Genomic DNA, 199,425 nt, shown 5'->3' with positions numbered 1-199,425 from the left:
ATATCGTTCTACAACCATGATCGTCTCCAGAAACGACTAAACGGCTTGAGCCCTGTCGAATACAGGGCTCAAGCCGCCTAGGCTGGTTTTCATTATTTACCCTGTCTACTTGACGGGGAGCAGTTCAAAGCGATGGGGTCTTTGTCATATGGAAAAATGTATGTACTTGTTCGATGAGACGCGGAAATGGGAATAAGTCCGTAGAGACATTTTACAGAAAGAAGGCACGTATCATGAAGCTGACACGAGGACGACTGTTAGAATTCGGATTCGTCTTGTTCATGGGGATTATTCTCATCACGTCCATCATTCAAGGAGCGTGGTTTAACGCGAGTGTCGCCGGGGCGGGGATCGTCTCGGGACTGATTCCGTTCATGTTGGAGAAGGCGTTTAAAACCGAGTTCGATGCCAAGATGAAAATCGCCTATATTATTTTCCTGTTCGCCTCGCAATATTTGGGTTCGATCGTCGGATTATACAGCAATGGATGGTGGGACACGTTTTTGCACGTGTTGAGCGGGATATTTTTGGCGTTTCTTGGTTTTGACTTCTTTAGTCGTCTCGATGAAGACACACGGCTCGAGATGCCGAAGCGCTTTCTCTTCGTTTACATCGTCGTCTTCTCGATGGCGGGCGCGGCGTTATGGGAGATGTATGAGTTCACGTCAGACATTGTGTTGCAGACGACGATGCAAGGGAACGGGAACGATGACACGATGGTTGATATAATTGCCGGATCGCTCGGAGGGATCATCGCTGCCTTATTGGTGACAGAAATCCATCGGAAAGAGCAGATTAAAAAGAAGAATGGAACCACCTAAAAATAATAGCGCTTACAAAACGTTCGAGACGTCTCGAGCGTTTTATTTGTAATAATTATTATCTTTTAATATTATTAACTTAGTAATAATGATTATTAAGAGGAGGCAACAATATGGATCAACATCGTCATCTAACTACTAACCAAGGCGTCCCAATCGGGGACAACGCCAACTCCATCACAGCCGGCCGCCGCGGCCCAACGCTTCTCGAAGATTATCAGCTAATTGAGAAACTCGCCCACTTTGACCGTGAGCGCGTGCCGGAGCGGGTCGTTCATGCCCGTGGTGCCGGAGCACATGGTGTCTTCAAAGTTAAAAATAGCATGAAACGATATACGAAAGCCAAGTTCTTGCAAGAAGTTGGCCAAGAAACACCAATTTTTGCCCGCTTCTCGACGGTCATCCACGGTCTCGGTTCACCGGAGACGCTTCGTGACCCGCGTGGATTCTCAGTCAAGTTCTACACCGAAGAAGGGAACTATGACTTCGTCGGAAACAACTTGCCGGTCTTCTTCATCCGTGATGCGATCAAGTTCCCAGACGTGATCCACTCGCTCAAACCGGACCCACGGACGAACCTTCAAGACCCGGACCGTTTCTTCGACTTCATGTCGCTCACACCGGAATCGACGAGCATGCTCGTGCACTTGTTCAGTGATGAAGGCATCCCGGCGTCGTACCGTCATATGCGCGGTTCATCGGTCCATTCGTTCAAATGGGTAAACGAATTTGGGAACACGGTGTACATAAAGCTCCGTTGGGTTCCGAAGCAAGGCATTAAAAACTTGTCGATGGACGAAGCAGCCAAAGTACAAGCGGAAGACTTCAACCATGCGACGCGCGACTTGTTCAACGCGATCGAAGAAGGCGACTTCCCGGAATGGGACCTTTACGTCCAAATCCTCGACCCGGCCGACATGGACAACTTCGACTTCGACCCGCTCGATGCGACGAAAGACTGGTTCGAAGACGTCATCCCGTATCAACTCGTCGGCACGATGACGCTCAACAAGAACGTCGACAACTTCTTCGCCGAGACGGAATCGGTCGGGTTCAACCCGGGCGTGCTCGTCCCTGGGATTCAACCGTCTGAAGACAAGATGCTGCAAGGTCGTCTGTTCTCATACTCAGACACGCAACGCTACCGCATCGGGGCGAACTATCTCCAACTCCCGATCAACTGCCCGTTCGCACAAGTGTCGAACAACCAACGTGACGGCGCAATGCCGTTCAAACAACAGACGAGTCCGGTCAACTACGAGCCGAACCGTTACGAGGACACACCGAAACCGGATGCGGCTTATATCGAAACCGAGCAACCGATTTCAGGAGTAACGGGTCGTCAGAAAATCGAGAAGACGAACGACTTCGGGCAAGCGGGTGAAGTGTACCGCCGCTACTCGCAAGACGAGAAAGATGGTCTCGTGCGTAACTTGGTCGCCCACATTAAAGAAGTCCGTCATGAGAAGACAGTCCTTCTCTTGATCTGCAACTTCTACCGGGCTGACCGTGACCTCGGGGAACGCCTCTCGAAAGAATTGAACGTCGATATCACGCCGTTCTTGAGTCAAGTGACGGAATAAATCATCAGCAACAGAGATACCTAACCGTATCTCTGTTTTTTTGTTTACCGTGGATACTCTACGAAGTGCAAACGTGAGTGAAAGCCTCCAAAATTGTCGGGAGTCTTCCCGTATGCCAAGATAAGAAAAAAGGGGGAAGCTGCATGAATCAAATCATCGAAACATTACTGAACCACCGCTCCGTCCGCTCGTTCACGGACGAGACGCTGACCGACGAACAGATCCGTCTCATCGTCGAGAGTGCCCAGCGCGCTTCGACGTCGAGCTTCATCCAGGCGTATTCGATTATCGGCGTGACCGACCCGGAGAAGAAGGCACGCCTCGCCGAGATCGCCGGCAATCAGCAGTACGTCGTCGACAACGGTCATTTCTTCGTCTTTTGTGCTGACCTATACCGGCACGAACTGATCGGAGAACTGCAAGAAGCCGCCGTCAATCCGACGCTCGAGACCGATGAGAAACTGCTCGTCGCCGTCATCGACGCCACGCTCGCGTCACAGAACGCCGTCGTCGCTGCCGAATCGATGGGGTTAGGCATTTGTTACATAGGCGGGATCCGCAACGATATGTCGGCGGTCAAAGAGTTGCTCGGTTTGCCGGAGCGGGTGTTGCCGCTGTTCGGGCTCGCAGTCGGTGTCCCGGCGCACGTCGAGGATCAAAAACCGCGGCTTCCGCTCGAGCATATCTATCACGAGAACACGTACGACGCTGATCCGATTCAACTGAAGCAAGAGCTCACAGCTTACGACCAGACGATTCACGACTACTATGCGGCACGTGGATCGAACCAACGCAGCGATACATGGACGGGCCAGATGGGACGGATGTTGTCGAAGCCGACCCGGCTCGATGTGAAAGACTTCTTGAAGACGCAAGGCTATTTGAAGCAATGAAAAAACCGCCGGCTTGAACTACCCCATTAAAAGTTGGATTTTCATGTCCAACTTTTTTGGTTCAGTTCAACTGGCGGTTTTTAGTTGGTTTTGGTATCGAGCCACGCTTTATCGATCGCACCGAACTGTTTGGCTGTGATGACACCATTTTCATCGAGCACATACGTCGTCGGCATCGCTTGGATCCGGTAGGCGTTCCCGACGGCACCGTCCTCATCGTAGACGACTTGGAACGCGTCTTCATAAGGCGCGACGAACGACCGCGCCTCGTCGACGTCACGTTCACTCGTCGTCGTGTTGACGGCAACGATCGTCACGTCATCTTGCTCGCGGGCAAACTTGGCCATATCGGGCATTTCGGCCCGGCACGGCGGGCACCAAGACGCCCAAAAGTTGACGACAACACGCTCTCCGCGTAAGTCTTCTAAGTTAAGCGTCGTACCGTCCGTTCGTTTCAATTCAAAGTTAGGCGGAACTTGACCGATGTTCAGCCCGGCTGCTTGAGACGAGTCGGCAACGAGCGTTGGTGTCTCGTCCGGTAAGCTCGCGTTGATGATCGCGAGCGCGACGAGGACACCGAGACCGGATTGGACGATGCGGCGTGACGGTTTGGCGACGTACCCGGCGAGTCCGACTAAAGCTGCGAACGGGATGAGCCACAGTAGATTCACCGTTGAGGTCGCATACGTGCTCACGAGCCAGATAGCAAACGCACCGACCGTCGTCCATAGCAAGGCACCGACCGATGGCGAGCGCATCCAGCGCCACGTCACAACGATTAAGCCTGCGATGAGCAGGGCAGTGTACAGATGGAGCGGTTGAGCGGTCGCGATAAACGGGAGCGTTCCGTACTTCGGCACGACGATCGTCACACCGAACCATAAAAGTAGGGCTGAAAATAGCCAATAGCCCCGAAGCCCGGGAGCAAGCCGGAAGACGAAAAATCCGATTGTTGTAGTGGCGATCAGGATCGACCAGATACCGCCCGTCGCATACAGTGATAGCGCCAAACTACCGGTCGAGGCGAGGCCGATGATGATGGCGCTCAGTTTCCAGGCGAGAAACCCGGCGAACCACGTCCCGAGGACGGCGTCGCGGTCTTTTTCCGTTAATCCGATTTTTTTGAAGCCGATGTAGAGACCGAGCAGACTGACCATGAAGACGAGCAGGTCGAGTCGGACGTTCAGTGGACCGATTGCAATCACGATATCCCTCCTAGAGAAAAAGCGCCCAAACGAGTGGGCGCTTTCTTTGTTTTTAGTATAGCATTAGCCGATTTGTTCTGCGTTGAGGACGGTCTTCATCGCAGCATAGCCACCAAGGATGTTTTGAATATCCTTGTAGCCGAGCGATTGAAGGACGCTCGCGGCCATACGTGAACGGACGCCTGACGCACAGTGGACGGCGATCGTCTTGTCTGTCGGTAGACCGTCGTGGTCACGCATGAGTTTACCGAGCAAGATGCGCTCTGCTTTCTCATAGTGACTCGCGTTCCATTCTGTCGCGTTGCGGACGTCAAGGACGAACACGTCGTTCTTCTCAGCTGATTCGATCGCTTGTTCAGCCGTCACGTCCGTGTACGTTTCTGTCAATAGTTCTTGACCGAGCTCTTCGACAGGGACGATGAAGCGGAGACGGTCAAGACCGATTGATTGAAGGTCTGTCTGCACTTCTTCGACGTCTTCCGCGCTCGCGATGAGCGTGATGTCTTTGTCGAAGTTAACGAGCCAGCCGGCCCATGAGACGAATTTCGTGTTGTAAGGGATGTTGATCGTCCCAGGGACGTGACCTTGCGCGAAGTCTTCGCCTCTACGTGTGTCGACGACTTGCGTCGCTTCGACGAGTGTGTCGAGACGGTCCGTGCCGACGACTTCTGGACGAGCGATCTCGTTCGTCACTTGGATGCCTTCTTTGTTCACTTTTTTCATCATCGCGAAGTAGTTCGGCGGTTCTGGTTGGTCTGTCGTCAACTCTTTGATGAATGCGTCTTTGTCCGTCATTTGGAGCGCCCAGTTCGTCGCTTTCTCATAACCGACCGTTGACGTTGGGATCGCGCCAAGAGCTTTCCCGCAAGCGCTGCCGGCACCATGGCCAGGCCAGACTTGAACGAAGTCAGGGAGAGCCTTGAACTTGTTAAGCGAGTGGAACATTTGCTCGGCACCGATGGCCGTCGTTCCTTTCACGCCGGCCGCTTCTTCGAGCAGGTCAGGGCGTCCGATATCGCCGACGAAGACGAAGTCGCCTGTGAAAATACCCATCGGTTGCGTTTGGTTGCGGTCATAGAGCAAGAACGAGATGTGTTCCGGTGTGTGGCCTGGTGTGTGCATGACTTCGAGCGTGACGTTACCGACTTTGAACGTGTCGCCGTCTTTGACGAGTTTCGAGTCGATGTTTTTCGCGAACGCATATTTCCATGACGCGTCACCTTCATCTGACAAGTAGGCTGTCGAGCCAGTGCGTTTCGCAAGTTCGAGCGAACCTGAGACGAAGTCGGCGTGGATGTGTGTCTCAGCCGTCGCGACGATCGTCATGCCTTCTTTTTCAGCTTCTTGCAAGTACGGTGTGATGTTGCGAGCCGGGTCGATGACGACCGCTTCGCCGGTCATTTGGCAACCGACCATGTAAGATGCCTGTGCTAATTTTTGATCATAGAAATAACGTAATAACATATGATATACCCCCTAGAATAGTTGACTGTAAACGTTAGTTGTTGTGCTGCTTTATATTTAGAAGTGATTAAACCGTTTCGCCTGTCCAGCTCATCATGCCGCCGTCGACGTTGATGACGTCAAAGCCGAGTGAGTCGAGGTAAGCTGACGCGTTCATGCTGCGTCCGCCTGCCGCACAGATGACATGAATCGGTTTCGTGCGGTCGAGCTCATCGACTTTCGCACTGAAGTCAGACAACGGTACGTTTTTCGCTTGTTTGATGTGTCCGCCTGCAAATTCATCCGTTTCACGAACGTCGATCAAGTTGAGCGTTTCATCCGTGCTTAGCAATGTTTCTAATTCAGTCGTCGTAATCGTCTTCATGTGGTATTAATCCCCTTTTCTAATCAAGTTATGTTTAAAGTGAGTAACTTTCGTTGTTTTTAATATACCCCCTAAGGTATACTCAATGCAAGGAAAAGAATTGGAGGTCAAAAATTGCGTAAATTAACGATCATCTTATCGATTTTAGTGATTGTGACTGTCGGAATCGTAGTTTTCACTTCGAAAGAGGATGGAATCACCCAAATCGACGTCGAAACACTACAAAACAGATTGGAAAACGAAGAAATAACCTTGTTGGACGTCCGTGAACTAGATGAATACGAGGGGGGGCATATCGAAGGAGCGGTGAACGCACCACTTTCTTCATTAAATGAAACCGAATTACCTTATGCGAAAGATGAACCGATCTATATCATTTGCCGCAGTGGCAATCGAAGCGCCCAGGCGGCCGAGTTGTTGCAGGATCGAGGTTATACGGAAATTTATGACGTTTCAGGCGGTATGATCGCTTGGGAACAGAAATAAAACTTACTTATCTAATAGGGTAGGAAACTGGAGGAGCTAGTATGGAGTTAGAGTTTATCATCACAATCTTTTTGATCGGCTTTATCGGATCATTCATCTCAGGGATGGTCGGGATCGGCGGGTCAATCATCAAATATCCGATGTTGTTGTACATTCCGCCGCTTCTTGGCTTCGCGGCGTTCAGCGCCCACGAAGTATCTGGGATCAGCGCGATTCAAGTGTTCTTCGCGACGATTGGTGGGATTTACGCATATCGTAAAGGCGGCTATTTGAATAAACAACTCATCCTGTATATGGGTGTCGCCGTCTTGATTGGAAGTTTCATCGGGGGCTACGGCTCGACGCTGTTGTCGGAGAACTTGATCAACGTCGTCTATGCGGTCCTCGCGACGATTGCGACGATCATGATGTTCTTGCCGAAAGCGAACGTCGAAGATTTGCCGCTCGACCAAGTCACGTTCAATAAACTGATCGCGGCCAGTTCGGCGTTTATCGTCGGGATCGCAGCCGGGATCGTCGGAGCGGCCGGAGCGTTCATCTTGATGCCAATCATGCTCGTCGTGCTCCGTATCCCGACGAAGATGGCGATCGCGAGTTCGCTTGCGATCACGTTCATCTCATCGATCGGGTCGACAGCCGGTAAGATCATCACCGACCAAATCGTCTGGGAGCCGGCCTTCGTCATGATTATCGCGAGTTTGATTGCGGCACCGATCGGGGCGAACATCGGGAAAAACATGAAGACAAAGTCGCTCCAGATGATTTTGGCGTTGCTCATTTTAGCGAGTACGGTCAAGATCTGGATGGACATCATCGGCTAAATGAATCGTGTTTCAAAGGCTATCGAGTTCACTCGATAGCCTTTTTTAGATGAAGATTGCAATAAAATTGTTAAGTTTATGTAGCATTGTAAACGTCAAAAAGTTGAATTAAGTTCAAAAGAACGTTAAAATACTCTTTATACGTCTGTACGTTTGTTAGTCGACGCACTAACTTACCATATGAAAATGACCTAAGGAGTGTTTGAATGAATCACACGAATCAATCGAACGGGAAATTAGAGCGGTTCCGTCACGCGGCAAGCGACTCGTTCCGGACGCATCGCCTGTTTTGGATATTTACGATCCTGTTATGGACGAAGTCACTGATTGCGTATCAGTTCTTCTTTAACATGCCACCTGAGAACGCGGTCCAAGCGTTCATTCTGTTCATCAACCCGTTAAGTTTCACGTTGTTCTTGTTTGCCTTTAGTTTCTTCTTCGGAGGCAATAAACGGAAGTGGGCGCTATACGGTCTTTACACGGTGTCCTCGCTCATCTTGTTTGCGGATACGACCTACTACCGTGAGTTCACGGACTTCTTGACTGTGCCGTTATTGTTCCAATCGTCGAACCTAGAGACGTTATCGTCGTCATTCCTGTCGTTGCTTGAATGGAAAGACTTGCTTCTGTTAGGAGATCTCGTCGTGCTTCCGTTCTTGCTCTGGAAACTAAAAGAGACAGGCAAAGCGTCACAACGCCGCGTGTTGCTCACGTTCGGTGCAGCTGCCGCCGTGTTCGGCTTTAACCTTGTCCTCGCAGAGACGGAGCGCCCAGAACTGTTGACGCGTTCGTTCGACCGTGAACTGCTTGTTAAAAACTTAGGGACGTTCAACTTCCACGTCTATGACGCGATGCTTCAAACGAAGACATCGGCGCAAAAAGCGCTCGCGGACGGTTCTGAACTCGATGAAGTCGAGAACTACACGCGTCAGAACTATGCGGCGCCGGACCCGGACATGTTCGGGAAGTATAAAGGCAAGAACGTCATCGCCATCTCGCTCGAATCGACACAGAGCTTTACGCACAATATGAAAGCTTCGAACGGCGAGTACATCACGCCGAACTTGAACAAGTTGATTGACGAGTCACACTTCTGGCCGAACTATTACCATACGACCGGTCAAGGGAAGACGTCGGACTCTGAGTTCGCGCTCGACAACTCGCTGTACGGATTGTCGCGTGGCGGCGTCTACTTCACGAACGCCGACAACGAATATGATGCGCTTCCTGGTGTCATCAAAGAAGACAACTACTATTCGGCGGTGTTCCACGCCAACAACAAATCGTTCTGGAACCGCGACCAGATGTATCAAAACATCGGCGTCGATGAGTTCTTTGATGAGAAGAGCTACGATTTAGGCGACCCGGCCAACATGACGGAATGGGGTCTCCTCGACGATGAGTTCTTCTTACAGTCGGTACCGATGCTCGAAGAACTGCCGGAACCTTACTTCGCGAAGTTCATCACGCTGACGAACCATTTCCCGTTCACGATGCCGAGTGCGGACCATGAACTCGTTCCGAAATTCGAGACGAACTCGACGACGCTCAATAACTTCCCGCAAGCGCTCGCATATCAAGACTATGCCCTCGGGTTGTTCATTGATGAGTTGAAAAAGAACGGGACATGGGACGATACGATCTTCGTCGTTTACGGTGATCATAACGGTATCTCGACGAACCATAACGCTGCCATGGCCGATTTGCTCGGAAAAGACGAGTTGACGCCATATGACGTGGCAAAACTTCAGTCAGTCCCGTTCGCGATTCACTTGCCTGGTCAAGACAAAGGTGAAGTCCACGAGACGGTCGGGAGCCACGTCGATATGAACCCGACGATTCAGCATTTGCTCGGGTTCGATACGTCTGATCAAATCGGGTTCGGTAACGACTTGTTCGCGCCAGAACGCAACGATCGCGCCATCTTCCGTGACGGTACGATCGTGACAAGCGACTATTTGTTCACCCAGTCAACGTGTTATGACGCCGAGACAGGAGAAGTCGTCGATGACGCGAAAGTATGTACGCCACTTGAAGACGAGGCGAACAAAGTACTTGAGATGAACGATAAGATCATCTATTCGGACTTGCTCCGCTTTAAAGAAAATAACTAAACACGCGAGAGAAAAGATTTTAAAAATCTTTTCTCTCTTTTTTGTTGTCTGAAAAATAAATCGGCGGCAAAATCGAATCGACTATGGTGAAAATCTGGGTATGTGAGGTAAGCGGTTACATGGTTGGTGTAAAGGGGGATACGAAGTCGGAGCAGCGAGGGGACGTGACGAGAGAGAACGAAGTGTGTCGTTATATCCTTATAAAAATGAACGAATCCGCATGCGGACATCTAGGAAAAAGTTGAGGCTCATCGGTTGTCATCGTGCTCATTCTCGGGTAACATCTGAGTTGTTGTGAAGTTATGAACGAACTGTGAATACGGCTTCTATAATTTGATTAAGTTGATTTCTGTGAGAGTCAGAAATCAATTTAAAAATTTTTATAGAGAGGTGTGTTCATTTGGAAAAATTGAATACGGTAAAACAAGAATGGCTCGGGAATCCCCGTGCTGAAGTGATGGCAGGGATCGTTGTGGCCCTTGCACTCATTCCGGAGGCAATCGCCTTCTCACTGATCGCTGGATTAAATCCGATGGTAGGACTATATGCGTCCTTTATCATCGCGATGGTCATTTCGATTACAGGAGGACGCCCCGCGATGATTTCGGCCGCGACGGGCGCGATGGTACTCCTTGTCGTCGATCTCGTAAAAGATTATGGACTTCAGTACTTGCTCGCTGCAGGGATACTAGCTGGTATTATCCAGATCGTGCTTGGTTTTCTTGGTATAGCTCGTTTAATGAAGTTCATCCCGCGTGCGGTTATGGTCGGCTTCGTTAACGCCCTTGCCATTTTGATCTTCCAAGCCCAGCTTCCGCAATTTGGAGGCGAGACGTGGATCATGTGGGCCATCGTTGCAGCATCGCTTGCGATCATCCTTGTTTTCCCGCGCATCACGTCAGCAATCCCGGCGCCGCTTGTCGCCATCGTGGCGATGACGTTGCTCGTGTTCTTTATGGGACTTGAGACGAAAACGATCGGAGATATGGGGACGATCACGGCAACGCTGCCGATGTTCCTCTTGCCGGACCTCCCGCTCACACTCGAGACACTTATGATCATCTTGCCTTATTCGTTCTCGCTCGCCTTTGTCGGTTTGATTGAGTCGCTATTGACGGCTCAAATCGTCGATGACATGACGGGTACAGATTCGAATAAGAACCGTGAATCAAAAGGTCAAGGGATCGCCAACATCATCGCTGGTTTCTTCGGTGCGATGCCAGGATGTGCGATGATCGGACAATCGGTCATCAACGTCTCGTCTGGAGCACGGGGTCGCTTGTCGACGTTCTCGGCAGGACTTGCGCTCCTCATCATGATCATGACGATGAGTAACATTTTAATGCTGATTCCAGTCGGGGCACTCGTCGGTGTCATGTTCTTCGTCGCCTATGCGACGTTCGACTGGGGCTCACTCAAAACGCTCAAGACAGGTCAAAAGACCGATTCGCTCGTCATGGTCACGACGGTACTCGCGACCGTGCTCACGCACGACTTGTCGATCGGTGTCATCACCGGAATCGTGACGGCCGCCGTCATCTTCGCCGCGAAAATTTCGCGTGTCGAGCTGAAGCGCCACCAAGACGGACAACGTGCACACTATGAAGTGAACGGACAGCTGTTCTTCGCGTCTACGTCTGACTTTGTCAACCAGTTCGATGTCGAAGCAGATGTCGAAGCAGACGTGAAACAAGTCAGCATCGACTTCGCCAACACCCATCTTTGGGACGATTCGGCCATCGGGGCCATCGATAAGGTCGTCTTCAAATATCGGACGGTTGGAATCGAACCAAAACTGTTAAACTTAAACAAAGATTCAGAGAAGCTGTTGAACACGCTGGCGCTCCATCTTCGTCAACAAGATGCGAACGTCGGCCACTAAAAGGGGGAACTTACAATGAGTAAAATCTTTCTAGCGATTGATGGTTCAGATCATTCGATGCGTGCCACCCAAAAAGCGGTCGAACTCGCCAAAGTGACATCATCTTCAATCGATGTCGTCCATGTCGTGTCACCGAAAGAATCAAAAGAAAGCGCCCTTCAATCGACGGGTAAAATCGATCTTGAAGTGAGACGGAAACAACGTCTTCAAGTGTTTTTCGATGCGATCACCGAAGCGGGCGTTTCGTACGAGTATATCGAACTCCGCGGCGAACCTGACGTTGAACTCGTCAACTACGCCAACCATGAACCGTATGAATTCGTGGTCGTCGGCTCGCGCGGCCTCAATACGTTCCAAGAGTTCGTATTGGGCAGTGTCAGCCACAAGCTTGCTAAACGTTCGTTGTCACCTGTGATCATCGTTCGTTAACAGACAGCGCCACGAGACTTTCGTGGCGCTTTTGCTGTATAGAAAAAGGAGGAGCTTATGGCATTGAATTATACGGGAGAACGGGTCATCCCAGATCAAATGGACCCGCTGAACGGTATGTTACTTGAACATATTGCCCGTTATCATTTTTCATTGTTGTACATGGACGGTCGCGTGCTCGACTTTGCGAGCGGTGTCGGATATGGCAGTCAGTTGATTGCGAAAAATTTGAAGGGGCAAGTCGATGAGGTCGTCGCCCTCGATTTATCAGAAGAGACGACACGTTATGCACGAGGCCGATATTATCATCCGAACGTGACCTATGTCGTCGGGGATGTGCTCGATCGAACCTTACCCGAACAACTCGGCACGTTCGACTGTATCGTCAGTTTTGAGACAATCGAGCATGTGGACGATTTTGAAAGATTCATGGCGAACGTTTGGGAGTTGCTTAAACCGGGTGGTACGCTCGTCTTGTCGACGCCGTTCGGTCAAGGAGTCGGTAAACCGACGAACGAGCCGTTTCACGTCCATCAATTTACAGAACAAGAGTTTACAGCGTTGTTCGATCGGTTCGCCTCGACCGAGTTCTATTACCAACGGGGCGTGCTCGTCGAACCGAAACGACCTGAGCGTCATTATCCGATCGGGATTGCTGTCGCTACAAAATAATAATTGAAAAGGCGATGGAAATAAAATCGTCTTACATAACAGAGGAAAAGGAGCAAGATGATGCGAAGACTTCGAAAACCATCCTACTACGGATGGTATATGGTCATGATCGCGGGCCTCGGTGTATTTTTCTCGGGTCCCGGTCAGACGTACTTTATCTCAGTTTTTATCGACCAATACATAACCGATTTTGGCTGGTCGCGCTCTGAAGTATCGAGCGTTTATTCGGCCGCGACGCTCGCCTCGGCCGCCTGTTTATTTTTCGTCGGTCGATTGATCGACCGCTTTGGGCAACGGGCGATGATGGTCATCGCCTCGATATTGCTGGCGGTCGCTTGTCTGTTCAACAGTTACGTCACGAACTTGACGATGCTCTTCTTCGGCATCTGGATGCTCCGCCTGTTCGGGCAAGGGTCGATGACGCTCATCCCGAACACGCTCGTCCCGCAGTGGTTCATCACGAAGCGTGGCCAGGCGCTCAGCTATATGGCAATCGGAGGGTTCTTGAGCTCGGCCGTCTTTCCGCCACTCAACGTCTGGCTCGTCGGTTTGATCGGTTGGCAAACGACGTGGCAAGTGTGGGGACTGCTCGTGCTCGTCTTGTTCACACCGCTCGCTTATCGTTTCGTCCGCAACCGCCCAGAAGACATCGGACTTTTGCCGGACGGAGGGACGAATCCTCATCCGAGCAATAAATCGACGACGACACCGATTCATATCGACGTCGATTTCACGTTCCAAGAAGCGCTCAAGACACGTGCTTTTTGGCTGATCTTGTCGTGCATCGGCATCCCGGCGCTCGTCAACACAGCGATCACGTTCCACTTGATCTCAATTTTTGAAGAGCAGAGCCTACCACCGGTGACGGCCGCGATCGTTTTGAGCTTGATGGCGATCCTCGGCTTCCCGGTGACGTTCATCGCGGGACGGATCATCGATGTCGTGAAAATCAATTATGTATTGATCGGTATTTTTGTGACCGAGATCATCTTTATGGTCATCCTGCAATATACGTCGACGTTCTCAATCGCGATGCTGTTCGGGGTGATCTGGGGCATCAGTAACGGCTTTGAGCGCATCGCTTTAAACTATGTTTGGCCGTACTACTTCGGTCGGGCCGCGCTCGGCAGCATCAGCGGCCTGGCGACGTCGGTCATGGTACTTGGCTCGGCGGTGGGACCGTTGCCGTTCGGGATCGCCTACGACTTGTTCGGCAACTACGAGTCGATCATTTGGTATTCGCTCGTCTTCCCGGTCATCGGCATCCTCGCCGCCTCATTCGCGGTCAAACCGACGCTCGTGCGAGGGCCACCTCTTTTCCATTAGCAAAAACGTACCACAAAAAAACCCGATGAACGAGTCATCGAGTGATGAAATAGTATAGCAGTCCGAGCGCCACGAATGAGACCGGGAATAGGACGATATACGTCCAAGACACGAGCGACCAGCTTTTCTTTTGGCTATAGTCTGATTTGTCTTTTCCGAGACCGACCATGATCGTGAAGACGAGGGCGATCAAGCAGACGACTAGCGATAATCCGATTGTGAGATACATCATACCACTTCCTTTAACGTTTCTATACCTAGAATACCGTATCATCAAACAAAAAAACCTCTGAAATGTTGGGATTGTGTGTCCGACAGTCAGAGGTTTTGTCACGTTCATAGAGAGGGGCAGGTTATTCCGCGAACGTCTTGCTGCGGAACATGAACGCCGTAATGATATAGAAGGCGATGATGTGGATCAACACGTAAAACGCTGAGAACCAAATCGTCACGTCCATCGTCTCCATGAAGCCTGGGCTTTGGTAATAGATAGACAAGTCCGTGTGCAAAAAGACGATCCATTTAGCAATGGCCGGCTTCCATGCGATGAGGAGGCCGCCGATCATCGTCGAGACGAAGTTCGCGAGTACGGTAAAACCGATGACGACACCGACCGATTTGAAGACGACCGAGAACATGAGCGTCAAGAAGATGACGAACACGCCGCTCGACACGCTGAGTAGGACGTTACGGAACTGTTCGAACGTCAAGTTCCCGTCAAGCGTCAAAGCGAAGCCATACGTCACAGCAAGGATGAACACGAACTGGGCGAGCATGATCAGGATTGCGGCAACGAGTTTCGACAGCAAGATCCGGTCACGGGAGTACGGGCTCATGAGCAAGTGTTTCAACGTGTCGAACTTCAGTTCATTCCCGATCATCTCAGCGGTGAACACGATCGTGAAGATGCCGAGGAATGTCATCGCGGCCATCGTGGCATAGTTGACGAACGTTGTCGCATCTCCCGACTCGTTTCCACTCGTGACGATGACGTACGTTAAAATGATAATCCCGGTATACATGCCGAGGGCGATCAGCGGCTTGATCGTGCGCCGCCATTTCATAAACTCATTGGCTAGTAATGAACGCATTGTTCGTTCCTCCTTCTTTCTTCGTCACTTTGAGGAATTGATCCTCGAGCGTCTCGTACTTCATCCCGATTTGGAAGACGTTGATGTCTTGATTGATGAGTCGTTTCAATAGAACCGGGATATCCGTCTCAGGGCGGGGGACGAGGAACGTCTCAGCCGATTGCTGAACGATTTTCACATCGTCAAACAGCATGGCGGCCGCGTCGAGCGCCTCGTTCATTTGCTCGCGTGATACTTTACATAGAATGACGCCTTCTTCACGCGTCGTCCCGTCTTGGACCGATTTGATTTGACCGTGGTCGATGATTGCGAACCGGTCCGTGATCAGTTCCATCTCACTAAGTAAGTGGCTCGAGATCAAGATGGCGATGCCGCGGTGCTCGGCGAGGTGCCGTAAGTAGTTGCGCAGGTCGGCGATGCCGGCCGGGTCGAGCCCGTTCGTCGGCTCATCGAGAATGAGCACTTTCGGATTGTGGAGGAGCGCACGGGCGATCCCGAGCCGCTGCTTCATTCCGAGCGAGTACTGTTTGACTTTCATGTCGAGCTTCGATTCGAGCCCGACGAGTGCCCCAAGGGCGTTCAAGTCGACTTTTTTCAAATTGGGGATCAAATTCTTGGCGTGGATCAAGTTTTCTCGACCAGTCAAGTAAGGGTAGAACGCCGGGTTTTCGACGATGGCACCGATGCGACTGAGCGCCTCTTGGCGGTCGGTTGATACGTCGAACCCGTCGACGGTAACGGAGCCGTGCGTTGCCGGCATTAGACCGGTGATGATACGGATCGTCGTCGTCTTTCCGGCACCGTTCGGACCGAGGAAGCCGAAGATTTCGCCGGGCGTGACTTCGAAGCTGACGTTGGTCAGAACGTTCGTCTGGCCCAGTTTTTTGTGGACATTTTGGACGGATAACATGTTGTCACCTTGCTTTCGTTGAGATTTATTTCCAAGCTTGCTAACATTGTATACGACAAGACTGAAAGAAGGTTTCACCTTTTTTTGAAACAATTGAATCAAACGACAACTTTCACAATTAGTCGATAAGTAAAACTTATTGAATTAGTATGGACGAATTGTGAATTTGAAAGGGTCTTTCGACCTGGAAAGGTGTAGTATGAAGAAGAGAGTAAGAGGCAAGATTTGGCTCTTTTCACGGCCTGAATCAGATGGATGAACTGATTCGTGCGGCCTTAAAAAATGAAAGCGTTCACACATCGGGCGCATAGGAACGGACAGGGGGATTTATTCAATGGGAGAGTCGTCGAACGGTCGCGAGCAATCGCAAACATTTTATGGTCCAAACTTAGGCTACATCGTTGAATTGTACGAGCAATATTTGGAAGACAGAGAATCGGTCGATGCGGAGACGCGTCGTTACTTTGATGAGAACGGTTCACCCGAACAAGCGGTACCGGTCGCACCGGTCGCTTCATTTGATTTGGAGAAAATCGTGGCGGCGACTCGGCTCGTCAACGATATCCGGGCGCTCGGTCATAAAGCGGCTGATATTTATCCGCTCAAGGACCATCCGCGTGAGCACGGGTTGTTTGTGTTCGACCGTTACGGGTTGAACGAGTCAGACCTCGAGCAGATCCCGGCACACTTGCTGTCAGAAGACGTACCGAAGCCCGGCGCGAACGCACTTGAACTCGTCCGTCATTTACTCGACGTCTATACAGGGACGGTAGCCATCGAGTTGCGCCACTTGGATGATATGGAAGAGAAGCGCTGGATTCGCCGCCGCATCGAGCAAGGCGCATTGAAAGCCGCGTACTCGAAAGAAGAGAAGCTTGAGTTGTTCGAGCGTTTAGCCGAGACGGAACTGTTCGAATCGTTCCTTCATAAGACGTACGTCGGACAAAAACGTTTCTCGATCGAAGGACTCGACAGCATGGTCCCGCTCCTTGACGCGATGGTCGGACGGCTCATCTCGAGCGGTTCGGAACACATCAACATCGGGATGGCACACCGTGGACGTTTGAACGTCCTCGCCCATGTGCTCGGTAAACCGTACGAAATGATCTTTGCCGAGTTCCAGCACGCACCGAATAAAGAACTCATTCCGTCAGAAGGTTCGATCGGCATCAACTTCGGCTGGTCGGGCGACGTGAAATACCATCTTGGACTCGATCGCCGCGTGTTAGATGAGAAGAAAGAAGTCCGCTTGAACCTCGCCAACAACCCGAGCCACCTTGAATTCGTCGGCTCGATTGTCGAAGGTTACACGCGTGCCGCGCAAGACGACCGCTCTGCAAAAGGGATGCCGGTCCAACACGATGACAAGGCTGCTTCGATCTTGATCCACGGGGACGCCGCGTTCCCAGGCCAAGGCATCGTCGCCGAGACGCTCAACATGACGAACTTGACGGGCTACCGGACAGGCGGCACAGTTCACGTCATCGCCAACAATACGATCGGCTTCACGACCGACCCGAGCGACTCGCGCTCGACACGTTATGCGAGCGATATCGCCAAAGGCTACGAGATCCCGGTCTTCCACGTCAACGCCGACGACCCGGAAGCGTGTGTCGCCGTCGCGAAATTGTGCAGCGAATACCGTGCCAAGTTCCATAAAGACATCCTTGTCGACTTGGTCGGCTACCGCCGCTATGGACACAACGAGATGGATGAGCCGATGAACACGAACCCGGTTCTATACAAAGCGATCAAAGAACATCAATCGGTCCGTCACGTCTATGCCGATCTTCTCGAAGCAGAAGGCGTCATGACGAAAGAAGACAAAGCGACGATCGAACAATCGATTGAAGATCGCTTGAAGTCAGCGCGCGACCTCGTCCCGGCTGAGGAAGAAGATGCGGACATCGTCTTGCCGGAAGCAGTCTATAAAGGATTCCCTTACGTCGATACGGCAGTCGAACGCGACTTGTTGCAACAGTTGAACGATGAGCTGCTCGTCTGGCCTGAAGGGTTCGGCTTGTTCCATAAGCTTCAAAAAGTACTCGACCGTCGTCGTGACGCGTTCGGGGACAACGGGAAGATCGACTGGGGCCATGCCGAGACGCTCGCCTACGCCTCGATCATCTCGGACGGGACACCGATCCGTTTGAGCGGTCAAGATTCAGAGCGCGGGACGTTCGCGCAACGTAACATCATGTTGAACGACGTCGAGACCGGCAAGAAATTCTCGCCACTCCACGAGTTGTCGACGGCGAAAGCCTCGTTCACGGTGCACAACAGCCCGCTCTCGGAAGGCTCGGTGCTCGGCTTTGAATACGGCTATAACGTGTTCGCACAAGATACGCTCGTGTTGTGGGAAGCGCAGTACGGTGACTTTGCCAACTCGGCCCAAGTCATGTTCGACCAGTTCATCTCGGCCGGTCGTGCGAAATGGGGTCAAAAATCGGGTCTCGTCATGCTGTTGCCGCACGGTTACGAAGGACAAGGTCCGGAGCACTCGAGCGCGCGGATGGAACGTTATTTGACGCTCGCCGGTGAAAAGAACTGGACGGTCGCTAATTTGTCGACGGCTGCCCAATACTTCCACATCTTGCGTCGTCAGGCGAAGATGCTTGGTACTGAGCAAATCCGACCGATGATCATCATGACACCGAAGAGCCTGCTTCGTCATCCACTTGCAGCCTCAACGGTCGAAGAGTTGTCAGATGGCAGCTTCTGTCCGATCGTCGAACAAACAGGTCTTGGCGAACAGCCGGACAAAGTCGAACGGCTCGTCTTCTGTTCAGGGAAGATGGCGATCGATCTGCAAGAAGCGACGATGAAATCAGAGGAGTCACTCGACTTCCTCCACATCATCCGCGTCGAAGAAATCTATCCGTTCCCGGTCCGTGAGATTCGCGACGTCATCAGTCGCTACCCGAACGCCAAAGAGATCGTCTGGGTACAAGAAGAACCGAAAAACATGGGAGCTTGGACATACATCGAGCCGCGTCTTGAAGCGGTGACATCGAACCGTCTGAACGTCCGTTACATCGGGCGCCGTCGCCGGTCAAGCCCGGCTGAAGGAAATCCGACAGCACACAAACAAGAACAAGCACGCATCATCCGTGAAGCCTTATCCCGTGACGCCGTCTCAAGTGCGGCTGGAGCGAGCACATACCAAAAAGATCGTAAATAAGTTAAGGGGGAACTCATTGTGATCGAAATTAAAGTACCGGAATTAGCAGAGTCCATTACGGAAGGAACGGTCGCGTCTTGGCTCAAGCAGCCAGGCGACCATGTTGAAAAAGGGGAGGCCATCGTCGAGCTCGAGACAGACAAAGTCAACATCGAAGTGCCGTCCGATGAGTCGGGAACGTTAGAAGAACAACTCGCCGGGGAAGGCGACACGGTCCAAGTCGGTCAAGTCATCGCCCGCTTAAGTTCAGGTTCAGCCGGCGGCACGGCCGTCGCGACGAAGACGAAGACGGAAGCAGCGACAGAAGCTGCTCCGGCTCCAGCCGAGACGAAAACAGAAAAAGTCGGCGAAGCGAAAAAAGTCGAGCGTCGTGAAGAGCACGTAGCAAGCCCAGGTAAAGGCCCGATCGCTACACCGGCGGCACGCAAGCTCGCTCGTGAGCGCGGGATCGACCTCTCGGCCGTTCAGACGAACGACCCGATCGGCCGCATCAACGTCCATGACGTGTCGAACCACAACGCAACACCGACTCCAAAGCCAGAAGCACCGAAAGCACCGGCTGCGGCACCACAACCGGTCGCGAGCGGCAAAGACGAAGAGCGCATCAAGATGACGCGTCGTCGTCAAACGATCGCGAGCCGTCTCGTCGAAGTCCAACAGACGGCGGCGATGCTCACGACGTTCAACGAGATCGACATGACGGCGGTCATGGCGCTCCGGAAACGTCGCCAAGAGAAGTTCATTAAAGATAACGACGTCAAACTCGGCTTCATGTCGTTCTTCACGAAAGCGGCCGTCGCGGCTCTAAAACGGATGCCGTATTTGAACGCTGAGATTCAAGGCAACGAGATCGTCTTGAAGAAATATTACGACATCGGCATCGCCGTATCGGCACCGGACGGACTCGTCGTCCCGGTCGTCCGGGAAGCGGACCGTAAAAACTTTGGCGAGATCGAGAAGGATATCATCCATCTTGCCGACAAGGCGCGCAACAATAAGCTCGGGCTTAGCGACCTGACTGGCGGCACGTTCACGATCACGAACGGCGGCGTGTTCGGTTCACTCTTATCGACACCGATCTTGAACGGACCGCAAGTCGCTATCCTCGGAATGCACACGATCCAACTTCGTCCGATCGCAATCGACGCCGAGACGATTGAGAACCGTCCGATGATGTACGTGGCGCTCTCATACGACCACCGCATCGTCGACGGTCGTGAGGCCGTGACGTTCCTCAAACACATTAAAGATATGATTGAAGATCCAGAACAGTTGTTGTTCGAAGCGTAAAAAAAAGGTCCATGTCGCAAGTGACATGGACCTTTCTTATGCAAGCAGCGTCTCATCGAGCGTGATCTGGTTCTTGCCGCTCGCTTTCGAGCGGTAGAGCGCCTGGTCGGCCCGTTCGATGGTGAGATGCGGCGGCGTGTTTGAATGCCAGAGCGCAGCGCCGATACTCACACCGACAGTAGCCGTCCCGCCGTCAAACGATACGGGTGCGGACAACGCGGCGATGGCATCTTCCCCGATCTGCTGGACGTCGCGGTCACTTCGGTTGTTTCGTTCGAACAGAAGGAAGAACTCATCTCCGCTCAATCGGACCGGGTATAGCCCTTCGAGAGGCAGTTGCTTCAGCCGGTCGGCGATCTCGACTAGCACTTCGTCGCCTGACGCGTGCCCGTACGTATCGTTGACTGCTTTAAAGCCGTCAAGGTCGATATAGAAGCAGATATAGTCGTTCGTTGTCAGTTGTGCGTCATTCAAGTACTGACGGAGCGCCGTCCGGTTGGCAAGACCGGTCAATACATCGTGGTTAGCGAGTGATTCGAAGCGGACCCGTTCGGTCTCTGAATTGGTCAGCGACGTGACGAGTGACTCAAGGGCGAACGCGAGCGACTCGATCTCATGGATGCCGGATTGATGCGGGAACGTCTTCGCTTTTCCTTGCTTCATGAGCGTCGCCGTCTCAGTGATTTTTTGCAGTGGCCGCGTCACGAACAAGGCGAGCAGCCAACCGAGCAGGGCGGTCACGATCGAGGCGACGAGACCGATCCATAAGATGTTGTTTTGCAGCGACGTGACGGGGGCGAACGCCACGTCGACCGGTTGCCGGACGACGACACTCCAGCCGAGACCGGCGTAGTCGCCGTACCCTTCTCCGATAGCGACACCGGTCAAGTATGACGTTCCATCTGCCCACGTCTCGACGTGCCAACCGTCTTCGAGCGTCGTCGGGAGCGTTGTTCCGACGAGATGATCGGGACCGAGCAGCACGGTGTTGTCACGTCCACTGACGACGAACATGTCGGTATAGTCCGACTGATGGTGCAACGTGCGGTTAAAGTGCTGGAGCACTTCTTCTCCCCATTCCCAGCTCAGGTGGGTCGCCAAGACGCCTTTAAATTCACCGTCGCGCACGATTGGGACGCTGATGTCGACGAATTGGAGAGGTTCTCCACTCGGATTCGGGAGTTTTTCAGCGAGGAGAACGGCCTCGTGGACGTCCCCGATGAACGGTTGTTGTTGCGCTTCCGAGAAGACCGGACGTTCGGCGATCGACATCCCTTCTAAAATCCCGTCCGTCGAGGCGGTGACAGTCCCCGATGCATCGGTCACCCCCATCCACGAGAAAGCAGGGATGTTCGTTTGGACCTCATCGAGAAGGGCCCGGCTTTCGCGCGGTTCGTTCAAGGCGTCGAGTCCTTGGAGCAATTGGACTTCCTGATAGCGCGACCACATATAAAAGTCGAGCTTATCGACGAGCTGGTGCGATGTCGTCGACAGACGTTCCCCGATCTCTTGTTCAAGCGACGCGGCCGATCGCTCGCTGATCGTATACGTTAAGGCGAGTGTTAGAATAAAGACGAGACTGGCAATGCTGAGTGCCAAGATTAACCCGAGGCGCATCGAGAACGATTTCATAAATAGTTCCTCCTACAATAAACATTCACTTTATTCATCGTCAAAATATGGACGACTTGAAGCAAAGTCGGTAATAAACAAGTCGATTTCGTGGAATCGGATAGCGCTTTCGCTATAATGAAAGACGAATCGATAAAAATAGAGGTGAGACGAATGAAACAAAATCAAGCATTGGTCGTCGGGACGCTCATCGCGGTCGCACTCATCGCGGTCGTGGTCGTTCTCTTGAACCGACCGGCCGAGCAGGCAGAGACGGCGGCGCCGGCTACGAGCGAGCACGTGCCGACAGACGGGCAACCGACGCTCGGGGAAGCGGACGCACCGGTCTCGGTCGTCGAGTTCGGGGACTACAAATGTCCGTCTTGTAAACAATGGGGCGAGACGATCTATCCGCAGCTAAAGGCGGACTATATCGATACGGGTGACGCGAGCTTCAGCTATATCAACGTCTTGTTCCACGGACAAGAGTCGATTTTGGCGTCACTCGCTTCAGAATCGGTCTATAAGCAAGACCCGGATGCGTTCTGGGACTTCCATAAGGCACTCTATGACGCGCAACCGGCGAGCCAGCAGCACGACGAGGCGTGGGTCACGGTCGAGCGATTGAAGCAGATCGCAGGCGAGACGACGTCGGTCGACATGGCGAAGTTTGAAGACGACTTGAGTGAAAACTCGAGCGTGCTTGAACAGGTGAGTCTAGATGACGGATTCGTCAAAGAATACGGGGTCCAGTTCACGCCGTCGATCATGATCAACGGCGTCATGCTAGAAGACCCGTTCGACTATGAGGCGATCGAACGATTGATTGAACAAGGGGCACCATGAAGCAGTCGTTCTTGAGCCGCTACGGCTTGTATCTCGCTTGGCTCGTCGCGCTTACGGCGACGCTCGGCAGTTTATACTTCAGTGAGATTCGCGAGTTCGTCCCGTGCGAACTGTGCTGGATCCAACGTATCTTCATGTATCCACTCGTCTTCGTGCTCGGTATGGCTGTATTCACGAACGATCGTCAAGTGAAGAAATATGTATTGCCGCTAGCAATCGGCGGCGGTATGATTTCACTTTACCATTATCTCGTGCAAAAAGTACCCGGTTTTGCCGACATCAAACCGTGTGTCGAAGGCGTGCCGTGTAACGTGCAGTACATCAACTGGTTCGGCTTCGTGACGATCCCGTTCCTCGCGCTCACGGCGTTCACACTCATCACGCTATTATTGCTCAACATAAAAACGGACAAGTAAGGGGATGGAACGTTTGAAAAAATGGATGCTGATCGGGCTTATGAGTTTACTCACTGTGCTCGCCGCTTGCGGCAATGAGATCGAAGACCCGCTCAACTGGGAGATTGAATCGTTCGACTATATGAACCAGGACGAGGAGATGGTCAGTCTCGACGACTTGAAAGGGAAAGTGTGGATGGCCGACTTCGTGTTCACGAACTGTGAGACGGTTTGCCCACCGATGACGTACAACATGACGAAGCTGAATGAAGCGCTCATCGAAGAAGGCGTCGAGGACGTCCAGTTCGTGTCGTTCAGCGTCGACCCGACCGTCGACACACCGGATAAGATTAAACAGTTCATGTCCGGGTATGACTTGGCGCAAGCCGACTGGCAGTTCTTGACCGGCTATTCGCAAGACGAGATCGAGGCGTTCGCGCAACAGAACTTCAAGGCGCTCGTCCGCAAGCCCGACGAAGGCACGCAAGTCGATCACGCGACTTGGTTCTATCTCGTCGATCAAGACGGAAAAATCGTCAAGGCGTACCAAGGGTTCCAAGACGTACCGATCGAGGATATCGTCAACGATATTAAAATTTTACAGAAATCTTGAGGGCGACGCGATGTCGTCCTTTTTTGCGTATTCAAAAACAGGGGAATCCGGCATGTTGCCGTATAATAAGCAATAGAGGAGAGGATATTTTTGAAAAAAACACTACTCGTTTCATTGATGGGTTTGGCTGCTGTGACGGGTACAGCACTCACACAATATAAGCCACTCGGACGCAAGCCAAAAGCGCTCCAGTCGCCGAATCTTGTCAACGGCAAGTTCCGCAATCAGCTTGAGACACCGATGCGGTTTTCAAGCGATGATATGATCTCGATGTCGAAAGAATTTTTGCATCCGGACTCGCTCCGGAAGCCGAGCGTGCGGTTGCCGGTCGTCCCGATCGACTTCACCGAGACACTTGGCTCGAGCTTCACCCGCATCTATTGGCTCGGCCATTCAGCGATGCTCGTTCAAATGGACGGCAAGACGATGCTCGTCGATCCGATGTTCGGCCGGAGTCCGTCACCGCTCCCGTTCGCGAAGAATGAACGGTTCAGCGAGGACTTGCCGTTCGAGCTCGACGATTTGCCGTCAATCGACGTCGTCTTGCTGACGCATGACCATTACGACCATTTGGACTATGCGACGATTCAAGCGATCAAAGACAAAGTCGCCATGTTCATCGTCCCGCTCGGCGTCGGCAGCCATTTGAAACGTTGGGGCGTCGGGGCCGAACGCATCGTCGAACGCGATTGGGGCGATACGTATCAGTTCGGGACGTGGACGTTCGTCTGTGCGCCGGCCCGTCACTTCTCGGGTCGATCGCTCACCGACCGCAATGCGACGCTTTGGGCGTCATGGGTCGTCATCGGTGAGACGGACCGCTTGTTCTTTAGCGGCGACGGCGGTTACGGTCCTCACTTTAAAGATATTGGGGACGAGTACGGACCGTTCGATTTCGCGGCACTCGAATGCGGGCAATACGATGAGCGTTGGCCGGATGTGCACATGCAGCCACGAGAGACGGCTCAGGCGTTCCGCGACGTGCGGGCCGATAAGATGTTGCCGATCCATTGGGGCGCGTTCACGCTATCGTTCCACGCCTGGTACGACCCGGCCGAACAGATGACGCAGTTGTTGCCGCAAGAACACGTACTTACTCCGATGATCGGGGAACGGATCACGCTCGACGGACGCAACGACACAAACACGTGGTGGCGTGACATCGAGGACATGAACAAGCGCTGACCGAATTCGGTCAGCGCTTGTTTTGTTAGGACGAGATCCGTTCGGTCTCGTCCGTTTCGATATAAAGCTTGTGTTTCCGCGTATAGACGAGGAAGGAAGCGGTCATCGCGATTGAACTTACCCCGAACAAGACGACCATGAGCTGCAGACCGATCAAGTCGAGGAAGAAGCCGGTGACGAGCAGAACGACTTGAAAGACGATGCGGTCGAGCATGTTCCGGAACGAGAAGAAGCGTCCGTGATAGTCTTTCGGCATCCGCGTCTGGAAAATCGTCACCGCGGTCGGGAAGAAACAACCGACCGAGAAGCCGAACAAGACGAACGCTGCGATCGAGACGACTGGGATGTCGGCGAAGTACAGCATGAGCTGAGCGATCCCGATCAAAAACGAGAACGTGAACAAGATTGAGAATACGGAGAACTTCTCACCGATCCGTTTGATGACGAACGCGCCGACCATGAAGGCGATCCCTTCCGCCGTATAAATCCAGCCTTTGATCGCGGTCGAATCTTGCAGCTCGCTAATGTTGATGACGAGCAGGTTGAACCCGCCGATGAAGAGGAGCGGGATGAGCGTCATGACGAGCGTCATGAAGATGACCGGGATCGACTTGATGATCGGGAAGACGTCCTTGAATCCGCCTGACGACTTTGTATCGACTTTTCGGGCGGACGGTGTCGTCGTCTCGTCGATGTTCAAGAACCACGTCGCGACAGCGAGCAACAAGTAGGCGACGAGCGAGAGCGCATAGACGTCCCGCAGTGAGATGAGCGTGAGCAGAATCCCGGCGATGGCCGTTCCGATGACCCGGGACAGCGTGGAGACGTTCATATGGACCCCGTTCAAGGCGAGCAGCTCGCGTTCCTTGACGATGAGCGGGATCGCTGCTTGGAGCGCTGGGAAGTAAAACGCGGCCGACCCTTGCAAGAAGACGAGGAAGACGACCATCCACAGGACGCTTCCCGTCTCGATGGCGACGAACATGAAGAGGACGCTGAGCGCCCGGACGATGCTCGAGATGAGCATGATTTTCTTTTTCGAGCCCTGATCGGTGAGACGACCGGCGAGCGGTCCGATGGCGACGCCAGCGAGCAGCCCCCCGGCGAGGATGAGCGCCTTGACGAAGTCGGACGGGACTTTCTCCTGCATGAACTCCAAGTTGCCGATGATGCCGAGCCAAAGCCCGAGACCGGCGACGAACTCCCCGGTCAAGATGATCCAGACGTTCCGATTTTTCCACATATGTTAAGTCCTCGATTCTTATCAGTTAATAATAATTATGCTCGAGAATGATTCATTAAGCCACAAAAAAGAAGCCGAGATTCGACTTCTTCTCCCATTCATTGATTCATGCGAACTGATTATATAAACACTATGATTTCGTAATACAATGTGTGTAAAGGAGGGTGATTGTATGGGAACGATATCTGTGCGACTCAATAAGGAAGACGAACTTCTCATTAGAGAGTATGCGAAAACAAAAAATCTTACCCTCTCTATGCTTGTTCGGGAAGCTGTCCTAGAACGAATAGAAGATGAATTAGACATAGTGCTTTATCATGAATCAATGAGTGCACATCAAGAACATTCTGAAGCAGTTTCATTCGAGGCCATGCTAAAGGATTTGCAAACTTAGATTAAACCTAAAAAAGCATTCGTCCGTATTCAGACGAATGCTTCTCTGTCGTTCTTTTGAAGTCAAATATCGCAGTTATCGTCCGTGCACGTCGCGCCACCCGAGAGCACTTGAAGCGTCGGTGCCGATTCGGCCCACGTCTTCTCAAGTACTTGCGTGAACGCCTCGGTCGGCTGGGCGCCGGAGACGCCGTACTTCCCGTCAAAGACGAAGAACGGGACACCGGTGATGCCGAGATCGCTCGCGCGTCTTTCTTCAGCACGAACCTCTTCCGTGTATACGTCTGAAGCGAGCACGTCTTTCACGGCGTCAGCATCGAGCCCGACGCTTGTCGCGATCTCGACGAGGACGTCGTGGTCGCCGATATGTTTCGCCTCGATGAAGTACGCTTTGAGGAGCGCTTCCGACAGTTCCTTCTCTTTACCGACCGTCTTCGCATAGTGCGTCAACCGGTGCGAGTCGAGCGTGCCGGTGACGACCATGTTGTCAAAGTCATAGTCGAGTCCGACCGATTGAGCTTGAGCGGCGACTTGGGCCGTCGTTGTTTTCGCCTGCTCGAGCGGCATGCTGTATTTCTTCGCGAGCACTTCATAAATCGAACGTGAATCGGTCGTCGGGGCGTTCGGGTCGAGTTCGAAGCTCTTAAACTCCACTTCGACCTTGTCCGCGTGTGGGAACTGTTCGAGTGCTTCTTCTAGACGGCGCTTACCGATATAACAGAACGGACAGACGTAATCTGACCAAACTTCAATTTTCATAGTGAATCCCTCCTACAGTCAGTGTAGGATGTCTTGAAATTGAAGTAAATGAATGTGCTCACAAAAAAAGCCCTCACGAGGAGGACTTAAAAGACGTACCAGAACACGCAGACGAAGTGGGCAAAGCTGCCGAACAAGATGAACAAGTGGAACACCTCGTGGAAGCCCCAACCGCGCCAGTTGACGAACTTCGGCTTGAAGCCGTAGATGAGACCGCCGACCGTGTACATGAAGCCTCCGAGCAAGAGCCAAAAGATGCCGCCGTTGCCGATCACGCTATGGAGCGGTCCGATGAAGAAGACCGACAGCCAGCCCATACCGATGTAGAGAGCAGTCGACAAGAAGCGTGGGGCGTGGAACCAGACAAGTTTGAAGATGATGCCGAACAAGGCGAGGACGTGGACGATACCGAACAGCACCCAGCGCATCGGGCTTTCGAGCGCGAGCAGTGTGAGCGGGGCGTATGTCCCGGCGATCAAGGCGTAAATCATCGCATGATCGATTCGTCGGAAGAACGCGATGACTTTCGGCGAAGCGATGATGCTGTGGTACAAGCCAGACGACAGGTAAAGAAAGACGAGACTGATTCCGAACAAAATCGCCGCCATGATGGCGAGCGGTGAGCCGAGCAGTGACGCTTTCACCGTCATCGCGATCAAGGCGATGAAGGCGAGTACCGCTCCGGCGAGATGGGTCAGCGCGTTAATAGGTTCCCGAAAAATCGAATTCATGCAAAAACACTCCTTATGACGTCATGTAGTATCCATAACTACATGATAAGCGGTATGGGCAAGAAGAACAAGGTTTTTGTTTCGACAAACGACGATTGTCCGTATACTGAAAGTGAGGTGATTCGATGAAACCGAACGAGATTGTACGGACGGAAGGCACGCTCCCGAAAGCGGTATTGCCGACGATCGACTTATACATGGACCAAGTCATCCAACTATTCGAGCAACATTACGGCAAGATGAAACGTAATGAAGACGAGACGATCTTGACGAAGACGATGATCAACAACTACGCCAAAGGCAAGTTGTTCCATCCCGTCAAAAACAAGAAGTACACGAACGAGCATTTGATGCTACTAAGCCTGATTTACGAGATGAAAGGGCTGTTGTCGATCAACGACATCAAAGAGACGCTCCGGCCGCTGAATGAATCGGACGAAGCGTTCTCGCTCGAAGACTTTTATGACGCCTATCAAGCTCAGAAAGAACAAAACTTGCAGGCGTTCGAGACGCAAGCCGAGACGCTGCTCGCGAACGTGAAAGCGACTGAAGCGAGTGAAATCCAACAGTCGCTCGCCATTGCCTCGGCCGTGCATATGAGCCACTTGTACCAACGGCTCGCCGAACGTTTGATTGACGAAAGTAAATAAAAATGTCCCCTAGACTCCGTTTGTAGTCTAGGGGACATTTTGTCATTTTAGATGTTCGCGTTCGAAGCGCTCACCTTTGTTGTACATTTTAACGACGAGAAGTGGTGCTAAATAACTGATGGTCACAAGAATGAAAAGCGTCCATAAGAGATTATAATCTAACATTAGACGCTCATACGTGAACGACAAAAACAAAATGACGGTGATATGAACTAACGGGTGGAGGTTCCTGAGCAAGGCGTTGAGCACACTACTGATGAATACAGTCAAAATCACGAGCATGAACAAGAAAAACGCAATCAACAACCACATGTAGTCCATACGTCACCACCAAGTTAATTATTGATGTACTTCTCGAACACGTCACCGAAATCTTTCCGGTTCCATTCGTGATAGTGGCCTTGGAGCCAGTCGAACGATTGTTGCGACAAGTCTTTGAACGTCGTCGCGACGTTCATGTCCCCTTGACGGAGGCCGCTCAGAACTGACACGGAATGCGTGAGCGACGCGTTGGCGAACTCGAGCATTTTCCGGCCTTCACGCTGTTTATCGGCGATGGCGAGGAGTGATTTGTACAAGTCTTTGACGTGCTCGATTTGCTTTTTGTTTACGTCGATCGAGTATGGCTTATCGCCGATTGTGAACTTGATCTCAACGTCTAAGTCGACCGTGCCGGCCGTCTCGAACATGACGTGTTGGAGCGGATGTTGCGCGTACGGATAACGATACAAGACGCGCTTCGAACTGATGGCGCTCGCGCCGTCGAGATGGATCATCGCGAGGTTCGTGAAGCAGTACTCATCCGATTTCGACTTGATCAAGAAGTAAATCTTCTCGTTGTCCTCATGTAAGACGTAATCGTCGGCATCGGCCTTGTCGAAGTCTTTCGGGTCGATGACTTCACCGATATCGCTAAAGCCTGTCAAATCAGAAGCTAGTTTTTTGAACATGTACAGTCTCTCCTCAGTAGTGGATTTTGTGCATCTCGACCGGGTCGGACCCGGTCCGCTCGTTCCGGTTGAGTCCGTCGATCGCTGCCATGTCTTCTTTCGTCAACGTGAAGTCGAATACCTGTATGTTTTCACGAATCCGACTCGGTGTGACCGATTTCGGGATGACGGCGACACCGTTTTGAAGATGCCAGCGCAAGATGACTTGGGCCGGGGACTTGCCGTACTTGCTCGCGATGTCGACGATCGTCGCATCCTCGAGCGCCTCACGACCTTTCATGAGCGGACTCCACGCTTGGATCTGGATGTCGTAGCGCTTGCAGTACGCGATCAATTCTTTTTGGGACAAGTATGGGTGGATCTCAACTTGATTCACCGCCGGTACGATCGCACACGATTGGATGATCTGTTCGAGGTGTTGAATCTCGAAGTTCGAGACGCCGATGGCCCGTACTTTGCCTTCCTCATACAATTGCTCGAGCGCTTTGTACGTCTCGACGAACTTACCGAAGCGCGGCATCGGCCAATGGATCAAGAACAAGTCGACATAATCGAGACCGAGTCGGTCGAGGCTGTCTTGAAACGCCTGGAGCGCCTCGTCGTAGCCGTGAAACTCGTTCCACAGCTTCGTCGTCACGAAGATGTCTTCGCGCGGGACGCTCGACTCACGGATCGCCTGCCCGACGCTCTCTTCGTTCTGATAGATGGCGGCCGTGTCGATCAACCGGTAGCCGGCGTCGAGTGCCGCCTTGACCGTGTCGACCGTGACCGTCCCGTCTTCAACTTTGTACACGCCGAGCCCGAGCATCGGCAGTTTCACATCATTATTGAGTGTTGTCCATTCCATAATTTGATTCCCTCCCTCTCACATCTAACGTTACCGAAAATCACGACAAAGTGAAAGCGAAACCTACAGCCGAATGCTTTCTCCGTGCGCCTTAATCACGATTTGATCGCGTTCGAGTTTGGCCGCGGCGACGAGGCGGTCATACGGCTCCTCGACCGGCTCGTATGATAAGACGAACGTGTCCCAGTGCATCGGGAAGAACCGTTTCGCTCCGCTCTGTTTGAACATCGTCCACGCTTGCTCCGGGGTGCAGTGCGCTTCCTGGAACGAGTCCGGTTGATACGCACCGATCGGGAAGAAGGCGAGGTCGATCGGTTCTTTGTTCGCGAGCCCGTTGAACGCTTCGGTGTACGCCGTGTCGCCGGCGAACAGCATACGGACGCCTTTATATTTCAAGACGTAGCCGTTATAGCCCATATGTTTGTCCCACGGGAAGCGGTTGCCCCAATGCGCGACCGGGATCGCTTGGACGTTGAGTCCGTTCGCGAGTGTCAACTTGTCGTGCGGATGCATCTCGAGAGTCTGTAGGCTCGGATAGTGACGCAACAGTTTGCTCGTCCCCGGTGCCGAGATGACGACCGTGTCACGGGTGATGAGCCGCTTCAAACTTTTATGGTCGAAGTGGTCCATATGGGCGTGGCTGAGCAAGATGACGTCGACGTGACCGATCTCTTCGATCGAGAGGGCAGGGGCGGTATGCCGTTTCATGCCGAACGTGACGGGACCGACGTGGACACCGATCCGTTTTGAGAATACCGGGTCGGTCAAAATTTTGAGGCCGTACCAATGGATGAGCACGGTCGAGTGGCCGATCCACGTGGCGCTCACGCTCGTCTCGTCGAAAATGGACAAGTCCGGTTTGATCGGCGCCTCTTTAAAGTCAGGACGCGGTAACCGCTGTTTCAGTCGTGTATAAAAGAACGTGCCGACGCTTGCCAAGACAGCGCTCGGGACGAGTAAGTTGCGTAATTTCATGTGAGTCACCTCGTTATATAGGATAGTTTCATCTTAACGCTGACGACTAAGACATGCATCCGCCCATAGGCGTAGAAACGATGGGAGATTGTGGGTTTGCCGGTTGCGAATCCGCTTACATTTTGGTAAGGTGGCAGTAGATTAGGAAAGGAAGGTACCGCGTGCTATGAAAAAGTCACACTCACTCAACTGATGAAACGAATCATCACTGTTCGTCTGAACAGTCACGGGTGAAGTGTGTCCAATCTCAAGCTGCGGGGTGACCCTTTTTTTCCGCTTGACCGGAGATCTTCACACCATCGCTTTCTAGCGAATGGTGTTTTTTGTTTCATCGCGTATCGGACAAACAAGCGAGGTGAGACAACTATGTTATCTGTACATCAAGTCCGGTTCGACTACGACCAGCAACCGCTATTTGACAGCGTCTCGTTCGACGTGTCAACAGGCGAACGGGCCGTCTTGTTCGGCCAAAACGGGTCAGGGAAGACGACGTTGTTCAAATTGCTCGTCGGTAAACTGAGCCCTCAGGCCGGTCGAATCGAAGTAGCCGGAAAAGTCGGTGTCGTCGAACAGACCGTGTCCGTTGGGGATGGGACGACGCTCGCGTACGTCATGAAAGGTGACAGCGAACGGTTCCGTTTGTACGAAGAAGTCACATCAGGCGACACGGAGCGCGTGCTCGCGGTGTATGACGAGGCGATGGCGTGTGACGCTTTCGGACTCGAGGCCGAGGCGAACCAAGCGTTGAAACGAATCGGCATGGATGGAATGGGATTAAGACGGCTTTCTGACTTGAGCGGCGGCGAACAGACGCGGGCACAATTGGCCCGGCTCATGATGCGTCACGTCGACGTCGTCTTGCTCGACGAGCCGACGAATCATCTCGACGTCGACTCGATCGACTGGCTGACGCGCTGGGTGCGTGAGTTTCCGGGCACGGTGCTCGCCATCTCCCACGACCGCCAGTTCATCGATGACGTCGCAACGGTCATCCTTGAACTGAGTGACGGCGAGGTCGTCCGCTATCCGGGCAACTATAGCGCCTATAAGCAGCAAAAAGCCGAGGAACGGGTGCGTGACGAGCGGGCCCACGCGCGCTATGTGGCGCGCAAGTCGGAACTGCTCGATATGATCGCCCAGTACAAAGGCTGGCACTTGAAGGCGAAAGCGACGGCGAGCGTCCGCAGTCCTGGTGCCCAGAAAGGAGCGGCGAATCTTGCCGTCAAGATGAAAGCAAGGCAACGAAAACTCGACCAGCTCGAACAAGGGCGTCCCGACAAACCGAAAGACGCGGCTCGCGTTTCGGTCCGCTTCCAAGCGGAACCGCTTGAGGCGAAGACGTGGATCACGGTCGAGAACGTCGTGTTCGGGTATGACGAGCCGTTGTTCGAGCATCTTTCGTTCACGTTCAATCGGGGCGACCGTCTGTCGATCGTCGGACCGAACGGGAGCGGCAAGACGACGCTGTTGAAGCTGCTTTTAGGGCAGCTTGAGCCAAACGAGGGTGCTGTGCATCGCCATCCGAAACTGAAAATCGGCTACTTCTCACAGACGCTCGAACGGTTGCCCGAGGATGGGACGCTGCTCGACGCACTATTATCCGCGAGCGACATTCCGGAGACGGAAGCGCGGACGCTCCTGGCCCATTTCTTGTTCCGTCGTGACGACGTCTATAAACCGATGCGTGAGGCGAGCATGGGCGAGAAGTGTCGGATCGCATTCCTCATCCTTTATTTCTCAGACGCAGACATGCTCGCGCTTGATGAACCGACGAACTATTTAGACGTCGCGACACGCGAACAAATCGAGGCGGCCTTATCGATCTACCGGGGCGGTCTCATCCTCATCTCGCACGACCGGACGTTTCATCAGCTGACGGACCGGATGATCGAGCTCGGCGAGACGGTGCGAATTTTAGAAGCCGGACAAGACACGCCCCCCATCGACGTCGAAGCGACGATTCAGACGCTCGAGGCGCTGACGAATGACGAACAAAAATTTGTTGACGAGGCAGGAAACGTGAAGCCGTTTGACGAATCGGAACAGATGAGACGAAACGAGTAGGAGTGGAGAATAATGAAGAAAGAAGTTCGGTCATCACGGGCCGCGTCAAGGAAACGAAAACGGTTGTTACGGTTAGCGACGGCGGTCTTGTTGATCGCTTCATTGATCGGTGTCATCGCGTTCGCGGCGTACATCGATTCGCAAAAGCAGACGGCACTGCCTGAGTCGGACAACATCTCGACGGAAGAAGTCGATAGCGGGACAGAGGCGGAACCTGAAGAGGAAGCGACTGAAGAAGAGCCGAGTGAGGACGTCGTCTACATCGCGACGCCGTACACGAAAGTGTATGCTGATGATCGTGTGACCGTTCTATATGAGGCGGATCTTGGAGACCGGTTCGAACGGCTCGAAGCCGTCAGTGGATTCGTCAAACTTCAGTTGAACGACCGGACGACCGGATGGGTGACGGAAGAGCGCGTGACCGAGGAAGCGACTAGCGTCTCGGACGATGAAGTGGAACAGGCGTGGCAAACGGTCGTGCCGACGGCTTCAGCGTCTGCCTTGGACTGGCTCGGACAGGACGTGGCGACGGTCCGGTCGACACTCGGGGCACCGGCGTCCGTCCAGCGCGACCAAGTGAACGAGTACCACTTCTACAATGGCTTCTTTTTAATGGTGCGTGACCAACGAGTGAAAGCGATCGATTGGGACCGTCAGACGGCCGTGACGCCTGAACTTGAGGCGGCGAGCGCCCAAAGCGCGGGCAGTTGGTATGACGGGGAGACGCTTCAATTGAAGCTGTTCCCGTATAACGGGGTCATGCGGGTCCGAATTGAACAAAAGTAAATGCTGGCGTCGAGAGGGTGCATCCTGTCGGCGCTTCTTTTTTTGAATTCATTCAAACGAACGTTTGAATGATGGGGAGAAAAGGGATATAATGAAGGGAGAGAGGAGCGATGACGCATGGAACAACATGATCATGGCCACGAAGGCCACCACCACACAACGAATCAACGAGCATTATTCCTAGCATTTCTGTTAATCGTCACGTTCATGGTCGTCGAAGTCATCGGCGGTCTGTGGACGAACAGCCTCGCGCTCTTATCGGACGCGGGGCACATGCTCGGCGACGCGGCAGCGCTCGGGCTCAGTTTCTTGGCGGTCCGGTTCGGCGCCCGGAAGGCGACACCGAACCAGACGTTCGGGTACCGCCGCTTTGAGATTTTGGCGGCGTTCGTCAACGGATTGACGCTCCTTGTCATCTCAGGTTATATCATCATCGAGGCGTACAAGCGCTTGTTCGCGCCACCAGAGATTTTAAGCGGCGGCATGCTCGCCATCGCCGTCATCGGGTTGCTCGTCAACGTGCTCGCGGCGTGGATCTTGATGCGTGGCGAGCGGGACAACTTGAACGTCCGGAGCGCGCTCCTGCACGTGTTCGGAGACTTGCTCGGATCGGTCGGGGCCATCACGGCGGCGCTACTCATTCTAATGTTCGGGTGGACGCTCGCTGATCCGATCGCCAGTATGTTCGTCGCACTCCTCATCTTGGTGAGCGGGTACCGCGTGACTCGGGACGCCGTCCATATTTTGACGGAAGGGGCGCCTGACAAAGTTGACGTCGTGGCGATGCAGCGTGACCTTGCGACCGTCGAAGGCGTCAAAGAAGTGCATGACCTCCACGTCTGGTCGATCACGTCTGAGGAATACGCCGTCACGTGCCACGTGTTGATCGATGAAGCGACAGACGATCAACGCGTGCTGCACGACGTGACGGAACGGATGAAGCAGTTCGGGTCGTTCGGCCGTTCGACTGTTCAAATCGAACGAGAGACGGCACACTGCGAGGAACGAACGATCTGGTAAACGCACGAGCGGTCCCTGACAAGAGTCGGGGACCGCTTTTGTTATGGTTTCAGCACGACTTTGACGCAGTCGTCGAGGTGGTCGTTAAACATCTTGTAGGCGTCAGCGGCTTGTTCGAGCGGCAGGCGGTGGGTGATGATGTCGGTCGGGTCGAACTTCTTGTCGACGATCATCTGGAACAGCTCAGGCATGTAGTGGATGACCGGAGCTTGACCAGTCTTAAGCGTGACGTTGCGCGTGAAGAAGTCACCCATCGGAAACTGGTTATAGTTCATCGGGTAGACACCGGTCAATTGGACCGTACCGAACTTGCGGACAGCTTCTTTGGCGACTTTGATGGCGCTGAGCGTTCCGCCTTGGATCATCAGCTTTTGCTCGACTTTCTCGATCGGGGTTTTCTTCCCGTCGATGCCGACACAGTCGACGACGATATCGGCGCCGCCACCCGTGATTTCCCGGATGTATTTGCCGGTCTCGACCGGGTCTTTCAACAAAACGGTTTCGACGTTGTTTGAGAGTTTGGCTCGGTTCAATCGATAGATTTCCGGGTCGACAGCGATGACGCGTTTTGCGCCGCGCACCCAGGCGAGTTTTTGTGTCATCAAGCCGACAGGGCCCGACCCGAGAACGACGACCGTGTCACCGGCCTTCATCCCAGCGTTGTCCAAGCTCCACCATGCGGTCGGGATGACGTCGGAGAGGAACAACAGTGCCTCATCCTCGAGCTCGCACGACTCTGGGATGACGAGCGGCATGAAGTTACCATACGGTACTTTCAAATATTCGGCCTGACCACCCGGGTGGTTCCCGAACTGTTCAGTGTAACCGAACAGTCCGCCCGCATCTGTGTGCGGGGCGTGGTTCGAGTTGTCACACTGGCTCTCCATTTCATTCTCACAATAGAAGCAATGGCCGCAAGAGACGTTGAACGGTAAGACGACGCGATCGCCTTTTTTCACTTTCGTCACGTCTGGTCCGATGTCTTCGACGATACCCATCGGTTCGTGTCCGATGATAAACCCGTGCCGGGCCGGCATGTTGCCTTGGTAAATGTGAAGGTCAGACCCACAGATGGCCGTCGACGTGATCTTGACAATGATTTCTTCTCGGTTCTCGATTTCCGGGTCCGACACATCTTTCACTTCGATGTTTTTCGTCCCTTGATAAGTAACAGCACGCATACGTTGGTTACCTCCTTTTTTGAAAGACAGGTGAACGACGACATGGTTACTGTACCCGTATGGTGCGAGCATGAATCTACCCGCGAACGGGAATAGAAAAAAGGACTCACAAAGGAGTCCCAGTGCCCGCGATGTCGATGACGACGATCTCGGGTGGATTGAAGATACGCGGTACGCTGACTGTGTAGTTGAAGCCGCGGCCGATGATATGGGTGAACGAATCGTGTTCATACAGGCCGCCCGCATATTTTGGGAAGAAGCCTTGGTCAGGCGCGTAAAGCCCGTTCAACAGATAAGGGATACGGACCTGGCCGCCATGGGCGTGGCCCGACAAGACGAGGTCGAACGGAAGCTCGGCGTACGTCTCGACTTGTTCCGCCCGGTGGGACAAGAGCAGGCTGAACGTGTCGTCCGTTTCGACGTCGTCAAGTGCGGTCAAGACGTCTTGCTCCCAGTTCCCGTATATGTTTTCGGCGTACGTGCGAAGCGGGTCCTCGACGCCGCCGATGATGAGCTCGACTCCGTTGACGGTCACGGTCTCAGCTTCATTCTCGAGCACGATCACACCAAACGAACGAAACACGTCTTTGACGTCGTGCCGGACGAAATCACTTGATTCATCAATTTCATGGTTGCCGGTGACGAAATACATCGGGGCGATTCCTTGTAGCCCTTCGATCAGTTCGAAAGCGGCGTCTGGCGAGCGGTATCGATCGAGCAAATCACCGGGAAGCGCGATCAAATCAGGTTGCTGCTCACGAACTTTTTCAATCAGATTTTTTTGGTCCTCACCATACGAATAGCCGTGCAAATCCGAGAGGAGGATGACGCGTAACGATTGACCAGTTTCGAGCTTATCGGTCGTCAGCTCGTACTCTCTAATCGTCAGCCCGTTGTAAAGGGCGGCGAACAGAAAGACGACCACGATGCCGAACGTGATGTACTTTCGTTTTCCTTTTAGCATTGTGTCGCCTCCTCGGTCGGATGTTTGTCTTTTCATTCTACTCTGTTAATAGGTGTGGGCGCAAAAAAAAGCCCACTCATATTTGAGCGGGCAGGGGATTAGGCGACGTTTGTCGTCAATTTGACGTCGACGTTGCCGCGTGTCGCTTTCGAATACGGGCACACTTGGTGCGCTGCTTCGACGAGACGCTCAGCAGTTGCTTGGTCGACACCTTTGATTTCGACTTCGAGCTCGACCGAGATGAAGAAACCTTCGTCGTTCTGGTTGAGTGTGACGTGGCCAGTGACGCTCGTGCCATCTGTCTTGACGCGCTCTTTACCGATGACGAGGTTCAACGCGCTGCCGAAGCAAGCTGCGTATCCGGCTGCGAACAATTGCTCAGGGTTCGTCGACTCTTCTGCTTGTTTCGATCCTGGCATTGCGACGCTCAAGTCGATGACGCCGTCCGTAGATGTGACGCGACCTTCGCGGCCACCAAGAGCTGTTGCTGAAGCTGTGAATAATGGTTTCATAATTTAATTCCTCCGTTTCGTTTTTAACAATTAAGTTGTGCACAATTTAATTATAGGGCAGTCAAACAGATATTCAAGTGATATGCTTGACCTAAGACTTTAGCCGGAGGAATTTATATGAAAAGTTCGTTAACATTAGAGCATCAGATTTGCTTTCAGCTCTACACCGCCTCAAAAGAATTGACACGTTTGTATCGGCCGATCTTAGAGCCGCTCAAACTCACATACAGCCAGTATTTGGTCATGCTCGTTTTATGGGAAGAAGATCACATCGATTTGAAACAGCTCGGGGAACGGTTGACGCTTGATTCGGGCACGCTGTCACCGCTCATCAAACGATTGACCCAACTCGGATACGTGGAGAAAATCCGGGCGACCGATGATGAGCGCCGGGTGTTGGTGTCGCTCACTGCATCGGGTAGCGCACTTCGTGAGCAGGCCGAGGACGTGCCGGTCAAAGTGAGTGGTATGCTAAATATAGACGAAGCGACTTATTTCGCTTATATGGAGATGCTCATCGATATCAAATCGCGTCTGCGTGAATTCGGTGAGCGACAGGGCTAGGTTCTCACGAAAGGAGACGATATGTTTCGTAAACTGTTTATTCTATTGATTGGGATTGGTCTATATACGGCTTGGAACTATGAGGTGCCGAACGTATCGGCGCCGACGAGCGTCCAGGTGAAGTCGACGGAAGTGGTGGAAGAGCGCGTCGCGACCGACGCTCCAAAGTTCGCGAGCCAATATGCCGGCCACGACTGGTATTTGCTCGAGAAAAATGGCGACCGGACGCTTGAGCTCGTCGACGAGGATGGTGCCAAAAAAGGGCAATACCAATTCGAGTCGGGCAGCACGTTCGAAGGGCTCGTCCTTGATCAGACGACACGACAACAAGTCGAGAACATCGGCTTCGACGAAGTGAAGTCTTACGATAAAGGGTTGAAACGTTACTTGATCCCGGACGATCCTTCGTTCTCGGTCTATGCGATGAACGGCAATTACGTCACGATGTTCTTTGACCAACATGACGAAGACAAGCTGAAAGGCATTCTTTCCGTTGAACGGAGCGTCGAGGAGTCGAGCGACGGTTATTATGGAGACGTCTCGGCCGAGAGCATCGTGTCCAACGAGACGCTCATGCGCATGCTCATGAACTGGGACCGTCAAAAGTTTGGTTTATCCGCACTCGCTGACTATGAGCCGCTGCTTCCGGTCGTCCGGGCGCATAGTGAGAACATGGCGGTGAACAACTTCTTCAGCCACACCGACCCCGAAGGACGCGACCCGTTCGAACGGATGAATGAGGCCGGACTTGCCTACTCGCTCGCCGGGGAGAACTTGGCGATGGGACAGATGAGCGTCTTTCACGCTCACTGGGGACTGATGAACTCGCTCGGTCACCGCGAGAACATCTTGAAGCGGGACTTCACGCACGCCTCGGTCGGTCTCGTTTATAATGAAGACAACAGTCCATTCTATACAATCAACTTCATCACACCACGATAAAAGGATGGTCTACCCTAGAGGGGCGGACCATCCTTTTTAGAGGTCAGAGCAGGCGTTTCACCGCTCGCTCGATCTCGTCCGGTGTCGTCTGCGGTGAGAACCGTTCGATGACGTTGCCTTTCCGGTCGACGAGGAACTTCGTGAAGTTCCACTTGATCGCTTTCGAGCCGAGCAGGCCAGGTGCTTCTTTCGATAAGTATTGGAAGAGCGGGTGGGCGTCTTTGCCGTTGACGTCGACTTTCGAGAACATCGGGAACGTCACGCCGTAGTTCAATTGACAGAACTCGCTGATCTCTTCGTTCGAGCCCGGGTCTTGGTTGCCGAACTGGTTGCACGGGAAGCCAAGAATATGGAAACCTTGACCTTGATAGCGCTCAAATAGCTTTTCAAGGCCGTCTAATTGAGGTGTGAAGCCGCACTTGCTCGCCGTGTTGACGATCAAGAGGACGTCCCCCTCGTATTTGGATAAAGGCTGCAGCTTGCCGCTCATGTCGGCTGCTTCGTACTGATAGATCATCATCTGATTCCCCCTTTTTATGTTCATTATAGCAAGCCGTTCGATTGCGAACGACTTTGAAGCGGTTGTCCGCAATCAAATTGTCACGAAACGATGAGGTCGCTGTTACAATGAAATCAAACGGAACCCGTATAATGAATCGTTGTAGAGAGGAAAGGTGTTATGTACATATTGAAAAATGAATTTATTTGGATCGCATTGATCCTGATCGGCTTGTTCGTCTCGAGTGCGACGCCGTACTCTGACCAAAGCATCGTCTCGCCGCTCGAACGCTTCGATTGGACGTGGGCCGAACCAGCCCTCTCGAACGTCGACTTCGACTATGCCGGCAGCCCGGTCTCGCTCGAAGACAAAGGAACCGTCGGCTTGATCGAATTCCTCATTCGGAAAGCGGCACACTTCACAGTCTTCTTCGTCTTAGGTGCGTTGTTCGTCAAAGCCGTGTCACGGACGAGACTGAACGCGTGGCTCGTGTTGTTGTTCGCTTGGGCGCTCGCGAACACGGTCGCCATCTTTGATGAGTTTCATCAGAGTCTGACCCCGGAACGCACCCCGCTCATTCAAGACGTCGTATTAGACAGCTTCGGCGCTTGTTGCGGCGTCCTGCTCTTTGGTGGCTATTATTTGTTCGTCAGAAAGCGTAACAAACACCAACGTAGAGGTTATGTATCGGTCAGGTAGATAAAAAATAGTATAGGTCATTATTTGAAAAGCGCTTTCATAAGGCGTTTTTCTTTTTTACTAAATTCATATTTTGTGACAATTTGTGGATTGAGCCCGTTAAATACCCACGTTTTATCGAGGATAAAACCTAAATCAGGTCAATGTAATGCGAATGAAATATAAGTGTAAAATAACTTTAGGTTTAGATTGCTATAATGAGTCACAGGGCGAGACGGATTCTCGCAAAACTATACAGAACTCATTCATCTATTATCCTATAGAAATTCACACGACTCAGCGGAGGTAAGCACATTGATTAACTTGAAGAAACTTGCAGCAACCGTCACTTTAGGCGCTCTTCTAATCAGCGGCACGACACCTGGTTTTGCAGCGTCACTTACAGACAAGCAAAAAAAGGTCCAACAGCAGCAACAAAAGAATAGCACTGAGCAGAGCAAAGCGAACTCTTCGATCCAATCACGCGAACAAGCGATCAGCAAAGAGCAGCAAGAAATCAACAAGCTAGACGCTGAACTCCAAGACGTCATCAACGACGTCGCACAAAAGAAAGCTGAGATTCGTGCTACGCAAGAAAAAATTGCCGCGCTTGAAAAACAAATCAAGCAGTATGAAGCAAAAATGAAAGCACAAGAAGAACTTATGAAAGAGCGCATGGCAACGATGCAAAAGAACGGCGGCGGGTCGATCGACTGGGCCGAGTTCATCTTCGGATCAAAAGACTTCGGTGACTTGCTTACTCGTATGATCACAGCAGGTACGATTCAAGAGAACGACAAGCAAATTTTTGAAGAGTACCAAGCGACGAAAGAAAAGCTTGCGACAGCACAGGCTGAATTGAAAGCCGAGCGCGACGCTCTCGTTAAACAAAAGCAAGAACTTGAAGCACGTAAAACAGCGCTCGACAAGAAAATGAAAGAGCGGGCGGCTAAAGTCAAGAAGCTCAACGCTGAAAAAATCAAGTTCGAATCGAAATTGATGAGTTTGAAAGAAATGGAATCAACGCTCCAAGCACAAGAAGCTTCAATCAAGGCAGAAATCGAAGCACAACGTCGTGCGGCTGAAGAAGCGAAACGTAAAGCGGCTGCGGAAGCGGCGGCAGCTGCAGCAGCAGCGAAACAACAAAAGCAACAAGGTTCGTCAAGCAAGCCGAGCGCGTCAGCGGCAACACCTGTAGCGGCGGCACCGGCAAGCGGCGGCATGTTCCAACGTCCTGCTAGCGGTCGTCTCACACAACCTTTTGGACCTGCAAGTGGTGTGAACGGTTATACGTTCCACAACGGTCTTGATATCGCGGCACCGGTCGGCACACCGATCTATGCAGCGCAAACAGGTACGGTCACGACGGCAGGATGGGGCGGCGCCTACGGGAACCACATCATCATCACGCACGTCTTGAACGGACAAGTTTGGACGACGGTCTACGCTCACTTGAGCTCGGTGTCGGTATCGGCTGGCCAACGTGTCTCGCAAGGTCAGAACATCGGCGGCATGGGTAGCACAGGTAACTCGACTGGTTCGCACTTGCACTTCGAGATTCACCGTGGCGGTTACTCGTACTCGTCTTCGAGCGCGGGTAGCACGGTCAACCCAGCTTCATTCTTCTAAACGTATACAAAAAGTGATCGACGAACGCGTCGATCACTTTTTTATTGCCCGATAAGCGATAAACGTCAGCAAGGCGGCCCCGATGACGCTCAGCAAGAGCGTGTCGAGATTCGGGTCGGCAAAGACGCTCATGCCACCGACGATCAGCATGTAGGCAACGATCGAGCCGACGAAGACGGTCGACACGACCGAACGGACTCGTTTCGGGATTTGCTTCCACCAGTTCCTCATAAAAATCGCCTCCATCTATTAGTATAGGGGAGGCGGGATGATTCATCTAGCGAGCCGGATCCACGAAGATTCCATGATCGGCCGGTAGCCGACTTCTTGATAAATCTTGTTTGACGTCGGGTTGGTCAAATCGGTGTAGAGCGTGCAGAACGATTTCGTTTCGAGCAATCGACGACTGAGCACGGCGACGAGACTGCGAGCGTATCCGTTTCCGCGTTTCGTAGGAGCCGTGTAAACGAAAGACACCGTGATGCCATTCAACGTCGGGCGGGAGCGCTTTGCGCACGAAACGGGTGTGCCGTCGACTTCCCAGATGAAGGCGTCATCGTTATCAATCATTGAAGTGACGACAGAGACCATTCTTTCGTCATGTGATGGTTCGAGTCCCGAGTCTTGTTCAAAGGCACGGTACCACGTCTCTAAAAGAGGCTGGTCGGACTTGGTCGCCTGGCGCATCGACCCGCCGGCCAGAACGATGTCGTTGACGCGGTCTAATCGATAGAGCCCTTGCGACATGAACGTCGACGCTGCTTCATCCGTCCGTTTCCCCCACATGGCACCGAACGTCTCGGCATGTGTCTTTTCGGAGACGACTTCTGTGAACGGGATGTCTAGCTGCAGTAGAGCCGGGATGACAGCCGCGTGGATCGATGTTGCCTGAGACGTGTCGACGACGACGTAATTGAGCGGGTGCGGCGGTGTGACTTGCATGATGGCGAGGAGCTGTCCATCGTCCTCGACCGTCAACTGATGGTAGGTGTCGTATAGGTCTCGCTTAATATTTTCAAGGATGCCGATCATCAAGCTGTTCTCGGCCTCTTTTTTCAACAATTCCGACATGACGCGTTCCGAAAACGCGAACGGGTCGTTCCAAACTTTCACTTCCAAAGTCGACACCCTTTCTGTATATGTATGAAAAACGGGCAAACCGTGAGGCCTGCCCGTTGTCTAGCTCGTAACTCGTTAAGCGATGTCTTCGCGCGCTTTCGCGTCGTCGAGCAAGTTCGTGTTGCGTTTGAAGTAATGGACGATTTTGGCGATGGCGCCGTCACCTGTGACGTTCGTCGCCGTACCGAAGCTGTCTTGCGCCAAGTAGAGCGCGATGACGAGGCTTTGCATCGTCGCATCGAATCCGAGGATCGACCCGAACAATCCGAGTGATGCCATGACGGCCCCACCAGGAACACCTGGCGCCGCGATCATCGTCACGCCGAGGGCGAGGATGAACGGGAGGACGATCGCGTATGACATCGGCATGCCGTTCAAGTACATGAGGGCGACACCGACCGATGTGAGCGTGATCGTCGAGCCTGATAAGTGGATCGTCGCGCAGAGCGGGACGACGAAGTTGGCGACGCCTTCATCGACGTTGTTCAATTTTGCCTGACGAAGCGTGACCGGGATCGTCGCGGCTGACGACTGTGTGCCGATGGCTGTGAAATAAGCCGGCATCATCGTCTTGAGCAGTTTGAACGGATTCTCTTTATTGAGCCCGCCTGCGATTGAATATTGAATCATGAGCATCGTCGCGTGAAGGACGATGATCGTGACGAATACGAGCGAGAACACCGACAAAATTTCGGCGACTTGACCGGCGTACGTCATGTTCATGAAAATTCCGGCGATGTGGATCGGCAAAAATGGAATGATGACTTTACTAATGAGTAGTTCGATAATATCGCGGAAGTCCATGGCGAGGTCGAGTGAGCGTTTGCTCTCGATCGCGGCGATCCCGATTCCGATGACGAACGCGAGAATGAGCGCCGTCATGACACCGAATACCGGTGGAATCTCAAACTCCATGAAACCTTTCAAGAGTGCTTCTTCTGGGTTTTCAGCTGATGCCGTGCTGCGTGCTAAGATCTGTGGGAATAGGTTGCTCGTCGCGAAGTAGGCGAGTGTACCGGCGACGATCGTCGATACGTAAGCAATCGCGGCCGTCAAGCCGACTAGTTTCCCGGCGCCTTTTCCAAGTTCCCCGATACCTGGAATGATGAAGGCGAGAATGATGAGCGGGATGGCGAAGCCTAAGAATTGTCCGAAGACCGTGTTGAACGTGACGAACGTCCGTACAATCCAGTTCTGGCTTTCTGGTACGATGCTACCGACTAATATCCCGAAAGCGATAGCGATGATGATGCGGCCTAGAAGACCAATCCTTAATTTCAAATAAATCATCCTTTCTAAATGTTTGAATTGTTGCTATTTTCGCACATTTCCCTGCGTGTTGCCAGCCTATCTTCGAATTTTACTGAAGATTGACGTTTGACAACTTCTGAACAGGGTATCACAAAATGTTAGCGATAAAAAGGAAGGGGTCTTCTCCTTTTCCTAATATACAAACGATGTTATGATTAATTTGGAACAGACGTAAAGGAGGGGTGACACGTGCAGGTACAACGAACAACGATTCACATTGCGGGGCAAGACTATACGATTGTTAGCGAGGAGTCAGCCGATCATGTGAGGGAAGTGGGCTTTCTCGTCGATAGTAAGATCCGCGAGATTCGTGAACAGTCCCCTCAGCTAGACGCTCGTCAGGCAGCGGTCCTCGCCGCCATCCAAATTGCGAGCGATCACGTCAAAACTAAACGAAATACGGGAGAATAAATCAATCCATGGTTACTCTACTTATACTGTTTTTCTTGTTTATCGGGATCATTAACGGCTTCCGCCGTGGAGCGATCCTCCAGCTCGGCCATTGGGTCGCGCTCATCATCAGTTTCTTTGTCGCCAACGCCTATTACCGGGATCTCGCCGAAGCGTTCAAGCTTTGGATCCCATATCCGTCACAACTTGACGGGACGTTACCAGGCGGTGTGCTCGACTTGAACTCACTGTCAGGCATCGAGATGATATTCTATAACGTCTTTTGGTTCGTCATCTTGTTCCTGATCACGAAGCTCGTCTTGCATCTCATCTTGTCGATGCTCGACTTCTTGACGGACTTGCCTATCTTGCGCCAATTGAAAGGCATCATCGGTGCCGTGCTCGGATTCTTCGAGTCATACGTCATCACGTTCTTCATCCTTTGGGTGATCGCGTTCGTCCCGATGGCGGGCGTCCAAAATGCGGTCGACAACTCGTCGCTCGCGACGTTCATCATCCAGGACACGCCATACCTATCTGACTGGTTCTCGAATAAGATGCTGTGACACGACAGGCCGGAATGCAAGCAAGCGCTTGTGTCTCGGTCTTTTCTGTATGAAAAAGGGGGAAGTACGATGAATAAAGTTGAGGCGATGATGCTGTTAGAGAAAATCGCGCAATATATGGAGATCAAGGGTGAGAACCCGTTTAAAATCAACGCGTTCCGGAAAGCGGCGACGGCGCTCGAGAACACCGAGCTCGAACTCGACGATATCGATGACTTGACGACGATCTCAGGTATCGGTAAAGGAACGGCGGCTGTACTCGAGGAATGGCGCCAGACGGGACGGAGCGAGGTGCTCGAGTCGCTCCAAGAAGAGATTCCGTACGGCTTGATGAAGCTGCTCAAAATTCAAGGGCTCGGCGGCAAGAAACTGGCTCAGCTAAGAGAGGTCGGCGTCGTCGACCTCGAGTCGCTCATCCGTGTATTGGAAGACGGCACGGCGTCAGAATTGCCGCGTTTCGGCACGAAGAGCGTCGAGAAGTTGCTCGCAGCAGCACGGAACTTGGAATCCCGTCCGGAACGCCTGTCGTACGCGATGATGCGCCCGGTCGTAGAAGAGATCAACAAAGTGTTAGAAGGCGAGGCGCTCGTCCTCCGGCATTCGGTCGGGGGCAGTTTCCGCCGGGCCGAGGAGACGTGCAAAGACTTGGACTTCATCATCGCGACCGAGGAGCCTGTCGCTTTGCGTGACAAACTGCTCGCGCTCCCGTTCGTCAATGAAGTCATCGCGGCCGGTGAGACGAAAGTGTCGCTCGTCTTAGAGCGCGAGGAGATGGTGTCGGTCGACTTCCGGATGGTCGAGCCCGGTGCTTTCGCGGCGACGCTCCACCACTTCACCGGCTCAAAAGACCATAACGTCCGCATGCGCCAACTCGCGAAAGCTAAGGGTGAGTCGATCTCCGAGTACGGGGTCGAGACCGCGGACGGCCTGTGGCAGCCGGAGACGGAAGCGGAGCTGTTCGAACGCTACGGCCTCCCGTTCATCCCGCCGGAGCTACGGGCAGGGAATCTTGAGTTCGAGCACGACATCTCGAAGCTCGTCACGCTCGACGATATCAAGGCCGACGCGCATATGCACACGGTCTGGTCAGACGGGAAGCTGACGGTCGATGAGCTCGTCGCCGCGATGAAAGCGCGCGGTTACGAGTGGATCGCCATCACCGACCACGGCAAGTACATGTCGTTCGTCAATGGGTTGACCGAGGAACGATTAGAAGCGCAAGGGGAAGAGATCCTTGCCGCGGCGAAAAAACACGATATGCACGTCTTGCGCGGTGTCGAGATGGACATCCGCCCAGACGGGACGCTCGACTACGAGCCTGAGTTTTTAGCGACGCTCGACTACGTCGTCGCCTCGATCCATTCAAAGATGGACCAAGGTGTCGACGAGATCATGGCGCGGCTCGAGAACGCCTGCCGTTCGCCTTACGTCAACGTCATCGCCCATCCGACCGGACGCTTGATCGGACGTCGTGACGGCTACCCGATCGACGAGGAGCGCTTGATCGCCCTCGCGAAAGAGACAGGGACAGCGCTCGAACTGAACGCCAACCCGAACCGTCTCGATTTGACCGCCTCGACGCTGAAGAACGCGAAGGCGGCCGGTGTCAAACTGATGGTAAACACCGACACCCACCACCCTGATATGATGGAAGATATGGCACTCGGCGTCTTGCACGCAAGAAAAGCCTATCTCGAACCGTCAGACATTATTAACTGCCTCACGTTCGAAGAAGCGACAGCGTTCTTCGACGCGAAGCGACAGAAAGGAACATGCTAGATGGATCACGCGTTACGCGTATTAGAATATGAAAAGTTACGTCAACAGCTCGCCGTGCATGCGGCCAGCTCGCTCGGGAAAAACCGGGCGCTCAACATGCAGCCTGACTACTCGTACGACCGGGTACTCGCCAACTTGAACGTCACGCGCGAGGCGACCGAGGTCGTCCGGCTCCGGGACCGTTTGCCGCTCGGCGGGCTCTCAGACGTCCGCGCCGAAGTGAAACGGGCCGCCATCGGCTCGGTGCTCTCGACGAGCGAACTGCTCGCCGTCGCCGCCGTCATGTACAGCGGCCGCCAAGTGAAGAACTTCTTCGAGAAGTTGCACGAGGACAACGAAGACATCCAAATCCCGCGCCTCGACGAATATGCCGAGCGCTTGACGAAGCTGATCGAGGTCGAGCAATCGATCCGTCACGCCATCGACGACCAAGGTACGGTCCAAGATTCGGCGAGCTCGCAACTGCGCGGTCTGCGGACGCAACTCCGCAGCTTTGAGGGCAGTGTCCGCTCGCGGATCGACAACATCCTCCGCAACAACGCCAAGATGCTCTCAGACGCGATCGTCACGATCCGGAACGACCGCTTCGTCGTCCCGGTCAAGCAAGAGTATCGCCAAGCGTTCGGCGGGATCGTCCACGACCAGTCGGCGTCAGGGCAGACGCTCTTCATCGAGCCGCAAGCGATCGTCTCGATCAACAACGAGATCCAAGAAGTCCGCTTGAAAGAACGCTCGGAGATCGACCGTATCTTGACCGAACTGTCAAATCTCGTCGGCGGCGTAGCCGATTCCGTCGTGACGAACCTCGACGTCTTGGCCGAACTCGACTTCGTGTTCGCGAAAGTCGCGTACGGTCATCAACTGAAAGCGACGGAACCGAAGTTGAACGACGCCCGCGAGATCAAACTGAAGCAGGCGCGTCATCCGTTCATCCCGCAAGACGAGGTCGTCCCGATCACGGTCGAGCTCGGGGAAGACTTCACGTCGCTCGTCATCACCGGACCTAACACGGGTGGTAAGACGGTCACGCTCAAGACGATCGGGTTACTGCAACTGATGGTCCAGTCAGGGCTCTATGTCCCGGCCGAGTTCGGTACAGAGCTCTCAGTGTTCGACGCCGTCTACGCCGACATCGGTGACGAGCAGTCGATCGAGCAGAGCTTGTCGACGTTCAGCTCGCACATGACGAACATCGTCAGCATGCTCGACAAGGTCGACTTCATGTCGCTCGTCCTATTCGATGAGCTCGGTGCCGGGACCGACCCGCAAGAAGGGGCCGCGCTCGCCATCGCGATTCTCGATGAAGTGAAGCGGCGCGGGGCCCGCGTCGCGGCGACGACCCACTATTCCGAGTTGAAAGCGTACGCCTATAACCGAGAAGGTGTCGTCAATGCCTCGATGGAGTTCGATATCGAGTCGCTCAGCCCGACGTATCGTTTGTTGATCGGTGTGCCGGGACGCTCGAACGCGTTCGAGATCAGCCGACGCCTTGGTCTGTCCGAACAAGTGATCGATAAGGCACGGAGCCACGTCGGCACCGACGCCGAGTCGGTCGAATCGATGATCAACGAGCTCGAGTCGGCGAAACAACGCGCCGAGCAGCTCGAGCAAGAACTGATCATCAAACGCCACGACTTCGAACAAGAGCAAGCGGCGTTCGAGGCGAAGATGAGTGAATTCGAGACCGAACGCGACACGATGTACGGCGAGGCCGAGGCACGTGCCGAGAAGGCCGTCGAGAAAGCGAAGCGGGAAGCGAACGAAGTCATCGACCGGTTGAAGAAGCTGCGCGCAGAAGGCATCGTCAAAGAGCACGAGATCATCGCCGCGAAGAAACAGCTCGAATCGGCGAAACCGACGCTCCAAGATAAAAAGATCCAAAAAGTGAAACAAAAAGCGCAACAAAAACGTACGTTCAGTAAAGGCGAAGAAGTGAAAGTGACGACGTTCAACCAAAAAGGGTATATCGTGAACCAAATCAACGACAACGAGTACAACGTCCAAGTCGGGATCATGAAAGTGAACGTCAAAGCGGACGACCTTCAAAAAGTCGGACCCTCGAAAGAACAAGCGCTCCAGTCGAAAGGCAGCTCGCTGAAGCGCCAGAGCTCGACGAAGTCGGAGCTCGATCTTCGCGGCGTCCGGGTCGAAGAAGGACTCTCGCGCCTAGACAAATATATCGACGAGGCGCTCGTGTCCGGATACGACAACGTCCGCATCATCCACGGGCTCGGTACGGGCGCGATGCGACAAGCGACGCAAGAGTATTTGAAAGGACATCGTCACGTGAAGAGTCAGCGCCCGGGTGGTATGGGTGAAGGTGGACTCGGGGTAACGGTCGTCGAATTGAAGTGAGGGACGCATGATGATGGGGAACGTAACGTTTGGCGTGATGCTCGAGTCGCTCGGATTGTACTCGATTGCCGGTCTGATGATCGTCGTCGGGCTCGCCATTTTTGAAGTGACGACGCCATACAGCAACTGGCGCGAGATCCAAAAAGGGAATATCGCCGTCGCGCTCGCGACCGGGGGCAAGGTCGTCGGGCTGGCCAACATCTTCCGTGTCGTCGAGAGCCATCACGAGCGGATGATCGACGTGTTGGTCGGAGGGAGCTTTGGCTTCTTCTTACTGCTCGTCACGTATTGGTTGTTTGAATTTTTGACGCCGTCGCTCAAAGTGAACGAGGAGATCGGGAAAGGCAATATCGCGGTCGGTTTGCTCGCGTTCATGCTCTCGATCGGGGTCTCGCTCGTCGTCGGCGCGGCGTTGGTGAGGTGAAGACATGGTATACGAACGATTGGCAAAGATTCTCTTTATCGGGGCCGGGCTGTTTTTAGTGGCAGCGGTGCTGTGGTTTGTCTTTTATTAAGTGAAGGAGTGGAGTGTCCTACGGGGCACTCTATTTTTTTGATTTCGGATACCTTTAATATAAAATGTCTAGGTGAAAGGAAAATTTTTTACAATTTATGAATGAAACGCTTTATACTAAAACTAGAATTTGGAATGACATACATATGAAGGTCAAATAGCAAAAGCGAATGAAAAGACGAGGTGTACACGATGTCGAAGGGGTCAGAAGTGTTTGAGGTGTTGATGACGAACGCGGTGAAACTACCCGGGGTGAAAGTCGACCGCAGAGAGTTTTTAGCTCAAAGTTTTAGTAGACATGTCCCAGCAAGTCAGTTGGCGGAGATTATGGAGAAAGGACCGATTGGAGCGAACGTTCCACTCGCGTTGATTAAAAAAATCGCGAAACGGAATATTGCTAACCAAACGATGAAGAGTTCGAGTGCGTCTTTCGCGGCGGGATTGCCTGGGGGGATCGGACTGGCTGCGACGATTCCTGCGGATACGGCACAGTTTTTTGGATTTTCTCTCCGCCTGGCGCAGGAAACAGGATACTTATACGGCTACGATGACTTTTGGGAGAATGGAGAACTTGACGTCGATCGAGTAAACGGGGACTTGGTCTTGTTCTTGGGCGTCATGTTCGGTGTCGGAGGCGCGACAGCCACGATTAAGGCGCTGTCCGCTCAACTGTCGAAACAGGCCTTGAAACAACTGCCGAAGAAAGCGTTGACGAAAACGGTATATTTTCCAATCATTAAAAAGATGTCAGCGATGATTGGTTTCAAGATGACGAAAGATACGTTCGCAAAAGGCGTGTCGAAGATGATCCCACTCGCAGGAGGTGTCATTTCGGGAGGACTCACCTTCTCTTCGATGACAAAGATGGGAAATCGTCTCCTGCATGTGCTTGAAGACAGCGTGAATATGACAGAAGAAGAACTAGTCGAGAGCTTTGCAGAAATGAAGCGAGAGCATTTTGACATCATCGAGGCTGAATTTGTGGAAATCGAGGCAGTTTTGCGCGAAGAAGGAATATAATGGGAGGATGAGCGACGTATTGTGAACGTCGCTTTTTTTTGAACGGGGGGGAAACGTGTGGCAATCGATTTGGATTTTTTGATGTCGACTGAAGACTACGTGCTCGATACGGAGTCGTTTCAGATGAAGGGCGTCACCTATTATCCCCTCGAATGGACTTGTTTCGGGGCAAGTGACGCGACGATGATTTTAACGGACGATGCCGACCGCGACCGCATTCTGATCCGTTTCGAGCAGTATGCGGTCTTCCTCGGGACGCTTGAAGAGCATGGGATGCCGGAGGACGGCTTGACCAACAAACACCCGATCGTGAAGCTTGAGACGTCTCGCTTCAGTGCGTTCGCCGCCGAATGGATGAAGACGGACCGCATCAACACCGACCGAGGCGAACTGTCGCATTACGTGATCCGGACGTTCGAGCAAGAGTTTCATGTATTGGCGTACGAAGACCCGACCGTCCGCGACTTGGGGAAAGTCGGGGACACTGGTGTCGTCGTGACAGAAGTCGACGAGATGGATGAATTTTGAGACAAAACTATGCCGAGCGGGTAAAGAAGAGAGTAGGCAAGGCATTATGGGGTGAAACGGAGGAGACGACATGAAATCGTACGAGATCGAATTCCACATGATCAATGATGAGGTGTTGACGCAAGTCGTCGAGGCAGATAGTCGCTATGCGGCACTTGAAGCCATTTATCAGTCGTTCCGGCATGCGTCGGATGGCTTCGTTCAATTCGAGGACGAATGGATTATTTTCCTCGATCATGTCGTGTATGTGAAGGCGTTTGAGATTGTGGAGTAGGAGGCAGCTATGGTGAAACATAATAAGTTGGTCCGAGACCGTGTACCTGAACTGATCCGTGCGGACGGAAAACGAGTCATCGTCAAACAGTTGAATCAAGCCGAGCACTTTGAACAGGCACGCCTGAAGTTATATGAAGAACTGAAAGAGTATGAAGAGACGAATATCGATGAGGAATGTCTTGAAGAGCTAGCGGATATTCTTGAGCTCGCTTATGAGCTCGGTAAAATGCATGGGGCTTCGTTTGAAGAGATGAATGCGATTCGTGCAGAGAAGCGGGAGCGGAAGGGTGGATTTGAGAAGGGGTTATATTTGGAGGAAGTTCTGGAGTGACAAAAAATCACGCATCCGAAAAAGGATGCGTGATTTTTTAATTCATTGGCGGGACTTTAAGATGATGATGCTCTTGGTTGCTTAATTCCTCGGCATTTATTTTATATTGTCCTACCGCCAAACAATGTGCTTTCTTTAGACCTCTTAGATCTTCAAGTGAGACTGCGCCAATACGATTAGCAATCACTTTTAATTCGCTGTCAGCTGGTGCAAAGTAAATCTTTGTAGCGGCATTATCCAAAATCGCAAGTTCTTCTTTATCGAAGTTGCTGAACGATTGTGTGGCGAACCAAGCCGACCAACCGAACTTCCGACCTTCTCTTAAGATTTTCTCAGATGGAGAACCTTTACGGAAAGATAGGTTCTGCGCTTCATCCAAGATGACCGGCATCGGTCGGCTTTCTGAACCAGATAAAGAATAATACCATAAATCCCAAAGAATAAACTCTGCTAATAATTTTTTGATTTCATCTTGGTCATATCCCTCAAGTTGGATGACCGTCACTCCGTTGTTGTTGTCAAAAATCTTACTCCAATCGTTGTCCGATTCATAATCAAATGGATCCATATCGACCATTTGGGTGAGGCGGCTGATTACAGATTGGACTGTAGATTTTGAGGAAGTCTCGAGACTTTCTAACTCTTCGATGAGCAATTCCATTCGCATTTCTTCCCCATACTTCTCAATCCCGTTTTTCGTCGCCATATAAATGGCGTTTTTTTGTTGATCTCCTAAACCTCTGTAGACGGATGCGAATACGGCTGCCACTCTTGTGGCGACGGAAGTAATCTTTTCAGGTTCTTTCCGTCCGCTAATTTCTTTTTCCCGTCTCTTGAATGGGTTCAATGGGAATGACTCGTGGTATACGATGCGTTCCGTCAGTTTTGACCCCATACGATTTATAAATGTTTCATCGAGTTGCCCTAAAGTATAACTGTTTGAGTAGTCGATGACCAAAGCGGATTGATTCTGTTCAACCAATTGCAAGAGTAGGGACTGGACGAAGTACGTTTTTCCTTGACCGGATCGACCACCAATCAACAGATGTCTGTTTGACAAGCGCGAATGTCCATACTCCCAATAGTAGTTTTTATTAAATTCGCTACCTAATAACAATCTGATAGCATTAAAACTATTTCCTGTAGGTGTGACAGGATTGATTGATGGAATCACTGGTTGAGGTTCTGTTGTTTTTTTGCCGTTATCTGTTGAAACTTTCACAGCGACTTTTGCTCTATCTGTTTCGTCACTAACTTCTTTCGCGATTCGAAGTCTAGGCGTATGAGAAGAGGTCGCTTCATTTTTGATAGTAGACGTACTGCCTTTTTCTTTTTGTTTTGCATTAAGCGAGTCTAATGATTCTGTTAACACTTCATATCCATATTGTTCAGGTAATTCGAGAATAACGACCCCTTGGTTTCTCGAATGGCGAACAGAGTCCGAAGACTTCTTGAATGAAACGAGAACGCCATTTCCGAATTTCGCACGTTTCTCGTCGACAATTTCAAAATCATCGTTCATCAATCGGTCAATCAATGAAGCATCTAACCGATAGTCTTTGCTTGGCCAGATATCATTTTCCTGCATTTTTTGTGCGTTGTTGATAAAGAGTCTCGCAAAATAGTTGCGTAGGAATTTCGCATCAAACGTCATTAAGTCGAGCAAATGATCGTTTAAGCGAGCCTTCAGCTCTGAGATTTGTGAGATACCTTTTGTGATGACCGAGTTATCGTTCAATCCGATTTTAACTTCGACCGGGAAGAAGTGCACTTTCAAATCTGATTGATTGATTTCAAGACCAATCATCAATAAATCATCGCTACAGTTGCCTCTCCGTCCGATAGTCTTACCTGAAAATAATCCAGCTCGCTTACTCAATTTCACATTACCGGTTACTCGAACAACTTCTTCCATAGAGATTGGCACCCAGATTGTATTGTCTTCATTGAACAGTAACAGCGTTTCTTTAATCGCTGAAACAATGCTCATCTTCTCGCGCTTGTCGTACCCTCTCCCTTGAACAGCACGAAGTAACCATTCACCATTAAACGTATTGAAGGCTCGAATTGTTTCCTCGATTTGATTTTGAGTAGAGGTGACGCCTTGAGAACTGATGAATTCTTGGATGACATTGAAATATTGATCCGATTTGTCAGTAACAGTGATTGCGTCATATCCGTTCGTAGACGAGTACTGATCACTATAATGAATGATAATCAAATTGTCGGAAGACGACTTGAAGAAATCAAGCCCGACCGGCGGATCGATGAAGGTTACCCAATGAGAAGAACCGTAGATTTTTTCAAGCGCACCTTTATCAGCTACATCAATATGCATCGTCAACGAAACATTTTTCATGTATGAACTATGTCCGCCATCTTTCATGTTTGCTGTCAGTTCATTGTAATGATAGCCGAATCGTGTCATGAGACTTCGAGTAACGTCAGCTCCTGCAGTACCAAAGCCAACACGGTACCCGGTTTCATTGCTTTGGACTGAAGAAACGGTAGTAAACAGCCCGTCTAAATTCATGCTGCTGGCCAACTCACTCATTGGTTGACTAACGACCCGAGATTCGTTCCCCATCTTATAGAATGAGATATGGGCATAATGTACAGGGGCATCAAAATTTAACTTGCGATACAGGATAGACTGCTGGAGTAGATGCAATACTTCGTCTGGCTCAAATTCATGAATAGACAAATCAATCCCGAATTCGTCTTTGAATTGTTCGCCCGTTTCGATATCGTTCAATTTATCAAACGCACTCAAACCAGAAGCGTCTGGAATGTACAATGATACTTCTAATGACTTGACCGCATCCAGGGTCCCTTTAGAAGCAATTTGTTGTTTGAACCATGAAATAATTCCTTTTAAAATTTCGTCGTCGTTTGTTACGTTGATGACATTCACACAGAGTGGAGCGGAGTTCTGAATCGAGAATAAATAATCATAATGTTCAGTGAAGTGATTCATTTTATCTTCGACCACTTTTGCTAAATAAGAATTGGTTTCACCTACACTTACACGTTCTCGCAATGTGTATTCATGCCACTCTGGCAAAGGAGATTGATCTGTCGGTTTAAGAAGCATTTCATGCATATTAAATGCATATGGCACGGTGTAGCTTGCTTTCAATTTCTTTAAGATGTTCGAATCAATGTCTTCAGACCCTAAAGCTTCGTTCACTTGCCATTGGTATGCGATGTTCAGAGGAGAAAATGGCGTCAATAACAAGCCGTCGATTGTCTCGATTTGTCCTAAACGATATAAGTTTCGTTGTTGAATGGTCATCAGTGCCTGAGAAGGGATGTTCTCAATTTCAGTCAAATACTCGTTCACAAATGTATAAGCCGCAGCTTGTACCTCGGCATCATAGTACAACAATGAAGGAATTGTGCCTTTGTTTTTGACCGTATTTAAAAATCCGTTATAACTTTGCTCAACAGAAGTAGGAATATCTAGATGGATGTTTTCAAAAGAATCATCAGATAATTGTTTTCCATACCGTACGTGATTATCCAACCACTCCTGCTCCATTTTGAAATAGTTTCTGTCAACGGAACGCGTTGAATAGGTACGTTGACCGTTATGGATTGTTTTAAAGTCTGAATCAATCAAAAATGATGTTTCGTCTTTTCGTTTTCTCGTCCAAATGCTAAGTCCGTCTAAGGGCGTGGTTTTTAACATATCATCTTTAATAGAAAGAGGAATTTCGACGTCATTTAACATGATCGAGAATCGAATGCGTGACTCTCCTTCGTCTAAAACATTAAGCGGGAGATTGATTACATCATGTTGATCAACCTCTAACGCCTCAGGGGAGTCAATGGTGACTTCAAGGCTATCCCCCGTACCATCGCCAAGTTCTATCACATTGTGACCATCTAGAATCAAGCGGATAGCTTGCTGACTTTTAGATGTTGTATCAACCAAGTATCTTGTTTGATACGGTGTTAAAAATTCAGGTGTCAATGGTACTACAGCGATATTGAATAAATACGTGGTAGATGACTGACCTTCATGTTTATACCGGACTTTTGAAAAAGTGACTTGATTTGAATCGACTTCCACTGAAGTGATGAGTGAATAACCTGAACTTGTCGTATTCTTCGCACTCTTGTTGTCTAAAAATTGTTTTGATGTATAGCGGTCAAATGGGAGATGAATCTGAATATCATTAGCATTTTCTGGAGCAAAGAGGATAATATGCCAAGTACGCTGACCGGATTTTGTTTCAGATTGCGGCCGTCTCCAAAAATAATGCCCTGAAACTAATGAGCCGCTCACTTTAGCTGTCATTTTTTCCGAAACAAATTGAATGTCTCGATTCGATTTTGCTTTTTCCTCCCACTTTTTCAAGACATCATAATCCGTTTGTTGCCACGTATCTTCTTTTAATTTAGAGGCCCCATTATCAAATCGTTCTTCTAATTTTTCGCGCGAGTTACCTAATGTAAAATATCGCTCGACATCTTCGAACAGTTCATGGTTCTCTGATAAACGATTTTCGATTTGTTTATTAACTTTTTTCCAAGTAGAAGAACCGTATTTTTGTTCATCTCGTTCTCGGATGAGTGAAGATAGCTCTCCATCTTGAAAATATTGTAACGATGTATAATCTTCCATCGCTAAAGCGTCTTTATGAAGAAGGCCTAAAATATCAATGAAATCTAAGAATGAGCCATTCGTAATTTGTTTTTGATGATTGTGACGCTTTAAATAGTCTGAAACAATCATCTGTTCAGGTTTTGATAATTGACTGCTGGCCAATTGGTTATCTAAATGTTGAATGATTTTACTGATATGCAATGGACGTCCTTCAGAAGTTAAGTCGATACTACCTCCACGAATGGAGTCATTTAAATTATCAGTCAAGACTAAGAGAGAAGTATTCGCCCATTGACCAATCTGTTCACTCATCTCATTTCTTAACGTGACAAGGAAATCAATATCTGTATCGAAAGAGCTTGCCACGACTAATTTTCCAGATGAGAAGTTTAACGAAGTCGTGACGTAGTCCTCGTTCCCGAATGGGTGTTTGTACGTAAATATGTTTGCGACGTTTAATGCTGATAACGCGTCATACATCTCTTTGACATCTTGTTTCGACGGAAGATAGACGTAGTAACGATCCGTTCTTTTTTGCTTAATTTCGTTATCGAAGAAATTGAGCAATTGTTGCGTGATGAACTTATAAAATTGATTTGACATACTGTGCATCCCCACTATCGCTTTTCTTTTCAAGGTAATTCAATTTGTCCAGTAACCCGACAATTTCTTCTTTTGAATGGTGATCGAAGAATAATCCTCTTGCTTCAAGTTCGTGCCAAAGTTTGTTCAATTCAATCTTTTCTTGTTTGATTGAGCAAGCTACTAATGCCAAAAGTTGTTCCTGATTGATGGCGAGTAATGAACCTAATGATCCGCCATGCTTCTTATAAAACTTCAAAACAAAGGCCTCAAGAGCTGCCGGATATCGAGATTTTAGCTCTTTATTCAATCCAACCGAGACGGATTCAGCCAAGTCTCTGAATGCCTCGTCCAACGTTTTTGCGGAAGTGTATTTTGGTGTTTCGATTGCCTTGTATTTCGTATAAAAATTGTTCATCCAATCATAAAGTGATTGAACATAAGTATTTAAAGCTTCCTCGCCGTTTGACACCAATATTTCATTGAGGTGATGATAATATAGATTTTTTTTCGTTTGAAAAGCAGGTGTCTGACAAACGATATTTAATGCATGTTCATGTTTATAAAAGTCCTTTGCCTGTTCTTTTAACAATTTGTACCCATTCGTGTAACTGGTTCTCCAACGTGCCCCTTTTTCCCACTCCATCAAAAAGAAGAGCGGTATCATTTGTTCATGATCAAATTTAGTGAAGCGATTCGTTTGAAGAACTGTTTGAGAAATCATGATAAATGTATAGTGTACTAACAAGTGATTTAAGTTATCTAAAAAGAATTTTGGATTTTTAGATAGGTGAATCAAATCTTGTTTGAACTGTTCCTGTATATTCGGAAACAGACAAGAGTATGGACTTGTGAACGAACTTTCCTTTGAAAACTGGGTACTACGGAAAATTTGAGTCAATAAATCATTGTTGTCGTCATCAGAGAAGAGTGGTGAAAGTTCATCTTCGTTTCCTTCAATGAGGGTCCCATATACGTAGTTAATAAAATCAATCTGTCCGTTTCTTTCTTTTTTCTCACTTAACGTCAAAAGTGGTAATTGTGAAAGCCTTGAAACATTTGTTTCCTCAACTTTGCGTTGCTGACTCTGTAAAAAATGTTTGAACCATTCATTTGTTTCAGGTGAGTCGAACTTGCCGATAGACATAATCTGATTCATGTCCGTGCTGTTTTCTTCAGGAATAATAGGCTCATTGGAGAGTAGTCTTGCAAGTCCTCCGGTTATTGGCCAAAACCCGTTTTCAAACTTTGAGCGCTCAGGTTCACGAGTAGGTAAAGGTAAAACATACGTATCTTTACGTCGAGCATATCGATAACCTTTATTCTGAACTAAGAATGATTCAAGTCGTGACCAGTCTAGTGAATAGTCATTTAAATGTTGAACGTTAGTCATATTACTGTTTCACCTTCCTTACTTCAAACTTAGATTTGCTAAATTTCGGCTTAGTCAGTTCAACCATCGATCCATCATGTGTCGATACCAATAGAATCGATTTTGATTTATCAGTATATCGAATGAGTTCATCATAAAAATCGATAAATTGAACCGCGTCGCGCAAATCATTTCGGTTTGGACGATATCCGTCTTGTATTTTTACTAACAGACTATAGAGTTTATAGTCGAGATCGAATAAAATTTCTTTTCCGCCTACTTCAAAACCGATTCGAATAAATGGGCTAAAACGATAAAAATCTGAGTCTTTGTTTTCTGCACTTGCGAATAGACGTTCGTCTACAATCTCCTCAGCCTGAAACGGGTAGGCGACTCTATAATCATTATTCGCACCGTCGATATATAAATAATTTTCTCGTGGAGACCCGCGCCATAAGTAAATGACTTCTCGAATCAATTCAAATAATGATTCGATACTCTCTCCGTCACCGAGATAGTACGCCTTTAAATATTTCAAGAAATCTAGATAAGTGCGATCGGTTTCTTGTGGGTTCAATAGTGAATAACTTCGAATGAGGAACGACCCGAGTGCATTCATAGTATCTGTATTCTCCGGTGCATGATGAATGAATCGATAGATTTCTGCCATGTCACCTAAAGCATTTTTAGCAATATCTTGAGGCTGCTGTGCCAATACATATTTTGTAATCAATTGATCGAAGAAGTCGGTGCGGAACGAAACTGGATCAATTCGATGTAAAGCATTCAATATGATTGAACGATCCGGGTGACCAAAAATAAGGTTTGGGAGAGCTGCGTTCGGTTTATCTGGTTCAAGGCTTAAGTTTGATGGTGCAAGAATATCAAAAATGAAATTATAGAATGCTCGCGTTGAGATAATTAACTTTTCTTTCACCATTGTTTGGATGACGACATTTTCAACCGATTCTCTGACAGCCAAATTCGATAGAAAATCGTAATTGTCATGAATAATAGATTGGATGCCATTATTGACGTCTTCACAGTAAGCATCATAGAACGGATTGTCGTTCGACGTTAAGACCACTTTTTCTAAAATCTTCGAGAAGAACAAAGACTCGGCACCGTTTGTTCCTAAGCTATAAGTTTGGAAGCCGGCTATATTTAATAAGTGGAGTGACTTATTTGAATAGACAATGTGTTCTCCGTTCCCGAAAATGTCCGAGTCATCAATGAAGTTTCTGAGTGATTCGTATCGGTTTTCAGACGCTGCAAAGTTATAGAAGTTATGAAGAACTCCTAGGTTGATAGCAATCAGCAAATGTTTAGTTTCAGAATCCTGTTTATAAAAAGAAGATAGTACACTATCTAATGTTTCGATTGAGTTTTTTGATGGATCAAATGACTCGGTCGAATCGTTATGAATCCTGAAATCTTTGACCAAATGAGAATGTTTTTCTTTGATGTAGGCCAGTAAGTGACTCTTCCCATCTCCGACACTACCACTTAGCAAAATTAGTTGTGGTGTGGATTCATTGTCAATCGCCTCTAATGTTTCAATGAGAGAGTATTGAATCGGGCGATCGATATGCATATACTCCCGAAACTCCCCAAAGCTATCTGCATTGACGACCGATTCTTTCGAAGAAGATTGCAGCATACGCAGTTTATCTAGCAATTTGCTAGTTGTAGCGTCTCCATTAATATCTATAGAACTAACAATATCCTCGGTGACTGTATCTTTTTGGGGCAGGAGATTTTCTTTAGTGAATGAATCGTTCACGTTATCCTCTACAGTTGTGTCTTCAGGGATTGTTTCTTTGATTTCTTGAGTAGGTGGTTCTGAGAATGTAATGGGCTTTACTCTATGCTCTTCAGAGTCATCCAGTATTTCTTCTTTTGTGAAGACATCGCTGTCATAAAGTCCGGATGAATTCTCCGTCTCGTTGAGATATACTTCGCCTAAAGAGATCAATTTTTCAAAAGCTTCTAGAGTCTCAATTTTTAAAAGGTTACGCTTTGTATATAAGTCACTTAACTCTATGTAACGGTGAGCCCATTTTAACTCTTTCATCGATGCGTTTAGTTCGACCTTTAGTTTTTGCCAACCAAACTTGATGACGTGACGATCAAAGTATCGTTCAGATAGAGCTGGGCGCTTAGTGTTCTTTGCAAGCATATACATACGTTTTAAAGTTAAAGATTGGAAAATGCCGTCTAAGTAAACCATAGCCTCTGTAGGTGAATCAATCATCCACTTGTTGAATTCCTCATAAGTAAACTTTGTATCTTCCTCAGGAACTAGGTTCGTAACTAAAAAAGACCAGATTTTTTGGGTGTTCATTGTTAATCCCTTTCCTGTATAAAAATGATATTTTACAAACATTGTAACAAAATATAGAATCATAATCATCGATTCTGAGTGATTCCTTTGTAACCTTGTTAAATAATTTATATAGGGCGAAACGTAGGATGATTTATATCCTTTATTTATGTAAAATAAAGGATGAGGATTTGAAAAGGGGAGATTGCATGATCTATAACAAGTTGGTAAGGGATAAAATTCCTACAATCATTGAGCAGTCTGGGAAAATAGCAATACATAAAAAACTATCTAATGCTGAACATATGAAATTCGCAACTCATAAACTTCATGAAGAAATCAAAGAGTACGAGGAAACAAACATCGATGAAGAATCACTCGAAGAACTTGCCGACGTACTGGAACTTGTCTATACGCTCGGGAAGATGCACGGTGCGAGTTTTGAAGAATTAAATCGCATTCGTGAGGAGAAGCGCGAGAAGCGGGGCGGTTTCGAAAAAGGTATCTTCTTGGAAGAGGTCCTTGATCATGAGTGAGTTACGTCTGCACACCAGTCATTTACGAATTCCATTACAGAATCAAATCAACGCGGCGACTGAAATTTATATGGTCGTCGCGTTTGCACAAGTATCAGGTGTTCAAGAGATTGCGTCTTCACTTAAAAAGGCGGTCATGCGCGGTGCCCAAGTCCGGATTTTGATTGGGGATTACCTCTATTTGACGAACCCGGTTGCGCTCGAGATGCTCATGGAAATCGATGGGGTTGAGTTGCGACTTTATCGTTCGAATGGTCAATCGTTCCATCCGAAAGCCTATTTGTTCCGGACTGAAGAGAGCGGAACATTCTTTGTCGGCTCGTCGAACTTGTCGCACAGCGCCTTGAACCGTGGCGTCGAATGGAACGTCGAGATTCCGGCAAGCATCTCAGAGGACGTGTTCGAAGAATCGGTCGATGCGTTCCACGAGCTGTTTTATAGTGAGTATGCTCAAATCATGAATCCAATCTCGTTACAGCCTTATCGCGAAGAATACGAAGCGAGACAAGAGCGGATGAATGAGATGGGCAAAGTAGCTGAGATGACTCCTGTCTACATCGAGGACGACACGATCACGCCGAACACCGTCCAAGATGCCGCCTTAAAGGCGTTACGTGAAACGATGGAAGAGGGCAGACAGAAAGCAATGCTCGTGCTCGCTACCGGTTTAGGGAAGACATATTTAAGTGCCTTCTTCGCACGACAGTTCAAACGAGTGCTCTTCATTGCCCATCAAAAAGAAATTCTGCTTCAAGCTGAGGATTCTTATAAGAAAGTCTCGGCTGAATGGAAAACGGGCTTATTGCTAGGTGGTGACTCGAGAGATGTGCAGTCAGCCGACGTGTTATTCGCTTCGATTCAAACGTTAGCCTCGAAACATCGGATGCAACAGTTCGCGCCTGATCAGTTCGATTTGATAATCGTCGACGAATTCCATCACTCGGCCGCACCATCCTATCACCGCGTCCTTGACTTTTTCGAGCCGAAGTTCTTGCTCGGACTGACGGCGACGCCGGACCGACTGGATGGGGGAGACGTTTACGCTCTCTGTGATGACAATGTCGCCTATCAAATGCACTTTACTGAAGCAATTGAAGAATCTTACTTGACTCCTTTTCATTACGTCGGAATTTATGACGAAATCGACTATTCGCAAATCCGATTGATTAACGGCCGCCGTTATGATCAGGATGAGCTATTGGCAGAACAGTTAAAGGAAAGTGTCGCTCAAAAAATCTTCGAAGCCTGGCAGATGCATCACCAGACACGTGCGCTCGGATTCTGTTCTTCGGTCGCTCAAGCCGAATATTTAGCTGACTACTTCCGTCTCCAAGGCGTTCAAGCCGTCGCCTTACATAGCCAGACTGAATATGACCGAGAGGATGTCATCAAACAATTGAAGCAAGGACATCTTGATATCATCTTCGTGGTGAACTTGTTCAATGAAGGCGTAGACATTCCTGAAATCGATACGTTGTTGTTTTGCCGTCCGACCGAATCGTTGACGGTCTTCACGCAACAGATTGGTCGAGGACTCCGTTTGTTGAGCGGGAAGACGCACTGCACCATCATCGACTTGATCGGAAACTACAAGAACATCGATAAGAAGTTGGCGCTCTTGACGACAAAGCGACAACCGATTGTCAAAGCACTCCCTACAGAAGTCGATTTACCGGACGGATGCACAATCGAATTTGATTTGCATGCCGTTGATTTGTTGAAGCGGATGGTGACTCGAGCTTCGACTCGTCAACAACAGTTAGAACGGAACTATTTCATGGTGAAAGAGGAACTTGGAAGACGACCGAGTTATATGGAGTTGATTCAACGAGGCGAGTACTCGATGGACGCCTATCGCTCTCTATGGAAGAAAGACGGGGGCTACGTCGGATTCTTGAATCGAATTGGTGAACTTGATTCTGAGGAAAGTCATCTGTTTGAAGATGTGAAATCCTTGTTGCTTGAAGTGGAATACACCGACATGACGAAGAGTTATAAGATGATTGTGCTATCGATCATGTTGAACCGCGGGCTGGAAGGGTGGCTTCAGCCGCTTTCAGCGAGCGAGGCAGCTCGGCCGTTTTATGACTTCATCAATGCCATCCCTTACCGTCAACAGATTGACGGGCAAACGAAAGACTTCCAATCACCGTTCCATCAGCAAAGAATCGAAAAGTTACTGTTACGGATGCCGTTTGATAAAATATCGAAAGGACCGTTCTTCGTCTCAGAGGAATCGCTACATATAGAGCATAACGAAGCGTATGCTCATCCTTTGGTTTACGAATGGGTCAGTCAAATCGTTGAAGTTCGACTGCATCACTACTTCAGTCGGAAAGCTTCAGAGTGAGGATGGCATGATTATGGAAGATCGACTTAAGCAATTAATTCAGTACATAGATGAGTTCGATAGGCAGGGACCTTACAAAATGAACGTACTGAAGATAATGTTAGAGCGAGGTTATGAGGATTGGCATGCTCCAATATCGATAACTGAACTCGCAAGACCTTATTATGATTTGGTTAGCAAACAACACAGTACTTATCTTCTCAAGAATATAAGTAAGGACTTTACAACTCCTTTTTCACAAGCAAAAATGGAAAGACATTTAAGAACACTCCCATTAAAGTATCTATCGACTACTTCTACTAGAATAAGCAATATTTCTCCACCCTTTGAATTAGTTGATAATATGTTTTATGTGAGGGAAGAATATCGTATTGATGGCAAAGCGGCTCTTGATAGAATTATTAACGTAGTGGAACAAAAGTTTGAAGAGTATTTAGAAGTATATAGTGAAAGGTGAGGGATAACTTGAAACGCGCACTACTTCGCAAAATCCAATTCGCCCTCCAGCACTACGGTGGGACGGCGTCATTGAAAGAAATCTACGACTATATCGAAAAGTCGTATTATCAACTCGAGCTCGATCGCTACAAAGATTGGAAGGCTCACGTCAACAAACAGATTCGGGCCCATTCGAGCGATTCGGCTAGCTTCGCGGGGAAAGATGACTTGTTTTATGCCACGGGAAATAAGGGCATCTGGGGCCTTCGCCAACCGAATACCTAACCGAAAGCGGAACCATTTCAGTTGGTTCCGCTTTCAATGTTTACAATACGTCACACCCCCTTGTCACAGAATGTTCAATCCTGTAAACTTCGAAACAGTGTGAAAAAAATGTATAAGGGGTTACTTCATGGAAATCGTTCAGCAATTATCGCAAATGCAATTACTCAACCAATTCTGGTTACTTGTGGCCTTCATCATCCCGATGGTCATTTTATCACGGATGGTCGTGGCCGGTTCACGGTTCTCGCCAATCCTCGTCATCGTTATCTTCGGCCTCGGCCTCGGCTTCGCCATGGTCGAGATGGGCATCGCGACTCCGGGTCTTCCTGAGTTCCCGCTCGTCGACTTCCTGTCACGGACGACGATCATCGCGCTCGTTGTCTCATTCTTCGTCGGTGGGCAAGAGCTTCGTAAGATCTTAAGCAAGCAAGCGCTCGAGATGAAAGACATCGTCGTCCCATCTAAAGAAGAGATGTTCCTCGGAACAGGTCGGACGCAGTTCATCTTCATCGTTCGTTCGTTCTTCTTGCTCGTCGGACTCGAAGGGTTCTTCCGCATGATGATCCAACCGGGAACGGCAGAGGGCATCACGCTCTACTACCCGATCCTCGCGTTGATTGGTCTCGCGGCATCGTTCCTCTTGATCGACCATAAGGCACAAATCGACGACAAGCACGTTTATATGAAGAAGGGCTTGATCGAGACGGCGTTACTGCTCGTCATCTTGTTCATCTCGTACGCAATCGCCATGGCCGTTCAACCGGTCATCGCCTTGCCGCAAATCTTCTTTGCGATGCTTTTGTCATCAGCACTCGGTGCCATCTTCCAAAACTGGACGTACGGACCGACCGTCCGCGCGCTCTTGTTCGCCGGTATCCCGGTCGTGTTGGCGGCCAACTTCATGGTCGGTGGTTCGCGGATCGGTGACGCCTTCGCCATCGAAGGCATGAACTCGATTCTCGTCTACGGTTTCTTCGGTCAGTTGTTCTGGATGTTCGGTGGGATCGCGCTCCTCATGTGGTTCGCACGCACGGGACACATCCGTAACCTCGCACCAGGTATGGCCGGTTCGCTGTCGCACAGTGGTCTCACAGGTGCATGTACGGCCGGTGACTTCGGTCAAGTGGCGGCAAAACGTGCGCCAATCATGATCAACATCCCGTTCTTCGGTCACATCTTCGTGTTCTCGATCTTGGCAGTCAGTGCCGACAACGGGGCGCTTTGGATCTGGCCGACGGCGATCATCGTCTTGGTCGGTCTCGTCTTGACGGCACTCGCGCTTAAAAACTTGCGCGGTGCGAACGGTGAGGACTTCAAAGAAGTGAAGGCGCTTATGCAGTTCTCGTTCGGTTGGCAGATGATGGCCGTCTTCGGCGGTCTCGTCATCCTCAGCTTCAGCACGATTGCGTTCGACTACACGACGATGGCACAATCGTCAGCCATCTCACACTTTGGCCTCTTCGCAGCGGTCCAAGGTGGCATGTTCGGGACAGAGGCATCGCTTCTCATCCCGCTCATCTTCTCGATGCCGTTCCTCGTGCACCCGATTGTGTTCTTCATGTTCGGGAAAGCACTCGACAATAACGGTGAAATGCCGCGCGTACCGGTTTACGCGATGGCGCTCATCGGCGTCGTTGGCGTATCGTTCGCCATTCTCGGCGTATAAATAAAAACCCTATCCATTATGTAGAAGGTCGCTGGAAAATTTAGATGATTTTGAACAGAGGAGCGTCGTCCTGGAAAAGGATGACGCTCCTCTGTTTTCATCTTCCCTGCTCGAATAGAGCAGGGTTTTCAATGTTCTCATTATTCAGGATAGAGTTATTGTTGATATTCATATAAAAGTTTTAATGTAACAGTAATCAGTTCACCAAAAAAAAGATTTTGATTTTAGTAGATATACTTTGAAATATTATAATATACACTATTGTTGAGGATACTTATCAGGCTATTTTAAATTTTAAAAAATTGAGAGGTACATATGACTCAAAAACCTAGAAAAGAAAACAATCTTTCATTTGCATGTCCAGACATAGCCAAGGAATGGAATTATGAAAAAAATGTATTGCTTTTACCACACGAAATAAGTAGATGGAGTATCAGGAAAGTTTGGTGGATATGTGAGCAAGGTCATGAATGGCAAGCAAACATAAACAATCGTACAAAGAGAAACGATGGATGTCCATATTGCAGTGGAAGATACCCAACCAAAGAAAATTGCTTGTTAACAATAAATCCCGAGTTGGCATCTGAATGGCATCCCACTAAAAACGGAAAATTATCCCCGGAATTAATTACGTCTAAAAGTCCAAAAAAGGTTTGGTGGCAGTGCTCTAAAGATGATAGCCACGTGTGGGAAGCTCAAGTAGGTAGTAGGGCTAGAAGTGAGAGTAGAAGCAAGGGCTGTCCATTTTGTGCTGGGAAAAAAGTTAGTCTAGTGAAAAATCTAGCCATCGAAAATCCGAATCTTGCTTTAGAATGGCATCCTACAAAAAACGAGTCTCTATTACCTCAGGATGTGCTGCCACAGTCAAATAAAAAAGTATGGTGGAAATGTGCGACTTGCGATCATGAATGGAGAGCGACAATAAACAATAGAAATCGAGTGACAGATGGAAGAAAATGTCCTAAATGCATGTCTGGATTTCAAACATCCTTCCCAGAGCAAGCAATACACTTTTATCTTACCCCCGTTTTCACGGACATTGTGAACGCATATATTCTACCATTTACAAAAAGACGTATGACTGTTGATATATTTATTCTTTCATTACAACTTGCTATTGAATATGATGGCGAATATGCACATAAAGATAAAATGGAAAGAGATTCACGCAAATCCTTTTTATTACTAGAAAATAACATGAAATTACTGAGGATTCGTGAACCTAAATTGCCACAGTTCATTGAAGAAGGTGTTGAAATTATACACCGTTTTGATTCTTACAGTTATTTAAGTTTAGAAGAAGTCATAAGGAAAATCGCTCAATACTTGTTGGAGAATTTTGTTTTAAACGAACAACAAATTCAAAAGTTGTATATGTTACAAAGTATCAAAATTGAGGATGACAGCTTAATGATTCAGGAAAAATTAAAGTTGAAGAGAGCAGAAAACAGCCTCGAAAAAACTCATCCATTTATTGCTGAGCAATGGCATCCTTTCAAAAACGGTGAAATGAAACCATTTAATTTCACAAAAAATTCATCTAAGAAAGTATGGTGGAAATGTAAAAAAGGGCATGAATATCGTAGTAAAATTACTGATAAACAAGAAAATTGTTTAGTATGTATCAATAAGATAGTTGATGTATCTAACTGTCTTGCAACCACTGACCCAAATTTAGCAAAAGAGTGGCATCCAACAAAGAATAATCAACTGACTGCTAATGATGTGGTAGCAGGTTCTGCAAAGTTAATCTGGTGGAAATGTTCTAAATGTGCCTATGCTTGGAGAACAACTGTGGCCAAAAGAAAAGGTTCGAAAAACTTTAAAAGAACTGGCTGTCCTGCATGCTCAAATAAAACTACTACAGAAAAAAATTGCTTAGCAGTCTCTGTCCCTTTAATTGCGATGGAATGGCATCCGACAAAAAATAATGGGTTAACTCCATACGATGTGACTTCAGGTAGTGACAAACGTGCATGGTGGTTATGCAAATTATGTGGTTTTGAATGGGATGCACCTATATATCATCGCAAAAAAACTGGATGTCCCGAGTGTGGTAAGAAAAAAATAGCAAAAAAGAAAACAAAAAGTAATGCTCAATTTATCGAGGAAGTAAAGCAACTAGTAGGTGATGAATATATACCACTAGAAGAATATAATGGAGCAACTACAAAAATAGACTTTCTTCATAAGACTTGTGGAAGAGTCATCAATATAACACCTAGCAAATTTATTAGCACAGGAAGGAGGTGTAAATGTACACGATACAATGTTAAGACAGAAAATGTGAATAAACCAAATGTCTAAAAAATAAATGCCTAGGATATGTTGAAATCCTAGGCATTTCTAGTAGTCAATTGACTTCCGTCACATGGAGCACCGGTTTCGCCGTCACGTAGTTGGCTACGTTTTGGGCGAAGGCGATCAAGTCCGGGTTTTGGTTGTGTTTTTCGATTGCCGCTTGGTCGGCCCAGTTCTCGATCATGACGAACCGGTTCTCTGACGTCGTCGACTGATAGAGCTCATAGCTCAAGCAGCCTGCTTCTTGTTTCGACGAGTCGATGAGTTTGTTAATATCGGCTAGAAAGCTTTCGAATTCTGTTTCTTTCACATCAAAAATGGCGTTGACTAAGATCATGTTGAATTCCTCCGATTACTTGAAGTTTGTGATTGTTTCAGCGTCGAGACGGACCGATTGGTAACCTGCTTCTGCCGCTTTACCGACTGAGAGGATCATGACCGGTACGTAGCGGTCTTTGTCCATTCCGAATGCTTCTGCGAGCTGGTCTTTCTCAAACCCACCGATCGGGTTCGTGTCGTAACCGTGGGCACGGGCGACGAGCATGAACTGCATCGCAGCCAAACTTGAGTCGATTTTGACGATGTCGTTCATCTCTTGTTTCGACAAGTTTTTGTAGTAAGGAATGATAGCGTCGAGTTGTTGGTCGCGTACTTCTTGCGGCATCTTGCCTTCAGCGACGGCTTGATCGTAGATCGTTTCGCCGAGCTCGTAGCATTCCATGTCACCGAAGATGAGAAGCATCGCGGCCGATGTATCGTTTTGACGGACGTTGAAGCGGATGAGCGGTTTGAGCGTCTCTTTTGCTTCCGGGCTCTCGACGACGACGAAGCGCCATGGTTGCATGTTGACTGACGACGGAGCCGTCGTCGCTTCTTGGATCATTTCGAGCATTTCGAGTTGTGGAATTTTGACCGTTTCGTCATAGACGCGGATCGACTTTCTGTCGAGCATTACGTCTGTTAATGTGTTGTTTTCAAATGTAGTTGCCATGGGTAATCTCCTCTTTCTCTGTTCAAATAGTATTTAGCTTTTGTAATAGGGCGGATAGCTGTTGCATCTCCGACTCCGATAATACTTTGGCGATCAAATGGTTCGTCTGATCATGGTTTTGTTCACAGTGCTGCAACTCGCGTGCCGCCGTCTCCGTCAAGCGGACGAACACTTCGCGGTTGTTCGCGACGTTCCGCTCCCGCCTGACGTGGCCTTTCTCCTCGAGGATCTTCAAGTGACGGGTGATCGCCGCATTGTCGATCTTCATCTCTTGTTGGATCTCGCTTTGCGAGCAGACGCCTTTGTCGTTGACGATCATGAGCATCTCGTAGCGGGTCAGGCTGAAACCTGTCTCACGCTCGAACGATGTCGCGACGCGCTGGTCGGCGAGTTTGATTTGGTATAGCAACCGGCTCATCTCTCGTAGCTCCATTGCGTCCCACCTTTCATATTTGACTCATCAATCATTGACAAGTCAAATGTTAGCAAGTCGACCGCTGTCTGTAAAGCAAGACGACTCGAGAAAAGACACTACCGGATTAGTCAGCAGTGTCTCGCTCGATTTTCGTCCCATCAAATCGGTATTCGCTGATGAACGTCGTCTTGTCAAACCCATACAGGCGGTCGTGGCGGTTCAAGTCGTCGATCGTTTGGAGTGAATTGAACGACGGGTCGCCAGATTGGGGTGTGCGTGACACGTTCAAATAACGCTCGGTGAAGTCGTCATCCTCGTTCGGTGTCCCGTCGAACGAGAAATGGATCGACTTCACGTCGTCCTCGAGCAGACGGATGATGTCGAGCACGCGCTGTTTCTGTTCAGCGGTGTCGTTCCACGCTTCGTGCAGCATGACGGAGGCGCCTAAAAACGTCTCTGGATTCAATTCGAAGATGGACGTCGGTTCAGGCTTTGTCGTCACGTCGCGCATTCGCACCGCGTTTTCCGGTACGTTCGCCCGGACTGTCTCTTCACGTGACAAGACGTTCGCGGTGACGAGTCGGTCGTGTAGCGTCGTCTCGGCTTCTTTCACCCAGTAGGCGGGCATCACATCGTCATGGATCGAGCCGTCCCCATACGTCCGCGCGGAATACGTCCCGCGAAGCGGTGTCGTCTCCAGTTTGAACGTCGCCTTGTATCCAGTCAGTTTCCAGTCCTGTGATACGTCGACATCGACACGCTCCCCGTACGTGTCATAGATGTAGTCTGTATAGCGCTCCGTCGCTTCGCTTCTCCCGTACATCGATCCGGCGACGAGCAAGCCGACTGCGCCAATTAACAACCTTTTCTTCATTTTCTGTTCACCTCTACTACAATGTACCCGAAAAGACCGAATCCCGTCTCGGTCCAAAGTCGTATTCTATTTATTCCCAATTCCCTGTAAACTGAAAATGCCCTCTAAGAACTATTGCTATTACGTGTACTAATACATATAATACACTTATACCACGTTTAGAAGAGAGGGTGTGACCCATGTTATATAAGATCGATATGAAAAGTGCAGAACCTTTATATGAACAAATCGTCAATCAGACGAAAGCGCTCGTCATCCGCGGCATCTTACGACCGGGCGATAAAGTCATGTCGGTCCGTGAGCTCGCGACGGACCTCGTCATCAATCCGAACACGGTCAGCAAGGCGTATCAAGAGCTCGAGCGGCTCGGTTTGCTCGAGATGCATCGCGGGCGCGGGACGTTCGTCTCGATGGACTGGGTTGACCAAGACGCGTCACGCGCGCCGGTCGTCGCAGCCATCCAAAAGCTCGCTATCGACTGCCATTACGCAAACGTGTCGCTTAAAGAAGCGATGACGCTATTTGAGACAGAGTATAAGAAAGTAGGGGAGAACCATGCTGACAGTACAGCAACTGAGTAAGAGAATCGACCGCCAAACCGTGCTCGATGCAATCGACTTCTCGGTCAGACCAGGAGAGATCATCGCCCTCGTCGGTCGTAACGGGGCCGGCAAGACGACACTCCTCCGGACGATGGTCGGCATCATCCGACCGGACACCGGGGACGTCCGCTACGGGCCATCGAGCATTTTTGAGAAAGCTGAATTGAAGCGGGACGTCATTTTCGTTCCGGATTCAGCCGACGCGCTCAAACATTACACCGTCAACGAGGCGATGGACTTGTACGCCTCGATCTATCCGTCGTTCGACCGGGCGGCGTTCACCGAGACGCTCACGCGCTACAACATCGGTAATAAAAAGATCCGTCAGTTGTCCAAAGGGCAGAAAGCGATGGTGACGCTGTCGCTCGCCTTCGCCGTCAAAGCGAGCTATTACCTGCTCGATGAACCGACCGATGGACTCGATGTCGTCGCCAAGGCCGACGTCTTGAAACTGATGATCGCCCAAGTCGAGGCACGCAACTGCTCAATCATCGTCTCCAGCCACCAGCTGCACGAGCTCGAGCGGATCGCCGACCGCATCATCATGATCGAGAAGGGACGGGTCAAAGCGATCATGTCGCTTGAAGAGGCTCGTGAGTCGAGCGTCAAGCTGCAAGTCGTCTTCAACGACCAAGTACCGGTCGAACTGCTCGAACGAAAAGATATCGAAATCATCAACGTGACGGGACGCGTCGTCTTGTTCATGGCGAAAGAACGGACACAAGAGCTCGACGCGTTCGTCGACGCCCACGACCCGATGCTCGTCGAAGAGATCCCGATGTCGCTCGAAGACATTTTCCGGGTCCAATTAGGAGGTGAGGCAAGTGTCATTTAACGTGTTGTTGAAAAAAGATTGGAAACAAGTGTCGTTGTTATGGATTTTGCTCGTCTTCCTTGGGATTGTCGCGTACACGCTCCCGGTGTGGACACAAATGCAGTCGTTCGATGAACAAGTTCAGGACATTCAAATGAATCCGGACGAGTATGCCGAGTGGTTTAATGGTGATGCGTCGAACGCATCAGTTGAAGAGTTGTTCAACCCGCAATATAGTTACTGGATTGGCGATTTACAGACACTCATCCCGTATGTTGGAGTCATCTTTCTCTATATCATCTTCGGCTTCTTGATGGCGTCTGTCTTGATTGGCAGTGAACGCAACAGCCAAATGTCTGACTTTGCGATGTCCCTCCCGTTCAACCGGAACCAGTTGTACATATCGAAATGGTTGATTGGGACGAGCGGCATCGTCGTCTCGACACTCCTTGGTGGACCGCTCATGCTTTGGATGATTCATGCGTCACGCTATTCGTTCTTAATTGAAGGACATTCGTTGAAAGTCGCAGCGCTCGTCGGTTTTATGCTATTGACCGGAATTGCTGTTTTCTCGTTGGCGTTATGGATGGGTTCGTTTGGCGGGGAGGCAATCTCGCAAGTGCTCTGGTCGGTCGTCGCACTATTGTTCCCTGTCGGCATCTTATTGCTGATTCAAGGATCGGTCATATCGTTCACTCAAAATACAGAGCGCGTATATAGTGTATTCGAACGTGCGATTGAAAGTGTGTTCTTGCGCGTGATTTCACCGCTTGCGAATGCAATTAACGTCGACACGTATAACTTATATACAGACAACAGCGTGTGGCAAGAGTTCCTAGCCGTTGCTCCATTAAGCGTACTTGCTTTTATTGTCCTATCGTTTGGACTCGGACTCCTTACATTCAACCGGGCCCCGCAAGAGAACAACGGCCGCTTCTTCATGTTCTCGAACTGGCTCTGGTTCGTTCATCTGATGATGGTACTTTGTTTCGCTATGCTTGGTGGGATTATCTTAGCGAATATCGCGTATTCGACGAACAGCATCCTTTACGTCATCGGCTTCTTGATCGGCGGCTTCCTCGCCCACTTGCTCGCCAAACGCCTGCTCTACCGCTTCAACCTGCAACTCAAATCTTAAGGAGGACGTATCATGAAACGGTTCGGTCTGGTGCTCGTCGTATTACTGTTTGTACTTTCTGGGTGTAGTGATCCCTCGAAGCGGCACCCGAGTGCCTTTCAATACGAGGGCACATACGTCGGCGATATCAACGCCGTCGTCGGGATCGCCAAGACGTTGCCGATGCACGACTGTTATAAGTCGATCGAGCTGCAGACGAAAAAACGTCCCTATGGCTTGACCGTCCGTTATCATGATCCGGAGATTGAGCGCATCGAGCAGGAGCGGCTTGCCATCCGTAACGCGGCGACGTATTTCACGCTCGTACAAAATACGGAGATCGTCCGTTTCGCGTTCCCGAACCGGACGTACGCGTTCTCTCGCCCCGAGATGGAGGCGTGGCTCGGGATCGACTTCTCGACAATCGAGAAAGAAGAAGAGTTGATTGCCCGCTTGGATGAAAAAATTGGGAATGAAGAGCAAACTGAAGCGTACTTCAGACGCGTCTAAAGTGTATGGATTTTTGAATCCATGCACTTTTTTTCGATATTTTCTGAAAATTATCGGGTAAAGGGTAGATGAAAGCGTTTTCTTAGCATTATAATGGAATTAACTGAATGACTATTCATTCTAAGGAGGAGAATCAATGGAAAAACCGTGGTTACAAGATTATCCAGCTGACATGCCTGAAACGATCGACTACGAGGTGAAACCACTCTATGAGGCACTCAGCCGCGCCGCTAAAGATTTCCCGGACCGGACCGCCGTCTCGTTCATCGGCAAGGATTTGACGTTTGCCCAAATCGATGATGCGGCCCACCGTTTGGCGACGATGTTGCAGTCGAGAGGGTTGCAAAAAGGGGACCGGGTCAGCCTGATGCTCCCGAACTGTCCACAGTACGTCATCTCGTTCTACGCCGTCCTGTATGCCGGTGGGACCGTCGTCCAGACGAACCCGCTCTACACCGAGCACGAGCTTGAAAACTTGATCACCGATTCCGGCGCGAAGATCGTCATCACGCTCGATCTCCTCTATCCGAAGTCGCTCCGGGTGAAAGAAAAGACGGACATTCAAACGATCATCACGACGAGTATCGCCGACTACCTGCCATTCCCGAAAAACAAGCTGTACCCGATCAAAGTGAAACGCGAGAACAATATCGTCATCGATACGACGGGTTCGGTCGCGTTCAAGGACTTCAAAAACTTTGGACCGGTCAAGCCGATTGAGATCGACCCGAAACAAGACGTCGCCGTGCTCCAATACACGGGCGGGACGACCGGGCTGCCGAAAGGGGTCATGCTGACACATTTCAACTTGACGGCGAACGTCGACCAAATTTCGAACTTCTTCTATAAATATAACCGCGGTGATGAGAAGCGCGTCTTGAGCGTCGTCCCGTTCTTCCACGTCTACGGCATGACATGCTGCCTCAACTTCGGGGTGGCGAACGGGTATGAACTCATTCTCGTGCCACGCTTTGACGTCACCGACGTCTTGAAGACGATCAACAAGAAGAAACCACACTTCTTCCCAGGAGCCCCGACGATGTATGTCGGCATCTTGAACGACCCGAAACTGAAAAAGTATGACTTGTCGTCGATCGAGGCATGTATCTCAGGATCGGCACCACTCCCGGTCGAAGTGCAAGAACAGTTCGAAGACGTGACGGGCGGGCGCATCGTCGAAGGATACGGGTTGTCCGAGACGTCACCGGTGACGCACGCTAACTTCTTGTGGGATAAACGCATCGTCGGCTCGATTGGGGTGCCGTTATCCGATACTTCTGCTAAAATTGTAAAGGCAGACGGCGAGACATTGGCCGAAGTCGGTGAGATCGGCGAAGTGTTCCTGAATGGACCGCAAGTCATGAAAGGCTACTGGCAAAAACCAGAAGAGACGGCGGCCGTCTTGAAAGATGGATGGCTCGCGACCGGTGACCTCGGCTATATGGGCGAGGACGGGTTCTTCTATATCGTCGACCGGAAGAAAGACATGATCATCGCCGGCGGCTTCAACGTCTACCCGCGTGAGATCGAAGAAGTGCTGTACGAACATCCGGCCGTCAAGGAAGCGGTCTGTATCGGTGTCCCGGACCCTTACCGCGGTGAGACGGTCAAAGCGTTCATCGTCACGCGGGACGGGGTGAATGTGACCGAAGACGAGCTCGACAAGCATTGCCGTGAGAAGCTCGCGGCGTATAAAGTACCAAAGCTGTATGAATTCCGTGACGAGTTGCCGAAGACGTTCGTTGGTAAGATCCTGCGCCGCGTCCTCGTCGACGAAGAGAAGGCGAAACAAGTGAAACAAAGCAGTTGACACCTCTCTTTGACATGATAGAATAATAAATGAATGAACCATCATTCATTTTTCTGCAGCAATAAGGAGCATGGGTGTCTATGAAAAAGAATGTATCAAAAAGTGACCGCATTATCGATGCGGCAGTGAAAGTGATCGCGGACCATGGTTATCACGGTGCAAAGGTGACAGCCATCGCCAAAGAAGCTGGTGTCGCGGACGGAACGATTTATTTGTACTTCAAAAACAAGGAGCATCTGTTGATCGAGCTGTTCCAGACGAAGATGGGCCTGTTCATCGACTACTCGAAGCAACAGATCGAGCAGGAGACGACGGCAGGCGACAAGCTGTACCAGTTGATTGAGTCGCATCTCAAGCAGCTGTCGGTCGACTACGACCTCGCCGTCGTGACGCAAATCGAGCTCAGACAGTCGAACTTGGCGCTCCGCCAAAAGATCAGTGAAGTGTTGAAGCCGTATTTGAACTTGATCGATGCGGTCGTCAAGCACGGCATCGAGACCGGGGAGTTTGACCAGGACCTCGACTACCGGCTGGCGCGACAAATGATTTTCGGCACGATCGATGAAGTGGTCACGAGTTGGATGGCGAGCGGCTTCAAGTACGACTTGATGTCGACGTTACCGAAAGTACACCATATGTTGAAAAAAGGGCTTGCTTAACCGTAAGCCCTCTCGCTAGCTCAAAAAATGAATGCTGATTCATGAATGATGGGACGAACAACCTGAAGGGGGAACTGACATGAATATTTTTGTGTTGCTAAAACGTACGTTCGATACAGAGGAAGCGATCCAACTTGAGAACGGGGAGATTCAAGAAGACGGTGCCGAGTTCATCATCAACCCATACGACGAGTATGCGGTCGAGGAAGCGATCCGCAAGCGTGACGATCTCGGGGGAGAAGTCACGGTCGTGACGGTCGGACCGGACGACGCGGACAAAGAACTACGGACAGCGCTCGCGATGGGTGTGGACAGAGCGGTCCGCATCTCGATCGAGGATGACGTCGAGGACGCGGATCACGTGACGATTTCGAAAGTGCTCGCCGCATATTTGAAAGACCAAGCACCAGACCTCATCTTCGCCGGTAACGTCGCCATCGACGGTGGTAGCGGACAAGTGGCGCCGCGCGTCGCCGAGCTGCTCGACATGAACTACGTGACGACGATCACGAAGCTCGACATCAACGGCACGACGGCGACGGTCACGCGTGACGTCGAGGGGGACACAGAAGTGATCGAAGTCAACCTGCCGCTCCTCGTGACGGCGCAACAAGGCTTGAACGAACCGCGCTATCCGAGCCTTCCAGGTATCATGAAAGCGAAGAAGAAGCCGCTCGAAGAACTCGATCTCTCAGACATCGACCTCGACGAAGACGAGATCGGAGCGAAGATCGAGACGATCAAACGGTTCTTGCCGGAAGAGAAGAAAGCGGGACGTATTCTTGAAGGGGACACGTCGACACAAGTGAGCGAGCTCGTTCAATTACTTCGCACGGAAGCCAAAGTCATTTAAGGGGGACATCACATATGAAAGCTTTAGTACTCGCAGAAGCGCGCGAAGGCGCGTTACGGAACGTATCATTTGAAGCGATCGCCGCGGCGAAGCAACTGACGGACGACGTGACGGCGGTCGTCATTGGGGATAACGTCAAAGCACTCGCGACTGAACTCGGGGAGCACGGCGCAGCGCGCGTCCTCGTCATCGAAGACGAGCGACTCAAACATTACACGCCGGACGGTTACGGCCAAGTACTCCGCCAAATCATCGACCAAGAAGGACCGGACATGATCGTCCTCGGTCACACCGCACTCGGAAAAGATATCGCACCGAAACTCGCGGCCCGTCTTGACGCCGGCCTCATCAGTGACGTCGTCTCGATCGAAGGCTCGGGACGAGACGCCGAATTCGTCCGTCCGATCTACTCGGGTAAAGCGTTCGAGAAAGTGAAATTCAAAGATTCGGTCATGTTCTTCACGATCCGTCCGAACAACATCGACGCACTTCCGCGTCAAGCGGGGGCGAGCGTGTCGGTCGAGACGCCGGCCGTCGAATTGAAAGATCTCGCCATGATCGTCAAAGAAGTCGTCCGTAAAGCGACCGGAAAAGTCGATCTCGCGGAAGCGAAAGTCATCGTCGCCGGAGGACGCGGCGTCAAGAGCGAGGACGGTTTTAAACCGCTCGAAGAGCTCGCTGAACTGCTCGGCGGCGCGGTCGGTGCTTCACGTGGAGCGTGTGACGCGGACTACTGCGACTACGCACTCCAAATCGGTCAGACGGGTAAAGTCGTCACGCCGGACCTTTATATCGCCTGCGGGATCTCCGGGGCAATCCAACACTTGGCCGGGATGAGCAACGCCAAAGTCATCGTCGCCATCAACAAGGACCCGGAAGCGAGCATTTTCAGCGTAGCCGACTACGGCATCGTCGGCGACTTGTTCGACGTCGTGCCGCTCTTGACTGAAGAGTTCCGAAAACACCTCGTCAATAGCTGATGGGCATAACGTTTGGGGAAAGTTACCCTCCGTGGTATACTCTGAACATGAAATGCAAGAGAGTTCTTAATTGAACTGTCTCATCTTACTGGGGAGGTATTTACCAAATGGCTATTAAACACGCAACGACTCAAACGTTCGAACAAGAAGTGAAAGAGGGCGTCGTCCTCGTCGATTTTTGGGCAGCATGGTGTGGACCGTGCCGCATGATCGCACCGGTTCTTGAAGAACTCGATCAAGAGATGGGCGACCAAGTCCAAATCGTTAAACTCGACGTTGACGAGAACCCAGAAGTAGCGGGCGCTTTCCAAATCCAAAGCATCCCGACACTCATGATGTTCAAAGACGGACAACCTGTCTCGAAAACAATGGGCTTCCAACCAAAAGAAGCGCTTAAAGAGTTTATCGCGTCAGCAAAATAATAAACGTACAGCCGATCGGGAGACCGATCGGCTGTTTTTTGTTGGCTTCGTTAGGGAACAAGGAGTTTAGTGAGCGAGCAAAGAATAAGATAGGTTAAGGTTTACCATCGATTCGGGAGCGGCAACACGTTTGAGAGAGCTTACATATGCTGTCCGCATCCAATTTTTTTTAGTCGTTTTTTGTCGACTCCCTTCATATTTAACAGTTCAGGTTTTTTTAACCATGGCTAGAAAAGTGAGAAGCTTTTATCATGGAAACAGCCTGAAAATTTACGCTATACTCATGAGGAAGACGTGATGGCGTCAAATGAACTTAATATTTGATGTCATCGTTGTAAGACTCTGTTCGAAGGAGGAATTTTCTTGTCGGTGTTACATTTCGCTATCTTATTGCCGCTCCTCGCGGCACCGTTCATCCCGTTTTTGTTTCGGGCGTTGAAACGGATCCATACGGGCTGGTTCGTACTAGTCGTCCCGGTACTCCTGTTCGTCTACTTCTTCCGCTTCATCGGAATCACGAGTGCGGGAGACGTCGTGAGCGAAACGGTCGAGTGGATGCCGTCGCTCGGGATCAACTTTACCGCTTACGTGGACGGGCTTGGACTACTGTTTGCCCTCCTCATTACAGGGATTGGGGCGCTCGTCGTCCTGTATTCGATTTACTACTTGAACAAAGATAAAGAGTCGCTCGGTCACTTTTATGTGTACTTGCTTCTCTTCATGGGTGCGATGCTCGGTGTCGTCCTCTCGGATAACATGGTCGTCATGTACATGTTCTGGGAACTCACATCGATTTCGTCGTTCCTGTTGATCGGGTATTGGTATGAGAAAGAACGCTCTCGCTACGGGGCACGCAAGTCGATGCTGATCACCGTGTTCGGTGGTCTGTCGATGCTCGGCGGGATCGTCATCTTGGAGTCGATCGTCGGATCGTTCAGCATCCGCGACATGGTCGCGAATCAGGCGCTTATCGCCGAAAGTCCGTTCTTCGTCGCCGCCATGATTTTGATTTTGCTTGGGGCGTTCACGAAGTCAGCGCAATTCCCGTTCCACATCTGGTTGCCGGACGCGATGGAAGCACCGACCCCGGTCAGTGCGTACTTGCACTCGGCGACGATGGTCAAGGCCGGGCTCTACTTGGTCGCCCGGATGAGTCCGGTGTTCCAAGAATCATCGCTCTGGCTATGGATCATCGCCTCGGTCGGGACGTTCACGTTGTTCTGGGGAGCCTTCAACGCCGTCAAACAGACGGACTTGAAAGGGATACTCGCGTTCTCGACGGTCAGTCAGCTCGGTCTCATCATGTCGCTGCTCGGCCTTGGCGCCGCGGCGCTTCACTATGACGGGATCGACGACAACATCTTCATGGTCGCGACGATCGCGGCCATCTTCCACTTGATCAACCACGCCACGTTCAAAGGGTCGTTGTTCATGATGGTCGGGATCGTCGACCACGAGACGGGCACACGTGACATCCGTAAGCTCGGCGGTCTCATGACCGTCATGCCGATCACGTTCACAATCGCCGTCATCGGCTCGTTGTCGATGGCAGGGTTACCGCCATTCAACGGCTTCCTCAGTAAAGAGATGTTCTTGAAGGCGACGACGAAAGTGTTCTCGATGGACTTCTTCGCGCTCGACACGATCGGGATCTTGATCCCTGTCGTCGCGTTCATCGCGAGCGTGTTCACGTTCATCTATAGCTTGATCATCTTTACACGGACGTTCATGGGGAAAGCCAAGTTCGACGAATTGCCGAAACAGCCGCACGAGGCACCAATCGGGATGCTCATCCCGCCGGCCATTTTAGCCATCCTCGTCGTCGTCCTCGGCTTCGTTCCAAACGTGTTGTCGAACTCGCTCATCAAGCCTGCCGTCGAGTCGATCTATCCGACGCTCGTCGCGAGCGGGCAAGAGGTCAAAGTCGACATCTACTTCTGGCACGGACCGACTCCAGAGCTATTTATGACGCTCGGGATTATCGCCCTCGGGACGCTCATGTTCTTCATGATCAACAAGTGGATGGGGATCTACAACCATATCCCGAACCGGTTGACGCTGAACGGTATGTACGACGGGTCGCTCGTCTGGTCGAACAAAGCGGCTTATCGTTTTAAAGACAATTACATGACCGGCTTCATCCGGTCCTACTTGATCTACATCTTCCTGTTCTTATCAGGGATGCTGTTGTTCTCGATGTACTGGTTCGACTTGTTCAACTTCTCGTTCGGCGAGATGGAGGCTGTCGCGCCGTATGAATATGTGCTCGGGGCGGTCATCATTTTGGCGGCGCTCGCGATTCTGTTCATGGGCTCACGCCTGCCATCGATTATCTTGCTCGGGGTCATCGGCTATTCGGTCGCCTTGTTCTTCGTGTTCTTCGGTGCGCCGGACCTTGCCTTGACGCAGCTCGTCATCGAGACGGTATCGGTCGCCTTGTTCTTGCTCGTGTTCTATCACATGCCGGAGATCAGCCGCAAAGAAGTTCGTATCAAATTTAAAGTGGAGAACGCGATCGTGTCGGTCATCGTTGGGGTGACGGTCATGTTGCTCAGCTTCATGGCACTGTCGAACCGATCGTTGTCTTCGATCTCTGAGTATTATAAAGAGAACGTCTACGACTTAGCAGCCGGAAAGAACATGGTCAACGTCGTCCTTGTCGACTTCCGGGGCTTTGATACGCTGTTCGAGATCGTCGTCCTCGCCGTTGCGGCAATTGGGATCTATACGATGATCAAATTTAGAACGACAGAACGCACGAAAGGAGCAGATGAACATGAATCGGAAAAATGATCAAGTGAATGACGTCATCTTACAGACGGCCGCGGTGATCATCTTCTTCATCATCATCATGTTTTCAATCAACCTATTCTTCGCCGGTCACTATTCGCCAGGCGGCGGGTTTGTCGGTGGATTGATGACGGCTGCTGCTCTCGTGTTGTTACTGCTCGCGTTCGACTCGAAGACGCTTGCGAAAGTCTTACCGTTCGACTATCGGATCATGACGGCACTCGGTCTTGTCATTGCGATGCTAACATCGCTCCACAGCATCTTTTGGGATCGTCCGTTCCTGACACACGCTTATGACAAGTTCGATTTGCCGCTCCTTGGTGAGCAGACGCTTCACACGGCCATCGCCTTTGACTTAGGCGTCTACCTTGTGGTCATCGGTGTGACGATGACGATCATTCAAACGATTGGAGAGAGTGAATAATGGAAATCTTCGTTAGCATCATCATCGGGGTACTGACGATGAGCGCGGTCTACATGATTCTCTCAAAGAGTTTGTTGCGCATCATCATCGGTACCGGCCTGCTCAGTCACGCAGCCCACTTGCTCGTCTTGACGATGGGTGGACTGAAGACGGGAGCGGCACCTGTCCTCGTCGACGGGGTCACGGAATATACTGACCCGCTACCGCAAGCGCTCGTCTTGACGGCGATCGTCATCAGCTTCGGTGTGACGGCGTTCTTCTTGGTACTCGCTTATCGGACGTACCAGGAGTTGACCACGGATAATATTGAGGAAATGAAAGGAACGGAATCGAATGATTAACTTACCGATCTTTCCGATTGTCATCCCTGCACTTGCGGCCGTCATCCTGATGTTCGCACCGAAACAGGTACGCCTACAACGTGTGATGGCACTCGGGGCTTTACTTGTCACGTTCGCGGTATCGGTGTTGCTCGTCTTCACCGTATCGCAAGACGGTATCTTGACCGTCAACCTCGGGAATTGGCCCGCACCGTTCGGAATCACGCTCGTCTCGGATATGTTGTCGGCGCTTCTCGTCACAACATCGACGTTGATCGTGTTCTTTATCGTCTGGTTTGCGACGCATTATTTCTCGGACGCTTATGAATCGAACTACGTGTATGTCGCGATGTTATTTTTACTCGTCGGTGTCAACGGCGCCTTCACGACGGGCGATATTTTCAACTTGTTCGTCTTCTTTGAAGTCTTCCTCATCTCTTCGTACGTCTTGATCGTACTCGGTGGGAAAGGTGTCCAGTTGCGCGAGTCGATCAAATACTTGCTCGTGAACGTCATCGCGTCGGCGCTGTTCGTCATGGCCGTCGCACTTCTTTACGGCGTCGTCGGGACGCTCAGTCTCGCTGACTTGGCACAGAAGATCCCGCTCGTCGAAAATCAAAACGTCATCACCGTCATCGGTGTCTTGTTCGTCATCGTCTTCGGTATGAAAGGGGCGCTCGTCCCGTTGCACTACTGGCTGCCTGGATCGTACGTCGTTGCCCCGACGCCGATCCTCGCCATGTTCGGTGCCTTGCTCACAAAAGTCGGCGTCTATTCGATCTTACGGACGTACACGCTCTTGTTCGACACAGGTTCGTTCATGCAGACGTTCTTGATCGTGCTCGCCGTGCTGACGATCGTCATCGGGATGACCGGGGCGATCGCATATAACGATGTGAAGTTGATCATCATCTACAACATCATGATCGCGGTCGGCGTCATCCTTTACGGGATCGCCCTTAATACGCAGACGTCGCTCGAAGGGGCGCTCTACTATTTGATGCACGACATGCTCATCAAGGCCGCCTTGTTCATGCTCGTCGGGATGATGATCGGGATCACCGGTTCCGGTCAACTTCGCGACATGGGTGGATTGATCACCCGGTTCCCGCTGTTCGGATGGACGTTCTTCATCGCCGCGTTGTCACTCGCCGGCATTCCCCCGCTCAGTGGCTTCTTCGGTAAATTGTTGATCGTTCAAGGCGGGGTGGCCGACGGCGACTTGTTCGGCCCGCTTCTCATCTTGCTGTCGAGCTTGTTCGTTCTGTTCTCGGTCATTAAGATTTTCCTCTATGGGTTCTGGGGAGAAGAGAGACGCGTCTATGACGGTCCGCTCGTCCCGTATATGAACCGACTCATCGTGCCGACGTTGTTACTCGTCGCAGTGGCCGTCGCGTACGGATTCGGGGCCGAGGCGATGCATCCGTTCATTACCCAGGCAATCGAACCGCTCGTCGACCCGGAAATCTACATCGATGCCGTGATTAAGGAGTGATTTAGACATGGCTTACCAACTACTCATCAACTTTTTCTTGGCGTTCATATGGATGTTCTTCTCCGGTACGTTCACGACGAGCGGGTTTCTCATCGGTTACTTGCTCGGACTGCTCGTCATCTTCATGATGCGGCGGTTCTTCAAATCTGAAGGTACGGGCTTTTACTTCACACGTGTGATCAAGCTGTTCAAGCTGTTCTTGATTTTTGCACGTGAGCTCGTCATGGCGAACTTCGAGGTGTTACGTCTCGTCTTGAGCCCGAAATTGAAGATTCAACCTGGTATCTTCCGATATGAAACGTCACTGCGCACGGGTTGGAAAATCAGCCTGTTGTCGATGCTGATCTCGCTCACACCAGGGACGCTCGTCGTCCAAGTCTCGAAAGATAATAAAATACTTTATATCCACGCACTCAACATGCCGGATAAAGAGGCGCTCAAACGCGACATCTACAATAACTTTGAATCAACCATTAAGGAGGCGACGGAATGAGCATATTAGATATTTTAATTTACATTGCGCTCGCCATTCTCTTGCTTGCCATGCTCGGCATGTTGTATCGGGTCATCAAAGGACCGACGACGGCTGACCGCGTCATCGCGCTCGACTCGATCGGGATCGCGTTGATCTCGGTCGTCGCGCTATTGTCGATCTTGCTCGATACGACGATGTTCTTCGAGGTCATTCTTTTGCTCAGTATCCTCGCCTTCATCGGTACGGTGGCGTTCTCGAAATTCTTAGAGAGAGGGGAGATCATTCATCATGACCGCGACAACGATCTTTGATATATTGACTGGCGTTTTCACGATCATCGGGGTGTTCTTCACGGTCGTTGCGGCGATCGGCCTCATCCGTTTGCCAGACGTCTATTCGCGGACGCACGCGGCATCGAAGTCGGCGACGCTCGGCGTCATGTTCGTCTTGTTCGCGGCGGTGCTCCACGTCTGGGTCGACCAACGTATCTTCGATGCACGTCTCTTGCTCGGCTTGTTCTTCGTCTTGTTGACCGCACCGGTCGGCGGACACTTGCTCGCTCGGGCGGCTCACGCTAAAGGCGTCCCGCTCTGGGAGAAGTCGTTACAGGACGCGCTCAAAGAAGATAAGGAAAAAGGGATCGAATGACGAAAGGCTCTTCCATACGACATGGAAGAGCCTTTTTTTACATCAAGTGTGTCAAATCAGAGGCGGACGTCGGATAGGCGAACTCTAAGTGCTTAACGTGTTGATGGCTGATATTGTTTTGTATAATAAACGAGAACAAGTTGATGAGCTCGGGCGCGTGTTGCCCGATCAAGTGAGCGCCGATGACGCGGCCGTCTTTGCTGAGCAAGACGCGCGAGAAGGCGGTCGCGTCATTGACCCGTTCATACGTAAGAAAGTGGGACATGTCATTGTCCCTGCATTCATAGTCGATCCCGAGCGTTTTCGCCTCGTCGACCGTCAGACCGACTTTGGCGATTGGCGGCGTCGTGAACACGACCGTCGGGGCCGGACGCTCCGGCAATGGACGTGTGTTGTTCCGCAACAGGTTAAGGGCAGCGATCCGTCCTTCTTGCCCGGCAAACGGGGTGAGCGCCGGGTTCGGACTTTTGGCGACGTCGCCGGCCGCATAGACGTTCGCGTTCGTCGTCTGTAAATAGTCGTTGACGGTGATCCCATCCTTGTCCGCCTCGATGCCGGCCGCATCCAACCGTAGCCGCTCGATGCTCGGGATACGACCCGTGGCGTTAAGGACGAGCCCTTCTAGGGTAGAGTCATCTGATAATGTCAAGATGTTCCCGTCGAGCTTGACGGGCTCGAGCCCGAACCGGACGTCGATGCCGATGTGGACCGTCTCATCGATGAGCCGCTTCACAATTTTTCGGTCGAATTGTTTAAGCGCCCGCGACCGGATGAGGAGCGTGATAGCGCTACCGAACCGGCGGAGAATGTGCGCGAACTCGAACGCGATATATCCGGCACCGACGATGGTGATCCGCTCGGGCACGTCCTCGAGGTCGAACACGTCGTCGCTCGTGATGGCGTCTTCACCGCCTGGGATGTCGAGCGGGCGCGGGAGTTGGCCGGTCGCGATCAAAAACTGATGCGCCGAGATCTCATGGCCTTCGATGACGATCGAGTCCTCATCGATAAAGTGGGGCTCGCCCTCGTATAAGTCGATGTCATCTTCTTTCCACTTGTGCATCTTCGTCGTCGGGATGGCGAAGCGGTATTCATCGACACGTCGCTTGAAGGCGTGCCAGTCGAGCGTGATGTCTCCTTTGACGCCGAGCGGTTTCATGCGTTCGACTTTGGCGATGAGTTCCGCCCCTTCCGCGAGCATCTTTTTCGGATCGCACCCGCGTTGCGGGCACGTCCCGCCGAACGTCCAATTCTCGACGATGGCAATCCGTTTACCGGCGTCGCGTAAAACGCTCGCGGCTTGACTCGCTGCCGAACCGCTGCCGATGATGATTACGTCATATCGTTTCATCAAAAACCCTCCCTCTGAGACTACACCAATTTTTTCCCGTCTTGGAGGAAGCTAAACTGAGGTGATAAAATTTGAGTCAAACTGACCACATTAAACATAAATTGGCGCTACTCCCGGACGAACCGGGCTGTTACTTGCATAAAAACGAGTATGGCGAGATCGTCTACGTTGGGAAAGCGAAAAACTTAAAGAATCGCGTCCGCTCTTATTTTACTGGGGCACACGATATTAAAACGATGCGTCTCGTCGCCGAGATCCGTGACTTCGAATATATCGTCACGGCGAGCGAGCTCGAGGCACTCTTGCTCGAGATGACGCTCATTAAAAAACACGACCCGAAATACAACATCCGGTTGAAAGACGACAAATCGTATCCGTATATTAAAGTCACGAACGAGCCGTACCCGCGGCTGCTCACGACACGTAAGTTGAAACGGGACGGCGGCCATTACTTCGGGCCATACCCGAACGCCTACGCCGCCAACGAGACGAAACGGTTGCTCGACAAGCTGTATCCGCTCCGGAAATGTCAGCCGATGCCACGGAAGCTCTGTCTGTACTACCACATCGGCCAATGTCTCGGTCCTTGTGAACTCGCTGTCGACACCGACGAGCAGAAGTCGATCGTCCAAGAGATCCGGCGTTTCTTGAACGGGGAGACGAGCGAGACGCTCGCCAAGCTCCAAGTCGATATGCACCAGGCGGCCGAGGATATGCAGTTCGAGCGGGCGGCCGAGCTCCGCGATCAAATCCGGGCCGTCGAATCGATCATGAACAAACAGAACATGATCACGGCCGACCCGACGGCGCGCGACGTCTTCGGCTATACGCTCGACCGGGGCTGGATGTGCGTCCAAGTGTTCTATATGCGCGGCGGCAAGATGATCGAACGCGACGTCTCGTTGTTCCCGCTCCACGGGGAACCGTCAGAAGAACTCGAGAGCTTCATCGTCCAGTTCTATGAGCAGAACGTGTTGCCGAAAGAAGTGCTCGTCCCAGAGATTGTCCGGATCGACTTGTTAGTCGAGGCGCTCGGGACGAAAGTGATGCAACCGAAACGCGGGGCGAAACGACAGTTGCTCGAGCTCGCGACGAAGAACGCGGGCATCGCCTTGAACGAGAAGTTCGAACTGCTCGCGCGTGATGAAGAGCGGACATTGCTCGCGATGCGTGAGCTCGGTGAGGCGATCGGTATCCCGAACTTGTCGCGCGTTGACATCATCGATAACGCCAACATCCAAGGGGCTGACGCCGTCTCGGCGCTCGTCGTCTTCGAGGACGGCAAGCCGCTCAAGAAAGAATATCGGAAGTACAAGATCCGGACCGTCCAAGGACCAGACGATTACGAGACGATGCGCGAAGTCGTCCGTCGCCGTTTCCGGCGATTGTTGACCGAGGAGAAACGTCTGCCGGATCTTCTATTGATCGATGGGGGACTCGGCCAGTTGAACGCCGCCCTTGACGTGTTGCAGAATGAGTTCGGCCTCGATTTGCCAGTCGGATCGCTGAAGAAGGATGACCGCCACCGGACGAGCCAGCTTCTGTTCGGTGAAGGCGGCGGTGTCGTCGAATTGAACTCGCGGTCAAGCGCGTTCTATCTGTTGCAACGGATGCAAGACGAGGTTCACCGTTTCGCCATCACGTTCCACCGCAGCTTGCGGACGAAGAAGATGACGCAGTCGGTGCTCGACGATATCCCGGGTGTCGGACCGAAGCGGCGTCAGCAACTGATCCGTCATTTCGGGTCGATGAAACAGATCCGTCTCGCCTCGCTCGAACAGTTGAAGGAAGCAGGCCTGCCGGAGAAGTTGGCTGAGACCGTAATCCAATACGTCCATGAGGAGACAGATGAATGAGAAAGAGCCGATGCGACCGCATCGGCTCTTCTTATTCGTACGTATCTTTTTGGTCTAATTGGACGGTGATGTGGACGGCCTGACGCCCCGGGTCGGCATAGCCTTCGGCGACGCATTGGAAACGACCGGCAATCTGTTCGGCCAAAAATCCAGCCTCAAGCTGGTAATACCCGTTCGCTTTCGCTTGGGTCGCAGGCGGAGGAGTGAGTTCGAACACGAACTTGCTCTCTTTTTCTTTCACGAGCGTCAACTCTCCCCAACCGGCTTCCGAAAAGAACGCAGTCAGTTCTTCATTCGGCATCGTCGGGAATTTGCGGGCGACCCGTTTTCCGGACCAATAGATGACTTGGGCGTAATCGTCCCCAAGCAAATCTGTCAACACATAGTCGCGAAGCAGTTCGATCGCGAAAGTGGGTTGGCTCATCGTTTCCATCTTATTCCATCACTCCAATCTTTCTATACTATTATAACGACAAATTTGGATTTGGTCACCGGGTATTTTCTAAAAGAATGTGGGACAAATCGGCTAGGTTATCTTGTCATACAAATTTCACAAGAGTAGAATAGGAGACAGAAAGCTATATTTACATTTGAAAACGCTTTTATTTACAAAACGAGCCAAGGGCTCGTGAAAAGGGGGAACTAGAATGGCAGCGCGTCGTGACTATTTCAGTCGTAAAGTCCATTCGCTACTTGGGGTCATTCCAATCGGCCTGTTTTTGATCGTCCATTTGTCGGTCAACTACTATATCGTCGATGGGGTGGAATCGTTCAACAAGGCAGCAAAATTTATGGAGAGCTTACCGTACTTGTACTTCCTTGAAGTGACAATCATCGCTTTGCCGATGATTTTCCACGGTGTGTACGGCGTGTATTACGCCTTCCTCGGTTCGATCAACACGAACCGATACTCATACGCGCGGAACTGGATGTACATGATCCAACGCTTCACGGGCGTATTCCTCGTCATCTTCATCGCGTGGCACGTTTGGGAAACGCGCTTGGCGAAGTTGCGTGGCGTCGAGGTCAATGCGGAGATGATGCAAAACATCGTCGACAATCCGCTCATGCTCATCTTCTACATAGTCGGGATCCTCTCGGCTACGTTCCACTTCGCGAACGGTCTCTGGTCGTTTGCTATCACGTGGGGAATCACACAGTCGCCGCGTTCACAACACTTCATGAGCTACGTCTCTGGAGCCGTGTTCTTGGCACTATCTTTTGTCGGCATCCGTTCAATCTTGACGTTCGCGGGCATCTTGTAATAGGGGGAAATGTATATGGCAAATCAAAGTTTGATCGTCATCGGTGGCGGTCTAGCTGGACTCATGGCGACAATCAAGTCGGCAGAGATGGGTGTTCCGGTTAAACTATTCTCGCTTGTACCGGTCAAGCGTTCACATTCAGTTTGTGCTCAAGGCGGCATCAACGGAGCCGTCAACACGAAAGGGGAAGGGGATTCTACTTGGCAACACTTCGATGACACGGTTTACGGCGGGGACTTCCTTGCCAACCAACAGCCAGTCCAAAAGATGGCAGAAGCGGCACCGAAGATCATCCACATGTTCGACCGGATGGGCGTCATGTTCAACCGGACGCCAGAAGGTCTGCTCGACTTCCGCCGCTTCGGCGGCACGCTCTATCATCGGACGGCTTACGCCGGCGCGACGACAGGGCAACAGCTCTTGTACGCGCTAGACGAACAAGTCCGTCGCTTCGAGGCGCAAGGTCTTGTCGAGAAGTATGAGGGCTGGGAGTTTCTCCGTGCCATCGTCGACGAAACGGGTATCTGCCGCGGTGCGGTCTGTCAGGATTTACGCTCGATGGAAATTAAAGCGTTTCCATCGGATGCGGTCATCCTCGCGACAGGCGGCCCAGGTGTCATCTTCGGCAAATCGACGAACTCGGTCATCAACACAGGGCAAGCGGCTGGAGCGGTTTACCGCCAAGGTGCCGTCTACGCCAACGGGGAGTTCATCCAAATCCACCCGACGGCGATCCCAGGGGACGACAAGCTTCGGCTCATGAGTGAGTCGGCGCGTGGAGAAGGCGGACGTGTTTGGACATACAAAGACGGAAAACCTTGGTACTTCCTTGAAGAGAAGTATCCGGACTACGGAAACCTCGTACCGCGTGATATCGCGACACGTGAGATTTTCGAAGTCTGCGTCAACCAAAAGCTCGGCGTCAACGGCGAGAACATGGTCTATCTCGATTTGTCGCATAAAGATTCGAAAGAACTCGACATCAAGCTCGGCGGTATTCTTGAAATTTATGAGAAGTTCGTCGGCGACGATCCGCGTAAAGTACCGATGAAGATCTTCCCGGCCGTTCACTACTCGATGGGCGGACTATGGGTCGACTACGATCAAATGACGAACATCCCAGGGCTGTTTGCAGCCGGCGAGTGTGACTATTCGATGCACGGGGCGAACCGTCTCGGCGCGAACTCACTCTTGTCTGCCGTTTACGGCGGGATGGAGGCCGGTCCTGCAGCGGTCAACTATATGCGCGGTCTCGACCAAGCGACCGAGAGCGTGCCAGAAGCGCTCTTCAACTTCAACGAACGTGAAGAAATCGAGCGGTTCAATGACATTCTCGCGATGGAAGGTACGGAGAACGCCTACCAGATTCACCGGGAACTCGGCGAACTCATGACCGACAACGTCACGGTCGTTCGTTACAACGATAAGCTCGAAGCGACAGACTTGAAGCTACGCGAGCTACGCGAACGCTTCAACAACATCTCAGCGACCGATACGGCGCGCTGGAGCAACCAAGGTGCCTCGTTCATCCGTCAACTCGACCACATGCTCGACCTCGCGCGCGTCATCACGCTCGGCGCCCTTAAACGCGACGAGAGCCGTGGCGCTCATTACAAACCGGACTTCCCGGAACGGAATGACGAGTTGTTCATGAAGACGACGATGGCACGTTACAACGAAGGGGAAGTCGATATCTCGTTTGAAGAGATCGACGTTTCGTTAATCCCGCCACGTAAACGGGATTACTCGAAGAAAGGGGCGAAGACGAAATGACGACGCCGATGCAGTCTGAGCATAAAGATATTCGTTTTATCATCGAACGCCAGGACGGTCCGGATCAAGCGGCCTACTCGGAAGAGTTCTCGGTCCCATATCGTCCGAACATGAACGTCATCTCGGCGCTCATGGAGATCCGCCGCAACCCGGTCAACGCTGAAGGCAACAAGACGACACCGATCACCTGGGACATGAACTGTCTTGAGGAAGTGTGCGGCGCTTGTTCGATGATCATCAACGGCAAGCCGCGCCAGTCGTGTACGGCGCTCGTCGATAAACTCGAGCAGCCGATCCGCCTTGCTCCGATGAAGACGTTCCCGGTCATCCGTGATCTTCAAGTCGACCGTCAGCGCATGTTCGACGCTTTGAAAAAAGTGAAGGCGTGGGTACCGATCGATGGCACGTACGACCTCGGTCCAGGACCACGGATGCCAGAGAACAAACGTCAATGGGCGTATGAGTTATCGAAATGTATGACGTGCGGTGTCTGCCTTGAGGCTTGCCCGAACGTCAACGACAAGTCGAACTTCATCGGCCCGGCCGCACTCTCACAAGTCCGTCTCTTCAACTCGCATCCGACCGGCGCTTTCCACGCGGAAGAACGTCTCGAAGCGCTAATGGAAGACGGAGGCATCATGCAGTGCGGAAACGCGCAAAACTGTGTCGAGGTTTGTCCGAAAGGCATTCCGCTCACGACGTCAATCGCCGCGATGAACCGTCAGACGACGCTTCACTCGTTCAAACAGTTCTTCGGCAGCGACAAAGGTCGTACCGGTTCTGCGGTCGAGGCGTAACGTTTGCCGATGTCAAAGTATTTTCGGGAACCCGGTTGGGAAACGCGTGTCAGGTCAGGAATCGAGCTCGACGTCAAAGTCCGCTTTTCGGAGTGCGACCCGTACGGCCATATGAATAACACGATCCCGTTCATCTATTTTGAGGATGCGCGGATCGAGCTACTCGAAACGACAGGATTTTCCTTGAAAGACGGTTTCGTCGTCGTGGCGGACGCCCAGTGCGATTACGTCCGACAAGTGATGCCGCGGCAACAGTTGAAGGTATATGCCAATGTCTTGACGGTCGGAAACACTTCATGTGATATTCATTACGGCGCATATGATGGAGATCAACTCATGTTCGCGGGCCGTACGAGCCTCGTGCATTTGTCAAAAACCGGTCGCCCGGCCGAATGGACTCCAGAATATAAAAATCGCTTGCAGAATTTTTGCGAATCCGCTATCATTTGATAATGAGTTCACAAACAAAAATTTCTGCCGGTTCGCCTGCAGAATTCAGATTTGAAGGGAGACTATCACGTCATGGAAAAAACATTCACAGTCGTTGCTGATTCAGGAATCCACGCTCGTCCAGCTACTCAGTTGGTCAACACAGCTTCTAAGTTCCAATCAGATATCAACCTTGAGTACAATGGTAAGACAGTTAACTTGAAGTCGATCATGGGTGTACTTTCACTCGGAATCGCTAAAGATTCAACAATCAAGATCACTGCAGCAGGTGACGATGCAGAAGAAGCGGTTAACACGCTCTCTGACATGCTCACTAGCGAAGGTCTTGCTCAGTAATTCGAGCAACGGACGAGGCGGCCAATCGGCTACCTCGTCTTTTTTGTTTGTCATGACACCGTTTCTTTTTTGGATACGGCTTTTTTGGTAAGATAGATGGGAATGGAAGTGATATTTATGAAACGAGCGATTGGAGTACTCGATTCAGGTGTTGGCGGCTTGACCGTAGTCAAAGAACTGATCCGCCAGCTGCCGAAAGAAGAAATCATCTATATCGGCGACACGGAGCGCTGTCCGTATGGGCCGCGCCCGCACGATGAGATTGAAGCATATACGTGGGAATTGATTGAATTCCTATTAGAAAAAGACGTTAAGATGATCGTCATCGCCTGCAACACGGCGACGGCCGTCGTCTTGAAAGAAGCGCGCAAACGCCTCAACATCCCGGTCATCGGTGTCATCGACCCGGGCGCCCGGGCCGCCGTCAAAGGCACGCGCAACAAACATATCGGTGTCATCGGCACGAAGATGACGGTCGAAAGCAATTCGTACGAGACGGCGCTCCGTCACGTCGCGGGCGAGATTGATGTCTATTCGCTCGCTTGCCCGCCGTTCGTGCCGCTCGTCGAAGCCGGCGAACTGAGCGGCGAACGCGTCCGGTCGATCGTCGCCGAGACGATCCTGCCTCTCCAAGCTTCGGAGATGGACACGCTCATCCTCGGGTGCACCCATTATCCGTTGCTTGCGCCGGTCATCCAAGACGTCGTCGGACCCGATGTCCATTTGATTTCGTCAGGTGATGAGACAGCGCTCGAAGTGGCAGCGATCCTTGATTTTAAAGAACTTGAGAACGATTTGGATACCATCCCGACGCATCAGTTTTATGCGACCGGGGATGTCGCCATCTTCAACCGATTGGCGACAGAATGGCTTGGCCAACCCGTGAAAGCGGAGAAAGTAGAGGTGTCTGGTGTCGATGCGTAACGAAAGACAACATGATGAACTGCGGACCGTTGAGATCATTCCGCACGTGAACAAACATGCCGAAGGCTCGGTCTTGATCTCGATCGGGGACACGAAAGTAATCTGTACGGCGACGGTCGAAGAACGCGTCCCGAACTTCCTGCGCGGGAAGAAGCAAGGCTGGATCAACGCCGAGTACGCGATGCTGCCACGGGCGACGGGCAACCGGACCGTCCGGGAATCCGTTCGCGGTAAGCAGACAGGACGGACGATGGAGATTCAACGGTTGATTTCGCGCTCGCTCCGTTCGGTCGTCGACTTGGAACGGCTCGGTGAACGGACGATCTGGATCGATTGTGACGTCATCCAAGCGGACGGCGGCACACGGACAGCGTCGATCACAGGCGGTTTTTGTGCGCTCGTGCTCGCGGTCGACGCGCTCATCCGTCAAGGCAAGCTCGGCGACACGCCAATCAAAGAAGGCGTCGCCGCCATCTCGGTCGGTCGGACGAACGAGCTGTTGCTCGACTTGAACTATGAAGAAGACGCGGCGGCCGAAGTTGACATGAACGTCGTCATGACGGCGAGCGGACGCTTCGTCGAAGTGCAAGGCACGGGTGAAGAAGCGACGTTCACGCTGCAAGAAATGAATGAGATGCTCCAGATGGCCCAAGGCGGGATCGAGACGCTGTTCAAAGCAGCAGAAGACGCGCTCGGTGCCTCATGGTGGTATGTCGGGGAACAAATGGAGGAAACGATATGAAACTGATTGTCGCGACACGCAACAAAGGGAAAGTGGTTGAAATCGAAGGGATGCTCACGCCGCTCGGATTTGAAGTCGAGTCGCTCTTGGACTATCCGGATGCACCGGAAACGGATGAGACGGGCACGACGTTCGAAGCGAACGCCGAACTGAAAGCGACCGAGGCGGCCCGTTACTTCGGACACGCCGTTCTCGCCGACGACTCGGGGCTTGAAGTCGATGCGCTCGACGGTGCCCCAGGCGTCCACTCGGCCCGCTTCGCCGGTCCTGAGAAGTCGGACGCGGCGAACAACGCGCTTCTGCTCGAGAAGTTGAACGGGGCGAACGACCGCTCGGCGCGCTTCGTCTGCGCGCTCTGCCTCGCCAAACCGACAGGCGAGACGTTGACCGTGCGCGGGACGATCGAAGGTACGATCGGCTATGCGCCCCACGGGGAAAATGGATTCGGGTACGACCCGCTCTTTATCGTCCCATCGCTCCATAAGACGGCAGCAGAGCTCGAGCGTGACGAAAAGGCGGCGGTCAGTCACCGCGGTCAGGCGTTAAGAAAACTAGAGGCAGAAATCATTCCATTTATGAAAGGTTGAGGTGTATGCGTTTTCTCGTAGTCAGTGACAGTCACGGATTGACAGACGAACTATCGACTATCTTTACTCGGCATGAAACTGAGATTGAGGACGCGTTTCATTGCGGCGACTCCCAGCTCGCGCTCGTCGACGAGCACTTGCTGCCGTATCGGACCGTCCGCGGCAATTGCGATTTTGGGGGCGACTTGCCGCTCGAACGGATCGAAGCGACACCTGAAGGCACGGTTTTAATCGTCCACGGCCATCACCATGACGTGAAGTTCGATTTGAACCGGTTGCGTTATCGGGCCGAGGAAGTCGGGGCGAACGTCGTCTTGTACGGTCACTCGCACGTGGCCGGGGCCGTCATCGAAGACGGGGTGCTCTACGTGAACCCGGGCTCGATCCGGATGCCGCGCGGACGCTCGGACAAGACGTACGCGTTGATCGACCTTGACGCCGGTCAGGCAGCGGTCCGGTTTTACCGGTCTGAGGACGGGACGCCCGTCGAAGATTTGGACTTGTCAGGACAACTTTGAACAAAACAGAAAGAACCAATTGACAGCAAAGCATTTTTCTATTATAGTTTTCTTGTCAATGTCCCAATAGCTCAGCTGGATAGAGCAACGCCCTTCTAAGGCGTCGGTCGGGGGTTCGAATCCCTCTTGGGACACTTCCATTTAAAATAGAGATAGCCTCCACGGAGGTTGTCTCTTTTTTCGTTTTCCGGGGTATTGATTGACAACGCAGCAATTCCTAAGGAAGATGGAGATGGATGGAAGAAAGGGTGTGTGAAGATGGAAAAAGAGCGGGAGTACCCGTTTCCGGGGAACTGGTCGCGGCTGCAGAAGATGATTCAAGAAGCGGACGCGGCCGGGGAGCGGCAACGGGTCGAGCCGATCCTATGGGATTGGTACGCAGCCGTCAAAGGCGATCAGTTTATTTTCATGGAAATTTTTCAATGTTTGATGGAGCGTCCGGAAGAGCCGGAAACGCTTGAAAAACTCGAAGAACTCGTCACGACGCAGATTCATGAGGCAGAAGAACCGGCAGCCGGCGGGCTTCAAATTGCCCAGTACTACATCATGCGTGACCAACCTTTCGAGGCGGCACACTGGATCCATCAATATTTAGAGTGGCAAGACAAGGCCGATCAAGTGAACACCCAAGCTTACCAAGTGCTCCAAGTACTTAAGATGACCGAGTTTCCGGCGGCCATCGCCAAACTGAAACGGACGGTTCATCGTGGCAGTGTCGGGGAACAGATTGAACTGCTCGAGCACGTCCATTTCAATATCGATGACGTACTCGACAACGTATTGAAGGGACTGCTCCTTGAAGATCGCCCGAAATTGATGAAGCTGATCGTGCTTGAAAAAGCGTTCGAAGAACTGTCCGTCATCGAATGGGTCGACCTCGAAACGCATCATCGGCTGACGCAGGCAGAGGCACAAGTGAAGATGGACGAATGGGAGCATGTGGTCCACGATTTGCAGAAGGCCGTCAAAGGCGACGAAATCGCGACGCAACTGCTCATGAACTACATGTATACGCACTATCCGTTCACACCGGGTGGGGCATCTGAAATCGAAACAGCCGTCGTGAGAGCGAAAGCAGCGATCCTGAACTATGAAGAAACAGACGGGCTCGCGGCTGAAATTTTAGAGGCGGATATCCGTTTCACGCAAGCGTTTCTAGACTAAATCCTTGTGTGCAGTCACCGGATTTATGCTATAATACTGATTGTTGTACATTTTTGTACGGTATAGAAGAATAAACGAATTTGTTGGAGGGACTTAGCATGACAGCAAAATGGGAAAAAACATCAGGTAGCCAAGGCGTACTCACGTACGAAGCACCTGCAGAAGCATTCAATAAAGCAGTCGACGCAGCATTTAAAGATGTCGTCAAAAACTTGAACGTACCTGGCTTCCGTAAAGGGAAATTGCCACGTCCAATGTTCAACAAAATGTACGGAGAAGAAGCACTCTTCCAAGATGCGCTTGATATCCTCTACCGTGACACAATCCAATCTGCAGTCGAAGAAGCTGGTTTCGAACCAATGGCTCTCGAAAACATCGACGTTGATGGCACACTCGAAAAAGGTCAGCCGGTTACTTTCAAAGTAACATTCGTGGTTGAACCAGAAGCTGAGCTCGGCGACTACAAAGGTCTCGAGTACGATGCTGTAGAAACGAACGTCACAGACGAAGAAGTCGCAGCAGAACTTGACGCCCTCAAAGAGCAAGGCGCAGAACTTGCTGTTAAAGAAGGCGCAGTCGAAAACGGCGATACAGCTGTCTTTGATTTCGCAGGTTTCGCTGAAGGCGAGCAATTCGAAGGTGGCACGGCTGAAAACTACACACTTGAAATCGGTTCAGGTCAATTCATTCCTGGATTCGAAGAGCAAATGGTAGGCATGACTGCTGGTGAAGAAAAAGACATCGAAGTAACATTCCCTGAAGAGTACCACGCTGACAACTTGGCGGGTAAACCAGCGACGTTCAAAGTCAAACTTCACGAAGTAAAAGCGAAGCAAGTACCTGAGCTCGACGACGAGTTCGCAAAAGACATCGACGAGTCAGTAGCATCACTCGACGAGTTGAAAGCGAAAATTCGTGAGCGCTTAGAAGCTGCGAAGCAACAAGAAGCTGATGGCACGATGCGCGACCAACTCGTTGAGCAAGCAACTGCTAACGCGACAATCGACGTACCTGCAATCCTCATCGACCAAGAAGTAGACCGCATGGTTCAAGAGTTCGGTACTCGTGTATCTTCACAAGGCATCGACCTCAACATGTACTTCGAACTCACTGGCACAACAGAAGAAGCTATGCGTGAAGAGATGAAAGAGCAAGCTGAAGAGCGCGTTAAAGCTCGTCTCGTCTTGAAAGCAATCGCTGAAAAAGAAGCGATCGAAGTAACTGATGAAGATGCTGAGAAAGAACTCGAAGAAATGTCTAAACTCTACAACATCGCACCGGACCAACTCCGTACGATGCTCGCACCGCAAGGCGGAATCGAGACACTTAAAGGTGACCTCAAATTCCGTAAGGCGATCGACATCCTCGTTGAAACTGGTAAAGCGAAGTAATTAGATGAGATGAGGGCGACTGCCACGCAGTCGTCCTTTTTTCTGTAATGACACTTTGTATGTGTTAATCTTTGATGTCGCTATATGTTCATGCTACAATTATTGCAACGCAGAGATGTAAATGTTTTTTCGTGAGTGCTTTGCACCTGAAAATACAAATAGGCGATTTATCGCACTTACATCCATTTTCATTCAGAAGGGGTGTACCGAATGTTCAAATTTAACGAGGAAAAGGGACAACTTAAATGCTCGTTTTGCGGGAAATCGCAAGAACAAGTCCGTAAACTAGTCGCCGGTCCTGGCGTATACATTTGTGACGAATGTATTGAACTTTGCAATGAAATCGTTGAGGAAGAGCTCGGTGTCGAAGAAGAAGTCGAATTCAAAGACATTCCAAAACCACAAGAGATCCGTAACGTCCTTGACGAGTATGTCATCGGCCAAGACCGGGCGAAACGTGCGCTTTCGGTAGCTGTCTATAACCACTATAAACGCATCAACGCCGGTGGCCGTTCTGATGATGTCGAACTTTCGAAGTCGAACATCGTCATGATCGGACCAACTGGTAGCGGTAAAACGCTTCTCGCTCAGACGATGGCTCGCGTCTTGAACGTCCCGTTCGCAATCGCGGATGCGACGAGCTTGACGGAAGCCGGTTACGTCGGGGAAGACGTCGAGAACATCTTGCTCAAGCTGATCCAATCGGCTGACTACGATGTCGAGAAGGCTGAAAAAGGGATTATCTATATCGATGAAATCGATAAGATTGCCCGCAAGTCGGAAAACCCATCGATCACGCGTGACGTGTCTGGTGAAGGGGTCCAACAAGCCTTGCTCAAGATTCTTGAAGGGACGACTGCAAGCGTACCGCCACAAGGTGGACGGAAGCATCCGCATCAAGAGTTCATCCAAATCGATACGACGAACATTCTCTTCATCGTCGGCGGCGCATTCGCCGGCATCGAAGCGGTCGTCAAACGCCGCATCGGGAAGAAAGTCATCGGTTTCGGGAACGAACAAGAAAATCGCGAGATGACGCAAGAAGACTTGCTCGCCCGCGCATTGCCGGAAGACCTTCAAAAATTCGGCTTGATCCCTGAATTTATCGGACGTCTACCGGTCATGGCGACGCTCATGACACTCGACGAGTCAGCGCTCGTCGAAATCTTGACGAAGCCGAAAAACGCGCTCGTCCGTCAGTACGTGAAGATGCTCGAACTCGACGACGTCGAACTCACGTTCACAGACGAGTCGTTGATTGAAATTGCCAAACTTGCGATCAAACGTAAGACAGGTGCACGTGGTCTCCGCTCGATTATCGAAGAAATGATGCTCGATGTGATGTTCACCGTCCCATCGCGTGACGATATCGAGAAAGTCATCATTACAGACGAAACGATTACGGGTCTTGCCGGTCCGAAATATGTTCTCCGTGATGGTACTGTCGAACAGACAGGGGACAACCAAGAAACAGCTTAAAGTTCTTAACGAAAAAGGCTCAAACACTCGGCACAACCGAGTTTTGGGCCTTTTTGCACAGGAGGCGTTGTAATGGAACAATTACCAATTCTTCCTTTGCGTGGAGTTGTCGTTTATCCGCTGATCGGAGTGACGATCGACGTCGGGCGACCGCTCTCATTACGAGCACTCCTTGCCGCAAAGGAACACGAGACAGATTTGATTGTCGTCACACAAAAAGAGACAGGCAAAGAATCACCTGAACCGGAAGACCTTTACGCGATCGGGACGCGGGTCCACATCGCCAAGATGAGCGAACTGTCGAACGATACGGTACGGGTCCGCCTCGTCGGGAAAGAACGCGTCAAAATCAACGCCGTCGAAGCGACGAAAGACGGCTGGTTTGCTGACGTCGACTCGCTCGAACTCGTTGAAGGGGAAGAAGTCGAGCGGACGGCACTCGTGCGGCTCTTGAAAGAACAGTTCGGCAAACTCGTCGGGACGATCAAAGGCTTGTCACCGGACGAGCGTCGTCGGTTTGAGATGTATGAGCGGCTCGAATCGCTCACTGACTACATCTCATCGAAACTCGATGTCGATGTCGACATTCGCCAAGCGATGCTTGAAGAACCAGACGCGGTCAAACGCGGGCTCGAACTGCTCGAGATCATGACGCACGAAGTCGAGATCATCGAGCTCGAACAAGAGTTGCGTGAACGGACGAAGAAGACGATTGAACAAGCGCAAAAAGAGTACTACTTACGTGAACAGATGAAGACGATTCAACAAGAACTTGGGGACCAGTCGCAAGAGTCGGAACCGAACCGTCTCCTTGAGAAGCTCGAGGCGCTCGACTTGCCGGAAACGACACGGAAGAACGTCATGCGGGAAGCGGAACGGTTGAACGTCGTCCCGGCGACGTCACCTGAGTACGCCGTCATCCGCAACTACCTCGATTGGATCGTCTCGCTGCCGTGGGGAATTGAAACCGAAGATAAATTGGACGTCAAACATGCGGCCGGTGTCCTCGACGATGACCATTACGGGCTCGAGTCGGTCAAAGACCGGATCCTCGAATACTTGGCGGTCCGTCAATTGACGAACTCGCTGCGTGGACCGATCCTTTGTCTCGCCGGACCTCCTGGGGTCGGGAAGACGTCGCTCGCCCGCTCGATCGCTTCGGCGCTCGAACGTAACTTCGTCCGCGTCTCGCTCGGCGGGGTGCGTGACGAGGCTGAGATTCGCGGTCACCGCCGGACGTATATCGGCGCGATGCCAGGCCGGATCATCCGTGGCTTGAAGCAAGCTGAAAGTAAGAACCCGGTGTTCTTGCTCGATGAGATCGACAAGATGGCGTCGGACTTCCGGGGCGACCCGGCTTCGGCCATGCTCGAAGTGCTCGACCCGGAACAGAACGTCTCGTTCTCGGACCATTACATCGAGGAGCCGTTCGACTTGTCGAACGTGCTGTTCATCGCGACGGCGAACGACGTCTCGCAAATTCCGGCCCCGCTCCTCGACCGGATGGAACTCATTCAAATCGGCGGCTACACGGAGCTCGAAAAAGTCGAGATCGCGAAACGTCACTTGATTCCAAAACAATATAAAGAACACGGCTTGAAAAAGAGCCAGCTCACGATTAAAGAAGACGCGCTCTATGAAGTCGTCCGCCGCTACACACGCGAGGCCGGCGTCCGCAACCTTGAGCGTGTCATCGGATCGCTTTGCCGGAAAGCGGCGAAACAGATCGCGATCGGCGAGAAGAAACGTGTCACCGTGTCGCTCAAAGTCCTAAGCGACTACCTCGGGAAACCGAAGTATCGTTACGGCAAAGGCGAGACGGAAGACTCGATCGGAGCGGTCACAGGCCTCGCTTACACGGCGTTCGGCGGCGATACGCTCACGATCGAAGTCGCGCTCGCACCGGGCAAAGGCAAGCTGCAGTTGACGGGGAAACTCGGCGACGTCATGCAGGAGTCGGCGCAGACGGCGTACAGTTACGTCCGCTCGAACGCGGAACGGTTCGGGATCGACCCGACGTTCTACGAGCGGCAAGACGTGCACATCCACGTCCCGGAAGGTGCCGTCCCGAAAGACGGGCCATCCGCCGGGATCACGATCGCGACGGCGCTTATCTCGGCCTTGACCGGGAAGAAAGTCCGACGTGACATCGGGATGACCGGAGAGATCACGCTCCGTGGCCGTGTCCTGCCGATCGGCGGCTTGAAAGAAAAAGCGCTCGCCGCGCATCGGGCCGGACTCACGACCATCATCATCCCGAAAGACAATGAACGTGACATCGATGACATTCAAGACACCGTCCGTGAAAAACTGACGTTCGTCCCGGTCACGATGCTCGATCAAGTATTAGAAGTAGCATTTGGAGGAAAACAATGAAAATCAATAAAGCAGAATTTATTACGAGTGCCGTGGCGCCGGACCATTATCCGGTCCACGAGTTGCCAGAAGTCGCACTCGCCGGCCGTTCGAACGTCGGGAAATCGTCATTCATCAACAAGATCTGTCAGCGTAAAGCACTCGCCCGGACATCATCAAAACCGGGGAAGACGCAGACGCTGAACTTCTTCAACATCAATGACGAGATCATGTTCGTCGACGTCCCGGGCTACGGGTATGCCAAAGTTTCGAAGACCGAGCGTGAGAAGTGGGGCGTCATGATGGAGCAATACTTGACGTCGCAAAGCGCGCTCAAAGGTGTCGTCCTCTTGGTCGATATCCGACACGAGCCGTCGGGTGATGACGTGACGATGTACAATTTCTTGAAACATTATGAGATTCCGGTCATCGTCGTCGCGACGAAACTCGATAAGATCAAGAAAGCGCAGCGCCAGAAACATGAGGCGGCCGTGAAGCGGAAGCTTCAATTCGAATCGACTGACCGATTCGTCTCTTTCTCGGCCGAAACGGCAGAAGGAAAAGACGAAGCGTGGAAAGCCATCTACGATTTGTTGACGGACGACGAGGGATAACCCCCTCGTCTTTTTGTTTTTAGGGTTACGTGAACGGGTAAGTATCGTATAATTGTCATATTGTATAGCAATACATTAATAAACGAGGTGGAAAGATGCAGAGAATGTTTGAAAGCAAATGGTATCGCTTCTTATTTTGGACGTTGACGATTTTCTTAGTGATCTTGGTCGGGACAGAGATTTCATTCGTGTTCGAACCGATCCAAGTCATATTGGCGCTCGTCACGGTACCGCTTATTATTTCAGGACTTTTCTTTTATTTTCTCGTTGGAGTCGTCGATTATTTAGAACGACGGTCCGGGAAACGTGGCATGTCAGTCGCAATCACGCTAACATCGCTTATCCTGATCATCACGCTCGTTTTCAGTATTCTCGGGCCCGTGCTCGTCGAACAAGTGACCGATCTCGTCAACGCGATGCCGAGCATCGCCAAAGAGTTGCAGCAACAAGCGTTCTCAGTGCGTGACTCGCTTATGCAAAACGAGTTCCTGTCGCGCTTCATGGCGGAAAACGATGACATGTTCACCGACTTGACCAATAATGTCACCACATACCTCGGTGATATTTTTGGCAATATTGCTTCTTCATTCGGCCAAGTCATCGGATTCATTACATCAGCTGTCATCACGATCGTCGTCATTCCGTTCATGTTGCTCTATATGCTGCTTGACGGGAAGCATTTGCCGGACTCGATCGTCAAGCTGTTGCCATCGAGCTATGAGAAAGAGACACGTAAAATTTTGAACGACATGCACACGACCGTTAAGAACTACGTGCACGCCCAACTGATCGTCGCGTTCTTCGTCGGGATCACGTCGCTCATCGGTCTTTGGATCGTCGGTGTCGACTACGCCATCTTGCTCGCACTCTTCATGATGGTGACGAACATCATCCCGTACGTCGGACCGTTCCTCGGGGCGGCACCGGCCGTCGTCGTCGCCTTCATCCAAGATCCGATCAAAGTGCTCTGGGTCATCCTCGTCATCATCATCGTCCAACAGATCGAGGCGAACGTCATCTCCCCGCTCATTCAAGGGAAAACGCTCAAAGTGCATCCGCTCACGATCATCATCGTCTTGCTCGTGGCCGGTAACCTGGCTGGGATCATCGGGATGTTGGTTGCGGTTCCGACGTATGCAGTGGCGAAAGTCGTCGTCAAAAACATCGTCCGCATCTATAAATTGAAAGAGCGACAACATTACCTCGAGTCGGAGGAAGAAGACAAGCCGGAAAGTACGATTATCACAGATTCATCGTCACTTAAATGACAAAAAAAGTAGAAATGGCCAATTTGACCGTTTCTACTTTTTTTCGTCACAAAAAGTTCTTAAATTATTTCACGAAAATCGAACAGAAGATTATAGTTCCTAAATAAAAATTGTTATACTGTACGGTAGAGACGTAAAAAAGAAATGACAACCGCCACTGTGATTTTAGATGAGGGGAAGAGGTACATGCATATTGTCGTCGTTGGACTAAATAACAAGACAGCCCCTGTCGCGATTCGGGAGCAGTTCTCGTTTGGGGAGCAAGAAATCGTGGATGCGATGATTGCGCTCCGCGAAGAGAAAAGCATTTTTGAATCGGTTATTTTGTCGACCTGTAACCGTACCGAGCTATACGTCGTCACAGACCAGCTCCATACGGGTCGTTATTATACAAAACGTTTTTTAGCGAACTGGTTCGATCTTGAGATGGATCAGTTCACACCATACTTGTCGATCCGTGAAGGGGAGGAAGCGATTCGTCACTTGTTCCGTGTCACGTCGGGTCTCGACTCGATGATCATCGGGGAAACGCAGATTTTAGGACAAGTGAAGTCAAGCTTCTTCCGCGCCCAAGAGAACGGGACGACGGGGACAGTGTTTAATAAATTGTTCAAAGAAGCCGTGACGCTCGCCAAACGGGCCCATACTGACACGCAAATTGGGGAAATGTCTGTATCGGTCAGCTCGGCTGCGGTCGCGCTCGCCCAAGAGATGTACACGCGCCTCGATGACAAACAAGTTGTCGTCGTCGGTGCAGGTGAGACGGGTGAGCTGACAACGCTCAACTTGTTCGAAGCCGGCGCCAAACAAATTGCCGTCTTCAACCGGACTGAAAGTAAAGCGAAAGCGGTCGCTGCCAAGTTCAAAGGCCGAGCCCACTCGATCCGCGAGATCGCCTGTGGACTGCTCGATGCCGATATTTTGATCAGCTCGACCGGGGCCAAAGAAGCCGTTATCGCGTATGACGACGTCGCCGCAGCGCAATTGTTGCGTCGGGAACGTCCACTTCTTCTCATTGACATTGCCGTGCCGCGAGATATCGATCCAGCGGTCCGGTCGCTTCCGGGCGTCCGTTTGTTTGATGTCGATGACTTGAACGGGATCGTCAATAAAAACTTGGCAGCCCGTCTCGTCGAGGCAGAAAAGATTGAAGTGAAGATTGATGAGGCGATTCAAGAGTTCCAAGCATGGCTCGTCACGCTCGGTGTCGTGCCGATCATGAACGAGTTGCGCGAACGAGCGCTCCGCGTCCAAGAAGAGACGATGGAAAGTCTTGAGCGCAAGCTCGACCATCTGTCGGACCGGGACAAGAAAGTCATCGGCAAGCACATGAAGTCGATCATCAACCACATGCTGCGTGAACCGATCGACTACATTAAAGACGCGGCCGCTCAACCGGACGCGAACACGCGCATCGCCCAGTTCGTCGAAGCGTTCGCGCTAGACGTCGACGTTCCGACTGCGGACACAGAACCGGAAGAGCTAGAAGCGATGGCGGCTAAAGCACCACTTCGCGCGTTGATGCGCTAATACAAACCAAAAAGGCGGCGGATCTCGTCGCCTTTTTCTATGAAGGGGACTAAACATTATGCGTAAAATTATCGTCGGCTCACGCCGCTCACAACTCGCGATGACACAAACGAAATGGGTCATCGAACAATTGAAGCAAGCCGGGGCCCAGAACGAGTTCGAGATCAAAGAAATCGTGACGAAAGGTGACCAAATCGTCGACGTCCAACTGTCGAAAGTCGGCGGGAAAGGCTTGTTCGTCAAAGAGATCCAACAACAGATGCTCGCCGGTGACATCGATTTTGCCGTCCACAGCATGAAAGACGTCCCGGCCGAACTGCCGGAAGACCTCTTTATCAGCTGTATGCCAAAACGTGTCGACGCGCGTGACGTACTAATTTGCGAGAACGGCTACACGCTCGAGACGTTGCCGCAAGGCGCGGTCATCGGGACGAGCTCGCTCCGTCGCGGTGCACAGATGCTCGCAGCCCGTCCGGACTTCGAGATCCAATGGATTCGCGGCAACATCGACACGCGCTTGAAAAAACTCGATACCGAGAACTTCAACGCCATCTTGCTCGCGAAAGCGGGACTTGAGCGCATGGGTTGGACCGACCGCGTCAAGTTCGAAGCGCTCGACGCCGACATGATGGTACCGGCCGTCGGACAAGGTGTACTCGCGATCGAGAGCCGGAAAGACGACGCAGAAGTGACGCAGATTTTACAGCTTCTTCACGATGACGTGACGGCGAAAGCTGCGACGGCGGAGCGGACGTTCTTGAAGGCGATCGAAGGCAGCTGCCACGTACCGGTCGGCGGCTACGCGACGGTTGACGGGGACACGGTCACGCTCACCGGCTTGATCGCCTCGGTCGACGGCAAAGACGTGCTCCGTGTGACGAAAACGTCAACGGACGAAGTCGCGCTCGGTCAAGACGTCGCTGACGACTTGCTCGGACGTGGCGGACGCGAGATCCTCGCCTCGGTCAATGTGTGACGTCTGGTACACAGGGACAAAACGACTGACCGCTTCGCAACGGGCCTTGCTCGACGCGAGCGGTCTTTCCGTTCATCACGTCCCGATGATCGAGACACGGCTGACCGGGAAACCAACGCCAACTGATTCGTTCGACTGGCTCGTCGTCACGAGTCAAACCGCTGTCCCAGCGCTTCAAGACGTTCCTCGGGACATTCAAGTCGCTGCCGTCGGCGAGAAGACGCGGGACGCGCTCGAGGCAGAAGGATTCACCGTTTCGCTCATGCCGGAGACGTATACGGGCGAGGCGTTGTTCCGCGAGTTGGCAAACGTCGTCGGTGAGGATGACGTCGTCTTGTTCGCCCGTGGGGATTTGGCGAACACCGAGCATATGCGACAATTGCCGCATGTGTACGACTGGGTCGTCTATGAGACGGTCGAGAAAGCACTCACGGCCGATCAAGCGGCCGCGCTCGAACATGTCGAGGCGCTACTCGTGCTCAGTCCGTCCGCCGTCCACGCGCTCACGCCTTACCTCGAACGGTTCCACGGGACGTGGTACGCCATCGGTGAAGTGACCGAGCGGGCCGTCCGAGAAGTTTCGACGTTACCGGTCCGAGTGCCTGAGTGTTATACTATGGATGCATTAATACAGTGTGTAGGGGGAGATTTTTCATGAACCAATTCGACCGTCACCGTCGTCTGCGCTCGTCGAAGTCGATGCGTGCACTCGTACGTGAAAACCATGTTCGGAAAGAAGATTTGATTTATCCGCTCTTCGTCGTCGAAGGGACAAATATTAAACGCGAAGTCAGCTCGATGCCTGGCGTCTTCAACTTCTCGCTCGATCGTCTCGAAGACGAGATCCGTGAGCTCGTCGACCTCGGGCTCGAGTCCGTTCTCTTGTTCGGTGTACCTGAGCATAAAGACCCGGAAGGCACGGAAGCATACCACGATCACGGCATCGTCCAAGAAGCGATCCGCAAAGTGAAAGAGTGGGCACCACAGCTCACGGTCATCGCCGACACGTGCCTCTGTGAATATACGTCGACGGGCCACTGTGGCATCGTGAAGAACGGTGACGTCGATAACGACGCGTCACTGCCGCTTCACGTCCAGACGGCGATCACGCAAGCGCAAGCGGGCGCAGACATCATCGCGCCGAGCTCGATGATGGACGGCTTCGTCGCCGCCATCCGCGAAGGGCTCGACCAAAACGGCTTCAGCCACATCCCGATCATGAGCTACGGCGTCAAATACGCATCGGCGTACTACGGACCGTTCCGTGACGCGGCGCAGTCGGCGCCTGGTGAAGGCGACCGCAAAGGCTATCAGATGGACCCGGCTAACCGCCGCGAGGCGTTCCGGGAATCACAGTCGGACGTCGAGCAAGGTGCCGACTTTATGATCGTTAAACCGGCGCTCGCGTTCATGGACATCATCCGCGACATGCGCGACTCGCTCGATATGCCGATCGTGGCGTATAACGTGAGCGGGGAGTACGCGATGATTAAAGCGGCGTCGATGAACGACTGGATCGATGAACAACGTATCGTCATGGAGACGATGGTCGGTTTCAAACGGGCCGGTGCCGATTTGATCGTCACGTATTTCGCAAAAGACGTCTGTCGCTATTTGGAAGGAGAATTCGCATGACATACAAGCAAACTCGCTCAGAAGCAGCGTTCAAACAAGCACTCCCACTCATGCCGGGCGGGGTCAACAGCCCGGTCCGTGCCTATAAATCGGTCGGGATGACGCCGATCTTCGCCGAACGCGGTGAAGGTTCACGCGTCTACGACATCGACGGCAACGAGTACATCGACTACGTCCTCTCATGGGGACCACTCATTCTCGGTCACCGCGACCCGGTCGTCATGAAAGCGATTCAAGATCAGGCTGAAAAAGGCTGGACGTTCGGGACACCGACAGAGCTCGAGACGAAGATGGCCGAGCTCGTCATCGACCGCGTCCCATCGATCGAGATGGTCCGCATGGTCAACTCCGGTACGGAAGCGACGATGGCGGCTCTCCGCCTCGCACGCGGTTATACGGGCAAGACGAAGATCTTGAAGTTTGAAGGCTGCTACCACGGCCACGGGGACTCGCTCCTCATCAAGGCCGGATCTGGTGTCGCGACACTCGGTCTCCCGGACTCACCGGGCGTCCCGAAAGACTTGGCGAGCCATACGCTCACCGTCCCATACAACGACCTCGACGCGCTTCGCATCGCGTTCGAGAAGCACGGCGACGACATCGCCGGCGTCATCGTCGAACCGGCTGCCGGCAACATGGGCTTCGTCCCGCCGCAGCCAGGATTCCTCGAAGGACTGCGTGAGATCACGGAACAAAACGGTGCGCTCCTCATCTTTGACGAGGTCATGACCGGCTTCCGCGTCGGTTACAATTGCGCCCAAGGTTACTTTGGCGTGACCCCTGATCTTACGTGCCTCGGCAAAGTCATCGGCGGCGGCCTTCCGGTCGGCGCATACGGCGGCAAACGGGAGATCATGGAACACATCGCACCGCAAGGGCCGATCTACCAAGCAGGGACGCTTTCAGGCAACCCGCTCGCGATGATCGCCGGCTACACGACGCTGTCGCAACTCAAGCCTGAGCACTACGAGGAGTTCGAGCGCAAAGCCGACCGCCTCGCGGCAGGCTTCACGGCAGCGGCCGAGAAATATAACATCCCGCACGACACGAACCGGGCCGGCTCGATGTTCGGCTTCTTCTTCACGAACGAGAAAGTGACGAACTTCGAGAAGGCGAAAACGTCGAATCTCGACATGTTCCGCTCGTACTATCAGAAGATGGCGGCGCGTGGCGTGTTCTTGCCACCGTCACAGTTCGAAGGCTTGTTCTTGTCGACTGTGCATACGGACGAGGATATCGACGCGACGCTCGCCGCGGTCGATGCGACGTTCAAAGAGCTGCAACAAGAGTTTTCATTGTAATCTTGACTGAACCGTCTTCACTCGCTACAATTGTTTAACAGATACGTTTAAAAGCTATGATGAGGAATAGTACGCAACAACACTCCTTTTTAGAGACGCGGCCGCACGGTGCAAGGTCGCGAGGGAAGTGTGCGGAAGTCGCCTCGGAGCTGACCTTTTGAATCAAGTAGGAAGGTCCGGTCCATCGACCGTTATTCGATTTTGAGGGCGCCACGTGTTGGCGAACTAAGGTGGTACCGCGGAAGATACGGCTTCTTTCGTCCTTAGCGTTAAGGACGAGAGTAGCCGTTTTTTGTGTAGACAGATAGAGGAGGATTGGCACAATGACCAACGAAACAAACGAAATCAGCATGCCGACGAAGTACGACCCGAGTGCGACGGAAGCGAAATGGTACGACTATTGGATGGAGAACAACGTGTTCAAGGCGGACGAGGACGACTCGAAACAGCCTTACACGATCGTCATCCCGCCACCGAACGTCACAGGGAAACTTCACCTCGGACACGCGTGGGATACGACGCTCCAAGATCTACTCACGCGCTTGAAGCGCATGCAAGGCTATGACGTCCTCTGGCTCCCAGGGATGGACCACGCCGGTATCGCGACACAGGCGAAAGTTGAACAGAAGCTCCGTGAGGACGGCATCATGCGTTACGACCTCGGACGCGAGAAGTTCCTCGAGAAGACGTGGGAATGGAAAGACGAGTACGCCGACACGATCCGTGCCCAGTGGTCAAAACTAGGCCTCGGCCTCGACTACTCGCGTGAACGGTTCACACTCGACGCGGGACTCTCGAAAGCGGTCCAGGAAGTCTTCGTCCGCTTGTATGAAAAAGGTTTGATCTACCGTGGCGAATATATCGTCAACTGGGACCCGGCGCAAAAGACGGCCGTCTCCGACATCGAAGTCATCTACCAAGAAGTCGAAGGCGCGTTCTACCATATGAAATACCCGCTCGCTGATGGCTCAGGTCACATCGAGATCGCGACGACGCGCCCAGAGACGATGCTCGGCGATACGGCCGTCGCCGTCAACCCGAAAGACGAGCGCTACGCGCACCTCGTCGGTAAGACGATCATGCTCCCGGTCATGAACCGTGAGATCCCGATCGTCGCGGACGACTACGTCGACGTCGAGTTCGGTACCGGTTGCGTGAAGATCACGCCGGCGCACGACCCGAACGACTTTGAAATCGGGAACCGTCACGAGCTTCCGCGTATCCTCGTCATGGACGAGTCGGGGACGATGAACGAGAATGCTGGCAAGTACGAAGGGCTCGACCGCTTCGACTGCCGCAAGCAGCTCGTCAAAGACTTAGAAGCGGACGGCACGCTCGTCAAAATCGAGCCGCATACGCACTCGGTCGGTCACTCGGAACGTTCAGGCGCGGTCATCGAGCCGTACTTGTCGAAGCAATGGTTCGTCGATATGGAGCCACTCGCCAAAGCGGCGCTCGCAGCGCAAGGCAACGACGAGACGAAAGTCAACTTCGTCCCAGAGCGGTTCGAAGGCACGTACCTCCGCTGGATGGAAAACATCCGTGACTGGTGCATCAGCCGTCAACTTTGGTGGGGCCACCGCATCCCGGCTTGGTACCATAACGAGACAGGCGAAGTGTATGTAGGCAAAGAAGCGCCGGCTGACATTGAGAACTGGCATCAAGACGAAGACGTGCTCGACACGTGGTTCTCGTCAGCGCTCTGGCCGTTCTCGACGATGGGCTGGCCGGACACGGATTCAGCAGACTTCAAACGCTACTTCCCGACGAGCGCGCTCGTCACGGGTTACGACATCATCTTCTTCTGGGTATCGCGGATGATCTTCCAATCGCTCGAATTCACGGGCAAGCAGCCGTTCAATGACGTGCTCATCCACGGTCTGATCCGTGACTCGGAAGGCCGCAAGATGTCGAAATCGCTCGGTAACGGCGTCGACCCGATGGAAGTCATCGACCAGTACGGTGCCGACTCGCTCCGCTGGTTCCTGCTCACGGGCTCGACACCAGGGAACGACCTGCGCTTCTACTGGGAGAAGATCGAATCGACATGGAACTTCGCGAACAAGATTTGGAACGCGAGCCGCTTCGCCCTCATGAACATGGACGGGATGAAGTTTGAAGACATCGACCTCTCAGGTGAGAAGACGCTCGCCGACAAGTGGATCTTGACGCGCTTGAACGACACGGTCGACCAAGTGACACGCCTCGTCGACAAGTACGAGTTCGGTGAAGCCGGTCGTTACTTGTACAACTTCATCTGGGAAGAGTTCTGTAACTGGTACATCGAGATGGCGAAACTCACGCTCTACGGTGAGGACGAAGCGGCGAAAGCGACGACACGTTCGGTGCTCGCGCATACGCTCGATTCGATCATGCGTCTCATGCATCCGTTCATGCCGTTCTTGACAGAAGAAATTTGGCAGCACTTGCCGCACGAAGGCGACTCGATCGTCCGTGCTAGCTATCCGACGCGCCGTGACGACCTCCACTATGCGGAGTCGGTACCGGCGTTCGAAGCGGTCATGAACGTCATCCGTTCAGTCCGTAACATCCGTTCGGAAGTGAACGCACCGATGTCGAAACCGATCCAATTGTTCATCGCGACGAGTGACGACACGACACAAGGCTACTTGAGCGAAAACGAAGCGACAATCGGCAAGTTCACGAATGCGACCGAACTTGAAATCGGACGTGGCTTGACGGCACCTGACAAATCGATGTCAGCGATCATGACGGGCGCAGAGCTGTTCATCCCGCTCGCCGACTTGATCAACTTCGAAGAAGAGATCGCCCGTCTTGAAAAAGAAGTGGCGAAGTACGAGAAAGAAGTCGAACGCGTGCAGAAGAAACTCGGCAACCCAGGTTTCACCGGCAAAGCACCGGCTCACGTCATCGACGAAGAGAAAGCGAAAGAGAAAGACTACCTCGACAAGCGTGACGCCGTGCGCGCGCGTCTTGAAGAGTTACGCAAGTAAGACATCAACCTTCTTTGGAGAATTGTTCTCCGAGGAAGGTTTTTTTGTCGTTTGGGAGAATTCTGGCATCTAAACGAGAAGAACCCCCGACGTCACGAACGACGTTTGGGGGTTCTTCGACGTAGCCATAAAACATAAAGTCCGATTCCCGTGATCCACAGGAAGTGCATGTAGAGCGAATCAGTCAGCCCGACTCGATACAAATGGGCGAGATACACGGCATATAGGAATCCGGCGATGAGCATGATAGTGAAGTAGACGAGCCTCATTCGTGATCGCCTTCGTTCCATCCAGGCAGTTGCTTCGTCACTAAAAAATAAGATGATGTGAACAAGGCACCAATCGCAAGTCCGGTCCATTGCGGGTGAAGCGGTTGTCCAATGAGGGATAGGTAGAGACTATACACCATATAAGCAGCCGAAAGGATGAGGCAGACAAGTACGGTAAGCATGACCTTCATTTCGTCTCACTCCATTCAAGCTCATTCAAATGTTTCATGAACTGGAAAAACGAGACGATTAAGAAGAAGGCGGGCATGGACCAAATCCAGCCACTATAAAACGGACCTTGCCACAGTTCTAGAGAAATCAGACAAGCGAAACCAAGCGAGATGAGTGAAGCAAGTAGTCGCATAGTAAACCTCCAGAGTGTCGTTTGTCTATAGTACGCATCCAAACGCTAAAAGGTTCCCAAAAAAATCCATCCCGCAAAAGCGGAATGGATCACGTGCCACAAAACGTCTGATATGGATACGTCCGCTCTGGTCCCGGCGAGACGTAACGCCCGTAATCGGCTTCATAGTCATACGGTTTCCGCAACACGTCGAGCAAGGCGGTTGTCGGACCGAAGTCACCTCGTTCAGCTGCCATGATCGCTGATTCGACGTGATGGTTGCGCGGGATGACGGCCGGGTTGTGTTGGCGCATGAGTCGCGTCACATCTTCGTCCGGAAGAGCTTGTTCAGCGAGACGTTTGCGCCATGCCGAAAGCCAGGCCTTCCCATCGTCACGCGACGCGAACGGAAGTGACTCCGTTTCTCCGAGCGTGAGCGCGCGGAACGTGTTCGTGAAGTCGGCCTCGGTCTCCATCATGAGCCGAAGCAATTCGTCCGTCAGCGCGTCATCGCCGTCTTTTCGGACGTAGAGACCGATCTTATGGGCGAGTCCGGTGAAGTACGCTTGTTTATAAATCTCCGTATAATCGTTCAACAGCTTGTTGGCGATGTCGACGGCAGCTTCTTGCGTGTCGGCGAGCAGCGGCAACAGCGTCTCGGCGAGTCGGGCCAAGTTCCACGACCCGATATACGGCTGGTTCGCGTAGGCGTAACGGCCCTCGCGGTCGATTGAGCTGAAGACGGTGTGCGGATGGTACGAGTCCATGAAGGCGCACGGGCCGTAGTCGAGCCCTTCACCGCTGATGAACGTGTTATCCGTGTTCATGACGCCGTGGATGAAGCCGACGAGTTGCCAATCGGCGATCAGCTTCGCCTGACGTTCGATGACGCGTCCGAGGAACGCTTCGTAGCGGTCAGGACGACCTTCAAGACCTGAGTCGTGACGATGGATCGCATAGTCGGCGAGGGCGGTGACGTCATCGATCGACCCGGCCGCGGCCGCGTATTGGAACGTGCCAACGCGGATATGGCTCGAGGCGACACGGGTCAGGACGGCACCGTGCTTCGGCCCTTGACGCATGACCGGTTCACCTGTCTTGACGACGGCAAGTGCCCGATTCGTCGGGATACCGAGCGCGTACATCGCTTCACTAATCAAATATTCGCGTACCATCGGCCCGATAGCGGCTCGGCCGTCACCACCTCGTGAGTATTCGGTCGGTCCTGAGCCTTTCAACTGCACGTCGACCCGTTTACCGTTCGCTGTGACGTGTTCCCCTAAGAAGAGGGCGCGTCCGTCACCGAGCATCGTGAAGTTGCCGAACTGATGCCCGGCGTACGCTTGCGAGAACGACGTGTCGGTCTGCCGGTTTCCGGACAGGAGCGCCACGTCTTCTTTCAATGCATCAATATCGAGTCCGAGTGTCTCGGCGAGGGGTTCATTCAATAAGACGAGTTCTGGTTTGTCGACCGGGTTGATCGGCCCACGGTCGTAAAACATGTCACGAAGTTCGACGTATGTCGCTTCAAAGTTCCAACCTGTGTCTTTCATCTGAATTCCTCCTATCTCTGTTCGCTTCGAGTATAGCACAGCCGATTCTCTGCGTAGGTCTTCGTGAATTTTGGTAAGATGGGAGTGAAGTGTTAGAACAGGGGTGGGTTAAAGATGGAGACAAGACAAGACGTATTTGAATGGCTGAACGGACAACTGCGGTTCGGGATCAAGCCTGGATTGAATCGAGTCGAGTGGATGCTCGAGACGTTAAAAATTGACGAATTGCCGTCGATTCACGTGGCCGGGACGAACGGGAAGGGATCGACCGTCGCGTTTTTGCGGGCGATGGCAATCGCTGAAGGGTTGAACGTCGGGACGTTCATCTCGCCGTACATCATCCAGTTCGAGGAGCGGATCATGTTGAACGGCGAACCGATTCACGAGGTTGATCTCGTCCGTATCGCGAACCGTGTCCGTGACCGTGCCGATGAGTCACCGGAGACATTGACCGAGTTTGAACTGCTGACGGTCATGGCGTGGCTGTACTTCCATGAACAGCAACCGGACCTCGTCATTTGGGAAGTTGGTCTCGGGGGCCGGCTCGATTCGACGAACGTGTTGAAGCGACCGCTCGCGACGATCGTGACGTCGATCGGGCACGACCATCAAGGCATACTCGGTGATACGCTCGAAGAGATCGCGATAGAGAAGTTCGGCATCATGAAGCGCGGCGTCCCGATGTTTCATAGTTTAGACGATGCGCGCTTGATCATTTTGCTCGAGCAACAAGGGCGGACGATGGAGGCACCGGTTCATGAGGTCACGCCGCTCGTTCAGACGATTGAGGATGGAGCCGACACGACGGTTACATATGAAGGACTGCGTCCGGTGACGTTAGGTTTGACGGGGCATCACCAGGCCTACAACGGGGCGTGTGCCGTCGCGGTCGCGCGGCATCTAGGATGGAAGCACGAGGCCATTCAAAAGGGACTCGAGACGGCACAACATCCGGGGCGTTACGAGCTCATCTCGAAACAGCCGCGAATCATTTTAGACGGGGCGCATAATGCGGAAGGGGTGGCCGCACTAGTCGATCAGTTGAAGCTTGAAGACGATGTGACCATCCTTGTCTCGACTCTTGCCGACAAGGACCGCGAAGCGATGGTCGAATCATTGGAGCAGGTCGGGCGTGTGTATGAGACGACGTTCGACTTTCCCCGGGCACGGACGCAATCGAGCTTAATTGAAGCAGGAGCAGACTTTGTGGAGTGGAAAGACTGGTTAGAGGTATGGGTGCGAACGCCGCGCTCGAAAACACTCGTCGTGACGGGTTCGCTTTACTTTATTAGTGAAGTGAGAACGTATTTCCAAAGTTTTCAAAAATGACCTTGCGTTATGGATAAATACGGGGTATGAATGAGTATGAGAACGTATGTCATCATCACTTCATCATCCAAGGAGGAAATGCAACATGGTCAGTCAACAAAGATTGAAACGACCCGTATCAGCGCTTGTCGCGATCGTCTTTTTAACATCACTCCTTATTACAACTTTTTTTGAAATTTATTCGACCGTATCGGCAAGTACGCCGATTAAACCGGTGATTTTAGAAGTGACGGATATTCCGAAACAAGTGAACGGGAAAGTCGATGGAATTAGTGTGGGAGATGATTTCGACGTTCAAAAAATGTCGATAAAGCAATTCAATGCATTACGTTATGATCTACTTGGGCGTTATGACGCGATCGTGTTTTCTCCTTCAGGTGCTGAAAATGGGAAAAAATATAATCCTGAGCAAGTCATATATAACTATCAGAAACCTGTAGGGGATAAGGGTACGCCTTATAATGAAGCGGATAATAAATACAAAGCATATATTGAGTCTTTATATGCTACAAAGGAAAAAGATAACGACTTAACTACTTTACGTGTAATTGATTTATCGAGAATGATGAAAGCAGGAATTCCGGTATGGGTACACGAGGATGCTTTCTCAACTCTAACTAATCAGTCTATCGTGAGAAACTTTGAGTCACTCAAAAATGAATCGGATTTAAAAATATTCAACCGAACAGCGGCCGCTTCTAACGAAATCAAGCAAGTGTTCCAACAAAGAAAAATGACAAAACTTGAGGAAGTCACAGTCAAACAGAATGGGGAACTTTTAACGAATCAGGTGTCAATCGCCAACGCTGGTAATTTTGCAGTTCGCGGAAAAGCGATTGATTTTTCATATTCGTTGAATTCAACCCCATCTAACGGAGCAACGGTCGAGCTCTATATTGATTTCGACAGTAACGACCGATTCTCTTTAGAAGAAAAAGTTATGACTGTGCCGGCGAAGTTGAGCGATACACTTTCCTATACGATTGATGCACCAAGTTACACAAGCCCACGTTATTGGAAAGTCGTCGTAAAGGATGAATCGAATCAAACATATCATTATCGAACGGGACGGTTTTTATTAAAAGATGTGTTTGCAAAAGCGAAGATTTTACAAGTAACAGTCTCTAAAAATGATGGCAGTAGTTTGTTTCAAACGTTTAATGACAGCTTAGACGAAAATGTAGGTGAAACTAGCAAAAATATGCTGAATGAAAGTGGGCTCTATGATTTTGATTTGGAAATCACAGACCTAAAGAGCTTTGAAAACAAAATAAAAAAAGCAGATAAAAATTCTCCGGACTATGATCCTGCTATTGAAAAATGGTTTTATGAGAAAGACCTAATCATTTTTGGATTCAAAGATTCGTTTGGTCGTTTAGATTATAATGGAAACTTACAGAATTATTCAAAGGATGCTGCTGCAATTCCGAATACGACGAAAGCCCTCCAGGAATTTATTAAACGTGGGCAAGGTGTGATGTTCTCACACGACATGCTCTATCGTTTACCGGGTGAAAATGGTTATAAAGAAGATCCATCAAGCCAGCGCGAATGGGAAACAGCATTTGGGCAAGACTTTGCCATCAAAAATTTAATCAACTTCGGTAAACGAGGCGTATATACAACTACAAAAGTCGAGCAGGTTGCAACAGGTTTGTTCACGGAATATCCATACGATTTGCCAACCAAACCGACAAATAATATGGTTTCAAAAACGCATAGTCAATATTTCTCGCTTAACATGGCCAACGAAGATTTGACGGTTTGGTATAACCTTTCGAGTGACAAGCATACGCCCGGAGATGCTGCACATCATTATTACATGTATACCGTCAATAATCTGACGTATACTGGAGCCGGTCATGAGACGACTTTCCCTCAAACGCCAGAAAAGCAGATTTTTGTGAACACGATGTTCCGCGCATTCATCGGATCCAACCATGCACCTAAAATTGAGGTGCTTTCTCCACCACTCGAGAATAACGTACGGTCCATCTATGATGTAGAACCTCTTTATTTAGCCTGGAACTCAATCGATTACGATTTTAAAGACCAAAGCTTACAAACCCGGGTCGTCATTGACGGCAAACAGATTTTCCCTAAACCAACTTCATCTAAACCAACCTATCAAAATGTGAAAAATAATGAAGTGCAAAGTCTCTTCCATCAACATGATATCAAGGGAAACGGAACACTTCGTGTAGAGATTGAAACGAAAGATAGCGGTGGGGCTGTGGCCACGGAAAAATTTGATGTGAAGGTGAAACCTTCTAAAGAAGCAGTTCACGTATCGCGAACAGTCTCCCCTACGATTGTGGAGGTTGATCAAAGGGCTACACTGACATACGACGTATCGACAAAAATGCCTGATATTTCTCGACCGAACGAAAACTCATATAAGAAAGAGACTTGGGAAATTCAAGTGAATGAAGTCGTCCCTAAAGGTTATTCTCTATCAGAAACTCAACCAAAAGGATGGTCGATTGATGCTGAGAAGAATATGGTTTCAGCGAAACTTCGTAAAATTGACAATAACCCGATTGAAATTTATGATGCACTCCAAAAGGTTTGGATTCCATTCAAAGGGAATGAAGAGATTCAACTAATAGCCAAAACGATTGGAGACTATGAGTTTACACAAGGGACCTACACGTATAAATTTGTCGGAGACCATGCCTCGAACAATAACGCCAACGGTAAAGATATTGTTCAAGAAGGAGATGGGAAATTAACTGAACTACGTACCTCGATCACAGAAAAACAAATCAGTTCTATCCAATTGAATGGACCGATTGAACTCGAAGTGGGCGATACTTTTCAGCTTGTCCCAAACATTCAACCGGATTCAGGTAAAAAGTTGAACTTGATTTGGAATAGTTCAGTAAACGATGTAGCAACCGTCGCGTCAAGTTATGTAGACAACAGCGGGATTTTGACGGGGATTACACCGGGAAGTACGAAAGTGAAAGTAAGTTATACAAAAGGGAATCAAACCATTGTTTCAAATGAAATTGACGTAATCGTTATTGATCCCGTGAAGAACTTTAAAGTGAATTCTCTTGAGCTATTAGTCGGACAAAGTGGTACATTAAAACCGACTGTTGAATCAAAAACGGAAAAATATCAAAACTATGTCTTTGAATTTGTGGAAGGCAACGACTTAGTGACAAAACAGTCGGATTCAAAACAAGTTACTGTAGTTGCCAAAAAACCTGGGACGGCAAAAGTGAAAGTATCACTCGTCAATCAACCGATTGGTCGAACGATTGCACCGATTTTGGCAACTGTGAAGATTTCACTTCCAACGATGACGTTGACTCCAAAAACGGACGACCTTTGGGTTTACCAAAAAACGAAGGAAGTGGATGGGGAACTCATCTCAGAAATGGTCAGGGAAAGTGTAGTATTGAATTTGAATCAAAATACGGATATGCCGCTTCCGATTGTTTGGTCGATTGCAAATCGAGACCCAGCGCTTCGAATCGTTGGCAGTCCAACCTCGGAGCGAGTCGAAGTGCAAGCTATTCAAGGCACATATCCGAATGTCGGACCGATTCTCGTGACCGGTGCCTTCCGTGATTTTAGTGAGCAATTCGGCAGTTCACAGATTACTGTGAAAGAATATCCACAACGTATTGTCTCTCCGAATATAGAGCTATATGTTGAAAATTCGCCGTTCGTCTACGCACCACAGTTTTACCCTGCGACTTCAACTGTCCGTGGCTATGGTATGCGAGTCGTGCAAGGGAATGATGTTGCAGAAGTGATTGACAATACGAAATTAAAGTTAAAAAAACCTGGACTTGCAAAAGTTCAAGTAGCGACAGAGGATGTTAGTCGTTACTTTGGATCTGGTGAAGGCCCAGAAGTTGTTTACTCTGAATTCTATGTGCGAGTAAAAGAAGGTTCAGATCCTAATCCAGAATCTCCAAATGACGCAGGTGATTATTACTGATGAGTTCGAAGAAACAGAAATGGATTGGTGTAGGAGTTACAGTGATGCTTTTAAGCATCACTGTAACGTTCGTTTATATTCATCTTCAAAAACAAGCGTTAGAAGAAGCGATTGTATCATTTGATCAGCAGCAAGTAGAACAGATTCTCGACAGACCATTCATCGAAGCGGAAGAGCAGTGGATGGATCTTGCTTACTATTACCACAATACCGCTTCTGTCATTTCCTTGTATGAAGCAGGTCTACCATTAGAATCTGAAGAATGGATCAGTATGGCTGACACGTCTTCTGTAGACGAGTTTCAAAAGATGATTGAGTTAGGTGCGCCTCTCGATGTGAAGCAGAACGATCGTCTATTGATTGAGGGTTTATATGGAATGAATGATGATCCCGAAAAGTGGCTAATTACACACGAACAATTACCTTATTCTTATTGGGTTGAACATCCACAGTTGCTACAGATAATGGTGACAGAAGGAAATACGAACGCATTTGAAGACATGATTCGTCGGATGAAGCCAGAAGACATTCCATATGACGAAGTTGTTCCATTGATTTTGCGTGCGTATCAACCTCAAATGTTAACGGTTCTGCGTGAAAAGGGCTATACTTTAACCACTCAAGACATCGCATATGCAAAAGAATTGAACGTACAAATTAAATAAGCGAGAGGCCGCGGCCTCTCGCTTATTTAATTTGTACAGGATGACTGACAAAGAACTGGAGTTGGTTCGTGACCGGTAACGTTTCGAGCTGATTGAATACGGCATCGTTATACGTCAATTTCAATCGAGATTGACTGGCCGTATGCGCCGGTACTTGGCGGTCGAAATATTCGAGAGGGGTCAATCCGTCACCTTGTTCAAAAGAACCGCGGAAAACGTTCACGACAAGCGGTCCTCTGCTATAAAGTCCTCCATTCACTTCGAGGATGGAACCTACCGCATATACTTTCGTTTCTTCTTCGGAGTCGCTATACATGAACGCCTGAAGTGTTGTCGGTGTGTTATCGAACTCGTTAATCCGATTCAACAAAATCTTGCCTTTTGACAAGAGGATGAGGGAGTTCCCTCTCTCTGCATCGATTGGAAGGATATTGGCACGATCGATGAACGTATCCTTGAGTGTATACACGGTCGAATTAAAGGATACGTTCCCCCTAATCGTCAAGTTTCCTCGTACAATCAATGGTCGAGCAATCGTTAGTTTGTCGAGCGATTCAATCACGACGTCCCCATCTAATAAAAGAGGAGCACTTGATTCGGTGATGGACTCGGTGACATACATGGCACGATCTGACAGGGTTGACGGTAGTTTCAAAATGGTCGGGGCGTTTAAAGCGTTATAAGCATCCGCCCGTAAGTATGAAGTCGGTCGCTCGATAATTGATGAACCATCTTCCGATAAAACCCGTTCGAGCTCGAAGACTTGATCGGTCGAAGCAACCAATCCCTCTTCAAAAATTTTAGAGTCGACGTTGCTCGTGTAAGCGAGCGGGGTATCGAGACGACGATTCAAAAATTCGATGATTGAATAGTCATATTGGAACGGGGAAAAGCTACTTGGTGAGACTCCCACATCTGCCATTTCGCCAGCCCGTTCTGTTCCAGCAGTGAAATAGTTTTCTTGTTGGCAACTCGCGCATGTTCCTTGGTCCGACAAATCGATTCGGCCATCCAGATGTAACAGACTTGAATCAACGTTTTTAATAGTGAATCGATCGGCACCAAGTTGATAATTGGCATCTCTCATGAATGTAAGCGGCCCATTTGAATACATGTTCCCTTTAACGGTCGGCATCCCGTTCACCGTCAACTGCGTGTCCGACCCGAGAACGTAATACAGAAACGAGGGCAGAGCCGTCAAATACAAGTCCTGCGTATATTCAACGGATAGGACAGGTTGCTCAGGATTCGTCTGTCGGCTCGCGACGACGTTTACTTGTAAAATCTTCGTGAACGGTGCAGTATCGAGCAGGTTCGCGTCCGCATTCTCTTTTAATTGAATTGAATAGCTAATCTCACTGTCGCTCTCACTCGGAAGCTCAAGGAACGGTTCGTTTGAGACGAGTGCGCCTTGAATCGCGTCATTAAAAGCCGATTCCGACTCCATATGAGCCGGTACATCATTTGCGTTATGAAGAGGGAAACGATTCCGAACGTCCGCGGCAATCAGATTGAGCGCACTCTTCGCATCTTCGTTCAGCTGCGTATCTTCCGTGCGAATAACCGTCAGTTTATTCGTGACCAAGTTCACTTGCATGGCAGCGAGCGATAAGACGGCGAGCGCGGCCATCGTCACGAGGACGAGTACGAGGACATAACCTTCTTCTCGTTTATGCATAAGTGATGCCTCCTTTCTTTCTTAAAATGGAATCGAACTTTTAAACGTTTTAATGGAATCAGGATTTGCCTTTAACGTTAGGTTCATCTCAATCTCGATCAAGCCGCTCGTCATATAGCTCGGTCGCCGTGGGTCATAGACGGGCTCGATCACTTGGATAGAAATCGTATCTAACAAGACGTTCGGATTGCTCGGCACGTATGAATCGGGGGATAAATTCAAGCTGATCGGTTCATATCCGGCTTCCCGATAGATCATCCCAGTCGACGAGATGCGAGGTTCGGATAGTTGGTGGAATTGGTAGGTGTCATCTACTTCGGTGACGGCGTCAAATTCACTCCGGTTGACTTCGGATAGGATGGACGTGACCAAATAGTCGGCCTCACTGCGCAGTTCGCTCGTTTCGTTCGTCAATTGAAAACCGAGCGTTCCTGAAATGAAGGCAGTGATGATGACGCCGCTTAAAATCGAGGCGACGACGACAGTCACGAGAAGCTCGACTAACGTAAATCCTTCTGACGCCTTACTGAATGAGTTCACTTTCTGGGACAGCCGTTTCAGGGAACGGCTCACGTAACGTGGCATTCGAGATCACTCCTTTCAACGTGACAGGTGTTCGGAGTCGGTCGGTCGTCACGGAAATCTCGACTTCGATAGTATTTGGAGGCATCGTTGACCGTTGGGTGATAGTAGCGACATACGTCTCCCCATGAATCCGATAGTCGGAGCAAAAATCACATACTGAACTCACGCCGTTACGATTCAACAGTTTATTCAAGTCAAGCGCTTCTTGAACAGATGAGGCTCGCCGATCCAATGTATGAAGCGCATTTTGAGCGACTTGGTTGGCGATGGTCGTACTGAGATTGTCATTCGTCGTCTTCAGGCTTTGGCTGAAGATGTTTAACAGGGAGAACGAGACAATCGATAAAATGACGATCGACACGAGTACTTCGACGAGCGTAAAACCTTTTTCGGAACGGGCCAACGCATTGACCTCCTTTTCAAATATAATAAAATACTAGGAAAAAAGCGTATGATTACCTAAATAAATGTTAATTTATGTCCAATGCATATTATACTAAAGTTAGAGTACGAACGGATAGTAAATCGAAAGTCTCAGTTTTTTACATAGGGGGAATTGGAATGAAGCAATATGGGATGCACTTTTTCATCCTGACATGTCTTGTGTTGCTCGTGTCGTTACCGACGATCGGGCTCGTCAACTATCTCGACGCGTCAGCGAAGACGAGTGCTACATATAAAGACACACGTGTCGCCGGGATCGATATATCGGGGATGACGAAAGAAGAGGCGGTCGTCCGTCTTGACAATGCCGTCAAAGACTTCGCAAACGCACCGTTCACGGTCACGCTTGTCGACGGGACGGCGCTCGAAGTCGGGAAAGACGTCGTGACGTTTAACGTGAACGATACGCTTGAAGCCATATCCGAACCAGGGGACTATCCGCTCATCACAACAATCGATGAAGAGCGAATCGCTCCGTATTTAGAGAATCAACCCGTCACGATGACGATGGTGACCCCACCGCTCGTCGCCTCGGCGTCTGAGCTCGATTCGAACGTTGCCCTTGAGATGGTCGCAGAAGAGAACGAAGTCGTCGCGTCGATGACGATTAGTCCGACGCCGGCAATGCGCTCGGCGTTAGAACGGATGAACGGATTTGAAATGGATGCAGGCGACATGTTCAGCTTGAAGTCGTTCGGGGAAGATTTTGAAGCACTCACGCCGATCGGTTCGTCTCTCTATAAATTGTTTGCGGCGACTCCGTTCAAAGTGCTCGAGCGCGTCCCGCATGAAGTGCTTCCGAGCGGCATCGAGCTTGGCTACGACGTCAAAATCGATGCCGGCTCGAACTTCGCCGTCCAAAACACGGAACAATCACCTTACGCCATCATCGTCCTAGATGAAGGGAACGTGATGACGGTGCAACTGCTCGGGAAAGCGTTCGTCGGTGCGTACGAATCGCGGGTCGAAGAAGTCGCAAGCGTGCCGTACCAAAACGTGATCCGCTTCTCCCCATCACTCCCGTCCGGAAGTTCTTCGGTGACGCAATCCGGTCAAACTGGAGAGTCAGGGAAGTTGTATCGCATCCGTGTCACCGAGGCAGGCGAGACGCGTGAACTGTTGGGCTTTGATTTCTATGAGCCGGTACCGGAGATCGTGACGAAAAGTTCGGTCCCACTACCGCCGCCTGAACCGGTTGAACCGATCATTCCAACGTTCCCGGACGAAACACTGGACGACGATCCGTTTAATGACGATATAGAAGATGATGGATTGAATGAATTTGAAGAGCAACCGCCGGTGGACGAGGACGTCCCGGCGTCTAGCGAGGAGGCAGTCGGATGATCGGATATGTAATACTGCTCGCCTTTTGGGTGCTGGCCACGTTGACGCTGTTTGCCTTGTCAATCCCATACGTACGGAAGCGCGAGACGAAACTCGTCGTGTCGGTACTTGTGGCCGTGTTATCGCTCGGTATGTATATGTTGTATGCGGAATCGCTTGAACGGACGTGGTGGGCTTGGCTCCTCCTCGTCATCGGTTTAGCGGGCGGCGCAGCGTTGAGCGTCTTCATTGAACAGCGAGACGTCGAGCAGGAGGTACCTCAGAGGATGGTGAAGTAAGGTGAGACGAACGAAAAAACGATTGGGCGAGATGTTGATCGAGGCTGGATTGATTACGAACGAGCAACTCGACGAGGCGCTCGCCCAAAAGCGGCGAGGCGAAAAACTCGGCGATGCACTCATGCGGTTGCACTATTTGACCGAGACACAATTGATTCAAGTACTTCATGAACAACTGGACGTACCAATCATCGCATTATATTCGCAAGACATTAACGTGACCGTCACAAAACTCGTGCCAAAAGCGATTGCCCAAAAGCACGACATCATGCCGATTGAATTACAGGGGAACACGCTATTCGTTGCGACGGCGGATCCCCTTGATTTGATTGCGATCGATGACGTCCGGTTACAGACCGGGATGAATATTGAGGTTGGCATTGCGACGCGGGAACAAATTCGGAAGACGATCAGCCGGTATTACGAAATGGACGCCTCGCTCATCGAGATTTTAAAAGATGAGGCGCCGGAATTCGAACGGCAAGAGACGGCGTCACGTGACGACGCCCCGGTCATTCGGCTCGTCAACCAGTTGTTTTTGAGCGCGATCGATCAACGAGCATCGGATATCCATTTCGATCCACATGAGAAGCAACTACACGTCCGCTTTCGTGTCGACGGTGATTTACGGACAGAAGCGGTTTATCCAAAGAAAATTCAAAGCGTCATGCTGACGCGACTAAAAGTGATGAGTAATCTAGACATCACGGAAAGCCGGCTGCCCCAAGATGGACGGATCAAGTATACGCTGCGCGACCGCCCGTACGATTTCCGCGTCTCGACGCTCCCGACGATGTACGGCGAAAAGATCGTCATCCGGGTGCTCGATTCCTCACAAGGGTTGACCGACTTGACGAAACTCGGGTTCGGCGACCATAACGAGATGTTGTATCGCGACATGTTGAAGCGGCCGAACGGCATTATTTTGATCACAGGGCCGACCGGTTCGGGTAAATCGTCGACACTGTACGCATCGCTCAAAGAACTGAATGACGAGTCGAAGAACATCATCACGGTCGAAGATCCGGTCGAGTATCAACTTGACGGCATCAACCAAGTCCAAGTCAATGCGAAAGTGGGCCTCACGTTCGCCTCCGGTCTTCGCTCGATCCTCCGCCAAGACCCGAACATCGTCATGGTCGGGGAGATCCGGGATACCGAGACGGCCGAGATTGCGATCCGTGCCTCGCTCACTGGACATTTAGTCTTATCGACGCTCCATACGAACTCGGCGATCAGTTCAATCACCCGCCTTGTCGATATGGGGGTCGAACCGTTCCTCGTCGCGGCTTCAACGTCCGGCCTCGTCGCCCAGCGCCTCGTCCGCCGCGTCTGTCGCGACTGTGGTCATGAGCAACCGGTCTCGAAACGGGAGCAAGAACTGTTCGACGCCGAACGTGTGACGATCACGCGCGTCATTCGCGGAAACGGGTGTGCGTCGTGTAACTTTACAGGCTATCGTGGGCGACTCGCCATCCATGAAGTCGTGCCGATTGATGAAGAGTTGCGTCGTTTGATCATGAACCAAGCGACCGAGGCCGAGATGGTCGAGCAAGCGAAACGATCCGGTGCCCGGTTCTTGCTCGCCGACGGTCTCGAGAAAGTCGCACAAGGTTTGACGACGACCGAGGAAATACTGAGAACAGTCATAACGGAGTGAACCTATGATCCATCAATCAATCGAAGCGATTTTAACGAAAGCGGTCGAACAACGTGCCTCAGACATCCATCTGACCGCCGGTTCGCCACCGATTTTCCGGATTGACGGCAGTCTGATCACGATGGGCGAGGAGAAAGTGCTCCCCGTCCACATCGAAGGATACTTGCAGGAAATCATGACCGACGAGATGCGAGGCCGCCTTGAGATCCAGCGCGACCTCGACTTCTCGTTCGGTGTGCCCCGCGTGTCGCGCTTCCGCGTCAACGCCTACTATCAACGTGGCACGATCGCCATCGCGTTTCGTTCTATTTCCGGGGAAATCCCGACGTTGAACGAGCTCAATTTACCGCCGGTGCTCAAGCGGCTCATCGAGAAACCACACGGGTTGATCCTTGTGACCGGACCGACGGGGTCTGGGAAATCGACGACGCTCGCGGCGATGATCCATGAGATCAACCGGACGCAGCGAAAACGCATCATCACGCTCGAAGACCCGATCGAATATTTACACACGCACGATCAGAGCATCGTCGACCAGCGGGAGATCGGCTCGGACGTCATGAAGTTCGTGAGCGGCCTGCGGGCGGCGCTCCGCCAAGACCCGGACGTCATCTTGCTCGGGGAGATGCGCGACTTAGAGACGATTTCGACGGCGATGACCGCCGCTGAGACCGGTCATCTCGTCATGGCGACGCTCCACACGTCGAGCGCGATGTCGACCGTCAGCCGGATCATCGACGCTTTCCCGGCCGAACAACAAGACCAAATCCGGACCCAACTCGCCAACGTGTTGCTTGGGGTCGTCAGTCAACGCCTGTTCCCGCGTGTCGACGTGCCAAAAGGTCGGGTCGCGGCGATGGAGATCATGATCGGGAACGCAGCCGTCGCCAACTTGATCCGGAACGAGAAGGAGTTTCAGCTCCCGACCGTCATCCAGACGAACCGGCAGAACGGGATGCAATCGATGGAAATGTCGATCGAACAGCTGATCCGTCAAGGGGTCATCAATCCAAGCGCCGTGCCAAGCGAAGAAATGAGGTGAGACTATGGCCATCTTTCAATACGAAGGAAAACTGCTGAACGGGAAGCGCAAGAAAGGGCGGATCACCGCCGTGTCGCTCCGGGAAGCTAAAGACAAACTTCGGCAAGAGTCGATTCTCGTCACCGACTTGTCCGAACTCGAGTCGACCGGACTGAACACGGAAGTCAACTTATTGCCGGAACGCGTCAAAATCGAACATTTGATCATGTACGTCCGTCAGTTCGCCACGCTCATCCGGGCCGGCGTCCCAATCGTCCGGGCAACGTCGATTTTGCGCGTCCAGACGGAGTCGAAGCTGTTGAAGAAGACACTCAGCCAAGTCGAGGACGACCTTCGAGAAGGGATCGCCTTCTCGGAAGCGATCAAAAAACATCCGCGTGTGTTCTCGAACTTCTTTAGCTCGATGGCGCTCGCGGGTGAGGCGAGCGGTAACTTAGAAGAAGCACTCGACCAAATCGGGCTGCAGCTTCAGAAACAGTACGATATTAAACGTAAAGTCATTTCGGCGCTCACGTATCCGCTCGTCGTCTCGATTGTCGCGATCGGCGTCGTCGCTTTCCTGATGGTGAACGTCGTGCCGACGTTCGCGAGCATTTTCGGACAGCTCGGTGGTGAGCTCCCGCTCATCACCCGGATCGTCGTCGCCGTCTCAGACTTCGTCGCCGCCTATTGGTGGTTGCTGTTCGGTGGCGCGCTGCTCGGCGTCCTCCTGTTCTCGTGGATGTTGAAGCGCGACAAGGAACGGTTCTTGATCGACGGGTTGTTGCTGAAAATGCCGATTTTCGGGCCGATCGTCCTAAAGTCCCAGATCGCACTCCTGACGCGAAGTTTGGCCGTCTTACTGCAAGCGGCCGTGCCGATCTTGTCAGCGATTGAGATCACGGAGAAGATCGTCTCGAACCGGGTCATCCGGAAAGGGCTCGGGCAGGCGCGCAATATGATGGCGCAAGGAATCCCGCTCCACGAACCGCTCGAACGGAACCCGAACTTCCCGCCGCTCATGACACAAATGATTGCGGTCGGCGAAGAGAGCGGAGATTTAGATTCGATGTTGAACGAAGTCGCCGAATTTTATGAGACCGAGGTCGAGACGACGACAGACCGGTTGAAGTCGATCATCGAGCCGCTGTTGATCGTCGTGTTGGCCAGTATCGTCGGGGTCATCGTCATCGCCATCGTCGTCCCGATGTTCCAAATTTACGGCGACATCCAAAATCAGTAGGAAATTCTTAGTTTATGCATATAAACTACTTTTCAACTCCATATTTTGAATGTATAGTAAAATTGTACTACTTGTTTTAGTACTACGGTAATGAATCCAGCACAAAATACAGCAAAACACACAAAAGGGGAGAATCAGTCATGTTAGAAAAAATGAAAATGATTTGGCAAGATGCGAAACAATTAAAAGATGAGCGCGGGCTCACACTCGTCGAGTTACTCGTCGTCGTCGTTATTTTAGGAATTATCGCAGCCATCGCGGTCGTTGCGATCGGTGGGATCATCGAGAACTCGAAGAAAGATGCGATGGTCGCGGATGCTAAACAGATGGTAAGTGCGGCGAAGTTACATACTGCTTCTGAACCTAAATCGGGAGAGTTAGTGTTCCTATCCACTGCTGCAAGTGCAACTTCACCAACACAGGGAGCGGGTTTTGATTATATCTCAACTTTAAAAGATCCGTTCTCAGACAAAGAATATACTGATGCGAAAGTAACAATTACTGAAGCTTCAGGAAAATTTTCATACGCAGTAACACTAAAAGGTGCTGCAGTAAGTAAAGTTTATTATTTTGAGGATACTCCTGAAAGTAAAATCAATAAAGATACTCTTGAAGCTGCAGCAAATAGTAAAAAATAATGTTATTCTCCGGCTGGCGCTGGGCTCTCGCTCAGCCTAGCCGGTTTTCTATTTTTGGCATATACTTACAAGTAAGGAAGTGACCAATTTTGGTTGACCTCATTGGACTCATTTACAGCATCGTGCTCGGCATGATCATCACCTCGTTCACAAACGTCGTCGGGCTCCGCGTGCCACGCAAACAGTCGATCGTGTCGCCACGGTCGCATTGTCCGTCGTGCGGACACGTCTTGTCCGCTTGGGAACTCATCCCGGTGTTCGGTTACATATTGTTACGCGGCAAGTGCCGCGGCTGTGGCGGACGGATCGCGCCGACGTACCCGCTGTTCGAACTGCTCGGGGCGGTCGGTTACGGCTATAGCTTTTGGCTGTACGGATTCTCCGGGACGACATTGCTTGCGTTCGTCTTCTTATCGACGCTACTCGCACTGGCGATGTCTGATTTGTCGACGATGCTCGTGCCGAACGTGATTCTCATGTTTGCGGCACCACTGCTGCTCATCCTCGCTTATGCGTCCGGAGCTACGTGGTGGAGCCCGCTCGCTGGGGCGGCGCTCGGGTTTTCTGTCCTCGCCACCGTTTTTTTCGTCTCAAAAGGGGGACTTGGGGCCGGCGATGTCAAACTATTTACAGTGATCGGGCTCGTGCTCGGACCACGTGACGTATTGGTCGCATTGTTTTTAGCGAGCTTGATCGGAGCAGTCGTTGGACTGTTGCTCATCGGACTGAAACGGATCGGCCGCAAGCAACCGATCCCGTTCGTCCCGTCGATCGCACTCGGTACGATGCTGACGTTTTGGTTCAGCGAACGTTTTTTTGATTGGTATTTTGATTTGATGTAGGGGGAAACAAGCATGAGCCGGGCTATAGAGAAAGGAACGGTCGCGTACTTCTCGTTCGATGCACTCAGCATCCACGGGGCCGTGATTAAACAAGGCGTCTTTAAACGAAGCGCTTCCGTCCAATTGGCGAAAGGTGCCTATGCGGAAGGTTTGATTCAAGACGAGAACGCGTTCGGACTCGCCTTTGACGAGTTGTGCCGTAAAATAAAAGTAAGAAAAGGGATGGTCTGTGCCGTCGATATGGCGGAGACGGAAGTGCTGTCCCGCAAAGTCGAGATTCCATCGAACATTCCGAAAGACGAGATCCGTGGCTATTTGTTCATGGAGATCGGCAGCTCGATCATCCTGCCGTTCGACGACGTCGCCTTCGACTACGAAGTGCTCGGCGAGACGGACATGAAGACCGAGGTCATGTTGCACGCCGTCTCGGTCGATTTGACGAAAGCGATCCGCGCCTACATGAAGAAACGCGGCTTCGCCTTGAAAAAAATCGTCCCGCGTCCGATTGCGATCGCGAACGGGGTGTCTCGACTCGAGACGCTCGACCCGCTCAAGTCGACGCTATTGTGGCACGTGACACCGTTCGCGCACCAACTACTCGTCCTCGAGGAAGGGCAGGTCCGCTTCATCCGTGCCATCGAGAATGACTTATCGTATCGTGCCGACACGACAGACGGTATCGTTACATATACGTTCAACGGCTCAAACGAGGCGTTAGCGAATCGGACCGATGAATGGTTGAATGAACTCGCCCGTTTTCTCGATTTCTACCGTTACTCGCTTCGTACGGACGGACGGCCAATCGACGAACTGATCATCTCCGGGACGGTCCCTGAACTCGATGACCTCGTCCGGACGATTGAACTGGAATCGATGGTCCCGATCAAACGCATCGATGACCCGTTGCCATTGTCGCACGCGACGCCGCTAACCCATCAGATGTTGCCGCTTCTCGGGATGGCGACGCTCGACCGCGACCATGACGCCAACTTCATCAATGCGACCGACGTGACGCTGCGTTGGCCGATCGTCGCGAGTCTGGCCGCCTTATTGATCGGCGGCGGACTGACCGGCTATCTTTATTACGAAGTGAACGGGATCGAACAGGACAAAGCACAAGTCAACGAACAGTTACAGCTCGTCCGCATCTACCAGACCGAACAAGTGAACTCGAAAGGGCAGCAAGTCATCTCGCTCGAGCAGACTGTGACCGCGCTGACGACTGAAGAGAAGCAGGCGGTCCCGGCGCTCCGTGCGCTGACCGAACAGCTGCCGCCGACAGGTTACGTCTTGACGTACAACTACGCCGACGGTTCGCTCATGAGCGTCCGGACCCAGTTTGAGACGTTACCTGACTTGAACGCGTTCCAACGAGCGTTGTTGAACGATCCACGGTTCGATAACGTCAAACTGCTCGGCGTGACGACCGAGACGAAAGCAGAAGCGGACCAAGACGCGGAAACGGATACGGGAACACCGGTTCTCAATGCGTCAGATGAGCCGCTCCCACGCTATATCGGAGAGTTTACGTTCACGTTCATCGATGCCGAACCTGAGACGCCTGAAGGCGAGACGGAACAACCCGAGGAAGATGAGGAGGTGGTGAGCGAATGAAACGTTCAACGATTTATTTGATCTTTACAATTTGTTTGTTCGCAGCCATCGCCGTCCCGTCGTACTTCGGCTACCAGTACTTTATCAACCAAGGTGAATTGAAGGCGCTCGAGCGCGAGCTGTCACTCGAACAGACAAAGCTCGAACTGTTGCGCCAAGAAGGCGAAGTCGTCGACGTCGCCGATTCGCAGCGCTTGCAGACACGTGTCCCGACGGAGCCGGCGCTCGATACGGTCGTCGAGACGTTATCGCAAGCGAGCCAGCTGTCTGACGTGCGCGTGACGAGCATCGCTTTCGCGGACGGGCTCATCGCCGAATCGGAAGTGCCGGAACCAATCGCCGAACCGGAACCGAACGATGTGAGCGAGACGGCTGAACCGGCTGAACCGGTCGAGATCACACCGGTCAACGCCTCGTCCGTCCGCTCGACGGTGTCGCTCCAAGCGGAGACGTATGAGGCGCTCGTCCTCTTCCTCGAGTCGGTCGAGTCGATGAACCGGATCCACATTTTGCGGACCGTCCAGTTCACTGGACCTGCCGAAACGGGCCCGAACACGACCGAACCGGCCGCACCGCTCGACTTCACGGTCGAACTCGATGCGTTTTACCGGCCCGACCTCGATCAACTCGTCCCGGACCGCTACGTGCCGACGCAGACGTTCCCACGAAAAGATATCCCGGTGTACGATTACACTACACCGTAAACGAGCGTCCCTTCGAAAAGAAGGGGCGTTTTTTTTGGCGGCTTGGATTGTGTTCGGGTGACGCTTTGCCTACAATCAACAGAGAAGCGTGAAACGGCAAGGAAGCCCGTTTCGAAAGTATGGAAGGAGTCGATACAATGAACACAACACAGAAACGTGTCATCCTCGCCTCGATGTCACCGCGGCGGACCGAGTTGTTGAAACAAGCCGGCATTTTGCACGAGGTGATCCCGTCAAACGTCATCGAAGGAACCGACGGACGTGAGCATCCGGACGAGTACGTCGGACGTCTAGCCCGTGAGAAAGCGATGGACGTCGCACGGGACAACCGCGACGCGATTGTGATCGGTTCGGACACGGTCGTCGTACTAGACGGAACGATTTTAGAGAAACCGAACGACCGCGATGACGCACGCCGGATGCTCAAGCACTTGTCAGGGGCGACCCATGAAGTGCTCACTGGCGTCAGCATCATCGGACCAGACCGGCACGACTTGTTCGTCACGACGACGCACGTCACGTTCATCGACATCCCGGAGTCTTGGCTCGACGGCTACCTCGATTCGTCGGAGCCGTATGACAAGGCCGGTGCCTACGGGATCCAAGGGTCGGGCGGTTTGTTCGTCGAACGGCTCGAAGGGGATTACTATAACGTCGTCGGCCTCCCGCTCCGGCCGCTCGTCGAGACGCTCGAGCGTCACGGGGTATCGCCGCGCTTTCTGTGAATGATGCGAGAGTAGGTGAAGGAATGACTATGGTGCTCGACCGAAGTGTTGAATCCGCTATTGCCAGACTGCTTCAAATCGGTGGACGGGGCGGGGACCCGCAGGCGACGGCCCGGCGGTTGTCAGATGTGTATCCGACGCTTCGGGCACTGTCACAGGCGTCCGTGCACGACCTCTGTCAAATCGAAGGGATGACGAAGAAGAAAGCCGAGCAGTTGCTCGCGGCGTTCACAATCGGCATCCGTTACGTCGAGGAGCCGAAAGTAGAGTCGCCGACGATAAGGTCGCCGCAGGACGCGTACGAGCTGCTGCGTGATGAGCTCCGGCTACTTAATCAAGAACATTTCGTCTGTTTGTACTTAAACACGAAAAATCAATTGATCGCGCGCAAGACGTTGTTCGTCGGCGGGTTGAATTCGTCGATTGTTCATCCGCGCGACGTCTTCCGCGAAGCGCTCAAGCTGTCGGCGGCGTGTTTCATCGCCGTGCATAACCATCCGAGCGGGGACGCGACGCCGAGCCGGGAAGACATCGAAGTGTCCGAGCGCTTGGTCGAAGCGGGCAATATTGTCGGTATCGCGTGCCTCGACCACGTCATCATCGGCGAGGATCATTATGTCAGTATGAAGCAACGTGGGTATATGAACGGGTGAAATTAGGAGACGTTTCCCATATCCCTCTTGAAGTTTGGTATACTAACGGACGAGGTGTTCGTATGGAGAAACTAGTTTGGATTGTTATGATTGGAATCGCGCTAGCCGCGAGTTTTGTTCCGCTCGAGCCGTTCGCGTTGTCGCTCGTCGTTTTCGCGTTGTTCGTCTTTGTGAGTATGGCGCTATTTCAACAGTTTTCAAAAGACGGGCATTGGCTTGACCGCTACCCGCCGCTCGTCGGCGTCGGTGTCGGAATTGTGTCGCTCATCGCCTACATTGGTCTGTTCATCGCCTGGGTAAATGCGTCAGGAGACAGTCAAGCGTGGCGTGTCATCCCGCAACTCGTCTTCGTTTACGTCGGGATTTATTTGTTCACCGCGACGATGGCGAGCTTTTTGGCGGGTGCGACGCGCGAGCGACCGTCCCGTTTCTTTCGGCCGATTCTCATCTTTTCGGTCGTCTTTTATGCGGCAATGCTGTTGCTGCCGCTCCAACCCGGTCTTTAAATGATCGGTTCATCTAAGCAGACGCCTTCAGACGTCTGCTTTTTGATTTGCGTTTTTTTTGAAAAGCAGGCACACTAATATACGGTGGAACAGGACTGAGATGAAGGGGATTGTAAATAACCTGTAATCGATTGAACGTTTTCAAACATGATTTTTCCGTTATAATAATAATTAGTGTAACCAGGAGAGGGGCAGTACGTATGTTTCGTAGTTTTAACCGAGAAATCGGAATCGACCTTGGAACGGCAAATACGCTCGTTTATGTAAAAGGTCAAGGAATCGTTGTTCGTGAACCGTCCGTAGTGGCGTTCCGTACAGATACAGGTAGAATTGAGGCCGTAGGTAATCAGGCCAAAGATATGATTGGACGTACGCCGGGGAACGTCACGGCACGCCGTCCGATGAAAGATGGGGTTATCGCTGACTTCGAAACGACTGCAACGATGATCAAATATTTCATGGAGCAAGCACAAAAATCGAAGAGCGGGTTGTTCTCATCGAAGACGAACGTCATGATCTGTGTGCCAAGCGGCATCACGTCAGTTGAAAAACGTGCGGTTGAAGATGCGGCCAAGCAAGCAGGCGCTCGCGAAGCGTACACGATTGAAGAACCGTTCGCGGCAGCAATCGGCGCCGGTCTCCCAGTTTGGGAACCGACAGGCTCGATGGTCGTCGATATCGGTGGCGGTACGACCGAAGTCGCAGTGATCTCACTCGGCGGCATCGTGACAAGCCAGTCGATCCGTGTCGGTGGTGACGAAATGGATGACGCCATTATTCGTTACATTAAAAACAAATACAACCTCATGATCGGGGAACGTACGTCAGAAGCGCTCAAGATGGAAATCGGTTCGGCCCGCATCGACGAGTCGAACGAAAACGAAACGATGGAGATCCGCGGACGCGACCTCGTGACCGGTCTTCCGAAACAGATCGAAGTAGGGGCAGTTGAAGTGTGCGAGGCGCTTTCAGACACGGTAGACGCGATTCTAGCCGGTGTGAAACAAACGCTCGAACAAACACCGCCAGAACTCGCAGCCGACGTCATGGACCGCGGCATCGTCCTGACAGGCGGCGGCGCGCTCCTTAAAAACTTGGACGGTGTTATCTCTGATGAGACGCACATCCCGACACTCATTGCGGATGAACCGCTCGATTGCGTTGCGATCGGGACTGGAAAATCTCTTGAAATGATGGACGTCCTCCGTTCAAAATCAGGCATCTCGTCACGCCGATGAAAGGTGTTAAACGATGAGCCGGTTTGTACGCAATAAAAAGCTCATCATCACGCTGATCGGTATCATCTTATTTCTCGTCATTTTAGGGGTTTCGATTCGAGGACGGTCGGAATCCGCCTGGTACCAAGACGTCACGCGTGATGTGGTCGGAACGTTCCAACGGGTGTTCACGGTGCCGATCGGCTGGATGGATAGTACCGTGTCCTCGATTTCGAACGTCCGTGAAATTTATGAAGAGAACCGTGAATTGAAGCAACATTTGACGAAATACGCCGAAGTGTCCGTCGAAGCTGACGACCTGCGCCGTGAGAACGAGGAGTTGCGTCAAATGGTCGAGGCGGGCGAAAGCTCGCTCCGTGACTTTGATTTGATTCCGGCCGAGGTCATCGGGCGCACGCCGAACGACTGGCAGCGCTATGTGACGATCAACGTCGGGCAAGAACGCGGCGTTGAAAAAGGCATGGCCGTGACGGCCGCGGGCGGCATGGTCGGACGCGTCATTCAAACGAGCGCCTATACGTCACAAGTTCAGCTCCTGAGCGACAACAACCGGACGAACAACGTCTCGGCGGTCGTCAAAGATGCGGACGGTAAGGCGGCGTACGGAACGATCGACGGCTTCGACAGCGAGACGAACGAACTCTTTTTCACAAAGGTTTCGAACAGCGTCAAGTTGAAAGAAGGCGAGATCGTCTCGACGTCAGGGCTCGGCGGACGTTATCCGGCCGGTCTCGTCATCGGTAAGGTGAAGTCGATCGAGACCGATGAATATGGTGTGTCTCAAGTTGCTCGCATCACGCCAGAGGCGGACTTCAACGAGTTCTCGCAAATGTTTGTCATCGATCGAACGCTAGACGAACCGTTTTTGACGGGTCCCGAGGAAGGAGGAGCAGCGGGTGAGTAACATGAAAGTGTTCATCGCCCTGTTCCTCCTCTTTCTTATTGAAGGGACATGGGCTGCCATCTTTTCATGGCACTACGCGACGCCGTTCGTGTATTTGACGTTGATTGGGTTAATGTACGTCGGTTTGTATGGCCGGTTTGAGTCGGCACTCGGATTCGGTCTCGTATTCGGGTTGTTGTATGACATCGTCTACACCGACTTGCTCGGAATTTACTTATTTACTTTTTCACTCATTCCTCTCTTAGTCAGCTTCGTGTTAAAATATATAGGTGAGAACTTCTTCTCGGTCGTCATCACGTTCACGTTCATGATCCTCGTCTTCTCCTTCGGGATATACGGTATCATGGCAGCGGTCGGTGGGACGACCATGACCATACAAACACTATTAGTTGAACAGATTCCAGGGACGCTCGTCGTCAATGTGATCGCCATCGCGATTCTTTATTATCCGATGACGCGATACGTGGCGGTGCGCCCTGTAGCGAAAAGAGGGTAGCCATGATGGAGCGTAAACGACACATTACGATAAAAGGACATCGCAACGGTATTGCAATCCACTTCAATCCACGGAGTGGCGTCGATGAGGTGCTCGGAGAGCTTGAGGCCACGTTACAAGAAATGGAGCCGCCCTCTGGGGAGATTGCACTCAAGTTGCACGCGGGTACTCGTTATTTGGACGAGGAGCTGTCACGTCAAATTCGTGAAGTCGTTGCTCGTCATGGCGTTTTTTATATCGAGGAGCTGTCGAGCGAGGTCATGTTGACCGAAGAGGCGAAAGCGACTTACGGGAAAAAGACGTTCCATTATCATAGCGGGACGATCCGCAGCGGGCAAGTGCTCTCATTTGAGGGTTCGGTGCTCATTATCGGCGACGTCAATCCGGGGTCTGAAGTTCGGGCGACAGGAAGTATCTATTGTTTAGGCACGATACGAGGAAATGTCCGGGCCGGTGTCGAAGGATGGGAGGACGCGGTCATTACCGCAAGTCTGTTGCATCCGCTGTTTCTAGCGATCGGTGAGCACGTGCTCACGCCAGACGACGATACCGAGATGCCAGAGATCGAGATGGGCTGCGCGTATCAGACGAATCAGGGCATTGAAATGACGCGTCTCCGCCAAGTCATGACAGGGCTTAAAGACGCATATGCAATGGAATTACAGAGAGGGTGAGTTTGATGGAGCAAGTAGTAGAGCCTGTACATACAGCAAAAGAAGTGAAGAAAGGTCGGGCCATCGTCGTGACGTCGGGGAAAGGTGGCGTCGGCAAGACGACGACGACCGCTAACCTCGGGACGGGTCTCGCATTGTCCGGACACTCGGTCTGTCTCGTCGATACGGACATCGGTCTACGGAACTTGGATATCATCCTAGGACTCGACAACCGGAGCATCTATAACCTCGTCGACGTCATCAACGGGCAGTGCAAGCTGCACCAAGCGCTCGTCCGTGACAAACGGTTCGAAGAGATGTATCTGCTGCCGGCGGCCCAGTCAAAAGACAAGACGTCGGTCCAACCGGAGCAAGTCAAAGAGATCATCGACCAGTTGAAGACGGAATATGATTTCGTCTTGATCGACTGCCCGGCCGGTATCGAGCAAGGGTTCATGAACGCCATCGCCGGTGCCGACGAGGCTGTCGTCGTGACGACGCCTGAGAAGGCGGCCGTCCAAGACGCGGACCGCATCATCGGTATGCTCGAACAAGCGGAACACGTCGCGCCGCCTAAACTCATCGTCAACCGCGTGAAGAATCATCTCGTCGCATCGGGCGACATGCTCGACATCGATGACATCATGCGCATCCTGTCGATCGACCTGCTCGGCGTCGTCGTCGATGATGAAGAAGTCATCGCCGCGGCAAACCGAGGTGTCCCGGTGACGATGAACCCGGACAATAACGCCGGACAAGCGTATCGCAACATCACGCGCCGTATTCTGGGTGAGTCGGTGCCGCTCATGTCCATCCAGACGGACCAACAACCGACCGGATTTTGGGCACGATTGCTATTGAAGTTTGGAATGAAAAAAGCCTAAGGCAACGAAAGTTGCCTTTTTGTGTCGAAAGGAGTGCTCGTATGAAACTCATCTATGAACGGACCCCGTCGATCGAGCGGGCCATGCTCGTCGACGGCGAGCGTCTGCTTGAAGTCGAGGAGCGCTTTGTCGACCAGCTCTCGGTCGGGACGATCCTTGAAGCTGCGATCGAGCGGATCCATCCGTCACTCGGCGCCGCTTTCCTCGTCAACGGCGAGACAACGTTTTTCTTGCCGATCGCCGAGACGCTCCGGGCGCTCGCTGTCTACCCGGAAGTACTGGGCATCGGTCAGGCGGCCGTCGTCGGGGAGAAACGTCTCGTCCAAGTGACGAAAGAGGGCATCGGGGGTAAGCACCACAAAGTGACCGAGAACATTCGGTTCGGAGGGCGCTATCTCGTCTACTTCCCGTATGGACGGCGCCAGTTGTTCAGCCGTAAGCTCGACCTCGCTACGCAGGACCGGTTATCGAAAGTATTCACGCTCAATGAGGCGGAAGGTGTGTTGTTCCGGACCGAATCAGGACAAGCCAGTCCCGAGGCGCTTCGCGAGGAGCTGGCCTTGTTGCGGGCCCGGGCTACTGACGTCGAGACGGCGCGCCGCGGGCAAGACGAACTGCTCTGTGAGCAGTTCGTCCGGCGCCATTCGGTCGAGTCGGTACTGTTGAACGATAAAGAGGCGCAAGAACGTTTGAAGCGGCTCGACGTCCCGGTCGAACGCCACGTTGGCAAAGGCCGGATGAAAGAAGCCGCGCGTTTAGACACAGCGATCGAGAAGCTCGAGAACCGTGTCGTCTGGCTCGAAGGCGGGTCTTACGTCTTGGTCGAACAAGTCGAGACGATGACCGTCATCGACGTCAACAGCGGCAAGAACGTCGCCGTCAAAGATAAAGGGCGCGCCGCCGACACAATCAATGAGGCGGCACTGTATGCGGTTATGGAACAGCTCCGCCTACGCAATATCGGCGGCATGGTCGTCATCGACTTTTTACGCGGGTCAAAAGATGGACAAGACCGACTTTTGAAACGAATGAAAGAACTCGGGGCCCGTGACCCACGTCGTGTCGAAGTGTACGGCTTCACACGGATGGGACTGTTCGAACTATCGCGCGAGCGGACCGGACGTTCGATTCAAGACCGGATGACGTATAACGGTGCACCGTCGAAGCTGGCCGTGTTCTCACGGCTTGAGCGCACGCTCATGGAGCTAGACGGAAAACAGGAGGCGGTCGTACTGTCGCTTCCTTCGAAGTGGCAAGACGGGGCCTGGGACGCGTCAGGTCTTCATGTGTTCTTTATAGAAGGAGAGCCCGACGTCGCTTTTCATGGTACACTCGAGGAATGTGAGAACTTCGTATCTCGTCATTGACAAGCTTCGCGCGAGAGTGGTAATATCTATAACGTTAGTTCGTTTGGAAGCACCCAAATGGCTACAACCGCACAGAACGGGTTGAAACGGTTTCGCCCTGCCCTGGATGGCGAGTCTGAGTTTAATAAGGAGGTGCACGTATATGTACGCAATCATCAAAACTGGTGGTAAGCAAATCAAAGTTGAAGCAGGTCAAGAGATCTACATCGAAAAACTCGATGCTGATGTCGAGGGTACTGTAGAATTCGGTGAAGTTCTTTTCGTTGGTGGTGACGATGTTAAAGTCGGAGCTCCATTCGTAGAGGGCGCTAAAGTAGTAGCAACTGTCGTTAAACACGGTCGCGCGAAAAAGATCACTGTCTTCAAAATGAAAGCTAAGAAAAACTACCGTCGTAAGCAAGGTCACCGTCAGCCTTACACGAAAGTTCGCATCGAGAAAATCGAAGCGTAATTTCTATGATTCAAGTAACGGTCAGACGAGACGAGACGAAGTCGATTCGTTCCGTCGAAGTGACAGGTCACGCCAACTTTGCTGAACCCGGTTCTGACTTAGTGTGTGCCGGCGTTTCCGCTATCATTTTTGGGGCGTATAACGCTGTTGAGGTACTCGCAGGCCAGTCGCTTCTTGTAGAAATGGCAGACAAAACAGAGGGTGGTTACTTTTATGTCGAGACATATCCTGAACTATCACCGCAGGATATGACTCGCACCCAGCTGTTATTAGAAGGGATGCTCGTGCAACTAGACACGATCGCCCAAAGTTACGGTGATTATATCCAAATTGAACAATAGGAGGTGGACCTCATGTTACAATTGAACCTTCAGTTCTTCGCATCGAAAAAAGGAGTTGGATCGACTAAAAACGGTCGTGACTCGATTTCGAAACGCCTCGGCGCTAAACGCGCTGACGGACAGACAGTTTCAGCTGGATCGATTCTCTACCGTCAACGCGGTACGAAAATTCACCCAGGTGAAAACGTCGGCCGTGGTGGCGACGACACATTGTTTGCTAAAGTTGACGGCGTAGTACGCTTCGAGCGTCTTGGTCGCGACAAGAAACAAGTGAGCGTTTACCCAGTTGCGTAAGTAGAACCACGCAAAAGACTCTAGCCACTTATTTGGTTAGAGTCTTTTTTACTAGGAGAGGATCAAATGGACTCACAGGCAACGCTGAAATTATTATCGACCGTCCGTCACGAATGGATGAATCGGCTTCAGATGATCTCCTTGTATGCGGCGCTCGAGCCTGATAGACTCGAGGAGCTGTACGAACGTTATCGTCAGCACGCCGACGAGGAGAGTGCGCTCGTTCGCTTAAATATGCCGGCGACTAGTCTCGTCATCATACAGGCGAATTGGGAAGGGCGGTTGACCTATAAGGTATCGACCGACCGTGCGTCGTTGGACGACGCACGCGTGGCGGATAAACTTGTCCGTCTTCTGTCAGGAACGGATGGACCGATTCATGTGACGTTCACGGACGGACTGGCGGTTCGCGTCTTCGGCAACGTGCCGGGAGATGTGTTCACGTCAGACGAAGTGCACGAACAGACTGTAGAATGTTCTACGTTTCGTTTAAAAGGAGGGAATTAAATGTTTGTCGATCAGGTGAATATTTTTGTAAAAGCTGGAGACGGTGGTAAAGGAATGGTCGCGTTCCGTCGCGAGAAGTATGTTCCAGACGGTGGACCAGCAGGTGGTGACGGTGGTCACGGTGGCGACGTCGTCTTTGAAGTAGAAGAAGGATTACGGACGCTCGTTGATTTCCGCTTCTCGAAGAAGTTCATCGCCTATAACGGTGAAAAAGGAATGTCGAAAGGGATGCACGGACGTAAAGCGAAGCCGCTCGTCGTCAAAGTCCCGCCAGGCACAATCGTCTTCGATTCAGTGACGGATACTGTCATTGCCGACCTTACCGAGCACGGCCAACGGGCCACGATCGCTAAAGGCGGCCGCGGTGGACGCGGAAACTGTCGATTTGCGACACCGTCGAACCCGGCACCAGAAATCGCTGAAAACGGGGAACCGGGCCAAGAGCGCGAGTTGCGTCTTGAACTGAAACTCCTCGCCGACGTCGGTCTCGTCGGATTCCCGTCAGTCGGGAAATCGACGCTCTTGTCGGTCGTCTCATCGGCACGTCCGAAAATCGGAGCGTACCACTTCACGACGATCACACCGAACCTCGGTGTCGTTAAAACAGCTGACGACCGTGACTTCGTCATGGCCGACCTTCCTGGACTTATCGAAGGCGCGAGCCAAGGCGTCGGTCTCGGTCACCAGTTCTTGCGTCATATCGAACGGACGAAAGTCATCGTCCATATGATCGATATGAGCGGGATCGAAGGACGTGACCCGTTTGAAGACTACACGACGATCAACCGTGAGCTCGAGTCGTACAATTTACGTCTCCTCGAGCGTCCACAGATCGTCGTCGCCAACAAGATGGATATGCCGGATGCGCCAGAACTTCTTAAAGAGTTCCAACAGAAAGTCGGCGATGACGTCAAAGTCTTCCCGATCTCGGCACTCGCGAAAGAAGGACTTCGCAACTTGCTCATCGAAGTAGCTAATCTCGTCGACGCGACACCTGAATTCCCACTCGAAGAGCTCGAAGCGAAAACGGCCACACCACGTGTCGTCTATCGTTACGAGAAGGAAGAGAAAGGGTATCAGATTCATGTCGATGAGTACCAACGCTTCGTGATCACGGGGCCGCGCATCGAGAAACTATTCAAGATGACGAACTTCGATCACGATGACTCGATCAAACGATTCGCCCGTCAGATGCGTCAAATGGGCGTCGATGAGGACCTTCGTAAGCTAGGTGCTCAAGATGGCGACGTCGTTGCGATCTCTGATTTTGAATTCGAATTTGTCGAATAATCTTTTAAATAAGAAATGGAGTGTGAAGTAAACGTGGACCCTGTGCCCTCGTCTAGTTTAATTCTTTATGCAGTTCTAGTATTTTTGTCAGCTTTCTTCTCTTCAGCAGAGACCGCGCTCTCGAGCGTGAACCGCGTCCGGATGATCCGGATGAGTGAAGACGGGGACAAGGGCGCCAAACGCGTCCTCCACCTCGTCGACCGGTTTGACGATACGCTCTCGACAATCCTCGTCGGGAACAACATCGTCAACATTGGTGCCGCGACCGTTTCGACGGCGATCGCCACGAGTATCTTCTCGGGTGGAACCGGCTTGATTGTCTCGACGTTCGCGACGACCGTTGTCATCTTGATCTTCGGTGAGATCTTGCCGAAATCACTCGCCAAAGAATTCGCTGAAAAGTATTCACTTTTGATCAGCGGAATCTTGTTGTTCCTTGTTAAAATCCTGAAGCCGGTCACGATGATCTTTACAGGTCTCAAGCGCTTGACGCTTCGCATGATCGGGATGGCCGACAAAGAACCGTCGGTGACGGAAGAAGAGTTGAAAGTGCTCGTCGATATGGGTGAAGAAGAAGGAGTCCTCGGTGAGAAAGAAGCCGAACTGGTGCATAGCGCCTTCTCTTTCAACGACATCACCGTCGATGACGTGTTGACGCCGCGGATCGACATCCTCGCCGTCGATATCGACGATACGCTTGAAGAGGTCAAAGACACGATCTTTAGCGGGGGACATTCTCGTCTCCCGGTGTATAAAGACTCGATCGACAACGTCATCGGGGTGTTGTCGGAACGTGACTTCCTTCGCTCGATGATGCGAGATGAAGTGACGGATATCCGTTCACTCATCCGTCCGCTCACGTACGTGTCACCACAGACAAAATTGATCGAACTGCTTCCAATTCTGCAGCAAAAACAATCGCACATGGCTGTCGTCCTCGATGAGTTTGGTGGGACGGCTGGTCTCATCACGCTCGAGGATATGCTTGAAGAGCTCGTCGGCGATATTTGGGACGAGCACGACGAATCGATCGTCTACTTGAGACGGCTTCGAGACGGCGTATACGAGTGTATGGCCGACATGGACGTCGATCAGTTCGCTGACGAGATGGGGATTAAAGAACCTGAAGTAGATGCCAACACAATGGGTGGTTGGATCGTCGAGCTGCTCGGCGACATCCCAGAGAAAGGTGCGCGTGTCACGTATGACGACATGACGTTCACCGTTCTCCACGTCGAAAAACGACGCATTCGCAAACTGTTAGTCGAAACGAGTCAATCCGAATCGGCTGAACAGGCATAAGAAAAGGAGATCGCCACGTGGCGATCTCCTTTTTGTTTAGACGGTATGGTGGCGCTCGACGCGCTCGAGCAACTCGTAAGGACGAACCTTATAGATTGCGTGCGGGATGTACGTCGGGTCGATCGCATCAATGAGACGCATCTGGAAGTGGTCACGTTTGATGTAGTCCGACACGTTCGACGCATCGATCGGGAAGAAGCCGACCTCGTGTGTCTCGCCTGCTTGCGGACGAAGGTCGCCCGAGACGTAACGCCCATGGAACGAGACGCAGAGGACGCGTGACGACACGTTTTGATAGATCCCGATGATGCCGTCAATCTCGATGTCGGCCCCGGTCTCTTCTTTCACTTCACGATGGATTGCATCGATGATCGATTCGTGTTCTTCGACCTGTCCGCCCGGCATCTCGTACGTGTCGCTCCGGTGCGTGTTTTTGACGAGCAGCACCTCGCCGTCATCGTTCGTGATGTAGGCGGTCACGGAGACGATCGTGCGCGGCGGGGTGTAGTGTCCGGTCGGCATCATGAACTCTTCGCTCGACTTGATGTACAAGTCTTTCCCGAGACGGGCCCGCTTCTTCATCGCCTCGCGACGGAGTGCGCTCGAGCGGTAATCGCGTTCGACTTGTTCATAGTGCTCACGGTCGCGGTATTCCCAAAGTGCCATGACCTCGGTTTGGTCCTCGGTCACCCAACGGCCGACGAGCCGTGCGCCGTGCGATACCTGAATCGGATACAGGTATGTATGGAAAAACTCAGTGAATTCTTGCAAGCGTTCGGGACGGATCGTATACGTTTTTCGACGATGGAACATGAAAATTCCTCCTTTGACGGTTGCTGTCTCTGTGCTTTAGAAATAGATTGATTTCCTCACTATGACGTATTCGCCATACGTATCAGTTTACCCTCTATTTAAAAAAAGTCAGCCCGAACTTTTGTTCAGGCTGACTTTTTCATGAAGTTCGGATGTGAGCGGATATAGCGGGCGACAAAGAAGATGCCGATGCCGAGCCCGATATAAGGAAACAGGCCGTGTGTGTATTCGCCGATATATCGCCAATTACTGCCGAGCATCATGCCGACTTTGACGAAGACGAACGACCAGACCGCGAAGACGATCGTTGTCATCGTCAGGAATTTACGGAACGACAACCGCATCACGCCGGCGCTGATGGCGAACAATTGACGCCAAATCACGCTGAGGCAGACGATCCACGCCCCGTACTTCTCAAACCACGACTCGGCTTGAAGCTGTTTCTCCTGCTTGATCCGAAACGAGCGATACAATCGCAGGGCGACCGGTCGTCCGCCGTAGCGGCCAATCCCATACAATGCGACCTGGGTCACGACGAAAGCCGACCAAGCGAGCAAAAAGATGAACAGGAATGACGCGTCAAGGGAACCGACGAGATAACCGCCGTATGCGAGGACGAGCTCGTTTGGGATGACTTGGATGAAGATGCCGAGCGGGATACTGAAGACGCCGCATCCGGCCAAGAGTTGCTCGAGGAAGTGCCACATGACAGATCACTCCTTTCAATACGTAGTAGGGAATTTGTTCCATCCATCAGTATAACGGACAAACTAGGAAAGCAAAAGAAAAGATGTCACAAAGGCGTGACATCTTTTAGTCGAGTTCGGAAACGAGCACGCCGAGGCGCTCAAGTTCAGAGACGGCGGCATCGATCGCTTCCGCACTGTCGGCTTCGAGCGTGTGAATGTGCAGCCCACCCGTCAAATGGGACAGTGGGGCAGCCTGGTTGGCCTCGACGCGTTCGAGGAAGGCCCGGACGTCGCGCCGGCTCTTCACCATCAACTGACCAGTCAGCGACCCGTAGACGGGGTGATCGATGATGACGTCACGAATCGTGACACCTTCGTCGACGATGGCGTTCATCTCGGCTTCCATGTCCTCGGCTTCGTGCCGACAGACGATTTTTCGTGTGTAGGCGGACGGTGATGCCTCGCCGGGTAGATAGACATAGCCGCGGGCGGTCGCGACGATTTGGTGGCCTTTCGCCTTCAAGAGCGACAAGTCTTGGACGATGACTTGGCGGCTGACCGCGACGCGGCGGGCGAGCTCGGAACCGGTGATCGGTTCCGTACTCGCTTCAATCAATTCCAATAAAGTGCGCCGGCGTTCTTCACCGGCTAAACGTTTGTTCATGGTGTTCAACTCTCCTTGCTAAAGTGACGATGGCATCGGCGAGTGCCGCCGTGGCTTCGGCGGTTGTCTGTTCGCCGAAGGAAATTCGGACGAGCCCGTGGCAGGCGCTCGTCTCATAGCCGAGTGATTCGAGCATGCGGTTCGGTCCGTTTTGACCGGCCCGGCAAGCCGAGCCGGCCGACACTTGGAAGCCGAGTGCGTCGAGTTCGGTCATCCACCATTGGCCGTCTCGTTTGTCCGAGACGAATGAGAGGATGGCCGGACTTTGGTCGTCGAACTCGAGCCAGTCAACATGTGACGATGTCTTCTCTTTCAAGATAGCACGAAACGCTAAGAAATTTCTTTCGTGACGTGTCCGATTCTCGTGCCGATTGGTGAACGCCTTGACGAACGCAGAGATGCCGGGCACGTCAATCGTCCCGGGACGGATGCCGTACTGATGGTGACCCGGGTAGTAGGGTGGAGGCAATAGACGTTCCATATAGAGACCGCCGACTCCTTTCGGCCCGCCGACTTTATGGGCGCTGAACGAGTAAGCGTCGATCCCGTCGACCGAGACCGGTATTTTTCCGAGCGCTTGTACTCCGTCGATATGGAGCAGTACTTTCTTATATTTAAGTTTACAGAGGATGTTATGGAGCGGCAAAATCCAGCCGGTGTCCGAGTTGACGTGCTGAAACGTGACGAGTCCGATATCACGATCGAGCAAGTGGAGGAACTTGTCGTGGTCGAACTGGCCGTCTTTCAGCTTGAGGCGATGGACGATCACACCTTCAGCTTCCCACTCGTCGAGGAGGAGCGAGACCGAGTCGTGCTCTTGCCAGGACGTGATGACCTCGCTGCCTTTCATGCGTTTGCGCAGACTCGTCAGCGCGATGTAATTGCTTTCCGAGCCGCTCCCGGTAAACAACAGCTTCCCTCTCAGCATATCGAGACCGAGCGCCTGCTTGACGAGCCGGCGCGCCTCTGTCAAATAGTCCTCGGCTATGAACCCATGCGTATGAAGCGACGAGGGATTGCCGGGGACGCCTTTGGCCATGGCGACGTAATGGTCAAGGGCGGCTTGGGTCATCGGGTGTGTCGCCGCGTAGTCAAAGTAACCGTTCATCGAAGTATCCCCTTTTCTCATGTTGTCTTCTTCACAAAATTATGCGAAACTAGTTTACAAGTCAACATTACATATGAAATACAGGTGATATACAGATGTCTTTACAGTTAATACAAGTCGATGTTTTGATTATCGGGGCGGGGTTGGCCGGGGTCACGGTGGCACTCCATTTGCCGGAGACGTACCGCATCCTCCTCGTCTCAAAACGTGACGTGACCTCCTCGAACTCTGACCTCGCCCAAGGCGGGATCGCGAGTTCATATTTGGAGCCGTCGAGTCTCGATCACGCACACGATACGCTCGTCGCTTCCAAGATGACGGCGCAAGCGGACCGGGTCGTCACGCTCGTCGAGGACGGCCGTGGTGTCGTTTCAGAGATGGAGCGGTTCGGTGTCGTGTTCGACCGGGACGAGTCCGGGTATAAGATCGGCCGAGAAGGTGCCCACGGGAAACATCGGATCTACCACGTCGGTGGTGACGAGACGGGACGTCATGTGATGACCGCGTTACGAGAACGGCTCCCGCAAAACGTTGAAGTGATGGAACACGTCTTGATCGACAGACTGACAAAAACGGGCGGCCGAGTCGTCGGTGCGACCGGTTTCCAAGGTGACGAACGAATCCATATTCAAGCGGGCGCGGTCGTCTTGGCGACAGGTGGCATCGGCGGGCTCGTCGATTGGACGTCGAACTGTCGGGCCGTGACGGGGGATGGACTCGTCTTGGCGAGCGCTGCCGGTGCCGAACTTTCCAACTTGACCGAGATCCAGTTTCATCCGACACTGCTAGCGGTCGAGACGCCGCACCTCGTGACCGAGGCGCTGCGAGGTGCGGGCGCGGAACTCGTCGATGAGGACGGGTGTCACGTGATGCGGCACCATCCGCTAGGCAGTCTGGCGCCCCGTGATGAAGTGGCGGCCGTGCTCACGCGTCACTGCGGCCCGGTCTATCTCGATACGAGTCGCGTCAAAGACATTGCGGCCCGGTTCCCGAAATTGTGGGCGACGTGTCAGGCCGAACGGATCGACGTCGCTCGCATCCCGGTCCGGCCGGGTCTGCATTTTCATATGGGCGGGGTGCGAGTCGATGAAACCGGGTCGACGGGTGTGGCCGGGCTTTACGCGGTCGGTGAAGTCGCCGACACGGGTGTTCACGGGATGAACCGGTTGGCTTCTAATTCACTACTTGAATGCTGGGTGTTCGGAAAACGGGTCGCCGCATCGGTGCGACTTGAAGAAGGGCCGTTCACGGTGACTGAAGTGACCGCTTATGAGTTATCGAAGGAGGCGTTTCAAGCGTATCGTCGGCGATTAGGCAACTGGCTGACAATCTCGCCTGAGTTTGGAGAAATGAGAAGTTTCTTAGAAAATACCCAACAACTGGCACGGACGAAACACGTGACAAGACAATTGGCAGAACGAACATTACAACTTGAGGCGGGCCGGATTTTAGCACGCGCCTTTATGAGAACGGAGGAGTTCCATGAACAGAACGTTACTGCGCGAACAGCTCACACAATTTCTAAATGAGGATATCGGATTTGGAGACGCCTCGAGCGCGCTCATCGACCCGATCGACGTGGCGACAGCCGTCGTCACCGCCAAGGCGGACGGGGTCTTCTCCGGTGTTGACGTCGTGATGGAACTCGCGGCGATGCAACGGCTCGTCGTCGAACAGTGCCGTGACGATGGGACGGATTTGAAAAAAGGGGACGTCATGTTCGCTTTGCGCGGCAAGACGCGGACGATCCTCGAGACGGAACGGATACTGCTCAACCTTGTGCAACATATGTGCGGCATCGCCACGCTGACAAGGCGCTGTGTCGAGGCGCTCGCCGACCCATCGATCCGGGTCACCGACACACGGAAGACGACGCCGGGACTGCGGATGCTTGAAAAATACGCCGTCCGATGTGGTGGGGGATACAACCATCGGCTGCGTCTCGACGACGCCGTCATGATCAAAGACAACCATATTGCGGCACTCGGGGGCATCACGCGGGCCATCGAAACGGCGAGAACTCAAAACGGGCATACGACACCGATCGAAGTCGAGGTCGAGACGATCGAGCAGTTGCGTGAGGCAATCGCGGCAAGTCCTGACATCATCATGCTCGATAACCGGTCACCGGAAGAGTTGAAGGCGTGGGTTGCGCTCGTGCCGTCCCACATCACGACGGAAGCGTCGGGTGGGATCACTGTCGACACAATCGCCGCCTACCGCGGTACGGGCGTCGACGTCATCTCGGTCGGACAGTTGACGAATTCGGTGACGGCTCTCGATTGCAGCTTAAATCTTAAAGGAGGGGTCAAATATGCAGTTACTCGGAACGATGCCAGCACAATACGCTAATATGACGATCGAACAGATGGAAGCGCGGATCGAAGCCATTAAAGCACGGCTCGGCAGCCGGCTGTTTCTACCGGCACATCACTATCAAAAGGATGAGGTCGTCCAGTTCGCGGACGCGACCGGAGATTCGCTCCAGCTCGCACGACTCGCCGAACAAATGAATGGGGCCGAGTTTATTGTCTTTTGCGGCGTCCATTTCATGGCCGAGACGGCCGACATGCTGACACGCGACGACCAACTCGTCATCTTGCCGGACATGCGGGCCGGTTGTTCGATGGCGGATATGGCCGATATCGACCAGACCGAGATTGCTTGGGAGGAATTGACCGACTTGTTCGGTGACGACATCATCCCGATCACGTATGTCAATTCGACTGCAGCCATCAAGGCGTTCGTCGGAAAGAACGGCGGTGCGACCGTCACGTCGTCAAACGCACACGACATCGTCCGTTGGGCACTCGAGACTGGCGAACGGATTATGTTCTTGCCAGATCAACACTTAGGGCGCAACACGGCGTTTGATCTCGGTGTGCCGCTGGCGGCGATGGCCGTCTGGGACCCGCTTCGTGAGCGTCTCGACTACAAGGGCGACATCGAAGACGTACGGGTCATCCTCTGGAAAGGGCATTGTTCGGTCCACGAGAAGTTCAATGTCGCCCAAATCGAGGCGTTGCGGAAGCATGACCCGGAACGACGCATCATCGTCCATCCCGAGTGTACGTTTGACGTCGTGCAGGCGGCGGACGAGGCCGGGTCGACATCCTACATCATCGACCAGATCGAGGCGAGCGCTCCGGGGACGAAGTGGGCCGTCGGGACGGAGATGAACTTGGTCAATCGACTAGCAATGACGCATCCCGAGCAAGACATCGTCTCCCTCAACCCGTACATGTGTCCGTGTCTGACGATGAACCGCATCGATTTGCCGCATCTGTTGTGGGCGCTCGAGTCGCTCGAGACGGATCCGGTCAACATCATTCGTGTCGATGAGGAAACGACGAAATGGGCAACGCTCGCCCTCGAGCGGATGTTAGCGAGATAACGGACAGGCGATCGCCTGTCCTTTTTTCACGGCGTTTTCTATGGTACAATGAATGCAGTTTTCCTATGAAGAGGAGATAACAAAGTGATTGAATTCGTAAAAGGATCCGTCGCCTACGTGTGTGCGGAATATATAACGTTGGATGTTTCGGGCGTCGGCTACAAAGTACATGTGCCTAACCCGTTTTTTTATCGTGAACAAGACGAACATGTAATCGTGTTTACGCACCATTACGTCAGAGAAGATCAACAGACGCTGTACGGTTTCCGGTCACGCCGGGAGCGCGAACTGTTCAATAAACTGCTCGGCGTCAACGGCATCGGACCGAAAGGCGCGCTCGCCATCGTCGCCTCGGGCGACATGGACGCGTTGATTGACGCGATCGAGACCGAGAACGAGAAGTACTTGATGAAGTTCCCGGGCGTCGGCAAGAAGACGGCCAAACAAATGGCGCTCGATTTAAAAGGGAAGTTGTCAGAGCTCGCACCGGACTATGTGCCGAACACAGGCCTGTTCGCACAAGGCTCGTCAGAACTTGACGAAGCGTGTGAAGCGCTCGCCGCCCTCGGTTATTCGGAACGTGAGATCACACGTGTCCGCAAAGAACTGAATTCAGAAATATTGACGACAGACGCTTACATAAAGCGCGCCCTGCAATTGTTGTTGAAATAAGGAGGAACCTATGGACGAACGATTGTTGTCACAATCCCACCAACAGTATGAAGACTCTGAAGAGTGGAGCCTGCGTCCGCAACGGTTCGAGCAGTATATCGGACAAGAGAAGGCGAAAGGGAACTTATCCGTCTTTATCCAAGCGGCAAAAATGCGAAGCGAGACGCTCGACCACGTCCTCCTTTACGGGCCACCTGGTCTAGGGAAGACGACGCTCGCACAAATTATCGCCAACGAGATGGGTGTCGGCATCAAGACGACAGCCGGTCCCGCCATCGAACGCCCAGGTGACTTAGCAGCAATCCTGTCGACGCTCGAGCCGGGGGACGTCCTGTTTATTGACGAGATCCATCGGCTCAGCCGGACGATTGAAGAGATCCTGTATCCGGCGATGGAAGACTACTGCCTTGATATCGTCTACGGACAAGGCGAGATGGCGCGCAGCGTCCGCATCGACTTGCCGCCGTTCACGCTCGTCGGCGCGACGACACGGGCCGGCATGTTGTCGGCCCCGCTCCGTGACCGTTTCGGGGTGACGCTCAAGCTCGAGTATTACGAAGCGCACGAACTCGCGGCCATCGTCAGCCGGACGGCCCAGCTGTTCCGTCTGTCGATCTCACCGGAAGCGAGCGGCGCGATCGCCAAACGCGCACGCGGGACGCCACGGATCGCCAACCGGCTGTTGCGTCGTGTCCGTGACTTCGCGCAAGTGGAAGGGACGAAAGAAATCGACCCAGCCATGGCATCGAGTGCGCTCGATCGCCTGCACGTCGACGCCCTCGGGCTCGACGAGGTCGACCATCGGCTCTTGCGGGCCATGGTCGAACGGTTCGGCGGCGGTCCGGTCGGGCTCGAGACGCTCGCCGCGACAATCGGTGAAGACGCCCAGACGATCGAGGACGTCTACGAACCATACTTGTTACAACAAGGCTTCCTCCAGCGGACACCGCGAGGACGCATGATCACACAATACGCTAAGACGCATTTTGGATACGAAGAGGAGTAAATGATGCAAGATATTCAATTGAACGTAAACGACTATGATTTTGACTTGCCAGAAGAACTGATCGCCCAAGTCCCGCTCCTTGATCGGACGAGCTCACGTTTGCTCGTCCTCGACCGGGACACAGGTGACATCGAGCACCGCCACTTCCGTGACGTGCTCGACTATTTACAAGCAGGCGACGCGCTCGTCGTCAACGATTCACGTGTCTTGCCGGCCCGTCTGTTCGGGGCGAAGCAAGAGACGGGCGGCAAAGTCGAGCTGCTGCTCTTGAAGCAGACCGAAGATGACGTCTGGGAAGCGCTCGTCAAACCGGCGAAGAAAGTCCGCGTCGGCGCCATCGTCGAATTCGGGAACGGATTGCTCCGGGCCGAATGCGTCGAAGAGCTCCCGGAAGGCGGACGCCGCTTCAAGTTCGAGTATGACGGGATCTTCTATGAGATTTTAGACGAGCTCGGCACGATGCCGCTCCCGCCTTACATCCGCGAACAGCTTGACGATCAAGACCGCTACCAGACCGTCTACGCCCGCGAACGCGGCAGTGCGGCCGCACCGACGGCAGGTCTTCATTTCACAGAAGAATTGCTCGAGGCTGCCCAGGCGAAAGGGGTCAACTTGATCCCGCTCACACTTCACGTCGGGCTCGGGACGTTCCGCCCGGTCACGGCCGATACGATCGAAGAGCATACGATGCATAGCGAGTACTTTGAACTGTCCGAGCAATCGGCACGGGCGCTCCGTGACGTCCGCGCGAGCGGCGGCCGCGTCTTCGCGGTCGGGACGACGTCGACACGGACGCTCGAGACAATCATGCGCGATCACGGGGATTTCGTTGAGTCATCGGGCTGGACGGACATCTTTATTTACCCTGGCGTCGAGTTGAAGGCGATCGATGGACTAATCACGAACTTCCATCTGCCGAAGTCAACGCTCGTCATGCTCGTCTCGGCGTTCGCGTCACGCGACATCATCTTACACGCCTACCGGACCGCGGTGGAAAACGAATACCGCTTCTTCAGCTTTGGAGACGCGATGCTCATTACGAGGAAGGAAGAAAACAAATGACCAAACATGCAGTCACATACGAACACATCCACACGTGTAAACAATCAGGAGCGCGGCACGGGATCGTCCATACGCCGCACGGCTCGTTCGAGACGCCTGTCTTCATGCCGGTCGGCACGCAGGCGAGCGTCAAGACGATGGCACCTGAACAAGTGAAAGCGATGGGTGCGAACATCATCTTATCGAACACGTACCACCTATGGATTCGTCCCGGACACGAGGTCGTCAAGCAAGCGGGCGGACTTCACAAGTTCATGAACTGGGACGGCGCGATCTTGACGGACTCAGGCGGCTTCCAAGTGTTCTCACTCGCTGACCTGCGTAACATTCAAGAAGAAGGCGTCCATTTCCGTAACCATTTGAACGGGGACAAGTTGTTCTTGTCACCAGAAAAGGCGATGGAAATCCAAAACGCGCTTGGTGCGGACATCATGATGGCGTTCGATGAGTGCCCGCCGTTCCCGGCGACGCATGAATACATGAAGAAGTCGGTCGAGCGGACAAGCCGTTGGGCCGAACGTTGCCTCGCGGCGCACGAACGTCCGGAGGACCAGGCGCTGTTCGGCATCATCCAAGGTGGCGAGTACGAAGACCTTCGCCGTCAAAGCGCCGAAGACCTCGTCTCACTCGATTTCCCGGGTTATGCGGTCGGCGGTTTGTCGGTCGGCGAACCGAAGGACGTCATGTATCGGGCGCTCGAGTTCACGACACCGTTCATGCCGGAAGATAAGCCGCGCTACTTGATGGGCGTCGGATCACCGGATGCGTTGATCGAAGGTTCGATTCGCGGGATCGACATGTTCGACTGCGTCTTGCCGACACGGATCGCCCGTAACGGCACGCTCATGACGTCTAAAGGTCGCGTGACGATCAAACACGCCAAACATAAGACGGACTTTGGCCCAATCGATGAGAAGTGCGATTGCTATACGTGTAAGAACTATTCACGGGCATACGTGCACCATTTGATCCGTGCCGATGAGATGTTCGGTCTCCACCTTTGCTCGACGCATAACCTTCATTTCCTCGTGAATTTGATGGAACAAGTCCGTCAAGCGATCCGCGAAGACCGTCTCCTCGATTTCAAAGAAGAGTACTTCGAAGAATATGGATATAACAAACCGAACGCCAAGAATTTCTAATTCTTCTAACAGCGATTATGTGACAACGAATCGGTTTCACGGTATAATGAACCTGATATTGAAGGAAAGGGTGAATTCTACAAATGGAAACTCTCGTAGCACTATTACCGATGATCCTTATTTTCGTCGTGTTCTACTTCTTGTTGATCCGTCCACAGACGAAGCGACAAAAGCAAGTACAAACGATGCAAAATGCGCTTGAGCGTGGCGATCATGTCGTGACGATTGGCGGCCTTCACGGTGTCGTCCATCAGATCGAAGACACAGAAGTCACATTGAAATGCGACCAAGCACTTCTCAAGTTCAATCGCAGTGCGATTGCTGAAGTGACGAAAAAAGGAAACTCTTCATTCGCTGAGTAAGCAAATGACGCCTGACCAGTATATGGTCAGGCGTTTTTTCGTGCGGGTAATAGGCGAGGAATGATACGACGAGCCCCTTCTTGCCCGCCGTAAATGGCGCGAGCGAACGGGCCGACGATCAAGTCGGCGTAAGCGCCAGTCATGTAGAAGTTGTCCGTCCAAGCGAGTGAGGCGTCGAGTACCGGTGTGCCGCATGGGGTGAGCGGTAAGTCGAGCTGCTCCATGAGCGGCCGTAAAAACGTCTCTTTCGGATGGAGCGGGCGGATCCCCGTGCAGCAGACGATCTCGTCAGACGGCAACGCAATCCCGTCGACGAATAACTGGTCACCGTCACGGACCGCTTCTCCAATGATGTGTCGAATTTCACCAAGTTGCACGAGCCGCTTCACTTTCAAGACGAGGTCGTTCGGGGACGTCCCAGGCTTTCGTTCTTGCTTGACGAAGTCACGTTTCTCAATCCAATTTTCTTCCAACTGATGAAAAGCGCGTAACCCCTTTGGACCCATGAAACTGCGGTCGGCGTCGAACTGACTCACCTCGAGCGGGCGCTTCGTGACGAGCGTGACGTCATGGCCTTTACTATGACGCGATACCGTATAATGTAACGCCGTGATCCCGCCGCCGACGACGGTAACGTTCGATTGTTCCGGCTGATTGTTAGCTGAAAAGACGTGTCGGCATGTCGGGATGTCCGCAAAGCCCGGTAGATGCATCGAGCTCGATTGACCGGTCGAAACGATGACCGTCTCGGCGGTAATCCGTCGAGTCGATGTCGTCACTTCGTAGACGTTGCCGGACCGTTTAATCGAGGAGACGGGTTGATTGCCTAAAAAACGAGAACGAAGATTAAAGTCCGCAATCACTTGATCACAGTGATCGTTGAACAACGCTAATGACGGTCGGCCGAACGTATCCTTGAAATGATAAGAGCCATAGTCGTTCGCCGCCGCGAACTGTTTCAACGCGTATGGATTAGACGATATATGATGGACGCGCGTCGAGCGCAAATGTGACATTTCAATATGAGCGGTTTGGGACTTCCAGTTCTTGAGTAGTTGATCGTGAGCGTCAATTAGCAGAAGCTCTTCTAACGCACCGCCTTGTTCTAAATAAGATACAGCGAGGGTCATACCGTGAACGCCGGCGCCGATGATTAATACCCGTGTTGACAGATCAGTCATGCTTCCACCTCTTAAATAGTAATAGTTACGATTTGTATCATAGGGTAAGTGTCTGCTTTTTGTCAAACTTCATCAATCCCTCGAATCATCGACCTCATTTCCAAAAATCAAATTGATTAGTGAAAACGTTTGCATTAATGTCAAGTTGAGAAGAAATTGGAAATGAGGAAACGGACATGGACGTTAAACGATTATTACAACCGATTAAAAAATGGCAAGGTTGGGCTCGCGTCAAACGACTGAAAGGACGTTCGTCGATCAAACGAACGAAAGGTCGTTCATCGATGCGACGGAAGATGGCGATCGCGCTCGTGCCGACAATCATTGCCTTGCTCCTCGTCGGTGCGCTCGGTTCTTATCAATTAAAAAATGCCACTGCCGAATACGATCGGGTGTTGAACGAAGGTCTCCGTGACATGTTGATCGCCGAAGATTTGGCGTTGACCGTCACGGATGCCGAGCGCTACTTGAATTATTATTTACTCGTCTCGAACCCGAAGACGTTAATCAGTTTAGAAGCGTCGCAACAAAAGCGCGACGAATTGATGGATGCACTTAAAAAGTCTTCATCTGACGACAAAGTGCTCAGCTGGCTCGGGGATCTAGAGAAGTTCAATCAACTGCTCGATACCGAGATGGCACGTGCCATCGAGCTGCTCCAACAACAAGATGAGATCGGATACAAGACGGTACTCAACACGAGCGTGACCCCGACGACCGATCGGGTCCGGATGACGGTCACCGATCTCGTCGCCCATCAAGCGGAGATGCTAGACGATGAGACGGCGGCGGTACAAGCAAACGCCGGCACCTCGATCGTCTGGATGATCATCATCAGTATCATCGGTGTCGCCATCGGGCTGTTGTCGCTCTATGCGCTCCAGAAACTGTTCTTAACACCGATCAACCGTCTCGTCCGTGAAGCACGAGTCGTCGCGGAAGGGGACTTGACCGGGGAGGACATCGCCGTCGAATCGAATGATGAGCTCGGTGATCTCGTGACGGCCTTTAACGAGATGAAACACAACCTCGTCGGGTTGATCCGCCAGGTCGGCGCGGCCTCGGATAAAGTGACGGCGTATTCGGAAGAGCTATACGCGAGCACGGACCACGTCGCGACGACGACCCAAGGCGTGGCTGGACTGTTCGAAGACATGAATATCGCGGCCCAAGTGTCGGCCAAGCGCGCCGAGGAAGGGACGTCTGGCGTCAATCAGGCCGTCACCGGCTTGAATCAAATCGCTGCCGCCTCACAAGGTGTGAATGAACAGACGATTCATACACTTGAGGCTGCGAGCGGCGGACTTGAGACGATTCAGTTGGCCGAGAGTCAGATGCAAGAGATTCAACGGGCCAACGATCTGACCCAACAGATGGTCGAACGTCTTTCGAACCAATCGCTTGAGATTGAAAAGATCACCCGGTCGATCACGGCCATCACCGAACAGACGAACTTGCTCGCTTTGAACGCCGCCATCGAGGCAGCGCGGGCCGGCGAGCACGGGAAAGGGTTCGCGGTCGTCGCCGCCGAAGTCCGAAAACTCGCCGAAGAGTCGAAACAATCGGCTAAGAAGATTCAAGCGGTCGTCGTCGATATCCAACGGGACACGAAACAAGTTGAGGCGGCGTTTGACGTGACGAGCGGGCATGTGACGAACGGCGTCGCCCAAATGGGTGAAGTCGCCGGGGCGTTCCGTGAAATCGTGTCGGTCATTCAAGAGACATCGCGTCAGATGGGTGAAATTGCCGCAGCGACAGAGGAAGTCAGTGCGAATACGACCGAAGTCGCGGTCTCGGTCGAGGACATGTCGACGAACGCGGTCTCGACGCAACGCAGTGTCGAAGAAGCGGGGGCGAACGTGGAAGAACAGCTCGCCGCGATTCAAGAAATCAATGGCATCGCCGAGACGATGAGCCATATGTCGGTCGAGTTGAAAGATCTCGTCCATTTGTTCAAAACAACATGAACGACAAAAACGTCCCCCCGACTTGTGTCGAGAGGACGTTTTTAAATACAGTCACATTAAAAGGACGAGGCTCGCTGCCATGACCATCATTCCGGCGACCATGCCGTAAATCGAGTGATGGGCCCGGCCGTATTCACGGGCGGCCGGTAACAGTTCGTCGAGCGAGATGAATACCATGATTCCGCCGACGGCTGCGAACAACAAACCGAAGATCGTATCGTTTAGGAATGGCATCAAAATCAAGAAGCCGACGATGGCACCGACCGGTTCCGCTAGACCTGACAGGAACGAGAGTTTTAACGCTTTCTTCCGTGAGCCGGTCGCGTAGTAAATCGGCACCGACACGGCAATCCCTTCCGGAATATTGTGCAAGGCGATGGCAATCGCGATGGCGATACCGACGGCCGGATCATCGAGCGCGGAGATGAATGTGGCCAGTCCTTCAGGGAAGTTATGAATCGTGATGGCGAGCGCCATGAACAGACCCATTTTGTGAAGCCGTTGCTTCGTCTCCTGATTTAGCGGAGCGGGCTCATCCTTAGTTGCGGTCGTGGCCAGTTCTTGAGACGATGGGTCGTTTTGCATCGTCTCGACGAACTTGACTTCATGCGGGTTTTCAGGGGAAGGGATCAACTTATCGATTAACGCGATCAAGAGCATCCCTCCAAAAAATGCGAGCACGGTATAAATTGTGCCGGCCTTTTCCCCGTGGGCACCGACGAGTTCGACAAGCGCTTTCGGGAAGATTTCAATGAACGAGACGTAAATCATGACCCCAGCCGAGAAGCCGAGCGAGATTGACAGAAAGGCTGTGTTCGTCCGCTTCGCGAAGAAGGCAATCATGCTTCCGATCCCGGTCGCGAGCCCAGCGAATAGTGTCAACAAAAAGGCGAAAATAATTGTACTATCCATTGTAGAGGACTCCTTTGCAAACGTAATATATTTTCGATAATCATAGCATAACGCAAGTTTTGCCCTAATGCAACTTTTAGTCGTTCGGGCAAAAAAGCCAGAAAATCTCGAGGTTGATGTTACAATTTTAGGAAAACGATTGATAAATGTTTAGAATATTTGTAATGTTAACGGGAGAAGTTTTATATAGAACACGTATCTAGAAAGGAAATAGCCGTATGTACAAAAAAGGGAATATCGCGATTTTTGCGGTCATCATGATCGCAACGATCTTGCTCGCCGTGTTCACGACGCCATGGGTCGTCAAGAACACGAACCTTGGACTCGACTTAAAAGGCGGGTTTGAAGTGCTGTACGAAGTCCAGCCACTCGAAGATGGTGATGTCATCGACCAATCGGCGATGAATGCAACCGTTCGCGCTATCAACAACCGTGTCAACGTCTTGGGTGTCTCTGAACCGGATATCCGGATTGAAGACGAGAATCGCATCCGCGTCCAACTCGCGGGCGTATCGAACCAGAACGATGCGCGGGAAGTGCTGTCATCGACGGCCCAGCTCACGTTCCGTGACATCGATGATAACGTCCTCCTTGATGGGAAAGACCTCGCACCGCGAGGCGCTGCTATCAGTTATGACCAACAAGGGAACCCGGTCGTCGAGTTGACGCTTCAGTCAGCCGATCAGTTCGGCGAAGTGACGTCGCAAATCGCAGAGCGTCCGGCCCCAGAAAACCGTCTCGTCATCTGGTTAGACTTTGAAGAAGGCGATTCATATGAAGAAGAGATTCAAAAGGAAAACTCGAAAATCGTCTCAGATGCTTCGGTCAACGGACCAATTCTATCTGACAAAGCGATCATTTCGGGCGGCGATATCGATGCTGAAAGCGGACAACGCTTAGCCGACATTTTGAACGCCGGTGCGCTTCCAGTCAAGCTTGAGGAGATTTACTCGACGTCAGTATCAGCCCAGTTCGGACAAGACGCGCTCGATAAGACCGTCTTCGCTTCGCTCATCGGGATTGCAGCTGTCTTCTTGTTCATGTTGTTCTTCTATCGTTTACCTGGACTCGTCTCGATCATCACGCTCGTCTTGTATATCAATTTGATCATGTTGTTCTTCAATGGTATCAACGCCGTCTTGACGCTGCCAGGGATTGCCGCTCTCGTCCTCGGGGTCGGGATGGCAGTTGACGCGAACATCATCACGGCCGAGCGGATTAAAGACGAGCTTCGTTCAGGCAAGTCGGTACTGTCGGCGTTCCGCGCCGGTAACCGCCGTTCGCTCAGTACGATCATCGATGCCAACTTGACGACGCTCATCTCAGCCGCTGTGTTGTTCTACTTCGGGACAAGCTCGGTTCGAGGGTTCGCCATCATGCTCATGATCTCAATTGCGATGACGTTCATCTCGAACGTCTTCATCTCACGTTATTTGATGCACCTCCTCGTCGCTAGTCGCTTGTTCGACAAACGTAAAGGTTGGTTTGGTGTGAAGGAGAGTGAAATCCGTGAACTTTAAGCTCACTGAATTAAACTATGTGAAACATATGCGCACGCTGTTCATCATCTCGTGTGCCGTCGTTATCATCGGTCTCGGTATTTTATTCTTCCGAGGGTTAAACCTTGGAATCGACTTCGCGTCAGGGACGCGTGTCGAAGTGCAGACGGAGACACAAGTGTCACAACAAGAACTTGAAGCCGCCTTTACAGAAGCAGGCGTCAACGAGTCGATTTCTTCGATTCAATACGCCGATGGCGGGTCGCTCGCGAACGTGACGTTCGTCGGTCAGCTCGGCCAGGATGAAGTCGCTTCAGTTAAGACTGTATTCACGGAAACGTTTGGAAGTGATCCGAATATTAGTACCGTATCAGCCGAAGTCGGTCGCGACATCGCCCGTAACGCCGTCTATGCGGTCGCCCTTGCGTCGCTCGGGATCATTCTCTACATCACGTTCCGGTTCCAATTCTCGTATGCGGTCGCGACCGTCGTCGCGATGTTGCACGATGCGTTCTTCATGATCGTCGCATTCTCGATTTTTGGGATTGAAGTCAACTTGTACTTCGTCGCCGCGATCTTGACGATCATCGGGTACTCGGTCAACGATACGATCGTCACGTTCGACCGGGTGCGCGAGAATATTCAAGCGTATGAAAAAGAGCGGAAGATCAAGTCGATGGACGTCTACCGCGACATCGTCAACACGTCGATTCAAGAGACGATCGTCCGTTCGGTCAACACGGTCATCACCGTACTCGTGACGGCGCTCGCTTTGTACATCTTCGGAGCCGAGTCGATTCGCGGCTTCGCGGTCGCGCTTCTCATCGGACTTGTCATGGGGATGTATTCATCGATCTTCATCGCGTCATACCTCTGGCTCATGCTCAAAAAATTAACAATCAATAAAAAGAAACAAGCCACACCCGCCCCTGAGGCGTGATGACAAGGTCTTCCGATTCGTTCGGAGGACCTTTTTCATATGTCAAGACGGCAAAACACGTCCCCGTTCTGATATAATCAACAGTTGATTGGAGTGAAGGATATGTATCATGCAAAGAAACGGTGGGTGTATCCGGAGACGGATGCGGCCGCGATCGAACAACTACAGACAGAACTAAATATATCAGAACAACTCGCGACGTTGCTCACGCAACGGGGCCATCGAGAGCCTGACGCAGCGAAGGCGTTCCTCCAGATCGAGGACGAACTCGAGTTCCACGACCCGAACTTGTTCGAGCAGATGCCGAAAGTCGTCGAACGCTTGAAGCGAGCGGCTGACGAAGGCGAGATGGTGCTCATCTACGGAGATTACGACGTCGATGGGGTCAGTGCCTCGGCCGTCATGTGGCATGCGTTGACTGAGATCGGGGTCATGGCCGAGTGCTATATCCCGAACCGGTTCACGGAAGGCTACGGGCCGAACAAAGAAGCGTTCAGTTGGGCGGCAAGTGAAGGGTTCACGCTCGTCATCACGGTCGACTGCGGGATCTCGGGGATCGAAGAAGCGGCGCTGTTGAAAGAACTGAACGTCGACTTGATCATCACCGACCACCACGAGCCGAAAGCGACGCTACCTGACGCGTTTGCGATCATTCATCCACACATCGATCCGTCGTATCCATACGACAAGCTCGCCGGAGCCGGAGTCGCCCTTAAAGTGGCACACGCCGTGCTCGGGCGGATGCCTGACGAGCTGCTCGACTTGGCTGTCCTCGGGACGATCGCCGATCTCGTCCCGCTCGACGGAGAAAACCGTCTGCTCGCGAAGCTGGGTCTCAAGGCGCTCGATGAATCGAAGCGGCCCGGGATTTTAGCGCTGCGCGAAGTGTGTGCCTTGACGGACAGCATGCTCAACGAAGAGTCGGTCGGGTTCGCGTTCGGTCCCCGCATCAATGCGGCCGGACGACTTGACTCGGCGATGCCAGCCCTCCAGATGCTGCTCGCCGAAAGTGTCGAAGAAGCACTCGTCTTAGCGAATCAACTCGATAAACAAAACAAAGAGCGTCAAGACATCGTCAAGACGATCGCAAAAGAAGCGACTGAACTCGTCGAAGCATCGATGACAGACGACCGTGTCCTCGTCGTCGCGAGCGAGCGCTGGAATCCGGGCGTCGTCGGAATCGTCGCCTCACGTCTCGTCGAGGCGTACTATCGACCGGTCATCCTGCTCTGCCACGATCCGAAGACGGGGAAAGCAAAGGGTTCGGGCCGCTCGATTGATGGTTTTGACTTATTTAAAGAGCTTTCTAAAAACGAAGATATTCTCCCGCACTTCGGGGGACACCCGGCAGCGGCCGGGATGACGCTCATGTCAGAGAATGTGGCGGAGCTGAGACGACGCTTGAACGAGCAAGCGGAATCGATTCCGGACGAGACGTTCGTCGCCCGCGTGAACGTCGATTTGAAGCTCGACGTCAGCGACGTATCGCTCGACTTGATCGCGGAGATTGGCAAGCTCGCCCCGTTTGGGATGGGCAACCCGTCACCGCGGGTCGTCGTCGCGGACGCGAAACTGCGCGATATTCGTCAAATCGGGCGCGACAACACGCACCTTAAAGTCCAACTTGCTGGAGACAAGCGCGAACTCGACGGCATCGGCTTCGGGTTCGGTCACGTCGTCTCGGAAATCTCGAAGATGGCACTCGTTTCGGTCATGGGGAGTCTCCAAGTGAACGAATGGAACGGGATGCGCAAGCCGCAACTCATGATTCAAGACATCCGTGTCGATGGGTTCCAAGTGTTCGATTATCGAGGCAAGAAAAACTCGATTGATGAATTGAGACAGCTTCCGAGTGACGCGACATCGTACGTGTCGTTCAGAGGCGAGTCGAACGAGTTTTCACTCCACGATTTTAAAACGCCGGTCAAACGGTTCGTCGTCTTGCTCGATTTACCGGACGACGAGACGGCGCTGTCCGACCTGCTCAACGAAGACGTCGAGCGCGTCTATTGCGCGTTCGGCCAAGCGGGAAATTCGTTTTTCGAGAAATTGCCGAGCCGGGAAGATTTCCGAACGTATTACGTCCATATGGCCACGTGCGAACGGAAACACCTGCGTGAAAACTTGATTCGTTTGTCAATTGAACGAAAATGGACAAAAAATACGATTCAATTTATGCATCAAGTATTCTCTGAACTCGAATTTCTTGTTACAATGGAAGACGGACTGCCTGGAGTGAATCCAGAAGCACCGAAACGTGATTTGACCGAAGCGCCTTGTTACAAACGTCGCGTCGGACGAGAACAACTCGAAGAACGTTTCGTCTATGCGTCGTTGGCAGAGCTGAAAGAGCGGTTACAATCATTGCGATCGAACAAGATGCAGGAGGCTTACACATAAAATGGATTTCAAACAGCATATTAAAGAAGTAGCGGATTACCCGAAAGAAGGCATCAGCTTTAAAGACATCACGTCGCTCATGCAAGACGGACCTGCCTATAAGAAAGCGGTCGACGAATTGATCGTCTACGCGCAGGAACGTGGCGCTGAACTCATCGCCGGACCAGAAGCACGCGGATTCGTCGTCGGATGCCCGGCGGCTTACGCCCTCGAACTCGGCTTCGTCCCGGTACGTAAAGAAGGCAAGTTACCGCGCGAAACGGTTCGCGTATCGTACGGTCTTGAATACGGCACGGACATTTTGACGATGCACAAAGATTCAATCAAGCCAGGTCAGCAAGTCGTCATCCTCGACGATTTACTGGCGACGGGTGGCACAATCGAAGCGACGATCAAAATGATCGAACAACTCGGTGGTGTCGTTGCTGGAATCGGGTTCTTGATTGAACTCGACGGCCTCGGTGGACGCGAACGTCTCGAAGGATACGACGTGTTCTCACTCATCCGCTACGAAGACTGAGGAAACGGGAAGCTCATGCTTCCCGTTTTTTGAATAGTTTTTGAGGAAAACAACCTACAACCTTTGACAGTTCGTCAGATTTTTTTGATAATGGTAATAAAAAATAGAACAACTTGTACGCAAACTACTACCATGCTGCGACGAATCCGAGACGTTGGGAGCGGTAAGAAAAAGGGTGTCGAATGTTATGACCAAAAAACAAATCGTAAGTATTGAGGATCTTCTCGACGCGCTCGGGAAGTATATGGATGAGCATGATGTTGCCGAAGTGAAACGCGCTTACGAATACGCAAAACTTCATCATACCGGTCAGTTCAGACGTTCAGGTGAACCCTACATCCTGCACCCGGTGCAAGTGGCCGGTATTCTCGTCGACATCGGCTTAGATGCGACGACGATTGTCGGTGCCTTGTTGCACGACGTTGTCGAGGACACGGATGTCACGCTCAAAGAACTAACTGACGAATTTGGGGTTGAAGTCGCCATGCTTGTCGATGGTGTGACGAAGCTTGGGAAGATCAAGTATAAGTCGAAGAAAGAAGAACTCGCGGAGAATCACCGTAAGATGATCATCGCGATGGCTGAAGACGTGCGCGTCATCTTGATCAAACTCGCCGACCGCTTGCACAACATGCGGACGTTGCAGCATATGCCGAAAGAGAAGCAAGTCCAAAAAGCCGAGGAGACGCTTGAAATCTTTGCGCCGCTCGCGCACCGGATGGGGATCTCGACGATCAAGTGGGAGCTCGAAGATATTTCGTTACGCTATATCAACCCGCAGCAATACTATAAGATCGTCTCGATGATGAAACAGAAACGGACAGAGCGTGAAGCGCTCGTCTCATCGGTCATCACCGAAGTGAACGCCGTGCTCGATGAAGTGAGTATCGAAGCCGATGTCAACGGTCGACCGAAACATATATACTCGATTTACAATAAGATCGTGAAGCATAATAAAGAGTTCAATGAAATTTACGACTTGATGGCGGTCCGGATCATCGTTGATTCGATCCGTGATTGCTACGCTGTCCTCGGGATCATTCATACGCAGTACAAGCCGATGCCGGGTCGTTTCAAGGACTATATCGCCATGCCGAAACCGAACATGTATCAATCGCTTCACACGACGGTGATCGGACCGAAGGGTGAGCCGCTCGAGGTGCAGATCCGGACGAAGGACATGCACTTCATCGCCGAGTTCGGGATTGCCGCGCACTGGGCTTATAAAGAAGGCAAAAATGTCGCGACGAACGGGTTCGATGAAAAGATCGCCCATCTTCGTGAAATTTTAGAGTTGCAAAAAGATACGACCGACGCCGAAGAGTTCATGGAGTCGCTCAAAGTCGACTTCTTCAGCGACATGTTGTACGTCTTCACGCCAAAAGGTGACGTGTTCGAGTTGCCGAAAGGCTCGGTTCCAATCGACTATGCGTACCGCATCCATACCGAGATCGGTCATCGGATGACCGGTGCGAAAGTGAACGGACGCATGGTGCCGCTCGACCATAAACTTGAGACGGGTGACATCATTGAGATCATCACGTCGAAACATAGTTATGGACCGAGCAAGGACTGGCTCAAACTCGCCGTCTCGAGTCAGGCGAAGAATAAGATCCGCCAATGGTTCAAGCGCCAACAACGTGAAGAGAACGTCGAGAAAGGCAAAGAACTCGTCGACGTCGAGATCAAGAAGCTCGGCTTCGAACCGAAAGAAGTCATCGATGACCAGTCGATCAGCATCGTCGTCGAGAAGTTCAACTTCGGGAACGAAGAAGAGATGTACGCCGCCGTCGGCTATCACGGTATCACCGCGGCCCAAGTCGCGCACAAGTTGACGGAGAAGCAACGGAAAGAGCCGAAACTCGAACTGTCTGACGCGATCAACGAACTAAAAGTCAGCCAGTCACCGAAGAAGAAGACGGCTGAGGCCGGCGTCTCGGTCAAAGGGATCGACAATATGCTCATCCGGATGAGCCGGTGCTGTAACCCGGTGCCGGGCGACGAAATCGTTGGATATATCACCCGCGGTCGCGGCGTCTCGATCCACCGGAAAGACTGCTTGAACATCATCAACGAGCAACACCCGGAACGCCTCTTGACCGTCGAGTGGGAAGCGGGCCAGGCGAAAGAGAAGAACTACAACGTCGATATCGAGATCACCGGTTATGACCGGTCGGGACTGTTGAACGACGTGCTCCAAGCCGTCTCAGCGACGAACACGAACATCATCGCCGTCAGCGGACGTGGGGACCAAAACAAACAAGCCCGCATCTCGATGACGATCTCGATTCCGAACGTGAACCATTTGCAAAAAGTCGTCGACCGGATCAAACAGATTTCGGACGTATACTCGGTCAGCCGAGTCATGATGACGTAACGAAAGGAAGATTTTAAGTGCGTGTATTGTTGCAACGAGTGAAGGAAGCATCTGTCAAAGTCGATGAACAGACGGTCGGACAAATCGACGCCGGCTATCTGCTCCTCGTCGGGGTGACCCATGAGGATACCGAGCAGGAAGTGAACTGGCTCGCCGATAAAGTGGCGGGGCTCCGTGTGTTCGAAGACGCGGAAGAGAAGATGAACTTGTCGATTCAAGACGTCGCCGGCAAAGTGTTGTCAGTGTCGCAGTTCACGCTGTACGGCGATACGTCGAAAGGCCGCCGTCCCGCGTTCACGCAGGCTGCGAAACCCGACATCGCCGAACGTCTTTACGAACAGTTCAACGACCGTTTGCGGACGCACGGACTCGTCGTCGAGACCGGAAAGTTCGGGGCGATGATGGACGTCGGGCTCGTCAATGACGGTCCGGTCACGCTCATGCTTGAAAAAAACGCTTGACAGAAGGCGCCAAAATTCGGCATCATGAACCATATAACCTAACACCTACGATAAAGAGAAGTACGGTCACCCCACCAGCAAAGAGAGCGATGCCTTGGCTGAAAGCATCGACTGGATGATGACCCGAACGACACTTTGGAGGTGCTTCCTTGAACGTTTAGTAGGGGAAGCCGTTTCATCGGGCGTTAACCGATTTCGAGTGGCAGAGTATCGATTTTGGCTCTGCAACGAGGGTGGTACCACGGGAAACTTTAACAGGCTCTCGTCCCTTTGCGGACGAGGGCCTTTTTGTATTCTAAGGAGGGAATTTTGATGAAAGCACCACGCGGTACACAAGACCTGCTCCCGGGCACGGTCGAGACGTGGCAGTATGTCGAAGACAAGTTACGCGACATTAGTGCCCGCTACAACTATAAAGAGATTCGCACACCGATTTTTGAAACGACGGACCTGTTCACACGCAGCGTCGGCGAAACGACGGACATCGTCCAAAAAGAGATGTTCACGCTCGTCAAAAAAGGCAAGGACGAGTACACGCTCCGTCCGGAAGGAACGGCCTCGGTCGTTCGCGCTTTCGTCACGAACAAACTGTTCGGCAGTCCCGATCAACCGACAAAGCTGTACTATATGGGACCGATGTTCCGTTACGAGCGTCCGCAAAAAGGCCGTTTCCGCCAGTTGCACCAGTACGGTGTCGAGGCGATCGGCAGCAGTGACCCGGCCGTCGACGCCGAAGTGATCAGCCTCGCCTACACGATCTACAAGTCGTTCGGCCTGCAAAAAATCAAAGTCGTCGTCAACTCGCTCGGTGACGCGGAGAGCCGCAACGCCCACCGCGAAGCGCTCATCCGTCACTTCGAACCGGTCCAAGACGAATTGTGCCAGGACTGTCAGACGCGCTTGCACCAAAACCCGCTCCGCGTCCTCGACTGTAAAGTCGATCGCGATCACCCGGCGATGAAGTCGGCACCGTCGATCCTCGACTTTTTGAACGAAGAGTCGAAAGCGTATTTCGACAAAGTGCTCGAGCACTTGGACGCGCTCGGTGTCGCCTACGAGGTCGACCCGACACTCGTCCGTGGCCTCGATTACTACACGCACACGGCGTTTGAGATCATGTCGGAAGCAGAAGGTTTCGGCGCGATCACGACGCTTTGCGGCGGTGGGCGCTACAACGGCCTCGTCCAAGATATCGGCGGTCCGGATATGCCAGGTATCGGCTTCGGCATCGGGCTTGAACGGCTCATCCTCGCGCTTGAGAATGAGAACGTGCTCCCTGAACTCGAGACGGGATTAGACGTCTTCGTCGTCGCCCAAGGCGGGAAGGACGTCGAGACGACCGCGACGCGCCTGTTGCAACTCCTCCGCATGGAAGGGTTCAAAGCCGACCGCGATTACCTCGGACGTAAGTTCAAAGGTCAATTCAAACAAGCCGACCGCTTAAATGCGGCATTCACCGTCATCCTCGGAGACGATGAAGTCGAACGCGGCTCGGCCTCGCTCAAAGTCATGGCAACTGGAGAACAAGTCGATGTGCCACTCTCGGCCGTCGCAGACAAAATTCGTGAACTATCGGAAGGAGCAGGACAATGATCGGACGCACACATATGAACGGCCGCGTGACAGAGTCACTGATCGGCCAAGAAGTACAATTGAAAGGTTGGGTCCAAAAACGCCGCGACCTCGGAGGACTCATCTTCATCGACCTTCGTGACCGCACAGGCATCGTCCAAGTCGTCGTACGCCCGGAAAATGAGGCCGTGCACAAGCTCGCCGAGTCGATCCGCAGCGAATACGTCTTAGACATCAAAGGGACCGTCCTCGAACGTGAAAATAAAAACCCAAACATGCCGACAGGGAATATCGAAGTCATCGCCTCAGAGATCAACATCTTGAACGCGGCGAAGATGACGCCGATCCCAATCGGTGACGAGGCGGAAAACGTCTCAGAAGACCTTCGTCTCAAGTACCGTTACCTCGACCTTCGTCGTCCGGCGCTTCAAGAGACGTTCCGTCTCCGCTCGAAGGCGTCGAACACGATCCGTAACTTCTTGACAGAAGAAGAGTTCCTCGAAGTCGAGACGCCGATCTTGACGAAGTCGACACCGGAAGGCGCCCGTGACTATCTCGTCCCGAGCCGTGTCCACGGTGGCGAGTTCTACGCGCTCCCACAATCACCGCAGCTGTTCAAACAGTTGCTCATGGTCGCTGGGTTCGACCGTTACTTCCAAATCGCCCGCTGTTTCCGTGACGAAGACCTCCGGGCCGACCGTCAACCGGAATTCACACAAGTCGACATCGAGACGAGCTTCATGGACGTCGAAGACTTGATGGCGATGATGGAAGCGATGATGGGGCAAGTGATGGAAGCGACGCTCGGTCGCACAGACACACCGTCCAAGTTCGAGCGGATGACGCACGAGGAAGCGATGCGTCGCTTCGGTTCGGATAAGCCGGACACACGTTTCGGTCTCGAACTCATCGACGTCGCCGACGCCGTCACAGGCGCAGGCTTCAAAGTGTTCGATATGGCGCTCGAGTCGAACGGACACGTCAAAGCGATCAACGTCAAAGGCGAGGCCGACAAGTTCTCGCGTAAAGACATCGACAAACTTCAAGAGTTCACGGCCGTCTACGGCGCGAAAGGCCTCGCTTGGCTTAAAGTGACGGCTGAAGGCTTGAACGGACCGATCGCGAAGTTCTTCGACGAGACGTACGCACAGAAGTTGATTGAAGCGACGAACGCGGAAGCGGGCGATCTTCTCTTGTTCGTGGCGGCAAAACCAACTGTCGTCGCCGACAGCCTCGGCGCCCTTCGTGTCAAGCTCGGTCATGAGCTCGGACTCATCGACGAGTCGAAGTTCAACTTCCTTTGGGTGACGGACTTCCCGCTCGTCACGTTCGAAGAAGAAGACGGCCGCTTCTACGCCAACCACCACCCGTTCACGATGCCAAACCGTGACGACCTCCATCTTCTCGAGACGGACCCAGCAAGCGTGCGCGCGCTCGCGTATGACCTCGTCTTGAACGGCTATGAGCTCGGTGGCGGATCGCAGCGGATTTATGAGCGTGACATTCAAGAGCGCATGTTCAAACTGCTCGGCTTCACGGTCGAAGAGTCGGTTGCCCAGTTCGGCTTCTTGCTTGAGGCCTTCGAATACGGCACACCGCCGCACGCGGGTATCGCGCTCGGTCTCGACCGCCTCGTCATGATCCTCGCGGGTCGTTCGAACCTTCGTGACACGATCGCCTTCCCGAAAACGGCGTCGGCGAGCTGTCTATTGACGCAAGCACCAAGCCCGGTCGCGGACGCGCAACTCGAAGAGTTGTCAATCCGGACAGCGGTGAAAGAGAAGAAACAAGGATAAACAAAAGGAGGTTCGCCGCGGCGAACCTCCTTTTTAGTCATTCTGCTGTTCCATCTTCTTTGCGGTCCGTTGAAGCGCGAACCCGAACGCGAACAGCGATGCGATCACGGCCGTCATCGTATAGACGGAGTCCGTGAAAGCGAGATAGATGCCGAACAAACCGAGGCCGAAGCTGAGGAGGAACCAAAGCATCAACTTCGGGTGCTCCTGGAGCGCTTGTTTCATGCGCTCGGCACGTTCAGCTGGCAACCGGTCCCGTCGGTCACAAGCAGGTTCGAGTTGAACACTTGACCGTTGCTCTTCAAGACGAGCGACCGTTTATCGTCGCGGTAGTCGATGATCATGTCTTCATCTAGGAAGACTTTCGTCCAGTTCTTGATGAGGATTGGCCCGACGTTCGAGTCGATCTCGACGTCTTCTGGCGTCGTCTCGGTCACGTAGCGGATCTCGAAGATGCCGCTATTGCCGCAACCGCAGCCTTCCGTCTCATAAAACAAATGCATCTGTCCGTCACGGTCGCCTTTTAAGGCGTTGATACGCTCTCTCGCGCGGTCTGTAATCTGTACGTTCATTGTTATCACTCCTTACGTCCATTATACATCGTCTGAAAAAAGATTGAAAAAGACGTGCTTCCCATTTTCCACTTCCTGCAAAAAAGCGTAAACTATTTGTTTAGAAGGGGGAAAGGAAATGATCTCACGTTTTTTTAGTTATTACCGTCCACATAAGAAGTTATTCATCCTTGATTTCACGTTCGCCATCCTCGTCGGCCTGCTCGAGCTCGGCTTCCCGCTCGCTGTGAAATGGTTCATCGACGTTCTGTTACCGGGCGGCGAATGGAACTGGATCATTATTATCAGTATCGGCCTGCTTATTCTGTACATACTCGCTATGATGATGCAGTACGTCGTCAACTATTGGGGACATAAGCTCGGGATCAATATCGAGACCGATATGCGCGAAGAATTGTTCACGCACATCCATAAGCAATCGTTCCGCTTCTTCGACAACCATAAGACCGGTCACTTGATGAGCCGGGTCACGAACGACTTGTTCGACATCGGCGAAGTGGCACACCACGGCCCGGAAGACTTCTTCATCGCCATCATGACATTGCTCGGCGCGTTCGGGATCATGTTCTCGATCAATCCGCAACTTGCGCTCGTGACGGTCATCGCCGTGCCATTCCTCGTCATCATGATCACGTACGCCAATAAAAACATGAACAAGGCGTGGCAAAAGATGTACGGCAACATCAGTGAAGTGAACGCCCGCGTCGAAGATAGCGTCTCTGGCGCGCGTGTCGTCCAGTCGTTCACGAACGAGACGTTCGAGATCAACCGGTTCCAACAAGACAACAACTTCTATCGCGGTTCGAAGATCGAAGCGTATCGGGTCATGAGTAAGTCGCTCGCCGGGATCTATATCACGACACGGCTCATGACATTGCTCGTCCTCGTCTACGGGGCGTACTTGACGTATGAAAACGAATTGACATACGGTGAGCTCGTCGGTTTCATCTTGTATATGAACTTGCTCATCAAACCGGTCGAGAAGATCACGGCGCTCCTCGAGATGTATCCGAAAGGGATGGCCGGCTTCAAACGGTTCACAGAACTGATCGATGAGGCACCGGACATCGAGAACCGTCCGGACGCGGTCGAGGTCAGTTCACTGAAAGGGAACATCGCTTTCCACGACGTCTCGTTCGGCTACTCGGACTACCGAGAAGTGTTGACGCATATCGACCTCGACATCACGACCGGATCGACGGTCGCCCTCGTCGGGACGAGCGGTGCCGGCAAGACAACGATCTGCTCACTCATCCCACGCTTTTATGACGTGACGGGTGGGGCCATCACGATCGACGGGATCGACATCCGTGACATGACGAAAGAGAGTCTGCGTCGCCAGATCGGGATCGTGCAGCAGGACGTGTTCTTGTTCGCCGGGACGCTCCGCGAGAACATCGCCTACGGCAAGCTCGAGGCGAGCGACGCGGAAGTCATGCACGCGGTCGAGAAGGCACATTTGAACTCGCTCGTCGACGAACTCGAGCACGGGCTCGACACACAGATCGGAGAGCGGGGACTGAAACTGTCGGGCGGACAGAAACAACGGATCGCCATCGCCCGCATGTTCTTGAAGAACCCGCCGATCTTGATCTTAGATGAAGCGACGTCCGCCCTCGACACCGAGACGGAAGCGATTATCCAAGAGTCGCTTACGGAACTCGCGGCCGACCGGACGACGCTCATCATCGCTCACCGTCTTGCGACCGTGAAGAATGCCGACCGCATCCTCGTTGTCACCGCCGACGGCATCGTCGAGGACGGCACGCACGACGAGTTGAGTGCCAAAGGCGGCGTCTTCGCCGGGCTGCTCAGACGGCAGCAGCTATAACTAGTCGGGCAGCCACCAGTGATTCAAGTCTTGGTGGCTGTTTTGCGTAAAATGGGTATAAACAAGCATCAGTGTGTGTGTGAGGAGGAAACGAATTGATGAAAGCAGTTCAAGTTATCGGATACGGTGACGTCGATCAATTACAGGTCGTCGACGTCCCGGTCCCGACACCGAAAGACGATGAGGTGCTCGTCCGCGTACAGGCGTGCGGCATCAACAATACGGAGATATGGATGCGAGAAGGGGCGTACGGGACGGATCAGGAGTCGGGCTGGCGTCCGGAGGGAGTCCAGTTTCCACGGATTCCAGGATCAGATATTACCGGAGAAATTGTCGGGGTCGGGAATCAAGTGGATGAAGGGATGATCGGCCGGCGTGTCGTCTTGTTTCCGTTCACGTCGAGTGGGGCTGACGGTGCGGAGCATATCGCTCCCGACATGTCGTTCATCGGCTCGGAATATGACGGCGGTTATGCGGAATATGTCGTCTGGCCGGCCGAGCTTTGTTATGACATGCCGCTCGACAGTTTCGTCGACAGCGCCGTCTTCTCGGTGAGCGGGTTGACGGCTTGGCACATGAACGAGCAAATTCAAATCCGTCCTGGTGAGACGGTCGTCGTCACCGGTGCGAGCGGCGGTGTCGGCTCGTTGAACGTGCAGATTGCAGCGCACGTGTTCGGAGCGAACGTCATCGCCATCATCGGCGATTTGAAAGACGCACCGAAACTGAAAGCGCTCGGGGCGAGCCACGTCGTTTCCTATCGGTCGAAGACGCTCGCGGACGAGATTTTAGCAGCGAACGGTGGACCGGTCGATGCCGTGCTCGACGTCGTCGGGGATGCGTTGTTCGCAACGTCGCTCGATGTATTGAAGAACGGCGGTAAGTTTTGCATATCCGGATCGGCCGGGGGACAACGGACCGATCTCGATTTCCGTACGCTCTATTTGAAGCACATTACGATGTATGGATCGGTGCTCGGGACACGAGCGGAATTCAAAGCGATGCTCCAAGCGATTTCGAGCGGTCAGATCAAGCCGGTCGTCGACCGCACATTCTCGTTAGAAGAGGCCCGGGCGGCGCAAACGTATTTCAAACAGCAAGGCAAGGTCGGTAAGATCGTCCTCGTCCCGTAACAGCAAAGAGAGGAAATCGGACCCCTTGAGTCCGATTTCCTCTCTTAAATTCAGGCGATATCGGCTTTCGCCCGGTCGATGACCGAGACGAGCCGGCGGAACTGTTCGAGCCAAAACTGGAAGAACGGACCGATCAAGAAAATCGACAGCACCGTCCCGAAAAAAACGGGACCGCCGAGCACCCAGCCGATCAAGCAAGCGGAAAGCTCCATCCACGTCCGCATCATGCGGACCGATGTATTGAAACGGTCGGCCAAGGCGAGCGTCAGTCCGTCACGCGGGCCGGCGCCGTAACCGATGGCGACATACAGCCCGGCGCCCATGCCAATGACGAAGATGCCGAGAACGAGCCAGGCGATATTGAGTGCGGTTCCGTCGAGCGTCGGCAACAAGTGGTGGTCAAGGATCAAGTTCATGAACACACCGACGAAGACGGCGTTGACGAGCGTCCCGAACTGGGGTCGGATGCGGTCCAATATGTATTTGCATAAGACGAGCAACAGGCCGACGAGGAGAATGATCGTCCCGACCGAGATCGGCGTGTGCCGGGCGAGCCCGAGATGGAGCACGTCCCACGTCGAGACGCCGAGGTCGGCTGTGATCATCATCGACGACCCGAGGGCGAGCAGGAACAAACCGCCCATGAACAACGCCCACTTCAAACTAATTCGTAAAGACTGTATCCATACCGCCTGCATATTGGTCGCCTCGATTCCCTAAAATGTTCCATCATCATATCATAATTGGTTTCAAGGCAAGAAAAAAACGCCTCAGCTTGGCTGAGACGTCATTGATTATTTTTTAGGTGTTTCTGCTTTTTTTGCTTTGTTCTTTTTATAATAATTGTAGACGAACGGAGCGACCGCCGTCGCGACTTTGATGAGTGTACCAAATTTTCCTTTTCTAGCCATGTTGTTGCACCCCTTTCTCTTCTCTAAAGAGTTATATTCCACACGTTGCGGAAATGAAAACATATTTCGAACAGGTTCGACACGATTGATGGTAGATGCATCACGCATAATAGAGCCAGGAGGCGAAGGATATGAAGACGATTATTTGGTATCAGAACGATTTACGGATCGATGACCATCGGCCGCTCGAAGAGGCGCAGAAACATGATGAAGCGATCGAGGGGCATTACTTTATAAGGGAAGACGAGCTGAACGAAAATCGGTTCGGCGTCATCCCGCTCGGGGACAGACGGCTTCAATTTTTAAAAGAGTCGTTAGAAGACTTGGCCGGATCGCTCGATGCGCTAGGGATTCCGCTCTACGTGCATGTCGGTCATCCACTCGACATCCTCGACCCGACAGACCGCGTGTTGTTTCAACGGTCAATCGGGTTGAACGAACGCTTGCTTGAAAAAGACGTCATCGCACGTTGGCAAGGGGAGTGGCAATCGTTCGACGGATTCACGCTGTACCCACGCACCGAAATCCCGTTTAAAAAAATGCCGTTTTTGTTCACCGAGTTCCGAAAAGCGATCGAGGACGATGCCCGTCCTGAACAGCTGATCGAGCGGACGAGCTCAGGTCAGTCGCGTCCGCTCCTGTTTCCTGTCCCGTTCGAGCGTCCGACGCTTGACGCCCGGTCCGCTTTTCCGTTTCAAGGCGGCGAGACGTCGGGGCGGAAACGTCTGAGCGACTATTTGGCAGGTCCCGTCCGCACGTATAAAGAGACGCGGAATGGCTTTGGGGTCGACGACTCATCCAAGTTGTCGGCTTTTCTTGCCAACGGGTCGCTCTCGCCGCGGCGTGTGCTCCATGAACTAGAGCTTCATGAACGACAGCACGGGGCGAACGAGTCGACATATTGGCTCTATTTTGAACTGTTGTGGCGCGAGTTTTTCCAATGGGTCGCGCTCGAGCAAGGGAAGCGGTTGTTCCGTCGCCAAGGGATACGTTCGAAGGACAAGGCGTGGAAAGTGGACGAGGATGTGATTCATCGGTGGCAGCAAGGCGAGACGGGCGTCGCGTTCGTCGATGCGTTCATGCACGAGTTGAACGAGACGGGATGGATGTCGAACCGGGGCCGGCAAATCGTCGCGAGCTATTTCGCCAAAGAGCTCGGACAAGATTGGCGCTACGGTGCGGCCTACTTCGAAGCGATGCTCATCGACTACGACGTCGCCAGCAATTATGGCAATTGGGCGTATCAGGCCGGTGTCGGCAACGATTCACGCGACCGGCGTTTCAACGTCTCACGCCAACAAGATACGTATGACCCGACGCGTGCGTTTCGTGACACGTGGATGTGACGAAACCGTCACCGGAAATCGAGGTTTCTGATTGACTTCTTTTTACATGGGATGCTATAGTAAGGGCATCAGATGGGATACCTGAGGTGTTCGAGAGCCGCCTTCGTTATTTTGAGCCAACACTTTGAATACGGGAGATCGAACTGCTAGCCGGATCAACTGCCTCATCACGTGCAGGAGGACTTGTGAAGGGGACGCTAGATCACCCACCTGCTTAAGCAGGTTCAAAAGCAGGGCATCGTCACGGCACTCCGGGCCCCATCGATTTTATTGTAAAAACGTCGCTAGACGTCTTTTTTTTGATTATAATTCCGAGTAAAATAGTGTGAAAAAATAGTATTAATTTGGAGGAAGATTATGTTACACCAGTTTTCACGTAATGAGTTGGCCATCGGTCAAGAAGGTATTGAAACGTTGAAAGGGAAGACGGTCGCCATTCTTGGTGTCGGCGGTGTCGGCTCGTTCGCAGCCGAAGCACTTGCCCGAAGCGGTGTCGGTCGGATTGTGCTCGTCGATAAGGACGATATCGACATAACGAACGTCAATCGTCAAATCCACGCGCTCTTGTCGACAGTCGGACAACCGAAAGTCGAGGCGATGGGGGCACGTCTGCTCGACATCAACCCGGATGTCGAACTCGTCCAGTTGAAGATGTTTTATACCGAAGAGACGTTCGAAGAGTTCTTCGCTCAAAACATCGATTTCGTCATCGACGCGTCAGATACGATCATCTATAAAATCCATTTGATCGTCGAGTGTAAACGTCGTGGTATCCCGGTCATTTCAAGCATGGGGATGGCCAACAAGATGGACCCGACCCGGATTCAAGTCATCGACATTAAAGACACGTCATACGATCCGATCGCGAAGATGGTACGGACGCGTCTGCGTAAACATAACATCTATAAAGGCGTGCCGGTCGTGTTCTCGGACGAGTCACCGATCGTGACGCGCGAGGACGTGAACGAGGTCGTCGGTAAGAAAGACGCCCCGATCCGTAAAGCGAAGATGCCACCGAGCTCGAACGCGTTCGTGCCGTCGGTCGCAGGACTCGTCGCCGCCGGGTACGTCGTCAATCAAATGCTCGAGACGGCTGGTGTCGAGATCAATCGCATCCAGAACTAAGAAAACGACGCCGACTCTGGAAGAGTCAGCGTCGTTTTTCCCAATAGTCGAGCCGTTTTTGGAGTTGTTGCTCGAAGCCACGGCTCGTCGGTGTATAATATTTAGGACGTTTCCGGGCCAAATTTTCCGGCCAGTAGTTTTGCGGGACGTACCCGTCTTTCTCGTCGTGTGGATATTTGTAGCCGGCGCCATTACCGAGCTCGCGTGCCCCAGGGCTATGCGCGTCGCGGAGATGGACCGGGACGGGACCACCTTCGACCGTCCGGACGTGATGGATCGCCTTGTCGATCGCGGTGATGACGGCGTTCGACTTCGGTGCCGTCGCGAGATAGAGGACGGCCTCGGCCATCGGGATGCGCGCTTCCGGGAACCCGATATGTTCGCTCGCCCGTGCGGCTGCGTCGACGATGACGAGCGCGTTCGGGTCACTGAGACCGATATCTTCGGCCGCGTGAACGTACAGCCGGCGCATGATAAAGCGCGGCGATTCGCCCGCCTCGATCATGACGGCGAGCCAGTACAGGGCGGCGTCCGGGTCCGAGCCGCGGATCGACTTGATGAACGCCGAGATGACGTCATAGTGTCGGTCGCCCGTCTTATCGTATTTGATGGCTTTTTGTTGGATCGACTCTTCGGCGACGTCGAGCGTGATTTGAATCTTGCCGTCGACTTCCGGCGTCGTCAAGACGGCCAGTTCGAGCGCGTTCAATAAGACACGGTAGTCACCGTCCGCCATTTTGATATAATGGTCAACAGCCGCGTCTTCGATTTCAACCGGGTAGTTGCCGAGCCCTTTCTTGTCGGCGAGCGCACGCTCAAGCACGACCCGGAGCTCGTCTTGTCCAGGCGGCTCGAGCCGAAACACGGTCGCGCGCGACAATAGCGCCGCATTGACCTCGAAACTTGGATTTTCGGTCGTCGCCCCGATCAAGACGAGCTTGCCGGCCTCTAGCGCCGGGAGCAACGCATCTTGTTGCAGTTTATTGAAACGATGGATCTCGTCTAAAAATAAAATCGTCCGCTCTTGCTCGAAATCAAACCGAGATTCGGCTGCACGGATGACGCTCCGAAGCTCATCTAGTTTTGCCGTGACGGCGTTCAATTGAACAAACGTCGCTTTCGTATAGTTTGAAATGACGCGAGCGAGCGTCGTCTTGCCAGTGCCGGGCGGACCATAAAGAATAATGGTGCCGAGCCGGTCGGCTTCGATGGCGCGTCGCAACAGCTTGCCTTCACCGATGATGTGGCGTTGACCGATGACTTCGTCTAACGTCTCCGGGCGCATCCGGTTGGCGAGCGGCCCGCTATTCGATTGTTGAAATAAATCACTCATACGTACACGTTCCTTTCGACAAACGTTTGTTCGAACAGTATAACAGAAGGAGAAACCAATATGAAAATATCTACTAAAGGCCGTTATGGTTTAACGATTATGATCGCGCTTGCCCGTGAGACGGACAACAAACCGCTCAGTTTGAAGAAAATCGCGGCGCGCCATGAACTGCCAGAACATTACTTGGAACAATTGATCGGCCCGCTCCGTAACGGCGGTCTCGTCAAAAGTGTCCGCGGTGCCTACGGCGGTTATCAGCTCGTCAAATCCCCGCGCGACATCACGGCCGGTGAGATCATTCGATTGCTCGAAGGTCCGCTGACGATCGTCGAAGACTCGGAGACGGACGACGCCGTGAAGCGAAAACTTTGGGACAAGATCAAAGCGGCGATCGAGACGGTGTTAGAAGAAACGACACTCGCCGATCTCGCGGAAGAAGATTCAGAAGGCTACATGTTCTATATTTAACGATGAGGTGAACGGATATGAACTATTTTGACCACGCGGCCACGACGCCGATGCGTCCCGAGGTGCTCGAGGCGATGACTCCCTATTTTTTAGAGCAGTACGGCAATCCGTCGAGCATACATGGTGTCGGCCGGAAAGCACGGGCAGCACTCGACGCGTCACGACGGACGCTCGCGACATGGATCGGTGCGACGCCAAACGAGATCGTCTTCACGTCGGGCGGGACCGAGTCAGACAATTACGCCTTGTTCGGCGCGGCTTATGCGAACCGACATAAAGGGAAGCATGTGATCACGACGAAAGTCGAGCACCACGCCGTCTTGCATGCGATGGGGCAACTCGAGCGTGAAGGGTTCGACGTGACGTACTTAGACGTCGACGAGTCCGGTGCCGTATCGGTCGCTGCGTTTAAAGACGCGCTCCGTGACGATACGATCCTCGTCTCGGTCATGTACGGCAACAACGAGGTCGGCACGCTCCAACCGATTGCTGACATCGGGATGTTGCTAGCCGGCCGGGATACGTTGTTCCATACGGACGCGGTCCAGGTGCTCGGCACAGAAGCGATCGACGTGCACGCGCTCGGCGTCGACTTGTTGTCGGCGTCGGCGCATAAAGTGAACGGTCCGAAAGGTATCGGTTTTCTTTTTATAAAAACAGGTGTAAAATTAGCGACGCGTTCTTTTGGAGGACAACAAGAACGGAAACGTCGAGCCGGCACGGAAAACGTTCCGGGTGCCGTCGGATTTAGCCGAGCGGCCGAACTGGTCATAGCCGAACGGAACGAGCGGGTGACAGCTTACCGAGAGATGGCTGACACGTTGCTACACACGCTTGATGAACTTGGCGTCGAGTACGAAGTGAACGGGGCGAACCGCTTGCCGCACATCGTCAACTTGTACCTGCCGGGCATCGAGCTTGAGCCGTTCCTGATCATGATGGACATGCGTGGTTATGCCATTTCGAGCGGCAGTGCCTGCACGGCTGGAACGATTGAGCCGTCGCACGTGCTGACTGCCATGTACGGTCAATCTGACCGGACGAAACAATCGGTCCGCATCAGTTTTGGACTGGGCAACACGGTCGATGACGTGACACGGCTCGCCGAACGACTACATGAAGTCGTCTCGACATTTATGAACGGAGTGAGATAGATGAACTTACGAACAAAAGCCCCTGAAGACACGACGGTCGTCGTCGGAATGTCAGGCGGCGTCGATTCTTCGGTGACGGCCCATCTGTTAAAAGAGCAAGGGTATAACGTCATCGGGATCTTTATGAAAAACTGGGACGATACGGATGAGTCTGGATTCTGCACGGCGACAGAAGACTATGAGGACGTCATCGCGGTCGCCAACCAAATCGGGATCCCGTACTACGCGGTCAACTTCGAGAAAGAATATTGGGACCGCGTCTTTGAATATTTCTTGGCCGAGTATCGCCTCGGGCGGACGCCGAACCCGGACGTCATGTGTAACAAAGAGATCAAGTTCAAGGCGTTCCTTGATCATGCGCTCCGGCTCGGGGCCGATTTCGTCGCGACAGGGCATTACGCCCGCGTCGAGTTCGTCGACGGCGAGCACCGTCTGTTGCGTGGGAAAGACGACAACAAGGATCAAACGTACTTCTTGAACCAATTGTCGCAAGACCAACTCGCACGGACGATGTTCCCGATCGGGCACATGGACAAAAAAGACGTCCGTGTCATCGCTGAAGAAGCTGGACTCGCGACGGCGAAGAAGAAAGATTCGACTGGCATCTGCTTCATCGGAGAGCGGAACTTCAAAGAGTTCCTCGGTCAATACTTGCCGTCACAACCAGGTGAGATGCAGACGCTCGACGGGATTGTGAAAGGACGCCACGACGGGCTCATGTATTACACGCTCGGTCAGCGGCACGGTCTAGGCATCGGCGGAGACGGAGAGCCGTGGTTCGTCGTCGGGAAAGACGTCGAAAAGAACATCCTCTACGTCGGCCAAGGCTTCCATCACGACGCGCTCTATTCAGACGCGCTCTTTGCGTCACAATTGTCGTGGACCGGCTCGGCTCCTGAGGCTGAGTTCCGGGCGACGGCGAAGTTCCGCTATCGTCAACAAGACGTGCCGGTAACGATCGCGCCGCTCGATGGTGGCGAAGTACTCGTCAAATTTGATGAGCCACAACGTGCCATCACGCCAGGACAAGCCGTTGTCTTTTATGACGGCGATATCTGTCTAGGCGGGGCGACGATCGACAAAGCGTATATTAACGGGAAACAACTCGACTATATCGGATGAGGTGATGACAGTGAACGCAAACGAACAAGGCATCCAAGCGATGCAGCAAGGTGAATTTGAACAAGCGGCCAAACATTTCAACGACGCCATCGAGGCGAACCCGACGGACCCGACCGGTTACGTCAACATGGGCACACTGCTTCAAGCGATCGGTGACCATGAACGGGCGGTCGTCTTTTACGACAAGGCGCTCGAACTCGACAATGCGTTCGGTGCGGCCCATTACGCGAAAGGCGCGCTCGCCTATGAGCTCGAACAAGTCGACTTGGCCGAGGCGTCGCTGCGACAAGCGCTTCTTTCCGGCATGAATGATGCGGACTTGCACTTTATGCTCGGTTTGACGTACAAGGCGATGGGCGACTTCGTCCGCGCGTTGCCGCGACTTCGGGAAGCGAAAACGCAAGCGCCGGAAGACGTCGAGATCACGTTCCAATACGGGCTCGCGCTCGCGCAAAACGAGCAGCTCGACTTGGCGGTCGACGCACTCGAAGACACGCTCGACTTGGATGCGTCGCATACGGACGCCCGCTACAACTTGGCCATCGCCTATGCGTTCCTCGGTGAGCAGGACAAGACGTACGCCGAACTCGAGCGCGTACTCGAACTACAACCGGACCATGAGCTCGCGCGTGACGCGAAAGCGAAAATGGATGAATTGCTCGGAAACTGATTACGAAAAGCGCCTCTCGCTATTTTTGCGAGAGGCGCTTTTCGTCCTGTTGTCAGTTCACAAGTTCTCCGGCGAACCAGACGAACAAGTTCAACGTCGTCAACAAAAGTGTGCAGGCGAGCACAATGTAGCTCCACACGACGCGTTTCCCTGATTTAGCCCGGCGTATACCATCCGTCAAAATGAGGAAGGTCACACCGAATGAGACGAATGTTAATGCGGCAAAAGAAGTCGGGCGATCGAGCGTCGGAAAAGCATCAATCATGAAATACAATACAAACGTGAGCATTCCGAGACCAATCATGAGCAGAAGAGGGAAGAATCGCATCTGGCACAACCTTTTCCATTTTCTCTCATCTTATCATGAAGAGAGAACAGTCGAAAACAGCCGTCATAGCTGTTTCGTCGTGATCTTCACCGGCTCGCCGGCAAACTCGCCGTACGCCTCGTCCATATTTTTCGTATACAGTTCGATGACGTTCTTGCTCGGGTCCTTAAAATAGACCGAGCGCTCTTTGCCGTTGACCGTCTCATCCTCGTCCCACGTCCGCAACTTCGTCGGGATCGTTGACGCCTCGAGCACTTCTAACGCTTGATCGAACGATTCCATCGGCACGAAAAAGGCACAATGGACGTGGGCGCCGCCTTCGTCATACAGCGTGTCCCATGCGGTCACTTGTTGCTGACGGTTTTCTTCCTCGTCTGGAGTGAAGTCACGCTTCAGCCAAAGACCGAGGCGTGTGTTGCCGCCGACGTACAGCCATGTCGCCCAAGGTTCGTTCGCTTGTTCTTGCGACGCGCTCGGTTCGGCGTCATCGCCGACCCATTGCTCGACGACCGGCAGACCGAGCTTGCCGTGCCAAAAATCGACGGCCTCGGTCATGTCGGTCACTTCTAAGACGAGTTCACATAGTCCACTGATTGGTAGCCGTTTCGTCATCATTGTTTCCTCCTTCATGGTTTCACTTCGACAGTTCCCGCTTTGATTCAACGAAAAACGTGCATAGCTTGTTTCAGGTTCGGGGAAAAGAAGGGGAACGCTAGAAAGGGGAGACATCATGCGCATACTTAGTCTATTCAGTGTCGTCGTATTCTTCATTGTCGAATGGTTCATGCTCGGACGTTTATTTACAGCGGTCGATGACCGGCTTGCCAGCGGGGAGTGGACGAACAACGTGCTGTACCGGGTCGTCATCGAGTCCGAGCGGGCGACATCGACGCTTTTGTTATTGTTTGTGACGTTCCTCGTCGTCGGGATCCTCATGCATTGGCTATTGTCGTCAAACCGGTCGTGGACCAAGACGCTCGGGACGGTCGGGGTGGCGTGGGTCGTCCCAGCACTGCTCGCGCTCACCGCTTGGTTCATCCCGAACCCGTACGTTCAACTCGTCATCATCGTCTTGCAGCTCTCGTTCATCCCGCTCATCCCGTTCGTCGGACAGACGGTACGGCTCGGTCACGTCGTTCTCAACTGGGGTGTCCACGTAGCGGCCGCCGGGCTCGTCTTCTTCATTCAACGACCGTCACTCGAGCAGCTGTTCCGCATCGAGCGGACCGAGCTATTTGATCGGCTCGAAGGATACGTCAACTCAGGTGAACTCGAACGGTTCGAGCGGTTGCTAGAGACCGTCGACTTGGAACAACTCGAACGCATCTTAAATCGGGTCGATATCGACCAATTGATTCGGCTGCTCGAGCGGCTTAACCTCGATCAACTCGAGCAAATCTTGAATCTATTCAGTTAGTCCATTTGTTCTACCGTTCGAACTCGGGCTATAATGGGGAATGGAAAACTAGCTGGAGGTGGCTCGAATGATAGCAGCACCTTACGAGTTGACAGGAAAAGTCATCCGCGTCCTGTTTCAATCGGAAGAAGAAGCGCATACCATTGCGCTCGTACGTATAAAAGAGAAAAATTTTGAGACAGACGAGACCGAAATGGTCATCGCCGGCGTCGGTGTCGGCATTGAGAAAGGCGAGACGTACAAAGCGCACGGCCGTCTCGTCGACCATCCACGGTTTGGCAAACAGATGAAAGCGGATTGGATCCGTCGCGTTGTCCCGATGACGAAGCGGGCCGCTGTCCGTTTTTTGACGAACGGATCGTTCCCAGGGATCGGCCAAAAGACGGCACAAAAAATCGCGGACACGCTCGGTGACGATTGTATCGACCAGATCGTCAAGCATCCCGATGTCTTATCGAAAATCGAAGGGTTGAAAGAAAAACAAGCCCGCGTCATCACCGAGCGGTTGAACGTCTTATACGGGGTCGACCAGCTGTTGCTGTTTTTAGCCCCGTTCGACGTGACCCCGCGACTCGCTTCGAAGATTCATAAAGAGTATGAAGGCCGCGCCATGGAGACGATTGAAAAGAATCCATACGCGCTCATGTATGACGTGCCAGGTATCGGCTTCAAGACGGCCGACGCCATCGCCGCTCACTTCGGGATTCAAGGCATCCATCCGGAGCGGATCGCGGCAGCGGTATTGTATGTGCTCGAACTCGAGCAAGGGAACGGACACTTGTTCGTCACGGCCGATCAACTCGCGAGCGAGATGCCGCGCATCATCGGCGGCGACCCGGGCGAGGCACTCAACGGCGCGCTCGAGACGCTCGTCAAGGATGAACGGATCATCGTCGAGGACGGTGTCGTCTATCATCCACGCATCTACCGGGCTGAACGAAAAGCAGCCGAAGAACTGGCCCGGATCATGTCGACATCGACGACGGAAGACGTCGATATGACGACGATCTTCGACGCGGTCGGCCGGGTCGAGGAGATGTTCTCGATCGAGTACGCCAAACAACAGCGCGAAGCGATCGAGCTCGCTTTGAAGTCCCCGCTCATGGTGCTCACCGGCGGACCGGGAACAGGGAAGACGACTGTCGTCCGCGGCATCATCCACGCCCTCAGCGACGTGTTCGATTGGAAACTCGAGCCGGTACCGAACCAACCGTTCCCGTTCGTCCTCGCCGCACCGACCGGCCGCGCCGCCAAGCGGCTCAGTGAATCGACCGGGCTACCGGCCTCGACGATTCACCGGTTGCTCAAGTTCGACGGCAGCTCATTCCAAGTCGATGACACGAACCCGCTCGTCGGCAAAGTGTTGATCGTTGACGAGGCCTCGATGATCGATATCTTCTTGTTCCGCAGCCTGCTGCGGGCCGTGCCGAACGGGATGAAGATCCTGTTCGTCGGTGACCGTGATCAACTCCCGTCGGTCGGACCGGGCCAAGTGCTCGCCGACTTGATGGCGACCGGCGGCATCCCTGTCGTCCGGCTCGACGTCGTCCACCGGCAGGCGTCCGAGTCGAGCATCCTGCGTTTGGCGCACGCGCTCAACGCGAAACAAATGCCGGACGACTTGCTCGCGGCGTTGCCGGACCGCCGGTTTTATACGGCGAACCAAGAGACGGCGCTGCAGGCGATCTGTCAGATGGCCGGCGCCGCACTGCGAAAAGGCTATTCGCCGTTCGACATCCAAGTGCTCGCCCCGACGTATCGCGGGGTATGCGGCATCGATGGGTTGAACGAGGCGCTCCAAAACGTGTTCAATCCGAAGTCGGCAGCAAGGGAAGTAAAACACGGCAATCGGACGTACCGGAGCGGCGACAAAGTGCTCCAACTCGTCAACAACGCCGAAGAGAACGTCTATAACGGTGATATCGGCGAGATCACGAACATCTTCTTCGCCAAAGAGAACGTCGACAAAGTCGATAAGATCTACATCCGCTTCGACCAGACCGAGGTCGAATACAACCGCAGCGAATGGGACCAGTTCACCCACGCCTATGCGATCACGATCCATAAGTCGCAAGGCTCCGAGTTTCCGATCGTACTCATGCCCGTCTTCTTCAACGGCGGCTTCCGCTCGTCGCGCAACTTGATCTATACGGCCGTCACGCGGGCGAAAAAGAGTTTGCTCTTGTTCGGCGACGTCCGGGCGCTCGAGGCGGCGACGCGGGAAGAAGAGCCGGTGCGGCGGACAAAACTCGTCGAACGGCTTGGCGGCAAGTCTTGACGTCTGGTTTCTGACATGTGATAATGACCAATAGAAAACTGAAACGATTAAAGACGATGAAGGAAATGAGTACGTCGTAACCGCCTCACCAGAGACATCTTCCTAGGCTGTGAGAAGATGGGGGTCGGTCGACTGAAGCTAGTCTGGAGTCCCCACTCACCCTGGGCGTCTCATCCGCGTTATCGGATGTTTCGAGGCACGGTAAATCCGTGCGAACGAGGGTGGTACCACGAAGCGATGCTTTCGTCCCTTTCCACAGGGACGGGCATCGCTTTTTTTTCGTTTCGTTCAGAATAAGGAGGAATTGTTGATGAAACCGCTCAAACCATTAACCGGCGCCGAGATTCGCCAAATGTATTTAGATTTCTTTAAGTCAAAAGGACACGCGGTCGAGCCGAGTGCCTCACTCGTACCGGTCGAGGACCCGACACTTCTTTGGATCAACTCAGGCGTCGCGACGCTTAAAAAATATTTTGACGGCCGCGTCATTCCGGCAAACCCGCGTATCGTCAACGCCCAGAAGTCGATTCGGACGAACGATATCGAGAACGTCGGGAAGACAGCGCGTCACCATACGTTCTTCGAGATGCTCGGGAACTTCTCGGTCGGTGAATATTTCCGCGAAGACGCCATCAAATGGGGTTGGGAATTACTCACGAGCGACGACTGGTACGGGCTTGACCCGGACTTTTTGTCGGTAACGATTCACCCGGACGACGAGGAAGCGAAACAAATTTGGCTCGAGTTAGGCGTTCCTGCTGACCGGATCATCCCGCTCAAAGAAAACTTCTGGGAGATCGGCGAAGGCCCGTCTGGCCCGAATACGGAGATCTTCTTCGATCGCGGCCCGGCGTTCGGTGACGACCCGACCGACCCGGAACTTTATCCAGGCGGCGAAAACGAGCGTTACCTTGAAATTTGGAACATCGTCTTCAGCCAGTTCAACCATGACGGTCACGGCAACTACACCGAGCTCCCGCGTAAAAACATTGATACAGGAATGGGACTCGAGCGAATGGCGAGTGTGCTTCAAGACGTGCCGACGAACTTCGACACCGACTTGTTCATGCCGATCATTCGCGAGACAGAAAAAATCAGCGGTGAGACGTATCGGGCTAACAACAGTAAAGACGTGGCGTTCAAAGTCATCGCCGACCACATCCGGACCGTATCGTTCGCGATCGGGGACGGGGCACTCCCGTCAAACGAAGGCCGCGGCTACGTGTTGCGCCGTCTGCTCCGTCGTGCCGTCCGTTACGCGAAGATGCTTGGGATCGAGCGTCCGTTCATGTTTGAACTCGTCGACGTCGTCGGCGACATCATGGTCGACTTCTATCCAGAAGTGAGTGAGAAAAAGGACTTCATCAAAAAAGTCATCAAGAACGAAGAGGAGCGCTTCCACGAGACGCTTCACGACGGCCTTGCGATCTTGAACGAAGTCGCGAAAGCACAAAAAGCAACTGGATCGAACGTGATCAGCGGAGAAGCCGCGTTCCGTCTATATGACACGTACGGTTTCCCGCTCGAGTTGACGATCGAATACGCAGAAGACCACAAGTTGACGGTCGATGAGGATGGATTCAAGCAAGCGATGAACGCACAACGTGAACGGGCCCGTACGGCACGTGCTGACGTCGAGTCGATGCAAATTCAATCCGGTGTCCTCGCTGACATCACGCTCCCGTCATCATTCGTGGGGTACACGAACCTTGAGTCTGAAGCGAAAATCGTTAGCTTGATTCATAAGGGCGAGCTTGCGGACGTTGTCGCGGCAGGAGAAGAGGCGCAAGTCATCCTTGACCACACGCCGTTCTACGCCGAGAGTGGCGGTCAGGTCGGCGACAAAGGCCGAATCGTCGGAACGGACTTCGTCTTGCGCGTCACGGGTGTATCGAAAGCACCGAACGGTCAAAACTTGCATACGGTCGTCGTCGATTCAGGGATCGCCAAGGCTGAGGTCGCGGTGACGGCTACGGTCGATAAAGACGAGCGCCAAGCGATCATCAAGAACCATACGGCGACGCACTTGTTGCACCGCGCTTTGAAAGATACGCTCGGTGAGCACGTCAATCAAGCCGGATCCCTCGTGACACCGGACCGTCTCCGCTTCGACTTCTCGCACTTCGGTCAAGTGACAGCGGAAGAACTCCAGTCGATCGAACGTCAAGTGAACGAGAAGATTTGGGCATCAATCGGTGTCGATATCGAAGAGATGAACATCGCCGACGCGAAAGCGAAGGGAGCGATGGCGCTGTTCGGAGAGAAGTACGGGGACGTCGTCCGCGTCGTCGCGGCCGGTGATTACTCGGTCGAGCTATGCGGAGGTTGCCACGTCGCCAACACGGCTGAAATCGGTTTGTTCAAAATTTTGTCTGAGTCAGGTATCGGGGCCGGGACTCGCCGGATCGAGGCAGTCACAGGCGCTGGCGCGTATGAAGTCATGAACCAACATATCGAGACGCTTGAAGCGGCTGCGAAACTGTTGAAGACGAAACCGTTCGAAGTGCCTACTCGCGTCCAAGCGCTTCAAGTTGAAATGAAAGAGACGGAACGCGCGACCGAGTCGTTGAAAGCCAAACTTGCGAACATCGAGGCGTCAACGCTCACGGATTCGATCGAGACGTACGGCGATGTTCAATTGATCGCCAAACGTGTCGACGGACAGGATATGGATGCGCTCCGGGGCATGGTCGACGAGTTGAAAGGAAAACTTGGATCAGCCGTCATCATTCTCGGATCAGCGAACGGTGACAAGGTCAACCTCGTCGCAGGTGTGACGAAAGACTTGAACGACCGCGGTTTCCACGCCGGGAAATTGATTAAAGAAGTCGCGACTCGTTGCGGTGGAGGCGGCGGCGGCCGTCCTGATATGGCGCAAGCCGGAGGTCGTGATGCGACAAAACTGGACGAAGCATTGAAGTTTGCTTCACATTACGTTCAATCACTGGCATAATAGAATGTGAAGTGCAAACGGAAAGAGGTGGATTCTTGTGAGCCAAATGGATCGCACGATGCAATTCAATTTTCCAGAAGATGATAATCGAGCCAATACTCGAGAGACACTGATCACGGTGTATCAAGCACTCGAGGAAAAAGGCTACCAACCGATCAATCAAATCGTCGGATACTTGTTGTCAGGTGACCCTGCCTACATTCCGCGTCATAACGATGCGCGAAACTTGATTCGCAAAATTGAGCGAGATGAACTGCTCGAAGAGTTGGTCAAATCGTATTTGAACGATCGGAAAGAGGACTAATATGAAGCGAGTTATGGGGCTTGATGTCGGTTCGAAGACGATTGGGGTCGCAGTGAGCGATCTCATGGGTTGGACGGCGCAAGGTGTGGAGACGGTCTATTGGACGGAACCCGACTTTGAACAGGCTGTTCGTTTGCTTCGACCGATTATCGAGCAGTACGATGTGAAAGAAGTCGTCGTTGGTCTTCCGAAGAACATGAACGCAACGATCGGTCCTCGGGGTGAGGCGTCACAGGCGTTTGCCGCCGCCCTCACCGAGGCGACCGGTTTGCCGACGGTTCTTGTCGACGAACGTTTAACGACGATGCAAGCGGAGCGGATGCTCATTTCAGCAGACGTCAGCCGTAAAAAGAGAAAGGCCGTCATCGATAAGATGGCAGCCGTCATGATTTTACAAAATTACCTGGATCGTCCAGGGAAATAAGGAGGAACTACGCATGGCAGAAATCCGTCGTGAAGAAGAAATGTACCGTATTCCAGATGAAAATGGAGACGAGCATTTATTTGCAGAAATTTTCCGTATGACGAGCGACCGTTCGAAAAAGACGTTTGTTGTCCTCGAACCAGTCGGTAACCCGGAAACAGAAGATGAAGATACAATCGAAGTTTACGCGTTTGAAATCGAAGAACTTGAAGATGGTGAGTTCATCTTGAAACTCGTCGAAGATGATGACGACTTTGAAGAAGTGATGGAAGCGTTCGACATCGTCAACGACGAAGTCGGATTAGACTAATAAATGGACGGGCGGCTAGGGTAAACCCTCGTCGCCCATCTTCATACAGAAGAACAGGGGAGAACACGCATGAACCATCCATCGATGCCTGATGAGAAGCGTGCGCGTAGCCGGATCGTTCGACGCATCACGGTTATTATCCTTGCTGTCTTTCTTCTTGTCATCGCCACGGGCGCCGCTGTCTCGTATGCATTCGTAAAGCGGTCACTTGAGCCGATCGATCCCGCTTCGTCCGAAACGGTCGAAGTCGAGGTTCCGCTCGGTGCAGGCTCAGGTTATATTGGCGAACTACTCGAAGAGAATGGACTTGTGAGGAATAGCACGATTTTCCGTTTATACACACGGTTTAAAAATGAGTCATCGTTCCAAGCGGGGACGTATACGCTGTCGCCGTCACAGTCACTTGACGAGTTGATCGCCACGCTGAAGACGGGTAAAGTGATCGTCGTACCTGACATCAAACTCGTCATTCCAGAAGGATTCACAATCGATCAAGTCATCGCGCGGCTCGCCAACGTGGCTGAAATTCCAAAAGAAGAGATTTCGGCACAGCTGAGCGATCAGGAATATATTCGTTCACTCGTTGCCGAACACGAGATGTTGACCGAAGAAGTGTTAGCAGAGGGGATTTATCATCCGCTCGAAGGCTACTTGTTCCCGGCCACGTATGAGTTCGACAAAGGTGTCACGCTCACACAAATCATCGATGAGATGCTTAAGCCGACCGAACAGCTTTATCTCGAGTATGCTGATACTGTCGAGGCGTCAGGACGTACGTTCCACGAGACGCTCGCCCTCGCTTCCGTCATCGAAAAAGAAGCGGTATCGACAGAAGACCGTCAAGAGATTGCCGGCGTGTTTGAGAACCGGCTTGCGGACGGGATGAAGTTGCAGTCCGACCCGACCGTTTGGTACGGAACGGGTGAGACGTCAATTTTCACGTCGTTCAATGATTTGCAAAACGATTCACTGTATAACACATACCGTTACGCAGGGATCCCGATTGGTCCGATTGCCTCGGTCAGTCGTGATGCGTTCGTAGCGACGCTCAACCCGAACGATACAGACAACGTTTATTTCTACGCACGGCCGCCTCGCGAAGGTTTCCCTAGCGGAGAAGTTCTGTTTGAAGTGACATATGAGGCACATCAACAGAACGTCAACAAATATCGCCCCGAATGGGAAGCGTTCGAAGAAGCGAACAACTGATAGATATGCGACCGGAGGCCTTGGCTTCCGGTCGTTTGAATGAATAGAGAGTAAGAGGTGTAAGACGTGGAACATTCATCCTATGAAGGATACGTGGAGGACTTGATTTTAAACCGGTCACCGCTCTTAGCGGAGATGGAAGAGTTTGCGCGCGTTCATCACGTGCCGATCATGGACTTGACCGGCTCAGAGGTGTTATTATCGTTACTCGCGATGCAACGGCCGCAGCGTATACTTGAAGTCGGGACGGCGATCGGATACAGTGCGATCCGCATGGCTGAGCTGTTGCCAGAGGCCGAGATCGTCACAATCGAACGCAACGCACGTCGTTACGAGGAAGCGCTCGGCTTTATCGGACGGTCGGACGTCTCGGACCGGATCACCGTCATTCACGGCGATGCGGTCGAACTGATTGGGTCGATCGAAGGACCGTTTGATGCGGTTTTCATCGATGCAGCCAAAGGCCAATATCAAAAATTCTTTGATGGGTATGGCGCTTTAGTACCAATTGGTGGTACTATTTACAGCGATAATTTGTTTTTGAGAGGAGACGTCCTGCTCGAAGACGTGTCAGTTCTTGACCGTCGGAGACGCCGGCTCGTCCGTCTCGTAAAACAGTTTACTGAGCAATTGATGGCACGGACCGATTATCACACCGCGATTTTGCCTCTCGGTGATGGCCTAGCAATCAGTCGTAAATTACGATGAGGAGGATTTAACTTTGATGCAACATAAACCCGTCATTATCGGCGTGGCCGGTGGGACTGGATCTGGAAAGACGACCGTCGCCCGTGCACTCGTGGATGCGTTCAAAGGACAATCGGTCGTCATGATCGAGCAAGATGCCTACTATAAAGACCAGTCAGAAATGACGATGGAAGAGCGATATAAGACGAACTATGACCACCCGTTCGCATTCGACAACGATTTGTTGATCGAACAGATCAAGCAGTTGCAAAATCATCAAGCGATCGAGAAGCCGGTTTACGATTATGCGGCCCATACACGTTCGGACGAGACGATTTTGATCCAACCGGTCGACGTCGTCATCGTCGAAGGGATTTTAGCACTCGAGGACGACCGTCTTCGTGAGTTGATGGATATTAAAGTGTTCGTCGACACAGACGCCGACGTCCGGATTTTACGCCGGATGCAACGCGATCTTAACGAGCGGGGACGCTCGATCGATTCGGTCGTCGCCCAATATACGAACGTCGTCCGTCCGATGCACTTGCAATTTTGCGAGCCGACGAAGCGTTACGCGGACATCATCGTCCCTGAAGGCGGCGAGAATTTTGTCGCCATCGATCTGCTCGTGACGAAGATCCGCTGGGTGCTCACGGAACGCAATCGGGCCTACTAAAATAAATCGTTTTCAATTCTGATTTGCTGTAATATACTAGGAGACAATGAAGGAGTGACGGATATGGCTGAAAAGCAACATTACATGACGTTAGAAGGACAAGACAAGATTGAACATGAATTGAATGAACTGAAGACAGTGCGCCGTAAAGAAGTCGTTGAAAGTATTAAGATTGCCCGTGACTTCGGAGACTTGTCTGAGAACGCTGAGTACGATGCAGCGAAAGAAGAGCAGGCTATGGTCGAAGGACGCATCGCACAACTTGAGGAGATGCTTCGTAACGCCGTCATCATCAAAGACGACGGTGCGGACAATTCAATGGTCGCAATCGGGAAAACGGTGACGTTCTTCATTCAAGCAGACAATGAAGACGAAACATATACAATCGTCGGCAGTGCCGAGGCTGACCCGTTCACCGGGAAAATCTCGAACGAATCACCGATCGCGAAAGCGCTTCTCGGTCGTACCGTCGGAGACGTCGTGAACGTACAGACACCTGGTGGCGACATGGTCGTCGAAATTAAAGAAATCAAATAATGACAAAAAGAGCGGCATCCAATTGGAGGTCGCTCTCTTTCTGAGGAGGCTATCACATGAAAATCGGAATCATCGGGGCGATGGAAGAAGAAGTGAACTTGCTTCGTAACGAATTGACAGAACGGACGGATACTGAGATTGCGAACTATCACTTCTATGAAGGATACCTTGGCAACGTCAAGGTCGTCATTTTAAAGTCAGGGATCGGAAAAGTGAACGCGGCCATCGGGACGACGCTCTTGCTCGACAAGTTCAAACCAGACGTCGTCATCAACACCGGTTCTGCCGGGGGCTTCAAGAAAGGGATGAAAGTCGGAGACGTCGTCGTCTCGACGGAAGTCCGCCACCACGATGTCGACGTGACAGCGTTCGGCTATGAGTACGGCCAAGTCCCGGGCATGCCTGCTGCGTATAAAGCGGACGCGCACTTGGTGGACGTCTGTAAGGAAGTCATTGAGAGCTTGCACGATGTGAACGTCCACACCGGGCTGATCGTCACAGGGGACTCGTTCATCAACGATTCAAAACGAGTCGCGGAAATTTTAGGACACTTTGATGGTGTCGCAGCCGTTGAAATGGAAGCGGCCCCGATCGCCCAGACGTGCCACCAGTTCGGAGTGCCGTTCGTCGTCACACGTTCAATCTCAGACAGCGCCGACGAAGAGGCGAACTTGTCGTTCGATGAATTTTTAGAGACGGCATCGATCAACTCGGCGAAAATGGTCATGGCGGTCACGAAACGGCTCGGACAAAGTGAATAATTCGAGAGGGATGCGTTGACATCCCTTTTTCATTCCCTTATATTAGTACCAGATACTAAGAATAGGGGTTATAGCTATGAACATTGGAATCATCGGCATCGGTTCGTTCCTTCCGGATAACCGGGTCACGAACGTCGATTTGGAAAAACGTATGGATACGAGCGACGAATGGATTCGGACCCGGACCGGGATCGAGGCGCGTCATTTGGCCGATGCGGACATGTCGGTAGCGGACATGGCGACTCGGGCCGCTAAACGGGCGCTTGCGAGCGCAGGGGTTGTGATCGAGGACATCGACGCGATCGTCTGCGCGACGGCGACGGCACCATCATTCCCGGCGACAGCTTGTCTCGTCCAAGCGAACTTAGGCGCGAAACGCGCCGTCGCATTTGACGTCAGCGCCGCCTGTAGCGGCTTCATCTTCGCGATGGATACGGCGAAGAGCTTGATGCAGTCGAAAGGCTTTAAACGTACACTCGTCATCGGAGCCGAAAAGATGGGCAATTTGATCGATTGGGACGACCGCTCGACTGCCGTCTTGTTCGGTGATGGCGCAGGTGCTGTCGTATTGGGGGAAGATGACGTCGCGGCAATCGATTCGATCGTTCTTGGGAGCGATGGTACGGGTGGGAAGTTCTTATATGAGAATGCAGATGGTAAAATCGTCATGAACGGGCGCGAAGTGTTCAAGTTCGCGGTCCGGAAAATGCCGGACATCGTGTTAGAGGCGCTTCATCAAGCCGGTAAAGACATTGCCGACATGGACGTCTTAGTCCCGCATCAAGCGAACCGCCGCATCATTGACGCGGCGATAGAGCGGTTAGGGCTCGCTGAAGACAAAGTAGTCGTCACGATTCAAGACCATGCGAACACATCGGCCGCCTCGATTCCGCTCGCGCTTGCTGAAGCGGTTAAAATCGGGAAGGTCACGGCCGGACAAACGGTCGTCATTGCCGGCTTTGGTGCCGGGCTCACTTGGGGAGCGAGCTGTCTCACATGGAATAACGCTAAAATCACGGAGGAGATTTGTTCATGAAACGAGTAGTCATTACAGGGTTAGGTGTCGTATCACCGTTAGGCAATGATGTCACAGAAATGTGGGGTCGGCTATTGAACGGGGACAATGCGGTCGATACGTTGACGAAGATTGATATTAGCCAGTACCCGGCGAAAGTCGGCGCTGAAGTCAAAGAATGGAATATCGAGCATTTGGTTGAGCCAAAAGAAGCTCGGAAGATGGACTCGTTCATCCAATACTCAATTTTAGCAGCGGACGCCGCACATCGGGATAGCGGTCTAGATGTGACAGCGATGGCGGACAAAGTCGGGACGTGGATCGGGAGCGGCATCGGCGGCGTCGAGACGATCGATAAACAAGCGAGCATCTTGCATGAACGCGGACCACGCCGAATCAGCCCGTTCTTCATTCCGATGATGATCCCGAACATGGCGAGCGGCCAAGTCTCGATCTACCTCGGGGCGAAAGGACCGAGCAACTGCTCGGTGACGGCTTGTGCTTCGGGCACGAACTCGATCGGCGAAGCGTTCCGGGTCATTCAACGCGGCGATGCGCTCGCGATGTTCGCAGGCGGGGCCGAAGCACCAATCACTCCGTTGTCGTTTTCAGGGTTCTGTGCCAATAAAGCGCTATCGACGAACCCAGATCCGGCGACGGCATGCCGTCCGTTCGATGCAAATCGTGACGGGTTCATCATGGGCGAAGGCGCAGGCGTCCTCGTTCTCGAAGAATATGAGCACGCGAAAGCGCGCGGTGCCAAAATGTATGCCGAAGTCGTCGGATACGGGATGAGCTCGGACGCCTACCATATCACGGCACCGTCACCGGAAGCGGAAGGCGGGTCGAAAGCGATGAGTGAAGCGATGCGTGACGCCGGAATCGCGCCGGAAGACGTCCAGTACATTAACGCCCACGGGACGAGCACACCACTAAACGATATGTTAGAAACGAAAGCGATCCGCAACGTGTTCGGGGAACATGCTGATCAGCTCGCCGTCAACTCGTCGAAATCGATGATCGGGCATTTGCTCGGTGCTGCGGGCGGCGTCGAAGCGGTCATCACGGCGTTGTCGATTCATGAGGGTCAGATTCATCCGACGATCAACTGTGACGAACCGGCAGAAAACTGTGACCTTGATTATGTTCGAGAAGGAAAGCGGGAACTTGATATTCAGTACGCACTGAGCAATTCACTCGGCTTCGGGGGCCATAATGCGACACTCGCATTCGCAAAAGTGACAGACTGATTGTAGAAAAATAGGTTAAAAACGGGTAGGGTATAAGGGTTGGTCTAACAGAAGGGAGAATGCCGAATGAAACGTTTTATCATCGGTGCCGCCTTGTTGGGTTCAGTCCTTATACTTTTTTTGATCATTTGGAACGGACAACGCGAGCAGGCACGTGAACTAGTACCGCAAGAAGAACAAGTCGTGACGATCCACGGGGAGACGTTACCGGAGCAACCGAACACGTTACTCGCCATCGACCCGAGTTCCCAGACGATATTGTCTCATGTCTATGAGGGATTGTATCGCTTCGGGGCGGACGGTGAAATTGAACCGGGTCTCGTCGAGAAATTGACCCGGTCAGAGGACGGTGCGACGTACACATTCTCGCTAAAACCGAGTCAGACGGTGGGCGGTAAGGCGGTGACCGCCGAGACGTTCGTCGACCATTTCAGAAAACTCGCGGATGACGATACGAACTCACCGTTTAGTTTCTTACTTGAAGATGTTAAAAATGGAAAAGAAATCAGTCTCGGAACAGCCGAGCCGGAGACGCTTGGTATCAAAGCGATCGATGCGCAGACACTCGAATTGACGCTCGAACGACCGATGGAAGGGTTCGAGGAGATTTTGGCAATGCCGGCGTTTCTTCCGCAAACAGCCATCGGGGCTTGGCCAGAACTCGATGCGAACGGACCGTTTCAAATCGAATCGATCGATGCGGCCCAAGTGACGCTGACGAAAAACGAATCTTATCACGACGCTGATAATGTGACGCTCGAGCGCATCATCATGTGGGCGGACGAAGCGCTCGGGACGGAAGCAACGGGCATTCACCCGCTTCCTTATGGGACGGAAGAAAGCGTGATCGACTCACTTGAAAGTGAAATCATCGATGTACCTCGGAGCGGTGTCTTCTATTTGAAATCGAACGTCGATGAATATCCGTTCGATGACCCTGACTTCCGCCGGTCGCTCGCGATTGCGCTCGATCGAGAGGCGTTCAAAGACACACTCGCCCGCGCCGAACAAACGACGGACCGGTTGCTCGTCACAGACGGCAGTGCGCAAGACGTCTCGTTTGAAGAAGATGCGTCTAGTTTGTTCGAGTCGGTCAAAGAGCGCTACGAAGAAGAAACGATTGACATCGAATTACTCAGCTTTGTCGATGAAGAAGCGAGACAAATCGCCGAGACGATTGAAACCGAACTTGAAAAACTTCCGGGGCTGTCTGTTTCCATCACTGAACTGCCGCTCGGTGACAAAGTTAGGAAAGAAGTCGCAGGTGACTATGCGCTGTCGCTGTCTGGTTGGCAACCGGATTATCCGGCGTTCAGTGCTTATTTGACTCAATTTGAAACAGGAAATTATTTGAATTCGAGTGGTTATAAAGACGAGACGTTCGATCGGCTGATGGAGGAGGCACGCTCGACTGAGGTACTCGAGGCGCGGAACGAAGCGTATCGTCAAGCCGAAAAACGCTTGTTGGAAGAGGCAGTCGTTATTCCAATCTACCAAGCTGGAAGAACTTACGCGGTCGATTCCACCTATGCGGAAATTGGATTTCCGGTCATCGGTCCTTCGTACGTCCTAACTTTTTCAAAAGTTTATAAAAAATGAGCTAAAAGCCCGTCTCCCTAGGCGGGCTTTTAGCCTATGGTAAAAATTTTTTAGAAAAATCAAAATAAATACTTTGCAAAATTATCAGAATATTGTATTATTGCATCAACGGGATTGTGGTAACAAATTTTGTAAAGTTAACTTTCAGAATTTTCTACCATCGTTCATTTCGTTAAAACGAAAATAATCAGGGGGTCATCGTAATGAATAAGAAAAAAGGTTTTGCATTAGCAACGTCGGTAACGCTTCTATCTAGCGCGTTCCTAGCAGCTTGCTCGGGTGGGGAAGAAGAAACAACGACAACAAACGGAGACGGAGGTTCAGAAGGTAGTGCAGATGAAGCGCAAGTCCTCAACTTGCTCGACAGTGCAGACATTCCTTCACTTAACCCAACTCTCGCGACTGACGCAGTATCGTTCAACGTCTTGAACAACGTTAACGAAGGTCTCTACCGTATGGACGAAGAAGACAACCCAACACCAGGGATGGCTGAGTCACACGAAGTTTCTGAAGACGGTAAAACGTACACGTTCAAAATCCGTGAAGGCGCAACTTGGTCTAACGGTGAGCCTGTAACGGCAAACGACTTCGAATACGCTTGGAAAGAAGTACTTAATCCGGACAACGGATCACAATATGCTTACGTCATGTCTGTCATCGAAGGCGCTGAAGCTTACAACACTGGCGAAGGCGAGCGTGACGCGGTCGGCGTTACAGCAACTGACGATCAGACACTTGAAGTTAAATTGACAGCACCAGCTGAATACTTCCTTGGTCTCACAAGCTTCGGCGTATTTATGCCTAAACTTGAAGCGTTCGACGCAGAACAAGGCGAGAACTTCGGTACGTCTGCAGAGACGACGCTCTACAACGGACCGTTCAAACTCGAAAGCTGGGAGCGCGAGCAAGGCTGGAAAATGGTCAAAAACGACGACTACTGGGATGCTGAAGCCGTCAAACTCGACGAAATCGACGTTAAAGTCGTTAAAG

At 52.2% G+C, this 199,425-nt stretch carries 194 protein-coding genes, 1 tRNA gene, 1 other RNA gene and 3 other annotated features (1 of these 199 cut by a window edge); of the genes, 148 read left to right on the top strand and 48 right to left on the bottom strand.

Annotated elements, in window-relative coordinates; translation table 11 throughout:
- From EVJ23_RS15425 to nfsA, 4 genes are all read left to right on the top strand, one after another.
- Window positions 1–81, top strand: an 81-nt coding sequence (locus EVJ23_RS15425) for an IS3 family transposase (RefSeq protein ID WP_131440828.1), incomplete at its 5' end; no start/stop codon positions are given.
- A gap of 152 nt (window positions 82–233) precedes the next feature.
- Window positions 234–821 (top strand): DUF2238 domain-containing protein, encoded by a 588-nt coding sequence (locus EVJ23_RS07650; RefSeq protein WP_131465606.1) that lies wholly within the window; start codon window positions 234–236, stop codon window positions 819–821.
- 113 nt (window positions 822–934) lie between these two features.
- A complete protein-coding gene (locus EVJ23_RS07645) occupies window positions 935–2,404 on the top strand; it encodes a catalase (protein WP_131465604.1) in 1,470 nt (489 codons plus the stop codon).
- A 143-nt stretch (window positions 2,405–2,547) separates the two neighbouring features.
- On the top strand, window positions 2,548–3,297 hold the full coding sequence (gene nfsA, locus EVJ23_RS07640) for an oxygen-insensitive NADPH nitroreductase (protein WP_131465602.1): 750 nt from the start codon (window positions 2,548–2,550) through the stop codon (window positions 3,295–3,297).
- 80 nt (window positions 3,298–3,377) lie between these two features.
- On the opposite strand, the gene EVJ23_RS07635 is transcribed toward nfsA, so the two are convergent.
- From EVJ23_RS07635 to EVJ23_RS07625, 3 genes are all read right to left on the bottom strand, one after another.
- Window positions 3,378–4,502 carry a TlpA family protein disulfide reductase gene (locus tag EVJ23_RS07635; RefSeq protein ID WP_131465600.1) on the bottom strand — a complete coding sequence of 375 codons (1,125 nt, stop codon included), beginning with the start codon at window positions 4,500–4,502 and terminating at the stop codon, window positions 3,378–3,380.
- 63 nt (window positions 4,503–4,565) lie between these two features.
- Complete coding sequence (locus tag EVJ23_RS07630; protein ID WP_131465597.1) at window positions 4,566–5,966, bottom strand: MBL fold metallo-hydrolase; 1,401 nt, start codon at window positions 5,964–5,966, stop codon at window positions 4,566–4,568.
- Between the two features lie 67 nt (window positions 5,967–6,033).
- Entirely contained in the window at window positions 6,034–6,330 is a 297-nt protein-coding gene (locus EVJ23_RS07625) for a rhodanese-like domain-containing protein (RefSeq protein ID WP_070327805.1), read from the bottom strand.
- A gap of 114 nt (window positions 6,331–6,444) precedes the next feature.
- Between EVJ23_RS07625 and EVJ23_RS07620 the strand changes: the two genes are divergently transcribed.
- The 7 genes from EVJ23_RS07620 (at window position 6,445) to EVJ23_RS07590 (ending at window position 14,060) form a co-directional block, all read left to right on the top strand.
- A complete protein-coding gene (locus EVJ23_RS07620) occupies window positions 6,445–6,816 on the top strand; it encodes a rhodanese-like domain-containing protein (protein WP_131465595.1) in 372 nt (123 codons plus the stop codon).
- A 41-nt stretch (window positions 6,817–6,857) separates the two neighbouring features.
- Window positions 6,858–7,637, top strand: coding sequence for a sulfite exporter TauE/SafE family protein (locus tag EVJ23_RS07615; RefSeq protein ID WP_016508199.1), 780 nt, complete (start codon window positions 6,858–6,860; stop codon window positions 7,635–7,637).
- 206 nt (window positions 7,638–7,843) lie between these two features.
- Window positions 7,844–9,751, top strand: a complete 1,908-nt coding sequence (locus EVJ23_RS07610) for an LTA synthase family protein (protein ID WP_131465593.1) — start codon at window positions 7,844–7,846, stop codon at window positions 9,749–9,751.
- A 400-nt stretch (window positions 9,752–10,151) separates the two neighbouring features.
- The gene (locus tag EVJ23_RS07605) at window positions 10,152–11,633 is read left to right on the top strand and encodes a SulP family inorganic anion transporter (protein ID WP_131465591.1); all 1,482 of its coding nucleotides are present in this window, start codon (window positions 10,152–10,154) and stop codon (window positions 11,631–11,633) included.
- Window positions 11,634–11,648: 15 nt separating this feature from the next.
- Complete coding sequence (locus EVJ23_RS07600) at window positions 11,649–12,062, top strand: universal stress protein (RefSeq protein WP_070327803.1); 414 nt, start codon at window positions 11,649–11,651, stop codon at window positions 12,060–12,062.
- A gap of 57 nt (window positions 12,063–12,119) precedes the next feature.
- Entirely contained in the window at window positions 12,120–12,734 is a 615-nt protein-coding gene (locus EVJ23_RS07595; RefSeq protein ID WP_131465589.1) for a class I SAM-dependent methyltransferase, read from the top strand.
- 57 nt (window positions 12,735–12,791) lie between these two features.
- On the top strand, window positions 12,792–14,060 hold the full coding sequence (locus tag EVJ23_RS07590; RefSeq protein ID WP_131465587.1) for an MFS transporter: 1,269 nt from the start codon (window positions 12,792–12,794) through the stop codon (window positions 14,058–14,060).
- Between the two features lie 34 nt (window positions 14,061–14,094).
- Here EVJ23_RS07590 and EVJ23_RS07585 read toward each other — a convergent pair whose 3' ends face one another.
- From EVJ23_RS07585 to EVJ23_RS07575, 3 genes are all read right to left on the bottom strand, one after another.
- Complete coding sequence (locus EVJ23_RS07585; RefSeq protein ID WP_236633421.1) at window positions 14,095–14,289, bottom strand: hypothetical protein; 195 nt, start codon at window positions 14,287–14,289, stop codon at window positions 14,095–14,097.
- A 124-nt stretch (window positions 14,290–14,413) separates the two neighbouring features.
- Window positions 14,414–15,151 carry an ABC transporter permease gene (locus EVJ23_RS07580; RefSeq protein WP_070327797.1) on the bottom strand — a complete coding sequence of 246 codons (738 nt, stop codon included), beginning with the start codon at window positions 15,149–15,151 and terminating at the stop codon, window positions 14,414–14,416.
- Window positions 15,129–16,061: an ABC transporter ATP-binding protein gene (locus EVJ23_RS07575; protein ID WP_131465585.1), complete on the bottom strand. Its 933-nt coding sequence runs from the start codon at window positions 16,059–16,061 to the stop codon at window positions 15,129–15,131. Before EVJ23_RS07575 ends, EVJ23_RS07580 begins: the two co-directional genes overlap by 23 nt.
- Before the next feature lie 334 nt (window positions 16,062–16,395).
- On the opposite strand from EVJ23_RS07575, the gene EVJ23_RS07570 reads away from it, so the two are divergent.
- Entirely contained in the window at window positions 16,396–19,242 is a 2,847-nt protein-coding gene (locus tag EVJ23_RS07570; protein WP_070327795.1) for a 2-oxoglutarate dehydrogenase E1 component, read from the top strand.
- A gap of 18 nt (window positions 19,243–19,260) precedes the next feature.
- Window positions 19,261–20,532 carry a 2-oxoglutarate dehydrogenase complex dihydrolipoyllysine-residue succinyltransferase gene (odhB, locus tag EVJ23_RS07565; RefSeq protein WP_131465583.1) on the top strand — a complete coding sequence of 424 codons (1,272 nt, stop codon included), beginning with the start codon at window positions 19,261–19,263 and terminating at the stop codon, window positions 20,530–20,532.
- A 36-nt stretch (window positions 20,533–20,568) separates the two neighbouring features.
- Here odhB and EVJ23_RS07560 read toward each other — a convergent pair whose 3' ends face one another.
- Window positions 20,569–22,164, bottom strand: a complete 1,596-nt coding sequence (locus tag EVJ23_RS07560) for a diguanylate cyclase domain-containing protein (protein ID WP_131465581.1) — start codon at window positions 22,162–22,164, stop codon at window positions 20,569–20,571.
- Window positions 22,165–22,317: 153 nt separating this feature from the next.
- Between EVJ23_RS07560 and EVJ23_RS07555 the strand changes: the two genes are divergently transcribed.
- The 4 genes from EVJ23_RS07555 to EVJ23_RS07540 all read left to right on the top strand — a co-directional run bounded on the left by EVJ23_RS07555 (window position 22,318) and on the right by EVJ23_RS07540 (window position 25,182).
- Complete coding sequence (locus EVJ23_RS07555) at window positions 22,318–22,989, top strand: DsbA family protein (protein ID WP_131465579.1); 672 nt, start codon at window positions 22,318–22,320, stop codon at window positions 22,987–22,989.
- Complete coding sequence (locus tag EVJ23_RS07550; RefSeq protein WP_070327791.1) at window positions 22,986–23,405, top strand: disulfide oxidoreductase; 420 nt, start codon at window positions 22,986–22,988, stop codon at window positions 23,403–23,405. The genes EVJ23_RS07555 and EVJ23_RS07550 overlap by 4 nt, the downstream gene beginning before the upstream one ends.
- A 4-nt stretch (window positions 23,406–23,409) precedes the next feature.
- Complete coding sequence (locus EVJ23_RS07545) at window positions 23,410–23,997, top strand: SCO family protein (RefSeq protein WP_131465577.1); 588 nt, start codon at window positions 23,410–23,412, stop codon at window positions 23,995–23,997.
- 90 nt (window positions 23,998–24,087) lie between these two features.
- Complete coding sequence (locus EVJ23_RS07540) at window positions 24,088–25,182, top strand: MBL fold metallo-hydrolase (RefSeq protein WP_236633728.1); 1,095 nt, start codon at window positions 24,088–24,090, stop codon at window positions 25,180–25,182.
- Between the two features lie 25 nt (window positions 25,183–25,207).
- On the opposite strand, the gene EVJ23_RS07535 is transcribed toward EVJ23_RS07540, so the two are convergent.
- Complete coding sequence (locus tag EVJ23_RS07535; RefSeq protein ID WP_131465575.1) at window positions 25,208–26,425, bottom strand: MFS transporter; 1,218 nt, start codon at window positions 26,423–26,425, stop codon at window positions 25,208–25,210.
- A 172-nt stretch (window positions 26,426–26,597) separates the two neighbouring features.
- Between EVJ23_RS07535 and relB the strand changes: the two genes are divergently transcribed.
- Window positions 26,598–26,819 carry a type II toxin-antitoxin system RelB family antitoxin gene (gene relB / locus EVJ23_RS07530; RefSeq protein ID WP_131465573.1) on the top strand — a complete coding sequence of 74 codons (222 nt, stop codon included), beginning with the start codon at window positions 26,598–26,600 and terminating at the stop codon, window positions 26,817–26,819.
- Between the two features lie 62 nt (window positions 26,820–26,881).
- Here relB and EVJ23_RS07525 read toward each other — a convergent pair whose 3' ends face one another.
- Window positions 26,882–27,577 (bottom strand): DsbA family oxidoreductase, encoded by a 696-nt coding sequence (locus EVJ23_RS07525; RefSeq protein ID WP_131465571.1) that lies wholly within the window; start codon window positions 27,575–27,577, stop codon window positions 26,882–26,884.
- Between the two features lie 86 nt (window positions 27,578–27,663).
- Window positions 27,664–28,308 carry a PAQR family membrane homeostasis protein TrhA gene (trhA, locus tag EVJ23_RS07520; RefSeq protein ID WP_070327786.1) on the bottom strand — a complete coding sequence of 215 codons (645 nt, stop codon included), beginning with the start codon at window positions 28,306–28,308 and terminating at the stop codon, window positions 27,664–27,666.
- Between the two features lie 125 nt (window positions 28,309–28,433).
- On the opposite strand from trhA, the gene EVJ23_RS07515 reads away from it, so the two are divergent.
- Window positions 28,434–28,958: a DUF1836 domain-containing protein gene (locus EVJ23_RS07515; protein ID WP_131465569.1), complete on the top strand. Its 525-nt coding sequence runs from the start codon at window positions 28,434–28,436 to the stop codon at window positions 28,956–28,958.
- Between the two features lie 42 nt (window positions 28,959–29,000).
- On the opposite strand, the gene EVJ23_RS07510 is transcribed toward EVJ23_RS07515, so the two are convergent.
- The 4 genes from EVJ23_RS07510 to EVJ23_RS07495 form a co-directional block, all read right to left on the bottom strand.
- Complete coding sequence (locus tag EVJ23_RS07510) at window positions 29,001–29,279, bottom strand: hypothetical protein (protein WP_131457522.1); 279 nt, start codon at window positions 29,277–29,279, stop codon at window positions 29,001–29,003.
- A 14-nt stretch (window positions 29,280–29,293) separates the two neighbouring features.
- Window positions 29,294–29,908 (bottom strand): PH domain-containing protein, encoded by a 615-nt coding sequence (locus EVJ23_RS07505; protein ID WP_131457520.1) that lies wholly within the window; start codon window positions 29,906–29,908, stop codon window positions 29,294–29,296.
- A 13-nt stretch (window positions 29,909–29,921) separates the two neighbouring features.
- Window positions 29,922–30,755, bottom strand: a complete 834-nt coding sequence (locus EVJ23_RS07500) for an aldo/keto reductase (protein WP_131457518.1) — start codon at window positions 30,753–30,755, stop codon at window positions 29,922–29,924.
- A gap of 63 nt (window positions 30,756–30,818) precedes the next feature.
- On the bottom strand, window positions 30,819–31,730 hold the full coding sequence (locus EVJ23_RS07495; protein WP_131465567.1) for an MBL fold metallo-hydrolase: 912 nt from the start codon (window positions 31,728–31,730) through the stop codon (window positions 30,819–30,821).
- Window positions 31,731–32,096: 366 nt separating this feature from the next.
- On the opposite strand from EVJ23_RS07495, the gene abc-f reads away from it, so the two are divergent.
- The 3 genes from abc-f (at window position 32,097) to EVJ23_RS07480 (ending at window position 35,600) form a co-directional block, all read left to right on the top strand.
- Complete coding sequence (gene abc-f / locus EVJ23_RS07490; protein WP_131465565.1) at window positions 32,097–33,794, top strand: ribosomal protection-like ABC-F family protein; 1,698 nt, start codon at window positions 32,097–32,099, stop codon at window positions 33,792–33,794.
- 12 nt (window positions 33,795–33,806) lie between these two features.
- Complete coding sequence (locus EVJ23_RS07485; RefSeq protein WP_131465563.1) at window positions 33,807–34,580, top strand: hypothetical protein; 774 nt, start codon at window positions 33,807–33,809, stop codon at window positions 34,578–34,580.
- 117 nt (window positions 34,581–34,697) lie between these two features.
- Entirely contained in the window at window positions 34,698–35,600 is a 903-nt protein-coding gene (locus EVJ23_RS07480; RefSeq protein WP_131465561.1) for a cation diffusion facilitator family transporter, read from the top strand.
- A gap of 41 nt (window positions 35,601–35,641) precedes the next feature.
- Here the strand turns inward: EVJ23_RS07480 and EVJ23_RS07475 are convergent, their stop codons facing one another.
- The 3 genes from EVJ23_RS07475 to EVJ23_RS07465 form a co-directional block, all read right to left on the bottom strand.
- Window positions 35,642–36,781, bottom strand: coding sequence for a zinc-dependent alcohol dehydrogenase (locus tag EVJ23_RS07475; RefSeq protein WP_070327777.1), 1,140 nt, complete (start codon window positions 36,779–36,781; stop codon window positions 35,642–35,644).
- Window positions 36,782–36,887: 106 nt separating this feature from the next.
- The gene (locus EVJ23_RS07470) at window positions 36,888–37,745 is read right to left on the bottom strand and encodes a metallophosphoesterase (RefSeq protein ID WP_131465559.1); all 858 of its coding nucleotides are present in this window, start codon (window positions 37,743–37,745) and stop codon (window positions 36,888–36,890) included.
- Window positions 37,746–37,843: 98 nt separating this feature from the next.
- Entirely contained in the window at window positions 37,844–38,257 is a 414-nt protein-coding gene (locus EVJ23_RS07465; RefSeq protein ID WP_083273990.1) for an organic hydroperoxide resistance protein, read from the bottom strand.
- Window positions 38,258–38,374: 117 nt separating this feature from the next.
- On the opposite strand from EVJ23_RS07465, the gene EVJ23_RS07460 reads away from it, so the two are divergent.
- Window positions 38,375–38,821, top strand: coding sequence for a MarR family winged helix-turn-helix transcriptional regulator (locus EVJ23_RS07460; protein WP_070327775.1), 447 nt, complete (start codon window positions 38,375–38,377; stop codon window positions 38,819–38,821).
- A 21-nt stretch (window positions 38,822–38,842) separates the two neighbouring features.
- On the top strand, window positions 38,843–39,763 hold the full coding sequence (locus tag EVJ23_RS07455; RefSeq protein WP_131441042.1) for a CAP domain-containing protein: 921 nt from the start codon (window positions 38,843–38,845) through the stop codon (window positions 39,761–39,763).
- Between the two features lie 43 nt (window positions 39,764–39,806).
- Here EVJ23_RS07455 and EVJ23_RS07450 read toward each other — a convergent pair whose 3' ends face one another.
- Window positions 39,807–40,283, bottom strand: coding sequence for a glutathione peroxidase (locus EVJ23_RS07450; protein ID WP_070327773.1), 477 nt, complete (start codon window positions 40,281–40,283; stop codon window positions 39,807–39,809).
- A 159-nt stretch (window positions 40,284–40,442) separates the two neighbouring features.
- On the opposite strand from EVJ23_RS07450, the gene EVJ23_RS07445 reads away from it, so the two are divergent.
- Window positions 40,443–40,961: a VanZ family protein gene (locus EVJ23_RS07445; RefSeq protein ID WP_131465557.1), complete on the top strand. Its 519-nt coding sequence runs from the start codon at window positions 40,443–40,445 to the stop codon at window positions 40,959–40,961.
- Window positions 40,962–41,255: 294 nt separating this feature from the next.
- Window positions 41,256–42,569: a murein hydrolase activator EnvC family protein gene (locus EVJ23_RS07440; RefSeq protein ID WP_070327771.1), complete on the top strand. Its 1,314-nt coding sequence runs from the start codon at window positions 41,256–41,258 to the stop codon at window positions 42,567–42,569.
- A gap of 33 nt (window positions 42,570–42,602) precedes the next feature.
- Here the strand turns inward: EVJ23_RS07440 and EVJ23_RS07435 are convergent, their stop codons facing one another.
- The 3 genes from EVJ23_RS07435 to EVJ23_RS07425 form a co-directional block, all read right to left on the bottom strand.
- Window positions 42,603–42,800: a hypothetical protein gene (locus tag EVJ23_RS07435; protein ID WP_233589617.1), complete on the bottom strand. Its 198-nt coding sequence runs from the start codon at window positions 42,798–42,800 to the stop codon at window positions 42,603–42,605.
- A 42-nt stretch (window positions 42,801–42,842) separates the two neighbouring features.
- A complete protein-coding gene (locus EVJ23_RS07430) occupies window positions 42,843–43,682 on the bottom strand; it encodes a GNAT family N-acetyltransferase (protein WP_236633729.1) in 840 nt (279 codons plus the stop codon).
- An 81-nt stretch (window positions 43,683–43,763) separates the two neighbouring features.
- Complete coding sequence (locus tag EVJ23_RS07425; RefSeq protein WP_070327768.1) at window positions 43,764–44,978, bottom strand: dicarboxylate/amino acid:cation symporter; 1,215 nt, start codon at window positions 44,976–44,978, stop codon at window positions 43,764–43,766.
- 210 nt (window positions 44,979–45,188) lie between these two features.
- Here EVJ23_RS07425 and zapA point away from each other — a divergent pair, with 210 nt between their 5' ends.
- The 9 genes from zapA to EVJ23_RS07380 all read left to right on the top strand — a co-directional run bounded on the left by zapA (window position 45,189) and on the right by EVJ23_RS07380 (window position 52,758).
- Complete coding sequence (gene zapA, locus EVJ23_RS07420) at window positions 45,189–45,410, top strand: cell division protein ZapA (RefSeq protein ID WP_016508139.1); 222 nt, start codon at window positions 45,189–45,191, stop codon at window positions 45,408–45,410.
- 8 nt (window positions 45,411–45,418) lie between these two features.
- A complete protein-coding gene (locus EVJ23_RS07415) occupies window positions 45,419–45,955 on the top strand; it encodes a CvpA family protein (protein WP_131457492.1) in 537 nt (178 codons plus the stop codon).
- Between the two features lie 69 nt (window positions 45,956–46,024).
- A complete protein-coding gene (gene polX / locus EVJ23_RS07410; protein WP_131465553.1) occupies window positions 46,025–47,734 on the top strand; it encodes a DNA polymerase/3'-5' exonuclease PolX in 1,710 nt (569 codons plus the stop codon).
- Entirely contained in the window at window positions 47,735–50,089 is a 2,355-nt protein-coding gene (locus EVJ23_RS07405) for an endonuclease MutS2 (RefSeq protein WP_131465551.1), read from the top strand. It abuts the gene before it with no gap.
- 7 nt (window positions 50,090–50,096) lie between these two features.
- Window positions 50,097–50,513 (top strand): DUF350 domain-containing protein, encoded by a 417-nt coding sequence (locus tag EVJ23_RS07400; protein ID WP_131465549.1) that lies wholly within the window; start codon window positions 50,097–50,099, stop codon window positions 50,511–50,513.
- A gap of 282 nt (window positions 50,514–50,795) precedes the next feature.
- On the top strand, window positions 50,796–51,623 hold the full coding sequence (locus EVJ23_RS07395; protein ID WP_131465547.1) for a pectinesterase: 828 nt from the start codon (window positions 50,796–50,798) through the stop codon (window positions 51,621–51,623).
- Window positions 51,624–51,680: 57 nt separating this feature from the next.
- Window positions 51,681–52,151, top strand: a complete 471-nt coding sequence (locus tag EVJ23_RS07390; protein ID WP_131465545.1) for a hypothetical protein — start codon at window positions 51,681–51,683, stop codon at window positions 52,149–52,151.
- Between the two features lie 70 nt (window positions 52,152–52,221).
- Window positions 52,222–52,425: a hypothetical protein gene (locus EVJ23_RS07385; protein WP_070327761.1), complete on the top strand. Its 204-nt coding sequence runs from the start codon at window positions 52,222–52,224 to the stop codon at window positions 52,423–52,425.
- A 9-nt stretch (window positions 52,426–52,434) separates the two neighbouring features.
- On the top strand, window positions 52,435–52,758 hold the full coding sequence (locus EVJ23_RS07380) for a nucleoside triphosphate pyrophosphohydrolase (RefSeq protein WP_070327760.1): 324 nt from the start codon (window positions 52,435–52,437) through the stop codon (window positions 52,756–52,758).
- Between the two features lie 37 nt (window positions 52,759–52,795).
- Here EVJ23_RS07380 and dptH read toward each other — a convergent pair whose 3' ends face one another.
- Genes dptH through dptF form a run of 3 tightly spaced genes read right to left on the bottom strand, consistent with a single transcriptional unit; the run spans window position 52,796 to window position 61,731 of the window.
- Complete coding sequence (dptH, locus tag EVJ23_RS07375) at window positions 52,796–57,973, bottom strand: DNA phosphorothioation-dependent restriction protein DptH (protein ID WP_161567023.1); 5,178 nt, start codon at window positions 57,971–57,973, stop codon at window positions 52,796–52,798.
- The gene (dptG, locus tag EVJ23_RS07370; protein ID WP_131465541.1) at window positions 57,954–59,345 is read right to left on the bottom strand and encodes a DNA phosphorothioation-dependent restriction protein DptG; all 1,392 of its coding nucleotides are present in this window, start codon (window positions 59,343–59,345) and stop codon (window positions 57,954–57,956) included. Before dptG ends, dptH begins: the two co-directional genes overlap by 20 nt.
- A gap of 1 nt (window position 59,346) precedes the next feature.
- Window positions 59,347–61,731 carry a DNA phosphorothioation-dependent restriction protein DptF gene (gene dptF, locus EVJ23_RS07365; RefSeq protein ID WP_161568393.1) on the bottom strand — a complete coding sequence of 795 codons (2,385 nt, stop codon included), beginning with the start codon at window positions 61,729–61,731 and terminating at the stop codon, window positions 59,347–59,349.
- Window positions 61,732–61,952: 221 nt separating this feature from the next.
- Here dptF and EVJ23_RS07360 point away from each other — a divergent pair, with 221 nt between their 5' ends.
- From EVJ23_RS07360 to EVJ23_RS07335, 6 genes are all read left to right on the top strand, one after another.
- Window positions 61,953–62,183: a nucleoside triphosphate pyrophosphohydrolase gene (locus EVJ23_RS07360; RefSeq protein ID WP_330857357.1), complete on the top strand. Its 231-nt coding sequence runs from the start codon at window positions 61,953–61,955 to the stop codon at window positions 62,181–62,183.
- Window positions 62,176–64,533: a DEAD/DEAH box helicase family protein gene (locus EVJ23_RS07355; protein WP_131465535.1), complete on the top strand. Its 2,358-nt coding sequence runs from the start codon at window positions 62,176–62,178 to the stop codon at window positions 64,531–64,533. Before EVJ23_RS07360 ends, EVJ23_RS07355 begins: the two co-directional genes overlap by 8 nt.
- A gap of 13 nt (window positions 64,534–64,546) precedes the next feature.
- The gene (locus tag EVJ23_RS07350; protein ID WP_131465533.1) at window positions 64,547–64,990 is read left to right on the top strand and encodes a hypothetical protein; all 444 of its coding nucleotides are present in this window, start codon (window positions 64,547–64,549) and stop codon (window positions 64,988–64,990) included.
- An 8-nt stretch (window positions 64,991–64,998) separates the two neighbouring features.
- Window positions 64,999–65,256 (top strand): hypothetical protein, encoded by a 258-nt coding sequence (locus EVJ23_RS07345; protein WP_131465531.1) that lies wholly within the window; start codon window positions 64,999–65,001, stop codon window positions 65,254–65,256.
- A gap of 127 nt (window positions 65,257–65,383) precedes the next feature.
- A complete protein-coding gene (locus EVJ23_RS07340; protein ID WP_131465529.1) occupies window positions 65,384–66,922 on the top strand; it encodes a hypothetical protein in 1,539 nt (512 codons plus the stop codon).
- A 315-nt stretch (window positions 66,923–67,237) separates the two neighbouring features.
- Window positions 67,238–69,229, top strand: coding sequence for a zinc-ribbon domain-containing protein (locus EVJ23_RS07335; RefSeq protein ID WP_131465527.1), 1,992 nt, complete (start codon window positions 67,238–67,240; stop codon window positions 69,227–69,229).
- A gap of 46 nt (window positions 69,230–69,275) precedes the next feature.
- Here EVJ23_RS07335 and EVJ23_RS07330 read toward each other — a convergent pair whose 3' ends face one another.
- From EVJ23_RS07330 to EVJ23_RS07315, 4 genes are all read right to left on the bottom strand, one after another.
- Window positions 69,276–69,560 (bottom strand): putative quinol monooxygenase, encoded by a 285-nt coding sequence (locus tag EVJ23_RS07330; protein ID WP_131465525.1) that lies wholly within the window; start codon window positions 69,558–69,560, stop codon window positions 69,276–69,278.
- 15 nt (window positions 69,561–69,575) lie between these two features.
- Window positions 69,576–70,214, bottom strand: coding sequence for a nitroreductase family protein (locus EVJ23_RS07325; protein WP_131441010.1), 639 nt, complete (start codon window positions 70,212–70,214; stop codon window positions 69,576–69,578).
- 22 nt (window positions 70,215–70,236) lie between these two features.
- Window positions 70,237–70,647 carry a MarR family winged helix-turn-helix transcriptional regulator gene (locus EVJ23_RS07320; RefSeq protein ID WP_131465523.1) on the bottom strand — a complete coding sequence of 137 codons (411 nt, stop codon included), beginning with the start codon at window positions 70,645–70,647 and terminating at the stop codon, window positions 70,237–70,239.
- Window positions 70,648–70,753: 106 nt separating this feature from the next.
- Window positions 70,754–71,503 (bottom strand): hypothetical protein, encoded by a 750-nt coding sequence (locus EVJ23_RS07315; protein WP_131465521.1) that lies wholly within the window; start codon window positions 71,501–71,503, stop codon window positions 70,754–70,756.
- Window positions 71,504–71,700: 197 nt separating this feature from the next.
- Between EVJ23_RS07315 and EVJ23_RS07310 the strand changes: the two genes are divergently transcribed.
- The 16 genes from EVJ23_RS07310 to mnhG all read left to right on the top strand — a co-directional run bounded on the left by EVJ23_RS07310 (window position 71,701) and on the right by mnhG (window position 85,422).
- A complete protein-coding gene (locus EVJ23_RS07310) occupies window positions 71,701–72,084 on the top strand; it encodes a GntR family transcriptional regulator (protein ID WP_236641225.1) in 384 nt (127 codons plus the stop codon).
- Complete coding sequence (locus EVJ23_RS07305; protein WP_131465519.1) at window positions 72,059–72,940, top strand: ABC transporter ATP-binding protein; 882 nt, start codon at window positions 72,059–72,061, stop codon at window positions 72,938–72,940. The genes EVJ23_RS07310 and EVJ23_RS07305 overlap by 26 nt, the downstream gene beginning before the upstream one ends.
- Window positions 72,930–74,057 carry an ABC transporter permease subunit gene (locus EVJ23_RS07300; RefSeq protein WP_131465518.1) on the top strand — a complete coding sequence of 376 codons (1,128 nt, stop codon included), beginning with the start codon at window positions 72,930–72,932 and terminating at the stop codon, window positions 74,055–74,057. The genes EVJ23_RS07305 and EVJ23_RS07300 overlap by 11 nt, the downstream gene beginning before the upstream one ends.
- Window positions 74,058–74,069: 12 nt before the next feature.
- Window positions 74,070–74,546, top strand: a complete 477-nt coding sequence (locus EVJ23_RS07295) for a DUF4825 domain-containing protein (RefSeq protein WP_131465517.1) — start codon at window positions 74,070–74,072, stop codon at window positions 74,544–74,546.
- Window positions 74,547–74,682: 136 nt separating this feature from the next.
- Window positions 74,683–76,356 (top strand): AMP-binding protein, encoded by a 1,674-nt coding sequence (locus EVJ23_RS07290; protein ID WP_070327745.1) that lies wholly within the window; start codon window positions 74,683–74,685, stop codon window positions 76,354–76,356.
- Window positions 76,357–76,436: 80 nt separating this feature from the next.
- Window positions 76,437–77,015, top strand: coding sequence for a fatty acid metabolism transcriptional regulator FadR (locus EVJ23_RS07285; RefSeq protein ID WP_070327744.1), 579 nt, complete (start codon window positions 76,437–76,439; stop codon window positions 77,013–77,015).
- 79 nt (window positions 77,016–77,094) lie between these two features.
- Window positions 77,095–77,868 (top strand): electron transfer flavoprotein subunit beta/FixA family protein, encoded by a 774-nt coding sequence (locus tag EVJ23_RS07280; protein WP_070327743.1) that lies wholly within the window; start codon window positions 77,095–77,097, stop codon window positions 77,866–77,868.
- Between the two features lie 14 nt (window positions 77,869–77,882).
- Window positions 77,883–78,848, top strand: coding sequence for an electron transfer flavoprotein subunit alpha/FixB family protein (locus EVJ23_RS07275; RefSeq protein ID WP_131457438.1), 966 nt, complete (start codon window positions 77,883–77,885; stop codon window positions 78,846–78,848).
- A gap of 107 nt (window positions 78,849–78,955) precedes the next feature.
- Window positions 78,956–79,270: a thioredoxin gene (gene trxA, locus EVJ23_RS07270; RefSeq protein ID WP_070327741.1), complete on the top strand. Its 315-nt coding sequence runs from the start codon at window positions 78,956–78,958 to the stop codon at window positions 79,268–79,270.
- Window positions 79,271–79,633: 363 nt separating this feature from the next.
- Window positions 79,634–82,063, top strand: a complete 2,430-nt coding sequence (locus EVJ23_RS07265) for a Na+/H+ antiporter subunit A (RefSeq protein ID WP_131465516.1) — start codon at window positions 79,634–79,636, stop codon at window positions 82,061–82,063.
- Complete coding sequence (locus tag EVJ23_RS07260) at window positions 82,047–82,484, top strand: Na(+)/H(+) antiporter subunit B (RefSeq protein ID WP_071399342.1); 438 nt, start codon at window positions 82,047–82,049, stop codon at window positions 82,482–82,484. Before EVJ23_RS07265 ends, EVJ23_RS07260 begins: the two co-directional genes overlap by 17 nt.
- Window positions 82,484–82,825: a Na(+)/H(+) antiporter subunit C gene (locus tag EVJ23_RS07255; protein ID WP_071399343.1), complete on the top strand. Its 342-nt coding sequence runs from the start codon at window positions 82,484–82,486 to the stop codon at window positions 82,823–82,825. Before EVJ23_RS07260 ends, EVJ23_RS07255 begins: the two co-directional genes overlap by 1 nt.
- Entirely contained in the window at window positions 82,818–84,299 is a 1,482-nt protein-coding gene (locus tag EVJ23_RS07250; protein WP_131465515.1) for a Na+/H+ antiporter subunit D, read from the top strand. The genes EVJ23_RS07255 and EVJ23_RS07250 overlap by 8 nt, the downstream gene beginning before the upstream one ends.
- A 7-nt stretch (window positions 84,300–84,306) precedes the next feature.
- Entirely contained in the window at window positions 84,307–84,792 is a 486-nt protein-coding gene (locus EVJ23_RS07245; protein WP_131465514.1) for a Na+/H+ antiporter subunit E, read from the top strand.
- On the top strand, window positions 84,789–85,085 hold the full coding sequence (locus EVJ23_RS07240; RefSeq protein ID WP_201739226.1) for a Na(+)/H(+) antiporter subunit F1: 297 nt from the start codon (window positions 84,789–84,791) through the stop codon (window positions 85,083–85,085). Before EVJ23_RS07245 ends, EVJ23_RS07240 begins: the two co-directional genes overlap by 4 nt.
- Complete coding sequence (gene mnhG, locus EVJ23_RS07235; protein ID WP_016510023.1) at window positions 85,063–85,422, top strand: monovalent cation/H(+) antiporter subunit G; 360 nt, start codon at window positions 85,063–85,065, stop codon at window positions 85,420–85,422. Before EVJ23_RS07240 ends, mnhG begins: the two co-directional genes overlap by 23 nt.
- 37 nt (window positions 85,423–85,459) lie before the next feature.
- Here the strand turns inward: mnhG and EVJ23_RS07230 are convergent, their stop codons facing one another.
- Window positions 85,460–86,773, bottom strand: a complete 1,314-nt coding sequence (locus EVJ23_RS07230) for a dihydrolipoyl dehydrogenase family protein (protein ID WP_131465513.1) — start codon at window positions 86,771–86,773, stop codon at window positions 85,460–85,462.
- A gap of 71 nt (window positions 86,774–86,844) precedes the next feature.
- Here EVJ23_RS07230 and uvrC point away from each other — a divergent pair, with 71 nt between their 5' ends.
- A complete protein-coding gene (gene uvrC / locus EVJ23_RS07225; RefSeq protein WP_131465512.1) occupies window positions 86,845–88,629 on the top strand; it encodes an excinuclease ABC subunit UvrC in 1,785 nt (594 codons plus the stop codon).
- A 31-nt stretch (window positions 88,630–88,660) separates the two neighbouring features.
- On the opposite strand, the gene EVJ23_RS07220 is transcribed toward uvrC, so the two are convergent.
- Entirely contained in the window at window positions 88,661–89,062 is a 402-nt protein-coding gene (locus EVJ23_RS07220; protein ID WP_131465511.1) for a YslB family protein, read from the bottom strand.
- A gap of 214 nt (window positions 89,063–89,276) precedes the next feature.
- Between EVJ23_RS07220 and EVJ23_RS07215 the strand changes: the two genes are divergently transcribed.
- From EVJ23_RS07215 to EVJ23_RS07110, 22 genes are all read left to right on the top strand, one after another.
- A complete protein-coding gene (locus tag EVJ23_RS07215) occupies window positions 89,277–89,894 on the top strand; it encodes a succinate dehydrogenase cytochrome b558 subunit (protein ID WP_071399350.1) in 618 nt (205 codons plus the stop codon).
- A gap of 15 nt (window positions 89,895–89,909) precedes the next feature.
- Window positions 89,910–91,667: a succinate dehydrogenase flavoprotein subunit gene (gene sdhA / locus EVJ23_RS07210; RefSeq protein ID WP_070327732.1), complete on the top strand. Its 1,758-nt coding sequence runs from the start codon at window positions 89,910–89,912 to the stop codon at window positions 91,665–91,667.
- Window positions 91,668–91,675: 8 nt separating this feature from the next.
- Window positions 91,676–92,464, top strand: a complete 789-nt coding sequence (sdhB, locus tag EVJ23_RS07205; RefSeq protein WP_201739228.1) for a succinate dehydrogenase iron-sulfur subunit — start codon at window positions 91,676–91,678, stop codon at window positions 92,462–92,464.
- Window positions 92,465–92,473: 9 nt separating this feature from the next.
- The gene (locus tag EVJ23_RS07200; protein ID WP_131465509.1) at window positions 92,474–92,914 is read left to right on the top strand and encodes an acyl-CoA thioesterase; all 441 of its coding nucleotides are present in this window, start codon (window positions 92,474–92,476) and stop codon (window positions 92,912–92,914) included.
- 72 nt (window positions 92,915–92,986) lie between these two features.
- Window positions 92,987–93,250, top strand: coding sequence for a phosphocarrier protein HPr (locus tag EVJ23_RS07195; protein ID WP_021066838.1), 264 nt, complete (start codon window positions 92,987–92,989; stop codon window positions 93,248–93,250).
- A 117-nt stretch (window positions 93,251–93,367) separates the two neighbouring features.
- Window positions 93,368–94,174 (top strand): glutamate racemase, encoded by an 807-nt coding sequence (gene racE / locus EVJ23_RS07190; protein WP_070327730.1) that lies wholly within the window; start codon window positions 93,368–93,370, stop codon window positions 94,172–94,174.
- Window positions 94,167–94,916, top strand: coding sequence for a ribonuclease PH (gene rph, locus EVJ23_RS07185; RefSeq protein ID WP_070327729.1), 750 nt, complete (start codon window positions 94,167–94,169; stop codon window positions 94,914–94,916). Before racE ends, rph begins: the two co-directional genes overlap by 8 nt.
- Window positions 94,913–95,503: an XTP/dITP diphosphatase gene (locus tag EVJ23_RS07180; protein ID WP_071399354.1), complete on the top strand. Its 591-nt coding sequence runs from the start codon at window positions 94,913–94,915 to the stop codon at window positions 95,501–95,503. The genes rph and EVJ23_RS07180 overlap by 4 nt, the downstream gene beginning before the upstream one ends.
- Window positions 95,504–95,508: 5 nt before the next feature.
- On the top strand, window positions 95,509–96,021 hold the full coding sequence (locus EVJ23_RS07175) for a metallophosphoesterase family protein (protein WP_131465507.1): 513 nt from the start codon (window positions 95,509–95,511) through the stop codon (window positions 96,019–96,021).
- 60 nt (window positions 96,022–96,081) lie between these two features.
- Window positions 96,082–96,155, top strand: a tRNA-Arg gene (locus EVJ23_RS07170).
- 124 nt (window positions 96,156–96,279) lie between these two features.
- Entirely contained in the window at window positions 96,280–97,185 is a 906-nt protein-coding gene (locus tag EVJ23_RS07165) for a hypothetical protein (protein WP_131465505.1), read from the top strand.
- Between the two features lie 98 nt (window positions 97,186–97,283).
- The gene (tig, locus tag EVJ23_RS07160; protein WP_070327725.1) at window positions 97,284–98,576 is read left to right on the top strand and encodes a trigger factor; all 1,293 of its coding nucleotides are present in this window, start codon (window positions 97,284–97,286) and stop codon (window positions 98,574–98,576) included.
- Between the two features lie 210 nt (window positions 98,577–98,786).
- Window positions 98,787–100,055 (top strand): ATP-dependent protease ATP-binding subunit ClpX, encoded by a 1,269-nt coding sequence (gene clpX, locus EVJ23_RS07155; protein WP_016508522.1) that lies wholly within the window; start codon window positions 98,787–98,789, stop codon window positions 100,053–100,055.
- Window positions 100,056–100,127: 72 nt separating this feature from the next.
- Window positions 100,128–102,431, top strand: a complete 2,304-nt coding sequence (gene lon, locus EVJ23_RS07150) for an endopeptidase La (protein WP_070327724.1) — start codon at window positions 100,128–100,130, stop codon at window positions 102,429–102,431.
- Window positions 102,428–103,024 carry a ribosome biogenesis GTP-binding protein YihA/YsxC gene (gene yihA, locus EVJ23_RS07145; protein WP_071399358.1) on the top strand — a complete coding sequence of 199 codons (597 nt, stop codon included), beginning with the start codon at window positions 102,428–102,430 and terminating at the stop codon, window positions 103,022–103,024. Before lon ends, yihA begins: the two co-directional genes overlap by 4 nt.
- A 95-nt stretch (window positions 103,025–103,119) precedes the next feature.
- On the top strand, window positions 103,120–104,292 hold the full coding sequence (locus tag EVJ23_RS07140; protein ID WP_236633418.1) for an AI-2E family transporter: 1,173 nt from the start codon (window positions 103,120–103,122) through the stop codon (window positions 104,290–104,292).
- 186 nt (window positions 104,293–104,478) lie between these two features.
- Window positions 104,479–105,822, top strand: a complete 1,344-nt coding sequence (hemA, locus tag EVJ23_RS07135) for a glutamyl-tRNA reductase (RefSeq protein ID WP_070327719.1) — start codon at window positions 104,479–104,481, stop codon at window positions 105,820–105,822.
- A 58-nt stretch (window positions 105,823–105,880) separates the two neighbouring features.
- The gene (hemC, locus tag EVJ23_RS07130; protein ID WP_131440976.1) at window positions 105,881–106,798 is read left to right on the top strand and encodes a hydroxymethylbilane synthase; all 918 of its coding nucleotides are present in this window, start codon (window positions 105,881–105,883) and stop codon (window positions 106,796–106,798) included.
- Window positions 106,791–107,456 (top strand): uroporphyrinogen-III synthase, encoded by a 666-nt coding sequence (locus tag EVJ23_RS07125; RefSeq protein WP_131465503.1) that lies wholly within the window; start codon window positions 106,791–106,793, stop codon window positions 107,454–107,456. Before hemC ends, EVJ23_RS07125 begins: the two co-directional genes overlap by 8 nt.
- On the top strand, window positions 107,453–108,433 hold the full coding sequence (hemB, locus tag EVJ23_RS07120; protein WP_071399362.1) for a porphobilinogen synthase: 981 nt from the start codon (window positions 107,453–107,455) through the stop codon (window positions 108,431–108,433). The genes EVJ23_RS07125 and hemB overlap by 4 nt, the downstream gene beginning before the upstream one ends.
- Entirely contained in the window at window positions 108,430–109,734 is a 1,305-nt protein-coding gene (hemL, locus tag EVJ23_RS07115) for a glutamate-1-semialdehyde 2,1-aminomutase (protein ID WP_070327715.1), read from the top strand. The genes hemB and hemL overlap by 4 nt, the downstream gene beginning before the upstream one ends.
- 47 nt (window positions 109,735–109,781) lie before the next feature.
- Window positions 109,782–110,002 (top strand) — a binding site (T-box leader).
- 55 nt (window positions 110,003–110,057) lie between these two features.
- Window positions 110,058–112,709: a valine--tRNA ligase gene (locus tag EVJ23_RS07110; protein WP_131465501.1), complete on the top strand. Its 2,652-nt coding sequence runs from the start codon at window positions 110,058–110,060 to the stop codon at window positions 112,707–112,709.
- A 265-nt stretch (window positions 112,710–112,974) separates the two neighbouring features.
- Here the strand turns inward: EVJ23_RS07110 and EVJ23_RS07105 are convergent, their stop codons facing one another.
- The 3 genes from EVJ23_RS07105 to EVJ23_RS07100 all read right to left on the bottom strand — a co-directional run bounded on the left by EVJ23_RS07105 (window position 112,975) and on the right by EVJ23_RS07100 (window position 114,874).
- A complete protein-coding gene (locus EVJ23_RS07105) occupies window positions 112,975–113,169 on the bottom strand; it encodes a hypothetical protein (protein WP_131440967.1) in 195 nt (64 codons plus the stop codon).
- Window positions 113,166–113,342: a hypothetical protein gene (locus EVJ23_RS15225; protein WP_161567021.1), complete on the bottom strand. Its 177-nt coding sequence runs from the start codon at window positions 113,340–113,342 to the stop codon at window positions 113,166–113,168. The genes EVJ23_RS07105 and EVJ23_RS15225 overlap by 4 nt, the downstream gene beginning before the upstream one ends.
- Before the next feature lie 89 nt (window positions 113,343–113,431).
- Window positions 113,432–114,874: a protein adenylyltransferase SelO gene (locus EVJ23_RS07100; RefSeq protein WP_131465499.1), complete on the bottom strand. Its 1,443-nt coding sequence runs from the start codon at window positions 114,872–114,874 to the stop codon at window positions 113,432–113,434.
- 114 nt (window positions 114,875–114,988) lie between these two features.
- Between EVJ23_RS07100 and EVJ23_RS07095 the strand changes: the two genes are divergently transcribed.
- The 3 genes from EVJ23_RS07095 to EVJ23_RS07085 all read left to right on the top strand — a co-directional run bounded on the left by EVJ23_RS07095 (window position 114,989) and on the right by EVJ23_RS07085 (window position 120,823).
- On the top strand, window positions 114,989–116,203 hold the full coding sequence (locus EVJ23_RS07095; protein ID WP_131465497.1) for a bifunctional folylpolyglutamate synthase/dihydrofolate synthase: 1,215 nt from the start codon (window positions 114,989–114,991) through the stop codon (window positions 116,201–116,203).
- Window positions 116,204–116,288: 85 nt separating this feature from the next.
- A complete protein-coding gene (locus EVJ23_RS07090) occupies window positions 116,289–120,158 on the top strand; it encodes a DUF5057 domain-containing protein (protein ID WP_131465495.1) in 3,870 nt (1,289 codons plus the stop codon).
- Window positions 120,158–120,823, top strand: a complete 666-nt coding sequence (locus tag EVJ23_RS07085; protein ID WP_131465493.1) for a hypothetical protein — start codon at window positions 120,158–120,160, stop codon at window positions 120,821–120,823. The genes EVJ23_RS07090 and EVJ23_RS07085 overlap by 1 nt, the downstream gene beginning before the upstream one ends.
- Before the next feature lie 22 nt (window positions 120,824–120,845).
- On the opposite strand, the gene EVJ23_RS07080 is transcribed toward EVJ23_RS07085, so the two are convergent.
- Genes EVJ23_RS07080 through EVJ23_RS07070 form a run of 3 tightly spaced genes read right to left on the bottom strand, consistent with a single transcriptional unit; the run spans window position 120,846 to window position 123,489 of the window.
- The gene (locus EVJ23_RS07080; RefSeq protein WP_131465491.1) at window positions 120,846–122,501 is read right to left on the bottom strand and encodes a hypothetical protein; all 1,656 of its coding nucleotides are present in this window, start codon (window positions 122,499–122,501) and stop codon (window positions 120,846–120,848) included.
- 21 nt (window positions 122,502–122,522) lie between these two features.
- Window positions 122,523–123,086, bottom strand: coding sequence for a prepilin-type N-terminal cleavage/methylation domain-containing protein (locus tag EVJ23_RS07075; RefSeq protein WP_236633726.1), 564 nt, complete (start codon window positions 123,084–123,086; stop codon window positions 122,523–122,525).
- Complete coding sequence (locus tag EVJ23_RS07070) at window positions 123,025–123,489, bottom strand: type IV pilus modification PilV family protein (RefSeq protein ID WP_131465489.1); 465 nt, start codon at window positions 123,487–123,489, stop codon at window positions 123,025–123,027. Before EVJ23_RS07070 ends, EVJ23_RS07075 begins: the two co-directional genes overlap by 62 nt.
- A gap of 158 nt (window positions 123,490–123,647) precedes the next feature.
- On the opposite strand from EVJ23_RS07070, the gene EVJ23_RS07065 reads away from it, so the two are divergent.
- From EVJ23_RS07065 to EVJ23_RS06950, 24 genes are all read left to right on the top strand, one after another.
- Window positions 123,648–124,874, top strand: coding sequence for a G5 domain-containing protein (locus EVJ23_RS07065; RefSeq protein WP_236633725.1), 1,227 nt, complete (start codon window positions 123,648–123,650; stop codon window positions 124,872–124,874).
- The gene (locus EVJ23_RS07060) at window positions 124,871–125,152 is read left to right on the top strand and encodes a hypothetical protein (protein ID WP_071399375.1); all 282 of its coding nucleotides are present in this window, start codon (window positions 124,871–124,873) and stop codon (window positions 125,150–125,152) included. Before EVJ23_RS07065 ends, EVJ23_RS07060 begins: the two co-directional genes overlap by 4 nt.
- A 1-nt stretch (window position 125,153) precedes the next feature.
- Window positions 125,154–126,812, top strand: a complete 1,659-nt coding sequence (locus tag EVJ23_RS07055) for a GspE/PulE family protein (protein ID WP_131465487.1) — start codon at window positions 125,154–125,156, stop codon at window positions 126,810–126,812.
- Between the two features lie 4 nt (window positions 126,813–126,816).
- A complete protein-coding gene (locus EVJ23_RS07050; protein WP_083273986.1) occupies window positions 126,817–127,854 on the top strand; it encodes a type IV pilus twitching motility protein PilT in 1,038 nt (345 codons plus the stop codon).
- 4 nt (window positions 127,855–127,858) lie between these two features.
- Complete coding sequence (locus EVJ23_RS07045; RefSeq protein WP_070327704.1) at window positions 127,859–129,076, top strand: type II secretion system F family protein; 1,218 nt, start codon at window positions 127,859–127,861, stop codon at window positions 129,074–129,076.
- A gap of 140 nt (window positions 129,077–129,216) precedes the next feature.
- Window positions 129,217–129,714, top strand: a complete 498-nt coding sequence (locus EVJ23_RS07040) for a prepilin-type N-terminal cleavage/methylation domain-containing protein (protein ID WP_131465485.1) — start codon at window positions 129,217–129,219, stop codon at window positions 129,712–129,714.
- Window positions 129,715–129,803: 89 nt separating this feature from the next.
- Window positions 129,804–130,556, top strand: coding sequence for a prepilin peptidase (locus EVJ23_RS07035; protein WP_131465483.1), 753 nt, complete (start codon window positions 129,804–129,806; stop codon window positions 130,554–130,556).
- A 12-nt stretch (window positions 130,557–130,568) separates the two neighbouring features.
- Entirely contained in the window at window positions 130,569–132,170 is a 1,602-nt protein-coding gene (gene pilM, locus EVJ23_RS07030; RefSeq protein ID WP_131465481.1) for a pilus assembly protein PilM, read from the top strand.
- A complete protein-coding gene (locus EVJ23_RS07025) occupies window positions 132,167–132,874 on the top strand; it encodes a hypothetical protein (RefSeq protein ID WP_131465479.1) in 708 nt (235 codons plus the stop codon). Before pilM ends, EVJ23_RS07025 begins: the two co-directional genes overlap by 4 nt.
- A 137-nt stretch (window positions 132,875–133,011) precedes the next feature.
- Window positions 133,012–133,599 (top strand): Maf family protein, encoded by a 588-nt coding sequence (locus tag EVJ23_RS07020; RefSeq protein WP_070327700.1) that lies wholly within the window; start codon window positions 133,012–133,014, stop codon window positions 133,597–133,599.
- 23 nt (window positions 133,600–133,622) lie between these two features.
- Window positions 133,623–134,252, top strand: a complete 630-nt coding sequence (gene radC, locus EVJ23_RS07015; protein WP_131465477.1) for a RadC family protein — start codon at window positions 133,623–133,625, stop codon at window positions 134,250–134,252.
- 62 nt (window positions 134,253–134,314) lie between these two features.
- Window positions 134,315–134,758 carry a hypothetical protein gene (locus tag EVJ23_RS07010; RefSeq protein ID WP_236633724.1) on the top strand — a complete coding sequence of 148 codons (444 nt, stop codon included), beginning with the start codon at window positions 134,315–134,317 and terminating at the stop codon, window positions 134,756–134,758.
- Window positions 134,759–134,958: 200 nt separating this feature from the next.
- Window positions 134,959–135,996: a rod shape-determining protein gene (locus tag EVJ23_RS07005; protein ID WP_070327697.1), complete on the top strand. Its 1,038-nt coding sequence runs from the start codon at window positions 134,959–134,961 to the stop codon at window positions 135,994–135,996.
- A gap of 13 nt (window positions 135,997–136,009) precedes the next feature.
- On the top strand, window positions 136,010–136,900 hold the full coding sequence (gene mreC / locus EVJ23_RS07000) for a rod shape-determining protein MreC (protein ID WP_070327696.1): 891 nt from the start codon (window positions 136,010–136,012) through the stop codon (window positions 136,898–136,900).
- Window position 136,901: 1 nt separating this feature from the next.
- The gene (mreD, locus tag EVJ23_RS06995; protein WP_083274026.1) at window positions 136,902–137,396 is read left to right on the top strand and encodes a rod shape-determining protein MreD; all 495 of its coding nucleotides are present in this window, start codon (window positions 136,902–136,904) and stop codon (window positions 137,394–137,396) included.
- 5 nt (window positions 137,397–137,401) lie between these two features.
- The gene (locus EVJ23_RS06990) at window positions 137,402–138,070 is read left to right on the top strand and encodes a septum site-determining protein MinC (protein ID WP_236633723.1); all 669 of its coding nucleotides are present in this window, start codon (window positions 137,402–137,404) and stop codon (window positions 138,068–138,070) included.
- 5 nt (window positions 138,071–138,075) lie between these two features.
- On the top strand, window positions 138,076–138,933 hold the full coding sequence (gene minD, locus EVJ23_RS06985) for a septum site-determining protein MinD (protein ID WP_070327693.1): 858 nt from the start codon (window positions 138,076–138,078) through the stop codon (window positions 138,931–138,933).
- Window positions 138,934–138,974: 41 nt separating this feature from the next.
- Window positions 138,975–140,300 (top strand): ribonuclease E/G, encoded by a 1,326-nt coding sequence (locus tag EVJ23_RS06980; protein ID WP_131465473.1) that lies wholly within the window; start codon window positions 138,975–138,977, stop codon window positions 140,298–140,300.
- A 55-nt stretch (window positions 140,301–140,355) separates the two neighbouring features.
- Window positions 140,356–140,427: a sequence feature (ribosomal protein L21 leader region), on the top strand.
- 15 nt (window positions 140,428–140,442) lie between these two features.
- Entirely contained in the window at window positions 140,443–140,751 is a 309-nt protein-coding gene (rplU, locus tag EVJ23_RS06975) for a 50S ribosomal protein L21 (RefSeq protein ID WP_070327691.1), read from the top strand.
- Between the two features lie 5 nt (window positions 140,752–140,756).
- Window positions 140,757–141,092, top strand: coding sequence for a ribosomal-processing cysteine protease Prp (locus EVJ23_RS06970; RefSeq protein ID WP_070327690.1), 336 nt, complete (start codon window positions 140,757–140,759; stop codon window positions 141,090–141,092).
- A gap of 12 nt (window positions 141,093–141,104) precedes the next feature.
- Entirely contained in the window at window positions 141,105–141,386 is a 282-nt protein-coding gene (gene rpmA / locus EVJ23_RS06965) for a 50S ribosomal protein L27 (protein WP_016508537.1), read from the top strand.
- Between the two features lie 66 nt (window positions 141,387–141,452).
- Window positions 141,453–141,893: a Spo0B domain-containing protein gene (locus EVJ23_RS06960; protein WP_070327689.1), complete on the top strand. Its 441-nt coding sequence runs from the start codon at window positions 141,453–141,455 to the stop codon at window positions 141,891–141,893.
- The gene (gene obgE, locus EVJ23_RS06955; protein WP_070327688.1) at window positions 141,894–143,183 is read left to right on the top strand and encodes a GTPase ObgE; all 1,290 of its coding nucleotides are present in this window, start codon (window positions 141,894–141,896) and stop codon (window positions 143,181–143,183) included.
- Window positions 143,184–143,198: 15 nt separating this feature from the next.
- Complete coding sequence (locus EVJ23_RS06950) at window positions 143,199–144,485, top strand: hemolysin family protein (protein ID WP_328590997.1); 1,287 nt, start codon at window positions 143,199–143,201, stop codon at window positions 144,483–144,485.
- Window positions 144,486–144,521: 36 nt separating this feature from the next.
- On the opposite strand, the gene EVJ23_RS06945 is transcribed toward EVJ23_RS06950, so the two are convergent.
- The 4 genes from EVJ23_RS06945 to EVJ23_RS06930 form a co-directional block, all read right to left on the bottom strand.
- Entirely contained in the window at window positions 144,522–145,298 is a 777-nt protein-coding gene (locus EVJ23_RS06945) for an NUDIX domain-containing protein (RefSeq protein WP_070327686.1), read from the bottom strand.
- Between the two features lie 125 nt (window positions 145,299–145,423).
- The gene (locus EVJ23_RS06940; protein WP_071399444.1) at window positions 145,424–146,005 is read right to left on the bottom strand and encodes a DedA family protein; all 582 of its coding nucleotides are present in this window, start codon (window positions 146,003–146,005) and stop codon (window positions 145,424–145,426) included.
- Between the two features lie 106 nt (window positions 146,006–146,111).
- On the bottom strand, window positions 146,112–146,651 hold the full coding sequence (locus EVJ23_RS06935) for a transcription repressor NadR (RefSeq protein ID WP_131465469.1): 540 nt from the start codon (window positions 146,649–146,651) through the stop codon (window positions 146,112–146,114).
- Window positions 146,629–147,759, bottom strand: coding sequence for a cysteine desulfurase family protein (locus tag EVJ23_RS06930; RefSeq protein ID WP_236633411.1), 1,131 nt, complete (start codon window positions 147,757–147,759; stop codon window positions 146,629–146,631). Before EVJ23_RS06930 ends, EVJ23_RS06935 begins: the two co-directional genes overlap by 23 nt.
- 95 nt (window positions 147,760–147,854) lie before the next feature.
- Here EVJ23_RS06930 and EVJ23_RS06925 point away from each other — a divergent pair, with 95 nt between their 5' ends.
- From EVJ23_RS06925 to yajC, 8 genes are all read left to right on the top strand, one after another.
- Complete coding sequence (locus tag EVJ23_RS06925) at window positions 147,855–149,288, top strand: L-aspartate oxidase (RefSeq protein WP_236633722.1); 1,434 nt, start codon at window positions 147,855–147,857, stop codon at window positions 149,286–149,288.
- Window positions 149,242–150,111 carry a carboxylating nicotinate-nucleotide diphosphorylase gene (nadC, locus tag EVJ23_RS06920; RefSeq protein ID WP_131465465.1) on the top strand — a complete coding sequence of 290 codons (870 nt, stop codon included), beginning with the start codon at window positions 149,242–149,244 and terminating at the stop codon, window positions 150,109–150,111. Before EVJ23_RS06925 ends, nadC begins: the two co-directional genes overlap by 47 nt.
- Window positions 150,074–151,153: a quinolinate synthase NadA gene (gene nadA / locus EVJ23_RS06915; RefSeq protein ID WP_131465463.1), complete on the top strand. Its 1,080-nt coding sequence runs from the start codon at window positions 150,074–150,076 to the stop codon at window positions 151,151–151,153. Before nadC ends, nadA begins: the two co-directional genes overlap by 38 nt.
- 84 nt (window positions 151,154–151,237) lie before the next feature.
- A complete protein-coding gene (ruvA, locus tag EVJ23_RS06910) occupies window positions 151,238–151,825 on the top strand; it encodes a Holliday junction branch migration protein RuvA (protein WP_070327680.1) in 588 nt (195 codons plus the stop codon).
- Window positions 151,826–151,835: 10 nt separating this feature from the next.
- Window positions 151,836–152,831 carry a Holliday junction branch migration DNA helicase RuvB gene (gene ruvB, locus EVJ23_RS06905; RefSeq protein WP_071399448.1) on the top strand — a complete coding sequence of 332 codons (996 nt, stop codon included), beginning with the start codon at window positions 151,836–151,838 and terminating at the stop codon, window positions 152,829–152,831.
- Between the two features lie 18 nt (window positions 152,832–152,849).
- Window positions 152,850–153,893, top strand: coding sequence for a tRNA preQ1(34) S-adenosylmethionine ribosyltransferase-isomerase QueA (queA, locus tag EVJ23_RS06900; RefSeq protein WP_083274023.1), 1,044 nt, complete (start codon window positions 152,850–152,852; stop codon window positions 153,891–153,893).
- Window positions 153,890–155,035, top strand: a complete 1,146-nt coding sequence (tgt, locus tag EVJ23_RS06895; RefSeq protein ID WP_070327677.1) for a tRNA guanosine(34) transglycosylase Tgt — start codon at window positions 153,890–153,892, stop codon at window positions 155,033–155,035. The genes queA and tgt overlap by 4 nt, the downstream gene beginning before the upstream one ends.
- 83 nt (window positions 155,036–155,118) lie before the next feature.
- Window positions 155,119–155,397 carry a preprotein translocase subunit YajC gene (yajC, locus tag EVJ23_RS06890; protein WP_070327676.1) on the top strand — a complete coding sequence of 93 codons (279 nt, stop codon included), beginning with the start codon at window positions 155,119–155,121 and terminating at the stop codon, window positions 155,395–155,397.
- 26 nt (window positions 155,398–155,423) lie between these two features.
- Here yajC and EVJ23_RS06885 read toward each other — a convergent pair whose 3' ends face one another.
- A complete protein-coding gene (locus EVJ23_RS06885; protein ID WP_131465461.1) occupies window positions 155,424–156,578 on the bottom strand; it encodes an FAD-dependent oxidoreductase in 1,155 nt (384 codons plus the stop codon).
- 176 nt (window positions 156,579–156,754) lie between these two features.
- Here EVJ23_RS06885 and EVJ23_RS06880 point away from each other — a divergent pair, with 176 nt between their 5' ends.
- Window positions 156,755–158,545 (top strand): methyl-accepting chemotaxis protein, encoded by a 1,791-nt coding sequence (locus tag EVJ23_RS06880; protein WP_131465459.1) that lies wholly within the window; start codon window positions 156,755–156,757, stop codon window positions 158,543–158,545.
- Window positions 158,546–158,596: 51 nt separating this feature from the next.
- Here EVJ23_RS06880 and zupT read toward each other — a convergent pair whose 3' ends face one another.
- The gene (gene zupT / locus EVJ23_RS06875) at window positions 158,597–159,457 is read right to left on the bottom strand and encodes a zinc transporter ZupT (RefSeq protein ID WP_131457361.1); all 861 of its coding nucleotides are present in this window, start codon (window positions 159,455–159,457) and stop codon (window positions 158,597–158,599) included.
- A 218-nt stretch (window positions 159,458–159,675) separates the two neighbouring features.
- Here zupT and secD point away from each other — a divergent pair, with 218 nt between their 5' ends.
- From secD to aspS, 8 genes are all read left to right on the top strand, one after another.
- Window positions 159,676–160,977, top strand: a complete 1,302-nt coding sequence (secD, locus tag EVJ23_RS06870; RefSeq protein WP_131465457.1) for a protein translocase subunit SecD — start codon at window positions 159,676–159,678, stop codon at window positions 160,975–160,977.
- A complete protein-coding gene (gene secF / locus EVJ23_RS06865; protein ID WP_131465455.1) occupies window positions 160,967–161,896 on the top strand; it encodes a protein translocase subunit SecF in 930 nt (309 codons plus the stop codon). The genes secD and secF overlap by 11 nt, the downstream gene beginning before the upstream one ends.
- Window positions 161,897–161,998: 102 nt before the next feature.
- A complete protein-coding gene (recJ, locus tag EVJ23_RS06860) occupies window positions 161,999–164,296 on the top strand; it encodes a single-stranded-DNA-specific exonuclease RecJ (protein WP_131465453.1) in 2,298 nt (765 codons plus the stop codon).
- A 1-nt stretch (window position 164,297) separates the two neighbouring features.
- Window positions 164,298–164,816: an adenine phosphoribosyltransferase gene (locus tag EVJ23_RS06855; RefSeq protein ID WP_016508814.1), complete on the top strand. Its 519-nt coding sequence runs from the start codon at window positions 164,298–164,300 to the stop codon at window positions 164,814–164,816.
- Between the two features lie 187 nt (window positions 164,817–165,003).
- Window positions 165,004–167,193: a RelA/SpoT family protein gene (locus tag EVJ23_RS06850; RefSeq protein WP_070327670.1), complete on the top strand. Its 2,190-nt coding sequence runs from the start codon at window positions 165,004–165,006 to the stop codon at window positions 167,191–167,193.
- A gap of 17 nt (window positions 167,194–167,210) precedes the next feature.
- A complete protein-coding gene (gene dtd / locus EVJ23_RS06845) occupies window positions 167,211–167,654 on the top strand; it encodes a D-aminoacyl-tRNA deacylase (RefSeq protein WP_070327669.1) in 444 nt (147 codons plus the stop codon).
- Between the two features lie 38 nt (window positions 167,655–167,692).
- Window positions 167,693–167,927: a binding site (T-box leader), on the top strand.
- A 39-nt stretch (window positions 167,928–167,966) separates the two neighbouring features.
- The gene (gene hisS, locus EVJ23_RS06840; RefSeq protein ID WP_131465451.1) at window positions 167,967–169,247 is read left to right on the top strand and encodes a histidine--tRNA ligase; all 1,281 of its coding nucleotides are present in this window, start codon (window positions 167,967–167,969) and stop codon (window positions 169,245–169,247) included.
- Entirely contained in the window at window positions 169,244–171,022 is a 1,779-nt protein-coding gene (gene aspS, locus EVJ23_RS06835) for an aspartate--tRNA ligase (protein ID WP_131465449.1), read from the top strand. The genes hisS and aspS overlap by 4 nt, the downstream gene beginning before the upstream one ends.
- A gap of 33 nt (window positions 171,023–171,055) precedes the next feature.
- On the opposite strand, the gene EVJ23_RS06830 is transcribed toward aspS, so the two are convergent.
- The gene (locus EVJ23_RS06830; RefSeq protein WP_131465447.1) at window positions 171,056–171,271 is read right to left on the bottom strand and encodes a hypothetical protein; all 216 of its coding nucleotides are present in this window, start codon (window positions 171,269–171,271) and stop codon (window positions 171,056–171,058) included.
- The gene (locus EVJ23_RS06825; protein WP_131465445.1) at window positions 171,244–171,594 is read right to left on the bottom strand and encodes an iron-sulfur cluster biosynthesis family protein; all 351 of its coding nucleotides are present in this window, start codon (window positions 171,592–171,594) and stop codon (window positions 171,244–171,246) included. Before EVJ23_RS06825 ends, EVJ23_RS06830 begins: the two co-directional genes overlap by 28 nt.
- Before the next feature lie 118 nt (window positions 171,595–171,712).
- On the opposite strand from EVJ23_RS06825, the gene EVJ23_RS06820 reads away from it, so the two are divergent.
- Window positions 171,713–173,425, top strand: a complete 1,713-nt coding sequence (locus EVJ23_RS06820; protein ID WP_131465443.1) for an ABC transporter ATP-binding protein — start codon at window positions 171,713–171,715, stop codon at window positions 173,423–173,425.
- Between the two features lie 98 nt (window positions 173,426–173,523).
- Window positions 173,524–174,558: a zinc-binding dehydrogenase gene (locus EVJ23_RS06815; protein WP_131465441.1), complete on the top strand. Its 1,035-nt coding sequence runs from the start codon at window positions 173,524–173,526 to the stop codon at window positions 174,556–174,558.
- A 50-nt stretch (window positions 174,559–174,608) separates the two neighbouring features.
- On the opposite strand, the gene EVJ23_RS06810 is transcribed toward EVJ23_RS06815, so the two are convergent.
- Entirely contained in the window at window positions 174,609–175,256 is a 648-nt protein-coding gene (locus tag EVJ23_RS06810; RefSeq protein WP_070327662.1) for a YczE/YyaS/YitT family protein, read from the bottom strand.
- A gap of 344 nt (window positions 175,257–175,600) precedes the next feature.
- On the opposite strand from EVJ23_RS06810, the gene EVJ23_RS06805 reads away from it, so the two are divergent.
- The 3 genes from EVJ23_RS06805 (at window position 175,601) to EVJ23_RS06795 (ending at window position 177,940) form a co-directional block, all read left to right on the top strand.
- On the top strand, window positions 175,601–176,815 hold the full coding sequence (locus EVJ23_RS06805; protein WP_131465439.1) for a DASH family cryptochrome: 1,215 nt from the start codon (window positions 175,601–175,603) through the stop codon (window positions 176,813–176,815).
- A 75-nt stretch (window positions 176,816–176,890) separates the two neighbouring features.
- A non-coding RNA gene (gene ssrS / locus EVJ23_RS06800) (6S RNA) lies at window positions 176,891–177,077 on the top strand.
- 95 nt (window positions 177,078–177,172) lie between these two features.
- The gene (locus tag EVJ23_RS06795; protein ID WP_131465437.1) at window positions 177,173–177,940 is read left to right on the top strand and encodes a tRNA threonylcarbamoyladenosine dehydratase; all 768 of its coding nucleotides are present in this window, start codon (window positions 177,173–177,175) and stop codon (window positions 177,938–177,940) included.
- Window positions 177,941–177,965: 25 nt separating this feature from the next.
- On the opposite strand, the gene EVJ23_RS06790 is transcribed toward EVJ23_RS06795, so the two are convergent.
- Complete coding sequence (locus EVJ23_RS06790) at window positions 177,966–179,273, bottom strand: replication-associated recombination protein A (RefSeq protein WP_131457337.1); 1,308 nt, start codon at window positions 179,271–179,273, stop codon at window positions 177,966–177,968.
- A gap of 60 nt (window positions 179,274–179,333) precedes the next feature.
- On the opposite strand from EVJ23_RS06790, the gene cymR reads away from it, so the two are divergent.
- The 4 genes from cymR to EVJ23_RS06770 are packed head-to-tail and all read left to right on the top strand — an operon-like array spanning window position 179,334 to window position 182,687.
- On the top strand, window positions 179,334–179,741 hold the full coding sequence (cymR, locus tag EVJ23_RS06785; protein ID WP_131465435.1) for a cysteine metabolism transcriptional regulator CymR: 408 nt from the start codon (window positions 179,334–179,336) through the stop codon (window positions 179,739–179,741).
- Between the two features lie 17 nt (window positions 179,742–179,758).
- Window positions 179,759–180,895 (top strand): cysteine desulfurase family protein, encoded by a 1,137-nt coding sequence (locus EVJ23_RS06780; RefSeq protein WP_131465433.1) that lies wholly within the window; start codon window positions 179,759–179,761, stop codon window positions 180,893–180,895.
- Entirely contained in the window at window positions 180,896–182,017 is a 1,122-nt protein-coding gene (gene mnmA, locus EVJ23_RS06775; protein ID WP_071399468.1) for a tRNA 2-thiouridine(34) synthase MnmA, read from the top strand.
- A 4-nt stretch (window positions 182,018–182,021) separates the two neighbouring features.
- Window positions 182,022–182,687: a tetratricopeptide repeat protein gene (locus tag EVJ23_RS06770; RefSeq protein ID WP_201738987.1), complete on the top strand. Its 666-nt coding sequence runs from the start codon at window positions 182,022–182,024 to the stop codon at window positions 182,685–182,687.
- 52 nt (window positions 182,688–182,739) lie between these two features.
- On the opposite strand, the gene EVJ23_RS06765 is transcribed toward EVJ23_RS06770, so the two are convergent.
- Both EVJ23_RS06765 and EVJ23_RS06760 read right to left on the bottom strand, forming a co-directional pair.
- On the bottom strand, window positions 182,740–182,991 hold the full coding sequence (locus EVJ23_RS06765) for a hypothetical protein (RefSeq protein ID WP_131489884.1): 252 nt from the start codon (window positions 182,989–182,991) through the stop codon (window positions 182,740–182,742).
- A gap of 87 nt (window positions 182,992–183,078) precedes the next feature.
- Window positions 183,079–183,627, bottom strand: coding sequence for a VOC family protein (locus EVJ23_RS06760; RefSeq protein ID WP_236633721.1), 549 nt, complete (start codon window positions 183,625–183,627; stop codon window positions 183,079–183,081).
- A 118-nt stretch (window positions 183,628–183,745) separates the two neighbouring features.
- Between EVJ23_RS06760 and EVJ23_RS06755 the strand changes: the two genes are divergently transcribed.
- The 15 genes from EVJ23_RS06755 to EVJ23_RS06685 all read left to right on the top strand — a co-directional run.
- On the top strand, window positions 183,746–184,432 hold the full coding sequence (locus EVJ23_RS06755; protein WP_131465427.1) for a magnesium and cobalt transport protein CorA: 687 nt from the start codon (window positions 183,746–183,748) through the stop codon (window positions 184,430–184,432).
- Window positions 184,433–184,499: 67 nt separating this feature from the next.
- Window positions 184,500–186,710: an SF1B family DNA helicase RecD2 gene (gene recD2, locus EVJ23_RS06750; protein WP_201739225.1), complete on the top strand. Its 2,211-nt coding sequence runs from the start codon at window positions 184,500–184,502 to the stop codon at window positions 186,708–186,710.
- Between the two features lie 310 nt (window positions 186,711–187,020).
- Window positions 187,021–189,663 (top strand): alanine--tRNA ligase, encoded by a 2,643-nt coding sequence (alaS, locus tag EVJ23_RS06745; protein WP_131465425.1) that lies wholly within the window; start codon window positions 187,021–187,023, stop codon window positions 189,661–189,663.
- Between the two features lie 37 nt (window positions 189,664–189,700).
- Window positions 189,701–189,967, top strand: a complete 267-nt coding sequence (locus EVJ23_RS06740) for an IreB family regulatory phosphoprotein (protein ID WP_035386073.1) — start codon at window positions 189,701–189,703, stop codon at window positions 189,965–189,967.
- 1 nt (window position 189,968) lies between these two features.
- The gene (gene ruvX, locus EVJ23_RS06735) at window positions 189,969–190,391 is read left to right on the top strand and encodes a Holliday junction resolvase RuvX (protein WP_070327649.1); all 423 of its coding nucleotides are present in this window, start codon (window positions 189,969–189,971) and stop codon (window positions 190,389–190,391) included.
- 13 nt (window positions 190,392–190,404) lie between these two features.
- Window positions 190,405–190,701 (top strand): DUF1292 domain-containing protein, encoded by a 297-nt coding sequence (locus EVJ23_RS06730; RefSeq protein ID WP_024369916.1) that lies wholly within the window; start codon window positions 190,405–190,407, stop codon window positions 190,699–190,701.
- A gap of 69 nt (window positions 190,702–190,770) precedes the next feature.
- On the top strand, window positions 190,771–191,910 hold the full coding sequence (gene mltG, locus EVJ23_RS06725; protein WP_131465423.1) for an endolytic transglycosylase MltG: 1,140 nt from the start codon (window positions 190,771–190,773) through the stop codon (window positions 191,908–191,910).
- Between the two features lie 66 nt (window positions 191,911–191,976).
- On the top strand, window positions 191,977–192,618 hold the full coding sequence (locus EVJ23_RS06720) for an O-methyltransferase (protein WP_131465421.1): 642 nt from the start codon (window positions 191,977–191,979) through the stop codon (window positions 192,616–192,618).
- Between the two features lie 16 nt (window positions 192,619–192,634).
- Window positions 192,635–193,273 carry a uridine kinase gene (udk, locus tag EVJ23_RS06715; protein ID WP_070327647.1) on the top strand — a complete coding sequence of 213 codons (639 nt, stop codon included), beginning with the start codon at window positions 192,635–192,637 and terminating at the stop codon, window positions 193,271–193,273.
- 63 nt (window positions 193,274–193,336) lie between these two features.
- Window positions 193,337–193,810, top strand: coding sequence for a transcription elongation factor GreA (gene greA / locus EVJ23_RS06710; protein ID WP_070327646.1), 474 nt, complete (start codon window positions 193,337–193,339; stop codon window positions 193,808–193,810).
- A 56-nt stretch (window positions 193,811–193,866) separates the two neighbouring features.
- The gene (mtnN, locus tag EVJ23_RS06705) at window positions 193,867–194,571 is read left to right on the top strand and encodes a 5'-methylthioadenosine/S-adenosylhomocysteine nucleosidase (protein ID WP_131465419.1); all 705 of its coding nucleotides are present in this window, start codon (window positions 193,867–193,869) and stop codon (window positions 194,569–194,571) included.
- Window positions 194,572–194,647: 76 nt separating this feature from the next.
- Complete coding sequence (locus EVJ23_RS06700) at window positions 194,648–195,607, top strand: beta-ketoacyl-ACP synthase III (RefSeq protein ID WP_131465417.1); 960 nt, start codon at window positions 194,648–194,650, stop codon at window positions 195,605–195,607.
- Window positions 195,604–196,836, top strand: coding sequence for a beta-ketoacyl-ACP synthase II (fabF, locus tag EVJ23_RS06695; RefSeq protein ID WP_071399481.1), 1,233 nt, complete (start codon window positions 195,604–195,606; stop codon window positions 196,834–196,836). The genes EVJ23_RS06700 and fabF overlap by 4 nt, the downstream gene beginning before the upstream one ends.
- Before the next feature lie 66 nt (window positions 196,837–196,902).
- Entirely contained in the window at window positions 196,903–198,435 is a 1,533-nt protein-coding gene (locus EVJ23_RS06690; protein WP_131465415.1) for a peptide ABC transporter substrate-binding protein, read from the top strand.
- A gap of 203 nt (window positions 198,436–198,638) precedes the next feature.
- Window positions 198,639–199,425, top strand: partial view of a peptide ABC transporter substrate-binding protein gene (locus tag EVJ23_RS06685; protein WP_070327641.1) — the start only. The gene runs 878 nt beyond the window's last position; the window shows 787 of its 1,665 coding nt (coding positions 1–787); it begins with the start codon at window positions 198,639–198,641; its stop codon lies off the right edge, out of view.

It is taken from the genome of Exiguobacterium sp. SH1S1, assembly GCF_004337245.1.
Lineage (GTDB): Bacteria > Bacillota > Bacilli > Exiguobacteriales > Exiguobacteriaceae > Exiguobacterium > Exiguobacterium aurantiacum_A.
Note: the sequence above shows the minus strand (reverse complement) of the source record. Positions and strands in the feature narration are given on the sequence as shown.

Bases quoted from the DNA above. Each gene is read 5' to 3' on its own strand.
- EVJ23_RS07040 (WP_131465485.1), top strand. From the start codon at position 129,217: ATGTTAGAAAAAATGAAAATGATTTGGCAAGATGCGAAACAATTAAAA.
- dptF (WP_161568393.1), bottom strand. From the start codon at position 61,731: ATGATTCTATATTTTGTTACAATGTTTGTAAAATATCATTTTTATACA.
- EVJ23_RS07455 (WP_131441042.1), top strand. From the start codon at position 38,843: ATGTTTCGTAAACTGTTTATTCTATTGATTGGGATTGGTCTATATACG.
- sdhB (WP_201739228.1), top strand. From the start codon at position 91,676: ATGCAGTCTGAGCATAAAGATATTCGTTTTATCATCGAACGCCAGGAC.
- relB (WP_131465573.1), top strand. From the start codon at position 26,598: ATGGGAACGATATCTGTGCGACTCAATAAGGAAGACGAACTTCTCATT.
- EVJ23_RS07325 (WP_131441010.1), bottom strand. From the start codon at position 70,214: ATGGCAACTACATTTGAAAACAACACATTAACAGACGTAATGCTCGAC.
- racE (WP_070327730.1), top strand. From the start codon at position 93,368: ATGAAACGAGCGATTGGAGTACTCGATTCAGGTGTTGGCGGCTTGACC.
- EVJ23_RS07180 (WP_071399354.1), top strand. From the start codon at position 94,913: ATGAAACTGATTGTCGCGACACGCAACAAAGGGAAAGTGGTTGAAATC.
- EVJ23_RS07240 (WP_201739226.1), top strand. From the start codon at position 84,789: ATGAGCATATTAGATATTTTAATTTACATTGCGCTCGCCATTCTCTTG.
- EVJ23_RS07125 (WP_131465503.1), top strand. From the start codon at position 106,791: ATGTGTGACGTCTGGTACACAGGGACAAAACGACTGACCGCTTCGCAA.
- EVJ23_RS07260 (WP_071399342.1), top strand. From the start codon at position 82,047: ATGAATCGGAAAAATGATCAAGTGAATGACGTCATCTTACAGACGGCC.
- ruvB (WP_071399448.1), top strand. From the start codon at position 151,836: ATGGACGAACGATTGTTGTCACAATCCCACCAACAGTATGAAGACTCT.
- EVJ23_RS07090 (WP_131465495.1), top strand. From the start codon at position 116,289: ATGGTCAGTCAACAAAGATTGAAACGACCCGTATCAGCGCTTGTCGCG.
- EVJ23_RS07495 (WP_131465567.1), bottom strand. From the start codon at position 31,730: ATGAAATTACGCAACTTACTCGTCCCGAGCGCTGTCTTGGCAAGCGTC.
- EVJ23_RS07085 (WP_131465493.1), top strand. From the start codon at position 120,158: ATGAGTTCGAAGAAACAGAAATGGATTGGTGTAGGAGTTACAGTGATG.
- EVJ23_RS07320 (WP_131465523.1), bottom strand. From the start codon at position 70,647: ATGGAGCTACGAGAGATGAGCCGGTTGCTATACCAAATCAAACTCGCC.
- EVJ23_RS07010 (WP_236633724.1), top strand. From the start codon at position 134,315: ATGGAGAAACTAGTTTGGATTGTTATGATTGGAATCGCGCTAGCCGCG.
- EVJ23_RS06690 (WP_131465415.1), top strand. From the start codon at position 196,903: ATGAAACGTTTTATCATCGGTGCCGCCTTGTTGGGTTCAGTCCTTATA.
- EVJ23_RS06980 (WP_131465473.1), top strand. From the start codon at position 138,975: ATGAAACTCATCTATGAACGGACCCCGTCGATCGAGCGGGCCATGCTC.
- EVJ23_RS06820 (WP_131465443.1), top strand. From the start codon at position 171,713: ATGATCTCACGTTTTTTTAGTTATTACCGTCCACATAAGAAGTTATTC.
- EVJ23_RS07380 (WP_070327760.1), top strand. From the start codon at position 52,435: ATGGTGAAACATAATAAGTTGGTCCGAGACCGTGTACCTGAACTGATC.
- EVJ23_RS07475 (WP_070327777.1), bottom strand. From the start codon at position 36,781: ATGCGTGCTGTTACTTATCAAGGGACGAAAAACATCGAAGTGAAAGAT.
- EVJ23_RS07385 (WP_070327761.1), top strand. From the start codon at position 52,222: ATGAAATCGTACGAGATCGAATTCCACATGATCAATGATGAGGTGTTG.
- EVJ23_RS07470 (WP_131465559.1), bottom strand. From the start codon at position 37,745: ATGCTAAAAGGAAAACGAAAGTACATCACGTTCGGCATCGTGGTCGTC.
- EVJ23_RS07415 (WP_131457492.1), top strand. From the start codon at position 45,419: ATGGTTACTCTACTTATACTGTTTTTCTTGTTTATCGGGATCATTAAC.
- EVJ23_RS07230 (WP_131465513.1), bottom strand. From the start codon at position 86,773: ATGAAACGATATGACGTAATCATCATCGGCAGCGGTTCGGCAGCGAGT.
- EVJ23_RS06850 (WP_070327670.1), top strand. From the start codon at position 165,004: ATGACCAAAAAACAAATCGTAAGTATTGAGGATCTTCTCGACGCGCTC.
- mreD (WP_083274026.1), top strand. From the start codon at position 136,902: ATGAAAGTGTTCATCGCCCTGTTCCTCCTCTTTCTTATTGAAGGGACA.
- EVJ23_RS07625 (WP_070327805.1), bottom strand. From the start codon at position 6,330: ATGAAGACGATTACGACGACTGAATTAGAAACATTGCTAAGCACGGAT.
- EVJ23_RS07065 (WP_236633725.1), top strand. From the start codon at position 123,648: ATGAAGCAATATGGGATGCACTTTTTCATCCTGACATGTCTTGTGTTG.
- EVJ23_RS07480 (WP_131465561.1), top strand. From the start codon at position 34,698: ATGGAACAACATGATCATGGCCACGAAGGCCACCACCACACAACGAAT.
- EVJ23_RS07555 (WP_131465579.1), top strand. From the start codon at position 22,318: ATGAAACAAAATCAAGCATTGGTCGTCGGGACGCTCATCGCGGTCGCA.
- EVJ23_RS07395 (WP_131465547.1), top strand. From the start codon at position 50,796: ATGTCGAAGGGGTCAGAAGTGTTTGAGGTGTTGATGACGAACGCGGTG.
- EVJ23_RS06795 (WP_131465437.1), top strand. From the start codon at position 177,173: ATGTTACACCAGTTTTCACGTAATGAGTTGGCCATCGGTCAAGAAGGT.
- clpX (WP_016508522.1), top strand. From the start codon at position 98,787: ATGTTCAAATTTAACGAGGAAAAGGGACAACTTAAATGCTCGTTTTGC.
- EVJ23_RS06925 (WP_236633722.1), top strand. From the start codon at position 147,855: ATGTCTTTACAGTTAATACAAGTCGATGTTTTGATTATCGGGGCGGGG.
- EVJ23_RS07535 (WP_131465575.1), bottom strand. From the start codon at position 26,425: ATGTGGAAAAATCGGAACGTCTGGATCATCTTGACCGGGGAGTTCGTC.
- sdhA (WP_070327732.1), top strand. From the start codon at position 89,910: ATGGCAAATCAAAGTTTGATCGTCATCGGTGGCGGTCTAGCTGGACTC.
- EVJ23_RS06885 (WP_131465461.1), bottom strand. From the start codon at position 156,578: ATGACTGATCTGTCAACACGGGTATTAATCATCGGCGCCGGCGTTCAC.
- EVJ23_RS06700 (WP_131465417.1), top strand. From the start codon at position 194,648: ATGAACATTGGAATCATCGGCATCGGTTCGTTCCTTCCGGATAACCGG.
- EVJ23_RS07080 (WP_131465491.1), bottom strand. From the start codon at position 122,501: ATGCATAAACGAGAAGAAGGTTATGTCCTCGTACTCGTCCTCGTGACG.
- EVJ23_RS07355 (WP_131465535.1), top strand. From the start codon at position 62,176: ATGAGTGAGTTACGTCTGCACACCAGTCATTTACGAATTCCATTACAG.
- EVJ23_RS07110 (WP_131465501.1), top strand. From the start codon at position 110,058: ATGACCAACGAAACAAACGAAATCAGCATGCCGACGAAGTACGACCCG.
- EVJ23_RS07445 (WP_131465557.1), top strand. From the start codon at position 40,443: ATGTACATATTGAAAAATGAATTTATTTGGATCGCATTGATCCTGATC.
- fabF (WP_071399481.1), top strand. From the start codon at position 195,604: ATGAAACGAGTAGTCATTACAGGGTTAGGTGTCGTATCACCGTTAGGC.
- yajC (WP_070327676.1), top strand. From the start codon at position 155,119: ATGGAAACTCTCGTAGCACTATTACCGATGATCCTTATTTTCGTCGTG.
- secD (WP_131465457.1), top strand. From the start codon at position 159,676: ATGTACAAAAAAGGGAATATCGCGATTTTTGCGGTCATCATGATCGCA.
- EVJ23_RS06940 (WP_071399444.1), bottom strand. From the start codon at position 146,005: ATGTGGCACTTCCTCGAGCAACTCTTGGCCGGATGCGGCGTCTTCAGT.
- EVJ23_RS07290 (WP_070327745.1), top strand. From the start codon at position 74,683: ATGGAAAAACCGTGGTTACAAGATTATCCAGCTGACATGCCTGAAACG.
- EVJ23_RS07200 (WP_131465509.1), top strand. From the start codon at position 92,474: ATGTCAAAGTATTTTCGGGAACCCGGTTGGGAAACGCGTGTCAGGTCA.
- EVJ23_RS07175 (WP_131465507.1), top strand. From the start codon at position 95,509: ATGCGTTTTCTCGTAGTCAGTGACAGTCACGGATTGACAGACGAACTA.
- rplU (WP_070327691.1), top strand. From the start codon at position 140,443: ATGTACGCAATCATCAAAACTGGTGGTAAGCAAATCAAAGTTGAAGCA.
- EVJ23_RS06950 (WP_328590997.1), top strand. From the start codon at position 143,199: ATGGAGTGTGAAGTAAACGTGGACCCTGTGCCCTCGTCTAGTTTAATT.
- EVJ23_RS07645 (WP_131465604.1), top strand. From the start codon at position 935: ATGGATCAACATCGTCATCTAACTACTAACCAAGGCGTCCCAATCGGG.
- recJ (WP_131465453.1), top strand. From the start codon at position 161,999: ATGTATCATGCAAAGAAACGGTGGGTGTATCCGGAGACGGATGCGGCC.
- EVJ23_RS07510 (WP_131457522.1), bottom strand. From the start codon at position 29,279: ATGGACTACATGTGGTTGTTGATTGCGTTTTTCTTGTTCATGCTCGTG.
- EVJ23_RS07310 (WP_236641225.1), top strand. From the start codon at position 71,701: ATGAAAAGTGCAGAACCTTTATATGAACAAATCGTCAATCAGACGAAA.
- lon (WP_070327724.1), top strand. From the start codon at position 100,128: ATGGAACAATTACCAATTCTTCCTTTGCGTGGAGTTGTCGTTTATCCG.
- EVJ23_RS07095 (WP_131465497.1), top strand. From the start codon at position 114,989: ATGGAGACAAGACAAGACGTATTTGAATGGCTGAACGGACAACTGCGG.
- nadC (WP_131465465.1), top strand. From the start codon at position 149,242: ATGAACAGAACGTTACTGCGCGAACAGCTCACACAATTTCTAAATGAG.
- EVJ23_RS07525 (WP_131465571.1), bottom strand. From the start codon at position 27,577: ATGAAAATTGAAGTTTGGTCAGATTACGTCTGTCCGTTCTGTTATATC.
- EVJ23_RS07560 (WP_131465581.1), bottom strand. From the start codon at position 22,164: ATGAAATCGTTCTCGATGCGCCTCGGGTTAATCTTGGCACTCAGCATT.
- obgE (WP_070327688.1), top strand. From the start codon at position 141,894: ATGTTTGTCGATCAGGTGAATATTTTTGTAAAAGCTGGAGACGGTGGT.
- hemC (WP_131440976.1), top strand. From the start codon at position 105,881: ATGCGTAAAATTATCGTCGGCTCACGCCGCTCACAACTCGCGATGACA.
- greA (WP_070327646.1), top strand. From the start codon at position 193,337: ATGGCTGAAAAGCAACATTACATGACGTTAGAAGGACAAGACAAGATT.
- EVJ23_RS07340 (WP_131465529.1), top strand. From the start codon at position 65,384: ATGGAAATCGTTCAGCAATTATCGCAAATGCAATTACTCAACCAATTC.
- EVJ23_RS07630 (WP_131465597.1), bottom strand. From the start codon at position 5,966: ATGTTATTACGTTATTTCTATGATCAAAAATTAGCACAGGCATCTTAC.
- EVJ23_RS07425 (WP_070327768.1), bottom strand. From the start codon at position 44,978: ATGATTTATTTGAAATTAAGGATTGGTCTTCTAGGCCGCATCATCATC.
- EVJ23_RS06945 (WP_070327686.1), bottom strand. From the start codon at position 145,298: ATGTTCCATCGTCGAAAAACGTATACGATCCGTCCCGAACGCTTGCAA.
- EVJ23_RS07405 (WP_131465551.1), top strand. From the start codon at position 47,735: ATGGATCACGCGTTACGCGTATTAGAATATGAAAAGTTACGTCAACAG.
- EVJ23_RS07545 (WP_131465577.1), top strand. From the start codon at position 23,410: ATGGAACGTTTGAAAAAATGGATGCTGATCGGGCTTATGAGTTTACTC.
- EVJ23_RS07550 (WP_070327791.1), top strand. From the start codon at position 22,986: ATGAAGCAGTCGTTCTTGAGCCGCTACGGCTTGTATCTCGCTTGGCTC.
- EVJ23_RS06810 (WP_070327662.1), bottom strand. From the start codon at position 175,256: ATGCAGGCGGTATGGATACAGTCTTTACGAATTAGTTTGAAGTGGGCG.
- hisS (WP_131465451.1), top strand. From the start codon at position 167,967: ATGAAAGCACCACGCGGTACACAAGACCTGCTCCCGGGCACGGTCGAG.
- EVJ23_RS06755 (WP_131465427.1), top strand. From the start codon at position 183,746: ATGCGCATACTTAGTCTATTCAGTGTCGTCGTATTCTTCATTGTCGAA.
- EVJ23_RS07165 (WP_131465505.1), top strand. From the start codon at position 96,280: ATGGAAAAAGAGCGGGAGTACCCGTTTCCGGGGAACTGGTCGCGGCTG.
- nfsA (WP_131465602.1), top strand. From the start codon at position 2,548: ATGAATCAAATCATCGAAACATTACTGAACCACCGCTCCGTCCGCTCG.
- yihA (WP_071399358.1), top strand. From the start codon at position 102,428: ATGAAAATCAATAAAGCAGAATTTATTACGAGTGCCGTGGCGCCGGAC.
- rpmA (WP_016508537.1), top strand. From the start codon at position 141,105: ATGTTACAATTGAACCTTCAGTTCTTCGCATCGAAAAAAGGAGTTGGA.
- zupT (WP_131457361.1), bottom strand. From the start codon at position 159,457: ATGGATAGTACAATTATTTTCGCCTTTTTGTTGACACTATTCGCTGGG.
- EVJ23_RS07330 (WP_131465525.1), bottom strand. From the start codon at position 69,560: ATGATCTTAGTCAACGCCATTTTTGATGTGAAAGAAACAGAATTCGAA.
- tig (WP_070327725.1), top strand. From the start codon at position 97,284: ATGACAGCAAAATGGGAAAAAACATCAGGTAGCCAAGGCGTACTCACG.
- EVJ23_RS07465 (WP_083273990.1), bottom strand. From the start codon at position 38,257: ATGAAACCATTATTCACAGCTTCAGCAACAGCTCTTGGTGGCCGCGAA.
- EVJ23_RS06815 (WP_131465441.1), top strand. From the start codon at position 173,524: ATGAAAGCAGTTCAAGTTATCGGATACGGTGACGTCGATCAATTACAG.
- EVJ23_RS07570 (WP_070327795.1), top strand. From the start codon at position 16,396: ATGGGAGAGTCGTCGAACGGTCGCGAGCAATCGCAAACATTTTATGGT.
- mtnN (WP_131465419.1), top strand. From the start codon at position 193,867: ATGAAAATCGGAATCATCGGGGCGATGGAAGAAGAAGTGAACTTGCTT.
- polX (WP_131465553.1), top strand. From the start codon at position 46,025: ATGAATAAAGTTGAGGCGATGATGCTGTTAGAGAAAATCGCGCAATAT.
- EVJ23_RS07295 (WP_131465517.1), top strand. From the start codon at position 74,070: ATGAAACGGTTCGGTCTGGTGCTCGTCGTATTACTGTTTGTACTTTCT.
- EVJ23_RS06855 (WP_016508814.1), top strand. From the start codon at position 164,298: ATGGATTTCAAACAGCATATTAAAGAAGTAGCGGATTACCCGAAAGAA.
- EVJ23_RS07045 (WP_070327704.1), top strand. From the start codon at position 127,859: ATGGCCATCTTTCAATACGAAGGAAAACTGCTGAACGGGAAGCGCAAG.
- EVJ23_RS06765 (WP_131489884.1), bottom strand. From the start codon at position 182,991: ATGATTGGTCTCGGAATGCTCACGTTTGTATTGTATTTCATGATTGAT.
- EVJ23_RS07500 (WP_131457518.1), bottom strand. From the start codon at position 30,755: ATGGAATGGACAACACTCAATAATGATGTGAAACTGCCGATGCTCGGG.
- hemA (WP_070327719.1), top strand. From the start codon at position 104,479: ATGCATATTGTCGTCGTTGGACTAAATAACAAGACAGCCCCTGTCGCG.
- EVJ23_RS07585 (WP_236633421.1), bottom strand. From the start codon at position 14,289: ATGTATCTCACAATCGGATTATCGCTAGTCGTCTGCTTGATCGCCCTC.
- aspS (WP_131465449.1), top strand. From the start codon at position 169,244: ATGATCGGACGCACACATATGAACGGCCGCGTGACAGAGTCACTGATC.
- EVJ23_RS06825 (WP_131465445.1), bottom strand. From the start codon at position 171,594: ATGAACGTACAGATTACAGACCGCGCGAGAGAGCGTATCAACGCCTTA.
- EVJ23_RS07350 (WP_131465533.1), top strand. From the start codon at position 64,547: ATGGAAGATCGACTTAAGCAATTAATTCAGTACATAGATGAGTTCGAT.
- EVJ23_RS07025 (WP_131465479.1), top strand. From the start codon at position 132,167: ATGAAACGTTCAACGATTTATTTGATCTTTACAATTTGTTTGTTCGCA.
- EVJ23_RS07315 (WP_131465521.1), bottom strand. From the start codon at position 71,503: ATGAAGAAAAGGTTGTTAATTGGCGCAGTCGGCTTGCTCGTCGCCGGA.
- EVJ23_RS06730 (WP_024369916.1), top strand. From the start codon at position 190,405: ATGGCAGAAATCCGTCGTGAAGAAGAAATGTACCGTATTCCAGATGAA.
- EVJ23_RS06805 (WP_131465439.1), top strand. From the start codon at position 175,601: ATGAAGACGATTATTTGGTATCAGAACGATTTACGGATCGATGACCAT.
- EVJ23_RS06990 (WP_236633723.1), top strand. From the start codon at position 137,402: ATGGAGCGTAAACGACACATTACGATAAAAGGACATCGCAACGGTATT.
- EVJ23_RS07485 (WP_131465563.1), top strand. From the start codon at position 33,807: ATGAAGAAAGAAGTTCGGTCATCACGGGCCGCGTCAAGGAAACGAAAA.
- minD (WP_070327693.1), top strand. From the start codon at position 138,076: ATGGAGCAAGTAGTAGAGCCTGTACATACAGCAAAAGAAGTGAAGAAA.
- EVJ23_RS07335 (WP_131465527.1), top strand. From the start codon at position 67,238: ATGACTCAAAAACCTAGAAAAGAAAACAATCTTTCATTTGCATGTCCA.
- EVJ23_RS06960 (WP_070327689.1), top strand. From the start codon at position 141,453: ATGGACTCACAGGCAACGCTGAAATTATTATCGACCGTCCGTCACGAA.
- dptG (WP_131465541.1), bottom strand. From the start codon at position 59,345: ATGACTAACGTTCAACATTTAAATGACTATTCACTAGACTGGTCACGA.
- EVJ23_RS06935 (WP_131465469.1), bottom strand. From the start codon at position 146,651: ATGAACAAACGTTTAGCCGGTGAAGAACGCCGGCGCACTTTATTGGAA.
- EVJ23_RS07505 (WP_131457520.1), bottom strand. From the start codon at position 29,908: ATGTTCAAAAAACTAGCTTCTGATTTGACAGGCTTTAGCGATATCGGT.
- EVJ23_RS07220 (WP_131465511.1), bottom strand. From the start codon at position 89,062: ATGGAAACGATGAGCCAACCCACTTTCGCGATCGAACTGCTTCGCGAC.
- mnmA (WP_071399468.1), top strand. From the start codon at position 180,896: ATGAACTTACGAACAAAAGCCCCTGAAGACACGACGGTCGTCGTCGGA.
- EVJ23_RS07020 (WP_070327700.1), top strand. From the start codon at position 133,012: ATGAACACAACACAGAAACGTGTCATCCTCGCCTCGATGTCACCGCGG.
- abc-f (WP_131465565.1), top strand. From the start codon at position 32,097: ATGTTATCTGTACATCAAGTCCGGTTCGACTACGACCAGCAACCGCTA.
- EVJ23_RS07400 (WP_131465549.1), top strand. From the start codon at position 50,097: ATGATGATGGGGAACGTAACGTTTGGCGTGATGCTCGAGTCGCTCGGA.
- EVJ23_RS07590 (WP_131465587.1), top strand. From the start codon at position 12,792: ATGATGCGAAGACTTCGAAAACCATCCTACTACGGATGGTATATGGTC.
- EVJ23_RS07615 (WP_016508199.1), top strand. From the start codon at position 6,858: ATGGAGTTAGAGTTTATCATCACAATCTTTTTGATCGGCTTTATCGGA.
- recD2 (WP_201739225.1), top strand. From the start codon at position 184,500: ATGATAGCAGCACCTTACGAGTTGACAGGAAAAGTCATCCGCGTCCTG.
- hemL (WP_070327715.1), top strand. From the start codon at position 108,430: ATGACATACAAGCAAACTCGCTCAGAAGCAGCGTTCAAACAAGCACTC.
- EVJ23_RS07575 (WP_131465585.1), bottom strand. From the start codon at position 16,061: ATGTTATCCGTCCAAAATGTCCACAAAAAACTGGGCCAGACGAACGTT.
- alaS (WP_131465425.1), top strand. From the start codon at position 187,021: ATGAAACCGCTCAAACCATTAACCGGCGCCGAGATTCGCCAAATGTAT.
- ruvX (WP_070327649.1), top strand. From the start codon at position 189,969: ATGAAGCGAGTTATGGGGCTTGATGTCGGTTCGAAGACGATTGGGGTC.
- hemB (WP_071399362.1), top strand. From the start codon at position 107,453: ATGAACCAATTCGACCGTCACCGTCGTCTGCGCTCGTCGAAGTCGATG.
- EVJ23_RS07460 (WP_070327775.1), top strand. From the start codon at position 38,375: ATGAAAAGTTCGTTAACATTAGAGCATCAGATTTGCTTTCAGCTCTAC.
- nadA (WP_131465463.1), top strand. From the start codon at position 150,074: ATGCAGTTACTCGGAACGATGCCAGCACAATACGCTAATATGACGATC.
- EVJ23_RS07275 (WP_131457438.1), top strand. From the start codon at position 77,883: ATGAAAGCTTTAGTACTCGCAGAAGCGCGCGAAGGCGCGTTACGGAAC.
- EVJ23_RS06780 (WP_131465433.1), top strand. From the start codon at position 179,759: ATGAACTATTTTGACCACGCGGCCACGACGCCGATGCGTCCCGAGGTG.
- EVJ23_RS07250 (WP_131465515.1), top strand. From the start codon at position 82,818: ATGATTAACTTACCGATCTTTCCGATTGTCATCCCTGCACTTGCGGCC.
- EVJ23_RS07140 (WP_236633418.1), top strand. From the start codon at position 103,120: ATGCAGAGAATGTTTGAAAGCAAATGGTATCGCTTCTTATTTTGGACG.
- EVJ23_RS07515 (WP_131465569.1), top strand. From the start codon at position 28,434: ATGAAACCGAACGAGATTGTACGGACGGAAGGCACGCTCCCGAAAGCG.
- cymR (WP_131465435.1), top strand. From the start codon at position 179,334: ATGAAAATATCTACTAAAGGCCGTTATGGTTTAACGATTATGATCGCG.
- EVJ23_RS06760 (WP_236633721.1), bottom strand. From the start codon at position 183,627: ATGACGAAACGGCTACCAATCAGTGGACTATGTGAACTCGTCTTAGAA.
- EVJ23_RS07435 (WP_233589617.1), bottom strand. From the start codon at position 42,800: ATGAGGAACTGGTGGAAGCAAATCCCGAAACGAGTCCGTTCGGTCGTG.
- radC (WP_131465477.1), top strand. From the start codon at position 133,623: ATGACTATGGTGCTCGACCGAAGTGTTGAATCCGCTATTGCCAGACTG.
- mnhG (WP_016510023.1), top strand. From the start codon at position 85,063: ATGACCGCGACAACGATCTTTGATATATTGACTGGCGTTTTCACGATC.
- EVJ23_RS07600 (WP_070327803.1), top strand. From the start codon at position 11,649: ATGAGTAAAATCTTTCTAGCGATTGATGGTTCAGATCATTCGATGCGT.
- EVJ23_RS07360 (WP_330857357.1), top strand. From the start codon at position 61,953: ATGAAATTCGCAACTCATAAACTTCATGAAGAAATCAAAGAGTACGAG.
- dptH (WP_161567023.1), bottom strand. From the start codon at position 57,973: ATGTCAAATCAATTTTATAAGTTCATCACGCAACAATTGCTCAATTTC.
- EVJ23_RS07610 (WP_131465593.1), top strand. From the start codon at position 7,844: ATGAATCACACGAATCAATCGAACGGGAAATTAGAGCGGTTCCGTCAC.
- EVJ23_RS07450 (WP_070327773.1), bottom strand. From the start codon at position 40,283: ATGATGATCTATCAGTACGAAGCAGCCGACATGAGCGGCAAGCTGCAG.
- EVJ23_RS06790 (WP_131457337.1), bottom strand. From the start codon at position 179,273: ATGAGTGATTTATTTCAACAATCGAATAGCGGGCCGCTCGCCAACCGG.
- EVJ23_RS07650 (WP_131465606.1), top strand. From the start codon at position 234: ATGAAGCTGACACGAGGACGACTGTTAGAATTCGGATTCGTCTTGTTC.
- tgt (WP_070327677.1), top strand. From the start codon at position 153,890: ATGACCAAACATGCAGTCACATACGAACACATCCACACGTGTAAACAA.
- EVJ23_RS07050 (WP_083273986.1), top strand. From the start codon at position 126,817: ATGATCCATCAATCAATCGAAGCGATTTTAACGAAAGCGGTCGAACAA.
- EVJ23_RS07100 (WP_131465499.1), bottom strand. From the start codon at position 114,874: ATGAAAGACACAGGTTGGAACTTTGAAGCGACATACGTCGAACTTCGT.
- mreC (WP_070327696.1), top strand. From the start codon at position 136,010: ATGAGCCGGTTTGTACGCAATAAAAAGCTCATCATCACGCTGATCGGT.
- EVJ23_RS07245 (WP_131465514.1), top strand. From the start codon at position 84,307: ATGGCTTACCAACTACTCATCAACTTTTTCTTGGCGTTCATATGGATG.
- EVJ23_RS06970 (WP_070327690.1), top strand. From the start codon at position 140,757: ATGATTCAAGTAACGGTCAGACGAGACGAGACGAAGTCGATTCGTTCC.
- EVJ23_RS07255 (WP_071399343.1), top strand. From the start codon at position 82,484: ATGGAAATCTTCGTTAGCATCATCATCGGGGTACTGACGATGAGCGCG.
- EVJ23_RS07305 (WP_131465519.1), top strand. From the start codon at position 72,059: ATGCTGACAGTACAGCAACTGAGTAAGAGAATCGACCGCCAAACCGTG.
- EVJ23_RS07060 (WP_071399375.1), top strand. From the start codon at position 124,871: ATGATCGGATATGTAATACTGCTCGCCTTTTGGGTGCTGGCCACGTTG.
- rph (WP_070327729.1), top strand. From the start codon at position 94,167: ATGCGTAACGAAAGACAACATGATGAACTGCGGACCGTTGAGATCATT.
- EVJ23_RS07285 (WP_070327744.1), top strand. From the start codon at position 76,437: ATGAAAAAGAATGTATCAAAAAGTGACCGCATTATCGATGCGGCAGTG.
- EVJ23_RS07215 (WP_071399350.1), top strand. From the start codon at position 89,277: ATGGCAGCGCGTCGTGACTATTTCAGTCGTAAAGTCCATTCGCTACTT.
- trxA (WP_070327741.1), top strand. From the start codon at position 78,956: ATGGCTATTAAACACGCAACGACTCAAACGTTCGAACAAGAAGTGAAA.
- EVJ23_RS07195 (WP_021066838.1), top strand. From the start codon at position 92,987: ATGGAAAAAACATTCACAGTCGTTGCTGATTCAGGAATCCACGCTCGT.
- EVJ23_RS07105 (WP_131440967.1), bottom strand. From the start codon at position 113,169: ATGAAGGTCATGCTTACCGTACTTGTCTGCCTCATCCTTTCGGCTGCT.
- trhA (WP_070327786.1), bottom strand. From the start codon at position 28,308: ATGAATTCGATTTTTCGGGAACCTATTAACGCGCTGACCCATCTCGCC.
- EVJ23_RS07580 (WP_070327797.1), bottom strand. From the start codon at position 15,151: ATGCGTTCATTACTAGCCAATGAGTTTATGAAATGGCGGCGCACGATC.
- EVJ23_RS06770 (WP_201738987.1), top strand. From the start codon at position 182,022: ATGACAGTGAACGCAAACGAACAAGGCATCCAAGCGATGCAGCAAGGT.
- EVJ23_RS07005 (WP_070327697.1), top strand. From the start codon at position 134,959: ATGTTTCGTAGTTTTAACCGAGAAATCGGAATCGACCTTGGAACGGCA.
- mltG (WP_131465423.1), top strand. From the start codon at position 190,771: ATGAACCATCCATCGATGCCTGATGAGAAGCGTGCGCGTAGCCGGATC.
- EVJ23_RS15225 (WP_161567021.1), bottom strand. From the start codon at position 113,342: ATGCGACTACTTGCTTCACTCATCTCGCTTGGTTTCGCTTGTCTGATT.
- udk (WP_070327647.1), top strand. From the start codon at position 192,635: ATGCAACATAAACCCGTCATTATCGGCGTGGCCGGTGGGACTGGATCT.
- EVJ23_RS06880 (WP_131465459.1), top strand. From the start codon at position 156,755: ATGGACGTTAAACGATTATTACAACCGATTAAAAAATGGCAAGGTTGG.
- EVJ23_RS06930 (WP_236633411.1), bottom strand. From the start codon at position 147,759: ATGAACGGTTACTTTGACTACGCGGCGACACACCCGATGACCCAAGCC.
- pilM (WP_131465481.1), top strand. From the start codon at position 130,569: ATGAGCCGGGCTATAGAGAAAGGAACGGTCGCGTACTTCTCGTTCGAT.
- EVJ23_RS07595 (WP_131465589.1), top strand. From the start codon at position 12,120: ATGGCATTGAATTATACGGGAGAACGGGTCATCCCAGATCAAATGGAC.
- EVJ23_RS07075 (WP_236633726.1), bottom strand. From the start codon at position 123,086: ATGCCACGTTACGTGAGCCGTTCCCTGAAACGGCTGTCCCAGAAAGTG.
- EVJ23_RS07280 (WP_070327743.1), top strand. From the start codon at position 77,095: ATGAATATTTTTGTGTTGCTAAAACGTACGTTCGATACAGAGGAAGCG.